General features: G+C 67.6%; 207 protein-coding genes, 7 tRNA genes, 4 pseudogenes and 1 riboswitch (2 of these 219 running past the window's edge). Of the genes and pseudogenes, 106 read left to right on the top strand and 112 right to left on the bottom strand.

The features are described 5' to 3' along the window. The 5 genes in view from GEM_RS13495 to fahA are tightly spaced (at most 29 nt apart) and all read left to right on the top strand, a layout consistent with a single transcriptional unit that may run on beyond the window. Positions 1-1,466 carry the 3' portion of an FAD-dependent oxidoreductase gene (locus GEM_RS13495; protein ID WP_014897948.1) on the top strand. Its footprint begins 211 nt before the window's first position, so only the last 1,466 of its 1,677 coding nucleotides appear in the window; the start codon falls outside the window, past its left edge; the stop codon is at positions 1,464-1,466. Positions 1,467-1,495: 29 nt separating this feature from the next. After that, entirely contained in the window at positions 1,496-1,726 is a 231-nt protein-coding gene (locus GEM_RS13490; protein WP_014897947.1) for a DUF2783 domain-containing protein, read from the top strand. After that, positions 1,723-3,087: an MFS transporter gene (locus GEM_RS13485; RefSeq protein WP_014897946.1), complete on the top strand. Its 1,365-nt coding sequence runs from the start codon at positions 1,723-1,725 to the stop codon at positions 3,085-3,087. Before GEM_RS13490 ends, GEM_RS13485 begins: the two co-directional genes overlap by 4 nt. 20 nt (positions 3,088-3,107) lie before the next feature. Continuing rightward, a complete protein-coding gene (gene hmgA / locus GEM_RS13480; RefSeq protein WP_014897945.1) occupies positions 3,108-4,442 on the top strand; it encodes a homogentisate 1,2-dioxygenase in 1,335 nt (444 codons plus the stop codon). Beyond that, positions 4,439-5,743, top strand: a complete 1,305-nt coding sequence (fahA, locus tag GEM_RS13475; protein WP_014897944.1) for a fumarylacetoacetase — start codon at positions 4,439-4,441, stop codon at positions 5,741-5,743. Before hmgA ends, fahA begins: the two co-directional genes overlap by 4 nt. Positions 5,744-5,885: 142 nt before the next feature. Here fahA and GEM_RS13470 read toward each other — a convergent pair whose 3' ends face one another. The 6 genes from GEM_RS13470 to GEM_RS29960 form a co-directional block, all read right to left on the bottom strand. Next, positions 5,886-7,046, bottom strand: coding sequence for an MFS transporter (locus GEM_RS13470; RefSeq protein ID WP_014897943.1), 1,161 nt, complete (start codon positions 7,044-7,046; stop codon positions 5,886-5,888). Between the two features lie 108 nt (positions 7,047-7,154). Then, positions 7,155-8,324 carry an MFS transporter gene (locus tag GEM_RS13465; protein ID WP_041490544.1) on the bottom strand — a complete coding sequence of 390 codons (1,170 nt, stop codon included), beginning with the start codon at positions 8,322-8,324 and terminating at the stop codon, positions 7,155-7,157. Positions 8,325-8,569: 245 nt separating this feature from the next. Next, positions 8,570-9,334, bottom strand: coding sequence for a 5,6-dimethylbenzimidazole synthase (bluB, locus tag GEM_RS13460; protein WP_014897941.1), 765 nt, complete (start codon positions 9,332-9,334; stop codon positions 8,570-8,572). Between the two features lie 118 nt (positions 9,335-9,452). Next, positions 9,453-10,451 carry a 2-hydroxyacid dehydrogenase gene (locus GEM_RS13455; RefSeq protein ID WP_014897940.1) on the bottom strand — a complete coding sequence of 333 codons (999 nt, stop codon included), beginning with the start codon at positions 10,449-10,451 and terminating at the stop codon, positions 9,453-9,455. A gap of 30 nt (positions 10,452-10,481) precedes the next feature. Next, positions 10,482-11,465, bottom strand: coding sequence for a LysR family transcriptional regulator (locus tag GEM_RS13450; RefSeq protein ID WP_014897939.1), 984 nt, complete (start codon positions 11,463-11,465; stop codon positions 10,482-10,484). Between the two features lie 418 nt (positions 11,466-11,883). Next, entirely contained in the window at positions 11,884-12,237 is a 354-nt protein-coding gene (locus tag GEM_RS29960; RefSeq protein ID WP_148283828.1) for a hypothetical protein, read from the bottom strand. On the opposite strand from GEM_RS29960, the gene GEM_RS13445 reads away from it, so the two are divergent. Then, positions 12,230-13,441 (top strand): pyridoxal-phosphate-dependent aminotransferase family protein, encoded by a 1,212-nt coding sequence (locus tag GEM_RS13445; protein ID WP_014897938.1) that lies wholly within the window; start codon positions 12,230-12,232, stop codon positions 13,439-13,441. The two genes, GEM_RS29960 and GEM_RS13445, sit on opposite strands and share 8 nt — an antisense overlap. Positions 13,442-13,502: 61 nt before the next feature. Here the strand turns inward: GEM_RS13445 and GEM_RS13440 are convergent, their stop codons facing one another. Next, complete coding sequence (locus tag GEM_RS13440) at positions 13,503-14,438, bottom strand: helix-turn-helix domain-containing protein (RefSeq protein ID WP_014897937.1); 936 nt, start codon at positions 14,436-14,438, stop codon at positions 13,503-13,505. Positions 14,439-14,572: 134 nt separating this feature from the next. Here GEM_RS13440 and GEM_RS13435 point away from each other — a divergent pair, with 134 nt between their 5' ends. Further along, positions 14,573-15,463, top strand: a complete 891-nt coding sequence (locus GEM_RS13435; RefSeq protein ID WP_014897936.1) for a DMT family transporter — start codon at positions 14,573-14,575, stop codon at positions 15,461-15,463. Positions 15,464-15,588: 125 nt separating this feature from the next. On the opposite strand, the gene GEM_RS13430 is transcribed toward GEM_RS13435, so the two are convergent. Then, on the bottom strand, positions 15,589-16,803 hold the full coding sequence (locus tag GEM_RS13430; RefSeq protein ID WP_014897935.1) for an MFS transporter: 1,215 nt from the start codon (positions 16,801-16,803) through the stop codon (positions 15,589-15,591). A 348-nt stretch (positions 16,804-17,151) separates the two neighbouring features. Here GEM_RS13430 and xdhA point away from each other — a divergent pair, with 348 nt between their 5' ends. The 4 genes from xdhA to GEM_RS13410 all read left to right on the top strand — a co-directional run bounded on the left by xdhA (position 17,152) and on the right by GEM_RS13410 (position 22,247). Further along, positions 17,152-18,711 (top strand): xanthine dehydrogenase small subunit, encoded by a 1,560-nt coding sequence (xdhA, locus tag GEM_RS13425; protein WP_014897934.1) that lies wholly within the window; start codon positions 17,152-17,154, stop codon positions 18,709-18,711. An 18-nt stretch (positions 18,712-18,729) separates the two neighbouring features. Further along, a complete protein-coding gene (gene xdhB, locus GEM_RS13420) occupies positions 18,730-21,093 on the top strand; it encodes a xanthine dehydrogenase molybdopterin binding subunit (RefSeq protein ID WP_014897933.1) in 2,364 nt (787 codons plus the stop codon). A 1-nt stretch (position 21,094) separates the two neighbouring features. Then, positions 21,095-21,757: a xanthine dehydrogenase accessory protein XdhC gene (xdhC, locus tag GEM_RS13415; protein ID WP_014897932.1), complete on the top strand. Its 663-nt coding sequence runs from the start codon at positions 21,095-21,097 to the stop codon at positions 21,755-21,757. An 88-nt stretch (positions 21,758-21,845) separates the two neighbouring features. Beyond that, positions 21,846-22,247: a nuclear transport factor 2 family protein gene (locus GEM_RS13410; protein WP_014897931.1), complete on the top strand. Its 402-nt coding sequence runs from the start codon at positions 21,846-21,848 to the stop codon at positions 22,245-22,247. Between the two features lie 92 nt (positions 22,248-22,339). On the opposite strand, the gene GEM_RS13405 is transcribed toward GEM_RS13410, so the two are convergent. The 3 genes from GEM_RS13405 to GEM_RS13395 form a co-directional block, all read right to left on the bottom strand. Next, complete coding sequence (locus tag GEM_RS13405) at positions 22,340-23,287, bottom strand: LysR family transcriptional regulator (RefSeq protein ID WP_014897930.1); 948 nt, start codon at positions 23,285-23,287, stop codon at positions 22,340-22,342. A gap of 68 nt (positions 23,288-23,355) precedes the next feature. Beyond that, positions 23,356-23,994 (bottom strand): 2-hydroxychromene-2-carboxylate isomerase, encoded by a 639-nt coding sequence (locus GEM_RS13400; RefSeq protein WP_014897929.1) that lies wholly within the window; start codon positions 23,992-23,994, stop codon positions 23,356-23,358. 93 nt (positions 23,995-24,087) lie between these two features. Continuing rightward, positions 24,088-25,542 (bottom strand): TAXI family TRAP transporter solute-binding subunit, encoded by a 1,455-nt coding sequence (locus GEM_RS13395; protein ID WP_014897928.1) that lies wholly within the window; start codon positions 25,540-25,542, stop codon positions 24,088-24,090. Between the two features lie 445 nt (positions 25,543-25,987). Between GEM_RS13395 and GEM_RS13390 the strand changes: the two genes are divergently transcribed. The 3 genes from GEM_RS13390 to GEM_RS13380 all read left to right on the top strand — a co-directional run bounded on the left by GEM_RS13390 (position 25,988) and on the right by GEM_RS13380 (position 31,126). After that, positions 25,988-26,353: a BON domain-containing protein gene (locus GEM_RS13390; RefSeq protein WP_014897927.1), complete on the top strand. Its 366-nt coding sequence runs from the start codon at positions 25,988-25,990 to the stop codon at positions 26,351-26,353. A 244-nt stretch (positions 26,354-26,597) separates the two neighbouring features. Beyond that, positions 26,598-28,688, top strand: coding sequence for a D-(-)-3-hydroxybutyrate oligomer hydrolase (locus tag GEM_RS13385; protein WP_014897926.1), 2,091 nt, complete (start codon positions 26,598-26,600; stop codon positions 28,686-28,688). Positions 28,689-29,299: 611 nt separating this feature from the next. Further along, complete coding sequence (locus GEM_RS13380; RefSeq protein WP_014897925.1) at positions 29,300-31,126, top strand: S10 family peptidase; 1,827 nt, start codon at positions 29,300-29,302, stop codon at positions 31,124-31,126. Between the two features lie 171 nt (positions 31,127-31,297). Here GEM_RS13380 and GEM_RS13375 read toward each other — a convergent pair whose 3' ends face one another. The 5 genes from GEM_RS13375 to GEM_RS13355 form a co-directional block, all read right to left on the bottom strand. Then, positions 31,298-32,086: a sulfite exporter TauE/SafE family protein gene (locus GEM_RS13375; protein ID WP_014897924.1), complete on the bottom strand. Its 789-nt coding sequence runs from the start codon at positions 32,084-32,086 to the stop codon at positions 31,298-31,300. 279 nt (positions 32,087-32,365) lie between these two features. Further along, a complete protein-coding gene (locus GEM_RS13370; protein ID WP_014897923.1) occupies positions 32,366-33,805 on the bottom strand; it encodes a DHA2 family efflux MFS transporter permease subunit in 1,440 nt (479 codons plus the stop codon). A 134-nt stretch (positions 33,806-33,939) separates the two neighbouring features. After that, the gene (locus GEM_RS13365) at positions 33,940-34,674 is read right to left on the bottom strand and encodes a DsbA family oxidoreductase (protein ID WP_014897922.1); all 735 of its coding nucleotides are present in this window, start codon (positions 34,672-34,674) and stop codon (positions 33,940-33,942) included. A gap of 181 nt (positions 34,675-34,855) precedes the next feature. Further along, a complete protein-coding gene (locus GEM_RS13360; protein ID WP_014897921.1) occupies positions 34,856-35,647 on the bottom strand; it encodes a helix-turn-helix transcriptional regulator in 792 nt (263 codons plus the stop codon). Continuing rightward, positions 35,644-36,606, bottom strand: a complete 963-nt coding sequence (locus GEM_RS13355) for an ornithine cyclodeaminase family protein (protein WP_014897920.1) — start codon at positions 36,604-36,606, stop codon at positions 35,644-35,646. The genes GEM_RS13360 and GEM_RS13355 overlap by 4 nt, the downstream gene beginning before the upstream one ends. 379 nt (positions 36,607-36,985) lie before the next feature. Here GEM_RS13355 and GEM_RS13350 point away from each other — a divergent pair, with 379 nt between their 5' ends. From GEM_RS13350 to GEM_RS13310, 9 genes are all read left to right on the top strand, one after another. After that, a complete protein-coding gene (locus GEM_RS13350) occupies positions 36,986-37,765 on the top strand; it encodes an ABC transporter substrate-binding protein (RefSeq protein WP_014897919.1) in 780 nt (259 codons plus the stop codon). A gap of 67 nt (positions 37,766-37,832) precedes the next feature. Beyond that, a complete protein-coding gene (locus GEM_RS13345) occupies positions 37,833-39,077 on the top strand; it encodes an NAD(P)/FAD-dependent oxidoreductase (RefSeq protein WP_014897918.1) in 1,245 nt (414 codons plus the stop codon). 472 nt (positions 39,078-39,549) lie between these two features. Continuing rightward, entirely contained in the window at positions 39,550-41,805 is a 2,256-nt protein-coding gene (locus tag GEM_RS13340) for a beta strand repeat-containing protein (RefSeq protein ID WP_014897917.1), read from the top strand. Between the two features lie 293 nt (positions 41,806-42,098). Beyond that, positions 42,099-42,458: a hypothetical protein gene (locus tag GEM_RS13335; RefSeq protein ID WP_014897916.1), complete on the top strand. Its 360-nt coding sequence runs from the start codon at positions 42,099-42,101 to the stop codon at positions 42,456-42,458. A 35-nt stretch (positions 42,459-42,493) separates the two neighbouring features. Beyond that, positions 42,494-43,009: a sigma-70 family RNA polymerase sigma factor gene (locus tag GEM_RS13330; protein WP_014897915.1), complete on the top strand. Its 516-nt coding sequence runs from the start codon at positions 42,494-42,496 to the stop codon at positions 43,007-43,009. Next, positions 43,006-43,794 (top strand): anti-sigma factor family protein, encoded by a 789-nt coding sequence (locus tag GEM_RS13325; RefSeq protein ID WP_014897914.1) that lies wholly within the window; start codon positions 43,006-43,008, stop codon positions 43,792-43,794. The genes GEM_RS13330 and GEM_RS13325 overlap by 4 nt, the downstream gene beginning before the upstream one ends. A gap of 28 nt (positions 43,795-43,822) precedes the next feature. Then, positions 43,823-44,245 carry a quinol oxidase gene (locus GEM_RS13320; RefSeq protein ID WP_014897913.1) on the top strand — a complete coding sequence of 141 codons (423 nt, stop codon included), beginning with the start codon at positions 43,823-43,825 and terminating at the stop codon, positions 44,243-44,245. Beyond that, complete coding sequence (locus tag GEM_RS13315) at positions 44,242-44,874, top strand: LolA family protein (protein ID WP_014897912.1); 633 nt, start codon at positions 44,242-44,244, stop codon at positions 44,872-44,874. The genes GEM_RS13320 and GEM_RS13315 overlap by 4 nt, the downstream gene beginning before the upstream one ends. 23 nt (positions 44,875-44,897) lie before the next feature. Then, on the top strand, positions 44,898-45,413 hold the full coding sequence (locus GEM_RS13310; RefSeq protein WP_014897911.1) for an SRPBCC family protein: 516 nt from the start codon (positions 44,898-44,900) through the stop codon (positions 45,411-45,413). 14 nt (positions 45,414-45,427) lie between these two features. Here GEM_RS13310 and GEM_RS13305 read toward each other — a convergent pair whose 3' ends face one another. From GEM_RS13305 to GEM_RS13280, 6 genes are all read right to left on the bottom strand, one after another. After that, on the bottom strand, positions 45,428-46,477 hold the full coding sequence (locus GEM_RS13305) for an ABC transporter ATP-binding protein (protein ID WP_014897910.1): 1,050 nt from the start codon (positions 46,475-46,477) through the stop codon (positions 45,428-45,430). Positions 46,478-46,508: 31 nt separating this feature from the next. Beyond that, entirely contained in the window at positions 46,509-48,107 is a 1,599-nt protein-coding gene (locus tag GEM_RS13300; protein WP_014897909.1) for an ABC transporter permease, read from the bottom strand. A gap of 2 nt (positions 48,108-48,109) precedes the next feature. Then, positions 48,110-49,144 carry an iron ABC transporter substrate-binding protein gene (locus tag GEM_RS13295; protein ID WP_041490543.1) on the bottom strand — a complete coding sequence of 345 codons (1,035 nt, stop codon included), beginning with the start codon at positions 49,142-49,144 and terminating at the stop codon, positions 48,110-48,112. A gap of 62 nt (positions 49,145-49,206) precedes the next feature. Continuing rightward, positions 49,207-50,493 carry an iron uptake transporter deferrochelatase/peroxidase subunit gene (gene efeB, locus GEM_RS13290; protein WP_014897907.1) on the bottom strand — a complete coding sequence of 429 codons (1,287 nt, stop codon included), beginning with the start codon at positions 50,491-50,493 and terminating at the stop codon, positions 49,207-49,209. A gap of 11 nt (positions 50,494-50,504) precedes the next feature. Next, a complete protein-coding gene (locus GEM_RS13285; protein WP_014897906.1) occupies positions 50,505-51,638 on the bottom strand; it encodes a hypothetical protein in 1,134 nt (377 codons plus the stop codon). A gap of 77 nt (positions 51,639-51,715) precedes the next feature. Further along, positions 51,716-53,182, bottom strand: coding sequence for a carbohydrate porin (locus GEM_RS13280; RefSeq protein WP_014897905.1), 1,467 nt, complete (start codon positions 53,180-53,182; stop codon positions 51,716-51,718). A 679-nt stretch (positions 53,183-53,861) separates the two neighbouring features. Here GEM_RS13280 and groES point away from each other — a divergent pair. Further along, complete coding sequence (gene groES, locus GEM_RS13275; protein ID WP_014897904.1) at positions 53,862-54,155, top strand: co-chaperone GroES; 294 nt, start codon at positions 53,862-53,864, stop codon at positions 54,153-54,155. 46 nt (positions 54,156-54,201) lie between these two features. Beyond that, positions 54,202-55,842 carry a chaperonin GroEL gene (gene groL / locus GEM_RS13270; RefSeq protein WP_014897903.1) on the top strand — a complete coding sequence of 547 codons (1,641 nt, stop codon included), beginning with the start codon at positions 54,202-54,204 and terminating at the stop codon, positions 55,840-55,842. A 191-nt stretch (positions 55,843-56,033) separates the two neighbouring features. On the opposite strand, the gene GEM_RS13265 is transcribed toward groL, so the two are convergent. Further along, entirely contained in the window at positions 56,034-56,900 is an 867-nt protein-coding gene (locus GEM_RS13265) for a hydroxymethylpyrimidine/phosphomethylpyrimidine kinase (protein WP_014897902.1), read from the bottom strand. Between the two features lie 253 nt (positions 56,901-57,153). Between GEM_RS13265 and GEM_RS13260 the strand changes: the two genes are divergently transcribed. The 8 genes from GEM_RS13260 (at position 57,154) to GEM_RS13225 (ending at position 63,751) form a co-directional block, all read left to right on the top strand. Next, complete coding sequence (locus GEM_RS13260; RefSeq protein ID WP_004186709.1) at positions 57,154-57,324, top strand: rubredoxin; 171 nt, start codon at positions 57,154-57,156, stop codon at positions 57,322-57,324. A gap of 104 nt (positions 57,325-57,428) precedes the next feature. Beyond that, the gene (locus GEM_RS13255) at positions 57,429-58,730 is read left to right on the top strand and encodes a hypothetical protein (RefSeq protein WP_014897901.1); all 1,302 of its coding nucleotides are present in this window, start codon (positions 57,429-57,431) and stop codon (positions 58,728-58,730) included. 182 nt (positions 58,731-58,912) lie between these two features. Next, complete coding sequence (locus GEM_RS13250; RefSeq protein ID WP_014897900.1) at positions 58,913-59,491, top strand: YqgE/AlgH family protein; 579 nt, start codon at positions 58,913-58,915, stop codon at positions 59,489-59,491. Continuing rightward, positions 59,488-59,937, top strand: a complete 450-nt coding sequence (gene ruvX, locus GEM_RS13245; protein ID WP_014897899.1) for a Holliday junction resolvase RuvX — start codon at positions 59,488-59,490, stop codon at positions 59,935-59,937. Before GEM_RS13250 ends, ruvX begins: the two co-directional genes overlap by 4 nt. Beyond that, positions 59,924-60,439 (top strand): bifunctional pyr operon transcriptional regulator/uracil phosphoribosyltransferase PyrR, encoded by a 516-nt coding sequence (gene pyrR / locus GEM_RS13240; RefSeq protein WP_014897898.1) that lies wholly within the window; start codon positions 59,924-59,926, stop codon positions 60,437-60,439. Before ruvX ends, pyrR begins: the two co-directional genes overlap by 14 nt. Positions 60,440-60,513: 74 nt before the next feature. Beyond that, positions 60,514-61,545 (top strand): aspartate carbamoyltransferase catalytic subunit, encoded by a 1,032-nt coding sequence (locus tag GEM_RS13235; protein ID WP_014897897.1) that lies wholly within the window; start codon positions 60,514-60,516, stop codon positions 61,543-61,545. A gap of 51 nt (positions 61,546-61,596) precedes the next feature. Further along, entirely contained in the window at positions 61,597-62,874 is a 1,278-nt protein-coding gene (locus tag GEM_RS13230; protein ID WP_014897896.1) for a dihydroorotase, read from the top strand. Positions 62,875-62,893: 19 nt separating this feature from the next. Next, positions 62,894-63,751 carry a lysophospholipid acyltransferase family protein gene (locus GEM_RS13225; protein WP_014897895.1) on the top strand — a complete coding sequence of 286 codons (858 nt, stop codon included), beginning with the start codon at positions 62,894-62,896 and terminating at the stop codon, positions 63,749-63,751. Positions 63,752-63,784: 33 nt separating this feature from the next. Here GEM_RS13225 and GEM_RS13220 read toward each other — a convergent pair whose 3' ends face one another. After that, entirely contained in the window at positions 63,785-64,624 is an 840-nt protein-coding gene (locus GEM_RS13220) for a symmetrical bis(5'-nucleosyl)-tetraphosphatase (protein WP_014897894.1), read from the bottom strand. 344 nt (positions 64,625-64,968) lie between these two features. On the opposite strand from GEM_RS13220, the gene rfbB reads away from it, so the two are divergent. The 20 genes from rfbB (at position 64,969) to GEM_RS13125 (ending at position 91,163) form a co-directional block, all read left to right on the top strand. Continuing rightward, positions 64,969-66,030: a dTDP-glucose 4,6-dehydratase gene (gene rfbB / locus GEM_RS13215; protein WP_014897893.1), complete on the top strand. Its 1,062-nt coding sequence runs from the start codon at positions 64,969-64,971 to the stop codon at positions 66,028-66,030. Between the two features lie 11 nt (positions 66,031-66,041). After that, positions 66,042-66,935, top strand: coding sequence for a glucose-1-phosphate thymidylyltransferase RfbA (gene rfbA / locus GEM_RS13210; protein ID WP_014897892.1), 894 nt, complete (start codon positions 66,042-66,044; stop codon positions 66,933-66,935). Next, positions 66,920-67,471: a dTDP-4-dehydrorhamnose 3,5-epimerase gene (gene rfbC / locus GEM_RS13205; RefSeq protein WP_014897891.1), complete on the top strand. Its 552-nt coding sequence runs from the start codon at positions 66,920-66,922 to the stop codon at positions 67,469-67,471. Before rfbA ends, rfbC begins: the two co-directional genes overlap by 16 nt. Continuing rightward, a complete protein-coding gene (rfbD, locus tag GEM_RS13200; protein WP_014897890.1) occupies positions 67,464-68,366 on the top strand; it encodes a dTDP-4-dehydrorhamnose reductase in 903 nt (300 codons plus the stop codon). Before rfbC ends, rfbD begins: the two co-directional genes overlap by 8 nt. 139 nt (positions 68,367-68,505) lie before the next feature. Beyond that, positions 68,506-69,951, top strand: coding sequence for a mannose-1-phosphate guanylyltransferase/mannose-6-phosphate isomerase (locus GEM_RS13195; RefSeq protein ID WP_041490689.1), 1,446 nt, complete (start codon positions 68,506-68,508; stop codon positions 69,949-69,951). Beyond that, a complete protein-coding gene (locus GEM_RS13190; protein ID WP_014897888.1) occupies positions 69,951-70,745 on the top strand; it encodes an ABC transporter permease in 795 nt (264 codons plus the stop codon). Before GEM_RS13195 ends, GEM_RS13190 begins: the two co-directional genes overlap by 1 nt. Continuing rightward, positions 70,745-71,965: an ABC transporter ATP-binding protein gene (locus GEM_RS13185; RefSeq protein ID WP_014897887.1), complete on the top strand. Its 1,221-nt coding sequence runs from the start codon at positions 70,745-70,747 to the stop codon at positions 71,963-71,965. The genes GEM_RS13190 and GEM_RS13185 overlap by 1 nt, the downstream gene beginning before the upstream one ends. Beyond that, on the top strand, positions 71,962-73,356 hold the full coding sequence (locus GEM_RS13180) for a class I SAM-dependent methyltransferase (RefSeq protein WP_014897886.1): 1,395 nt from the start codon (positions 71,962-71,964) through the stop codon (positions 73,354-73,356). Before GEM_RS13185 ends, GEM_RS13180 begins: the two co-directional genes overlap by 4 nt. 90 nt (positions 73,357-73,446) lie before the next feature. Then, positions 73,447-74,883 (top strand): D-glycero-beta-D-manno-heptose-7-phosphate kinase, encoded by a 1,437-nt coding sequence (rfaE1, locus tag GEM_RS13175; protein WP_051137980.1) that lies wholly within the window; start codon positions 73,447-73,449, stop codon positions 74,881-74,883. Positions 74,884-75,045: 162 nt separating this feature from the next. Then, positions 75,046-78,702, top strand: a complete 3,657-nt coding sequence (locus tag GEM_RS13170) for a glycosyltransferase (RefSeq protein ID WP_014897884.1) — start codon at positions 75,046-75,048, stop codon at positions 78,700-78,702. A gap of 60 nt (positions 78,703-78,762) precedes the next feature. Further along, complete coding sequence (gene gmd, locus GEM_RS13165; RefSeq protein WP_039323899.1) at positions 78,763-79,797, top strand: GDP-mannose 4,6-dehydratase; 1,035 nt, start codon at positions 78,763-78,765, stop codon at positions 79,795-79,797. After that, complete coding sequence (locus tag GEM_RS13160; RefSeq protein WP_014897882.1) at positions 79,775-80,692, top strand: NAD-dependent epimerase/dehydratase family protein; 918 nt, start codon at positions 79,775-79,777, stop codon at positions 80,690-80,692. The genes gmd and GEM_RS13160 overlap by 23 nt, the downstream gene beginning before the upstream one ends. Then, positions 80,689-81,837 carry a glycosyltransferase family 4 protein gene (locus GEM_RS13155; protein ID WP_014897881.1) on the top strand — a complete coding sequence of 383 codons (1,149 nt, stop codon included), beginning with the start codon at positions 80,689-80,691 and terminating at the stop codon, positions 81,835-81,837. Before GEM_RS13160 ends, GEM_RS13155 begins: the two co-directional genes overlap by 4 nt. Positions 81,838-81,892: 55 nt before the next feature. Next, on the top strand, positions 81,893-82,942 hold the full coding sequence (locus tag GEM_RS13150) for a glycosyltransferase family 4 protein (protein ID WP_272148355.1): 1,050 nt from the start codon (positions 81,893-81,895) through the stop codon (positions 82,940-82,942). Further along, complete coding sequence (locus tag GEM_RS13145; protein ID WP_014897879.1) at positions 82,939-84,135, top strand: glycosyltransferase; 1,197 nt, start codon at positions 82,939-82,941, stop codon at positions 84,133-84,135. Before GEM_RS13150 ends, GEM_RS13145 begins: the two co-directional genes overlap by 4 nt. A gap of 51 nt (positions 84,136-84,186) precedes the next feature. Next, positions 84,187-84,405, top strand: a complete 219-nt coding sequence (locus tag GEM_RS31260) for a hypothetical protein (RefSeq protein WP_014897878.1) — start codon at positions 84,187-84,189, stop codon at positions 84,403-84,405. A 213-nt stretch (positions 84,406-84,618) separates the two neighbouring features. Then, positions 84,619-85,584 carry a UDP-glucose 4-epimerase family protein gene (locus GEM_RS13140; RefSeq protein ID WP_014897877.1) on the top strand — a complete coding sequence of 322 codons (966 nt, stop codon included), beginning with the start codon at positions 84,619-84,621 and terminating at the stop codon, positions 85,582-85,584. Between the two features lie 5 nt (positions 85,585-85,589). Continuing rightward, positions 85,590-86,606 (top strand): MraY family glycosyltransferase, encoded by a 1,017-nt coding sequence (locus tag GEM_RS13135; RefSeq protein WP_039323886.1) that lies wholly within the window; start codon positions 85,590-85,592, stop codon positions 86,604-86,606. Between the two features lie 12 nt (positions 86,607-86,618). Continuing rightward, the gene (locus GEM_RS13130; RefSeq protein ID WP_014897875.1) at positions 86,619-88,502 is read left to right on the top strand and encodes a polysaccharide biosynthesis protein; all 1,884 of its coding nucleotides are present in this window, start codon (positions 86,619-86,621) and stop codon (positions 88,500-88,502) included. 318 nt (positions 88,503-88,820) lie between these two features. After that, the gene (locus tag GEM_RS13125) at positions 88,821-91,163 is read left to right on the top strand and encodes a protease pro-enzyme activation domain-containing protein (protein ID WP_272148354.1); all 2,343 of its coding nucleotides are present in this window, start codon (positions 88,821-88,823) and stop codon (positions 91,161-91,163) included. A 117-nt stretch (positions 91,164-91,280) separates the two neighbouring features. On the opposite strand, the gene GEM_RS13120 is transcribed toward GEM_RS13125, so the two are convergent. The 5 genes from GEM_RS13120 to GEM_RS13100 are packed head-to-tail and all read right to left on the bottom strand — an operon-like array spanning position 91,281 to position 96,708. Beyond that, positions 91,281-92,387: an MraY family glycosyltransferase gene (locus GEM_RS13120; protein WP_014897873.1), complete on the bottom strand. Its 1,107-nt coding sequence runs from the start codon at positions 92,385-92,387 to the stop codon at positions 91,281-91,283. Between the two features lie 27 nt (positions 92,388-92,414). Further along, positions 92,415-93,437 (bottom strand): UDP-glucose 4-epimerase GalE, encoded by a 1,023-nt coding sequence (gene galE, locus GEM_RS13115; RefSeq protein ID WP_014897872.1) that lies wholly within the window; start codon positions 93,435-93,437, stop codon positions 92,415-92,417. Positions 93,438-93,451: 14 nt separating this feature from the next. After that, positions 93,452-94,588, bottom strand: coding sequence for a glycosyltransferase family 4 protein (locus tag GEM_RS13110; protein ID WP_014897871.1), 1,137 nt, complete (start codon positions 94,586-94,588; stop codon positions 93,452-93,454). A 42-nt stretch (positions 94,589-94,630) separates the two neighbouring features. Beyond that, positions 94,631-95,455, bottom strand: a complete 825-nt coding sequence (locus GEM_RS13105; RefSeq protein WP_014897870.1) for a glycosyltransferase — start codon at positions 95,453-95,455, stop codon at positions 94,631-94,633. Continuing rightward, on the bottom strand, positions 95,452-96,708 hold the full coding sequence (locus GEM_RS13100) for a lipopolysaccharide biosynthesis protein (RefSeq protein ID WP_014897869.1): 1,257 nt from the start codon (positions 96,706-96,708) through the stop codon (positions 95,452-95,454). The genes GEM_RS13105 and GEM_RS13100 overlap by 4 nt, the downstream gene beginning before the upstream one ends. Positions 96,709-96,943: 235 nt before the next feature. Between GEM_RS13100 and GEM_RS13095 the strand changes: the two genes are divergently transcribed. From GEM_RS13095 to waaA, 4 genes are all read left to right on the top strand, one after another. Then, positions 96,944-98,338 (top strand): phosphomannomutase/phosphoglucomutase, encoded by a 1,395-nt coding sequence (locus GEM_RS13095; protein ID WP_014897868.1) that lies wholly within the window; start codon positions 96,944-96,946, stop codon positions 98,336-98,338. A 175-nt stretch (positions 98,339-98,513) separates the two neighbouring features. Further along, positions 98,514-99,509 (top strand): lipopolysaccharide heptosyltransferase I, encoded by a 996-nt coding sequence (waaC, locus tag GEM_RS13090; protein WP_014897867.1) that lies wholly within the window; start codon positions 98,514-98,516, stop codon positions 99,507-99,509. 52 nt (positions 99,510-99,561) lie between these two features. Continuing rightward, positions 99,562-100,446 (top strand): Kdo hydroxylase family protein, encoded by an 885-nt coding sequence (locus GEM_RS13085; protein WP_014897866.1) that lies wholly within the window; start codon positions 99,562-99,564, stop codon positions 100,444-100,446. 34 nt (positions 100,447-100,480) lie between these two features. Beyond that, entirely contained in the window at positions 100,481-101,830 is a 1,350-nt protein-coding gene (waaA, locus tag GEM_RS13080) for a lipid IV(A) 3-deoxy-D-manno-octulosonic acid transferase (protein ID WP_014897865.1), read from the top strand. Positions 101,831-101,886: 56 nt separating this feature from the next. On the opposite strand, the gene ureG is transcribed toward waaA, so the two are convergent. The 12 genes from ureG to urtA all read right to left on the bottom strand — a co-directional run bounded on the left by ureG (position 101,887) and on the right by urtA (position 113,305). After that, positions 101,887-102,534, bottom strand: coding sequence for an urease accessory protein UreG (ureG, locus tag GEM_RS13075; protein WP_014897864.1), 648 nt, complete (start codon positions 102,532-102,534; stop codon positions 101,887-101,889). A 14-nt stretch (positions 102,535-102,548) separates the two neighbouring features. Beyond that, positions 102,549-103,229 carry an urease accessory protein UreF gene (locus GEM_RS13070; protein WP_014897863.1) on the bottom strand — a complete coding sequence of 227 codons (681 nt, stop codon included), beginning with the start codon at positions 103,227-103,229 and terminating at the stop codon, positions 102,549-102,551. Further along, positions 103,216-103,824, bottom strand: coding sequence for an urease accessory protein UreE (gene ureE, locus GEM_RS13065; RefSeq protein WP_014897862.1), 609 nt, complete (start codon positions 103,822-103,824; stop codon positions 103,216-103,218). The genes GEM_RS13070 and ureE overlap by 14 nt, the downstream gene beginning before the upstream one ends. 17 nt (positions 103,825-103,841) lie before the next feature. Beyond that, positions 103,842-105,548 (bottom strand): urease subunit alpha, encoded by a 1,707-nt coding sequence (gene ureC / locus GEM_RS13060; protein WP_014897861.1) that lies wholly within the window; start codon positions 105,546-105,548, stop codon positions 103,842-103,844. A 28-nt stretch (positions 105,549-105,576) separates the two neighbouring features. Further along, entirely contained in the window at positions 105,577-105,882 is a 306-nt protein-coding gene (locus GEM_RS13055) for an urease subunit beta (protein WP_014897860.1), read from the bottom strand. Between the two features lie 13 nt (positions 105,883-105,895). Next, the gene (gene ureA, locus GEM_RS13050) at positions 105,896-106,198 is read right to left on the bottom strand and encodes an urease subunit gamma (protein ID WP_010091605.1); all 303 of its coding nucleotides are present in this window, start codon (positions 106,196-106,198) and stop codon (positions 105,896-105,898) included. Between the two features lie 238 nt (positions 106,199-106,436). Beyond that, on the bottom strand, positions 106,437-107,312 hold the full coding sequence (locus tag GEM_RS13045; RefSeq protein ID WP_014897859.1) for an urease accessory protein UreD: 876 nt from the start codon (positions 107,310-107,312) through the stop codon (positions 106,437-106,439). Positions 107,313-107,498: 186 nt separating this feature from the next. Then, complete coding sequence (urtE, locus tag GEM_RS13040) at positions 107,499-108,191, bottom strand: urea ABC transporter ATP-binding subunit UrtE (protein WP_014897858.1); 693 nt, start codon at positions 108,189-108,191, stop codon at positions 107,499-107,501. 4 nt (positions 108,192-108,195) lie between these two features. After that, complete coding sequence (urtD, locus tag GEM_RS13035; protein WP_014897857.1) at positions 108,196-109,053, bottom strand: urea ABC transporter ATP-binding protein UrtD; 858 nt, start codon at positions 109,051-109,053, stop codon at positions 108,196-108,198. After that, positions 109,050-110,237, bottom strand: a complete 1,188-nt coding sequence (gene urtC / locus GEM_RS13030; RefSeq protein ID WP_014897856.1) for an urea ABC transporter permease subunit UrtC — start codon at positions 110,235-110,237, stop codon at positions 109,050-109,052. Before urtC ends, urtD begins: the two co-directional genes overlap by 4 nt. 1 nt (position 110,238) lies before the next feature. Next, a complete protein-coding gene (gene urtB / locus GEM_RS13025; protein ID WP_014897855.1) occupies positions 110,239-111,858 on the bottom strand; it encodes an urea ABC transporter permease subunit UrtB in 1,620 nt (539 codons plus the stop codon). 139 nt (positions 111,859-111,997) lie between these two features. Next, positions 111,998-113,305 (bottom strand): urea ABC transporter substrate-binding protein, encoded by a 1,308-nt coding sequence (gene urtA, locus GEM_RS13020; protein WP_014897854.1) that lies wholly within the window; start codon positions 113,303-113,305, stop codon positions 111,998-112,000. Positions 113,306-113,639: 334 nt separating this feature from the next. Between urtA and GEM_RS13015 the strand changes: the two are divergent. Continuing rightward, positions 113,640-114,113 (top strand): annotated as a pseudogene (locus GEM_RS13015) (aminotransferase class III-fold pyridoxal phosphate-dependent enzyme); the annotation flags it as partial. A 119-nt stretch (positions 114,114-114,232) separates the two neighbouring features. Here the strand turns inward: GEM_RS13015 and GEM_RS13010 are convergent. The 4 genes from GEM_RS13010 to hemN all read right to left on the bottom strand — a co-directional run bounded on the left by GEM_RS13010 (position 114,233) and on the right by hemN (position 117,050). Further along, positions 114,233-114,556 (bottom strand): rhodanese-like domain-containing protein, encoded by a 324-nt coding sequence (locus GEM_RS13010; RefSeq protein WP_006758748.1) that lies wholly within the window; start codon positions 114,554-114,556, stop codon positions 114,233-114,235. A gap of 11 nt (positions 114,557-114,567) precedes the next feature. Then, on the bottom strand, positions 114,568-115,224 hold the full coding sequence (locus tag GEM_RS13005; RefSeq protein ID WP_014897853.1) for a protein-L-isoaspartate O-methyltransferase family protein: 657 nt from the start codon (positions 115,222-115,224) through the stop codon (positions 114,568-114,570). A gap of 104 nt (positions 115,225-115,328) precedes the next feature. Then, a complete protein-coding gene (locus GEM_RS13000) occupies positions 115,329-115,586 on the bottom strand; it encodes a hypothetical protein (protein WP_014897852.1) in 258 nt (85 codons plus the stop codon). Between the two features lie 72 nt (positions 115,587-115,658). Further along, entirely contained in the window at positions 115,659-117,050 is a 1,392-nt protein-coding gene (gene hemN / locus GEM_RS12995; RefSeq protein ID WP_014897851.1) for an oxygen-independent coproporphyrinogen III oxidase, read from the bottom strand. A gap of 172 nt (positions 117,051-117,222) precedes the next feature. Here hemN and GEM_RS12990 point away from each other — a divergent pair, with 172 nt between their 5' ends. The 3 genes from GEM_RS12990 to GEM_RS12980 all read left to right on the top strand — a co-directional run bounded on the left by GEM_RS12990 (position 117,223) and on the right by GEM_RS12980 (position 119,177). Further along, a complete protein-coding gene (locus tag GEM_RS12990; RefSeq protein ID WP_041490542.1) occupies positions 117,223-117,540 on the top strand; it encodes a YkgJ family cysteine cluster protein in 318 nt (105 codons plus the stop codon). Between the two features lie 146 nt (positions 117,541-117,686). Then, positions 117,687-118,268: a DUF1439 domain-containing protein gene (locus GEM_RS12985; protein WP_014897849.1), complete on the top strand. Its 582-nt coding sequence runs from the start codon at positions 117,687-117,689 to the stop codon at positions 118,266-118,268. A 78-nt stretch (positions 118,269-118,346) separates the two neighbouring features. Further along, positions 118,347-119,177 (top strand): undecaprenyl-diphosphate phosphatase, encoded by an 831-nt coding sequence (locus tag GEM_RS12980; protein ID WP_014897848.1) that lies wholly within the window; start codon positions 118,347-118,349, stop codon positions 119,175-119,177. Positions 119,178-119,290: 113 nt separating this feature from the next. Here the strand turns inward: GEM_RS12980 and trmB are convergent, their stop codons facing one another. The 3 genes from trmB to GEM_RS12960 form a co-directional block, all read right to left on the bottom strand. Further along, positions 119,291-120,058 carry a tRNA (guanosine(46)-N7)-methyltransferase TrmB gene (gene trmB, locus GEM_RS12975; protein ID WP_014897847.1) on the bottom strand — a complete coding sequence of 256 codons (768 nt, stop codon included), beginning with the start codon at positions 120,056-120,058 and terminating at the stop codon, positions 119,291-119,293. Positions 120,059-120,380: 322 nt separating this feature from the next. Then, positions 120,381-120,908, bottom strand: coding sequence for a 2-oxo-4-hydroxy-4-carboxy-5-ureidoimidazoline decarboxylase (gene uraD, locus GEM_RS12965; protein ID WP_014897846.1), 528 nt, complete (start codon positions 120,906-120,908; stop codon positions 120,381-120,383). Positions 120,909-121,065: 157 nt separating this feature from the next. Further along, on the bottom strand, positions 121,066-122,004 hold the full coding sequence (locus tag GEM_RS12960; RefSeq protein ID WP_014897845.1) for a LysR substrate-binding domain-containing protein: 939 nt from the start codon (positions 122,002-122,004) through the stop codon (positions 121,066-121,068). A gap of 383 nt (positions 122,005-122,387) precedes the next feature. On the opposite strand from GEM_RS12960, the gene GEM_RS12955 reads away from it, so the two are divergent. Genes GEM_RS12955 through GEM_RS12940 form a run of 4 tightly spaced genes read left to right on the top strand, consistent with a single transcriptional unit; the run spans position 122,388 to position 125,130 of the window. Beyond that, on the top strand, positions 122,388-123,728 hold the full coding sequence (locus tag GEM_RS12955) for an MFS transporter (RefSeq protein ID WP_014897844.1): 1,341 nt from the start codon (positions 122,388-122,390) through the stop codon (positions 123,726-123,728). A gap of 2 nt (positions 123,729-123,730) precedes the next feature. Next, positions 123,731-124,252 (top strand): hydroxyisourate hydrolase, encoded by a 522-nt coding sequence (gene uraH / locus GEM_RS12950; RefSeq protein ID WP_014897843.1) that lies wholly within the window; start codon positions 123,731-123,733, stop codon positions 124,250-124,252. Positions 124,253-124,300: 48 nt separating this feature from the next. Further along, positions 124,301-124,636, top strand: a complete 336-nt coding sequence (gene uraH / locus GEM_RS12945) for a hydroxyisourate hydrolase (protein ID WP_014897842.1) — start codon at positions 124,301-124,303, stop codon at positions 124,634-124,636. Between the two features lie 26 nt (positions 124,637-124,662). Next, on the top strand, positions 124,663-125,130 hold the full coding sequence (locus tag GEM_RS12940; RefSeq protein WP_014897841.1) for a nucleoside deaminase: 468 nt from the start codon (positions 124,663-124,665) through the stop codon (positions 125,128-125,130). Between the two features lie 298 nt (positions 125,131-125,428). Here the strand turns inward: GEM_RS12940 and GEM_RS12935 are convergent. After that, positions 125,429-125,503: transfer RNA gene (locus GEM_RS12935), tRNA-Gly, on the bottom strand. Between the two features lie 332 nt (positions 125,504-125,835). Here GEM_RS12935 and GEM_RS12930 point away from each other — a divergent pair. Next, positions 125,836-126,180 (top strand): cupin domain-containing protein, encoded by a 345-nt coding sequence (locus tag GEM_RS12930; RefSeq protein ID WP_014897840.1) that lies wholly within the window; start codon positions 125,836-125,838, stop codon positions 126,178-126,180. Between the two features lie 174 nt (positions 126,181-126,354). Here GEM_RS12930 and GEM_RS12925 read toward each other — a convergent pair whose 3' ends face one another. From GEM_RS12925 to GEM_RS12915, 4 genes are all read right to left on the bottom strand, one after another. Then, positions 126,355-127,470: a GlxA family transcriptional regulator gene (locus GEM_RS12925; RefSeq protein WP_148283825.1), complete on the bottom strand. Its 1,116-nt coding sequence runs from the start codon at positions 127,468-127,470 to the stop codon at positions 126,355-126,357. 237 nt (positions 127,471-127,707) lie between these two features. Beyond that, a complete protein-coding gene (gene gabP / locus GEM_RS12920; RefSeq protein WP_014897838.1) occupies positions 127,708-129,102 on the bottom strand; it encodes a GABA permease in 1,395 nt (464 codons plus the stop codon). Between the two features lie 738 nt (positions 129,103-129,840). Next, positions 129,841-129,972: a hypothetical protein gene (locus GEM_RS32230; RefSeq protein ID WP_272148353.1), complete on the bottom strand. Its 132-nt coding sequence runs from the start codon at positions 129,970-129,972 to the stop codon at positions 129,841-129,843. Between the two features lie 101 nt (positions 129,973-130,073). Then, a complete protein-coding gene (locus tag GEM_RS12915; RefSeq protein ID WP_014897836.1) occupies positions 130,074-131,003 on the bottom strand; it encodes a LysR substrate-binding domain-containing protein in 930 nt (309 codons plus the stop codon). Positions 131,004-131,173: 170 nt separating this feature from the next. Here GEM_RS12915 and GEM_RS12910 point away from each other — a divergent pair, with 170 nt between their 5' ends. The 3 genes from GEM_RS12910 to scpB all read left to right on the top strand — a co-directional run bounded on the left by GEM_RS12910 (position 131,174) and on the right by scpB (position 134,587). Next, positions 131,174-132,496 carry an MFS transporter gene (locus tag GEM_RS12910; RefSeq protein ID WP_014897835.1) on the top strand — a complete coding sequence of 441 codons (1,323 nt, stop codon included), beginning with the start codon at positions 131,174-131,176 and terminating at the stop codon, positions 132,494-132,496. 61 nt (positions 132,497-132,557) lie between these two features. After that, the gene (locus GEM_RS12905) at positions 132,558-133,781 is read left to right on the top strand and encodes a CaiB/BaiF CoA transferase family protein (protein ID WP_014897834.1); all 1,224 of its coding nucleotides are present in this window, start codon (positions 132,558-132,560) and stop codon (positions 133,779-133,781) included. Beyond that, positions 133,778-134,587, top strand: coding sequence for a methylmalonyl-CoA decarboxylase (gene scpB, locus GEM_RS12900; RefSeq protein ID WP_014897833.1), 810 nt, complete (start codon positions 133,778-133,780; stop codon positions 134,585-134,587). The genes GEM_RS12905 and scpB overlap by 4 nt, the downstream gene beginning before the upstream one ends. A gap of 116 nt (positions 134,588-134,703) precedes the next feature. On the opposite strand, the gene GEM_RS12895 is transcribed toward scpB, so the two are convergent. The 3 genes from GEM_RS12895 to GEM_RS12885 form a co-directional block, all read right to left on the bottom strand. Then, positions 134,704-135,240, bottom strand: coding sequence for a chromate transporter (locus tag GEM_RS12895; protein ID WP_014897832.1), 537 nt, complete (start codon positions 135,238-135,240; stop codon positions 134,704-134,706). Beyond that, positions 135,237-135,830, bottom strand: coding sequence for a chromate transporter (locus GEM_RS12890; RefSeq protein WP_014897831.1), 594 nt, complete (start codon positions 135,828-135,830; stop codon positions 135,237-135,239). Before GEM_RS12890 ends, GEM_RS12895 begins: the two co-directional genes overlap by 4 nt. 128 nt (positions 135,831-135,958) lie before the next feature. After that, a complete protein-coding gene (locus GEM_RS12885; protein ID WP_014897830.1) occupies positions 135,959-136,714 on the bottom strand; it encodes a DeoR/GlpR family DNA-binding transcription regulator in 756 nt (251 codons plus the stop codon). 81 nt (positions 136,715-136,795) lie between these two features. Between GEM_RS12885 and GEM_RS12880 the strand changes: the two genes are divergently transcribed. Further along, complete coding sequence (locus tag GEM_RS12880) at positions 136,796-137,401, top strand: NUDIX domain-containing protein (protein WP_014897829.1); 606 nt, start codon at positions 136,796-136,798, stop codon at positions 137,399-137,401. A gap of 79 nt (positions 137,402-137,480) precedes the next feature. Beyond that, positions 137,481-138,182: pseudogene (locus GEM_RS12875) on the top strand (SIR2 family NAD-dependent protein deacylase); the annotation flags it as partial. Here the strand turns inward: GEM_RS12875 and GEM_RS29940 are convergent. The 3 genes and pseudogenes from GEM_RS29940 to GEM_RS12870 form a co-directional block, all read right to left on the bottom strand. Then, positions 138,168-138,521 (bottom strand): annotated as a pseudogene (locus GEM_RS29940) (phosphatase); the annotation flags it as partial. The pseudogenes GEM_RS12875 and GEM_RS29940 sit on opposite strands and share 15 nt — an antisense overlap. After that, positions 138,515-138,724, bottom strand: a pseudogene (locus tag GEM_RS29935) (Lrp/AsnC family transcriptional regulator); the annotation flags it as partial. The pseudogenes GEM_RS29940 and GEM_RS29935, both read right to left, overlap by 7 nt. 51 nt (positions 138,725-138,775) lie before the next feature. Continuing rightward, positions 138,776-139,987 carry a S53 family peptidase gene (locus tag GEM_RS12870; RefSeq protein ID WP_014897827.1) on the bottom strand — a complete coding sequence of 404 codons (1,212 nt, stop codon included), beginning with the start codon at positions 139,985-139,987 and terminating at the stop codon, positions 138,776-138,778. Positions 139,988-140,402: 415 nt separating this feature from the next. Between GEM_RS12870 and crcB the strand changes: the two genes are divergently transcribed. Beyond that, positions 140,403-140,789, top strand: coding sequence for a fluoride efflux transporter CrcB (crcB, locus tag GEM_RS12865; protein ID WP_014897826.1), 387 nt, complete (start codon positions 140,403-140,405; stop codon positions 140,787-140,789). A 23-nt stretch (positions 140,790-140,812) separates the two neighbouring features. After that, complete coding sequence (locus GEM_RS12860) at positions 140,813-141,163, top strand: DUF190 domain-containing protein (protein ID WP_014897825.1); 351 nt, start codon at positions 140,813-140,815, stop codon at positions 141,161-141,163. Positions 141,164-141,172: 9 nt separating this feature from the next. Here the strand turns inward: GEM_RS12860 and GEM_RS12855 are convergent, their stop codons facing one another. Both GEM_RS12855 and GEM_RS12850 read right to left on the bottom strand, forming a co-directional pair. Further along, positions 141,173-141,736 (bottom strand): YggT family protein, encoded by a 564-nt coding sequence (locus GEM_RS12855; RefSeq protein ID WP_014897824.1) that lies wholly within the window; start codon positions 141,734-141,736, stop codon positions 141,173-141,175. 76 nt (positions 141,737-141,812) lie between these two features. Further along, positions 141,813-142,742 (bottom strand): Rossmann-like and DUF2520 domain-containing protein, encoded by a 930-nt coding sequence (locus tag GEM_RS12850; RefSeq protein WP_014897823.1) that lies wholly within the window; start codon positions 142,740-142,742, stop codon positions 141,813-141,815. Between the two features lie 515 nt (positions 142,743-143,257). Between GEM_RS12850 and GEM_RS12845 the strand changes: the two genes are divergently transcribed. Beyond that, the gene (locus GEM_RS12845) at positions 143,258-143,560 is read left to right on the top strand and encodes a hypothetical protein (RefSeq protein WP_014897822.1); all 303 of its coding nucleotides are present in this window, start codon (positions 143,258-143,260) and stop codon (positions 143,558-143,560) included. Positions 143,561-143,674: 114 nt separating this feature from the next. Here GEM_RS12845 and GEM_RS12840 read toward each other — a convergent pair whose 3' ends face one another. Both GEM_RS12840 and GEM_RS12835 read right to left on the bottom strand, forming a co-directional pair. Continuing rightward, positions 143,675-144,346, bottom strand: a complete 672-nt coding sequence (locus tag GEM_RS12840; protein ID WP_014897821.1) for a LysE family translocator — start codon at positions 144,344-144,346, stop codon at positions 143,675-143,677. Between the two features lie 63 nt (positions 144,347-144,409). Next, on the bottom strand, positions 144,410-145,966 hold the full coding sequence (locus tag GEM_RS12835) for a UbiD family decarboxylase (protein WP_014897820.1): 1,557 nt from the start codon (positions 145,964-145,966) through the stop codon (positions 144,410-144,412). Between the two features lie 595 nt (positions 145,967-146,561). On the opposite strand from GEM_RS12835, the gene GEM_RS12830 reads away from it, so the two are divergent. After that, positions 146,562-147,674 carry a lytic transglycosylase domain-containing protein gene (locus GEM_RS12830; RefSeq protein WP_014897819.1) on the top strand — a complete coding sequence of 371 codons (1,113 nt, stop codon included), beginning with the start codon at positions 146,562-146,564 and terminating at the stop codon, positions 147,672-147,674. A 114-nt stretch (positions 147,675-147,788) separates the two neighbouring features. Here the strand turns inward: GEM_RS12830 and GEM_RS12825 are convergent, their stop codons facing one another. The 9 genes from GEM_RS12825 to GEM_RS12785 form a co-directional block, all read right to left on the bottom strand. Continuing rightward, complete coding sequence (locus GEM_RS12825; protein WP_014897818.1) at positions 147,789-148,985, bottom strand: pyridoxal phosphate-dependent aminotransferase; 1,197 nt, start codon at positions 148,983-148,985, stop codon at positions 147,789-147,791. A 65-nt stretch (positions 148,986-149,050) separates the two neighbouring features. Beyond that, positions 149,051-149,488 (bottom strand): transcription antitermination factor NusB, encoded by a 438-nt coding sequence (nusB, locus tag GEM_RS12820; protein WP_014897817.1) that lies wholly within the window; start codon positions 149,486-149,488, stop codon positions 149,051-149,053. Beyond that, positions 149,485-150,000: a 6,7-dimethyl-8-ribityllumazine synthase gene (gene ribH, locus GEM_RS12815; protein WP_014897816.1), complete on the bottom strand. Its 516-nt coding sequence runs from the start codon at positions 149,998-150,000 to the stop codon at positions 149,485-149,487. Before ribH ends, nusB begins: the two co-directional genes overlap by 4 nt. Before the next feature lie 53 nt (positions 150,001-150,053). Continuing rightward, on the bottom strand, positions 150,054-151,196 hold the full coding sequence (gene ribBA, locus GEM_RS12810) for a bifunctional 3,4-dihydroxy-2-butanone-4-phosphate synthase/GTP cyclohydrolase II (protein ID WP_014897815.1): 1,143 nt from the start codon (positions 151,194-151,196) through the stop codon (positions 150,054-150,056). A gap of 143 nt (positions 151,197-151,339) precedes the next feature. Further along, a complete protein-coding gene (locus GEM_RS12805) occupies positions 151,340-151,858 on the bottom strand; it encodes a DUF1993 domain-containing protein (RefSeq protein ID WP_014897814.1) in 519 nt (172 codons plus the stop codon). 394 nt (positions 151,859-152,252) lie between these two features. After that, positions 152,253-152,882, bottom strand: coding sequence for a riboflavin synthase (locus tag GEM_RS12800; RefSeq protein ID WP_014897813.1), 630 nt, complete (start codon positions 152,880-152,882; stop codon positions 152,253-152,255). Between the two features lie 14 nt (positions 152,883-152,896). Continuing rightward, the gene (gene ribD, locus GEM_RS12795) at positions 152,897-154,018 is read right to left on the bottom strand and encodes a bifunctional diaminohydroxyphosphoribosylaminopyrimidine deaminase/5-amino-6-(5-phosphoribosylamino)uracil reductase RibD (RefSeq protein ID WP_014897812.1); all 1,122 of its coding nucleotides are present in this window, start codon (positions 154,016-154,018) and stop codon (positions 152,897-152,899) included. Positions 154,019-154,033: 15 nt separating this feature from the next. Continuing rightward, positions 154,034-155,317 carry a glutamate-1-semialdehyde 2,1-aminomutase gene (gene hemL, locus GEM_RS12790; RefSeq protein ID WP_014897811.1) on the bottom strand — a complete coding sequence of 428 codons (1,284 nt, stop codon included), beginning with the start codon at positions 155,315-155,317 and terminating at the stop codon, positions 154,034-154,036. Positions 155,318-155,496: 179 nt separating this feature from the next. Continuing rightward, positions 155,497-155,949 (bottom strand): hypothetical protein, encoded by a 453-nt coding sequence (locus tag GEM_RS12785; RefSeq protein ID WP_014897810.1) that lies wholly within the window; start codon positions 155,947-155,949, stop codon positions 155,497-155,499. A 246-nt stretch (positions 155,950-156,195) separates the two neighbouring features. On the opposite strand from GEM_RS12785, the gene GEM_RS12780 reads away from it, so the two are divergent. Continuing rightward, complete coding sequence (locus GEM_RS12780) at positions 156,196-157,413, top strand: Bcr/CflA family multidrug efflux MFS transporter (protein ID WP_014897809.1); 1,218 nt, start codon at positions 156,196-156,198, stop codon at positions 157,411-157,413. Positions 157,414-157,525: 112 nt separating this feature from the next. On the opposite strand, the gene GEM_RS12775 is transcribed toward GEM_RS12780, so the two are convergent. From GEM_RS12775 to zwf, 3 genes are all read right to left on the bottom strand, one after another. After that, positions 157,526-159,454, bottom strand: coding sequence for a bifunctional transcriptional regulator/glucokinase (locus tag GEM_RS12775; RefSeq protein WP_014897808.1), 1,929 nt, complete (start codon positions 159,452-159,454; stop codon positions 157,526-157,528). Beyond that, complete coding sequence (gene pgl / locus GEM_RS12770) at positions 159,432-160,112, bottom strand: 6-phosphogluconolactonase (RefSeq protein ID WP_014897807.1); 681 nt, start codon at positions 160,110-160,112, stop codon at positions 159,432-159,434. The genes GEM_RS12775 and pgl overlap by 23 nt, the downstream gene beginning before the upstream one ends. Positions 160,113-160,198: 86 nt before the next feature. Then, positions 160,199-161,668, bottom strand: coding sequence for a glucose-6-phosphate dehydrogenase (gene zwf / locus GEM_RS12765; RefSeq protein WP_014897806.1), 1,470 nt, complete (start codon positions 161,666-161,668; stop codon positions 160,199-160,201). Between the two features lie 429 nt (positions 161,669-162,097). Between zwf and GEM_RS12760 the strand changes: the two genes are divergently transcribed. From GEM_RS12760 to GEM_RS12745, 4 genes are all read left to right on the top strand, one after another. After that, entirely contained in the window at positions 162,098-163,345 is a 1,248-nt protein-coding gene (locus tag GEM_RS12760; protein WP_014897805.1) for an ABC transporter substrate-binding protein, read from the top strand. Positions 163,346-163,483: 138 nt separating this feature from the next. Beyond that, positions 163,484-164,422: a carbohydrate ABC transporter permease gene (locus GEM_RS12755; RefSeq protein ID WP_041490540.1), complete on the top strand. Its 939-nt coding sequence runs from the start codon at positions 163,484-163,486 to the stop codon at positions 164,420-164,422. After that, the gene (locus tag GEM_RS12750) at positions 164,412-165,269 is read left to right on the top strand and encodes a carbohydrate ABC transporter permease (protein ID WP_006750821.1); all 858 of its coding nucleotides are present in this window, start codon (positions 164,412-164,414) and stop codon (positions 165,267-165,269) included. The genes GEM_RS12755 and GEM_RS12750 overlap by 11 nt, the downstream gene beginning before the upstream one ends. A 110-nt stretch (positions 165,270-165,379) precedes the next feature. Beyond that, complete coding sequence (locus tag GEM_RS12745) at positions 165,380-166,498, top strand: ABC transporter ATP-binding protein (RefSeq protein WP_014897803.1); 1,119 nt, start codon at positions 165,380-165,382, stop codon at positions 166,496-166,498. Between the two features lie 97 nt (positions 166,499-166,595). On the opposite strand, the gene GEM_RS12740 is transcribed toward GEM_RS12745, so the two are convergent. The 3 genes from GEM_RS12740 to trxB form a co-directional block, all read right to left on the bottom strand. Next, on the bottom strand, positions 166,596-167,246 hold the full coding sequence (locus tag GEM_RS12740; RefSeq protein WP_014897802.1) for a trimeric intracellular cation channel family protein: 651 nt from the start codon (positions 167,244-167,246) through the stop codon (positions 166,596-166,598). Continuing rightward, positions 167,206-167,985, bottom strand: coding sequence for a Smr/MutS family protein (locus tag GEM_RS12735; RefSeq protein ID WP_014897801.1), 780 nt, complete (start codon positions 167,983-167,985; stop codon positions 167,206-167,208). The genes GEM_RS12740 and GEM_RS12735 overlap by 41 nt, the downstream gene beginning before the upstream one ends. Before the next feature lie 135 nt (positions 167,986-168,120). After that, a complete protein-coding gene (gene trxB / locus GEM_RS12730) occupies positions 168,121-169,083 on the bottom strand; it encodes a thioredoxin-disulfide reductase (RefSeq protein ID WP_014897800.1) in 963 nt (320 codons plus the stop codon). 407 nt (positions 169,084-169,490) lie between these two features. Between trxB and GEM_RS12725 the strand changes: the two genes are divergently transcribed. The 3 genes from GEM_RS12725 (at position 169,491) to GEM_RS12715 (ending at position 174,008) form a co-directional block, all read left to right on the top strand. Next, positions 169,491-171,800, top strand: a complete 2,310-nt coding sequence (locus GEM_RS12725; RefSeq protein WP_014897799.1) for a DNA translocase FtsK — start codon at positions 169,491-169,493, stop codon at positions 171,798-171,800. A gap of 46 nt (positions 171,801-171,846) precedes the next feature. Then, entirely contained in the window at positions 171,847-172,536 is a 690-nt protein-coding gene (gene lolA / locus GEM_RS12720) for an outer membrane lipoprotein chaperone LolA (protein ID WP_014897798.1), read from the top strand. Positions 172,537-172,697: 161 nt separating this feature from the next. After that, positions 172,698-174,008, top strand: a complete 1,311-nt coding sequence (locus GEM_RS12715; RefSeq protein WP_014897797.1) for a replication-associated recombination protein A — start codon at positions 172,698-172,700, stop codon at positions 174,006-174,008. A 42-nt stretch (positions 174,009-174,050) separates the two neighbouring features. Here the strand turns inward: GEM_RS12715 and GEM_RS12710 are convergent, their stop codons facing one another. Beyond that, complete coding sequence (locus tag GEM_RS12710) at positions 174,051-174,323, bottom strand: DUF2164 domain-containing protein (RefSeq protein WP_014897796.1); 273 nt, start codon at positions 174,321-174,323, stop codon at positions 174,051-174,053. Between the two features lie 250 nt (positions 174,324-174,573). Between GEM_RS12710 and serS the strand changes: the two genes are divergently transcribed. From serS to GEM_RS12690, 4 genes are all read left to right on the top strand, one after another. Further along, positions 174,574-175,875, top strand: coding sequence for a serine--tRNA ligase (gene serS / locus GEM_RS12705; RefSeq protein WP_014897795.1), 1,302 nt, complete (start codon positions 174,574-174,576; stop codon positions 175,873-175,875). 129 nt (positions 175,876-176,004) lie between these two features. After that, positions 176,005-176,095, top strand: a tRNA-Ser gene (locus tag GEM_RS12700). 14 nt (positions 176,096-176,109) lie between these two features. After that, positions 176,110-177,195 carry a phosphatase PAP2 family protein gene (locus tag GEM_RS12695; RefSeq protein ID WP_272148352.1) on the top strand — a complete coding sequence of 362 codons (1,086 nt, stop codon included), beginning with the start codon at positions 176,110-176,112 and terminating at the stop codon, positions 177,193-177,195. A 200-nt stretch (positions 177,196-177,395) separates the two neighbouring features. Then, the gene (locus GEM_RS12690) at positions 177,396-178,931 is read left to right on the top strand and encodes a methyl-accepting chemotaxis protein (RefSeq protein ID WP_014897793.1); all 1,536 of its coding nucleotides are present in this window, start codon (positions 177,396-177,398) and stop codon (positions 178,929-178,931) included. Positions 178,932-178,961: 30 nt separating this feature from the next. On the opposite strand, the gene GEM_RS12685 is transcribed toward GEM_RS12690, so the two are convergent. Further along, positions 178,962-180,122, bottom strand: a complete 1,161-nt coding sequence (locus GEM_RS12685; protein ID WP_014897792.1) for an alkane 1-monooxygenase — start codon at positions 180,120-180,122, stop codon at positions 178,962-178,964. A gap of 541 nt (positions 180,123-180,663) precedes the next feature. Between GEM_RS12685 and GEM_RS12680 the strand changes: the two genes are divergently transcribed. From GEM_RS12680 to GEM_RS12660, 5 genes are all read left to right on the top strand, one after another. Further along, the gene (locus GEM_RS12680) at positions 180,664-181,317 is read left to right on the top strand and encodes a GNAT family N-acetyltransferase (protein ID WP_272148351.1); all 654 of its coding nucleotides are present in this window, start codon (positions 180,664-180,666) and stop codon (positions 181,315-181,317) included. Positions 181,318-181,494: 177 nt separating this feature from the next. Continuing rightward, positions 181,495-182,256, top strand: coding sequence for a septum site-determining protein MinC (gene minC, locus GEM_RS12675; RefSeq protein WP_014897790.1), 762 nt, complete (start codon positions 181,495-181,497; stop codon positions 182,254-182,256). Positions 182,257-182,315: 59 nt separating this feature from the next. Next, positions 182,316-183,131, top strand: a complete 816-nt coding sequence (minD, locus tag GEM_RS12670) for a septum site-determining protein MinD (protein WP_014897789.1) — start codon at positions 182,316-182,318, stop codon at positions 183,129-183,131. Between the two features lie 12 nt (positions 183,132-183,143). Beyond that, positions 183,144-183,398 carry a cell division topological specificity factor MinE gene (gene minE, locus GEM_RS12665; protein ID WP_006486661.1) on the top strand — a complete coding sequence of 85 codons (255 nt, stop codon included), beginning with the start codon at positions 183,144-183,146 and terminating at the stop codon, positions 183,396-183,398. Between the two features lie 160 nt (positions 183,399-183,558). After that, positions 183,559-183,960 (top strand): YXWGXW repeat-containing protein, encoded by a 402-nt coding sequence (locus GEM_RS12660; protein ID WP_014897788.1) that lies wholly within the window; start codon positions 183,559-183,561, stop codon positions 183,958-183,960. Between the two features lie 116 nt (positions 183,961-184,076). Here GEM_RS12660 and GEM_RS12650 read toward each other — a convergent pair whose 3' ends face one another. Continuing rightward, positions 184,077-185,642: a chloride channel protein gene (locus GEM_RS12650; protein WP_014897787.1), complete on the bottom strand. Its 1,566-nt coding sequence runs from the start codon at positions 185,640-185,642 to the stop codon at positions 184,077-184,079. A gap of 175 nt (positions 185,643-185,817) precedes the next feature. On the opposite strand from GEM_RS12650, the gene waaC (GEM_RS12645) reads away from it, so the two are divergent. Further along, positions 185,818-186,816 (top strand): lipopolysaccharide heptosyltransferase I, encoded by a 999-nt coding sequence (gene waaC, locus GEM_RS12645; RefSeq protein WP_014897786.1) that lies wholly within the window; start codon positions 185,818-185,820, stop codon positions 186,814-186,816. 17 nt (positions 186,817-186,833) lie between these two features. On the opposite strand, the gene GEM_RS12640 is transcribed toward waaC (GEM_RS12645), so the two are convergent. The 4 genes from GEM_RS12640 to GEM_RS12625 all read right to left on the bottom strand — a co-directional run bounded on the left by GEM_RS12640 (position 186,834) and on the right by GEM_RS12625 (position 189,798). Continuing rightward, complete coding sequence (locus tag GEM_RS12640) at positions 186,834-187,013, bottom strand: hypothetical protein (protein WP_014897785.1); 180 nt, start codon at positions 187,011-187,013, stop codon at positions 186,834-186,836. 103 nt (positions 187,014-187,116) lie between these two features. Then, on the bottom strand, positions 187,117-188,427 hold the full coding sequence (locus GEM_RS12635; RefSeq protein ID WP_014897784.1) for an MFS transporter: 1,311 nt from the start codon (positions 188,425-188,427) through the stop codon (positions 187,117-187,119). A gap of 296 nt (positions 188,428-188,723) precedes the next feature. Continuing rightward, a complete protein-coding gene (locus GEM_RS12630) occupies positions 188,724-189,215 on the bottom strand; it encodes an energy transducer TonB family protein (protein WP_014897783.1) in 492 nt (163 codons plus the stop codon). 289 nt (positions 189,216-189,504) lie between these two features. After that, the gene (locus GEM_RS12625; RefSeq protein WP_014897782.1) at positions 189,505-189,798 is read right to left on the bottom strand and encodes a hypothetical protein; all 294 of its coding nucleotides are present in this window, start codon (positions 189,796-189,798) and stop codon (positions 189,505-189,507) included. Between the two features lie 91 nt (positions 189,799-189,889). Here GEM_RS12625 and GEM_RS12620 point away from each other — a divergent pair, with 91 nt between their 5' ends. After that, entirely contained in the window at positions 189,890-190,408 is a 519-nt protein-coding gene (locus GEM_RS12620) for a hypothetical protein (RefSeq protein WP_148283824.1), read from the top strand. 18 nt (positions 190,409-190,426) lie between these two features. On the opposite strand, the gene GEM_RS12615 is transcribed toward GEM_RS12620, so the two are convergent. The 5 genes from GEM_RS12615 to rph all read right to left on the bottom strand — a co-directional run bounded on the left by GEM_RS12615 (position 190,427) and on the right by rph (position 193,712). Continuing rightward, positions 190,427-190,822 (bottom strand): hypothetical protein, encoded by a 396-nt coding sequence (locus tag GEM_RS12615; protein WP_014897780.1) that lies wholly within the window; start codon positions 190,820-190,822, stop codon positions 190,427-190,429. Between the two features lie 148 nt (positions 190,823-190,970). After that, positions 190,971-191,058 (bottom strand) — tRNA-Ser (locus GEM_RS12610). A 42-nt stretch (positions 191,059-191,100) separates the two neighbouring features. Beyond that, positions 191,101-192,315: a radical SAM family heme chaperone HemW gene (gene hemW / locus GEM_RS12605; protein ID WP_014897779.1), complete on the bottom strand. Its 1,215-nt coding sequence runs from the start codon at positions 192,313-192,315 to the stop codon at positions 191,101-191,103. A 34-nt stretch (positions 192,316-192,349) separates the two neighbouring features. Further along, entirely contained in the window at positions 192,350-192,979 is a 630-nt protein-coding gene (rdgB, locus tag GEM_RS12600; RefSeq protein WP_014897778.1) for an RdgB/HAM1 family non-canonical purine NTP pyrophosphatase, read from the bottom strand. After that, on the bottom strand, positions 192,972-193,712 hold the full coding sequence (gene rph, locus GEM_RS12595) for a ribonuclease PH (RefSeq protein WP_014897777.1): 741 nt from the start codon (positions 193,710-193,712) through the stop codon (positions 192,972-192,974). The genes rdgB and rph overlap by 8 nt, the downstream gene beginning before the upstream one ends. Positions 193,713-193,886: 174 nt before the next feature. Here rph and GEM_RS12590 point away from each other — a divergent pair, with 174 nt between their 5' ends. The 4 genes from GEM_RS12590 (at position 193,887) to GEM_RS12575 (ending at position 198,192) form a co-directional block, all read left to right on the top strand. After that, the gene (locus GEM_RS12590; RefSeq protein WP_014897776.1) at positions 193,887-194,810 is read left to right on the top strand and encodes a YicC/YloC family endoribonuclease; all 924 of its coding nucleotides are present in this window, start codon (positions 193,887-193,889) and stop codon (positions 194,808-194,810) included. Positions 194,811-194,816: 6 nt separating this feature from the next. Continuing rightward, entirely contained in the window at positions 194,817-195,500 is a 684-nt protein-coding gene (gene gmk / locus GEM_RS12585; protein ID WP_014897775.1) for a guanylate kinase, read from the top strand. Between the two features lie 58 nt (positions 195,501-195,558). Next, positions 195,559-195,762 carry a DNA-directed RNA polymerase subunit omega gene (gene rpoZ, locus GEM_RS12580; RefSeq protein WP_006025620.1) on the top strand — a complete coding sequence of 68 codons (204 nt, stop codon included), beginning with the start codon at positions 195,559-195,561 and terminating at the stop codon, positions 195,760-195,762. 63 nt (positions 195,763-195,825) lie between these two features. Beyond that, entirely contained in the window at positions 195,826-198,192 is a 2,367-nt protein-coding gene (locus GEM_RS12575; RefSeq protein ID WP_014897774.1) for a RelA/SpoT family protein, read from the top strand. A 188-nt stretch (positions 198,193-198,380) separates the two neighbouring features. Here the strand turns inward: GEM_RS12575 and GEM_RS12570 are convergent. The 3 genes from GEM_RS12570 to GEM_RS12560 form a co-directional block, all read right to left on the bottom strand. Continuing rightward, positions 198,381-198,457 (bottom strand) — tRNA-Arg (locus GEM_RS12570). 61 nt (positions 198,458-198,518) lie between these two features. Further along, a tRNA-Arg gene (locus tag GEM_RS12565) sits at positions 198,519-198,595 on the bottom strand. 62 nt (positions 198,596-198,657) lie between these two features. Further along, positions 198,658-198,734, bottom strand: a tRNA-Arg gene (locus tag GEM_RS12560). A 131-nt stretch (positions 198,735-198,865) separates the two neighbouring features. Between GEM_RS12560 and greB the strand changes: the two genes are divergently transcribed. Continuing rightward, the gene (gene greB / locus GEM_RS12555; RefSeq protein WP_014897773.1) at positions 198,866-199,426 is read left to right on the top strand and encodes a transcription elongation factor GreB; all 561 of its coding nucleotides are present in this window, start codon (positions 198,866-198,868) and stop codon (positions 199,424-199,426) included. Here the strand turns inward: greB and GEM_RS12550 are convergent. Next, positions 199,402-199,812 carry a porin gene (locus GEM_RS12550; protein WP_272148350.1) on the bottom strand — a complete coding sequence of 137 codons (411 nt, stop codon included), beginning with the start codon at positions 199,810-199,812 and terminating at the stop codon, positions 199,402-199,404. The genes greB and GEM_RS12550 overlap by 25 nt on opposite strands. Before the next feature lie 431 nt (positions 199,813-200,243). Then, positions 200,244-200,516 (bottom strand): hypothetical protein, encoded by a 273-nt coding sequence (locus GEM_RS12545; RefSeq protein WP_014897771.1) that lies wholly within the window; start codon positions 200,514-200,516, stop codon positions 200,244-200,246. A 392-nt stretch (positions 200,517-200,908) separates the two neighbouring features. Here GEM_RS12545 and GEM_RS12540 point away from each other — a divergent pair, with 392 nt between their 5' ends. After that, positions 200,909-201,112, top strand: a complete 204-nt coding sequence (locus GEM_RS12540) for a cold-shock protein (protein WP_014897770.1) — start codon at positions 200,909-200,911, stop codon at positions 201,110-201,112. 160 nt (positions 201,113-201,272) lie between these two features. Next, entirely contained in the window at positions 201,273-202,400 is a 1,128-nt protein-coding gene (locus GEM_RS12535) for an exonuclease domain-containing protein (protein WP_014897769.1), read from the top strand. A gap of 36 nt (positions 202,401-202,436) precedes the next feature. On the opposite strand, the gene GEM_RS12530 is transcribed toward GEM_RS12535, so the two are convergent. After that, the gene (locus GEM_RS12530; protein ID WP_014897768.1) at positions 202,437-203,030 is read right to left on the bottom strand and encodes a chorismate mutase; all 594 of its coding nucleotides are present in this window, start codon (positions 203,028-203,030) and stop codon (positions 202,437-202,439) included. A 220-nt stretch (positions 203,031-203,250) separates the two neighbouring features. Then, positions 203,251-203,397, bottom strand: a complete 147-nt coding sequence (locus tag GEM_RS31835) for a hypothetical protein (RefSeq protein WP_009690993.1) — start codon at positions 203,395-203,397, stop codon at positions 203,251-203,253. 197 nt (positions 203,398-203,594) lie between these two features. Here GEM_RS31835 and GEM_RS12520 point away from each other — a divergent pair, with 197 nt between their 5' ends. The 4 genes from GEM_RS12520 to GEM_RS12505 all read left to right on the top strand — a co-directional run bounded on the left by GEM_RS12520 (position 203,595) and on the right by GEM_RS12505 (position 208,192). Continuing rightward, positions 203,595-203,984, top strand: coding sequence for a DUF2946 domain-containing protein (locus GEM_RS12520; protein ID WP_014897767.1), 390 nt, complete (start codon positions 203,595-203,597; stop codon positions 203,982-203,984). A 127-nt stretch (positions 203,985-204,111) separates the two neighbouring features. Continuing rightward, positions 204,112-206,466 (top strand): TonB-dependent receptor, encoded by a 2,355-nt coding sequence (locus GEM_RS12515; protein ID WP_014897766.1) that lies wholly within the window; start codon positions 204,112-204,114, stop codon positions 206,464-206,466. Then, the gene (locus tag GEM_RS12510) at positions 206,454-207,713 is read left to right on the top strand and encodes a sialidase family protein (protein ID WP_014897765.1); all 1,260 of its coding nucleotides are present in this window, start codon (positions 206,454-206,456) and stop codon (positions 207,711-207,713) included. Before GEM_RS12515 ends, GEM_RS12510 begins: the two co-directional genes overlap by 13 nt. After that, positions 207,710-208,192: a thiol-disulfide isomerase gene (locus GEM_RS12505; protein WP_014897764.1), complete on the top strand. Its 483-nt coding sequence runs from the start codon at positions 207,710-207,712 to the stop codon at positions 208,190-208,192. Before GEM_RS12510 ends, GEM_RS12505 begins: the two co-directional genes overlap by 4 nt. A gap of 76 nt (positions 208,193-208,268) precedes the next feature. On the opposite strand, the gene GEM_RS12500 is transcribed toward GEM_RS12505, so the two are convergent. The 7 genes from GEM_RS12500 to pepN all read right to left on the bottom strand — a co-directional run bounded on the left by GEM_RS12500 (position 208,269) and on the right by pepN (position 216,187). Beyond that, on the bottom strand, positions 208,269-208,523 hold the full coding sequence (locus GEM_RS12500; RefSeq protein ID WP_014897763.1) for a GlsB/YeaQ/YmgE family stress response membrane protein: 255 nt from the start codon (positions 208,521-208,523) through the stop codon (positions 208,269-208,271). Positions 208,524-208,784: 261 nt separating this feature from the next. Further along, the gene (locus GEM_RS12495; RefSeq protein ID WP_014897762.1) at positions 208,785-208,997 is read right to left on the bottom strand and encodes a hypothetical protein; all 213 of its coding nucleotides are present in this window, start codon (positions 208,995-208,997) and stop codon (positions 208,785-208,787) included. Continuing rightward, positions 208,994-210,739 carry an FAD-dependent oxidoreductase gene (locus GEM_RS12490; RefSeq protein WP_014897761.1) on the bottom strand — a complete coding sequence of 582 codons (1,746 nt, stop codon included), beginning with the start codon at positions 210,737-210,739 and terminating at the stop codon, positions 208,994-208,996. Before GEM_RS12490 ends, GEM_RS12495 begins: the two co-directional genes overlap by 4 nt. A 176-nt stretch (positions 210,740-210,915) precedes the next feature. Next, the gene (locus GEM_RS12485; protein ID WP_014897760.1) at positions 210,916-211,725 is read right to left on the bottom strand and encodes a helix-turn-helix transcriptional regulator; all 810 of its coding nucleotides are present in this window, start codon (positions 211,723-211,725) and stop codon (positions 210,916-210,918) included. Positions 211,726-211,913: 188 nt separating this feature from the next. Further along, positions 211,914-211,989, bottom strand: a tRNA-Thr gene (locus GEM_RS12480). A 208-nt stretch (positions 211,990-212,197) separates the two neighbouring features. Beyond that, a complete protein-coding gene (locus GEM_RS12475; RefSeq protein ID WP_014897759.1) occupies positions 212,198-213,211 on the bottom strand; it encodes a class 1 fructose-bisphosphatase in 1,014 nt (337 codons plus the stop codon). Between the two features lie 282 nt (positions 213,212-213,493). Continuing rightward, complete coding sequence (gene pepN, locus GEM_RS12470; RefSeq protein ID WP_014897758.1) at positions 213,494-216,187, bottom strand: aminopeptidase N; 2,694 nt, start codon at positions 216,185-216,187, stop codon at positions 213,494-213,496. Positions 216,188-216,373: 186 nt separating this feature from the next. On the opposite strand from pepN, the gene GEM_RS12465 reads away from it, so the two are divergent. After that, positions 216,374-217,075 (top strand): DUF4136 domain-containing protein, encoded by a 702-nt coding sequence (locus GEM_RS12465; RefSeq protein ID WP_014897757.1) that lies wholly within the window; start codon positions 216,374-216,376, stop codon positions 217,073-217,075. A 52-nt stretch (positions 217,076-217,127) separates the two neighbouring features. Here the strand turns inward: GEM_RS12465 and GEM_RS12460 are convergent, their stop codons facing one another. The 8 genes from GEM_RS12460 to GEM_RS12425 all read right to left on the bottom strand — a co-directional run. Further along, positions 217,128-217,700 carry a TMEM165/GDT1 family protein gene (locus GEM_RS12460; RefSeq protein ID WP_014897756.1) on the bottom strand — a complete coding sequence of 191 codons (573 nt, stop codon included), beginning with the start codon at positions 217,698-217,700 and terminating at the stop codon, positions 217,128-217,130. A gap of 78 nt (positions 217,701-217,778) precedes the next feature. Next, positions 217,779-217,916, bottom strand: a riboswitch (yybP-ykoY riboswitch). Positions 217,917-218,002: 86 nt separating this feature from the next. After that, complete coding sequence (gene guaD / locus GEM_RS12455; protein WP_014897755.1) at positions 218,003-219,325, bottom strand: guanine deaminase; 1,323 nt, start codon at positions 219,323-219,325, stop codon at positions 218,003-218,005. Further along, complete coding sequence (locus GEM_RS12450) at positions 219,322-219,720, bottom strand: hypothetical protein (RefSeq protein ID WP_041490539.1); 399 nt, start codon at positions 219,718-219,720, stop codon at positions 219,322-219,324. Before GEM_RS12450 ends, guaD begins: the two co-directional genes overlap by 4 nt. A 27-nt stretch (positions 219,721-219,747) precedes the next feature. Beyond that, complete coding sequence (locus tag GEM_RS12445; RefSeq protein WP_014897754.1) at positions 219,748-220,773, bottom strand: adenosine deaminase; 1,026 nt, start codon at positions 220,771-220,773, stop codon at positions 219,748-219,750. Positions 220,774-220,791: 18 nt separating this feature from the next. Next, a complete protein-coding gene (gene xdhC, locus GEM_RS12440) occupies positions 220,792-221,796 on the bottom strand; it encodes a xanthine dehydrogenase accessory protein XdhC (protein ID WP_014897753.1) in 1,005 nt (334 codons plus the stop codon). A 605-nt stretch (positions 221,797-222,401) separates the two neighbouring features. Then, on the bottom strand, positions 222,402-222,914 hold the full coding sequence (locus GEM_RS12435) for a disulfide bond formation protein B (RefSeq protein WP_014897752.1): 513 nt from the start codon (positions 222,912-222,914) through the stop codon (positions 222,402-222,404). 142 nt (positions 222,915-223,056) lie between these two features. After that, the gene (locus tag GEM_RS12430; RefSeq protein WP_014897751.1) at positions 223,057-224,433 is read right to left on the bottom strand and encodes an amidase; all 1,377 of its coding nucleotides are present in this window, start codon (positions 224,431-224,433) and stop codon (positions 223,057-223,059) included. Positions 224,434-224,440: 7 nt separating this feature from the next. Further along, a protein-coding gene (locus tag GEM_RS12425) for a GntR family transcriptional regulator (protein ID WP_014897750.1) crosses the window boundary here: on the bottom strand, positions 224,441-224,482 show its end. 639 nt of this gene lie beyond the right edge of the window; only the last 42 of its 681 coding nucleotides appear in the window; the start codon falls outside the window, past its right edge — the gene reads right to left on this strand; the stop codon is at positions 224,441-224,443.

Genomic DNA, 224,482 nt, shown 5'->3' with positions numbered 1-224,482 from the left:
TCTGCTTCGCGAAGCGCACACTCGAGATCTTCGATCGGCTCGGCTGCGGCGAGCGCTTCGTCGACAAGGGCGTGAGCTGGCATGTCGGCAAGGTGTTCCTGCAGGACGAACAACTGTATGCATTCGACCTGCTGCCGGAGGAAGGCCACGCGCGCCCCGCGTTCATCAACCTGCAGCAGTACTACGTCGAAGGCTATCTGGCCGAGCGCGCGCTCGAGTTGCCGAACCTCGACATCCGCTGGAAGCACCAGGTGACGGGCGTCGCGCAGTCGGCGGACCATGCGGCGCTGACCGTCGAGACACCGGAAGGCATCGAGACGCTGCGCGCGCGCTACGTGATCGCGGCCGACGGCTCGCGCAGCCCGATGCGCGCGGCGATGGGGCTCGAGAGCCGCGGCCGCACGTTCAAGGATCGCTTCCTGATCGCCGACGTGAAGATGAAGGCGGAATTCCCGACCGAGCGCTGGTTCTGGTTCGATCCGCCGTTCCACCGCAACCAGTCGGTGCTGCTGCATCGCCAGCCCGACAACGTGTGGCGCATCGACTTCCAGCTCGGCTGGGATGCCGATCCGGTCGCCGAGAAGCAGCCGGAGCGCGTGATCCCGCGTGTGCGTGCGCTGCTCGGGGCGGACGTCGAGTTCGAGCTGGAATGGGTGAGCGTTTATACGTTCCGCTGCCAACGGATGGATACGTTCCGTCACGGCCGCGTGCTGTTCGCGGGCGATTCCGCGCACGGCGTGTCGCCGTTCGGCGCGCGCGGCGCGAACAGCGGCGTGCAGGACGCGGACAACCTCGCATGGAAGCTGAAGCTCGTGCTCGACGGCCGCTCGGACGACCGCCTGCTCGACACCTATGCGAGCGAGCGTGAGTTCGCGGCGGACGAGAACATCCGCCACTCGACGCGCTCGACCGACTTCATCACGCCGAAGAGTGCGGTGTCGCGCGTGTTCCGCGACGCGACGCTGAAGCTCGCGCGCGACTGCGAGTTCGCGCGCAAGCTCGTGAACAGCGGCCGCTTGTCGGTGCCGGCCGTGCTGACCGATTCGCCGCTGAACACGCCGGACCGCACCGGCGACACGTTCGCGTGCGCGATGCGCCCGGGCGCGGCAGCGGCCGATGCGCCGGTGCGCGCGCAGGGCGCAGCGGGCTGGCTGCTGAAGCATCTGGGCGACGGCTTCGCGGGTGTGCTGTTCGGGCTGCCGGGCGACGCCGCCGCGCTCGCGCAGGCGCTCGACGGTCTCGCGCTGCCGGTGCGGCCGGTGCTGATCGTGCCGGCCGGGCACGCGACACCGGTGGCCGGCGTCGACGTCGTGGAGGACGTCGACGGTTTCGCCGCGCAGCGCTACGACGCGAAGCCCGGCACGTTCTATCTGCTGCGCCCCGATCAGCACGTCTGCGCACGGCTGCGTGCGCTCGATCGCCAGGCGATCGCCGACGCACTGGCGCGCGCGACCTGCGCATGCTGAACACCATAACGACACCGGAGACACCCGTCATGCCCCGACTCGACACCCGCCCGCGCCTGGCCGACCCGGACGCGTTCTACGAAGCGCTGATCGACATGCATCGCGACCTGTCCGACGCCGACAGCCAGCTCGTCAACGCGAAGCTGATCCTGCTGCTCGCGAATCAGATCGGCGACGCCGACGTGCTGCGCGAGGCAATGGCGCTCGCGCGCCAGGGCGTGACGCCGCCCGTGCATCCGGCCGCCGAGGTGGCGCAATGAGCGCGGCGCCGGCCGACGCGCGCGTGCTCGAAGTCGAGCATGTGATCGACGAGACCCATCGTCCGGGGTTTCACTGGATGCTGCTCGTGTTGTGCGGCCTGTGCCTCGTGATCGACGGTTTCGATGCGCAGGCGATGGGTTACGTCGCGCCGAGCGTGATCGCCGAATGGGGTGTGCCGAAGCAGGCGCTCGGGCCGGTGTTCAGCGCGAGCCTGTTCGGGATGCTGCTCGGCGCGCTCGGGCTGTCGGTGCTGGCCGACCGGATCGGGCGGCGCCCGGTGCTGATCGGCTCGACGCTGTTCTTCGCGGTGACGATGCTCGCGACGCCGTTCGCGGGCTCGATCCCCGTGCTGATGGCGCTGCGCTTCGTCACGGGTCTCGGCCTCGGCTGCATCATGCCGAACGCGATGGCGCTGGTCGGCGAGTTCAGCCCGGCCGCGCATCGCGTGAAGCGGATGATGATCGTGTCGTGCGGCTTCACGCTCGGCGCCGCGCTCGGCGGCTTCATCAGCGCCGCGCTGATTCCGGCGCTTGGCTGGCGCTCGGTGTTCTTCGTCGGCGGCGCGGTGCCGCTCGTGCTGACGCTCGCGATGCTCGCGCGGCTGCCCGAGTCGCTGCAGTTCCTGGTGCTGAAAGGGCGCGACGCACAGGCGCGCGGCTGGCTTGCCCGCTTCGCGCCGCAGGCCGGCATCGATGCGAACACGCGACTCGTCGTGCGCGAGCGCGCGGCGAGCGGCGCGCCGGTCGCCGAGCTGTTCCGCCATGGCCGCCTGCCGGTCACGCTGCTGCTGTGGGCCATCAGCTTCATGAACCTGATCGACCTGTACTTCCTGTCGAACTGGCTGCCGACCGTGATGCGCGACGCGGGCTATTCGCCGGGCACCGCGGTGATCGTCGGCACGGTGCTGCAGACGGGCGGCGTGATCGGCACGCTGTCGCTCGGCTGGTTCATCGAACGTTACGGCTTCGTGCGCGTGCTGTTCGCATGCTTCGCGTGTGCGGCCGTCGCGGTAGGCCTGATCGGCTCGGTTGCGCATGCGCTGCCGTGGCTGCTGCTCGTCGTGTTCGCGGGGGGCTTCTGCGTGGTCGGCGGGCAGCCGGCCGTGAATGCGCTCGCGGGCCAGTATTACCCGACGTCGCTGCGCTCGACCGGCATCGGCTGGAGCCTCGGCATCGGCCGGATCGGCTCGGTGCTCGGGCCGCTCGTCGGCGGACAACTGATTGCGCTCAACTGGACCAACGGCGCGCTGTTCCATGCGGCCGCGGTGCCCGTGCTGTGCTCGGCGCTGTTCGTGCTGGGACTGGCTGGCGTAACGCGGCGCAGCGGTGCGCAGGCGCCGAACGCTGCCATGAATTCATGAATGGATGGAGAAAGGAAACGATGACGCTTGACCTGTCGAAACCGGCGTCCGCCGGCTACCTGAGCGGTTTCGGAAACGAATTCGCGACCGAGGCGCTGCCCGGCGCGCTGCCGCACGGCCGCAACTCGCCGCAGCGCGCGCCGTACGGGCTGTATGCGGAGCAGCTGTCGGGCACCGCGTTTACCGCGCCGCGCGGCCACAACCGCCGCTCGTGGCTGTACCGGATTCGGCCGGCGGCCGTGCACCGGCCGTTCGAGCCGTTCACGGGCCCGCAGCGGCTCGTGTCGGAATTCGGCGATTCGGCCGACGTGCCGCCGACGCCGCCGAACCAGCTGCGCTGGGATCCGCTGCCGATGCCGGTCGAGCCGACCGATTTCGTCGAAGGGATGGTGACGATGGCCGGCAACGGCTCGGCCGCCGCGATGAACGGCTGCGCGATCCATCTGTATGCGGCGAACCGCTCGATGCAGGACCGCTTCTTCTACAGCGCCGACGGCGAACTGCTGATCGTGCCGCAGCAGGGCCGGCTCTTCATCGCGACCGAATTCGGCCGGCTCGACGTCGAGCCGTTCGAGATCGCGGTGATCCCGCGCGGCGTGCGTTTTTCCGTCGCGCTGCCGGACGGCGACGCGCGCGGCTATCTCTGCGAGAACTTCGGCGCGCAGCTGCGCCTGCCGGACCTCGGCCCGATCGGTTCGAACGGGCTCGCGAATCCGCGCGACTTCCTGACGCCGCAGGCCGCTTACGAGGATCGCGAAGGTGCGTTCGAGCTGGTCGCGAAGCTCAACGGCCGCCTGTGGCGCGCCGACATCGGCCATTCGCCGTTCGACGTCGTCGCGTGGCACGGCAACTACGCGCCGTACAAATACGACCTGCGCCTGTTCAACACGATCGGCTCGATCAGCTTCGACCATCCCGATCCGTCGATCTTCCTCGTGCTGCAGTCGCAGAGCGATACGCCGGGCGTCGACGCGATCGACTTCGTGATCTTCCCGCCGCGCTGGCTCGCGGCCGAGGATACGTTCCGCCCGCCCTGGTTCCACCGCAACGTCGCGAGCGAGTTCATGGGGCTCGTGCACGGCGCGTATGACGCGAAGGCCGAAGGCTTCGTGCCGGGCGGCGCGAGCCTGCACAACTGCATGTCGGGCCACGGGCCCGACGCGGACACGTTCGAGAAGGCGTCGGCGGGCGACACGACGAAGCCGCACAAGGTCGACGCGACGATGGCGTTCATGTTCGAAACCCGCACGCTGATCCGGCCGACGCGCTACGCGCTCGACACCGCGCAGCTGCAGGCCGACTACTTCGAATGCTGGCAAGGCATCAAGAAACACTTCAATCCGGAGCAAAAATGAGCGACACCCAAGACTGGCGCGCGACGCTCGACCCGGCTCGCAAGAGCTGGGTCGAGACGGCGAACGATCCCGCCTGCGATTTCCCGATCCAGAACCTGCCGTTCGGGATCTTCAGCGATGCGAAGCAGGCGGCGCGCCGTGCGGGCGTCGCGCTTGGCGACCAGATCGTCGACCTCGCGGCGCTCGCGCGTGCGGGCCTCGTGACGCTGCCGGCCGGCGCCGACGTGTTCGCCGCGCCGACGCTCAACGCGTTCATCGCGCTCGGCCGCGATGCATGGCGCAGCGTGCGCGTGCAGCTGTCGGCGCTGTTCTCGCAAGACCACGCGCGGTTGCGCGACGATGCTTCGCTGCGCTCGCAAGTGCTGGTCGCGCAGCGCGACGTGACGCTGCACCTGCCGGTCGAGATTCCCGGCTACACTGATTTCTACTCGTCGAAGGAACATGCGACCAACGTCGGTTCGATGTTCCGTGATCCGAAGAATGCGCTGCTGCCGAACTGGTCGGAAATGCCGATCGGCTACAACGGCCGCGCGTCGTCGGTGGTCGTGAGCGGCACGCCGGTGCGGCGCCCGAACGGGCAGCTGAAGCTGCCCGACCAGGAGCGCCCGGTGTTCGGCGCGTGCCGCAAGCTCGACATCGAACTGGAGACGGGCTTCATCGTCGGCCACGGCAATGCACTCGGCGAGCCGATCGCGTGCGAGGATGCCGAAGCGCATATCTTCGGGATGGTGCTGCTGAACGACTGGAGCGCGCGCGACATCCAGCAGTGGGAATACGTGCCGCTCGGCCCGTTCAACGCGAAGACCTTCGCGACGACGATCTCGCCGTGGATCGTCACGCTCGACGCGCTCGAACCGTTCCGCACCGCGCAGCCCGAGCAGTCGCCGCAGCCGCTCGCGTATCTGCAGCATGCTGGCAAGCACGCGTTCGACATCGCGCTCGAAGTGACGCTGCGTGCCGAAGGCGCCGCCGAGGCGACGTCGATCTGCCGCACCAACTTCAAGCACATGTACTGGACGATGGCGCAGCAGCTCGCGCATCACACGGTCGCGGGCTGCAATACGCGGGTTGGCGACCTGATGGGCTCGGGCACGATCAGCGGGCCGACCAAGGATTCGTTCGGCAGCCTGCTCGAACTGACGTGGAACGGCAAGGAACCGCTGGCGCTGAACGGTGGCGGCAGCCGCGCGTTTATCGAGGACGGCGACGAACTCACGCTCGCGGGATGGTGCCAGGGCGACGGCTATCGCGTTGGCTTCGGCGCGTGCGTGGGCAAGATCCTGCCGGCGCGCGGCGCCTGACGGTCTACGGCGCGATACGTCGCGCGTGATCCGCAAGGACAGGGCGGCCCGTATTGCACGGGCCGTTTTCGTTTGGTCGGCGGGTGGCGGCGCGCATGCGCCGATGCGTACCGCTGGGTGAGGCTGCGCGTCAGTGTCAGTGTCAGACCGCCCGCTGCAACGTCGCGCGTCGTTCCCACAGCGCGGCCGCGACGAACGCGGCGACGCAGACGACCAGCACGCCGATCAGCGCGTTGCTGCCCAGTTGCTCCATCAACGCGCCCGCAACCAGCGGGCCGCCGAAGCTCGCGGCGCTCCACGATGCCGACACGAGCGAGCTCGCGGTGACGAGCGCCGCGCCGCGGAAGCGTTCGCCGCACGCGACGAGCGACAGCGTGTAGATGCTGCCGGCCGCCGCGCCGAGCACGAACAGCAGCGGCCAGCACAGCCACGGGTTCGCGATCACGAACGGCAGCAGCGGCAGGCCGGCGAGCACGATCCAGCCGGCGCCGAGGTGCACGCGTTCGCGGCCGAGCTTGTCTGCGAGCCAGCCGATCGGGAATTGCATCGCGGTGTCGCCGAACAGCATGATCGACGCGAGCAGCACGGCGGTCGCGCTGGCGACGCCGTGATCCATCGCGTAGAGCGGCAGCAGCGACAGCGCGAGCGTATCGAACAGCGCGAAGAAGCCGGTGCCGATGATCAGCGCGGGCATGCGCGGCAGCAAGGCGAGCCAGCTGTCGTGTGCCTCGTGATGCGCGTCGTCGCCGGCGAGCGGGGCGCGCCGGATCGTCGCGAGCGTCGGCAGCGCGAGCAGGAACAGCGCGCCGCACAGCGCGAAGCGGATGCTCGTCGCGCCCGCGATCTGGCTGACGAGCACGGGGCCGGCCATCTGGAACAGCGTGAAATTGGTCGCGTAGATCGCGACCACGCGGCCGCGCGTCGAATCGTCGGCGAGCTGGTTGACCCACGCCTCGCCGATCGTGAACAGCAGCATCAGCGCGGCGCCGCACAGCACGCGCAGCACGCCCCACACGAGCAGGTTCGACGTGAACTGCATCAGCGCGGTGGCCGCGGCGAGCAGCACGACCGACACGACGATCGCGCGGCGCGCGCCGATGCGCCGCGCGAGCGCGGTGACGAACGGGACGATCGCGAGGCCGCCGAGGGCCTGCGCGGCCGTCAGCATGCCGACGACGTTGGTGCCGTGCCCGGCCTCGGTCAGCGCGAGCGCGGTGAGCGGCATGGTGGCGCCGGTGCCGAGACCGACCACCGCGACGCTCAGGATCAGCGCGAGGAAATCACGATTGAGAATGGCTTTCATCGGCCGCGATGCTACACCGCGGGCCTTGAAAGGTCCATGAAGGCCATCAGGATCGAATGGAGTTGCGCACGCAACGAATGCTGCGGCGCGCGGCCGGGCTGCCGCGCGTCATACGTATCCGGTCGGCCCGCTCACCGGTCGGCGTTCGAGCGACGCCGACCACAGCGTGAGCGCGAGCGCCGCGACGGCCATCGCGGCACCGACCCACGGCAGGTTCACGAGCGACATGCCGGAGCCGATCGCCATCCCGCCGAGCCACGCACCGGTCGCGTTGCCGAGGTTGAACGCGCCCTGGTTCAGCGTCGACGCGAGGTTCGGCGCATCGCTCGCGCGATCGACGATCAGGATCTGCAGCGGCGGTACGATCGCGAACGCGAGGATGCCCCACACGAAAATCGTCGCGAGCATGGCGAACGGCAGGTGCATCGTGCCGGCGAGCAGCGCGAGCACGACGCCGATCAGCGCGAGCGTCGCGATCAGCGACGGCATCCGGCGCCAGTCGGCGAGCTTGCCGCCGAGCGTGCCGCCGACGGTCAGGCCGAGGCCGAACAGCAGCAGCACGTAGGTGACCTGGCGCGGCGAGAAGCCCGTCACGTCCTCGAGGATCGGCGTGATGTAGGTGAACACGCTGAACAGGCTCGCGGACGCGAGCACGCTGATGCCGAGCACCATCAGCACCTGCGGATGCTTCAGCACGCTGAATTCGCGCGTGATGCTGGTGTCGGGCATCGCGAGGTTCTTCGGCAGGCACACCGCGAGCGCGGCGGCCGCGGCGATGCCGATGCCGGTGACGGCCCAGAACGTCGCGCGCCAGCCGTAGGCCTGGCCGAGCGCGGTGCCGAGCGGTACGCCGAGCACGTTCGCGAGCGTGAGGCCGGTGAACATCAGCGCGATCGCCTGCGCGCGGCGGTTCGGCGCGACGAGGTTGCTCGCGACCACCGAGCCGATCCCGAAGAACGCGCCGTGGCAGAACGCGGTGACGACCCGCGCGGCCATCAGCACCATGTAGCCGGGCGCGATCGCGCAGAACAGGTTGCCTGCGATGAACAGCCCGATCAGGCCCATCAGCGCACGCTTGCGCGGCATCTTCGCGGTGACGATCGCGAGGATCGGCGCACCGATCGTCACGCCGAGCGCATAGCCCGACACGAGCATCCCGGCGGCCGGGATCGACACGCCGAGATCGCGGGCGACGTTGGGCAGCAGGCCCATGATCACGAACTCGGTGGTACCGATTCCAAATGCGGCGACGGCAAGGGCGAAAAGAGGTAAGGGCATCGCGGTGGGCCAGGGGAAAAGGCCGCTGCCCAAGGCCGGCGCAGGATGCGCGGGACGGGCGGGCGGAGAGGCGTCAGCCGCGATTCTACTTCAGTGAAAACCCCTATGCTCGGGGCCAAAACGACTGTTGCCGGCGTGCGACGGGGCGGCGGGCGGGGGGGGCCACAGTGTGGGATTCAGGGCTGTCGGGCCGCGGTTCGGTCGAGTATGTCGGGTCGGAACGATACCGCGCGCCGTTCGCCCGGCTAGCGTTCGGGAGCGGCCGCGGTCGGTGCCGGGTCGGCAATGTCGTCGGCCGCAGCGGCCTCGGGCGACGGCGACGATCCGGCAGCGGCGGCGGTCGCGGCCGCCGCGCAATCGGAGGAAGCCGCCGCCGGCGCGTCCCAGCCGTTTTCGAACAGACACGCTTCGATCGGCATCCGCGCGGCCCAGCGTTCCGCTTCGAGCATCGGCTTCGCGTAGAACGCGTCGACATGCCCGACGCACAGCACCGCGATCGGCTTGGCGCCGGCCGGCATGCCGAGCAGCGTGCGCAACGCGTCGACGTCGAACAGCGACACCCAGCCCATCCCAAGCCCTTCGGCGCGCGCGGCGAGCCACATGTTCTGGATCGCGCAGGCGGCGGACGCGAGGTCCATTTCCGGCAGCGTGCGGCGGCCGAATACGTGGCGCTCGCGGTCGTCGGTCAGCGCGACGACCAGCAACTCGCCGCATTCGCGCACGCCTTCGACCTTCAGCCGCATGAATTCGTCCTGCCGTTCGCCGAGCGCGTCGGCGGTCGCGCGCCGCTCGGCTTCCACCAGCGCGTGGATCGCGGTGCGCAGCGCGGGATCGGTGATGCGGATGAAGCGCCACGGCTGCATGAAGCCGACGCTCGGCGCGTGGTGCGCGGCGCGCAGCAGCCGCGCGAGCGTGGCCGGATCGACGGGCGCCGGCGTGAAGTGGCGCATGTCGCGCCGTTCGAAGATGGCGCGGTAGACCGCGGCAATGGCGGAGTCGTCGAAACGCATGAGCGGCAGAAGCGAGGGGAGGTCGGCGCAACGATAGCAGACGATGCGCGCGCGGCGTTACATCAGTCGAAACAAAATGACGGATCGTTGACGGATCGCGTGCGCCGGACGCCGCGGGTCAGCGACCCGACGTGACGACGTTGGTCGGCGTTCCCGCGTGCCATGCCTCGATGTTCAGCAGCGTCGTGTGCGCGATCTCGGCGAGCGCCTCGCGCGTAAAGAACGCCTGGTGCGACGTGACGATCACGTTCGGGAACGTCAGCAGGCGCGCGAGCACGTCGTCCTGCAGTGGCAGGTCGGAGTGATCCTCGAAGAACAGCCCGCTTTCCTCCTCGTACACGTCGAGCCCGAGATGGCCGAGCTGGCCGCTCTTGAGCGCGTCGACCAGCGCCTGCGCGTCGACGAGGCCGCCGCGGCCGGTGTTGATCAGCATCGCGCCGTGCTTCATCTGCGCGAGCGACTGCGCGTTGATCAGATGGTGCGTCGACGGCAGCAGCGGGCAGTGCAGGCTGACGATGTCGGCGTGGTGCAGCAGCTCGTCGAGCTCGACGTAGCGCGCGCCGTATGCGATCAGCTCGTCGTCGTACGGCGGCTTCGAGTGCGCGAGCACGTGCATGCCGAAACCCATCATGATCTTCGCGAACACGCGGCCGATCAGGCCGGTGCCGATCACGCCGACGGTCTTGCCGTGCAGGTCGAAGCCGAGCAGGCCGTTCAGCGAGAAGTCGCCTTCGCGGGTGCGCGCGACGGCGCGCGGCAGCCGGCGGTTGAGCGCGAGGATCAGCGCGACCGCGTGCTCGGCGACCGCATGTGGCGAATAGGCGGGCACGCGCACGACCGCGATGCCGAGCCGCTCGGCGGCGGCCAGGTCGACGTGGTTGAAGCCGGCCGAGCGCAGCGCGATCAGGCGCGTGCCGCCGTCGGCGAGCCGTTCGAGCACGGCCGCGTCGACGGTGTCGTTGACGAACGGGCAGACGACCTCATAGCCGTGCGCGAGGATCGCGGTTTCCGCGTCGAGGTGCGACGGCTGGAAGTGCAGCCGATAGCCGAAGTGCCGGTTGGCGGCAGTAAATGATTCGTCGTCGTATTGCCGGCTGCTGAACAGGATCACGCGCACGCTGCACCTCCGATGGCTGTCGCGGGCAGTTTACTGCAGGCCCGTGACGATATCGGCGCGATCGGGCGCGCGTGGCGTGCGCAGGAAGCCGTAGCCGCTCCGTTCGCGGGCCGCCTGCGCGCCGAAATGCTCGAGCGCGTGCTCGACGAAGCTGCGCGTGCGGGCCGGCACGTACTGGCGATTCGGGTAGACGAGCGACAGCTGCGCGTCCGGATCGTCGATCCGGTAGCCGGGCAACAGCCGCACCAGCGTGCCGTTCGCGAGCGCGTCGGCGACGCACGGTTCGGGCAGCACCGCGATGCCCGACCCGGCGATGGCCGCTGCCTGCACGAGCGCGAGCTGGTTGACCGTGCAGGTCGGGCGTACCGTGACCGAATGCGTGACGCTGTCGTGGCCGATCAGCTGCCACGCGGGCGGATGCTGGTGCGGCGCGAGCGCGACCCAGTCGTGGCCCGGCAGGTCGTCAGGCGCGCGCGGCTCGCCGCGCCGTTCGAGATAGGCGGGCGCCGCACAGGCGACGAACGGGTTCGGCTCGAGCGCATGGCCGATCAGCGTCGGGTTGCCGTCGAGCCGGTTGCCGGTGACGATGCCGACGTCGTAGCCCGAATCGAGCACGTCGAGCGGCCCGTCGGCGACGGTGAGCTGCACGCGCAGTTCCGGGTAGCGGTGCCGGAAGCTGCTGACGAGCGGCGTCAGCGCCAGCGGCGACAGCAGGCCCGACGCGACGACGCGCAGCGTGCCGGCCGGCTCGCGCACCGCATGCGCGACGGACGCCTCGAGATGATCGAATTCCTCGAGCAGTGCGCGGCAGCCGTCGAGGTAGCGCAGGCCGGCCTCGGTCAGCGACAGGTTGCGCGTGGTGCGGTGGATCAACCGCGTGTTCAGGTGAGACTCGAGCATCGCGATCGAGCGCGTGACGAGCGCGTTGGACACGCCTAGATGGTGGGCCGCGCGCCGGAAGCTCTGCTGCTCGGCGACGCAGACGAACACACGCATGGTCTGAATCTGGTTCATGGCTCGCGAATTTCTGGCCCGGTTGATTGATTTTGGATGTGATTTTTCGTCGCCCGGCCGGGAAAACCGTCGCGCGACACCCGGTTCTCGTGCGTACCGAAAAAGCGGTTTTCGATTCTGCAGACGATTGTTCATTACGGAAGCGATATCCGTCAACCTGAGAAAAGGGGCGGGTTGCGGAAAATCGAAATCGCGGGTATCGGTTAAACGAAGCGGTGTCGCGAGAGTACGCTGGGCATCGCCAGCGGGGTATTGAAAAGTGAATGCCGCCGGGTTGAATAATTCGTATGAAAATCAATATGTTGCGTGTTGCATCTCGCGGCTGGGTGCGCTAATGGGTGAAATCGCTCACCAATAGATGCTGCGATAATGGATGTTTTTTCGCGCATCCTGTTTTCGTGGACCGATTCCAGGTGCGCTATTTTTGTCGTGATGATGGGTATTCCGGTCGATGCATGCGCCGTGCTGAACGCAGGCATCTCGAATTTGTCGCGATATTGTCCGGGAAAATCGCGTGCATCGAACCGCATGTGGAACCGTTTCGCATGCGGCCGGCAATTTCGGCAATGCCGCTCCAATCGAAATTTCGGCCATCCGACGCGGGCGCGGCCGGCTGGCCCGGTCCGTCGACCGGGCCAGCGTCACGCTGTCCGGCCGCGCGTGCCTCTTGCGCGCGGCCGCGGAACGCGGAATGATCGATCAGTTCGCCATGCCGCGCGGCATGGCGACGTCCGTGCGTTTTCTTCCTTCCACTAATGTCTGCCATGTCCATCGATTACTCGCCGATTCCCTGTCCCGTCGTCGTGCCGCTCGACGCGATCCTGCCCGAAGAACCGCTGCTGATGATGGGGGCCGGCCCGGTCCCGATTCCGGCCGCCGTCGCGAAGGCGAACACGATCGTGATCAACCACCTCGGCGCGACGATGGCGAAGATCATCGAGCAGGTGAAGGAGATGGCGCGCTATGTGTTCCAGACCCGCACGAAATGGGTGCTCGGCGTCGCCGGCCCCGGCTCCGCCGCGATGGAAATGGCGATCTCGAACCTCGCGTGGCGCGGCACGCGCGTGCTGTCGATCCGCAACGGCTTCTTCAGCGCACGGATGGCCGAGATGGCCACGCGCGTCGGCGCCGACGTCGCGACGCTCGAAGTGGCCGACCGCTCGGTCGCGAGCCTCGACGAGATCGCGGACGCGATCGCGCGCGAGCGGCCCGAGATCGTCACGATCGTGCAGGGCGAGACGTCGAACACCGTGTGGAACCGCGACCTGCGCGACATCGCGGCGCTTGCGAAGGCGGCCGGCGCGCTGGTCGTCGTCGACGCGGTGTGCACGCTGTCGACGATGCCGCTCGAGATGGATGCGTGGGGCATCGATGCGGTGATCACGGGCGGCCAGAAGGGGCTGTCGTCGATTCCCGGCGTGTCGCTGATCGCGTTCTCCGATGCCGCATGGGAGCGGATGAAGCGTCGTCCGGAACCGAACGCGCACTGGTGCCTCGACATGGCGCTCGCGGAGAATTTCTGGCACAACGCGGGCTATCACTACACGGCGCCGGTGTCGGGCGTGCTCGCGCTGCACGAGGCGCTGCGGCTCGTCTGCGCGGAGACGCTCGAAAGCCGCTTCGCGCGCCACCTGCGCTGCTCGCTCGCGCTGCAGGCGGGCGTCGAGGCGATGGGGCTCACGCTCTATGCGCCCAAGGACTGCCGGCTCAATTCGGTGGTCGGGATCGAGACGCCTGAAGGGCTGACGCCCGGGATGGTGTGCGGCCATATCTCGAAGCAGTACCAGGTCGAGATCTCGGGCTCGTTCGGGCTGCCGATCGTACGGATCGGGCAGATGGGCGAACAGTGTCGCGAACATAACCTGTTCCGCACGCTGCATGCGTTCGGCCGCACGATGGTCGACCTGAAGGTGCCGGTCGACCTGCCGGCCGGCGTGGCCGCGCTCGAGCAGGAACTGTCGCAGCGGGGCGCGTAAGCGGGGACGGGCGAGGGCCGGGTGCGCCGCGCGCAGCCGGCTGGTCGACAGCGCGCGCGGCTCAGCCGCCTTGCATCGCGCGCCGGTACGCGTTCGGCGTCGTGCCGTGCGCGTCGCGAAAGCGGTGGCTGAAATGGCCGGCGTTCGCGTAGCCGCATGCGGCCGCGACCTGCGCGAGCGGCAACGACGTCGTGCGCAGCAGCAGGCGCGCCCGCGCGAGCCGCTGCTCGGCCACCCACGCGTGCGGCGCGCGGCCGAACGACAGCCGGAACATCCGCGAGAAGTGGTATTCGGACAGCGCGGCGACGTCCGCCAGTTCGCCGAGCGTCAGCGGCTGCGACAGGTAGCTGTCGATATAGTCGCGCACGCGGCGGCGCACGGCCGGCGCGAGCCCGCCGCGGAACGGCGCGTCGGTGCGCGTCGTGCTCTGGTCGCGCAGCAGCAGGCTCAGCACGTCGTGCGCGGCCTCGTTCACGCGCAGCCGCCCGTCGGCATCGTCCCAGCGCTCCAGCGCGAGCGAACGAAACTGCGCCGCGACGCGCGCATCCTCGAAATAGGTACGATCGGCGAGCTTCAGCTCGCGCGGCTCGCGGTCGAGTTCGCGGATCGCGCGCTGCGTGAAGTGCTCGGGCAGGAAGTACAGGTGGATGAAATGCATCTCGCCGCGCACCCACCAGCGCGATTCATGGTCGCCCGGCAGCGCGCACAGCAGGCTCGGCCCGCCGTAGCGCGGCACGCGTTCGCGCTCCGTGCGGTAGCCGCCGTCGAGGTAGCACGACAGCGTGTGGTGGCCGGGCTGCTCGTAGATCGTCTCGCTTTCGTCGGTGATGCGCGTCCATTCGGCGATCGCGAGATGGTCGCCGAGCCACGTGAAGCGCTCGAGCGTCGCATTCGCCTCGGCGAGCGTGCGGCACACCGACTGCAGGCCGAACGGCATCGCACCGCCGGCCAGGGCGGCGGCGTGGTCGACGGGCGGGGCGTGCAGGGACGAATTCATGGTGGGCCGAGTATAAGCGCGCGCGACGCACGCCGTGCGGCGGCCCGAAAAAGACCGCAATTCCGGACAATCCGCGCGGGCGGTCCGGCGGCATAGTCGGAGCCCGTTTCATTCGATTCCGCCTGATTGCCGCCATGAACCTGTCGCTTTATTTCGTCACCGTGCTGATCTGGGGCACCACCTGGATCGCGATCAAATGGCAGCTCGGCGCCGTGCCGCCGCCCGTCTCGATCGCATGGCGCTTCTGGCTCGCGGCCGCCGTGCTGTTCGCGCTGCTGCGCGTGATGCGCCGGCCGGTCCGCCCGCCGCGCGAAGCGTGGCGCTACCTCGTCGCGCAGGGCTTCGCGCTGTTCTGCCTGAATTTCCTGTGCTTCTACTACGCGGAGCAGGTCGTGCCGAGCGGCCTGGTCGCGGTGATTTTCTCGACCGCGCCGCTGCTGAATTCGATCAACGGCCGGCTGTTCATGGGCCGCCCGCTGCGGCCGTCCGCGGTTGCCGGCGCGCTGCTCGGGCTGACCGGCATCGCGTGCCTGTTCTGGCAGCAGATGGCCGGCCACCTCGACGATCACGCGACCTGGACGGGCCTCGCGATCGCGTTCGCGGGCACGATGTGCTTCTCGGCCGGCAATTTGCTGTCGAGCCGGATGCAGTCGATGGGGCTGCACCCGCTCGCGACCAACGGCTGGGCGATGCTGATCGGCGCGGTGATCTTGACCGTCGGCAGCGCGGTGGCCGGGCTGCCGTTCATGATCGATCCGAGCCCGCGCTATCTCGGCGCGCTGGTCTACCTTGCGGTGCCGGGCTCGGTGATCGGATTCACCGCCTACCTGACCCTCGTCGGCCGGATCGGGCCGGAGCGCGCCGCGTATTGCACGGTGCTGTTCCCGATCGTCGCGCTGGCCGTGTCGACGGTGTTCGAGGGCTACGAGTGGTCGCCGCTCGCGGTGATCGGGCTGCTGCTCGTGGTGGCCGGCAATCTCGTCGCGTTCGACCTGACGCGTCGGCTGTTTCTCAGGCCGGCCTGACCGGCGCGGCCTTCGCGGCGCGCGCCGCACATAAAAAAACGCCCGCGCGATGCGGGCGTTTTCTTTTTTGGGGGGGCCGGCGGCGCGATTGCCTCGACCGGCCGCCATGCCACGCGCAGCGCGCCTCAGGCCGCCGCACCGCGCTCCGCGACCCGCGCCTGGCGCTGGTACAGCACCATCGACAGCGCGACACCCGCCGCCGCGGCCACCGCCGCGAACAGGAACACCTGCGGATAGCCGAACGCGCCGGCCACATAGCCGGCGAGCGGGCCGGTGATGCCGAGCGACAGGTCGAGGAACACCGAATATGCGGACAACGCCGCGCCGCGGCTCGCCGGCGGCACGAGCGCGACGGCTTCGACGCCGAGCGCGGGGAAGATCAGCGCGAAGCCGAAGCCGGTGAGCGCGGCGCCGACGAGCGCGACGTGCGGCACGGGCGCGAGCCACAGCAGCACGAGGCCCGAGCATTCGAACGCGAACGACACGATCGCGACGCGGAAGCCGCCGTAGGTCTTGATGGTGTTCGCGAACAGCAGCCGCGCGCCGATGAACAGCGTGCCGAACACGGTCAGCGACAGGGCGGCGTTCGGCCAGTGGCGCGCCGCGTAGTACAGCGTGACGAAGGTTGCGATCGAGCCGAAGCCGGCCGAGCCGAGCGCGAGGCCGAGGCCGTGCGGCAGCACGCGCGTGAACACGCTCGCATACGACATCCGCTCGCCGTGCACGAGCGGCACGGATTCGATCAGGCGGGCGAGGTAGAAGCCGGTCGCTGCGAGCGCGATCACGATCACGCCGATCAGCGCCGGATTCAGCGTATGCGCGATCGCGACGCCGACCGGCGCGCCGAGCGCGAGCGCGCCGTAGGTCGCGATGCCGTTCCACGAGATCACCTTCGCGTTGTGCGTGACGCCGACCTTGCCGATACCCCACAGGATCGCGCCGGTGCCGCACAGGCTTTCGCCGACGCCGAGCACGAGCCGGCTCGCGACCAGCAGCACGAGGCTCGCGACTGGCCAGTGGGCCAGCAGCAGCGCGACCAGCAGCAACACGCCCGACACGCCGCAGCCGATCAGCCCGCGCAGCACCGTCTGCTTCGGCCCGAGCGTATCGGCGAAGCGCCCGGCGAGCGGGCGCGACGCGAGCGTCGCGAAATACTGGACGCTGATCGCACCGCCCGCGACGATCGCGGAAAAGCCGAGGTCGTCGTGGACGAAGCCCGGCAGCACGGCGAGCGGCAGGCCGATGGTCAGGTAGCAGATGAACGTGAAGCAGACGACGGACACGATTTGCAGCGTGACGGCGAACCCGCTGCGCGGCGGTGTGGCGGAATCTGAGGACATGGGGTCTGAACGAATGAGCGAAACGGGACGGAAGACGGCGAAAAACGGAATCGGGATTTTCCCATGGAACCGGTTTTCACGCAGGGACCATTTAGTTAATCGCGACCCGTTTTATCGATGACGAATCGGTGACGGAGCGCCGCGGGCTGGCCCGGAACACAAGCGGGGCAACGCGCGAGAAGGCTGCCGGGCGGCCCCGGCGCTCATATCGCGGCAGTTATATGGGCCCCATGCGTGATGGGCTATGGGTTGCGGAATTTGATGGTGATAGCGTGCAAACTGTCAGAGAAACGTCGGTCGAGCGCCACGCGCAGGCCGCCTTGCCCCCACTTGAAGAATGATAGAGACATGAGTGAGCCGATCCGCTTCTACCATCGTCACGCGGTCCGCGAAGTCAGCGGCGCGGACGTCACCCGCACCGTGCTGCAGTACCTGCGCGAGGATGCGCACTGCACCGGCACCAAGGAAGGCTGCGCGGAAGGCGACTGCGGCGCGTGCACGGTCGTCGTCGGCGAGCTGACCGACGCGGGCACGGTCGCGTTCAAGGCCGTCAACGCCTGCATCCAGTTCCTGCCGACGCTCGACGGCCGTGCGCTGCTGACGGTGGAAGACCTGCGCCAGCCGGACGGTTCGCTGCATCCGGTGCAGCAGGCGATGGTCGACTGCCACGGCTCGCAATGCGGGTTCTGCACGCCCGGCTTCGTGATGTCGATGTGGGCGCTGTACGAGAAGCACGGGCATGAAGGCTGCGCCAGCGCGTGCGCGAAGGCGAAGGACGTGCCGACCCGCACCGAGATCGCCGACGCGCTGACCGGCAACCTGTGCCGCTGCACCGGCTATCGCCCGATCGTCGATGCGGCCGTGCAGATGTTCGACGCGGCCGGCGAAGGTGCACCGGCGCCGTCGGCACCGGTCGATACGGCTGCGCTGGCGCGCACGCTCGCGTCGCTCAAGCGCGACGGCACGTTCGACTACACGACGAGCAACGGCGCGCGCTTTGCGGCGCCGCGCACGCTCGACGCGCTGGCCGCACTGAAGACCGAGCGTCCCGACGCGCGGATTCTCGCCGGCAGCACCGACATCGGCCTGTGGGTCACCAAGCAGATGCGCCGGCTCGACGACCTGATCTACGTCGGCCAGATCGCCGAACTGCAGCAGGTCGTGCACGGCGACGACTGGATCGAGATCGGCGCGGGCGTGACGGTCGAGAACGGGTATGCGGCACTCGCCGGCACCTATCCGGAACTGACCGAAATGTGGAAGCGTTTCGCGTCGCTGCCGATCCGCAACGCGGGGACGCTCGGCGGCAACGTCGCGAACGGCTCGCCGATCGGCGACTCGATGCCGGGCCTGATCGCGCTCGGCGCGCGGGTCGTGCTGCGCGGCGGCGACACGGTGCGCGAGCTGCCGCTCGAGGCGCTCTACACCGGCTATCAGCAAAAGGACATGGCGCCGCACGAATTCGTCGTCGGCGTGAAGGTGCCGACCCGCACCGGCGCTCGCGCGAAGCTGCAGTTCCGCACCTACAAGCTGTCGAAGCGGTTCGACTCCGACATCTCGGCCGTGTGCGCGGCGTTCGCGTTCATCGCGGACGGCGAGCTGATCCGCGAGCCGCGCATCGCGTTCGGCGGGATGGCCGCGACGCCGAAGCGTGCGACGCATACGGAACGCCTGCTCGACGGCGCGCAGTGGCACGAAGCCACCGCGCAGGCGGCGATGCAGGCGCTCGAGCGCGACTACCAGCCGCTGTCCGACATGCGCGCGACGAGCACGTACCGCCTCGATACCGCGAAGAACCTGATGTACCGATTCTGGCTGGAGACGCGCCCGCACGACCCGCTGCCGCCGCAAGCCCTGAACGTGCGGGAAGTGGCCGCCGAAGTTGCCGATGACTCGGCGCGCGTCTGAAGACGGAGAACACCGAACATGAACCAGCAAGCAGAACCGTTCCTGAGCACCCTCGACCCGCAGGCCGACGCCGCGCAGGTGCATGTCTCGCGCGCGCACGAATCCGCCCACCTGCACGTGAGCGGACGCGCGACCTACACCGACGACATCCCGCTCGTCGCGGGCACGCTGCACGCGGCGCTCGGCTTGTCGGCGAAGCCGCACGCGAAGATCGTGTCGATGAACTTCGACGCGGTGCGCGCGACGCCCGGCGTGGTCGCCGTGTTCACGGCCGACGATATCCCCGGCGTCAACGATTGCGGCCCGATCATCCACGACGACCCGGTGCTCGCCAAAGGCATCGTGCAGTTCGTCGGCCAGCCGATGTTCATGGTCGTCGCGACGTCGCACGAAACCGCGCGGCTCGCCGCGCGCCGTGCGAAGGTCGACTACGAAGAGCTGCCCGCGATCCTGACCGCGCAGGACGCGCGCAAGGCCGAAACCTACGTGATCCCGCCGCTGAAGCTCGCGCGCGGCGACGCGGCCGCGCGGCTGGCCGCCGCGCCGCATCGCGAGTCGGGCGAGATGCTGCTCGGCGGCCAGGAGCAGTTCTACCTGGAAGGGCAGATCGCGTACGCGGTGCCGAAGGACGACGACGGGATGCACGTGTACTGCTCGACGCAGCACCCGAGCGAGATGCAGCACCTGGTCGCGCACGTGCTCGGCGTCGCGTCGCACAACGTGCTGGTCGAATGCCGCCGGATGGGCGGCGGGTTCGGCGGCAAGGAATCGCAGTCGGGCCTGTTCGCGTGCTGCGCGGCGCTTGCCGCGTGGAAACTGCTGTGCCCGGTGAAGCTGCGTCCGGACCGCGACGACGACATGATGATCACCGGCAAGCGGCACGACTTCCATTACCGCTTCGACGTCGGCTACGACGACGACGGCCGCCTCGATGGCGTCGCGCTCGACATGACGTCGCGCTGCGGCTTCTCGGCCGACCTGTCGGGCCCGGTGATGACGCGTGCGGTGTGCCACTTCGACAACGCGTACTGGCTCGGCGACGTCGACATCGCCGGCTACTGCGGCAAGACCAACACGCAGTCGAACACCGCATTCCGCGGCTTCGGCGGACCGCAGGGCGCGTTCGCGATCGAGTACATCCTCGACGATGTCGCGCGCTCGCTCGGCCGCGATCCGCTCGACGTGCGCTACGCGAACCTGTACGGCAAGACCGAACGCAACGTGACGCCTTACGGGCAGACGGTCGAGGACAACGTGCTGCAGGAACTGCTCGGCGAACTCGAGACGACGAGCGACTATCGCGCGCGGCGCGCGGGCGTGCGCGACTTCAACGCACGCAACACGGTGCTGAAGAAGGGCATCGCGCTCACGCCGGTGAAGTTCGGGATCGCGTTCAACGTCACGCACTTCAACCAGGCCGGCGCGCTGGTGCACATCTACACCGACGGCTCGGTGCTCGTGAACCACGGCGGCACGGAGATGGGGCAGGGGCTCAACACGAAGGTCGCGCAGGTCGTCGCGCACGAGCTCGGCATTCGCTTCGGCCGGATCCGCGTGACGGCGACCGACACGAGCAAGGTCGCGAACACGTCCGCGACGGCCGCGTCGACGGGCTCGGACCTGAACGGCAAGGCCGCGCAGGACGCGGCGCGCCAGCTGCGCGAGCGGCTCGCGGCGTTCGCGGCGAAGCAGTACGGCGACGGCAAGGTCGATGCGGCCGACGTGAAGTTCGGCAACGACTTCGTGTGGATCGGCGGCGCGAGCGTGCCGTTCGGCGAGGTGATCGCGAAGGCGTATCTCGCACGCGTGCAGCTTTGGTCCGACGGCTTCTACGCGACGCCGAAGCTGTACTGGGATCAGTCGAAGCTGCAGGGCCGGCCGTTCTACTACTACTCGTACGGCGCGGCCGTGTCGGAAGTCGTGATCGATACGCTGACGGGCGAGATGCGCACGCTGCGCGTCGACGCGCTGCATGACGTGGGCGCATCGCTGAACCCGGCGCTCGACATCGGCCAGGTCGAAGGCGCATTCATCCAGGGGATGGGCTGGCTCACGACCGAGGAGCTGTGGTGGAACGCGGGCGGCAAGCTGATGACGCATGCGCCGTCCACGTACAAGATCCCGACCGTCAACGACACGCCGCCCGAGTTCAACGTGCGGCTGTTCCAGAACCGCAACGTCGAGGACAGCATCCACCGTTCGAAGGCCGTCGGCGAGCCGCCGCTGCTGCTGCCGTTCTCGGTGTTCTTCGCGGTGCGCGACGCGATTGCGGCGGTCGGCGACTACCGGGTGAACCCGCCGCTCGACGCGCCGGCCACCGGCGAGTCGATCCTGCGCGCGGTGCATGCGGTTCGTGCGGCGAGCGCCGCCCGGGCAGGCTGACATGAACGGGCCCGCTCGCTCGCTGCGCGCCGCGGCGCATGCCCCCGCCGCCGGGTGCGACGGCGCGTGCGGAACTGCGCCGTTGCAGCCGTTCGCACCAGGCACCGGCCAGCGCAATCGCGCGAGCGCCGCGCCGCCGCCGATGCACATCGTGCTGTTCGGCGCGGGGCACGTCGGTCATGCGCTCGTCACGCTGCTCGGCGCATTGCCGTGCGTCGTGCAGTGGGTCGACACGCGCGACGAGCTGTTCCCGGACGAATGTCCGCCGAACGTGCAGCCGGAGCCGACCGACACGCCGGAGGCCGTCGTCGACGCGGCGCCGCCCGGCGCGTACTTCCTCGTGATGACGCACAACCACGCGCTCGACTTCGCGCTCGCCGCGCAGATCATGCGGCGGCGCGACTTCGCGTATTTCGGGATGATCGGCTCGCGCACCAAGCGCGTGAAGTTCGAGCGCCGGCTCGCCGCGCGCGGCGTCGATCCGGCCAGGCTCGTGGAGATGGTGTGCCCGATCGGCGTCACGGGCATCGTCGACAAGGCGCCCGGCGCGATCGCGGTGGCCGTCTGCGCGGAACTGCTGCAGGCGCGCTCGGGCATGCCGGTGGCCGATGCGAAAGCGGCTGCGGCAGGGCGCGTGCGCGACGACGTGAGCTGCGCGCGATAGCGATGCGCCCGACGCGCGTCCGCGCGTTTTTGCATACACTGCACGGATTGCGCGGCATGGGGCCGCGCATTTTTTTCGTGCAGGCACCATGTCCGATCATCAGGCCTATCTCGACGTGCTCGATACGAGCCTCGTCGTCATCGAACGCTGGCTATCCGGCGTCGACACTTCACCCGCGGCGCTCGACGCGCTGATCGCGCCGTTCTCCGACGATTTCACGATGATCATGACCGACGGTCGCGCGTTCGATCGCGACGGCACGCGTGCGCTGTTCGCGAAGCTCGGCGGCGTGAAGCCGGGGCTGCGCATCACGTTGTCGGAAATCCGCGTGCTTACGGCCGATGCGTCGCATGCCGTGGTCACCTATTTCGAGGCGCAGCAGGCGGCCTCGGGCGAACTTCCCGGGCGTCGCGCGACGGCCGTGTTCGAGCGCGACGCGGCAGGCGTCGTGCGCTGGACCCATCTGCAGGAAACCTTCTGCGCGGCCTGAGCGGCCTGAGCGGCCTGAGCGGCCTGAGCGGCCTGAGCGGCTTGAGCGGCTTGAGCGGCCCGAACGGCCGCGCTCCGTTGTCGCGCGCGACGTCAGCGCTTGCGCCCGCGCGCGGCCGTCAGCTCGTCGGACACGCTCTGCATCAGCGCGCACAGCCACGCGATGTCGGTCGGGCGGTCGGGTTGCGGGTGCGTGAGCAGGTAGCTCTTGATCCGCGGGAACGGCACCGGCGGCGTGACGACGACGAGCGGCAGCAGTTGCGCATAGTGCGTCGCGAAGCGGCGCGTCGTCGTGAAGATCAGGTCCGACTGCAGCAGCACCTGCGGCACGATGCCGAAGTACGGCAGCGTCGTCACGATCCGCCGCGTGAGGCGTGCGCGTGCGAGGCCGATTTCGATCGCGTTGCGCTTGTCGCCGGTGTACGGCGTCGGCGCGACGTGCGCGGCCGATGCGTACGCTTCGCGCGTGAGCGGCGCGTGCGCGAGCGGATGCGCGTCGCGCATCAGGCACACGATCGTGTCGGAGAACAGGTCCTGGCGCGCGAAGTGCGGGTCAGGTTTCGGCCAGTTGCCGATCACGAGATCGAGCGCGCCCGACTCGAGCGCCTCCGCGTGGTCGAGCGCGGGATTCAGCGAGTCGATTTCCAGGTGCGCATGCGGCGCCGCGTCGCGAAAGCGCTCGATCAGCGTCGGCATGAAGAAATCGTTCAGGTAGTCGGGTGCGGCGACGCGGAACGTGCGCCGCGCGGACGACGGATCGAAGTCGCCGTGCGGCGTCGCGATGAAGTCGACCTCGCGCAGCGCGAGCGATGCCGCACCGAGCAGCGATGCGCCATATTCGGTCGGCACCATCCCGGACTTGCCGCGCACGAGGATCGGGTCGTTCAGCGTCTCGCGCAGCTTGCGCAGCGCGGTGCTGATCGCGGGCTGGGTCTGGTTCAGCCGCAGCGCGGCCTGCGTGACGCTGCGCTCGAGCAGCAGCGTGCGCAATACGCGCACGAGCCAGATATCGAGCGAGGCGGTACGGTCGTCGTCTTCCATCGGGACAGGGTGATTCGGGGAAGCGTAACCTTACCGCAGCCGCGCGTCGGCGTGCGTGATACCGGCCATCACACGCGCCCCTTCGGCAGCGTGCTGACTCGCTTGACCTCGCGCGACTCGAGCCAGTTCGGCGTGCGCGCGCAGTACAGCACCATCGGCAGCGCGTCCTCGCCCCAGAACAGCTGCTGGTTCATCCAGAAGGTCGGCACCCCGAACACGCCGAGCGCGATCGCGTCGTCGGTGTTGCGGCGCAGCTGTGCGCTCGTTTCCTCGAATTCGATCAGCTCGTCGCCGTGCCCGACACCGACGCGTTCGCACAGCGCGGCGAACCCGTCAGGCGTCGACGGATCGTTGCCGTCGTGCCAGATGAAGCGGAACATCTCCAGCACGGTCGCGGTGTCGGCGCGCAGCGCGATCGCGAGGCGCAGCACCTTGTCGGAATCGAACGGGTGCGCGGGCGGCATCTTGAAGCGGATGCCGAGCTGTTCGGCGCGAAACAGCGCGTGCCGGTACGTGAACACGCGCTTGGACGGCACATCGGCGCTCGGGCGCTGGCCCCAGTGGCGCTGCAGGTCGAGCAGCGATACGGCGACGGGTTCGAACGGCACGTCCGGCCACTTGCCGAGCTGTTCGAGCAACAGGTAGGAGAACGGCGACACGAAGTCGTAGAACCAGGCGGGTTGGGCAGTGTCGAGGCCGGTTGTCATGGCGATCTCCAGAGGGTGGGGCGTGCGCGCCTGGCGGCGGCCTTCATGTTACGCGGTGGCGCGCGGATGCAGCAATGATCGCGGATCGTCCGCTCACGCGGAACCGGGAGTCGCCCGGGGGGGATCGCCGGCCGGCGCTGACGCGTGGCCGCCGCGTGCCGCGGCGTGGCCGCCGGCGCCCGGCGTACCCGGTGCGGCATCGTGGTCGTGCGCGGTCAGCCGTTCGCGGACGAAACCGATGTGCTCGCGCAGCACGTAGAACTGCCCCGCGTACGCGAGCGGCATCTTCATCCGGTTCACGGCTTCCTCGATATCGTCGAGCTCGTCGAGCAGCTGGACGCGCTCCTCGGCCGTGTGTTCGCCGAGTGCGCGGCGCTCCAGCGCGATCAGCGCGCCATACCAGCGGTAGATGCGCGAGCGCACGCGCCAGCCGTACAGCGACGGCACGAGCCGCAGCCCGGGAATCAGCACGACGATCAGCGGCACCGCCACGACGAGCAGCCGGTCGACCAGGCTCGCGACCCAGAACGGCAGCCGCCGGTACAGGAAGGTCTTGCCCGACTTGTAATAGCGCGCCGCGTCGTCGGACAGCGGGAAGCCGCGCGTGACGGGCGACGGGAATTCGCCCGCGTGCTGCAGGATCGTCGCGTGGCCATGCACTTCGCGCGCGGCCTCGATCAGCAGGTCGGACAGCGCCGGGTGCAGCGAGTCGCGCGCGACGAGCTCGATCGTCGGCGCGACCGTGTGGATGTCGGCGGGCGGCAGGTTGAGGCCGAGATCGTAGACGCCCATCGGCAGCGTGATCGCGGTCAGGTACGGAAAGCGCCGCGCATACGCTTCGGCCTGCGTGAACGAGTACACGTGCACGCCGGGCGCGCGGAACAGCTTCGCCATCACCGGGATCTGCGTCGAGTCGCCGGACAGGAACGCGGCGTCAATCTTGCCGTCGAGCAGCGCGGTCGCGGCATCCTCGCCGGCGGTCGGCAGCAGCTCGGTCGAGCCGCCCGGCACGATGCCGTTCATCTTCAGCAGCGCGAGGCTCAGTTCGCGCGCGCCGCTGCCTTCCGCGCCGAGCGCGAGCCGCTTGCCCTTGAAGTCGGACAGGCGCGCGACGACCGGGCCGCGATACATGATCGCGAGCGGCACGTAGCCGATGCTGCCGAGCGACAGCAGGTGTTCGTCGCGCTCCTTCGGGCCGATGCCGCTCTGCACGAAGCCGACGTCGACCGGCGCGCTCGGGTTCGACAGCCGCGCGAGGTTCTGCGCGGACCCTTCGGACGACTGGACGTCGAGGGTGACGCCGTTCTTCGCGAGGATCGCCTTGTATTTCTGCGCGGCGTTCCAGTAGGTGCTGCCGGGCGGCCCGGACGAAATCACGAGCGTGGACGGCGGCGCCGGCTGGATCAGCTTGACCGCGAGCCAGACCGCCGCGGCCGCGAGCAGCACGGTGGGGCCGATCGACAGCGCGAGGTCGCGCCACGACACCGCGACGAAGCGGGTGAGGATGCGGCGGGGCGGGCGAGGCGGGCGAGGGCTGGCTGGCTTCATGGAATGGGCGGATGACACGGACGTGACGCATCGATGACGGCCGTCACGGACGATGCACGATCTTGCGGCGATGGTACCCGGTTTCGCCATGCGCGCGCGAGTCGGCCGGGTTGCCCGGCTGGCTGGCCGGGCGGCCTCGACGACGGGCGGCGGACGGCCGTGCGTCAAAAGCTTTGCGCTTCGGCGGGCGCTGGATTACATTGTGCGACGCAGCCGCGCCCGATTCGCGCGCGACCCGGCACGTAATGAGACCGGGCGCGTCCGGCCGGCGGCTGTCCGGCCCGGCCGGCCCGCATTTGCGCGCGCCGGTCGCCGGTCCGTGTCGCCTCTCTCGCATCGCCGTGGAAATCATCGGCCGTCCCGCCCGTTCGCGCGCGCGGGCCGGCCGCCTTTGGGGTATCCGGCCGTACTGTGCACGGCCGTTCCGGAGTCACAAGGAGATAACATGAAGTCGATCGTGTTGAGAGCGTTGGGTGTTGCCGCCGTGGCGGCCTGTCTGTCCGGCAGCGTGTACGCGCAGTCGAGCGATGCCGCGGCACCCGACGCGCCGGCCGCAGCGACGAGCTCGCCGAAGGCCGCGGCCAAGACCGCGAAGAAGGCGAACCGCAAGCTCGGCTACGCGGTGCGCAAGGCCATTTCGAAGGAAAGCGGCGAGAACGTGTCGAAGATCGTCGTGCGTTCGAAGGGCGGCGCGATCACGCTGGAGGGCACGATGCCCGACCAGGCACAGATCGACAAGGCCGAAGCTGCGGCCAAGGGCGTGTCGGGCGTGACGTCGGTCACGAACAAGCTGACGGTCCAGCGACAATGACGCCGGGCGGCGGCGCGTCAGCGCCGCTTGCGCCCGTGTTCAGGCGGGCCCCGGCGTGCCGGGGCCCGTTTGCGCTGCAGCGCGCTCCCGGACCTGTCGCTTTGCGTCAGGCCGCCTGACGGGGGCATCCCCCGAGGGGACTTCCTTCGGGGCCGAAAACCCGGGGCAGCCCGGCGTGTTCCCGAGAGGCCGCGAGCCGCGCACGACGCGGCGGCGGACCGATAACGATATTGAGAGGGCGGCAATGACGACGCACGCGTGGGGCAGTCGGATTCTTCTCGGTGCGGCGCTGGCCGCGGTCACGATGCTCGGCGCCTGCAACGGCGACGCTTCAGGTGAGCGCAACCGGCTGCCCGGCTTCGTGTCCGGCAGCGTGCGCACGACCGCCTTCGACGGCACGAGCGATGACCTGCTGACGGCCGGCCTCGGCAAGACGGGCCTGGCCGCCGCCACCGCGCCGGCATTCGCGAATCCGTCCCGGCCGACCGGCGCCGAGCTGCGCCGGGTCGCGATCTGGTCGAACTACCGCGCGCTCGTCGACATGAGCGCCAACGGCGGCTACGGTCGCCTCTGGGGGCCGAACGTCGACCTCGACGGCAACGACACGCTCGGCGAAGGCAAGATCCCCGGCACCGAATATCTCGCGTATTCCGACGACGGCAGCGGCCGCAAGAACGTGACGCTGCTCGTGCAGGTGCCCGCGAGCTTCGATCCCGCGCAGCCGTGCATCGTCACCGCGACGTCATCGGGCTCGCGCGGCGTGTACGGCGCGATTTCGGCGGCCGGCGAGTGGGGCCTCAAGCGCGGCTGCGCGGTCGCGTACAACGACAAGGGCGGCGGCAACGGCGCGCACGAGCTCGGCTCCGATACCATCACGCTGATCGACGGCACGCTCGCCAACGCGGTGCTGGCCGGCAATGCCAGCCTGTTTACCGCCAACGTGACCAGCGGCGACCTGAGCGCGTTCAACAGCCGCTTCCCGAACCGCTACGCGTTCAAGCACGCGCATTCGCAGCAGAATCCCGAGCAGGACTGGGGACACGCGACGCTGCAGTCGGTCGAATTCGCATACTGGGCGCTCAACGAACAGTTCGCACCGCTGCTCGACAGCTCGCATCACGGCGTGCGCTACCACCCGGGCGACATCACGACGATCGCCGCGTCCGTCAGCAACGGCGGCGGCGCGGCGCTCGCGGCGGCCGAGCAGGACACCCGCCGCTGGATCACGGCGGTCGTGGTCGGCGAGCCGCAGGTCAACGTGCGGCTGGCGCCGAACGCGGTGGTGCGCGAGGGCGGCCAGCCGGTGCCGTCGTTCGGCCGGCCGCTGGCCGACTACGCGACGCTCGCGAACCTGCTGCAGCCGTGCGCGGCCGCGTCGGCATCGCTCGCGGGCGAGCCGTACCTGAGCGCGCTGCCGCTTGCCACCACGCAGTCGATCCGCACGCAGCGCTGCGCGACGCTCGCCGCGGCAGGGCTCGTGTCGGGCGCCGACACGCAGAGCCAGGCCGCCGACGCGCTCGCTCAGCTGCATGCGGCCGGCTATCTCGCCGATTCCGACCTGCTGCAGGCGTCGATGTGGGATTCGCAGGCGATTCCGGCGATCGCGGTCACCTACGCGAACGCGTACACGCGCTCGCGCGTGACCGACAACCTGTGCAACTTCAGCTTCGCGACCACCCAGGCGGCAACCGGTGCGGTCGCGCCGCCCGCCACGTCGCCGATGCCGGCGGTGTTCGGACTCGGCAACGGCGTGCCGCCCACGGCCGGCATCAACCTCGTGTTCAACACCGGCGCGGGTATCGACCACCGGCTCGCGACGCCCGACGCGAGCTTCGCGGGCGCGCTGTGCCTGCGTCAGCTGTGGACCAACGGGATGCTCGACATGCCCGCGAACGTCGATGCGGTGCGCGTGAACGCGAACCTGCAGGGCAAGCCGGCGATCATCGTGCAGGGCCGCAGCGACGCGCTCGTGCCCGTAAACCACGCGTCGCGCGCGTACGTCGCGCAGAACAGCATCAGCGAAGGCGGCCGCAGCCAGCTCGTGTTCTACGAGGTGGCGAACGGGCAGCACTTCGACGCGTTCCTGCCGGTCGCGGGCTTCGACACGCGCTTCGTGCCGGTCCATTACTACAACCTGCAGGCGCTGAACCTGATGTGGCGGCACCTGAAGAGCGGCGCGCCGCTGCCACCGTCGCAGGTGATCCGCACGCTGCCGCGCGGCGGCACGCCGGGCGCTGCGCCCGCGCTGACGAGCGCGAACCTGCCGCCGATCGCCGCATCGCCCGGCGCGAACGCGATCACCGCTGGCGCCGGCGCGATCGACGTGCCGCTCTGACGGCGCCCGCCGCGCCGCGATTCCGAAGCCGGACTGTCGTCCGGCTTTTTTCTTTTCGGCGTCTGGAATCGGTCCCGCACTGGTCTTTATCGGAATGACGAGCGCTGTAACAAATTATTACTTTACGGCGGAAAACCCGGAATTTATTATGCGCCGGTATTTTCACTTAATTTAATAAATTACATATACGAGAGAATTTCTTTCCGTTTCATCATTCAATCCTTTCGATTTTATTAAATCGGCTCGAGCGCCGGTTGGTCGCCTTTTTGCGATTAATCAGCAGCTCGCCGGACGGGATTGTTCGTCCATTCGAAGCCAGGCGGCGTTGTCCTGCGGGCTTTGCGGGGCATGCTTTGCCGTCGATTTTGTGCGGGTGCGAATGCGTGGGGTGAATTCGCATTGTCGTTAATCATTGAATTGTCGTTCGCAATGGAATTGATTCCATTGTGCGGACGCGAAATATGGGTGGGGTAAATCGTGCCGATCGGTATTCGCCGATCCGGTAAAAAACTCGGGGTGCATCGCAAAACGAATGCACTCCCGGTGCGGAGCGCCGGCGCAAATGACCCTTTGTGGCCGGCGGTATTTATCGTTCTGTTCGAGAGGCAATAATGACGACACTGAAGTCCTTGAAAGACGGTTTCGCGCTATTTGGAACGACACTGAGCGTGCCGCTCGCCGCGGCCGCGGCCGCGGCGCTGCTCGTCACGGGGTGCGGCGGCGATGACGGGGCGAGCCCGGCCGCCGCCGCGGCGGCCGCGGCGACGTCGAACGGCAGCACGTCGGCCGGCACCAACGCAACGGCCGCCGCCGACCAGCCGTACGTCGACAACGACGTGTACGGCACCGGGCCGAACGACGCGGTCACGGATTCGACCGAAGGGGCCGCGGTCGTGCACCGCCAGGTCACGATCGGCGGCAAGACCATCAGCTACACCGCTACCACCGGCCACCTGACCACGATCGATCCGACCACGTCGGCGCCGAACGCGAAGATGTTCTACGTCGCGTACACGCAGGACAACCCGGACCCGTCGAAGCCGCGCCCGGTCACGTTCTTCTACAACGGCGGCCCCGGCTCGTCGTCGGTCTACCTGCTGCTCGGCTCGTTCGGGCCGAAACGCCTGCAGTCGTCGTTCCCGAACTTCACGCCGCCCGCGCCGTACACGCTGCTCGACAACCCGGACAGCCTGCTCGACCGCACCGACCTGGTGTTCATCAACCCGGTCGGCACCGGCTACTCGGCGGCGATCGCGCCGGCGAAGAACAAGGACTTCTGGGGCACCGACCAGGACGCGCACTCGATCGACCGCTTCATCCAGCGCTACCTGACCAAGTACGCGCGCTGGAACTCGCCGAAGTTCCTGTTCGGCGAGTCGTACGGCACGGCGCGCAGCGCGGTCGTGTCGTGGGTGCTGCATGAGGACGGCATCGACCTGAACGGGATCACGCTGCAGTCGTCGATCCTCGACTATGCGAATGCGCTGTCCGCGCCGGGCACCTTCCCGACGCTCGCGGCCGACGCGTTCTACTGGAAGAAGACGACGCTCAACCCGACGCCGACCGATCTCGACGCGTACATGGTCCAGGCCCGCAACTATGCGGACAACACGCTCGCGCCGCTCGCGCAGAAGCCGAACCCGCAGGACGGCGGCTTCGTGAACGTGCGGCTGAACCTGAACCTGCAGACCGCGCAGCAGATGGGTTCGTACATCGGCACGGATCCGACCTCGCTGATCCAGACCTTCGGCAACCCGGCCGCGCTCGGCAACGTGCCGTCGTCGAACGACAACCCGCCGTACACGTTCTTCCTGACGCTCGTGCCGGGCACGCAGATCGGCCAGTACGACGGTCGCGCGAACTACACGGGCAAGGGCATCGCGCCGTACATCCTGCCGAACTCGGGCAGCAACGATCCGTCGATCACGAACGTCGGCGGCGCGTACACGGTGCTGTGGAACAGCTACATCAACACCGACCTCAAGTACACGTCGACGTCGTCGTTCGTGGACCTGAACGACCAGGTCTTCAACAACTGGGACTTCAGCCACACCGACCCGACCGGCGCGAACAAGGGCGGCGGCAATACGCTGTATACGGCCGGCGACCTGGCGGCGACGATGAGCGTGAACCCGGACCTGAAGGTGCTGTCGGCGAACGGCTACTTCGATGCGGTCACGCCGTTCCACCAGACCGAGCTGACGCTCGCGCAGATGCCGCTCGATCCGACGCTCAAGGCGCAGAACCTGACGATCAAGAACTACCCGTCGGGCCACATGATCTACCTGAACGACGCGTCACGGACCGCGCTGAAGGGTGACCTCGGCAACTTCTACGACGGCATCCTCGCGAACCGTACCGCGCTGCAGCGCGTGCTGAAATTGCAGGCGCGCACGCAGCAGCTCAAGCAGCAACAGCTGAAGCAGCAGGGGCAGTAAGCATCACGCCGCCGCCCGCGCGGTCCGGCCTTGCGCCGGGCAGTGCGGGCTCGCGGTGCCCCGGATGGACGACAGCCCGAGCGGCGCAGGCCGGTCGGGCTGTTTTTTCAGATGAGGGCGGTGCCGGCGCGTCGTGTGCGGGCGGCGGAAGCAGGCTGTCCCGCGGCGCGCTTACGCGAGCACCAGCCGCACGCCGACCGCGACGAGCGTCGCGGCGAGCAGGTTGCGCAGCAGCCGCTCGGGCGCGCGCGCCGACAGCAGGCTGCCGAGCACGATGCCGGGCAGCGAGCCGAGCAGCAGCGACAGCAGCATCGACCAGTCGACCGAGCCGAGCAGCCAGTGGCCCATGCCCGCGACGAGCGTGAGCGGCACCGCGTGCGCGATGTCGGAACCGACGATGCGGGGGGTCGCGAGCGCCGGGTAAAGCAGCAGCAGCACGGTGACGCCGATCGCGCCGGCGCCCACCGACGTCATCGACACGAGCACGCCGAGCACGGCGCCCGTCAGCACGGTCGACCAGAGCGTGCGCGCGGGGCTCGGCGCGAGCGGGTTGCGCGCGGCGAGCGCGGTCAGCTGCGGCCGGAAGATCAGCGCGAGCGACGTGAGCAGCAGCGCGACGCCGAGCACCAGCTGGATCATCCGCGCGGTGCTCGGTGAATTCATCCCGTGCGTGTGCAGCACCCACAGCGTGACGGCGGCGGCCGGGACGCTGCCGGCCGCGAGCCGGCCGGTGATGCGCCAGTCGATTGACCCCTTCAGCCCGTGGACGAGGGTACCGGTGGCCTTGGTCGCGGCCGCGTACAGCAGGTCGGTGCCGACCGCCGTCGCGGGGTGCACGCCGAACAGCAGCACGAGGATCGGCGTCATCAGCGAACCGCCGCCGACGCCCGTCAGGCCGACGAGGATGCCGACGAACAGGCCGGACAGGGAGTACAGCAGATCGATATGGGGAAGCGACATCGGAAGCAGGCGGTTATGCGGCGTTCGGCGGCGGCGCGCGGCTGCGGCGCGCGCGTCAAAGTCTGCCATTGTCGCAAAAGTGGCGCGTTGGTGTACGACTACGTTAAAAATCGGCCGGGAAGGCCCGCCGGGCGGACCATTCGCGGCGGGTGAAACGGTCGTTTGAACCGGCGCCGGGCCGGACGGGGGGCGGCCGAGATCCGGCGATCGGGGGCCGGACCGGATCGAAGCAGCCGCGGCGGGGGCGAGGCGCCCCGGCTCAGGCCGGCCGGCGGCCCGTCAGTGCATTGCCGGGCCGGCGCCCGCGACGGCGTCCTGGCGGCGGATGCGCAGCGCGAGACCGAGCAGCCCGGCTGCGGCGGCGAATGCCGCACCGGCCGCGAACGCGGCGTGGTAGCCGCCGTTCAGCGCATCGAGCGCGCTGGCGTGGGCCGCCGCGAGCGCGTCGGTGCGTGCGGCCGCGAGGCTTGCGAGCACCGCGAGGCCGAGTGCGCCGCCCATCATGAACGCGGTGTTGACGATCCCCGACGCGAGCCCCGAATCGGCCGGGTCGACGTCGCTCATCGCGGCGAGCAGCACCGGATTGAACGCGACGCCCGCGCCGATGCCGAGCAGCGTCATGCCGGGCAACACGTGCCAGATGAAGCCGCCGTCCGCCGGCGCGCGCGAGAACAGCGCGAGGCCGCACGCCGCGACCAGCAGGCCTGCCGCGATCGGGCCGCGAATCCCGAAGCGCATCACGATCCGCGCCGACAGCCCGAGCGAGAACGCGGCCATGATCAGGTTCGCCGGCAGGAACGCGAGGCCGACCTGCAGCGGCCCGTAGCCGAGCACGCGCTGCATGTAGAGCGCAGACAGGAAGAACCATGCGAACATTGCGGCCGCCCACAGCACGCCGATCACGTTCGCGAGCGCGACGTTGCGCGCGGCGAACAGCGTGAGCGGCATCAGCGGGTGCGCGACGCGTGCCTCGATCGCGATGAACAGCGCGAGCAGCGCGACGGCCATGCCGATCAGCACGACGGTCTGCGTCGACAGCCAGCCGGCCTCGTTGCCGCCGACGATCCCGTAGACCGCGAGCATCAGCGATGCGGTCACGGTGATCGCGCCCGCGACGTCGAGCCGCGCGGCGCCGGCCGGCGCGCGCATGCGCGGCAGCAGCGTGACGCACATCGCATAGACGGCGATGCCGATCGGCAGGTTGACGAGAAAGATCCAGTGCCACGACAGCGTGCTCGTCAGCAGCCCGCCGAGCAGCACGCCGATGCTGCCGCCGCCCGCGCAGACGAAGCCGTAGACGCCCATCGCGCGCGCCCGTTCGCCCGGTTCGGTGAAGAGGTTCATGATCAGCGACAGCGATACGGCCGACACGATCGCGCCGCCGAAGCCCTGCACCGCGCGCGCGGCGATCAGCATCGTCTGCGATTGCGCGAGGCCGCAGGCGAGCGACGCGAGCGTGAACACGACGAGGCCCGCGAGGAACATGCGCCGCTGGCCGTACAGGTCGCCGAGCCGGCCGCCGAGCAGCAGGCAGCCGCCGAACGTCAGCAGGTACGCGTTGACGACCCACACGAGGGCTGTTTCGGAGAAGTGGAGGTCGGTGCTGATCGACGGCAGCGCAACGTTCACGATCGTGCTGTCGAGCACGATCATCAGCACGCCGAGGCAGAGGACGATCAGCGCATACCAGCGCTTCTCGCCGTGGATCCCGTGGGTCATGGGCCTGCAGCCTTCCGATGGTTATTTGAAAGGTTGCATTGTAGACGTCATCCGCGCGCGCTTCCTGCCGGTTTGTGGCAGGAGCGTCGCGTAGTGGCGGCGCGCTTCGCGCGGTGGCGGGCGAGGGGCGGGCGTCAGCCGCGCGGCGGCAGTTCGCAGCCGTCGGGGCCGCATGCGGCCGCGTCGTCGCCGCCGAGTTCGACGATCGCGCCGTCGCGCCATGCCTGGTCGAGCGCCTGCGCGAACACGTCGGCCGGCTGGGCGCCCGACACCGCGTAGCGTCCGCCGAACACGAACAGCGGCACGCCGCGTCCGCCGATCTGCGCGGCGCGTGCGATGTCGGCCTCGACTTCGTCGCGATACGCGTCGCTGCGCAGCACGGCTTCGACGGCTGCGCGCTCGAGCCCCGCTTCGACCGCGAAGTCGGTCAACGACGCAGGATCGAACAGCGAGCCGTGTTCGCAGAAATAGGCGCGGTACAGCCGCTCGGTCAGCGCATCCGCGCGGCCGGACGCTTGCGCGAGCTTCACGAGCCGGTGACCGTCGAGCGTGTCGCCGACGTGCGTGCCCGGCAGGTCGTAGCGCAGCCCGACGCTCGCGGCCGCGTCGGTCACTTGGTGCAGCATCTGGTCGACCTGCGCGGGCGACATCCGGTACTTGTCCGCGAGCATCGCCTCGACCGGCTCGACCGGCTGGCCCGGCATCAACCGGTACGCGCGCAGCACGACGTCGACGTGCCCGGCGTGCGCGAACGCGGCGAGCGCCTCGTCGAAGCGGCGCTTGCCGATCCAGCACCACGGGCAGATCAGGTCGGACCAGATTTCGACGGTCAGGGTCGGGTGGGCAGTCGGGGCAGGGGAGGTCGGCATCGGAGGAGCGGGGCGGCAGAAAAATGTAACCAAGACTATATCATTTTCCGGCATCGACGCTTTGGCGTGCCGGCACGGCCCGACCGGAGGGGGCGGCGGGGCTTCCGGACACCGCCGGCAGCGCTGCGTCCGGCGTCCGGCGATGCCGACGCCGACGCCGACGCCGACGCAACGCGCCCGCTTACGCGTCGCCCTGCGTTTCCTTCAGATGCTTCAGGTGCTTGTAGACGGTCGCGCGCCCCATTCCGAGCACGTTCGCGACATAGTTCGCTGCGCTCTTGCCGCGGAACGCGCCTTCCGCGTAAAGCGCCTCGACGAGCTCGCGCCGGTGCTCGCGCGTGAGGCCGTTCAGGCCGACCTGCCGGTCGCGCAGCCAGCCGTGCAGGAACGTGTTGATGCGTTCCTGCCAGTCGTCGCGGAACAGCTCGTCGGGCTGCGCGACGATGCCCGCGCCCTTGATGAACACGTCGAGCGTCGCGCGCACGTCGTCGAACACGGCGATGTTGAAGTTGATGCACATCATCCCGGCCGGGCGGCCTTCGTCGTCGAACAGCACGTTGCTCACGCAGCGCATCCGCCGGCCGTCCCAGTTCAGCTTCTCGTACGGGCCGATCACGCGCTCGCGCGCCGAATGATCGATTTCCTCGAGTGCCGAGTCGTCGCCGACCTCGCGCTTCGACAGGTTGTTCGCGAGATACAGCACGGTCTGGTCGTGCAGGTCGTGGATCACGACTTCCGCGTACGGGAAGAACAGCGCCGCGATGCCGTCGGCGATCGGTGCATAGCGGGTGAGCAGCAGGTCTTTGACGGGGGATGGCTTCTTGCGCATCGGAATCGGGATCTCGGGTGAGCGGGGGCCGGGCGGTGCATCGGCCCGGCGCACCGGCGTACCGGTGACCGGCCGGTCCGTGCGCCCGCGCGCCGCCGCGGCGGTTGCGCCATTGTATCGGCCCCGCGTGCGCGTGAGGCTCATGCGCGTGTCAGGTGCGTATACAGCGCGTGCGCGATCGCGATGTCCTCGAGTCCGAGGCCGATCGAACGGAAGAATGCGTGACGCGTGCGCGACGGTGCCGCGCAGGTGCCGGCGATCAGCGCGGGCAGGTCGCCCACGATCCGCTCGGGGGTCCAGCCGTGCTCGGCCGCCGCGATCTGCATCTCGCCCGCGCTCGCGGGCGTCGTGTGCCGGTAGTCGCAGTACACGTCCATGTCGGGCAGCCACGCGGGCGGGATCTCGTGCGCGCGTGCGACGTTGGTGCTGATCGACGTGACGAGCGCGGCGCGCGTGAGCATCCCGTCGGCGAGCACCGGCGTGCCCGACGACGTGCACAGCATCACGACGTCCGCGTCGCGTACGCAGGCTTCGACGCTGGCGGCCGGGCGGGCACGCGGGTCGATCTGCGCGAGCGTCGCCTGCAGCGCCGGGTCGCCGGCGAGCGCGGGCGAATGGACGCTGATCGATGCCCAGTCGCGCAACGCCGCGGTGTGGCGCAGATGCGCGAGGCCGACCGCGCCGGTGCCGATGACGGCGAGGCGACGCGCGTCGTGCGGCGCGAGGCAGTCGACCGCGAGGGCCGTCGTGCCGGCCGTGCGCTCGACCGTCAACAGCCCCGCCTCGCACCACATCAGCGGCTGGCCGGTACGCATCGACATCAGCGCGGTCCACGCGGTGACGATCGGCCTTCCGCCCGTCACGACATACGGCGACAGCTTCGCGCCGAACACCTGCTCGTCGGCGAGCGCGCCGAGGTACGTGATGAAATCGCCGGCCTGTTCGGGGAACAGCGTGAGGGTTTGCGGCGGCTGCACCGCGCGGGCCGACGCGAGCGACGCGAACATGCGGCGCAGTGTGCCGAGCACGTCGAGCGACGGCAGCGCCGCGCGCACCGCGGCTTCGTCGACGGTCAGCGGCAGGGTCGGGGCGGGTTGCGTCATGGGACTTCTCCGGTCGGGGCCGGACAGGACAGTCTCGAAAGACAGCATCCGGCGGTGTTCGCGATGGATTAAAAGTCTAATATAGACAAAACAAGCCGGGTGAAATTTTCTTTTCGAGACGTGGCGGCGGCGGATGTCCTTGGAAAAACATCGATAAATCAACGGGATTTGATGCGGCTAGCGCGATCCCGGGGGCTGGCGCGGCATCGCGACTATCGTATCCCCTATAGTCTAGAGTAGACTAAGAGTCTATATTTGACGTGCAGACCGACGTGTCGCCGCACGGCGGCTGGCTGCATCGAATGCCGATCCGGCGCCCGGCGACGGCGCCGCGCGACCGGTCTTCATCGCCTCAATCCGGAATCGAAGGACATCCGTCATGAACTGGAAGCTTTCCCTCTGCGCCGTCGCGGCGCTCGCGTGCGCGGCCGTCACGGCCCACGCGGAACAGACCACGTTGCGCTTCGGGATCGAAGCCGCCTATCCGCCGTTCGAGAGCAAGACGCCGGCCGGCCAGCTGCAGGGGTTCGACGTCGACGTCGGCAACGCGGTCTGCGCGAAGCTGAACATGAAATGCGTGTGGGTCGAGAACGCGTTCGACGGGCTGATTCCGGCGCTGCAGGCGCGCAAGTTCGACGCGATCAATTCGGCGATGAACATCACCGCGAAGCGCAAGCAGAGCATCGACTTCACGCCGGCGATCTATGTGGTGCCGATCGTGATGGTCGCGCACCACGGCTCGCCGCTGCGGCCCGACGTCGCGAGCTTGCGCGGCAAGCACGTCGGCGTGCTGCAGGGCTCGTCGCAGGAGGATTTCCTGAAGGCGCACTGGGCCAACGCGGGCGTGGACGTCGTGTCCTATCAGGACCAGGACCAGATCTACGCCGATCTCGTCGCCGGGCGTCTCGACGCGGCCGTGCAGGAAGCGCAGACCGCGCAGGACGGTTTCCTCGACAAGCCGGCCGGCCGTGACTACCAGATCGTCGGCGATCCGCTGAAGGATCCCGCGACGCTTGGCGAAGGCACCGGCTTCGGGATGCGCAAGGGCGACAAGGCGCTGCAGGCGAAGGTCGTCGGCGCGCTCGACGCGCTGAAGAAGGACGGCACGCTGAGCGCGCTGTCGCAGAAGTACTTCAAGCGCGACATCGTCGCGAAGTAAGCCAGGCCGCGCGCCGGCCGCCGTGCCGGCACGCGTCGTACCGAATCTCGACGCAGTACGGGGAAGCATGGATTTCGACGTCATCGTTCTGGGGGCCGGCATCGTCGGCGTGTCGTCGGCGCTGCATCTGCAGGATCGCGGGCTGCGCGTCGCGCTCGTCGACCGGCGTGCGCCCGGCGAGGAAACGAGCCACGGCAATGCCGGGCTGATCGAGCGCTCGTCGGTCGTGCCGTACGCGTTTCCGCGCCGGCTCGGCACGCTGCTGCGCTACGCGCGCAACCGCTCGGTCGACCTCTACTGGGACTATCGCGCGCTGCCCGCGTATGCGGGCTGGCTCGCGCGCTTCTGGCGCGAATCGTCGCCGCACCGGCTCGCGGCCGCCGCGCGCGACATGCTGCCGCTGGTCGCGGCGAGCGTCGTCGAGCATGACGCGCTGCTCGCGCGCACCGACGCGCAGCCGCTCGTGCATGACGGCGGGTGGATCGAGGCCTTCCGTTCGCCCGCGCTGTTCGACGCGGAATCGCGTGCGCAGCAACGGGTGGCCGACGCGCACGGGCTGCGCATGAGCGTACTCGACGCACGGGCGTTGCGCGCGCGCGAGCCCGGCATCGGCGATGCATTCTGCGGCGCGTTCCACTGGCAGGATCCGAAAACCGTGTCGAGCCCAGGCGGTCTCACGAAGGCGTACGCGCAGCTGTTCGAGCGCGACGGCGGCACGTTCGCGCACGGCGACGCGACGACGCTTGCGCAGGTGCGCGACGGCTGGCAGGTCGAGACCGGACACGGGCCGATTTCGGCGCGGTCGGCCGTGGTCGCGCTCGGGCCGTGGTCCGATCATGTGTTCGCGCCGCTCGGCTACCGGATTCCGCTGCGCGCGAAGCGCGGCTATCACATGCATTACCGGCCGACGCGCACGCCGCTGAACGTGCCCGTGTGCGATACCGAGGAGGGCTTCGTGGTCGCGCCGATGGAGGGCGGCCGGCTGCGGCTCACGACCGGCGTCGAGATCGCGTTGCGCGGCGCGCCGCCGACCGGCGTGCAACTCGCGCGTGCCGAGCCGCTGGCGCGCGACGCGTTCGGCATCGGCGAGCGGCTCGACCCGGCGCCGTGGCTCGGGATGCGGCCGTGCACGCCGGACATGCGGCCGGTGATCGGGCCCGCGCCGCGCCATCGTCACTTGTGGTTTGCGTTCGGCCATTGCCACCACGGGCTCACGCTCGGACCTGCGACCGGGCGGTTGCTCGCCGAGATGATGACCGGCGCGCCGACCTACATCGATCCTCATCCGTACCGGCCCGCGCGTTTCGGTTGAGCGGGCGATGGCGGCCGCGCGTGCGGCCGTCACAGTTTTTCATTCGGCTGTACGCATTCGCGAAAACTGCGCAACCAGAAATGATCTGCGTAATTGACCGGAAAGACATCGCTAAATAAGAAAATCAGGAAAAAGCGATTTATCAATGCATTTTCATATAAATGAAATGCGCAGCAGGTGAACCGTCCCGGCAATCCGGTGGACCCTCGCAACGCGTCGTTCCGATGTGACCCTGGATGTCGCGGAACACGTTACTTCAGGCCTCGCAAACGTTACGTTACATCCGCGCCCGCCACGCCTGTTTCGTCAGATGTTTGCGGCGGCGCGATCCGCTTATTTCCTCGTAAATCCATATAAAAACGGTATTGGCTTGCAATGGGCCAACGAATGAATCCGTTTTATCGAGGTGGCACGCTTCGTGCAATCCGTCCCCATGCTTTATCAACGTAGTGCCAACCGAGATGGGGTAAGGATGGGACAAAATCTTGAATTGACGGGTGTGGCGCTGTCGGTCGCGATGATGTTCGGGGTACTGGCTTCGGGTACGGCGATGGCGGGGACGCTCGATGGGCTGCCGATTCCGCAAGTGATCATCAGTCCACCGACGAATGGCGTATCTGTCGGGCTGACGGCGACGGGCACGTCGCCGCTGGGCTCGGTTACGGTGACGACGGGCGGGCCGGGTGCGATCCAGACGTCGCTGGGCAATCCCGGGCAGGCACTGTCGGACGCGTTCGGCGGCGGTGGCGGCACGGTGACGCCGCTCGCGCCGGTGCAGGGCGTGGTGAACCAGGTCACGGGTGCGCTCAATGGCGGCAACCCGGCTGGCGGGCTGAATACGGCGACGGGGACGTTGAGCAATGCGGTTGGCACGGTGACGGGCGGACTGGGGAATGCCGGCGGCGGCGCAAATCCGCTGGCGCCGCTTCAAGGTGTGGTGAATCAAGTGACGGGTACGCTCGGTGGCGGTAACCCGGCAGGTGCGTTGACCGGTGCGCTCGGTACGGTCGCGGGCGCACTGGGTAACGTTGGCGGCACCAACCCGGCAGGCGCACTGACCGGCGCCCTCGGCACGGTTGCGGGCGCATTGGGCAATGTCGGCGGCACCAACCCGGCAGGCGCGCTGACCGGTGCTCTCGGCACGGTGACGGGGGCATTGGGCAATGTCGGCGGCACCAACCCGGCAGGTGCGCTGACCGGCGCGCTCGGCACGGTGACGGGGGCATTGGGCAATGTCGGCGGCACCAACCCGGCAGGTGCACTGACCGGCGCCCTCGGCACGGTGACGGGCGCATTGGGCAATGTCGGCGGCAACAACCCCGCAGGCGCACTGACCGGTGCGCTCGGTACGTTCACGGGGGCACTGGGTAACGTCGGCGGTACCAACCCGGCAGGCGCACTGACCGGCGCCCTCGGTACGGTCACGGGCGCACTGGGTAACGTCGGCGGCACCAACCCGGCAGGCGCACTGACCGGCGCCCTCGGCACGGTCACGGGCGCACTGGGCAATGTCGGCGGTACCAACCCGCTGGCGCCGATCCAGAACGTCGTCGACCAGGTCACGGGCACGCTCGGCCGCGGCAACCCGGCCGGTGCGCTGAGCAACGGGGTCAATACGATCACGGGCGCGCTCGGCAACCTCGGTGGCGCGTCGAGCCCGCTCGCGCCGGTACAGGGTGCCGTCACGCAACTCGCCGGAACGCTCGGCAACGGCGACCCGGCCAGTGCACTGACGAACGCGGTGAACTCGGTGACGGGGGCGTTCGGCAATCTCGGCGGCACCAATCCGCTCGCACCGGTGCAGGGTGTCGTGAACCAGGTCGTCGGCACGCTGTCGGGCGCCGGCAGCCCGATCGCGCCGATCACGAATCTCGTCAGCGGCCTGCAGAACGCGCTGCCGACGGGCGGTAACGCGGCCGGCGCGCTGAGCGGTGCGCTCGGTTCGGTGACGGGCGCACTCGGCAACCTCGGTGGCACGAACCCGCTGGCGCCGGTGCAAGGCGTCGTGAACCAGGTCGTCAGTACGCTCGGCAGCAGCAACGCGGCCGGCGCACTGAGCAGCGCGGTGAATTCGGTGACGGGCGCACTCGGCAACCTCGGCGGCACGAACCCGCTGGCGCCGGTGCAAGGCGTCGTGAACCAGGTCGTCGGAACCCTCGGCAGCAGCAACCCGGCCGGTGCACTGAGCAATGCGGTGAACTCGGTGACGGGCGCACTCGGCAACCTCGGCGGATCGAATCCGCTCGCGCCGGTACAGGGTGTCGTGAACCAGGTCGTCGGCGCGCTGTCGGGCGCAGGCGGCAGCAACCCGATCGCGCCGATCACGAACCTCGTCAGCGGCCTGACCGGCGGCAGCAACCCGGCCGGCGCACTGACCGGTGCGCTCGGTTCGGCGACGGGTGCCCTCGCGAACGGTCCGGCAGCCCTCGGGCAGGCGGCTGGCGCGTTGTCGGGTGCGGCCGGTTCGACGGCTGCGGCGGGCGGCAGCCTGCTCGGCACGGGCGCAAGCGCGGCGGGCAGCACGGCGGGGGCAGCCGGTTCGCTGCTGTCGACGGGCAGCAATGCGACGGCGACGGTCGTCAACGCGGTCGGCACGTCGGTCGGCACGGCGCTCGGTTCCGCACCGGGCCTGTCGGTCACGCCGCACTCGGGCAACGGTTCGGCAAACAACCCGCTCGCACCGGTGTCGACGCTGCTGCAGGCGGTGACGGGCGCACTGCCGAAGTAACCGGCCGGAACGGGCGGCGGCCAGATATCGGCTGCTGCGCGCAACGGGTCGCGCAACGCGGCATGACAGCGATGTCATGCCGCGTTTTCCTTGGGTCTCCGATTTTTTCGTCGGATGAATGGCCGGCGCGCGGCCGCCGCCGGCTATCGCGGGTCGGCATGGAATAAGCGGTCCCGCCCGTCCGTTTACATACCGAGTCACGGCGCGAACGCGCGGCGGGATAATGATCACGATGAAGTCGATCGTCCCGTCCGGCAGCGCCGTGCCGTGAGGCCATGCCAAGGAGAACGGGAATGAAGACGATACTGTTCGCCGTCGCGCTGACGGCCGCAATCGTCCGGCCCGCGGCCGCGGAACCGCCGCAGGTCGGAGACGGGAAACTGGTCGATGAAGATCACATGACGTTGTACGTGTTCGATCACGACGCGCCGGGCAAGAGCACGTGCAGCGGCTCGTGCGCGGCCAACTGGCCGCCGGCGCTCGCCGACGGGTACGACAAGGCGTCGGGCGCACTGAGCCTCGTCGCACGCGACGACGGCAAGAAGCAATGGGCGTACCACGGCCGCCCGCTGTATCGCTGGAAGATGGACCGCAAGGCCGGCGACACGGGCGGCGACGGGATCGGCGGGATGTGGCACGTCGCGCGTCCCTGATTGACTGACGGCGCGGCGACGCGCGAGGCATCGGGATGAGCTACGAATCCGACCTGCTGGTGTGGCTGCCGCATCTCACGCGGTATGCGCGCGCGCTGACGGGCGACCGGGCCTGGGCCGATGATCTCGTGCAGGACACGCTCGAGCGTGCGCTGAACCGGCCGCCGCGCGACGGCGGCAACCTGCGCGCGTGGCTGCTGACGCTGCTGCGCCACCGCTTCATCGACCAGTTGCGCGCGCGGCACGAGATCGCGGTCGACGATGCAACGGCGCCGTGGCAGACGATGGCCGCGCCGGCCGACGAGATCGGCGGCCTGATCCTGCGCGACGTGCAGCGCGCGCTGTATCGGCTGCCCGTCGAGCAGCGCGAGGTGCTGCTGCTGGTCGCGCTCGAGGAGTTGAGCTACCGCGACGCCGCACAGGTGCTCGGCGTGCCGGTGGGTACGGTGATGTCGCGGCTGTCGCGCGCGCGCGAGCAGATGCGTGCGCTGCTGTCGGGCGAGCCGCCGGCGCGCGGCACGGCCGCGTTACGGGTGATCGGGAAGACATGATGGACGATCCGCACAAACCATCGAACGATCGGGACGACGATGCCGATGCGTCCGCCCGGCTGCTGTCGGCGCTGCTCGACGGCGAGTTGTCGGGGCAGGAGCGCCTCGAGGTGCTCGAACGGCTGCAGTCCGATCCGCGGGAAGCCGACCGGTTCGCGCATTACCGCGCGCAGCGCGATGCACTGCATGCGCTGTTCCCGCTGCCGGGCGCCGCACCCGCGCTGTTCGTGCAGCGCCGCGCGCCGCGCTGGCGCGGCTTCGCGTACGCATGCGCGGGGCTGGCAGCAGGGCTGGTGATCGGCGTCGCGCTGCATGCGGGCTGGACGACATTCGGCGTCGAGCCGGCATTCGCCGCGCGCGCGGACGTCGCGTACGCCGTGTACGCGGCCGATCGGGAGCACCCGGTCGAGGTCGACGCCCGCGATCCGGCGCGCCTTGCCGCGTGGCTGTCCGTGCGGCTCGGGCGGCCCGTGCGCGCGCCGTCGCTCGACGAATATGGCTATGCATTGATGGGCGGCCGGCTGCTGCCGGGCGACGCGGGGCCGGCGGTGCAACTGATGTACCAGCGCGCGGACGGCAAGCGCGTGACGCTGTACATGACGGCCTACGATGCGCGGCGCTTCGCGCCCCAGGCGATGTCGGCCGACGGCCGCTACACGTATTTCTGGTCGGACCGCGGCATGGGTTATGCGCTGTCCGGGCGCGCCGACGAACGACGCCTGCGCGAGCTCGCGATCGACGCATGCGGCGCGCTCGGCGGGCCGACCGACGCGTGGAAGGGCTGACGCGCGCGACCTCGGCAGGGAGCCAATGATGAACGCGAGGGCAGCGAAGGCGGCGATGGTAGCGGTGGTGCTCGTGGCGGGCGCCGGGTTCGCGCGGGCGGACGGCGATGCGCCGCTGCGCGTGCCGGTCGACGCCGACGGCGTGCAGCGGGTGGCGATCGTCGGCGGCAGCTATTTCTTTCGCCCGAAGCATGTGATCGTCAGAGCGCACGTGCCGGTCGAACTGACCGTCTCGGCCGAACCGGGCCTCGTGCCGCACAGTTTCGAAATCGATGCGCCGCAGGCCGGCATCACGGTCCATACCGACCTGAGCACGACGCCGCGTATCCTGCGCTTCACACCGACGGAGCCCGGCCGCTTCGCCTACTATTGCACGCATCGGCTGTTGTTGTTCCGCAGCCATCGCGAGCGCGGGATGGAAGGCGTGCTCGACGTCGAGGCGGCGCCATGATTGCCGCATTGCTGGCCGCGAGCCTGATAGGAGCGAGCATGACAGCCGACCCCGTGACCGTCGCGCAGGCGCATTTCGACCACGTCCACTCGTACCGCGCGACGATCCGCTCGTCGGCCAGAAGCGGCGAGCACACCGAAATCCGCTATGCGTACCTGAAACCCGGTTTCGTCCGGATGGATTTCGTGTCACCCCATCACGGCGCGGTGCTCGCCTACGATCCCGACGCCGGCAAGGTCCGGCTGCGCCCGTTCGGCGAGCATGCGCCGCCCGCGCTGACGCTGTCGCCGTCCAATCCGCTCGTGCGCGACCGCAGCGGCCACCGGGTCGACCGGTCGGACGTCGGCGAACTGCTGCGCAACGTCCACGCGTTGCAGCAGGGCGGCGCGACGGTGACCGAAGGCGAGGAAACCGTCGGCGGCCGGAGCGCGCTACGCGTGTCGGTGACCGGCGCGCCCGCGCACGTGGTCGGCGGCGTGCATCGCTACCGGCTGTGGCTGGACGCCGAGGACGGCTTTCCGCTGAAGGTCGTCAGCTTCGCGGACGGCGACGGCGAGCCGCTCGAAACCGTGACGCTCGACGACGTCGAGATCGACGTCGCGTTTCCCGCACGCTTTTTCGCCCCCTGATCCCGATTCAGGCCGGAGGCTGCATGGCGGAATACCGGTTTTCGACGGTCTGGCACGTGGACGCGCCGCTCGCGGTGGTCTGGGACGCGATCTATCAGGTCGACCGCTGGCCCGACTGGTGGAAGGGCGCCGTGCGGACCGTCGAGATCGAGCGTGGCGACGCGCACGGCGTCGGCGCGCTGCAGCGATATACCTGGAAAGGGGCGTTGCCGTACCGGCTGACCTTCGACATGCGCGTGCTGCGCGTCGAGTGGCCCCATGTGCTCGAAGGGCGCGCGAGCGGCGCGATCGAAGGCGATGGACGCTGGTCGTTCGCCGGCACCGATGCGCGCACCGTCGTCCGGTACGACTGGCACATCCGCACGCGCGAGCGCTGGATGAACTGGCTGGAGCCGTTCGCGCGCCCGCTGTTCAGGTGGAATCACGACGTCGTGATGCGCGCGGGCGCGCAAGGCCTCGCGCGCCGGCTGGGCGCCGAAGTCGAAGCGGACGGTCGAACCTTCCGGCCGGTCGACGGCGCGGACTGCGCCGACGCCTGAACCCGGCGCGCCCGTCAGCGCGGGTACGCCATCACTGCACCGTCGACGACGAGCGCCACGCGCTCGCCGACGGCCGGACACCGGTGCCCTGGCACGCGTGCGCGCACGCGTGCGTCGGCATCGGCGTCGAGGCGCACCAGCACGTCGGCGTCCTGCCCGGCAAACTGCGTGGCTTCGACCCGCGCGGCATGAGCGCGTGCCGCATCGGCATGCGCGGCCGGCACGATGCCGATCTGCTCGGGGCGCAGCATCGCGTCGGCCGGCCCGTCGGGCAGTGGCGCGACGAGCGGCAGCGCACCGAGCGCGCATGCGATGCGCCCCTCGCGCACGTGGCCCGCGAGCAACACGGCCTGCCCGACGAACGACGCGACGTCGCGTGTGACGGGCTGCCGGTACAGCGTCTGCGGCGCGGCCGTCTGCACGAGCCTCCCCTGCCACATCACCGCGACTTCATCGCCCAGCGTCATCGCCTCGGGCTGATCGTGCGTGACGAGCACCGACGTCGCGCCGGCCGCGGCGAGCGCATCGGCGACCGCGCTGCGCGTTTCGTGCCGCAGCGAGGTATCGAGCGCGGAGAACGGCTCGTCGAGGATCACGAGCGACGGTTCGGGCGCGAGCGCGCGCGCCAGCGCGACCCGCTGCTGCTGCCCGCCGGACAGCAGCTGCGGCACGCGGCTCGCATACGACGCGGGCAACCCGACCATCTCGAGCAGTTCGTCGACGCGATGATGGCGCCGGCGCGCCGCGCGCGGCAGCCCGAACGCGATGTTGTCGGCGACCGACAGATGCGGGAACAGCGCGCCTTCCTGTGGCACGTAGCCGATCCGGCGCTGCTCGGGCGGCAGGTGCAGGCCGGGCGCGGCCACGCGCCGGCCGTCGATCTCGACGGTGCCGCGTTCGGCGTGCTCGAAGCCGCACAGCACGCGCAGCAGCGTCGTCTTGCCGCTGCCGGACGGGCCGAGCAGCGCGAGCCGCGAGCCGCGTCGCACCGTGAGATCGATGTCGTGCAGGACGGTGTGGGATCCGAATGATTTCGACAGGCCGTGGATGCGTAGTTCGCTCATGGGCGGTTCCGGGGAAAGGAGGGCGGCACGCTCAGTGACGCACCGACGCGCGGCCGAGCAGCAGGAACAGCAGTCCCGATGCGCCCAGCGACAGCGCGACGAGGAGCGCCGCATACGGCGCGGCGGCCGCGAACGCGAGCGTCGCCGTATCGCTCCATACCTGCGTCGCGAGCGTGCGGGTGCCGATCGGCGACAGCAGCAGCGTCGCGTTCAACTCCGTCACGACCGAGATGAATACCATCGTCGCGGCCGCGCCGAGACCGGGCGCAGCAAGCGGCAGCACCACGCGCGCCAGCGTCGCGCGCCAGCCGAGGCCGAGCGATCGCGCGGTTTCCTCGAGGCGGACCTGCACGTGCGACAGCGCCGCGCGCACGCTCACGGTCGCGAGCGGCAGGAACAGGATCGCGTACGCGGCGACCAGCGCCGGCGCACTCTGGTACAGCGGCTGCAGCAGCCGCACCGTGATCGACACGATCGCGAGCGCGACGACGATGCCCGGCACGCCCTGCACGGTCATCGCCGTGCGTTCGAGCAGCATCGCGACGCGGCCGGGATGGCGTACCAGCAGGAATGCGAGCGGCAGCGCGAGCAGCGTCGTGACGGCCGCTGCCGCGAGGCCGTAGCCGGCCGAGGCGAGCGTGGTCTGCAGCAGGAGCTCGGGCGACACGTCGGCCGGCGTGACGGCCGCCGCGCCCTGTTGCGTGAGCCAGTAGCCGATCATCGCGAGCGGCACGCCGAGCGTTGCGGCCGACAGCGCGGCGAATGCCGCGACGGCGGGGCCGCGCAGGCGCCCGAGCGGATAGCGCATCGCGCCGCGGCGCGCGGCGCGGTGCGTATGGCCGTAGCGTGCATGGCCGCGCGCGCGGGCCTCGATCGCGAGACACAGCAGGCACAGCGCGATCAGCACGCAGCCGAGCAGCGATGCGCCGCCGCCGTCGAACGCGGTGCGGTATTCCGCGTAGATCTCGGTCGTGAACGTGCGAAAGCGCAGCAGCTGGAACGCGCCGAACTCGGACAGCACGCCGAGCGCGACGAGCAGCATGCCGCCGCACAGCGCGGGGCGCAGCTGCGGCAGCACGACGCGCAAGAAGGTATGCCACGGCGAGCAGCCGAGCGTGCGCGCGCTTTCCTCGAGCGCGGGATCGAGTTCGCGCAACGCGGCCGCCACCGGTAGGTAGACGAGCGGAAAGTACGCGGACGTCAGCACGATCAGCGCGCCGGTGAAATCCTGAAGGTCGAGGCTCAGCGACACCCACGCGTAGCTCGTGATGAACGGCGGCACCGCGAGCGGTGCGGCGGCGAGCGCGCTCCACAGCGGCCGCGCCGGCAGGTCGGTGCGTTCGATGAACCACGCGAGCGCCGTGCCGAGCAGCGCGCACGCGACGGTGGCGGCCAGCGTGATCGACAGCGTATTCACGAGCAGTTCGCCGACGAGCGGCCGCCACAGCAGCTCGAGCGCGTCGTCGACGCCGAAGGTCGCGGCGCGGTACAGCGTGAAGCCGAGCGGTAGCAGGATCGCGAGCGGCCCGCACGCGGCCGCCGCGACGAGCGCACGCGACGGGCGCCGCCGCGTCGCGGTGCGCTCACCGTCGTGCGTGGCGTGGGCCGTGCGGGACACGGCGTCGCTCATGGTCAGAGCAGGCCGGCCTGGCGCAGCAGCTTGCCGGCCTGGCTGTCGTCGCCGAGCTGATCGAAGGTCAGCGCCGGTGGGTGCAGTTCATTGAACGGCTTCAGGATCGGATCGGGCGCGACGCCGGGGCGCAGCGGATATTCGAAGCTGACATGGCCACCGGCCATCAGCTTCTGCGCGCGCTCGCTGACCAGATACTCGACGAACTTCTGCGCTTCCGGCTGACGCTTCGAGGCCTTCAGCACCGCGACGCCCGACACGTTCACGGCCGCACCCACGTCCCCGTTGCCGAAGTGGTGGATCGCGCTGCGGGTCGACTTGTCGCCGAGTTCGGCGTGCAGACGGTCCCAGTAGTAGTTGTTGATGATGCCGGTCACGACCCCGCCGCGGTTGACGGCCGCCGTCACGCCTTCGTCGTCGTCGAAGATCTGCGCGTTGGTCTTCAGGCCCTTCAGCCATTGCAGCGTCGCGGCCTCGCCGTGCAGCGCGAGCACGGCGCTGACGACCGGCAGGAAGTCGGCGTCGCTCGGCGCGATGCCGACCTTGCCCTTCCACTCGGGCTTCGCAAGGTCGAGCAGCGACGCGGGCAACTGCTGCGGCTGGGTTTTCGCGGTGTTGTAGACGAGCACGTTCTCGCGCGCGAGCACGCCGACCCAGTTGCCGTCGGCCGGATTGAAGCGCGCGGGCACGGCCTGCAGCGCGGCGCCGCCGGTCTTCGCGAGCAGGCCCTTGTGATCGAGCAGCACGAGTTCGGGCGAGTTCTCGGTGAAGTACACGTCGGCCGGCGTGCGGTCGCCTTCCGCGAGCAGCTGCGCGGCAAGCGCCGGGCCTTCGCCGGAGCGCACCTTCACGGTGATGCCGCTCTGTGCTTCGAAGTCCTTGACGAGCTGGTTGACGACCTGCTCGTGCTGCGCGTTGTACAGCGTCAGCGTGGCCGCGCGCGCGGGCATCGCATGCAGTGCGCAGCTCAGCATCAGCGCGGCGGCGGCTGCCGAGATCAGGTGCCGCAGCGGGCGGCTAACGGGTGAAGTGTTCATGTCGTGGTCGTAGGTTGCATCCGGACGGACCGGGAAGGAGTGCGTCGTACGTCGTCGCACCGTCATGCTTCGAACAGTGCGGCGCCGATGTATGAACCCGGTTGCGCGCCCGGCGGGCACGCGAAGATCGCGCTGCCGACGTGCGTGGTGAACTGGTTCATGATGTCCAGCTTCGCGAGCTTCTCGTTGATCGGGATGAAGCCGCGGCGCGGGTCGCGCTGGTGCGCGACGAACATCAGCCCCGCGTCGTACTCGGTCTGCTGGCGCCACGGCGGCCAGCGCTCGATGTAGAAGTTCGCGCTGTCGTTGTACGAATACGCGCGGCGCAGGATCTGCGCGCCGTTGTTGAGCTGCGGCGATGCGAGGCGCGCGTGAGCGTTGTCGGGGATCACCGGGTTGCCGTCCTTGTCGGCCGCATCGAGATCGAGCGCCTCGAACTCGTGCTTCTGGCCGAGCGGCGCGCCGCTGTATTTGTGGCGGCCGACCACCTGCTCCTGGAAGCCGAGCTCCGTGTTATCCCAGTGCTCGAGCGTGATGCGGATCCGGCGCACGACCGTGTAGGTGCCGCCGTTCATCCACGCGGGGCCTTCGCTGCCGGCCCACACGAATTCATTCATCGCGGCCGGATCGGACATCGGCGGATTCATCGTGCCGTCCTTGAAGCCCATCAGGTTGCGCGGCGTCTCGCCGGGCTTGCCCGACGTGAAGCCGGCCTGGCCCCAGCGCATCTGCGTCGCCTTCGCGCCAAGGCGCACGAGCTGGCGCACGGCGTGGAACGCGACCTGTGCATCGTCTGCGCACGCCTGGATGAACAGGTCGCCGCCGGTTTTCTCGGGCAGCAACTGATCGCCGTTGAAACGCGGCAGGTCGACGAGCGCGGCGGGGCGATGTTTCGCGAGGCCGTAGCGATCCTTGCCCGCGAGCGCGAACAGGCCTGGCCCGAAGCCGAACGTGATGGTCAGGCGTGCGGGGCCGAGGCCGAGCGCGTCGCCCCCGTCGGCCGGCGCGACGTCGTCGCTGCCCGTCACGGCGAGCGGTTGCGCGGTGTCGCCGCGCGTCATCCGCGCGGCAGCGTCGGTCCAGGTCTTCAGCAGCGCAATGACGTCCGCGCGCTGGGCCGTCGTCAGGTCGAGCGCCGCGAAATACGCGTGGCGCTGCTGCGGCGTCGCGATGCCGCTCTGGTGCTGGCCGTAGAACGGCTCGACGCCGTCGTGCGCGGCGGCGGGCGCATCCGCGGCCTTCGCGGCCGGGATCGATGCCGCTGCGAGGCCGGCGGCCACTGCGGCGCCACCCGCCTTCAGGAAACCGCGCCGCGCGGGGCGTGGTGGCTGGTTGGAATCGTCTGCCATGGTGGGCTCCATTACTTCGCGAGCAACAGCGTGTTGACGTCGTCCGCGACGTAGTAGAAGCCGTCGCCTTCAGGCGTCATTGCGATGCCGAACAGGTTGCCGTTGCCGGGGGGCGTCTGCGCCTTGTCGGTATTGATCCAGCGTGCGTAGATCTGCTTGCCGGCGACCGGGTCGATCTCGACGACCTGGCCGTTCTGCGCGTTGGTCGCGAGCAGGTGGCCGTTCGGTGCGGTCGCGAGCGCGAGCGGACGGCGCAGGAAGCCGTCGGCGGTGATCTGGCGGCCGACGCCCGCGCTGGTCTCGCGCGTGAGCGGGTCGTCGATCTCGACGATCCGGTTGCCGATCGCGTCCGACACGTACAGCTTCTTCTGGTCGCCGGACAACGCGAGGCCGGTCGGGCCGACCAGGAACACACCCTTGTCGGCCTGCGCGCCGAGGCCGCTCGCGACGATCGTTTCCTGCTTGATGACGGGCGGCTTGCCTGCCGGCACGTCGAGATCGAGGCGCAGCACGGTCGCCTGCTTGTAGACGGGCGGATTGCCGTCCGCGCCGCCGACGCCGAAGCCGGCCATGCTGACGAACAGCGTCGCGCTGTCGCCGCGGTCGACCACGGCCATGTTGCCCCACGGGTCGTTGATGTTCGGGGTCGACCACGTCGAGGCGATCTTGCCCTGCGGATCGAGCACGATCAGGCAGCCGGCGCCCTTGGTGTTCGTCGTGCCGTCGTTGCTCGGCGTGCTGCCGACGATCACCCAGCCGGATTTCAGCATCGTCATTGCCGTCGACAGGCCGACGCCGCCCGGGCATGCCTTCAGGTCGCGCGGGATCGATGCGAACAGACTCAGCTGCTTCGTCGACGGGCGGTAGTTGACGATCGTGCTGCCGGTGCCCTGCAGGTTCGCCGAGTTGTTGAAGTTGTCGACGAGCACGTCGCCCGCCTGGATCGTGCCGGCCGACACCGGCGCGACCGCGATCGCGTACGGGTTCTGGTCGCCGTTGTCCGGCACCGTGTTGACGAGCGTGGTGTGGCGATGCAGGGTCTCGAGGAAACCTTGCGGCTCGGCGAGTGCGCCGGCGGCGGCCGTCAGCGCGGCGGCGGCCAGTGCGCCCGTCGCGAGGCGGCGAAGCGGGGCGGATTGGATCATGTGAGTCTCCTGGGGAGCACGCCGCCCGGGCGGCGCGCGAAAATGGGCGACAGGTGCGGGTGGCGTGGGCGCGTCGCTCAGAACGTGATCGTCGTACGCGCGCCGAGCACGAACGTGTTGCGCAGCGGCCGGGTCGCGTCGTTCGGGTTCTGGCCGGCGCCGGCATTGAACGTGTACTGCGCGTCGGCCTGGACGATCCACCACGGGTTGACCTGGTACTGGTAGGTCGCTTCGAGCGTCGTCTCGCGGGTGCGCACGCCGTACGGGCTGGCCGCGGCCTGCTGCGCGGCCTGGTCGAGGTCGGTCACGTGGCTGCCGACCTGGATGTACGTGACGGCGAGGCCGACGCTGTCGTTGTCGCGGCCGGCGAACGGCGCCTTCAGCACGACGCCCGCGTTGGCTGCGAAGCTCACGAGGTTGCGATCGCCCGGCGCGCCCATCACGCGCGCGAACACGCCGAGGCTTCTCGGGCCGCTCGGGTCGGGGCGCCAGATCATCTGGTCGGCCACCGCGTAGAAGCTGTAGTTGCCGTGATGCTGCTGCGCGTTGCCGTTCGAGGCGGAATCCGCGAGCGACAGCCCGTCGGTGCCGACGTTCTGGTCCGCGAAGCGGCCGTTGTGATACCAGACGCCGATCTTGTAGGTGCCCGGCAGCCCGGCCGAGCGGCCGGTGTCCATCTCGCCGTCGGACGGCTGGTTCAGCGCGTACTGCAACTCGCCGATGTAGAGCGTGCCGTTGTGCAGGTTGAAGTTCGTGCCGCTGAGGTTGTTCGGGTTGTTGCCGAGCGGATCGCCGTCGAACACGCCCGCGAGCGCGGTGAGCTTCGGCGTGATCTGGCCGCGCACGCGCACGCCGAGGCCGGCGAGCGGATACGCGGGGCCGCCGCTCGGCAGGTCGTACGACGGCAGCGCGGGCCAGCCGAACATCGTGTTGACGAAGCTGTTCGCGTACGTGCTGACCATGAACTCCTGGTCCAGGCTCTGCTGGCCGATCTTCACGTCGACGCGCTTGTCGAGGAACGACTGCTGGTACCACAGCTCCCACAGGCGCGTCGTGTCCTGCGCCTCGATGCCGCTCGCGGTGTTGAGCGTGCCGAGGTTCGCCGCGCTCAGGTTGCGGCCGTGGATCTGCAGCGCGCTAACGTTGAACGTGCCGCCGGGCAGGCCGATCGCCTTCTGCGTGTCGACCGTCAGCGTGGCCGTCGTCAGCCCGTCGTAGGTGCCGCCGCGGTTCAGGCCGCCGCGCAGGTTCGCGAGGTATTCGCTGGTTTCGGTGATCTGCAGCGTCGCGCCGTACTTGCCGAGCCACGGGCGGATGCCGCCCATGTCGCCGAGCAGGTTCTGGCGGGTCCAGATGCCGGTCAGCATGTTGGTCGGCTTCGCCTGGATCGCGAGGTCGGCCTCGGGCGCTTCGGGTTGCGCGTCGACCGGCGTGTCCGCGTAAGCGGCAGCGCTGGCGAGCGCCGCGCCGGCGACGAGGGCCGCGCACGCGGCGGGGCGCATCCGGGCGCGGACGCTGTCTCCCTGGAACGACGCAAACTTCATATCAAATCCCTGGTTCTATTTAGTGTGGAGTCCTGCATGTCGGTCGCTGTCCGGACGCTCGGCACCGTTTGGCCAGGGCACGAAGATGAACGCAACGCGGCGCATCGTAGGAGTGTCAAATGCGAAAGTCAATGTAAACGAGAATGATTCGCATCTAAATTACTGAATGTAATGGGGTGGCTTACGGATGGGCGTCGAGCACGTTTGATGTTGAGATAAACTGTAAGATATACGTAATAAAATTGAATGAATCGATCCGGATCGATGGTGCGGCGAGGAGCCCGGCGCGAGGGGAGTCCGACGTGCGCGAAGAGGGTGTTGCGATGGACGGCCCTGGCGCTCGCGCAGGTTTTTTCTTGCGACGTCGCCGGCCGCCGGAACTCCGTGCTTACCCGGTGTCAAAACGGGGCTGAATGATTTTCAGGGCACCGCGCGCGCGCCGATCGTGCCGGTACGGATTGCTCAGGATTTTGTTTTTAAAGGGGTTTTCTCTGGTTTCGTGTGGTTTGCCCGGCGCTTTGCCGCCGCGAAAATTCGTCCGGTTCCCCTTCTTGAATTTGTCAAAACCCGTCCATATAATTAGCACTCGCTGCACGAGAGTGCTAACAATTCTCTGCCGGGCGATCCGCCGGGCAGATTCCCTAAGCGTTCTTCAATCTCAGTCAAGAGAGGAGTGAATATGAACCTTCGTCCTTTGCACGATCGCGTGATCGTCAAGCGCCTGGATCAGGAAACCAAGACCGCCTCGGGCATCGTGATCCCCGAAGCTGCTGCTGAGAAGCCGGATCAAGGCGAGATCCTCGCGGTCGGCCCGGGCAAGCGCGACGACAAGGGCGCGGCGATCGCGCTCGACGTGAAGGTCGGCGATCGCGTCCTGTTCGGCAAGTACGCTGGTCAGACCGTCAAGGTCGACGGCCAGGAACTGCTGGTCATGCGCGAAGAAGACATCATGGCCGTGGTCAACGCGCAGTAAGCGTCCGCCGACGGTACATATTCCCAAGAATTCAAGGAGTTAGAAGATGGCAGCTAAAGACGTCGTATTCGGCGATTCCGCCCGTTCGAAGATGGTCGAAGGCGTGAACATTCTCGCCAACGCAGTCAAGGTCACGCTGGGTCCGAAGGGCCGCAACGTCGTGCTCGAGCGCAGCTTCGGCGGCCCGACGGTCACCAAGGACGGTGTGTCGGTCGCGAAGGAAATCGAGCTGAAGGACAAGCTCCAGAACATGGGCGCGCAAATGGTCAAGGAAGTGGCTTCCAAGACCAGCGACAACGCAGGCGACGGCACGACGACGGCAACCGTCCTCGCGCAATCGATCGTTCGCGAAGGCATGAAGTACGTCGCATCGGGCATGAACCCGATGGACCTGAAGCGCGGCATCGACAAGGCAGTCGCAGCGGCTGTCGAAGAGCTGAAGAAGATCAGCAAGCCGTGCACGACGAACAAGGAAATCGCACAGGTCGGCTCGATCTCGGCGAACAGCGACACGTCGATCGGCGATCGCATCGCTGAAGCGATGGACAAGGTCGGCAAGGAAGGCGTGATCACCGTCGAAGACGGCAAGTCGCTCGCCGACGAACTCGACGTCGTCGAAGGCATGCAGTTCGACCGCGGCTACCTGTCGCCGTACTTCATCAACAACCCGGACAAGCAAGTCGCCGTCCTCGACAACCCGTTCGTGCTGCTGCACGACAAGAAGGTGTCGAACATCCGTGATCTGCTGCCGGTGCTCGAGCAAGTCGCGAAGGCTGGCCGTCCGCTGCTGATCATCGCTGAAGACGTCGAAGGCGAAGCGCTCGCAACGCTGGTCGTCAACAACATCCGCGGCATCCTGAAGACCGTTGCGGTCAAGGCGCCGGGCTTCGGCGATCGCCGCAAGGCCATGCTGGAAGACATCGCGATCCTGACCGGCGGTCAAGTCGTCGCGGAAGAAACCGGCCTGACGCTCGAGAAGGCAACGCTGGCAGAACTGGGCCAGGCGAAGCGCATCGAAGTGGGCAAGGAAAACACGACGATCATCGACGGCGCAGGCGAAGCCGTGAACATCGAAGCGCGCGTCAAGCAAGTTCGCACGCAAATCGAAGAAGCGACGTCGGACTACGACCGTGAAAAGCTGCAAGAGCGCGTGGCCAAGCTGGCCGGCGGCGTGGCAGTGATCAAGGTCGGTGCTGCGACCGAAGTCGAAATGAAGGAAAAGAAGGCACGTGTCGAAGACGCACTGCACGCAACGCGCGCAGCTGTGGAAGAAGGCATCGTGGCAGGCGGCGGCGTTGCGCTGATCCGCGCTCGCACCGCGATCGCAGCCCTGACCGGCGCGAACGCCGACCAGAACGCCGGCATCAAGATCGTGCTGCGCGCAATGGAAGAGCCGCTGCGCCAGATCGTCACGAACGGCGGCGAAGAAGCCAGCGTCGTGGTGGCGGCAGTTGCTGCAGGCACGGGCAACTACGGCTACAACGCAGCAACGGGCGAGTACGTCGACATGGTTGAAGCCGGCGTCGTCGACCCGACCAAGGTCACGCGCACCGCACTGCAGAACGCAGCTTCGGTTGCAGGCCTGCTGCTGACGACGGACGCAGCTGTCGCAGAACTGCCGAAGGAAGACGCACCGATGGCCGGCGGCATGCCGGGCGGTATGGGCGGCATGGGCATGGACATGTAATCGACTTCGGTCGATTGTGTCCGGAACGCGCAGCGATGCGCGTTCCAGCCAAAAGAAAAGACCCGCAGCGATGCGGGTCTTTTTTTATTTGCGCGCGCGGAATTCGCGACGCGCACGAAAAGGGGCGGCCGTGCCGCCCCGAAGCGATGATCAGGCGCGCGCGACGGCGGCGCAGGGCCGCCATGCGTGCGTCAATGCCGGTGCGAAGTCCTCGGCACCGGATCGGCCTTCACGGCCGGCGGCGTATCCGCATCGTCATTGCTGCGGGCCCAGAAGAACCGGTCGGGCAGGTACGCGCCCATGCCGGGCCGGAACGCGTCGCGTACCGCCTGATACAGGTACTCCTGCGCTTCGCGAACCGCTTCGGGCGGCTCCTGGCCATTGGCGAGCAGCGCGGCGATCGCCGCGCCGAGCGTGTCGGTGATGCCCATCAGCCGGTGCGGCGAGCGATCCCACATGTCTTCGCGAAGCTGGCCTTCCTCGCCGTACAGCGTGTTGACGAGCCGGTGCGAGCCCGTCTCCGACGACAGGATGTATTCGCAGCCCTGCGACAGCAGGTGCGACACGGCCGCGTCGAGATTCGGCGCCTCGGCATCGCCGTCCGGTTGCGCGAGCGCGATCAGCGTCGCGTAGTCGGCGACCAGCAGCGTCGTTTGCGGCGCGAGCAGGTCGGCGATCGATTCGCGCAGGTCGTCGGCGGCAAGGACGTGCTCGTCGTCGAGCGTGAAGTCCGGCGCGAGCACGAGCGGCACGCCGTCGTAGTCGGCGACCACTTCGGCGATCGCGCTCACGACTTCCGCGCGCGTCGCCGCGCCGATCTTGAACGCGGCAACCGGCATGTCCTCGAGCAGCATGCGCGCCTGGGCGGCGACGACATCGGGATCGAGGCCGGTCACTTCGTCGCAGGCGGCCGAGTCGCGCACGGTATAGCCCGTCAGGACGGATACGCCGTGACAGCCCATGCTCGCCAGGGTCATCAGATCGGCTTGGAGGCCGGAGCCGCCGGTGGGATCGGACAGGCCGAAGGTGAGGACGATCGGAGGGGCGTTGCTGGACATGTAAAAATGGGGCAAGAAAAAACGGGGAAGCGACGGAGATGCGGACGGCGGGGCGAGTGGGCCTTTTTTTGCCCTGTGTTGCCCGGCAGGCCGCACTTTGCAGCCATTATGCGGCGGAATCCGGCCCGCACGACGGATTTTTTAGCGCAGCGCAACGTAGTCGCCGTACTCCATTGCGATTGCTAGGCAGTCCGGCCCCGACACGGTACCATCATGGCTCCCGAATTTACCGACTTTCCCGACGCGGCTTAAGATGGAATACAAGAGCTGGATGTGCCTGATTTGTGGCTGGATTTATGACGAAGAAGCTGGGCTGCCCGAAGAGGGCATCGCCCCGGGCACGCGCTGGGAAGACGTCCCGATCAACTGGACGTGCCCCGAATGCGGCGCCCGCAAGGAAGACTTCGAGATGGTCCAGATCTGACCGGACCCCCGGCCCACGGACACACCGCTCCGGCCTCGCGGTTGCCCGGCGCTTGCGCGCCGCGGCCGGCGCGAGCGACTCGACGATGACAGGTGCGCGTGTCCATGACGTCCGATCCGGCGAACGTTCCCCACCCTGACGCACTGCCCAACCCGCGTGGCGGGGCCGTGCGCTCGGCCGACGCGTGGCTCGCGGCGGCCGCCGACGCCTTCGAGCGTCGCGATGACGCGGCAACGCCGCTGTCGGCCGCGGCTGCCGTGCTGGCCGAAGCCGGCTGGCTGCCGGCCGCGCGTTTCGCCGGGCAGTTGACCGCCGCGGCGCCGCTCGTCGTCGCCGAACCGGCCGGTGCCGCCTGGCGCGTCGCGCTGGACGATTTCCGGACGGCGGTCGGACGCCACAACCTGCGCGAGCTGGCCTGCTCGCCTGTTCTGTTCGGACATTTCCGTGCGCTGCGCACACAAGGCGCGGCGGACTTGCGCGCGAACGTGCCGCTCGACGTGCTGGCACTCGTCGGGCGCGCGGTGCCCGCAGCGACGCTGCGTGCGTTGCCCGACGCGTTCGCGACCCGGGCGCGGGCCCGCTACGAGCGGGCCCTGCTCGGCGTGCTGCGCGCGCCGCACGGCACGCCGGACGCGGCACTCGACGAACTCGATGCGACCCTGGCCGCGCTGGCCGACGGCGCCCCGTACGACTACTGGCGGCTCGCCGCCGCCTGCCTGCGCGCGCTGCGTGCCAGCGCCGCACCTGAACTGAAACGTTTCCTCGCCCGGACCAACCTGCTGCTCGGCGAGCACGCGCAGGGCCGCCGCAGCGCGCCGCCCGAGTTCGTGCGCGAGACGCTTGCGCTGTTGTGGCGCGATTTCGCGCTGTTCGGCGCGGCCGCCGAGGATGTCGCGTTCGTCGACGTGCTGCACGACTACGGGCTGACCGTGGACTGGCACGTCGCCGGCACGCCCGCCTCGGAAGCGTTGTGGGAGGCCGACGCCGCGCGGGCCGAGCAAGACGCGGTCGCGACGGCGCCCACCCGCACGCTCGGTGTCGTGACCGTCAACGCGCATGCCTATGAGGATTTCCTGCAGACCGCCGACGCGTCGATGGCCGATCTCGCGGCCGATCCGGTCGCGGCCGATGCGGGGGCTGCCTGGCGCGCCTCCGCCGCCGGTTATCGGGTCGGTACCGCCGCGTGCGCGCTCGGGCTCGGCCACACAGCGCTGCTGGCCGATACGCTCGGGCTGGCGTGGCGCCGCGCCGCGCACGGCGTGCGGCTCGCCGGCGGCGGCCTCGACGTGCAGCGCCGCGCGTCCGACATGCTGCGCGCCGCGCTGCTGAAGATCGCGGCGGGGGTGGCGCCGCCGGACCTGACCGCGGCGTCCGAAGCGCTCGGCACGGCGCTCGGCCGGACCTGACGCGCAACGGGGCGCATACGCGGCGGCGGCCCTTGTGGCGCGGGCCGGCAACACGCTGCCGACAGGGCCCGCGCGCGTGTTAGAGTGCCGTGTGATCCGCGTGCGTCGTTGCCAGCGTCGCGCGGCGTTGCTTGTTGATCGCGGCCCGGTCAGGTCGCGGCGTCTTTGCTAAAATTCAAACCATGTCAAAGCCTTCCGATCGCATCAATCTCACCAACCAGTTCCTGATCGCCATGCCGAACATGGCGGATCCGACGTTTTCGGGAACGGTGGTCTACCTTTGCGATCACAGCGAGCGCGGTGCGCTCGGCCTCGTCATCAATCGTCCCACCGATATCGACCTCGAATCGCTGTTCAGCCGTATCGACCTGAAGCTCGACATCGAGCCGCTGCTGCACATTCCGGTGTACTTCGGCGGCCCGGTCCAGACCGAGCGCGGCTTCGTGCTGCACGAGCCGGTCGAGGGCGCGAACTACAACTCGTCGATGTCGGTCGAGGGCGGGCTCGAGATGACGACGTCGAAGGACGTGCTCGAGGCGGTCGCGACGGGCACCGGCCCGAAGCGCTTCCTGCTGACGCTCGGCCATGCAGGCTGGGGCGCAGGGCAACTCGAGGAAGAAATTGCCCGCAACGGCTGGCTGACCGTGGCCGCCGATCCGCGCATCGTGTTCGACACGCCGGCCGAGGAACGCTTCGAGGCCGCGCTCGGCCTGCTCGGCGTCAGCTCGTCGATGTTGTCCGGCGAAGCAGGGCACGCATGAGTGGCGCGAGCGCGCGCGATGCGACGCTCCTGGCGTTCGACTACGGCGAGAAGCGGATCGGCGTCGCGATCGGCAATGCGCTGACGCGTTCGGCCCGCGCCCTCGTCGTGATTCCCAACCTGAACCGCGAGCATCGCTTCAAGGCGGTCGGCGAACTGCTGGCCGAATGGCGGCCGGACGCGCTCGTCGTCGGCCTGCCGATGCATCCGGACGGCACGCCGCACGAGATGACGCAGCAGGCGAAGCGCTTCGGCAACCAGCTGAACGGCCGCTTCGGGCTGCCCGTCACGTGGGTCGACGAGCGCTATTCGTCGGTCGAGGCCGAGGCCGGGCTGCGCGAGCGCAACGTGCGCGGCCGCGCACGCGCCGAGATGCTCGATGCCGAGGCCGCACGCGTGATCCTTCAACAGTATCTCGATCAATTGTCCGACCATGAGCTCCATTGACGCCGACGCGCTCTACCGCGTCCTGCTCGACCAGATCCGCGACGCGTACGGCACGGCCTTCGCCGAGCCGGGCGGCCCGCGGCTCGCCGGCATCCACAGCGGCGGCGCATGGCTCGCCGAGCGCCTCGCGCGCGATCTCGGCGCGCCCGGGTTCGGCGTCGTGAACGTCGCGCTGCATCGCGACGACTACGCGAAGAAGGGGCTGCACAGCCAGGCCAGCCCGACGTCGCTGCCGTTCGAGGTCGACGGCGCGCGCATCGTGCTCGTCGACGACGTGCTGTACACCGGCCGCACCGTACGCGCCGCGCTCAACGAACTGTTCGACTACGGCCGTCCGGCCGCGGTCGAACTCGCGGTGCTCGCCGATCGCGGCGGCCGCGAGCTGCCGGTCGCCGCGCGCTTCGCGGGCGGCACGCTCGACGTGCCGGCCGATGCGACGCTCGTGCTGGCACGCGACGACGCCGCGCAGTTCACGCTGCGCATCGAGGCGCACGGCGCCTGAGCGAACCGCGCAACCGTATCCCGGGCCGCCGGTTCGCGCCGCGGCCCGTTTGCATAGTTGGAATCACGCACACCATGACCACCGACACCACTGGCCGCACCGGCAATCCTGCTGCGGCCGCGAGCCCCGAGCGGTTCCGCTACGGTTTCCTGAAGGGCAACCCGCAGCTCACGAAAAACGGCGAGCTGAAACACCTGCTGTCGATCGAGGGCCTGCCGCGCTCGATCGTCAACCACATCCTCGATACGGCCGAGCAGTTCGTCAGCGTGACGGACCGCGAGGTGAAGAAGGTGCCGCTGCTGCGCGGCAAGTCGGTGTTCAACCTGTTCTTCGAGAACTCGACGCGCACGCGCACGACCTTCGAGATCGCCGCGACGCGCCTGTCGGCCGACGTGCTGAACCTGAACATCAATGCGTCGTCGACGAGCAAGGGCGAGTCGCTGCTCGACACGATCAACAACCTGTCGGCGATGCATGCCGACCTGTTCGTCGTGCGCCATGCGTCGAGCGGCGCGCCGTACCTGATCGCCGAGCACTGCGCGCCGCACGTGCACGTGATCAACGCCGGCGACGGCCGTCATGCGCACCCGACGCAGGGCCTGCTCGACATGTACACGATCCGTCACTACAAGCGCGACTTCACGAAGCTGCGCGTGGCGATCGTCGGCGACATCCTGCATTCGCGCGTCGCGCGCTCCGACATCCACGCGCTCACCACGCTCGGCGTGCCGGAAGTGCGCGCGATCGGCCCGCGCACGCTGCTGCCGGGCGGTCTCGAGCAGATGGGCGTGAAGGTGTACCACAACCTCGACGAAGGGCTGAAGGGCGTCGACGTGATCATCATGCTGCGCCTGCAGAACGAGCGGATGAGCGGCGCGCTGCTGCCGTCCGCGCAGGAGTACTTCAAGACCTGGGGCCTGACGCCGGAGCGCCTCGCGCTTGCCGCGCCCGACGCGATCGTGATGCACCCCGGCCCGATGAACCGCGGCGTCGAGATCGACTCGCAGGTCGCCGACGGGCCGCAGTCCGTGATCCTCAACCAGGTCACGTTCGGCATCGCCGTGCGGATGGCGGTGATGGGCATCGTCGCCGGCAACAGCGACTGAGCCCGCTTTCGCGCATCCCTTTCACGCAATCAACGCATTCACAGACAGCGCATGAAGATTCATATCCAAGGCGGCACGCTGATCGACCCGGTCGCCGGCACCGAACGGCAGGCCGACGTATTCGTCGCGGACGGCAAGATCGCCGCGCTCGGCACGGCGCCGGCCGGTTTCAACGCGGAGAAGACCATCGACGCGTCGGGCCTGATCGTCGCGCCCGGCCTCGTCGACCTGTGCGCGCGGCTGCGCGAGCCCGGCTACGAGCACAAGGCGACGCTCGCGTCCGAGATGGCCGCGGCCGTCGCGGGCGGCGTCACGACCCTCGTGTGCCCGCCGGACACCGACCCCGTGCTCGACGAGCCGGGCCTCGTCGAGATGCTCAAGTATCGCGCACGCAACCTGCACCAGGCGAACGTTCATCCGCTCGGCGCGCTCACCGTCGGCCTCAAGGGCGAAGTGATCACCGAGATGGTCGCGCTGACCGAATCGGGCTGCGTCGGCTTCACGCATGCCAACGTGCCGGTGCGTGACACGCAGGTGCTGCTGCGCGCGCTGCAGTACGCGAGCACCTACGGCTTTACCACGTGGCTGCGTCCGCTCGACGCGTTCATCGGCCGCGGCGGCGTCGCCGCGAGCGGTGCGCTCGCGTCGCGGCTCGGGCTGTCCGGCGTGCCGGTCGCGGCCGAGACGATCGCGCTGCACACCATCTTTGAACTGATGCGCGTGACGGGCGCGCGCGTGCACCTCGCCCGCCTGTCGTCGGCGGCCGGCCTCGCGCTCGTGCGCGCGGCGAAGGCCGAGGGGCTGCCCGTGACGTGCGACGTCGGCGTGAACCACCTGCACCTGATCGACATCGACATCGGCTACTTCGATTCGCAATTCCGGCTCGACCCGCCGCTGCGCAGCGAGCGCGACCGCGAAGCGATCCGCGCGGCGCTCGCCGACGGCACGATCGACGCGATCTGCTCCGATCACACGCCGGTCGACGACGACGAGAAGCTGCTGCCGTTCGGCGAAGCGACGCCCGGCGCGACGGGGCTCGAACTGCTGCTGTCGCTCACGGTGAAGTGGGCCGATGAAACGAACACGCCGCTCGCGCTGGCGCTGCGCCGCATCACGGCCGCGCCGGCCGACGTGCTGCAGCTGCCGGCCGGCCGTCTGGCCGAAGGCGGCGCGGCCGACCTGTGCGTGTTCGACCCGCGCGCGCACTGGCGCGTCGAGCCGCGTGCGCTGAAGAGCCAGGGCCACAACTCGCCGTTCCTCGGCTACGAACTGCCGGCCTGCGTGCGCGCGACGCTCGTGGCGGGGCAGGTCGCGTTCGAGCGCCACTGAACCAAGCCGGATCTTCGCCATGACCGCTCTTCGCAAGCTGCGTCTCGTCTTTCACCTGCTGCGCGGCATGGCGATCGTCGCGCTGCGCTTTTCGCATGTCACGCCCGCGCGCCGCGCCGAGATGACGCGCCGCTGGTCGCTCAAGATGCTGCGGATCTGCGGGATGCGCATCGTCGTCCATAACGACGGCGCGCGGCTCGACGCGAGCGCGCTCGTGGTCGGCAATCACGTCTCCTGGCTCGACATCTATGCGATCAACGCGTGGCGGCCGACGCCGTTCGTGTCGAAGGCCGAGGTGCGGCAGTGGCCGGTCGTCGGCTGGCTCGCCGAGCAGCTCGATACCGTGTTCCTGCAGCGCGAGAAGCGTACCGAGGCGATGCGGATCATGCACGAGATGGCCGAGCGCCTGCGCAACGGCGGGCTGATGTGCGTGTTTCCGGAGGGCACGACGTCCGACGGGCAGGCGCTGCTGCCGTTCCATGCGAACCTGTTCCAGGCCGCGGTGTCGGCCGGCTGCGCGGTGCAGCCGATCTGCCTGATGTACGAGGACGCGCAGGGGCGGCAGTCGGTCGCGCCGGCCTATACGGGCGAGCTGTCGCTCGGCAAGTCGCTCGACATGGTGTTGCGCGGCGGTCCGCTCGTCGCGCACCTGTATGTGGGCGCGCCGATCGCGCCGGGCGGCGACCGCCGCGCAACCTCCGCGGCGGCGCGCGATGCAATCGCGGCCGCGCTGGCGGCACTGCAGGAGAAGGTCGGCAAGCCGTCGCCCGAGTCGCTGGCGGAGCTCGAGAAGCATGCGTATCCGGCGACCGAACTCGGCGCCGGTGCGGCGGGCGACGCGGCGGCGGAGGAGCCGGTGCCGGGGCGCGAAGGCTGATGCTTCATGCTGCCCGCGCGCATGGCGCGCGGGTCACTCGCCGCCCGGCGTGCGGCACGCTTCACACTGCACCTGCGCGACCGCGCGCTGCGCCGGGTCGGCCGTCAGTCGCACGGCCGACAACTGGTTTCCCCAAACGCATCCCGAATCGAGCGCGACCACGTTGTCGCGCAGCATCAGGCCGAGCGCGGCCCAGTGGCCGAACACGAGCGTCACGTCCTCGGTCCGGCGGCCCGGCACGTCGAACCACGGCAGGTAGCCGGGCGGCGCGCTGTCGGGGCCGCCGTTGGCCCTGAACTCCATCGCACCGTCGGGCGTGCAGAAGCGCAGGCGTGTGAACGCGTTGAACGCGACGCGCATCCGGTCGCGTTTTTTCAGGTTAGGACTCCATTGGTTCGGTTCGTTGCCGTACAGCTTTTGCAAGGTCTCGCGCCAGTCCGGCGCACGCAGCGCGCGCTGCAGTTCGTCCGCAAGTTCCAGTGCGAGCGTGGTGTCCCATTGCGGCAGCACGCCTGCATGGACGAGCAGCATGCCCTGTTCGAAGTGCGCGAACGGGCGGTGCCGCACCCAGTCGAGCAGCGCTTCGGCGTCGGGTGCGTCGAGGATTTCGCCGATCGTGTCGCCCGGGCGCTCGGTACGGATGCCGGCGGAGACCGCGAGCAGGTGCAGGTCGTGGTTGCCGAGGACGGCGGTCACGCGCGGGCCGAGCTCGACCAGCGCACGCAGCGCCGCGAGGGAAGCCGGGCCGCGGTTGACGATGTCGCCGGCGATCCATAGCGGGGTGTCGGCAGAAGCTGAAAGCTTTTCGAGCAGAGACTGGAAAGCGGAATGACAGCCTTGGATGTCGCCGATGGCGATGGGGGTGGGCGGCATGAGTGGCGGTTGTGAAAAGTGTTGACGCTGAATGGGAAACGGCGTAACTGCGGCGCTGCGTTGCGGCACAATATTGTGCCAGTTTAACGTATTGATTTAAAACATAATTTCATGCGTGTTGCCGAGCGTGGAGCACTGTTTCAAGTTGTTAGCAGCATGGCTTTTGCATAGGCTTGCTTCCTATAATTGCCGCTTCCTCGACAAAATTAGCATTTCATGACTTTGACGGTCACGGTGAGAAGTTAGAATTCCCGCCTTGAGCGACGCGTGCGTTGATGCCGTCGCGGTTCGAAATGATGGCGGCTCGTGCTTGAGGCCTGCCGCGTATGACTAGAGGGAGCCTCATGATCCTGGTGACGGGCGGTGCGGGTTTTATCGGCGCCAATTTTGTACTGGACTGGCTGCGTCAATCCGACGAGGCCGTGCTCAACGTCGACAAGCTGACCTACGCCGGCAACCGTCGCACGCTGCAGTCGCTGGACGAGAGCCCGAAGCATGTGTTCGTACGCGCAGACATTTGCGATCGCGCCGCACTCGACGCACTGTTCGCGCAACACAAGCCGCGCGCAGTCCTGCATTTCGCCGCCGAAAGCCACGTCGATCGCTCGATTCACGGGCCGGCGGATTTCGTTCAGACCAACGTGGTGGGCACCTTCACGCTGCTCGAAGCCGCGCGGACATACTGGAACGGCCTGAACGAAGCCGACCAGGCGGCTTTTCGCTTTCTGCACGTATCGACGGATGAAGTGTTCGGCTCGTTGTCGGCCACCGATCCGCAGTTCTCGGAAACCACGCCGTATGCGCCGAACAGCCCGTATTCGGCGACGAAGGCCGGCTCCGATCATCTCGTGCGCGCCTATCATCATACGTACGGCCTGCCCACGCTCACCACGAACTGCTCGAACAACTACGGCCCGTACCAGTTTCCCGAGAAGCTCATTCCGCTGATGATTGCCAATGCGCTCGCCGGCAAGCCGCTGCCCGTCTACGGTGACGGGCAGAACGTGCGCGACTGGCTGTACGTCGGCGATCACTGCAGCGCGATTCGTGAAGTGCTCGCGCGCGGCGTGCCCGGCGAGACGTACAACATCGGCGGGTGGAACGAGAAGAAGAACCTCGAGGTCGTGCATACGTTGTGCGATCTGCTCGACCACGCGCGGCCGAAGTCCGCAGGGTCCTACCGCGATCAGATTACCTATGTGACGGATCGTCCCGGCCACGATCGCCGCTATGCGATCGACGCGCGCAAGCTCGAGCGCGAGCTCGGCTGGAAGCCAGCCGAGACGTTCGAGACCGGTCTTGCAAGGACGGTCGCCTGGTATCTCGACAACCAGGTGTGGGTCGACGAGGTCGCATCGGGCGAATACCTCAAGTGGGTTGAAACCAACTACGCGGAACGCGTTTGAGGAGCCGATCGATGGCACGCAAGGGCATCATTCTCGCCGGCGGTTCCGGCACGCGTCTGTATCCGATCACGCATGTCGTGTCGAAGCAGCTGCTGCCGGTGTACGACAAGCCGATGATTTACTACCCGTTGTCGACGCTGATGATCGCGGGAATCCGCGACGTCCTGATCATCTCGACCCCGCAGGATACGCCGCGCTTCGAAGCCATGCTCGGCGACGGCAGTCAGTGGGGGATGAATATCCAGTATGCGGTGCAGCCGTCACCGGATGGCCTCGCGCAGGCGTTCGTGATCGGCCGGGATTTCGTCGGCAACGATCCGTCGGCGCTGATCCTCGGCGACAACATCTTCTACGGGCACGACCTTGCGAAGCAGCTCGAGCGCGCGTATGCCACCGAGGCCGGGGCGACGGTGTTTGCCTACCACGTGCAGGATCCCGAGCGTTATGGTGTCGTCGAATTCGACGCGTCGTTCCGTGCCGTGTCGATCGAGGAGAAGCCCGCGAAGCCGCGTTCGAACTATGCGGTCACGGGGCTGTATTTCTACGACAACCAGGTGTGCGACATCGCGGCCGACATCAAGCCGTCGGCGCGCGGCGAACTGGAAATTACCGACATCAATTCGCGATATCTCACGGACGGTGCGCTGAACGTCGAGATCATGGGGCGCGGCTATGCGTGGCTCGATACGGGTACCCACGATTCGCTGATCGAAGCGGCGAGCTTTATCGCGACGCTGCAGAAGCGGCAGGGGCTCGTCGTCGCATGCCCCGAGGAGATTGCGTACCGCAGGCACTGGATCGACGCGGAACAGGTGCTGAAGCTGGCGCAGCCGCTGTCGAAGAACGCATACGGGCAGTACCTCAGGAACCTTCTCACGAACCAGGTCGCATGGCTATCCAAGTAACGGCAACGGCGCTGCCCGAAGTCAAGCTCATCGAGCCGAAGGTGTTCGGCGACGCGCGCGGCTATTTCTACGAAAGCTTCAATGCCCGCGAGTTTGCGGAGCAGGTGGAGCCGGGCATCGCGTTCGTGCAGGACAATCACTCGCGTTCGTCGAAGGGCGTGCTGCGCGGGTTGCACTATCAAATCCGGCACGCTCAGGGCAAGCTCGTGCGCGTGGTGGAAGGCGAGGTGTTCGATGTCGCGGTCGACGTCCGCCAGCACTCGCCGAATTTCGGTAAATGGGTCGGCTTCGTGCTGTCGGCCGAAAACCATCGGCAGCTATGGATCCCGCCCGGCTTTGCGCATGGTTTCGTCGTCCTGTCCGAGGCCGCGCAGTTCCTGTACAAGACGACCGATTACTGGTTTCCCGAGCATGAGCGCTGCATCGTCTGGGACGATCCGGAAATCGGGATCGAGTGGCCGATCGATGTGGCACCGATATTGGCGCCGAAGGATGCGGCTGGCAAGCGCCTGACCGAGGCCGACGTCTATGCGTGAGGGCGGCGTGCATCCTGAACCGACGATCCTCGTGACGGGCGTGAACGGCCAGGTCGGATTCGAATTGCTGCGCGCGCTGCAGGGGCTCGGACGCGTGGTGCCGTGCGACAGGTCGATGCTGGATCTGACCGATCTTGATCGCGTACGTGCGTTGGTGCGGGACGTGAGGCCGTCGCTGATCGTGAACCCGGCCGCGTACACGGCGGTTGACAAGGCCGAGACCGACGTCGACGCCGCGCGGCGCATGAATGCAGACGTGCCGCGCATCTTCGCCGAGGAGATGGCGCGTACCGGCGGTGCGCTGATTCACTATTCGACCGATTACGTGTTCGACGGCACGAAGACGGGTGCGTATACGGAAACCGACGCGACGAATCCCGTGAACGCTTACGGCGCGACGAAGCTTGAAGGCGAGCAGGCGATCGCGGCGACAGGTTGCGCGCACCTGATTCTACGGACGAGCTGGGTGTACGGGCGGCGCGGCAAGAACTTCCTGCTGACGATGCTGAAACTCGGCAGCGAGCGGCCGGAGCTGCGGGTCGTCGCGGATCAGGTCGGCGCACCGACCTGGGCGCGGACGATCGCCGTCGTCACCTCGCACATCGTCGCGCAGCAAGCCGCCGCGGATGATGTCGCCGATTGGTGGGCGAAGCGTTCCGGCGTTTATCACCTCACATCGTCCGGCGCGACGTCGTGGCATGGCTTCGCGGAAGCGATCCTGGGCATCGCGATGGGCGAGCTTGCACCGAAGGTGCTGCCGATTCCGGCGAGCGAATATCCGGTTCCGGCGAAGCGCCCGGCGAATTCGCGGATGGCGCTCGACAAGCTGAGCCGGACGTTCGGCGTGACGATGCCGGCCTGGGACGATGCACTGCGGCTGTGCCTGGGTGAGTAAGGGGCGTCGGCTATAATTCTGTCCGAACTAAGTTGGCCTAAGCGGCTGATTTTTTTGCTGACGGACTGTTGAATCAAAAGGCGAAAGGCGGTGAAAGCCTTCCTTTCGCGGTTGGAAAATCAAATCTGGAGTGAAAGTGATATTGATCCCCGTCATCCTGTCTGGTGGCGCAGGCACGCGACTTTGGCCGGTCTCCCGCGAAGGGCATCCCAAGCCGTTCATGAAGCTTGCCGACGGCGAGAGCTTGCTCTTGAAAACCTATCGCCGCGCGGCAGCCGTGGTCGGCAGTGATGCGGGGGGGCAGCACCGGGAGATTTTGACGGTCACCAACCGCGACTACTACTTCATGAGCAAGGACGAGTTCGCGAGCGTGAAGCTCGGCGAATCGCTGTCCGGCGCATTCATGCTCGAACCCGCCGGTCGCAACACGGCACCTGCGGTCGCAATGGCGGCCCATCACGTCGCGGAAAAGTACGGGCGCGATGCGCTGATGCTGATTCTCGCGGCCGATCATCTGGTTCAGGATCAGCAGGGATTTGCCGCTGCCGTTGCGAGTGCCGTCGAACTGGCGCAACAGGACAAGCTGGTGACGTTCGGCATCGTGCCGACCCGCCCGGACACCGGCTTCGGTTACATCGAGGCAGGGGCGGCGATCGGCGCAGGCCGGGCGGCACTGCGCTTCGTCGAAAAGCCGGATGCCGACAAGGCGGCCGAATATCTTGCCGCGGGCAACTATCTCTGGAATTCCGGGATGTTCTGCTTCAAGGCGGGCGTCATTCTGGACGAAATGGCCCGCTATGCGCCGGACGTCGCGACGGCAGCCGACGCGTGCTGGTCGGCGCTGAAGGCGAACAACCCGTCGGCGCAGATGCTCGAGATTCCTTCGGAGTCTTTCGAAAAGATGCCCGACATCTCCATCGACTACGCAGTGATGGAGCGTTCGAAGAACGTGGCGGTCGTGCCGTCCAGTTTCGGGTGGAGCGATATCGGTTCCTGGGGCGCGATTCGTGATCTGGTTTCCCCGGACGCGGACAGCAACCGCGCCATCGGCGAAGCCATCTTCATCGACAGCCGGAATACCTATGTGCAGAGCCAGGACCGCGTGGTCGCGGCCGTGGGTGTCGCTGATCTGATGATTATCGATACGCCGGATGCGCTCCTGGTCGCGCATCCCGATTGCGCGCAGGACGTGAAGCAGGTCGTGGCTCGCCTGAAGAAACAGAATCACGACGCATACAAGTTGCATCGCACCGTCAGTCGCCCCTGGGGGACGTACACGGTGCTCGAAGAGGGGCCGCGCTTCAAGATCAAGCGCATCGAGGTCAAGCCGGGTGCCAGCCTGAGTCTGCAGATGCACCATCACCGCAGCGAGCACTGGATCGTCGTGTCCGGCATGGCCAAGGTCGTGAACGGAGATCAGGAGATCTTCGTGCGTACCAATGAGTCCACCTACATTCCCGCCGGTCACAAGCACCGGCTCGAGAACCCGGGCGTGCTGGATCTCGTGATGATCGAGGTGCAAAGCGGCGAGTATCTCGGGGAAGACGACATCGTTCGCTTCCAGGACGTTTACGGGCGGGCGTGATGCTAGGGATGTTGAGAGTCCTTTGGGCCTATCGCGGTTTCATCCTGGGTAGCGTCAAGCGGGAATTCCAGTCCAAGTACCGCAATTCCCTGCTCGGCGCGGCGTGGACCGTGCTCAATCCGCTCGCGATGATCGTCGTCTACACGGTGATCTTTTCGCGCGTCATGCATGCTCGCCTGCCCGGCGTGGACAGCACCTTTGCGTACAGCATTCACTTGTGTGCCGGCGTGTTGCCGTGGGGCATGTTTGTCGAAATCGTCAGCAACGGCCAGAACACCTTCGTCAACAACGCGAACCTGCTCAAGAAGCTGAGCTTTCCGCGGTTGTGTCTGCCGATCATCGTGGTGATCAATGCGCTGGTCAATTTCGCGATCGTGTTCGGGCTGTTCACCGTGTTCCTGGTGATGACGGGCAATTTCCCCGGTTTGACCTATTTCGCCATCGTTCCCGTGTTGACCCTGATGACGTTGTTTGCCATCGGTCTGGGCATCACGCTCGGGGTGTTGAACGTGTTCTTCCGCGACGTGGGGCAGTTCTTCGGGATCGTGCTGAATTTCTGGTTCTGGCTGACGCCGGTCGTCTATGCAGCCAACATCTTGTCGATGTCTGCACAACAGGCATTGCGCTTCAACCCGATGGCACCGGTGATCGAAGCGTTCCAGGTCACGATGGTGCAACACGTCTGGCCGAACTGGTCGGCGCTGGTGTATCCGCTCGTATTGAGCATCGTGCTGTGTCTCGCCGGCTTCAGTTTGTTCCGCAAGCATGCGGGTGAAATGGTGGATGAACTCTGATGGGTACCATTACCGTTACCAATCTTGGTAAGGCATACAAACAGTATCCAACGCGGTGGTCGCGTCTTCTCGAGTGGCTGGACCCGCGCGGCAAGCCGCATCACACGCTGCACTGGGTGCAGCGTGACGTCAGTTTCTCGGTTCGCTCCGGCGAGGCGCTGGGTATTGTCGGCATCAACGGTGCCGGCAAAAGCACGCTGTTGAAAATGATCGTCGGCACCACGCAGCCGACCGTCGGCAGCGTGACGCGGACCGGCCAGATCGCCGCATTGCTCGAGCTGGGAATGGGGTTCCATCCGGACTTCACCGGGCGCCAGAACGTGATGATGGCGGGGCAGCTGCTCGGTTACAGCGTCGAAGAGATTGTCGCGTTGATGCCGGCAATCGAGGCGTTCGCTGAAATCGGAGAATACATCGACCAGCCGGTGCGCGTGTACTCGAGCGGGATGCAGGTGCGTCTCGCGTTCAGTGTCGCGACGGCTCGTCGTCCGGACATCCTGATCGTCGACGAGGCGCTGTCGGTCGGCGACGCCTATTTCCAGCACAAGAGTTTCGATCGCATCCGGGAGTTTCGCAAGCAGGGCACGACGTTGTTGATCGTCGCGCACGACAAGGCTGCGATTCAGGCCATCTGCGATCGCGCGATCCTGCTGAATGCCGGCAGGCTGGAGATGGAAGGACCGCCCGAGGCGGTCATGGATTACTACAACGCGATGCTGGCGGACCATCAGGACCAGGAGGTTCGTCAGGAGGTGCTCGAGAGCGGCAAGGTCCAGACCATTTCCGGTACGGGTGAAGTCACGATCGACAAGGTCGCGCTGCTGAATCGAGACGGCAGGCCAATCGACGTCGCTCAAGTCGGGCAGCCGGTGACGCTGCGGATCTCTGCCGACTGTCGTGCGTCCGTGCAGGACCTGGTCATGGGTTTCATGATCAAGGACCGACTGGGGCAGACGGTCTTCGGTACCAACACGCACAATCTCAAGTCCGACATCGGCGATGTGGCTGCCGGGGCGAATGCGACGGTCGATTTCGAATTCCTGGCGAATATCGGCCCGGGCAGTTATTCGGTTGCCGTGGCGTTGCATACCGGCAGTACGCACATGCAGAACAATTTCGAGTGGAGGGATCACGCCCTGACATTCAATATGGTGAACGGCAACGTGAGCGAATTCGTCGGAATTACGTGGATGCCGACACAGGCGAAGGTGGTGTCGTGAGCGAGAATTTCTACCGGGCGTTCGAAGAACGCTATTACGCGCCCCGGGACCTCATCAAAAGCATCCGCAGGCAGTATTTGCCGTTCGTCGAGCCGCTGGCATCGATCTATCCGGGCGGCGGCACGTTCGACATTGGCTGTGGTCGGGGCGAGTGGCTGGAACTGATGTCGGAGCAAGGGTTGACGCCTTTCGGCGTGGACCTGGACGCCGGCATGCTGCAAGCCTGCGAGGAGCGTGGCCTGCCCGCGACGCAGGGCGACGCGGTGGCCTATCTGCAGACGCTGGAATCGGACAGCCAGGTCGTCGTGTCGGCTTTCCATGTCGTCGAACACATCAGCTTCGAGCAGTTGCAGAGTGTCGTTGCGGAGGCATTGCGGGTATTGCGGCCTGGCGGCTTGCTGATCCTCGAGACGCCGAATCCGGAAAATATCGCGGTCGCGACCAACAACTTCTATCTGGATCCCACGCATCAGAAGCCGATTCCGTCGCTGCTGCTGTCGTTCGTGGTCGAGCACGGCGGATTCGAGACGGTGAAGACGCTCCGGCTGCAGGAATCGCCGGCGTTGCGTCATCCCGATCAGTCGGTGTCGCTGCTGGACGTGATACGTGGCGCGAGCCCCGACTATGCGGTCATCGCGCAGAAGGCTGCCGCTCCGGAAATCAAGGCGAAGTTCGCTCAGGTGTTCGCAGCCGAGTATGGTTTGTCGCTGGAGCAACTGGCAGGCCGTTACGAGGCACGAACCGAATCCGCGCGGCTCCGGATGGAAAAAGCCGAGGCGGGAGTCGAGCGGATCGACGAACGGGTTCGTGTGATCAGCGAGCAACTGCAACTGGCCCAGGAGCGGCTTCAGTCCGTCGAGGCAGATGTGAATGCCGGGCAACGGCAGGTGACCGAAGACCGGCTCAAGCTCGCAGAGGGGCGCTGCCGGCATGCGGACGAGTTGCGCCAGCATGCGGAGAATCAGCTTGGCGCCATGGAGGCGCGGGCTCAGCACGCGGAAGCGCAGGCCCGGCAGGCGAATGACCTGTTGCATGCCGTGCTGCACAGCACGTCCTGGCGGGTGTCGAAGCCGGTGCGTATGGTGGGCGCTCCGCTGCGCAGATTGACCTCTGCAATCCGCGACCGCAGATTGCTGTCCGGGATCAAGTCGCGCATCAAGGGCGTGCTCAAGGTCGGGGCGGCTGAAGTCGCGAAGCGGCCGGCATTGAAGCGTGCGGCTCTCAGGTTGGTGAGGATGAGTCCGGCACTGGACCGTCGCTTGCGCGCCGTCGTGACACAGTCGCCGAGCGCTGCAGTCGGCTCTCCTCTGTCGCAACGCGATTTGCCGGAGTCGGTCCGTGAAGTGCTCGACGAGCTCCGGGCTGCGGCGCGTGCGTCCGAGTCCCGGTGACGCTGCGCGTAACCGAATAGATGGAACTGCCGGCACGCGAATCGCGTGCCGGCAACAATGCCAAGTGCTGCTTTGGAAATAACGTCCCCCATGCATAAACCCCAGCCCGCTAACGCGATCAGACCTCGAATCCTGGTGGTTGGCGACATCATGCTTGATCGCTACGTCATTGGTGGCGTCTCTCGCATTTCTCCTGAGGCGCCGGTTCCCGTTCTGGCGGTTGGTCGCGAAGAGAATCGGCCCGGTGGTGCTGCGAACGTGGCAGCCAACGTCAGTGCCATGGGCGGCGACGCAACACTGCTGGCGGTGGTCGGTCACGACAGCGCGTCGATCGAGCTTCAGAAGTGCTTGCAGGAGTACGGTGTACGGACCCTGTTCGTGTCCGACCCCGAGGGCGGCACGACGCAGAAGACGCGCTTGATGGCGGGTGTGCAGCAGATCGCCCGCGTCGATCGCGACGTGCGGCCGACGGCGCGCACCCAGGCGCTGCTGCTCGAAGAATTCAGGCGCGTCGCATCCGAGCATGACCTGATCGTGCTTTCCGACTACGCGAAGGGTACGCTGGACCACCTGCCGGAATTCCTGGCGGTCGCCGCTGCCTTGAATGTTCCGACACTGGTCGATCCGAAACGGACCGACCCCGCGTTCTATCGCGGCGCCACGTTGCTCAAGCCGAACAATTCCGAATTCATCGGGCTGTTCGGCAACTACACGTCCGACGATGAACTGCTGGAGCGGGCACAGCAGGTGTTGGCTGAACTGAACTTGCGGCATCTCGTCGTGACCCGTGGCTCGAAGGGCATGGTCTACGTAAGCAAGGACGGCCAGCCGGGCAGCATTCCCACGCACGCGCGGGATGTCTTCGATGTGTCGGGCGCCGGCGATACCGTACTCTCGGCACTCGCACTGGCGCTGGCCCGCGGTACGTCAGTATCCGAGGCGGTGCATATCGCCAATGTGGCTGCAGGCATCGCTGTCTCTCATTCCGGCACCTATGTGGTCAGCGCGGATGAAGTTCGCGATCAACTGTATCCGTCACGCCAGCATGCCCCCAAGCTGGTGGATGAGGAAACCCTCGGGAAGCTATTGCTGACGCATCGGCAGCGCGGGGAATCCATCGTATTCACCAACGGCTGCTTCGACACGCTGAATCCTGGCCATATCCGCTTCCTCAACGAGGCGCGTGCGCAGGGCGACATTCTGGTGGTGGGGCTCAATTCCGATGCGTCGGTGCACGCGCTCAACGGTTCCGGGCACCCAGGCAATCCCTTTGCCTATCGCGCCGAAGTGCTGGCTGGCCTGGCGGCAGTGGATTACGTGGTGGCGTTCGATGCGCCGACACCGTTGCAATTGATCGAGTCCGTCGAGCCCGACGTCCTGGTGCAGGGCAGCGACGAAGAAGTGCAGGACATCGTCGGCCATGACGCGGTAAGTGCGCGGGGAGGCCGCGTGGTCGCGCTCGCACTCGGCGATGGCGACTCGACCACCCGTGTCGTTCAGCAGATCAGCGCGGTGCGTGATCAATGACCGTGTTTGCCGTAGAACAGGCGCGTGGCCTGCGCGCGTTGTGCGATGCCCGGCCGCGATGGGCTGTTTCCATCAGCACGCCCCGACGTGTTGTTGCGCCGGATCGTTCCGGGGTCGCGACGGCCTGGTCGGCGTCGGTCGCTCAAGTAAAGTAGGACAACCATGCGAATCGTTATTGACATGCAGGGAGCGCAAACCGAGAGCCGCTTCCGGGGCATCGGGCGTTATTCCCTTTCATTGGCGCAGGCCATTGCCCGCAATGCGGGAAACCATGAAATCTACCTGGCGCTCAGTGGACTTTTCCCTGAGACCATCGGACCGATCCGTCAGGCATTTCGAGGGCTGGTGCCGCAGGAGCGGATTCGGGTCTGGCAGGCGCCGGGGCCGATGCGCTGGATCGACGCGCAAAATGCGTCGCGTCGCGCCATTGCCGAACGCGTGCGCGAGGCGTTTCTGGAAACGCTCGATCCCGATCTCGTGCTGGTCACCAGTCTGTTCGAGGGATTGGGCGACGATGCCGTCATCAGCATCGGGGCATTGGGTGAACCGCTGCCGACCGCGGTCATACTGTACGACCTGATTCCGCTGATCAACCCGGACGAGCAATACCGGACGAACCCCGTTTATCGTGGCTATTATGCCGACCGCATCGAAAACCTTAAGCGGGCACGCCATCTTCTCGCGATCTCGGATAGTGCCCGGCAGGAGGCATTGGGTGCATTGCCCTTCGCGCCCGAGAAGGTGACCAATGTGTCGGGCGCGTGCGATGAAATGTTTACCCGCGTCGTGCCCGATGCAGACTCGCTGGCGACCCTGAAGCGGCGCCTGGGGGTGACGAGGCCATTCATCATGTACACGGGGGGAGCCGATGCGCGCAAGAACCTCCCGCGGCTGATCGAGGCGTTTGCCCAGCTGCCTGACACGTCGCGCCAACACCACCAGCTGCTGTTTGTCGGTCGCATGCCGCAGTCGGAAGTGAGCGCGCTTCGTGCACATGCGCAACGCGCCGGCCTGCGCGCCGACGAGCTGTTGTTCAGCGATTACATCTCCGATGACGAGCTGCTGGCTTTGTTCAGTACCTGCAGCCTGTTTGTCTTCCCGTCCCTGCACGAAGGCTTCGGTTTGCCGCCGCTGGAAGCGATGGCATGCGGCGCCGTGGTGATCGCTGCCGACGCCGCCAGCCTTCCGGAGGTCATGGGCAGCCCCGAGTCGTTGTTCGATCCGCAGTCGGTCCCGTCCATCAGCGCCAAGATGCATCAGGCGCTGACCGACGAGGGCCTGCGTGCGCGGTTGCTGGAGAACGCCAGGACCCAGGCTCAGGCATTCTCGTGGGATCGCAGCGCCAAGCTCGTGCTGGAGGCCATCGCGCCCTTCGAGCGACCGCGTGAGTCGCGCGCGGTGCGCGCCGTGACCTTCGAGCGCACCACGCTGTTCGAGCCGAAAATCAAACGGATCCTGCTGCTGAAGCTGGATCACATGGGCGATCTGCTGCTGGCGGTGCCGGCCATTTCCCGTCTGCGCGCCCGATACCCGAAGGCCAGTATCGATGTCGTGGTGGGTAGCTGGAACCAGGCGTTGGCTCAAACCCTGCCATTCTTTGATCGGGTGTTGACGCTCGACTACTTCAAGCGCAAATCGTCGCTGCAGGCAGAGCTGTCCGATGGTTCGTTGGCCGAATTCGTGAAGGAGCTGGGTTTCTACGACCTGGCGATCGATTTGAGGCGACAGCCTGATACGCGGTTCGTCCTCGCACAAGTCGAGGCGGGGCTCAAGGTCGGCTATGGCTGCCTCAATCCCGCCATCGATGCGAAGCTCGACATCGCACTGCCCACGTACCAGGACCTGCCGTTCGTGGAAACGCCGCTGAATCGCATGTCGATCAGCGAGCAGATGCTCGCGCTGGTCGACGCACTGCCGGCTCATCCGTCCGACTATGTGGTGTTGCCGCCGATCGCGACCCCGCTGCAGCAGCATACGCGTGCGGTTGCGCTGTTTCCCTACGCGGGTGGCGATGCCAAGGAATGGCCGGTTGCGCGATTCCACGAGTTGGCACGCCGGCTGGCCGCGGATTCCGCGGTGGAGCTCGTCAGCGTGTTCTTTGCCAGCGAAAAGGAAGCCCAGCGTTTCAGCTTCGACGGCATTGAAAAAGTGGTGATTCAAGCGGGGCTCAGCATCCCCGAACTGATGCGGCATCTCGCCGGCCACCAGCTATGCGTCGCCAACAATTCCGGCGGCGCGCACATGGCGGCCTATCTGGGCGTGACGGCGCTCGGGGTCTACGGCGGGCTGGAAACCGCGCACGAATGGGCACCGGTGTTCGGCAACAGCTATGTCTTGCATAATGAGGCAGCGTGCTCGCCCTGCCACATTCCTGCGCGACGCGATTGCCCGCACAACTTTTTCTGTCTCGATGACATCACGGTGGACGAGGTGTTTGCCCGCTGCCGGGAACTGCTTGCTCAGAACGGTGGGGCGCTGCCGACGGCACCGTCACGTCCGAGCATCAAGTCGACGCGCAAGAAGCTGTTCCAGGCCCTCGCGCCGTTGGTACGTCAATGCAACGAAGACGAACTGAGTCGAGTGGCGCAGGGCATTGCGCTCAGCTTGCCCACGCGCACGCGCCGTGCGCTCTTTGTCGACGTATCGGAGCTGGTCAGCCATGACGCCCGGACCGGCATTCAACGGGTCGTGCGGAGTATCCTGAGCGAACTGCTCAAGGATCCACCGAAGGATTTCGAGGTGTGGCCGGTCTACGCAACGCACGACCGAACGGGTTACTTCTACGCGAAACGTCTGCGGTCGCGATTCATGGGGCAGGGCGACCCTGGGTCGGTGCAGGAAGATCCCATTGATTTCCAGGCAGGCGATGTCTTTTTGGGGCTGGATCTGAACCCGTACGGCATCGGCGTCCAGGAAGCGTTTCTCGATGAAATGTCGCGTCAGGGCGTTCGCATCCAGTTTGTGGTGTACGACCTCCTGTGCGTGCAGATGCCCAGCTACTTTGCGCCGGGGAGCGAGGAGCTGTTCACGAAATGGCTGAACACGATCTCCCGTTATGACGGCGTCGTGTGCGGCTCCCGGACGGTGTCGGAGGAATTCACGCAGTGGTTGCACCAGCATCATCCCCAGCGCCAGGACGCGCTCGAGGTGGGCTGGTTCCATTACGGCGCGGATGTACAGAATTCGCGACCGAGCACCGGCATGCCGAGCGACGCGCCCCGTATACTCAAGGCGCTGCGCGCGGCCCCCAGCTTCTTGATGGTGGGGACGGTCGAGCCGCGCAAGGGACACGCCCAGGCGCTGGCGGCTTTCGAGCAGCTCTGGCAGCAAGGTACGGCGGTCAATCTGGTGATCGTCGGCAAATCCGGGTGGCTGGTCGAGAAGCTGGTCGCCCGTCTGCGGGCGCATCCCGAGCTTGGAAAACGACTATTCTGGCTGGAGAGCATCAGCGATGAATACCTGGATCAGGTCTATGGCGCTTGTAGCTGTCTGCTGGCGGCTTCGGAAGGCGAAGGCTTCGGGTTGCCGCTGATCGAGGCGGGTCGCAAGCATCTGCCGATACTGGCGCGGGATTTGCCGGTGTTCCGTGAGGTGGCGCTGGACCATGCGCATTATTTCCACGGCACCAGCGGCGAAGCGTTGGCGCAGGCCGTGACACACTGGCTCACGCTGTATCGGCAAGGCGCACACCCGAAGTCAGAGGGAATGCCCACGCTGACCTGGGAAGCCTCTGTCCAGCAATTGCTGGGCAGCGTACTGCCGACGCACCAGGTCATCCAGGCCGTCACCCGCATGGAAGTCCCTGCGGAGACCGAGTGACATTGCCGTCAATCATCCGATCAAGATTTTGCAAGAGAACTTAAGATGAATTCTCAAACTATGAAAGTTTCCATCATTACCGGTATCACCGGCCAAGACGGCGCCTATCTCGCCCAGCTCCTGCTCGAGAAGGGCTATCAGGTGTATGGCACCTATCGCCGCACCAGCTCGGTGAACTTCTGGCGTATCGAAGAGCTCGGCATCGCCAAGCACCCGAACCTGCACCTGATCGAATACGATCTGACGGACCTGTCGTCGAGCATCCGCCTGCTGCAGACGACCGGCGCCACGGAGGTCTACAACCTCGCCGCGCAGAGCTTCGTCGGCGTGTCGTTCGACCAGCCGGTCACCACGGCGGAAATTACCGGCATCGGTCCGCTGAACCTGCTCGAGGCGATCCGCATCGTCAATCCGAAGATCCGCTTCTACCAGGCGAGCACGTCCGAAATGTTCGGCAAGGTGCAGGCCATCCCCCAGATCGAGTCGACGCCGTTCTATCCGCGCAGCCCGTATGGCGTGGCCAAGCTGTATGCGCACTGGATGACGGTGAACTACCGCGAAAGCTACGATATCTTCGGCTGCAGCGGGATCCTGTTCAATCACGAATCGCCGCTGCGCGGCCGCGAGTTCGTCACGCGCAAGATCACGGACTCCGTCGCGAAGATCAAGCTTGGTCAGCTCGACGTGCTCGAACTGGGCAACATGGACGCGAAGCGCGACTGGGGTTTCGCGAAGGAATATGTGGAAGGCATGTGGCGCATGCTGCAGGTCGACGAGCCGGACACCTACGTGCTGGCCACGAATCGCACCGAAACCGTCCGCGATTTCGTCCGCATGGCGTTCAAGGCGACCGGTGTCGACCTCGAGTTCAAGGGCAGCGACGTGAATGAAATTGGCGTCGATGTCGCGACCGGCAAGACGGTGGTGCGCGTCAATCCGAAGTTCCATCGCCCGGCCGAAGTCGACCTGCTGATCGGCAACCCGGAGAAGGCGAAGCAGCAACTGGGCTGGGAGCCGACGACGACGCTCGAGCAGCTGTGCGCCATGATGGTTGAAGCGGATTTGCGTCGCAATGAACTCGGCTTCTCGTTCTGACGCGCCGCGCGCCCTGGTGACAGGGCTCGGCGGCTTTACCGGCGACTTCCTGGCGCAGTCGTTGCGCGCGGCCGGCTATCGCGTGTTCGGCACGACGCACGGTGCCGAAACGACGGGGCCCGATATGTATCGGGTGGACCTGTGCGACCGCGCGGCGCTCGCACAGGTCGTCGCCGACGTGCAGCCGGACGTGGTCGCGCATCTCGCCGCGATCGCGTTCGTCGCGCACGGTGACGCCGAGGCGATCTACCGCACCAACGTGGTCGGCACGCGCAACCTGCTCGACGCGCTCGCGTCGCTGGAGCGTCGTCCGCGGGCGGTGCTGCTGGCGAGCAGTGCCAACATCTACGGCAACGCGGCGGTGGAAGTCATCGACGAATCGGTTGAGCCCAACCCGGCGAACGATTACGCGGTGAGCAAGCTGGCCATGGAGTACATGGCGCGCCTCTGGCGCGACAAGTTGCCCATCGTCGTCGCGCGTCCGTTCAACTACACGGGTGTCGGGCAGTCGCCGCAGTTCCTGCTACCGAAGATCGTCAGCCATTTCCAGCGCGGCGAGCGCGTGATCGAACTCGGCAATATCGACGTCGAGCGCGATTTCTCCGACGTGCGCCGCGTGGTGGATGCCTATCGGCGCTTGCTGGAGCTCGCACCGGCCGGCGGGGTGTTCAACGTGTGCTCCGGCCGCGCGGTGTCGCTGAAGGCGGTGATCGCGATGATGGAGCAGATTGCCGGCTACGCGATCGAAGTGCGCGTCAATCCGGCTTTCGTGCGCGCGAATGAAGTGCACCGGTTGCAGGGCGACTGTACGCGGCTGCAGGCCGCCATTGGCCCGCTCGAGGACATTCCGCTGGAAAGTACGCTGCGCTGGATGTTTGGCGGAGGGCGTGGGTGAAGGTCGGTTTCGGCACGACGGCTCTCGCGCGGAGCCGAGCGCATGGCGGCGTCGACGGTATCGGTTCGTATACGCGCGAATTGGGGCAGGCGCTGATCGCGCGGGGGGGGATCGACCTGGTCCCCGCCGGCTTTGGCGCGACCGTCGGCGACGACGTATTTCCGGGCGCCCGCCCGGCGATCAACCTCGGCCGGCATGAGGTCGCGACGGTGCTGGGCGCCGTGACGCCGTGGTCCGCCATCGACGAGAAGGCGCTGCGCGCGGAACGCCTGGATGTGTTTCATGCGACGGATCACCTGATTCCGAAGCTGTCGTCGACACCGGTCATCGCGACGCTGATGGACGCGATTCCATTGTCGCATCCGGAGTGGACGACGATCCGGCTGGCGGCGCTGCGGCGTTGGCTGCTGCGTCGCTCAGGCACCTGGGCCGACCATGTGATCACGATCTCCGATTACTCGAAACAGGAAATCGTCGAGCACTTCGGTATTGCACCGGAGCGGATCTCGGTGGTTCCGCTGGGTGTCCATCCCCGGTTCTTCGAGCGGGTCGAGCCCGCCGAGCGCGAGGCGGTACTGAAGCGCCTCGGCTTGCCGGCGCAATTCTTCCTGTGCGTCGGGACCCTGCAGCCGCGGAAGAACCTCGAGCGCGTGCTCGACGCCCATGCGAGCTTGCCGGCCAATCTGCGCCGCGAGATCCCGCTGGTGATCGTCGGCCGGGCAGGGTGGGGCTGCGAGCAACTCGTTGCACGCTTGCGCGCGGACGAGAGCGGCAGCGTTCGCTGGCTCGAGTATCTGCCCGACCTTGAGGTGCGCGCGCTGCTGCAGTCGGCAAGTGCGCTCGTGTTCGCGTCGCTGTGCGAGGGTTTCGGGTTGCCCGTCGTGGAAGCTTTTGCGTCGGGCCTGCCGGTCGTGGCCTCCAGCACGACGTCGGTTCCCGAAGTCGCGGGCGACGCGGCGATCCTGGTCGATCCCGCTCGCAGCGGCGACATCGCCGACGGCATGAGAATGATCGTCGAGCAGCCGGGCAAAGCCGACGTGCTTCGCGCGGCCGGACTGGCACGGGCGCGCGCGCTGAATTGGCCAGCTTGCGCGGAGAAGACGCTGGCCGTCTACGCAGCCGTCCTGCGCGGAACACGTCGTTAATGAATCAATTCGCTTCGAGGAGCACCGCGTGAAGTTGGGGGTGGACATCACCTGGATGGTGGGCAACTACCGCGGCATGGGGCGCTTCGCCCGACAACTGGTGGCGCCGGTCGGCGAGTCCGTGCTGGGTTTCGCGCCAAGCGGGGTGAGCGCCGACGATTGGCCGTGCGTCAGCAAAGGGCGCGGTTTCTTCCCGTGGTGGGAGCAGGTCGAGTTGCCGCGGTTGTGCCGCGAGCAGAAGCCCGACTATCTGCTGTGCCCGTACAACACCGGGCCGCTGCGCTCCACGGGCAACACGCGGCTGATCGCGGTCATTTACGATCTGATCTACCTGCAGCCGTGGAGCGTGCTGCCGCCGGCGAGGTCGCTGTATCAGACCGCCGGGCGCGTGTACCGTCGGCATGTGGTGCCGCGGCTGGCGCGCCGGGCCGACGTCGTGCTGACCATCTCGCGGTTTACGCAGCGGGAACTGGTCGACACGTTCGGGCTCAACGAGGCCGACGTGCACGTCATCCCGTGCATGATTTCGGACGACTGGTTCGACGCGCCGGTGAGCCCGGCGGCGCGCCGGCCGTACCTGTTCACGGTCGCGGGCGAGGTGCCGAGCAAGAACGTCGATCGCCTCCTGCAGGCGTTCGCGATCGCGCGGCCGGCGCTCGGCGCTGACGCTACGCTGAGGATCGCGGGGATCAAGTCCGACCATCACGCGCATTTTCTCGGGCGGGCGGCAGCGCTCGGGCTCGCGGGGGCGGTCGAGTTGCTCGGCTACATTTCGCGGGACGAACTGCGCGAGCAGTACCGGCACGCGCGCGCGTTCATCTTTGCTTCGCTGTTCGAAGGGTTCGGCATTCCGCTGCTGGAGGCGATGGCGTCGGGTACGCCCGTTGCGTGCAGCAACACGACGTCGATGCCCGAGGTGGTCGGCGACTGCGGCCTGCAATTCGATCCTTTCTCGGTGGACGAGATGGCGGAGCAGATTCGCCGGGTATGGAACGACGGCGCACGATTCGACGTTGCCATCGGCGACGGTGTGGCCCGCGCTCGGTCCTTCTCGGAGTCGGCCGTGCGTCCGTTGATTCAGGATTTCTGGGCGCATCTACCATGAATCAGGACAAGAACAAGAAGAAGCTGCTGGTGCTGACGCCACGGTTTCCGTATCCGGTGATCGGCGGCGACAAGCTGCGGATCTACCATCTGTGCCGTGTGCTGTCCCGTCATTACTCGCTGACGCTGCTCAGCATGTGCGAGACCGAAGAGGAGATGCACGCGTCGCTGCCGGACGATGGCGTATTCGACCGGGTCGAACGCGTGTTTCTGTCCCGCCGGCGCTCGTACGTGAATACGCTGCTCGCCTTGCCGACCCGCACGCCGCTGCAGGTGGCGTATTACCGCAGTCGCGCGTTTGCGGCGGCGGTGGCGCGCTTGCTGCCGTCGCACGACGGCGCATTCGTGCATCTCGTGCGCTGCGCAGAGTATGTGCGCAAGTCGGACAAGCCGCGCATCCTGGAGATGACCGATGCGATCTCGCTCAACTACAGCCGGGTGAAGCAGCTGAAGAACGCCCGCGGACTGAAGTCGCGCGTGTTCGGCATCGAGGCGAAGCGCCTGCTCGATTACGAGCGCACGATCGTCAACGATTTCGACCTGTCGGTGCTGGTCTCCCGGACCGACCGCGACTACCTGTTTCCGGATGCGTCCGCGGCGAAGGTGATGGTGTGCTCGAACGGCGTGGATCTGTCAGGCCTGCCGTACACGTCGCGCAGCATGGCGAGCCGGGTCCTGATCTTCATCGGCGACATGCGCACGGTCCAGAACCAGGACATGTGTCACTTTTTCGCGGAGGCCGTACTGCCGTTGCTGCGCAAGCGTGCCGACTATCGCTTCCGGATCGTCGGGTCCATCGCGCCCGCGCTGGCGGAACGATTTCGCGCGTATGACGGCGTCGACGTGACCGGCCGGGTCGAGTCGGTCGCGCAAGCCGCATCCGATGGCGCAATCGGCGTGTGCCCGATGCGCATCGGCGCAGGCGTCCAGAACAAGATCCTCGAGTACATGGCGCTGGGGCTGCCGGTGGTCACGACGTCGCTGGGCCACGAGGGCCTCGGCGCGGAAAGCGGCCGCGATCTGCTGATTGCGGATACGCCGGAACAATTCGTCGATCGTATCGAGCAGCTCGTCGCCGACGAGGCCGGGGCGGTCGAGATGACGGCGCACGCGCGCGCCTTCGTCGAGCACGAGCACGGGTGGGAGCGGATGCTCGCGCCGCTCGTCGACAAGGTGGGGGCGTTGCTGGCCTGAGCGGCGGCACGTCCGGCGCGCGTGGCGCCAGAGGCCACGGACGTGGGGCGCATGGCTTGGTTGCTGCCGATCGGCAAGGTTACAATGGCCGCGCATCGATGCGGCACCCTCGGCACGCGTGTGCCGATGGCGGTCGGCCGGGATCGGGCAACGGTGAAGCCACCGTCCGGCAAGCAGGACAAGCCGCGCCACGCGACGTTTTCATCTGATTCGGAACCCGAACATCACTTTGCCTTTCCATCCGGTTGCATCCGGCAGCACATGCGTTGATGCACCGCCCGATGCCTGTCGCGCGGCGCCGATCGATGACGGCGCCGTCGCTCGACGTGCTTCCCGTCTTCGAGATCCCGACGTGCTTGTCTCTGCCTCCCTTTCAGTTCCCCCGTGCCGGGCCTCTGCGCTTCGACACGCGCTGCTTGCCCGCGCCGTGGGCGGGTTCGCGCCGCTGCACCAAGCCGTCAGCCGACCACGCAGGAGGGCGCGATGACCCATCTCGTCGTCACCGGCGCCAACGGCTTCGTCGGCCGAGCGGTCTGCCGTCGCGCATTGCAGGCCGGGCACACCGTCACCGCGCTGGTACGGCGACCGGGCGGCTGCATCGACGGCGTGCGCGAATGGGTGCACGGCACCGCCGATTTCGATGGCCTGGACGAAGCGTGGCCGGCCGACCTGGCCGCCGATTGCGTGATCCATCTCGCCGCCCGCGTGCACGTGATGCGCGACGAGTCGCCCGATCCCGACGCTGCGTTCGACGCCACCAACGTCGTCGGCACCCTGCGTCTCGCCAAGGCCGCGCGCCATCACGGCGTGCGCCGCATCGTGTTCGCGAGCAGCATCAAGGCGGTAGGCGAGGGCGACGACGGTGTGCCGCTGTCGGAAGCCTTCGTACCCGATCCGCAGGATGCATACGGCCGCTCGAAGCTGCGCGCGGAGCGGCAACTCGCGCAGTTCGGTGCGTCGGCAGGGCTCGACGTCGTCGTCGTTCGTCCGCCGCTCGTTTATGGTCCGGCCGTCCGCGCCAACTTCTTGCGGATGATGGATGCGGTCGCCCGCGGGGTGCCGTTGCCGCTCGGCGCCGTTGCGGCGCGCCGCAGCATCGTCTACGTCGAAAACCTCGCGGATGCGCTGCTGCGCTGCGCACTCGACCCGCGCGCGGCCGGTGAGTGCTTTCATGTCGCCGACGACGACGCGCCGTCGGTCGCGGGCCTGCTGCGTCTCGTTGGCGACGCGCTCGGCAAGCCGGCGCGGCTGATCGCGGTGCCGCCGGCGCTGCTGCGTGTGCTCGGGAAGCTGACCGGCCGCCGTGCGGCCATCGACCGCCTGACCGGCAGCCTGCAGCTCGATACCGGCCGGATCGGGCGCGTGCTCGGCTGGCATCCGCCCTATACGACCCGCCAGGGCCTCGAAGCGACTGCCGCATGGTATCGTTCGCGCGATACACAACAATAATCGACATGCACCTCCCGATCTCCACATGGCATGCCGCGGCCATGGTGGCGCTGGTCGCCGCCATCGCATCGACGGCGATCCTGCGCATGCTGCTCGCGACCGGTCTCGCATGGCGTCTCGCCACCGATATTCCGAACGATCGTTCGCTCCATACGCTGCCGACGCCGCGCGTCGGCGGCTGGGGGATCGTGCCGGTCTGCGTGGTCGCGCTGCTGGCGCTTGCGCCGGCGTTGTGGCTGATGGCCGTCGCCGCGGCGGGGCTGGCCGCGATGTCGCAGATCGACGACCGGCGCGGGCTGCCGGCCCGCGTGCGGTTCTCGGCACACCTCGCGGCAGTGGTTGCATTGATCGTCGTCTTTCCGGCCGATGCGCCGTGGTGGCTGCTCGTCGGCGTCGGCTTCGTGATGGTCTGGCTGACGAACCTGTACAACTTCATGGACGGCGCCGATGGCCTCGCGGGCGGCATGGCGCTGTTTGGCTTCGGGGCATACGCGATCGCGGCGCTGACCGGGGCGCATCCGTCCCCGGATCTCGTCGTGGCAGGCGCGGCCGTGGCCGGTGCGGCGTTCGGCTTCCTGTTGCTCAACTTTCATCCGGCTCGCCTGTTTCTCGGCGACGCAGGCTCGATTCCGCTGGGATTCCTGGCCGGCGCGGTCGGCTACTGGGGATGGCGTGCCGACGCCTGGCCGATCTGGTTTCCGGCGCTCGTGTTCGCTCCCTTTATCGCTGACGCATCTGTAACACTTCTGAGACGTTTGTTACGCGGTAAAAAGTTCTGGCAAGCGCACCGGGAGCATTATTATCAAAGGATGGTCCGCTCGGGGGTAGGTCACCGTCGGACTGCTCTTTATTGGTACCTCATCATGCTCGCAGGCATAATCGTCGCCGTGTGGGCAAAGGGCCGCCCCGAACAGCAGCAGTGGCTGTTGTTTTTCGCATGGTATGGCGTCCTCGCATGTATCGGGTTGGTGATCGACGTGCGTTGGCGCCGGTTTCAGTCGGCCGCCGAAAACAACTCTTGAGGTTTCCTGCCGATGTTGCGATCCAAAGCATCGTGGCTGTCACTGAGTGCTTTCCTGTTCGACCTGACGGCGGTTGTCGCCTCGTGGTTGTTCGCTTATCTCGTTCGTTTCAACGGCAGCGTTCCGTCTGATTTCCTGGGCGGCGCGGTGACCGCGCTCGTCTGGACGCTGCCGGTCTACGCGCTGATGTTCCATGTGTTCGGCTTGTACCGCGGCCTGTGGGTGTTCGCGAGCCTGCCCGACCTGATGCGCATCTCGAAGGCGGTCGGCGGCGGCGGCGTGATCGTGATGATCGGGGCCGTGATGTTCCAGCCGTCGCCGATCATTCCGCGCTCGGTGCTGCTGGTATCGCCGCTGATGCTGTTCCTGCTGATGGGCGGCGCCCGTGCGCTTTACCGTGCCACGAAGGAGTTCTACCTGTACGGCGGTCTCGTCGGCCAGGGCAAGCCGGTGCTGGTCCTCGGCGCCGGCACGGCCGGCGCGAGCCTCGCGCGCGAACTGTCCCGTTCGGGCGAGTGGCGCCTCGTCGGCCTGCTGGACGACGACGTCACCAAGCAGGGCCGCGAGATCTACGGCTACAAGGTGCTCGGCTCGTTCAACGACCTGAAGCACTGGACCGACGCGATGAAGGTCGAATACGCGATCATCGCGATTCCGTCGGCGACCGTCGAGACGCAGCGCCGCGTCGCGACGCTGTGCGTGCGCGCCGGTATCAAGGCGATGGTGCTGCCGTCGCTGACCGCGCTGATGCCGGGGCAGGGGTTCCTGTCGCAGGTGCGCAATATCGACCTCGAGGACTTGCTGGGGCGCGATGCCGTGACGATCGACACGCCGCACGTCGAGGCGCTGCTGCGCGGCCGCGTCGTGATGGTGACGGGCGCGGGCGGTTCGATCGGCTCCGAACTGTGCCGGCAAATCCTCCGTTTCGCGCCGGCGCAGCTCGTCGCGTTCGATCTGTCCGAATACGCGATGTACCGGCTCGCCGAGGAGTTGAGGGAGCGTTTCCCCGATCAACCCGTCCTCCCGATCATCGGCGACGCGAAGGATTCGCTGCTGCTCGACCAGGTGATGTCGCGCTATGCGCCGCACATCGTGTTCCATGCGGCCGCATACAAGCACGTGCCGTTGATGGAAGAGCACAACGCGTGGCAGGCGCTGCGCAACAACGTGCTCGGCACCTATCGGGTCGCGCGCGCGGCGATTCGCCACGGCGTCCGTCATTTCGTGCTGATCTCGACCGACAAGGCCGTCAACCCGACCAACGTGATGGGCGCGAGCAAGCGTCTCGCCGAGATGGCGTGCCAGGCGTTGCAGCAGACGAGCGGCGGCACGCAGTTCGAGACGGTGCGGTTCGGCAACGTCCTCGGCAGCGCGGGCAGCGTGATCCCGAAGTTCCAGCAGCAGATCGCGAAGGGCGGCCCGGTGACGGTCACGCATCCCGAGATCACGCGGTTCTTCATGACGATTCCGGAAGCCTCGCAACTCGTGCTGCAGGCGTCGAGCATGGGGCACGGTGGCGAGATCTTCATTCTCGACATGGGCGAGCCGGTCAAGATCGTCGATCTCGCGCGAGACCTGATCCGTCTGTACGGCTTTTCGGAAGGGCAGATCCGGATCGAGTTCACGGGGCTGCGGCCTGGCGAGAAACTCTACGAGGAACTGCTCGCGGACGACGAGACGACGACGCGCACGCCGCACCCCAAACTGCGGATCGCGCGTGCGCGGGAAGTGCCGGATCACTTGCTCGACGAATTGCTGCCGTGGCTGATGCAGAACCGTGTGCTGAGCGACGACGAAGTCCGGCGCGATCTGCGACGCTGGGTGCCGGAATACCAGTCGACGGTTGCGCCCGTGCTGCAGAGTGTGCCGGACGTGCGGGCGGCATCGAACGAGTGAGTGTCACTGTCGCGATGCGTGTGCCGGTCGTGCCCCCAAAAAAGCGCCCATGAGGCGCTTTTTTCGTTTCGGGCACCGGATCGCACCGGTATCGGCTTCGGCATTCACGCGGCGCGATCGTGCCGAGCGACACGTCGATCGTTCGGTGCTCGTCCACGCGCATCGACCGGCCCCATTCATTTGACTACCGGCCGATTCCTTCCTATGTTTTCCTCAAGATTGCCGTGCGATTGCCGTAAAGAACAAAGGTGAAAAGCCAGATACGAGAGATCTACGGTCCATACCAATCCAATGAAAGCGCAGCGTATTGCAAGGGGAATGAGCGCGGCACTCATGGTGTTCGCGCTCGCCGGGTGCGGCGGCGACGAGAGTCCGACGGCCGCCACTGCCACTGTGCAGACCGGCAAACTGTCCGCACTGCGTGCCACGGGCAACGTGGTGAGTGCGGCGCCGATGAGCGCGACGGCGCCGGTCCATGTTGCGCTGGTACTCAAGCTGAATGACGAAGCCGCGCTGAATCGCTTCGTGCAGGACGCGCGAACGCCGGGCAGCGCCAGCTTCGGGGCCGTGCTGACTGCCGCGCAGATCGCGGCGCGCTACGCGCCTACTGCCGGCCAGGTCGCCACCGTGCAGGCCTATCTGCAAAGCAAGGGCTTCACGAACATCAACGTCGCCGGCAACAACATGATCGTCGAAGCCGATGCACCGGCCGGCGTGATTTCCGGTGTGTTCCAGACGACGCTGGTGCCGGTCGCGATGGCGGATGGCAGCCGCGCGCATATCAACACTGCCCCCGAGACGATGCCGGATGCGATCGGCGGCGTCGTTCAATCGGTTCTGGGGCTCGATACCGCGACCCGCCTGCATCCGCATTTCGTCCGCGCCACCCTGTCGGCAGCTGCGCCACGCGCGAATGCGTCGCCGACCACGGCGGCAGTGACGGTCGCGCACAATCCGACGGACTTCCCCGGCATCTACTCGATGGGGAACATGCCGACTGCCGCCAACATCACCGTCGGCATCATTGCAGAAGGCGATCTGACGCAGCCCGTCATCGACCTGGCCACCTTCGAACGCAACAACCAGTTGCCCGCCGTACCCGTTTCGGTGATCAACGCCGGGTTGCGGAGTGCCGACACGAGCGCGAACATCGAATGGTCGCTCGATAGCCAGACCGTCGTCGGGATGTCCGGCGGCGTCAAGCAACTCAATTTCTATGTCGCGCCGTCCTTCGCGTGGAGCGATATCGCGCTCGCGATCAATCGGGCCGTGACGGATAACACCGCCCGCGTCGTGAACATGTCGATCGGCGGTTGCGAGAACTGGGCCCCGACGGCTGCCATGGACACGCTGTTCGAGCTCGCCGTGGCGCAGGGGCAGACGTTCGCGGTCAGTTCCGGGGATTCAGGCAGCGTGGCGTACGGCTGCTCCGGCACGTCGGTGCAATACCCGGCCACATCCCCGTATGTCGTGGCAGTGGGCGGCACCTCGCTCTATACGAACGGGAACGGCAGCTACGGCGGCGAGATGGCGTGGGACTCCAGCGGCGGCGGCATCAGTGGCATCGAGCCGATTCCATCGTGGCAGTCGAGCGTTCCGGCGCTCAAGGGCCGCGCCTTCCGGGGCATGCCGGACCTCGCGTTCGACGCCGATCCGAACAGCGGCGAACGGGTCGTCGTAGGCGGGCAACTCGAGATCGTAGGCGGGACCAGCCTGTCCGCGCCGCTGTTTGCCGCGACCTGGGCGCGCATGCTGTCCGGTGCCTGCGCGACCAACCTCGGGTTCGCGGCGCCCACGCTGTATAGCGCCGAAACCACGACCCCATCGATCTTTCGCGATATCACCAACGGGTCGAACGGCGCATACAGCGCGGGTTCGGGATGGGACTTCGTGACGGGCTGGGGCACGCCGGTCATCAGCACGCTGCATTCGTCGATATGCGCGCCGACGTCTCCGATCTACGGCGGCGCCGTCAACCAAGGGACGACCCTCAGGCCGACACAAATCGTGTACTCGGCGTCCCAAAGCCATCGACTGGTCATGCAGGATGACGGCAACCTCGTGCTGTACAACACGACCAATGGCGCCGCGGTATGGAATTCGGCGACCAACGGAAACGCGGGCGCCTATGCCGTGTTCCAGACCGATGGCAACTTCGTGATCTACAGTACGAGCGGCAATGCGCTGTGGTTCTCGTCGACCAACGGCACATCATATGGCCAGAGTCTTGTCATACAGGACGACGGCAACATGGTGATCTACCGGTTGTCGGTGCCCGTATTTGCCACGGGGACTTCCGCGTCGGGCCTGGCGAATTCCTCGAGCGGCCCGGCCGTCTGGCAGGGGGGCGTCACGCTGAGCAGCGGCCAGAGCTTTACTTCAGGCAACGGCGCAAACGTGCTCGTCATGCAGGGTGACGGGAATCTGGTGCTGCTTCGCCAGGGCGTCGCGCAGTGGAGTTCGGGTACGGCGAATCATCCGGGTGCCTATGCGACGATGCAAACGGATGGCAATCTGGTCGTCTACAGCTCGGCGGGGGCACCGCTCTGGTATTCCGGCACGAGCGGAAATCCGGGGGCGGTCACTGACATTCAGGACGACGGTAACGTCGTGATCTACACGCAAGCGCCAGGCTGGAGCACGAATACCTCGGGAAGCTAGTCGTCCGTTCGTCGAGCCGCCGCGGCGCCGTCATGATCCTGTCGGCAACGGCGGTTCGTCCGTCGCAGGAGCATGCGCGGTGGCGCGAACCGGCAACCCGCCGGCCGCCCGCCGCGCTCAATGCCCGCGCTTTTCCTTCCTCACGACCATCCACCTCGGCACCCTGAACCGCACGATGCTGAGGTACAGCCACACGTAAGTCAGCGCGAACAGCACCACGAACACGAACAGGTGCACGGTGTGCCGCCAGAACAGCGTCGCCGGAATCACCGCGACGAGGCACAGCAGCCACAGATACGGCGACGTCAACGAGTTCCGCCGCGTCAGATCATGCGCGTGCTTCGTGCCGACGGCCCAGCGCATCAGCCGCTTGTACACCAGCATGTGAAGGTGCACGCCGTCCGGAATCCCCGGCGACATCCCGCGGATGAATTTCTTCCGGTAGATCGAGAAGCAGGTCTCGAAGATCGGGTACATGAACAGCAGCACCGGGTACCACGCGGACACTTCGCGATTGCGCATCACGAGCATGATCGCGAGTTCGGCGAGCATGAAGCCGATGAAATACGCGCCGCCGTCGCCGAGAAAGATCAGCCCCGCGGGGAAATTCCACAGGAAGAAGCCCAGCACGGCGCCCATCATGATGATCGACGCGGACATCACGACCGGGTCGTTGACATGGAATGCGACATACGCGAGCGACGCGAACATCATGAAGCTGACCATCGACGCGAGCCCGTTGAAGCCGTCGATGATGTTGATGGCGTTCGCCAGCGCCGCGACCGCGAGCACCGTGATGAACGCCGAGATGGCCACGTAGCCGAGCAGGAAATCGAGCGGCGGCACGCTGATGCGCTTGACCGCGATGCCCAGCAGCCAGAACGCGAGCGCGGCCGCGCCCATCGTGCACAGCAGCCGCGCGCGCGGCGACACGCGCTTGGTGAGGTCCTCGACGAGGCCGGACAGGAACGCCGGCAGCCCGCACGCGACGATGCCGAGAATGCTGCCGGCGATCGTCGGATAGCGCCGGGACAGGATCAGCGAGGCAATCACGACCCCGGCGAGGATCCCGATGCCCCCGACGCGCGGCACCGGCCGCACGTGGAATTTCTGCACGCCGGCCAGGTCGCTGTCGATCGAGAATTTCTCGTGCAGATGCGCATAGCGCACGATGAACAACGTGACGAGCAGGGAGACGATGAAGCCGGACGCGAAGCTGAGCATGGGATCGCTCGAAAAATGGACAGCGGATTATACAAAACCGCGCGGGTTCCCCTCCTGCCATTTCCAGTGGTCGGCACACATCTCGTCGATCCCGAGCGTCGCGCGCCAGCCGATCAGGTCGGCCGCGGCCTGCGGGTTCGCGTAGCACTCGGCGATGTCGCCCGGGCGGCGCGCGACGAGTTCGTACGGCACGGGCCGGCTCGACGCCTTCTCGAACGCGCGCACGACTTCCAGCACGCTGTAGCCCTGGCCCGTGCCGAGGTTCACGACGAAGCTCGCGTCGCGCGTGACGAGCGCGTCGAGCGCGGCGATGTGTCCCTTCGCGAGATCGACGACGTGGATGTAGTCGCGCACGCCGGTGCCGTCCGGCGTCGGGTAGTCGGAGCCGAACACGCGCAGCTTCTCGAGCTTGCCGACCGCGACCTGCGCGACGTACGGCATCAGGTTGTTCGGGATCCCGGCCGGATCCTCGCCGATCAGCCCGCTCGCATGCGCGCCGACCGGGTTGAAGTAGCGCAGCGTCGCGATGCGCCACGACGGGTCCGATACCTCGAGATCGCGCAGGATCTGCTCGGCGATCAGCTTCGACTGGCCGTACGGGTTGGTCGCGGACAGCGGGAACGATTCGTCGATCGGCGAGCGCTCCGGCACGCCGTACACGGTCGCCGACGAGCTGAACACGAACTGCCTGACGTTGCGCTCGCGCATCACCTTGAGCACGGCGAGCAGCCCGCCGATGTTGTTCCGGTAGTACTCGAGCGGCTTCGCCACCGATTCGCCCACCGCCTTGAGCGCCGCGAAATGGATCGTGCCGGTGATCGGATGCGCGTCGAACACCTTCGCGAGCGCGGCTTCGTCGCACACGTCGACCTGGTGGAACGCGGGCGTCCTGCCCGTGATCTGCTCGATGCGCCGCACGGACTCGGCCTTGCTGTTGACGAGGTTGTCGACGATGACGACATCGTAGCCGTTGTCGAGCAACTCGACGGCCGTGTGCGAGCCGATGTAGCCCGCACCGCCGGTGACGAGGATGGTGCCTTTAGCGGTCATTCTGATGCGCTCCTTCAGAGTGTGATGCCGGTCAATGTATGAATGGTCTGCCGGTAGCGTTCGACGACCTGCTGCTCGTCGAATTCCGCGGTCACCTTGCGGCGGCCGCGCGTGCCCATCGCGTCGCGTCCGGCGGTCCCGAGTTCGATCATGCGGATCAGCTGTTCCGCGAGGCTCGCGCTGTCGCGCACGCGGCACAGGAAACCCGTTTCGCCGTCGGCGACGACGTCGCGGCAGCCCGGTACGTCGGTCGCGACGATCGGGCGGCCCATCGCCGACGCTTCCATCAGCGTGCGCGGCACACCTTCGCGATAGGACGGCAGCACGACGCAGTCGGCCGCCGCGATGTGCGGGCGCACGTCGTGCGCCTCGCCGAGATACTCGACGACGCCTTCGCCGACCCATGCGTCGACGTCCGCGCGACCGATCGCGCTCGGGTTGTCGACGCCGAGCGGCCCGAGCAGCTGGAAGCGCGCCTGCGGGTAGCGGGCCCGCACGACGCGCGCGGCCTCGACGTACTCGCGCACCCCCTTGTCCCACAGCAGCCGGCCGATCAGGATGAACACCGGGCCGTCGCCGGCGGGCAGCGGCACCGGCGCGAACTGGTCGAGATCGACGCCTTCGCCGTGCAGCAGCCGTGCGCGATCGGGGTGCGCGAGCAGCTGCTCGTCGGTGAAGGTCGCGAGATCGTCGCGGTTCAGGAACCAGACTTCACGCGGGAAGCGGAACGCGAACCGGTACAGGCGCTTCGCGACGCTGGCCGCGCGGCTTTTCTGGATGAACACGTAGCCGAGCCCGGTCGTGACCGCGATCGACGGCACGCGCGCGAGCCACGCCGCGATCGAGCCGTAGATGTTCGGCTTGATCGTGTAATGGAACACGAGATCGGGCAGCAACGCGCGGTAATGGCGCACCAGCGCGGCCAGCGTGCCGAGATCCTCGCGCGGGCTCGTGCCTTTCGACGCGACGGCCAGCGCAACGTAGCGGCAGCCCATCTGCTCGAGCAGCGGCACCGTGCGGTCGTGCGGCGCGATCACGATGACCTCGGCGCCGCGCGCGACGAGCGCACGGATCAGCCCGTGGCGGTACGTGTAGATCGCCCAGGCCGTGTTGCAGACGAGCGCGATGCGCAGCGGGGAGGTGGCGGACATGAAATAAAAGAAAAATAAAGCGTCGAAAATGCCGGTTACCCGTCAGGCGGACGGCCGCGCGGCGAACAGCATCTGCTTGATCCGCTGCAGCGTGCGGTACGGCGTCACGAAATGCAGCAGGTTCTTGGCGAGGCCGGCCCAGTCGTACGGGTTCAGCGCGTTGAAGTGACGCAGCAGCAGCGACAGGGTCGACATCAGCTGGCGGCGGCGCTTGGTCGCGCTGATCCCGCCCTCGTTGAGCTCGTAGTAGAGGCCGAGCTCGGGCAGGTTCGCGCAATCGTAGCGCTGCATTAACCGTAAAAAAAGATCGAGATCCTCGGCCGCGCGGTATTTCGCGCGGTAGTTGCCCACTTCGCGCACCGCGTCGATGCGCAGCATGACCGACGGATGCACGAGCGGCGAGCGCAGGAAGCGCGTGCGGCGCAGCGTGCCCGGATCGGCGGGCGGCGTCAGCATGAAGCGCGGCTCGCCGGCGCGCGAGACGACCTGGGTCCACATGCCGACGCAGGCCACGCGCGGGTGGGTGCCGAGATACGCACGCTGCTTTGCGAGGCGCTGCGGCGCGGCGAGGTCGCCGGCGTCGATGCGGGCCGCATAGCGGACGCCGCGCGCCGCGAGCGCGTCGATGCCGGCTTCGAGCGCGCGCTCGATGCCGACGTTCTGCGGCATGCGCAGGACCTCGACCGTGAGGCCGGGCAGGTCGGGCGCGACGATCGGCGGCGTGCTGCCATCGTCGACGATCAGCACGTGGACCGGGGCGTCCTCGCGAAACGATGCGAGGGTCCGCACGACATCGTCGTGCCCGTTGTAGGCCGGCATCAGCACGGCCACGTCGTCGAGCGGGGGCGGGCAATCGGGAGACGTCATGGGCGCAGCTTGAAACGAATGTAATAAAAATTAACGGCGGCGGCGGCGACATAGCCGGCCGCCAGCCCGACCAGCGCGCCGTACAGGCCGAGCCGGGGAATCGCGAACACGTTGACGAGCGCTGCGATCGCGAGCGCGAGCACCCATTTCGCCAGCAACACGAATTTTGCTTGATATTTGAGAACGATAAGATTGCCTATCGCCTCGATGCCGGCCGGCACGGACAGCCAGACGGCCCAGCGGAAGATGTCGACCGACGCCTCGTAGCCGCGGCCGAACACCTTGCCGACGATGAGCGGTGCGGCCGCGTCCAGCACCAGCGCGCCGGCCGTCATCAGGGCGGCGGTCATCGCGATCAGCCGGACGATGTTACGGCGCAGCCGCACGACGTCCTGCACGCGGTAGATGAAAGCGGGCGCGATGGTCTGCGCGAGCATCAGCGCGAGCGTGATCCAGTTCTCGTTGAGTTGCTGGGCCGCCGAGTAGCGGCCGAGGTCGGCGAACGACACGTGACGCTCGAGCATCAGGCGGTCGAGCTTCAGGAACAGGTACATGCAGATCAGGCCGAGCCAGAACACGGTGCCGGCGGTCGCAAAGTGCCTGAACAGCGGCTTGTCGAACGTCCAGCCGAGCGTGCCGCCGTTACGATGGCGGTAGTAGAGCAGGAGCGCGAAGCCGATCGCGGCGGCCTCCAGCGCCCACAGCCACGCGAAGCGGGCGGGGCCGGCGGCCGCGCGGACCAGCAGCCAGACGAGCAGCGCCTTCGCCAGCGCCGTGATCATGCTGGTCACGAGCTGCGGCTTGCTGTAGGTCATGCTCTGCAGCCACGCGTTGATCACGCCGACGAACGGCTCGCGGAACACCATCGTGACCGCGAGGCCCGCGAGCATCGCGCCGACGAGCGGATCGAACGCGCCGGCGCCGATCGCGATCCAGGTCGCGACAAGCGCCGCGGCGGACACGCCGATGCGCAGCGCGAAGGCGCTGCCGAGTACCGCGCCGAGTTGCGCGGGCGGGCGCTGGACGATGGTCGGAACCAGGATTTCGGCGCCGCACACCCAGGTGAGCGGCGCCAGTACGAGGAGAAGCGTATTCGCATACTGCCACTTGCCGAACGCGTCCGGCCCGAAATAACGGGCCAGAAGACCGCTGATCGCGATCGCGACGCCGATCTGCGTCAGCCGTTCGAGCCCCAGCCAGACCAGGTTCGCGACGGCCTTCGCGACGTCCGGGTTGCCGAATCGCTTCAGCATGCGAAGCAGCCGCACGCATGCGAAGCGGCCGGCAGGGCGCCCGGGGGCGGCGGGTTGGCGGAACGGCTAGGCATTAAAATGGGCGACATGCGCGTCATCAAAACCGGCGATTATAAGTTGGAACGGCACCGCGCCAGCCGTCCCGTTCCTCGTTCGCAGGCCCCGCATGTATGATGCCGGGCACACGCGAGAGGCGGCCAGATTATTTTCCATGCACGCAACCGAGAGAGAATCGATGATCTCCCAATCCATCTTCAAGGCATATGACATTCGCGGCGTGGTCGGCAAGACGCTCGACGCCGACACGGCGCGCGGGATCGGCCGGGCATTCGGCAGCGAAGTGCGCGCACAGGGCGGTGACGCCGTCGTCGTCGCGCGTGACGGCCGTCTGTCGGGGCCCGAGCTCGTCGGCGCACTCGCCGATGGCCTGCGTGCGGCGGGCGTCGACGTCGTCGACGTCGGCATGGTGCCCACGCCGGTCGGCTATTTCGCGGCGAGCGTGCCGCTCCCGCTGAAGGGCGGCGAGCGTCGCGTCGATTCGTGCATCGTCGTCACGGGCAGCCACAACCCGCCCGACTACAACGGCTTCAAGATGGTGCTGCGCGGCGCCGCGATCTACGGCGAGCAGATCCAGGCGCTGTACCGCCGTATCGTCGACGAGCGCTTCGAGACGGGCAGCGGCACGTATGAAACGTTCGACGTCGCCGATCAGTACATCGAGCGCATCGTCGGCGACGTGAAGCTCGCGCGCCCGCTGAAGCTCGTCGTCGATGCCGGCAACGGCGTCGCAGGCCCGCTCGCGACGCGCCTGTTCAAGGCGCTCGGCTGCGAACTCGTCGAGCGCTTCACCGACATCGACGGCACGTTCCCGAACCACCATCCCGATCCCGCGCACCCGGAAAACCTGCAGGACGTGATCCAGGCGTTGAAGGACACCGACGCCGAGCTCGGCTTCGCGTTCGACGGCGACGGCGACCGCCTGGGCGTCGTCACGAAGGACGGCCAGATCATCTACCCGGACCGCCAGCTGATGCTGTTCGCGGAGGAAGTGCTGTCGCGCAACCCGGGCGCGCAGATCATCTACGACGTGAAGTGCACGCGTCATCTCGCGCAGTGGGTGAAGGCGAAGGGCGGCGAGCCGCTGATGTGGAAGACGGGCCATTCGCTCGTGAAGGCGAAGCTGCGCGAGACGGGCGCACCGCTCGCGGGCGAGATGAGCGGCCACGTGTTCTTCAAGGATCGCTGGTACGGCTTCGACGACGGCCTCTACACGGGTGCACGCCTGCTGGAGATCCTCGCGAAGACGGCCGACCCGAGCGCGCTGCTGAACGGGCTGCCGGACGCGATGAGCACGCCCGAACTGCAGCTCTGGCTCGACGAGGGCGAGAACTTCCGCCTGATCGAGAAGCTGCAGCAGGAAGCGAAATTCGACGGTGCGGACGAGGTCGTGACGATCGACGGCCTGCGCGTCGAGTATCCGGACGGCTTCGGCCTCGCGCGTTCGTCGAACACGACGCCGGTGGTCGTGATGCGGTTCGAAGCGGAGACGCAGGAGGGGCTCAAGCGCATCCAGGACGACTTCCGCCGCGTGCTGACGGCCGCGAAGCCGGACGTCAAGCTGCCGTTCTGAACCCCGGCGGCCTGCGGGCCGCCGCCGGTGCGACGCTCGGTTGATCCGTCGCGTCATCCCCGAAAAGCGGCGCACGCCACCGGCGTGCGGCCGCTTTTTGTCTGTGTGATGCCCCGGGCGCGATAAAATCGCGTCTTTATGCCTGTCGCCGGCCGTCCGCCGGCGTTTTTTCAGCGTGCAAAAGATCCTGATCGTGCGCGTGTCGTCGCTGGGCGACGTCGTGCACAACATGCCGGTGATCGCCGATATCCGGCGCCGCCACCCCGATGCGCAGATCGACTGGCTCGTCGAGGAAAGCTTCGTCGACCTCGTGCGGCTCGTCGACGGCGTGCGCAACGTGCTGCCGTTCTCGCTGCGACGCTGGCGCAAGAAGCCGTTCTCGGGCGCGACGTGGCGCGAGATCGGCGCGTTCCGCAAGCGCCTCGCGGCCGAGCGCTACGATCTCGTGATCGACTGCCAGGGCCTCATCAAGACCGCCTGGGTCGCGAGCTGGGCGCGCGGCCCGCTCACCGGCCTCGGCAACCGCACCGACGGCGCGGGCTACGAATGGCCGGTGCGCTTCTTCTACCGCACGCGCGTGCCGATCGAGCCGCGCACGCACGTCGTCGAGCGTTCGCGCCAGCTCGTCGCGGCCGCGCTGGGCGATCCGGCGCCGACGCCGGCCGATCCGGTCGACTTCGGCCTCGATACGCGCGCGGCGGCACTCGCGGTGGCCGCGCTCGGCCTGAACCTGCCGGTGCCGTACGTGGTGTTCGTGCATGCGACGTCGCGCGCCGACAAGCAGTGGCCGGACGCCGCGTGGATCGAGCTCGGCCAGGCGCTCGTGCGGCGCGGTGCGTCGCTCGTGCTGCCGTGGGGCAACGATGCGGAGCGCGCGACCAGCGAGCGGCTCGCGAAGGAGTTCGGCGCGGCGGCGATCGTGCCGCCGAAGCTGTCGCTGCCGGCTGTGGTTGGCCTGATCGACGGCGCGGCCGCGACGGTCGGGGTTGATACAGGTCTGGTTCACATCGCGGCCGCGCTGAAGCGTCCGACGGTCGAACTGTACAATTTCGCGACGTCCTGGCGTACCGGCGGCTACTGGTCGCCCAACGTCGTCAATCTCGGCACGGCGGGGCAGCCGCCGACGATCGGGCAGGTGAAGGCGGCGCTCGCGGGCTTCGGCCTGCTGTAACGCCGGCCATGCCCGTCATGCCCGCCCTGCCTGTCACGCACGCGAATCGATCATGAGCGAATCCCAGATCATCGAAGTCCCGTCCGCCGACTGGAGCGGACACAACCTGTCGGCGCCGCGCGAGCAACTGCTGGCCGCGGTCGAGGAGGGCAAGGTGCTGTATTTCCCGCACCTGCGCTTCGCGATCGAAGGCGGCGAGGAAGCGCTGCTCGATCCGGCGCTCGCCGATCCGAAACGCAAGAACATCAGCCTCGCGCCTAACGGCGGCGCGCTTGCCGGCGTGCTCGGCGACAGCGTCACGCAGTCGGCCGTGCGCGCGCTGGTCGCGCGCTTCCAGCAGCAGGCCGGCACGCTCGTCGACGGCCTCTTCCCCGAATACCGCGGCAAGCTGCGCGTCGCGCCGACGAGCCTGCGGCTGATGCAGGTCGAGACGCGCCAGACGTCGTGGCGCAAGGACGACAGCCGGCTGCACGTCGACGCGTTCCCGTCGCGGCCGAACTACGGCGAGCGGATCCTGCGCGTGTTCACGAACGTGAACCCGGCCGGCCAGCCGCGCGTATGGCGTGTCGGCGAGCCGTTCGAGGACGTCGCGAAGCGCTTCCTGCCGAAGATCCGGCCGCAGTTGCCGGGCTCGGCGTGGCTGCTGAACCTGCTGCACGTGACGAAGTCGCCGCGCAGCGCGTACGACCACCTGATGCTGAACCTGCACGACGGGATGAAGGCCGATCTCGACTACCAGAAGACCTGCCCGCAACAGACGATGCCGTTTCCGCCGGGCAGCGTGTGGATATGTTTCTCTGACCAGACTTCGCACGCTGTGATGTCCGGCCAGTTCATGCTCGAGCAGACCTTCTTCCTGCCGGTCGATGCGATGGTGCGCCGCGAATGCGCGCCGCTCGGGATTCTCGAGCGCCTGCAGGGCAGGGCACTGGTTTGAGCGCGCACCGCATCCGCTGTAACGGAGCCGGCTCATGCTGAGGGCGATCTATCGCGCGCTGTGGTGGCTCGTCGCGCCCGTCGCCGTCATCCGGCTCCTCGTGCGTTCGCGCAAGGAGCGCGGCTATCGCGAGCATATCGGCGAACGCTTCGGCTACGTCGCCGGGCGCTCGCGCGACGACCGCGCGCCGCTGATCTGGGTGCACGCGGTGTCGGTCGGCGAGACGCGCGCCGCCCAGCCGCTGATCGACGCGCTGATGCGCGCGCGCCCCGACGCGCGCATCCTGCTCACGCACATGACGCCGAGCGGGCGCGCGACCGGCGAGCAGATCTTCGGCGATCGCGTGCTGCGCTGCTACCTGCCGTACGACATGCCGGGCGCGGTGCGGCGCTTCCTGCACGCATGGCGGCCGACGCTCGGCCTCGTGATGGAAACCGAGGTGTGGCCGACGCTGATCGACGAATGCCGCCGCGCGGACGTGCCGCTGGTGCTGACCAATGCGCGGATGTCCGCGCGCTCGCATCGACGTGCGGCGAAGTTCGGCGCGGCGGCTCGCGACGTGTTCGGCGGTTTCTCGCGCGTGCTCGCGCAGAGCCCGGCCGATGCGGAGCGGCTGACGTCGCTCGGCGCGCGCAACGTGACGGTGCTCGGCAACCTGAAATTCGACATGACGACGCCGCCGGAACTGGCGGCGCGCGGCCACGCCTGGCGCGACGCGATCGGCACGCGGCCGGTGTGGGTCGCCGCCAGCACGCGCGAGAACGAGGAGGCGCTGGTGCTGCAGGCGTTCGCCGCGCTGCGCACGCCCGGCGCGCTGCTGATCCTCGTGCCGCGACATCCGCAGCGTTTCGCCGAAGTCGAGGCGCTCGTCGGCCGCAACGGATTCAAGTGCGTGCGGCGCTCGGTGTGGGGCGCGGATGCCGCGGCGCTTGCGGCCGGCCGGCCCGCGGCGGCAGAACCGCTGGCTCGCGACGTGACGGTGCTGCTAGGCGATTCGATGGGTGAGCTCGGCGCGTACTACGCGGCCAGCGACGTCGCGTTCATCGGCGGCAGCCTGCTGCCGCTCGGCGGGCAGAACCTGATCGAGGCGTGCGCGGTCGGTGTGCCGGTGCTGATCGGCCCGCACGTGTTCAACTTCACGCAGGCGACCGTCGATGCGGTCGCGGCCGGCGCGGCGATGCAAGTCGCGGATCCGCTCGATCTCGCGCACGTGCTCGACGCGCTGTTCGCCGACAACGCGCGCCGCATCGCGATGGGCGCGGCCGGCGCGGCATTCGCGTCGCGCCATCGCGGCGCGACCGCGCGTTCGGTCGACGTGCTCGCGGCGCTGCTGCCGCCGGTCGAGCGCGGCGAACGCGCGATGCAGGACCCATCCGACGACTGAGCGGGCGGCGCAATGCCGCCTCGGGCAGGCGTGGCGGCAGCGTGCCGCCGCGCCGCTCAGATCGTCAGCAAGCCCTTCTTTTCGATGAACGCGACGACGTCCGCGACGCCTTCGAGCGCCTTCAGGTTCGTCATCACGTAAGGCCGCTCGCCGCGCATCTTCCGCGTGTCGGCGGCCATCACGTCGAGGTTCGCGCCGACGAGCGGCGCGAGATCCGTCTTGTTGATCACGAGCAGGTCGGACTTCGTGATGCCGGGGCCGCCCTTGCGCGGAATCTTCTCGCCGCCGGCGACGTCGATCACGTAGATCGTCAGGTCCGACAGTTCGGGGCTGAACGTCGCCGCCAGATTGTCGCCGCCCGATTCGATGAACACGATGTCGGCGTCGGGAAAGCGCGACAGCATCCGGTCGACGGCCTCCAGATTGATCGACGCATCCTCGCGGATCGCGGTGTGCGGGCAGCCGCCCGTCTCGACGCCCATGATGCGTTCCTCGGGCAGTGCGCCCGCGACGGTCAGCAGGCGCTGGTCTTCCTTCGTATAGATGTCGTTGGTGATCGCGACGAGGTCGTAGTGCTCGCGCATCGCCTTGCACAGCATTTCGAGCAGCGTGGTCTTGCCGGAGCCGACCGGGCCGCCGATGCCGACGCGCAGCGGCGGCAGTTTCTTCGTGCGGCGGGCGGAGGAGGGAGCGGGTGCGTTCATGGTGTGGGTCGGGTTCAGGAGCGGAACAACCGCGAATACTGGGTTTCATGCCGCGCGGACAGGATGCCGAGCTGCGGCGCGAACGTGTTGATGGCGTCGGGCGGCGTCGCGAGCGCGCGGCGCACGGCCGCGTCGATCGCGCCGCGCAGCGCGACGATGATGCGCTGCCCGGCGAGCTGGCCGAGCGGCACGGCCTTCAGCGCGGCCGACGTCTGGTTCTCGACCCAGCCGAATGCGTACGCGGCGAGCGTCGCATCGGCGCTGGCGTCGTGCGCGGCCGCCGCGTACGCGAACGCGGTCGGCAGCGCGATCGGCGACAGCGACGCGAGCGTCGCGCGGCGCGCGGCATCGCCCCATTCGAGCGAGGTGCAGAGTTGTGCGAGCGACCAGCCCATCTGTTCGGTCTCGCGGCGCAGCTCCGCCGCTTCGCGGCTCGCGAGGAACCACGCGTTCTCGCGCGCCAGCGCGTCGGTGTCGTGTGCGTGCCAGCGCGCGATCTGGTGCGCGAGGAACGGCAGCTCGCCGTGCGCGAGCACGTCGGTCAGCCCGCTCGCGATCCAGTCGCGCGCGGTTTCGGCGTCGCGGATCAGGTTCGCGTCGAGCGCGGCTTCGAGTCCCTGCGAATAGCTGAACGCACCGATCGGCAGCGCGGGCGACGCGAGATGCAGCAGCGCGACGAGTTCAGTGGTGGTCATGGTCGTGATGGCCGTGCGTGCAGCCCGGACCATGTTGATGATCGTGATCGTGATCGTGATCTTGCGAGTGCGAGTGGCCGTGATGCTCGCCGAATACCTGCTGCGCGAGCGCATAGTCTTCGGCGAACGTCGCGTCATGCCCGTGCTTGTGGCCGCCGCCGTACGCACCGGCTTCCGGCTGGAACGGCGCGCTCGTCTCCTCGACCTGCGTGCCGAGCCGGCGCAGCATGTCCGCGAGCACCGGATCGGCTTCGAGCTTCAGGTAGCCGTCGCCGATCTCGACCGGCGTGTGACGGTTGCCGAGGTGATACGCGGCGCGCATCAGCGTGAGCGGGTCGGCCGCGCGTACGCGCAGCACGGTCTCGGCCGCCGCGGCGACGCGCACGAGCGCGCCGTCGTCGGCGACCAGCACGTCGCCGTCGTGCAGCACGGTGCCACGCGGCAGCAGGACCGCGACGTCCTCGCCGGTATCGAGCGTCGCCGCGAGGCGGCTCTTGCAGCGGGCGTCATAGGCGAGCGTGAGTGTCGGCGCGCGCGCGACGAGCGACGCGGCGAGTTTCACGTTCGGGGCAATGCGTTTGTCGATGGTGCGCATGGGACGAAAACCGGAAATCAGAACAGGAAATAGCGCTGCGCCATCGGCAGCACCGTGGCCGGCTCGCAGGTGAGCAGCTGGCCGTCGGCGATCACGTCGTAGGTTTCGGGATCGACGCTGATCGACGGGCGCCACGCGTTGTGGATCATGTCGGCCTTCGTCACGTTGCGGCAGTTGCGCACCGGCACGATCCGCTTCGCGAGGCCGTAGCGTTCCGCGATGCCCGCATCGGCGGCCATCTGCGACACGAAGGTCAGCGACGTGCGCGCGAGCGCGCCGCCGCGCGTGGCGAACATCTCGCGGTAGTGGACCGGCTGCGGCGTCGGGATCGATGCGTTCGGGTCGCCCATCTGCGCCATGGCGATCATCCCGCCCTTCAGGATCATCGACGGCTTGATCCCGAAGAACGCGGGCTCCCACAGCACGAGGTCGGCCCACTTGCCGGGTTCGATCGAACCGACTTCGTGCGCGATGCCGTGCGTGATCGCCGGGTTGATCGTGTACTTCGCGACGTAGCGCTTCGCGCGGAAGTTGTCGTTGCGCGCGCCGTCTTCGGGCAGCGCGCCGCGCTGCACCTTCATCTTGTGCGCGGTCTGCCAGGTGCGGATGATCACTTCGCCGACGCGGCCCATCGCCTGCGAATCGGACGACAGCATCGACAGCGCACCGAGATCGTGCAGGATGTCCTCGGCCGCGATCGTCTCGCGGCGGATCCGCGATTCGGCGAACGCGAGATCCTCGGCGATCGACGGATCGAGGTGGTGGCACACCATCAGCATGTCGAGATGCTCGTCTAGCGTGTTGATCGTGTACGGGCGCGTCGGGTTGGTCGACGACGGCAGCACGTTCGCTTCGCCGCACACCTTCAGGATGTCGGGCGCATGGCCGCCGCCCGCGCCTTCGGTGTGGTACGTGTGGATCGTGCGGCCCTTGAACGCGGCGACCGTCGATTCGACGAAGCCGCCTTCGTTCAGCGTGTCGGTGTGGATCGCGACCTGCGTGTCGGTGTCGTCGGCGACCGACAGGCAGTTGTCGATCGCGGCGGGCGTCGTGCCCCAGTCTTCATGCAGCTTCAGGCCGATCGCGCCGGCCGCGATCTGCTCGACGAGCGGCTGCGGCAGGCTCGCGTTGCCCTTGCCGAGGAAGCCGAGGTTGATCGGCCAGCCGTCGGCCGCCTGCAGCATCCGCTCCATGTGCCACGGGCCCGGCGTGCAGGTCGTCGCGTTGGTGCCGGTGGCCGGCCCCGTGCCGCCGCCGAGCATCGTCGTGACGCCGGACGCGAGCGCCTCGTCGATCTGCTGCGGGCTGATGAAGTGGATGTGCGTGTCGATGCCGCCCGCGGTGACGATCAGCCCTTCGCCGGCGATCACCTCGGTCGCGGCGCCGATCGCGATCGTGACGCCGGGCTGGATGTCGGGATTGCCGGCCTTGCCGATCGCGGCGATGCGGCCGTGCTTGATCGCGATGTCGGCCTTCACGATACCCCAGTGATCGAGGATCACCGCGTTCGTGATGATCGTGTCGGGCACGTCGGCGGCGACGCGCTGCGACTGGCCCATCCCGTCGCGGATCACTTTCCCGCCGCCGAATTTCACTTCCTCGCCATAGGTCGTGAAGTCGCGTTCGATCTCGATCAGCAGTTCGGTATCGGCGAGCCGCACGCGGTCGCCCGTCGTCGGCCCGAACATTTCCGCGTACGCGCGGCGGCTCAAGCGTAGTGTCATGTGCTGTTCCTGAAGAGCGGGGCGCGGCTTACAGCGGCCCCATCACCTTGCCCTGAAAACCGTAGACGGCGCGCTCGCCGGCCAGCGCGACGAGCTCGACGGTGCGGGTCTGGCCCGGTTCGAAGCGCACGGCCGTGCCCGCCGCGATGTTGAGCCGGAAGCCGCGCGCGGTCGCGCGGTCGAACGACAGCGCGTCGTTGACTTCGAAGAAGTGGTAATGCGAGCCGACCTGCACCGGGCGGTCGCCGGTGTTCGCGACGACGAGCGTCAGCGTCGCGCGGCCCGCGTTCAGTTCGTGCTCGCCGTCGTCGGTGAGGATTTCGCCGGGGATCATGCGCGTACCTCGGTCACGGAATCGGGTGGTGGACGGTGACGAGCTTGGTACCGTCGGGGAAGGTCGCCTCGACCTGGATGTCGGGGATCATCTCCGGCACGCCTTCCATCACGTCGTCGCGCGTGAGCAGCGTCGTGCCGTAGTGCATCACCTCGGCGACAGTGCGGCCGTCGCGTGCGGCTTCCATCAGCGCGGCGGTGATGAACGCGACCGCTTCCGGATAGTTGAGCTTCAGGCCGCGCGCGCGACGGCGCTCGGCCAGCAGCGCCGCCGTGAAGATCAGCAGCTTGTCCTTTTCTCGGGGAGTCAGTTTCATGAAGGCAATCGTTCAGGAAAACGTAATTGTTATCGATGCGCAGGGTTGCGGCGGAGGCGCGCTTCATCGTAGCACCGCGCCGATTTCGGTGCGTCGTGTATTCGCTATGTAAGCAGCAAGGGGCGTGCCATGCCGGCGGAGCGCGGGGCGATGCACGGTCGTGGTGCGCGCTGCGTGAATCGCATGCAGCGCGGGCGGCGGCGCTGCGCCGAAATGGTGCGTGCCGTGCTGCGTGTGCTCAGGTTTGCCAGAGGCGCAGCGGCCGCGCGTCAACGCCGTGCACGATCGGCCGCAACTGCAGCCAGCAGTCGGTGAAGTGACGCTGCAGCGCTTCCATCGAGGTGGACAGCGCGCGCACCAGCAGGACGCCGGGTGTCACGCAGGTCGCGCCCGCGCGCAGCGTGTCGTCGAACGGCATCCGCGCGGCGAGCGCTTCGGCGAGCGCGGCGTCGCATGCGGCGCCGGCCGCCCACAGCGTGCCGTAGACGGGAAAGCCGGCGAGGCCCTGCAACGCGCCGCGCAGCGGATCGTGCGCGTCGAGCAGCGCGCGCTCGGTCCACAGCGGCCGGCCGCCGGTATCGACGAGTGCCGAGCGCGACGCGATGCGGCCCGCCGACCACGTTTCGCCGGCCGCCTGCCGGCCGAGCTGCGTCGCGTCCCAGCCGATCGCGCTCGCGCCCGCGCCGAGCGTCACCGTGAAGTCGAGCGCGGCGTGGGCCGCGTCGAAGAACAGGTTGTTCTGCGGCAGCCAGTCGAGCTTCGCGTGCTCGCCGACCACAATGCCGATGCGCTGCGTCGCGTCGAGGCCGTTCGATTTGTACCACTTGGTCGCGCCGGGCGTCGTCAGCACCGCGTGCGTGCCGTCGCCGAGCGCGATGTCGATGTCGAGCCGGTCGCCGCCCGCGACGCCGCCCGGTGGGTGGACGATCACCGCGTGGCAGATCGCGTCGCCTTCGGGGTACAGCGGCCGCTGCACGCGCAGCGGGCCGTCGTGCAGCCGGTGGACGAGCGTCGTGCGTGCGCCGTGCCGTTCGAAGCCGAGTTCGAGGCGGCCGCGCCACGACTTGGCGACGGCGGGACGGGACAGCGGGGCGTGGGAATCGGGGGCGGACATCGGCGGGAAGCGGGAGACGGGCGCAGTGAACGAGGATGCTAACGCAACAAAACAATATACGCCTGGGCGCGCGCGCCGCGGAACGTGGCGATGGCGATCGCCGGCTGCGCGAAGACGTCGACGATCGCCTGCCCCATGTCGATCGCCGACGCCTCGCATCGGCGCCATCCCGCACCGCCTTGCTCGCTACACCGCGATCAGCTCGCGCACGCCGTTCGTCTCCATGTCCCGTGCATCGCCGCCCGCAATGACCTCGCCACGGCTCATCACCCAGTAATGGTCCGCGATCGAGCGCGCGAAATCGTAATACTGCTCGACGAGCAGCACGGTCATCTTCGACTCGTCGACGAGCTGGCGCAGCGTGCGGCCGATGTCCTGGATGATCGACGGCTGGATGCCCTCGGTCGGCTCGTCGAGGATCAGCAACTGCGGCTCGCTCATCAGCGCACGGCCGATCGCGAGCTGCTGTTGCTGGCCGCCCGACAGGTCGCCGCCGCGCCGTGCGCGCATGTCCTTCAGGACCGGGAACAGGTCGTAGATGCGGTCTGGCACCGTTGACGGCGCCTTGCGGCTGGCCGCGCCGACCAGCAGGTTCTCCTCGACGGTCAAGCGCGGAAAGATGTCGCGGCCCTGCGGCACGTAGGCGAGCCCGGCCGCGACGCGCGCGTACGGCGGCAGCGTGCCGAGCGGCGTGCCGCGCCACGACACGCTGCCGCTCTTCGCCGCGACGACGCCCATCAGGCAGCGCAGCAGCGTGCTCTTGCCGACGCCGTTGCGGCCGAGCAGCACGGTGAGCTTGCCGTCGTCGGCGGCGAGGTTCACGTTGCGCAGGATATGGCTGCCGCCGTAGTACTGGTTCAGTGCATCGATCTTCAGCATTGCATTACCGTCCGAGGTAGGACTCGATCACCGCGTCATCGCGCTTGACCTGGTCGAGCGTGCCATGCGCGAGCACCGCGCCTTCGGCCATTACCGTCACGCGGCCCGTGTCGCCCGCGAGCGCCGCGACGAACGCCATGTCGTGCTCGACGACCATCAGCGAGCAGGTGCCGCGCAGCGTGTTGAGCAGCGCGGCCAGTTCCATCGTCTCGTGATCGGTCATCCCTGCCGCCGGCTCGTCGAGCAGCAACAGGGCAGGGCGCTGCATCAGCAGCATGCCGATCTCGAGCCGCTGCTTCTGTCCGTGCGACAGCTCGCCGGCCGCGCGATACGCGTCGCTTTCGAGGCCGATCAGCGCGAGCGTCTCCTCGATCTTCGCCTGCGCGGTGCGGTCGAGCCGCGCGCGCAGCGACGCGAGCCAGCCCTTGTCGGTCTGCATCGCCAGTTCGAGGTTTTCCCACACCGGATGCTGTTCGAACACGGTCGGCTTCTGGAACTTGCGACCGATGCCCGCGCGCGCGATTTCCGGTTCGTTCATCCGCGCGAGGTCGATGGTCTGGCCGAGAAACACCTTGCCCGCATCCGGGCGCGTCTTGCCGGTGATCACGTCCATCATCGTCGTCTTGCCCGCACCGTTCGGACCGATCACGCAGCGCAGCTCGCCGGCGTCGATTGCGAGCGACAGCTTGTTCAGCGCGCGAAAGCCGTCGAAGCTGACCTCGATGTCCTCGAGGTAGAGGATCGTGCCGTGCGACGTGTCGATCCCGGGCGGCACCACGCGGCCCATCGATGCGCTGCCGCTGACGGCCAGCACATCGTCTTCGGTCGGTGGCATGAACTGGTAGAGGGCCGTGCCGTTCATCTCCGTTTCCCCTTTGCGAGCAGCGTGTCGACGAGGCCCATGATGCCGCGCGGCAGCAGCAGCGGCACGAGCACGAAGATCAGGCCGAGAAAGAACAGCCAGTATTCGGCGAAGTACGCGGTGAAGAAACTCTTCGCGCCGTTCACCGCGAACGCGCCGACGATCGGCCCGATCAGCGTGCCGCGCCCGCCCACCGCGACCCAGATCGCCATTTCGATCGAGTTGCCGGGCGACATCTCGCCGGGATTGATGATGCCGACCTGCGGCACGTACAGCGCGCCTGCGATCCCGCACAGCACGGCCGACAGCGTCCACACGAACAGCTTGTACGCGAGCGGGCTGTAGCCGAGGAACATCAGCCGCGTCTCGCCGTCGCGCACCGCGGTGACCACGCGCCCGAGCTTGCTGGTGACGATCGCGCGCGCGGCGACGAACGCGAGCACGAGCGTCGCGAAGGTCAGCAGCAACAGCACCGTGCGCGTGCCGGGCGACGTGATCGGAAACCCCGCGATGCGCTTGAAGTCGGTGAAGCCGTTGTTGCCGCCGAAGCCCGTCTCGTTGCGAAAGAACAGCAGCATCGCGGCGAACGTCAGCGCCTGCGTGATGATCGACAGGTATACGCCCTTCACGCGCGAGCGGAACGTGAAGAAGCCGAACACCCACGCGAGCACGGCCGGCACCAGCACGACCAGCGCGAGCGCCCACCCGAGATGCTGGGTGCCGCTCCAGTACCACGGCAGCTGATGCCAGTCGAGGAACACCATGAAGTCGGGCAGGTCGCTGCCGTACTTGCCGTCGCGGCCGATCTCGCGCATCAGGTACATGCCGATCGCATAGCCGCCGAGCGCGAAGAACAGCCCGTGGCCGAGGCTGAGGATCCCGCAGTAGCCCCAGACGAGATCGAGCGCGAGCGCGGCGATCGCGTAGCACATCAGCTTGCCGGCAAGCGTCATCGCATACGCGGAAAGGTGGAACGCGCTCGATTCGGGCGCGACCAGCGCGGCCAGCGGCACGCCGACGCCGATCGCGATGCATAGCGCGACGAGCGCGAGCCACGCGCGGCGCGACAGCAGCGCGGGGCGCGGCGGCAGGCCGAGCGCGAATCTTTCCTCCGCGCGCGCGGCGGCAGCGGGTTTCGGCGCGTCGGCGACCGGGTTCGACAACGAATCGGTGAATGAAGTCATGTCACGCCTCCGCGCTGCGTCCCTTCGGGGCGAACATGCCCTGCGGACGTTTCTGGATGAACAGCACGATCATCACGAGCACCGCGATCTTCGCGAGCACGGCGCCCCAGAACGGCTCGATCGCCTTGCTGACGAGGCCGAGCCCGAAGCCGCCGAGCACGGTGCCGGCGATCTGTCCGACGCCGCCGAGCACGACCGCCATGAACGAATCAATGATGTAGTTCTGCCCGAGGTCCGGGCCCACATTGCCGATCTGCGACAGCGCGCAGCCGCCGAGGCCCGCGATGCCTGCGCCGAACGCGAACGCATACGCGTCGACGCGCGCGGTCTTCACGCCGACGCATGCGGCCATCCGGCGGTTCTGCGTGACCGCGCGCACGAACAGGCCGAGCCGCGTCTTCGTCAGCACCGCCCACGCCACGAACACGACCGCGAGCGCGAACGCGAGGATCGCGAGCCGGTTGTACGGCAGGATCAGGTTCTGCATCACGGTCACGCCGCCGCTCATCCACGACGGGTTCACGACCTGCACGTTCTGCGCGCCGAACAGCATGCGCGTCGCCTGGATCAGGATCAGGCTCACGCCGAAGGTCGCGAGCAGCGTTTCGAGCGGGCGGCCGTACAGGTGCCGCAGCACGAGCCGTTCGAGCACGATGCCGACCAGCGCGGCCGCCGCGAACGACGCGGGTACCGCGACGAGCGGATACCAGTCGAACGCGGCCGGCGCATAGCGCTGGATCAGCGTCTGCACGACATAGGTTGCGTACGCACCGATCATCAGGAATTCGCCGTGCGCCATGTTGATCACGCCGATCAGCCCGTACGTGATCGCGAGGCCGAGCGCCGCGAGCAGCAGCACGCTGCCGAGCGACAGGCCTGCGAACACGGTGCCGGCGATCTCGCCGCGGCGCTGCAACGCGTGCAACGCCTCGAGACCTTGCTGCGCGGCTTCGCGCACGCGCGCGTCGGGCTCCGCGTCGCTGCCGTCCGGGTTCTTCGCGACGAGCGGGCGCAACTGTTCGATCATGTCGAGATCGCGGCGCGCGGCGACGACCTGTACGGCGTCGAGACGCATCGCCGGATCGGCATCGTGCAACGCGGCGATCGCCCACAGCGCATCGAGGCGGCGCTTCAATGCCGGATCGGTCTCCTTCGCCCGCGCGCGGTCGATCATCGGCTGGAGCGTCGGGTCGGGCGACTTCAGCAGGGTATCGATCGCGTCGCGTCGCGTAGTGACATCGGGCGACGCGAGGGCGAGCCCCGACAGCGCGCCGGCGATTTTCGTGCGCAGCAGGTTGTTCAGCATCACCGGCTGCGCGTCGCCGGCCGGCGTCGCGGCCTGCGTGAGCGCGTCGTGCGCGGTGTCACCGGTCTGGATCAGCAGGCGAGCGTCGCCGGTCGCGAGCGCGTCGCCGGTCGACAATGCATTGAGCACGGCGACGGCGCGCGGATCGGGATCGGTGGCGAGCCGTTCGATCGCGGCCGTTTTCGCGTCGAAGTCGTCGCCGGCGAGCGCGGCGGTATCGGCGGCCGTCAGTGCAAACGCGGCGCGCGGCAGCGCACCGGCAAGCGCGGCACAGGCGACGACCGCGACGGCGGCGCGGCGAAAGCGTGTAGGCATCGGGACATCCTGTCGGGCGTGGGAAAGCACATTCGTGCAACGGTGTGCGGGCGCATGCGGTGCGTCAGCAATCGCGGCGGCGCACCGGCATCGGTGTGCGAGCGGAGCGCCACGCCGTGCGGGGGCGCTCCGCATCGCATCAGGCGAGCGCTGCGCGCTGCCGGCGCAGGAACGCCGGAATCGAGCTGACGATGTCCGGCTTGCCCTGGTTGCCTGCGATGAACGGGCTCCACGGCTGCGCGCGCACGGCCGTCTTCGTCTTCCACACGACGTTGAACTGGCCGTCGCCGCGAATCTCGCCGATCATCACCGGCTTGTGCAGGTGATGATTGCCGTCCATCGCGAGCGTGAAGCCCGACGGCGCGGCGACGGTCTGGCCGATCATCGCGACGCGCACCTTGTCGACGTCGGTGCTCTTCGCTTTCTCGACGGCCTGCTTCCACATGTGGATGCCCACGTAGGTCGCCTCCATCGGGTCGTTGGTCACGCGCTTCGCGCCGCCCGGCAGGTTGTTCGCCTTCACCCACGCGGCGAACTGGTCCTTGAACTTCGTGTTGGTCGGGTTCTTCACCGACATGAAGTAGTTCCACGCGGCGAGGTGGCCGACGAGCGGCTTCGTGTCGATCCCGCGCAGCTCTTCCTCGCCGACCGAGAATGCGACCACCGGCACGTCGGTCGCCTTGATCCCCTGGTTGCCGAGTTCCTTGTAGAACGGCACGTTCGAGTCGCCGTTGATCGTCGAGATCACGGTCGTCTTGCCGCCTTGCGAGAAGTTCTTGATGTTCGCGACGATGGTCTGGTAGTCGCTATGGCCGAACGGTGTGTAGACCTCCTGAATGTCGGCATCCTTCACGCCCTTCGATTTCAGGAACGCGCGCAGGATCTTGTTGGTCGTGCGCGGATACACGTAGTCGGTGCCGAGCAGGAAGAAGCGCTTCGCGCTGCCGCCTTCCGCGCCCATCAGGTACTCGACGGCCGGAATCGCCTGCTGGTTCGGCGCGGCGCCCGTGTAGAACACGTTGCGCGACATTTCCTCGCCTTCGTACTGCACCGGGTAGTAGAGCAGGCCGTTCAGCTCCTCGAACACCGGCAGCACCGACTTGCGCGACACCGAGGTCCAGCAGCCGAACACGCAGGCGACCTTGTCCTGCGTGAGCAGCTGGCGCGCCTTCTCCGCGAACAGCGGCCAGTTCGATGCCGGGTCGACGACCACCGGCTCGAGCTTGCGGCCCATCACGCCGCCGTTCTTGTTGATGTCGGCGATCGTCATCAGCGCCGTGTCCTTCAGCGACGTTTCGGAGATCGCCATCGTGCCCGACAGTGAATGCAGGATGCCGACCTTGATCGGGCCCGTGCCCGCATCGGCTGCGTGCGCGAACGGACTCTTGCCCGCCAGCGCGAGCGCACCGGCCATCGAACCGAACTTCAGCAGACTGCGACGTTTCATCGGTTTCCCCTTGACGTGTTGGTTGAGCGTGCGCCGTGGTGGCGTCGGCATCGGGTTTACGCAAGGCATGTGCCAGTCGCGCGGATGCACGCCTGGCGTGCCTGTGCGGGATGGGGCGGGGCGTCGGCGCGGTGCGGATGATGCGTCGTGCAGCACGCGCGATCCGTTGCGGTGCGCTCGCGCGGGCGCAAATGGTGCACGGTTGTCTTCCCCGTTGCGGTGCCTGCACTCGATGTTCGATCCGCCGCGCCCCATGTCTTCGCACCACGCCGGCGCAGCGCGTTGCCGCGCCGGACCTCGACGAGGAGCCGCCATGAGTCAGCCGGACACGAACACGCCCGACCTGCCGACGATGGCGAAAGGCACGAACCACGCGGCGGTGCCGATGGGCGCGGTCGCGGCGAGCGACGCGATCCACGACGCGATCGTCGGCGGCGCGCCGCCGGCATCGAGCTGTTCCACGGCGATACGTATTCGGGACACCCGCTCGCGATGGCAGCCGCGTGCGCGACGATGAATCTCTACGCGCGCGGCCGGCTGTTCGAGCGAGAGATCCACGCGCTGAAGGACGCGCGGCACGTGATCGACGGGCGCAATCTCGGCCTCGTCGGCGCCGTCGAGCTGAAGCCGCGCGACGGCAAGCCGGGCGCGCGTGCGTATGACGTGTTCGTCAGGTGCTACCAGTAAGGGGGCGATGATCCGCTAGACGGGCGACATCCTCGCGTTCTCGCCGCCGCTCATCATCGACGACGCGCAGGTCGCCGAGCTGTTCGCGATCGTCGCCGATGCGCTGGCGGAAACGGGGTAGGGCGGGACGCGGAGGCGGAAATGCAAACGGGCGCGCCATGCGCGCCCGTTCGGCGGATCAGTGCGGCCGGCGGCAACCTGCCGGCCGGCGCGGCGGCAGGTGCTGCGCCGCCGGGAAGGTCAGTAACGCGGCACGGACGGATCGACGTCGCGCGACCACGCGTCGATGCCGCCCTGCAGGTTGTACAGCTTCGTGAAGCCGCGCGATTCGAGGAACATCGCGACCTGCGCGCTGCGCATCCCGTGATGGCACACGCAGACGATTTCCGCTTCGTCGTCGAGCTCCTCGCTGCGCGCGGGGATCTGCTGCATCGGGATCGACACGCTGCCGGCGATCTGTGCGGTGGAGATTTCCCACGGCTCGCGCACGTCGAGCACGACCGGCGCGGGGCGCGCCGGATCACGAAGCCATTCCGCGAGCATCGCGGGCGTCAGGATCTGCATGGGGCCGCCGTTCAGAACTTGAAGCGCGACGGTTCGATCGCGTTGACGAGGTGGTCGACGTAGGTTTCGAACACGTCGGCGACACGGTACTGCTTGTCGTCGATGCGCGTGATGATCTGCGCCTTCATCACCGGACGGCCGCCGACGAATGCCGACAGGCGGCCGCCGATCTTCAGCTGTTCGAGCATCTGCTGCGGCACGACCGGCAGGCCGCCCGCGACGCAGATCACGTCGTACGGCGCTTTGCCCGGCCAGCCGAGCGAGCCGTCGCCGAGCGCGACTTCCGCGTTCGTCACGCCGTCGTTGCGCAGGTTGTCTGCCGCGAACTTCGCGATGGCCGGATCGATCTCGACGGCCGTCACGGACTGCGCGCGATGCGCGAACAGCGCGGCCAGGTAGCCGGAGCCCGCGCCGATCACGAGCACGTTCTCGTGCTTCTTGACCGCCAGTTCCTGCAGCACGCGCGCTTCGACGCGCGGGAACAGCATCTTGCTGCGGCTGCCGGGCAGCGGCAGTTCGAGGTCCGCGAACGCGAGATCGCGATGTTCGGGCGAAACGTAATTTTCACGCTTGACGATCGACAGCAGGCCCAGGACGTCCAGATCCAGCACGTCCCACGGCCGGATCTGTTGTTCGATCATGTTGAAACGCGCGTTTTCGATATTCATGGTGTGGTCACGCAGCCTGGTCGGCCATCAGCGGGGATAGAGAAACTTCGTGATTGTACCAAACGGGGCGGCGGCGAAGCCTTCAGACGGCCTGCAACAGACCTTTACCCCTTGCTCTTCTTGATCTGCGCCTCGAACGCGAGGTCGAGCTTGCTCGCCTTGCGCGGCTTTTTGGGGCCGAATTCGTCGACGAACTTGACGAATTCGTCGAGCGGCAGCGGCTCGCAGCGCTTCTCGGCGGTGCCGCCCGAGCGGTCGACCAGATAGAACAGGCCGCCCGCCATCGCGACGGCCGCGAACTGCGGGTTGCCGGAGCGGGTCTTCAGGCGTTCGACCGCGTTGGTTGCTTTGGTGGTGCGCATCGTGCGGGTGCTTGCAGGGGCGTTAAGCCCCTTACTTTATCAAACCGGCCGCCCGCATGCGGCCGCGCGGCGTCAGACGGTGCGCGAGTAGCGTTGCTGCGGCGTCTGGCCGAGGTAGGCGTCGAACGCCATCGCGATGTTGCGCACGACCATCCGGCCGGCCGGGTGGATCGTCAGGCGGTCGCCGGCGACGGTCAGCAGCCCGTCTTGCTCGAACCCGCGCAGCGCGTCGAGCTCGCGCGCGAAGTGATCGGCGAAGCGGATCCCGTGCGCGGCCTCGATATGCGAGAACGGCAGTTCGAGGTTGCACATCAGTTGCGTGATCACGTCGCGGCGCAGCCGGTCGTCGGGCGTGAGCCGCACGCCGCGCGCGATCGGCAGCCGGCCAGCGTCGAGCGCGGTGCCATAGGCCGGCAAGTCCTTCGCGTTTTGCGCATAGACGTCGCCGACCTTGCCGATCGACGACACGCCGAAGCCGACCAGGTCGGTATCCGCGCGCGTGCTGTAGCCCTGGAAATTGCGCTGCAGCGTGCCGTTGCGCTGCGCGCGCACGAGTTCGTCGGACGGCCGCGCGAAGTGATCCATCCCGATGTACACGTAGCCGGCCGACGTCAGCATGTCGATCGCGAGGCCGAGCAGCGCGATGCGCGTTGCGGGCGGCGGCAGCGTCGCATCGTCGATCTGCCGCTGCATCTTGAACAGGTGCGGCATGTGCGCGTAGCCGAACACCGACAGCCGGTCGGGCGCGAGCTCGATGATCGTCTCGAGCGTGCGCGCGAACACGGCGATGGTCTGGTGCGGCAGCCCGTAGATCAGGTCGACGCTGACCGAATGGAAGCCCGTCGTGCGCGCGGCGGAGAGCAGGTCGGCCGTCATCGCGAGCGGCTGGATCCGGTTGATCGCCTGCTGCACGACCGGATCGAAATCCTGCACGCCGAGGCTCAGCCGGTTGAAGCCGATGTTGCGCAGGTGGACGAGCGTCGCCGGTGTGACCGTGCGCGGGTCGATCTCGATCGAGGATTCGGCATCGGCGTCCGGCGCGAGCGCGAAATGCTCGCGGGTGGCCGCCATCAGCTCGGCCGTTTCGCCGTCGGACAGGAAGGTCGGCGTGCCGCCGCCCCAATGGAGCTGCGTGACCGGGCGCGCGGGATCGAACAGCGTGGCCTGCAGCGCCAGCTCGCGCTTCAACTGCTCGAGATACGGGCGCGCGCGGCGGTGGTTGTTGGTCGCGATCTTGTTGCAGCCGCAATAGAAGCAGGCCGTGTTGCAGAACGGGATGTGGAAGTACAGCGACAGCTCGCTCGACGACGCGCCGGGATCGCTCGCCGCACGCACGTAGTCGGCCGGATCGAAATCGTCGCGGAACTGCAGCGCGGTGGGGTAGGACGTATAGCGCGGCCCGTTCGCGCCGTACTTCGCGAGCAAATCGGGACGGAACAGGGTGTCGGCAGAACCGGAATTCATGATGGTCTCGCGCTTTTTAGATGCTTTCGAGTATATAAACGTGCGTTTCGGCTGCATTGTGTAATAACGTCGCAGCCGGTGGTGGCACAATGCGCAGTGAGCTGCCGGACGCCGCGTCCGGTTGCCGCACCGTTTTTTGTTGTCCGTTCGAGAGAGTCGAGTGTCCGTCGAAATGCCTGTCCGCCCGGCACCCGCCGAAGTCCCGCCGCCGCATGCGTGTCGTGAGGGCTGCGGTGCGTGCTGCATCGCGCCGTCGATTTCCAGTCCGATTCCGGGGATGCCCGACGGCAAGCCGGCCGGTGTGCGCTGCATTCAGCTCGGCGACGACCTGCGCTGCCGGATCTTCGGCCGCCCCGAGCGCCCCGCGTGCTGTTCGGGGCTGCAGCCGTCCGCGGAGATGTGCGGGGCGTCGCGCGACGACGCACTGGCGTGGCTGACGCGCCTCGAGGTCGCGACGCAGCCGTCGCCCCGCGCCGGCTCGGCGCGGTAACGCGCTGCCGCGCACCGGCCGGCGCACGCGCTGCGACGCATGGAACCGGCGGCGTGCGCCGCGGCACTAACCTCCGTCCATTGGCCGACCTGGGCCGGAGCCGATCGCCAGGCTGCCGTTCCGCCCGATACAGGAGATTGTTCAGCATGACCGCATCTTGCACGCCCGGCCGGCGCCGTTTCCTCGCCGCCTGCGCCGGCGCCATCGGCGTGTCGGTATCGCTCGCCGCCTGCGCGTCGACGTTTCCGTTCATCCCCGATCACTACACGTTCTCGCGCGGCGACGTCCAGAAAGCCGTCGCGCGCAAGTTCCCGTACCAGAAGACGGTCGCGCAGGTCGTCGACGTATCGCTCGCGAATCCGGCGGTCAACCTGCTGCCTGACCAGAACCGCGTCGCCGTGCAGCTCGACGCGCATTTCGCGAGCCCGTTCCTGCGCGAGCCCGTGAGCGGCAAGTTCACCGTGTCGGGCCAGCTCGCGTACGACGCGCCGAGCCGCTCGGTCGTGCTGAAGGCGCCGGCCGTCGACAGCCTCGTGCTCGACGGCGACGCGCAGCTGTATGCGCAACAGGTCGGCGCGGCCGCCGGCCTGCTCGCGACGCAGGTGCTGACCAACTATCCGATCTATACGTTCAAGCCCGAACAACTGCAATTTGCCGGGGTGAACTACGAACCCGGTACAATTACGATTCTTACAAACGGCATACGCGTGGCGATCGTCGAAAAGTGACGGTGCACCGCGCGCGGCCGGGCGGGCCGCGGCGGCAACGTGGCCCTTTCATTCGACTACTTCGGAGTTGGGCCACGGATGGACTGGATCCTGATCTGCAAGGCATTGATCCTCGGCGTCGTCGAGGGGCTGACGGAATTTCTCCCGGTGTCGAGCACCGGTCACCTGATCGTTGCGGGCAGCTTCCTGAATTTCAACGATGCGCACGCAAAGACCTTCGATGTCGTGATTCAGTTCGGCGCGATCCTCGCGGTCTGCTGGGAATACCGGCAACGGATCGTGTCCATCGTGTCCGGGCTGCCCAGCCGGCCCGACGCGCGGCGCTTCACGCTGAACGTCGTGATCGCGACGATTCCCGCGATCGCGCTCGGCCTGCTGCTGGAGAAGAAGATCAAGGCCGTGTTGTTCGCGCCGGTGCCGGTCGCGTTCGCGCTCGTCGTCGGCGGCGCGATCATCCTGTGGGCCGAGGCGCGGCAGCGCGAGCGCAGCGAGCCGCCGCGCGTCCAGTCGGTCGATGAGCTTACCCCGCTCGATGCGCTGAAGGTCGGCATCGCGCAATGTTTCGCGCTGGTGCCCGGCATGTCGCGCTCGGGCTCGACGATCATCGGCGGGATGCTGTTCGGCCTCGACCGGCGCGTCGCGACCGAATTCTCGTTCTTCCTCGCGATTCCGATCATCTTCGGCGCGACGCTCTATGAAACCGTCAAGGATTGGCAGGCGTTCACGGTCGATTCGCTCGGCCTGTTTGCGCTCGGGCTCGTCGCCGCGTTCATCAGTGCGTTCGTATGCGTGCGCTGGCTGCTGCGCTTCGTCGCGACGCACGACTTCACCGTGTTCGCGTGGTACCGGATCGTGTTCGGCTTGTTCGTGCTGCTCGTGGGTTACAGCGGGTGGCTGAACTGGGCGTGATGCCGGCGCGGGGGCAGGGGCGCTTCCCATGACAAACGGCCCGATCGGCACATGCCGGTCGGGCCGTTTTCCGTTGCGCGGCGGCGCGTGCAGTGCGCCGCCGTGCAGCGTGCTTAGCCGGCGCGCTTGCGGAACACCAGGTCCCATACGCCGTGGCCGAGCCGCAGCCCGCGTCGTTCGAACTTCGTGACCGGGCGGTAGTCGGGACGCGGCGCGTAGTCGGCGGCCGTGTTTTCGAGCGTCGGTTCGGCGCCGAGCACTTCCAGCATCTGTTCCGCGTAGTTCTGCCAGTCGGTCGCGCAATGCAGGTACGCGCCGGGCTTCAGGCGCGACGCGAGGTGCGCGACGAGCGGCGGCTGGATCAGCCGGCGCTTGTGGTGGCGCGCCTTGTGCCACGGATCCGGGAAGAAGATGTGCACGCCGTCGAGGCTTTCCGGCGCGAGCATGTGCTCGAGCACCTCGACCGCATCGTGCTGGATGATGCGGATGTTCGGCAGGTCCTGCTCGCCGATCAGCTTCAGCAGCGCGCCGACCCCCGGCTCGTGCACTTCGACGCCGAGGAAGTCGTCGCCCGGGCGGTGGGCGGCGATTTCCGCGGTCGATGCGCCCATCCCGAAGCCGATCTCCAGGATGCGCGGCGCGCTGCGGCCGAACACGGCGTCCCAGTCGGGCAGTTCCGCTGCGTACGGGACGACGAAGCGCGGGCCGAGATCGTCGAGCGCGCGGCGCTGGCCGGTCGACACGCGGCCGGCGCGCGTCACGAAGCTGCGGATGCGGCGGCGGTGCAGCGGGTTGACTTCGTCGGCGCCGTCGGCGGCTTCGTCGGGAAGGGCGGCATCGTCCGGCGGCAGGCCGGCTTCGTTCGGATCGTCGTGCATCATCGGTGACAGAGAAAGGCTCGGTTCGGGCGCGGGCATCGGGCGCGCGGGACGCGCCGGCGCGGTACAAAAAAGCCGCCTTCGACGAGGCGGCTGGCGCGCGGTTGCGGAACGTGGACGGGCGCGGCGAGAGCCGTCAAGCCGTTGATCCTGAAGGATTTCCCGTTCGGCAAACCGGAAAGAGCCGGATTATGGACTGGTTTGACCCGACTGGCAAGGTCGAGGCCGGCGCCGCGGCGTGCCGGTTTGGGAGGGACATATGACGCCGGGGCCGGCGCGAACCCCGCCGCGGCCCCGGGTTGCGGCACTGCGGCGGCCGCGCGCTTCAGCCGACCCGCAGGTCGAGCCGGCGACGCGTGATCGCCTTGATCTGGTTCAGCGCGTAGTCGAGCTCGAACGCGGTGTCGCGCGACACGCGGCTTTCCAGTTCGAAGAAGATCCCGGCCTTCGTGTAGTGGCGTACGCAGATGATGAACGGGAAGCCGTGCTGCTCGCGATACTGCCGGTTCATCTGCTGCAGGCGGGTTTCCTCGGCGTCGGTCAGCGCGTCGAGGCCGGCGCTCGTCTGCTCGCTGACCGACGCATCGGTCAGCCCGCCGCCGCGCACCGCCTGCGCGGACAGTTCCGGGTGGCGATCGAAGAATGCCTTTCTCGCGTCGAGGCCGCGCCCGCGGATGCTCGCCATCATCGCGTCGTGCAGCGCATCGACGGAAGCGAACGGGCGCGCGTTCCACGCGTCCTCGGCGACGTCCGGCGAATGTTCGAAGATGTCGCCGAGGGCTTGGACGAACTGGTCCTTCGCCATCGTGTTGATGGCGGCGAGATTGGGGGTGTCGAGTGGGGTCGAGGGCATCGTCAGTCGGAACCTTGGAGCGGGAATGGAGGTTCCGAGTATAGGAATCGGGCCGGCGCAACCAGAAGGGGGCAAGTCCTATTGGCCGTATACCAGTCGATGCATTCGCCGCGCATTCCGGCCGTGGCGGGTCCGCGCGGCCTGTATGTCATGCACGTCATGCGGTATCGGCAATCGACTTCAGCCGCTCGCCGCTGTCCGACAGCAACCCTCGCAGCCACGCATGCGCCTTCGAGCGATGCTTGTTCGGATGCCAGAGCACGTAGAAGCGCATCAGCGGAAAGTTGAACGGCGCCGGGCGGATCAGCAGCGGCAGGCGGCGCGCATAGTAGGCCGCGAAATGCCGCGCGGTCGTCAGGATCAGGTCGGACTCGCTCACCAGATACGGCGCGAGACTGAAATACGGGCAGGACATCTGCCTGCCGCGGCTCAGGCGCAACGTCGCGAGCGAACTCTCCACCACGCCGCGCTGCGAGCTCGAATAGGGCAGCGGCACCAGGTGCGACGCGTCGATATAGCTTTCCGCGGTGAGCCGGCCGGGCTTCGCGAGCGGATTGTCCTTCGACATCAGGCACACGACTTCGTCTTCGAGCAGCACGTTCATGTGCAGGTGTTCGGGCGGCGTCGGCCAGTTGCCGAGCACCACGTCGACGTGTCCTTCCGCCAGCGCCTTCTCGTAGTCGTACTCGGCGCCCATCGGCAGCGTCACGAGCTTCGAATTCGGCGCGTGCTGGCGGAAGCGCCGGGCCAGGTCCGCGAAGAACGGCGGTGCGAGGTAGTCGGGCATCGCGATCGTGAACGTGCGTTCGGAGCGCTGCGGGTCGAACGCGTCGTCGGCGCTGAACATCTTCTCGAGTGCATTGAGTGCGACCCGCGCGTCCTGCGTGAGCTGCAGCGCGCGCTCGGTGGGCACCATCTCGTTCTTCTCGCGCGTGAGCAGCGGATCGTCGAACAGCTTTCTCAGGCGCTTCAGCGCGCTGCTGAGTGCCGGTTGCGACTGGTTCAGGCGGATCGCCGTGCGCGACACGCTGCGTTCCTCGACCAGCGTGCACAGGACGCGAAGCAGGTAGGTGTCCAGTGGATCGTCGTTGCGCATGGGGAAGTTCGGGTTCGTTGACCGGCTCCACTTTGCCGCCGAGTGTCGGACGGCGTCAACGGCCCGCCGCGCGGCGTATCGTGCCGGCGCGCGCGGCCGCCGGGCCGTGCCGTGCGCTGCCGAAGCTGCCGGGACGCCCGCCGGATGCGACGGGACGGGCCCCGCGAAGCGGTACGGAACCGGCCTGCACCGGCGTTTGCTATGGGGTCTATAACAACCCGCGCCTGTCTGCCGGCAGGCCCCTGCTATATGGTCGGGCTTCACAACAAGATCACGACCTTGCGAGTCGCCGGTGCGGCAGCGGAGCGCCGCACGCCGCGGGGGCGGGACGAAGGGTTTGGGGTCGCCGGCCCACGCAGGCCGAACTATTTCAGGAGACACCGGTGTCCGTCACAGAACAGCATTCGTCAGTCTATTCGTCGGTCGAGCCGACGCTTGAAGAGCGCGTCTATCGCAAGGTGTCGTGGCGCCTTCTGCCGTTCCTGTCCGCATTGTGGGTGCTCGCGTGGCTGGACCGCGTGAACATCGGCTTTGCGAAGCTGCAGATGCTCGATACGCTCAAGTTCAGCGAGGCCGTCTACGGCCTCGGCGCCGGGATCTTCTTCCTCGGCTACTTCTTCTTCGAAGTGCCGTCGAACGCGCTGCTGCAGAAGATCGGTGCGAAGAAGACCATCATGCGCATCACGATCGGCTGGGGGATCATCTGCATCCTGCAGTCGTTCATCAAGACGCCGACGCAGTTCTACATCCTGCGCTTCCTGCTCGGCGCGTTCGAGGCCGGCTTCTATCCCGGCATCATCCTTTACCTGACCTACTGGTATCCGAGCTCGCGGCGTGCCAAGGCGTTCGGCACGTTCATGTCGGCGTCCGCGATCGCGGGCGTGCTCGGCGGCCCGCTGGCCGGCAGCATCATGACGTCGCTCGACGGCTCGCACGGCTTCCACGGCTGGCAATGGCTGTTCGTGATCGAGGGCATCCCGTCGGTGCTGGCCGGCATCGTCGCGTACTTCTACATGACCGACCGGCCCGAGCAGGCGAAGTGGCTGTCGGTGGCCGAGCAGCAGGTCGTGCGCAACGTGCTGGACGCGGACAAGCGCGACCTCGGCGAGCGCGGGCACGACTGGCGCACGCTGTTCCGCAATCCGAAGGTGTGGCTGCTGATCGGCATCTTCTTCTGCCTGCTGTGCGCGAACTCCGCGCTGACGTTCTGGATTCCGACCATCATCCGCGATTCGGGCTTCGGCACGACGGTGGTGATCGGCTGGATTGCCGCGCTGGCCTACGTGTTCGGTGCTGCCGGGATGATCCTGAACGGCGCGCGTTCCGATCGCAACCAGGAGGTGCGCTGGCACTTCGCGGTGCCGGCCGGTTGCGGTGCGCTCGCGATGGCGGTGCTGGCCGTGCTGCTCGGGATGCCCGGCGTGGCGCCGGCATTCACGATCGCCGCGATGATCATCGCGCTGGCCGGGACGATGAGCGCGATCCCCGTGTTCTGGCAATTGCCGAACCTGTACCTGGCCGGCAGCGCCGCCGCGATCGGCGTCGCGTTGATCAATTCGGTGTCGAACCTGGCCGGCTTCGGCGCGCCGTACGTGCTCGGCCTGGTCAAGAGCGCGACCGGCAGTCTCGCACCGGGCCTGTACCTCGTTGCCGCGATCGAGCTGCTGTCCGCCGTGCTCGTCGTCACCGGCATCGTCCATGCACGTCGATCGAAGGAGTCCTGAACATGAGCGACATCATCAAAACGGATCGCCGGCAGTTCGTGATCGCGTCGATGGCGGCGGCCGGCGGCATGCTGCTGGCCGGCCGCGCGAACGCGGCGGCGGCATCGGCGGTGCAGGGCGACGCGCTGCGCCCCGCACAGGCGGCGGATCCGATCTCGCTGCACGGCGCGAGCCCGCGCCTGACGATTCATCTGCTCGACACCTATCACGGTGCGCCCGCGACCGGCCTGAAGGTCGACTTCTCGCGGCTCGAGAACGGCCGGGCCGTGCCGATCCGCAGCGTCGTGATCAACCGGAACGGGCGCAGCGACGAACCGTTGCTGATCGGCGATGCGTATCAGGTGGGCGACTACGAGCTGCTGCTGCATGTCGACGACTACTTCCGGATGAAGGATGCGCAGGTGGCTGCGCCGTCGTTCCTGTCGCAGGTTCCCGTGCGCTTTCGCGTGAACAGCGCCGTCGAGCGGCTGCACCTGCCGGTGCAGTTCGGACCGTGGAACTACACGTACTACCGCGGCAGCTGAGCGGCGAGGTCTCTCCCCGCATCCCTCGACACGAATTGGAGCAAGCGAATGGCTGGCATCAGCACCCATGTCCTCGACCTGACGACCGGCAAGCCGATCAGCGGCGTGCCGATCGAACTCTATGACCTGAGCGTCACGCCGCCCAGGCTGCTGAACCGGACGGTCAGCAATGCCGACGGGCGCACCGACGCGCCGATGCTGCCCGGCGCGGCGGCGAAGGCCGGGCAGTTCGAGCTGCGCTTTGCGATCGGCACGCATTTCAAGGACGCGACCGCGCTGTCCGATGTCGTGCCGGTGCGGTTCACCGTTTTCGATCCGGCACAGCACTATCACGTGCCGCTGATCTGCTCGCCGTGGTGCTTCTCGACGTACCGCGGCAGTTGACCCCACCTGAATGGAGAAGCAGTCCCATGTCTCATCAAGAAACCTACCTCGTCGACTCGATCCGTCTCGCCATGGAGAACGTTCGCGAGCGCAAGACCTGGCCGTTCGGCGCCGTGCTGGTCCGGGACGGCAAGGTGCTGGCCCGCTCGGTCAATGAAGTGGAAGCGACTTGCGACCCGAGCGCGCATGCCGAGATGCAGGCTGTGCGCGCCGCGAGCAAGGCGCAGGGCAGCACGGACCTGAGCGGCTCGGTCATGTATGCGAGCGGGTATCCATGCTCGATGTGCCTGTCGGCGATGTATCTGGCGGGGGTCAGCGAGGTGTATTACGCGTACTCGAACGAGGACGGCGAGCCGTACGACCTGTCGGCCGCGCGCGGCTATGTGGAGATCGCGCGTCCGCTCGAGGAGCGTGAGATGAAGCTGGTTTATCACCGCGCGCGCGATGAAGGGCAGGATCTGTACGAGGCCTGGCAAGCGGTGCAGGGTAGCTGAGCCGCGGTTCGCCCGACGCAGGTTGACCGGTGCTGGCGCTAACGGCGCACTCCCCGGCACCGGTTTTTGGACACGTCGTTCCGCGTGACGGAAGGGGTGTCCTTTTTTCATTGGGCGGGCGCGGCGGTGCGTGAATCGAGAGCGTCCGGGCGTGACGAAGCAGATGCGACGACGCACGTGCGGCTTGCGAGACAACAGGGGAGGGATGCTTGAGCGACCGGCACAGACCCTTGCAGCAGTCTTGCGGATTGGCTCTCGAGGCCGGCGCTTGACCCGACGGATCAGCGCGGAGGAAACGTGGAGCGGGCGATGGGAATCGAACCCACGTCATCAGCTTGGGAAGCTGAGGTAATGGCCATTATACGACGCCCGCAGAACGCGTGATTCTACAGGGTTTGGCGGGGATGTTGCAAGTGAAGAGTTTTGGCCGCTGGCAAACGACTGATTGCGGACTGCGCGTTCCCCGACGGTGGCCCGTCTCGATGCGCCAGTTTCGCGAGCAGGTCGACTGCGACACGACGCGGCACGGTAGCGCCAGGGGGGCAAAGCGCATCCGACCCAGGCGGAACGGAACGCGCCGGCGGCGCGCTTGCCCGCAAGCCCGTGTCGAAATTAGACGAGTCGGTGTCGGACGCATACAAGCCCCGATAACGCTTTCGATCTAACGTGACAGACCTCTTACCCGATCGTTAGTTTGGAGCCGACATGTCCGATTTCATCACCGTTCTGCGCAAAACCTGCCCGACCCCGGTCCTCGACGCGACCAAGTGGAAGCGCATCGGCGGCGATCCGCACACCGTGAACCTCAACGCCTACCTGTCCAAGGACGGCAGCAAGATCATGGGTACCTGGATCTGCACGCCGGGCAAGTTCGAGGTGAACTACGAGAAATGGGAGTACTGCCACTTCCTCGACGGCTACTGCATCATCACGCCGGAAGGCGAGGAAGCGGTGCACCTGAAGGCCGGCGACGTGTTCGTGATCGAACCCGGCATGAAAGGAACGTGGGAAGTAGTGGAGACGGTGCGCAAGTACTTCGTCTTTGCCTGAGCATTCGACCCACGCAGACCGTCGGCATCCGGAAACCTTGCCGGTCCGCGGTCTTCGTCATCGCGGCCCTTGCACGTTGGAAGGGCCCGACACACATTCATGACAAGACGACGCCCGCAAAGCGCGTCATTCCACCGGGTTTTCAGCCGGGATCGCAAGCGGGCGACGTCCGCCTCAATAGAACTCGTGCCGATTCGGGAACAGTTCGCCCAGTGTGGTCGCACGCTGCGCCGGTTCCGCCATTTCGGCGATTGCGCCGATTGCGCCGATTGCGCCGGGCGCCTGCCGCTCGCGATAAGCGCTCGGCGACATCCCGTAGGCCCGCCGAAACTCGCGCCCGAGGTGCGACGCATCGGCAAATCCACAGGCCGCCGCGATCTCGGAAATGTTCTTGTCCAGATGCATCAGCATCCATGCGGCCGTGCGAATCCGGATCGCCCGGTAGCACGCTGCCGGCCCGCCGCCGGTTGCTTCCCTGAACAGCCGTTCGAGCTGCCGGGTCGAAAGGTCGAGTCTGCGCGCCAGTTCGTCGATCGTGATCGAGTGGCTGATATGTTGTTCCATCAGCAGGATCGCGCGCTTCACCTTCGGATGCGCGTTGGGCGCGACACCGGGCGGATGCGGTTGCGGGGCGCTCACCGTCTCGCGCTCGTCGACCAGCAGGATCCGAAGCGCCTTGTAGACGATCGACGGCTCGATGTGCCGCACCAGAATCGCGGCCGCGACATCGATCGACGCGCGTCCCCCGGAGCAGGTCACGCGCCGGCCGTCCAGCACATACAGGCGATCGGAAACCACCAGCTTCGCATCGACGGACGGAAACCGCTCGATGAAGTCCCAGTAGTGAAACCAGCTGATGCAGATCCGATGGCCGGCCATCACGCCCGCGCGCGCCAGCGCAAACGCGCCGGTGCAGATGCCGACCAGCATCGCGCCTGCCGACGCGGCCGCGCGAATGAATTCGAGGGTGGCCGGGTCCATTTCCGATCGAGCATGCAGGAGCCCGCCCACGACGACTACGTAGTCGAATTCCTGATGCGAATTCAACGCTTGCCACGCCGGGATCTGGATGCCGCAGCTCGCGCGAACCGGGGTCGTCACGTCGCCGAGGATCGTCCACGACAATCTGACCGGCTGGCTGTTGTCTCCCTCGTCGGCCGCGAGTCTCAGCACGTCGATCATGCCCGAGAACGCTGTCAGCGTGAAATTCGGCAACAGGATGAAACCGAACCGGATACGCGCCGGTTTATCGGGTTCCGGAAGCGTGGCGACAGGAGCGGCATGACGCATGATGATGTGCTGGTCGGGCAACTGCTGGTGCAGATGCGAAACAAGGACGCCGGGGCGATTCTCGTCGAATCGCCCCGGCGGGCCAACGTGGTCGCGGACGTCAACTGCAGTGCCGGCCCACATCGTAACGACCCGGCCCGGACGTCACCGTCCGGGCCGGGTCGAATGGATCACCGTCGCGCGGTCCGACTTGCAGGCAGCGGCAACCCGCGCCTGCCGCCGCGCGTCGTTTCGTCTTCAGGCCGATGACACGCCGCGGCGGCCGAGGGTCGACTGCGCGTCACGGCTGCGCTGGTTCAGCCGCGCGGCGATCAGCACGAACCCGGCGAGCACGCCGGTTGCCGCGACTTCCATCCGGTGGCCGTCGAGGAACAGCATCGTGACGAGCGTCCCGCAGATGAACAGGATGACCGCCCACGTGAGCCACGGGAACAGCCACATCCGCAGCGACAGCGCCGAACCGTTCACGTCGAGCATGCGGCGCATCCGCAGCTGCGACACCGCGATCACCAGATACACGAGCAGCGCGATCGCGCCGGAGGTCGCGATCAGCACGTTGAACACCTGCTCGGGCACCACGTAGTTCGCGATCACGGTCAGGAAGCCGAACGCGGTCGAGGCGAGCACGGCGGCACGCGGCGTGCCGGTCGAATCGGTGCGCTGCAGGAACGCCGGTGCGTCCTCGCGCTTCGCGAGCGAGAACAGCATCCGCGACGCGGTGTACAGCGCCGAGTTCAGGCAGCTTGCGACCGATACCAGCACGATCACGTCGATGATCGCCTTCGCATGCGGCACGCCGAGCAGTTCCATCACGCGCTGGTAGGAGCCGTGCGCCGGCAGCAGCGGATCGTTCCACGGCACGATCGCGGTGACGAACAGGATCGAGCCGAGATAGAACAGCGAGATGCGCCAGATCACCGAATTCGTCGCGCGCACGATCTGGCGCTCCGGGTTTTCGGATTCGGCTGCGGCGATCGTCACGATCTCGGTGCCGACGAACGAGAACATCGTCATCAGCATGCCGGCGAATACCGCGCCGATCCCGTGCGGCATGAACCCGCCGTGATTGACGAGGTTCCCGAAGCCCGACGCGTGGCCGCCCGGCAGCAGCCCGAACACGGCCGCGCCGCTGATCGCGATGAACAGCGCGATCGCGACGACCTTGATCAGCGCGAACCAGAATTCGAATTCGCCGTAGTTCTTGACGGAGAAGAGGTTGGTGACCGTCAGCAGCAGCGTGACGCCCAGCGCGAAGACCCACGTCGCGATGCCCGGGAACCACGCGTTGAGGATGGTGGCCGCGGCCGTCGCCTCGATCGGGATCACCAGCACCCAGAACCACCAGTACAGCCAGCCGATGGTGAAACCGGCCCAGTGGCCGATCGCGCGATCGGCGTAGGTGGAGAACGAACCGCTGTCCGGATGCGCGACGGCCATTTCCCCGAGCATGCGCATCACCAGTACGACGAGCGCGCCCGTCAGCGCATAGGCGATCAGCGCCGCCGGTCCCGCCGCCGCGATCGCGTGGCCGGAGCCGACGAACAAGCCCGCGCCGATCACGCCCGCGATCGACAGCATCGTGACGTGGCGTTGCTTCAGGCCTGTCGCTAGGCCCGTGTGACTACCATTCATGTCATCCTCCAATCCATGTTTCTAATGTCCGGCCTGCTGTTCGTTGCACTGTGCGTTGCAGGACGGCGAGAGACGGCTTTGCCTGCGTGGCGACATGTATCTTCTCGGCACAAAACCATGCGATCTAGAAAATATCCGACCGCTACCCATAACAAATGCGACGTGCAGTTGATCGGCGGCGACATTTTCCGGGCGACGCGGGTTTCATGATTGGCAACGCGAATTCCGCCGCGGGATCGGATATGGGCAAGCCCGGATGGCCGCCGCCATTCAAATCTGCTCTGGAGGGGGCGCATGGACGTCATTCGGAATGCGGCAGTCGTTGCGTGAGGATGTCCTGCGAACGGATCGCGCGTTCGCGATCCGACGCGCCGAAGGAGCGGCTCGCCCCTGAATGTTCCGAGTCTTTGCGATCGCGGCAATCAGTTCAGGGAGGTGGGTTCGTCGCCGATCATCTTGCGATCCGAATTCGTCCGTGCCAGTGGCGCACGAGGGCAGGCAACGACGTACTCGGCGAGTAGCGTGCACGATGAAGATTTGATACGTACTACGATGCAGTGCAGCGCTCGCAGCATGACGCCGAGTGGCGCCGCCGGACTCAGCGCGCGTTGATCGCGAAGCCGAGCATCATCACCGCGACGAACACGTCGAGCACGCGCCATGCGAGCATGCGAGAAAGCCACGCGCGGCAGGCCCGCGCGCCGTAGGCGAGCATCAGAAACCACGCGAGCGAGGCGGTCAGACGGCGATGGCGAACAGATGGTGGCTCGAGATCGAGCGCTTGATGACGAACGCGTCCTTGGGGCCGACCGACGTGAACAGGCCGGCGCCCAGCAGCGGGCCTTCGAGGAAAGCAGAGGTGTCGAGCACGAGCGGGCCGACAACCTCTTAAGCTGAACCGGTGAGGGTTACGATGCGAGCAACGTCAAGGGGCGGCGGGGGGCGTTGTCAATGGTCGGCGCAGCATGCCGTCACACCCGGCCGGGATGCCCGTCGGCCCACTCGGGCCGGCGCCCGAGCGTGTCGAACAGTGCGACGATCTCCGCCTTCACCTTCTGCACCGCATTGCTGACGAGCGCCGTGTCGTGCCAGCACAGCGACAGGTCGCGCTCGAACAGCCGGTGCGCGACCGTCGACAGCTTGAGCTTGCGCTCGGCGATCTCGACGTGCGCAGCCGTCCACGGCAGGATCGTCACGCCGAGCTGTGCCATCACGGCCGCGAACAGCAGCCCGGTCGAGCTCGCTTCGAAACTGATGTCATAGGACAGCCCGGCCTCGCGCATCGCCCAGTCGACGCGGTTGCGAATCGTGTTCGGCGCGCTCGGCAGCACGAGCGGCATCCGCGCGAGCGCGTCGAGCGGGACCGGATCGTCCGGTACCGGAAAGTCGGGCCACGTGATCAGGTACAGCGTTTCCGTCAGCAGCCGGTGAATCGCGATGCCGCGCGTGTCGACCGCGTCGACGACGATCGCGAGATCGAGCCGCGCGCGTTCGAGCAGCGTGTCGAGATCGGCGCTCGGCGCCTCGATCAATTCGAGCATGATGCCCGGATAACGATCGCGCACCGCGCGCGCGAGCGGGATCGCCAGCACGCGCGCGGTGCTGGACGGCATCCCGACCGTCACGCGGCCCTGCGGCGTATCGGCATCGCGGCGCAGCAGCTCGCGCGTGCCGTCGGCCTGGCGCAGCAGTTCGAGCGCGTGCCGATACAGCGTGCGGCCCGCGGCGGTCGGCGCGACACCGCGCACGCTGCGCTCCAGCAACTGCATCCCGAGATGCTGCTCGAGATTGCGCATCTGCTGGCTCACCGCCGGCTGCGCAACGTGCAGTGCCTCGCTCGCATGCGTGACGTTGCCGCATTCGACGACCTTCACGAAATAGCGCAATTGCCTCAGGTCCATCGCCGCTGCCTCCCGATTCAAGCCATAAGCCAATCCGATCGAGCAAGATGAATATCATATTTTTCGGCGATCGTTGACCTTTCTATACTCGTCTCACAACAGAGTCCGCCGACCGGTCATCCCGGACCGGACGCGGCACAGAAGCCGGCCTGGCCGGCAAGGAGACGAAGATGTTCAAGGCGATCGACGCGCCGGCGGCCGGCGCGAAGCCGCGGCGCACGCCGCTCACGCGCGAGCAGGTCAAGGGCTTCTGGGCCGTGTACGCGGGCTGGGTGCTCGACGGCGTGGACTCGGTGATCTATGCGCTCGTGCTGATTCCCGCACTGACCGAACTGCTGCCGGCGTCCGGCATCGCGGCGACGCCCGCGAATCTCGGGATGTACGGCTCGATCCTGTTCGCGCTGTTCCTGATCGGCTGGGGGCTGTCGTTCATCTGGGGGCCGCTCGCCGACCGCTTCGGGCGCGTGCGCACGCTCGCCGCGAGTATCCTGATCTATTCGGTATTCACGGGCGCGGCCGCGTTCGTGCACGACGTGTGGGCGCTGGCCGCGTGCCGGCTGATCGCCGGGATCGGCGTCGGCGGCGAATGGGCGCTCGCGGGCACCTACGTCGCGGAGAGCTGGCCGGAAGACCGCCGCAAGATGGGCGCCGGCTACCTGCAGACGGGCTACTACTTCGGCTTCTTCATCGCGGCCTGCCTCAACTACACGATCGGCGCGACCTACGGCTGGCGCGCGATGTTCCTGTGCGGGCTCGCGCCCGCGCTGCTCGCGGTGTTCACCGTGATGCGCGTGAAGGAGCCGGGGCAGTGGCGCCGGCATGACGCGCGCGACGGCAACGTGGCGGAGGCGCGCCGCGCGCATCCGTTGCGCGAGATCTTCGCGCCGGCGTTCCGGCGCCGCACGCTGACGAGCGCCAGCCTGGTCGGCGTCGCGATCGTCGGGCTGTGGGCCGGGTCGGTCTACGAGGCGAGCGCGGTCAGCACGCTCGCGGCGCGCGCCGGCATCGACCACATCGGTGCGATGCGGCTCGCGTCGGTCGGCGCGGCGATCCTGTCGTGCGCGACGATCGTCGGCTGCCTCGTCGCGCCGTGGCTCGCGGAACGGGTCGGCCGGCGCACCGCGCTCGGCGTGTATTTCGCGGGCATGGCCGCGGCCATCGTGTTCGCGTTCGGCTGGGCGTTCTACCAGCCGAACGGGCTCGGCGCGTTCATGATCTCGCTCGCGTTCCTCGGCTTCTTCGGCGGCAACTTCGCGATCTTCTCGCTGTGGCTGCCCGAGCAATATCCGACCCGCGTGCGTGCCACCGCGTTCGCGTTCAACGCGTCGGTCGGCCGCTTCATCGGCGCGGGCGTGAACTTCGTGCTCGGCGCCGCGATTCACGGCTACGGCTCGCTCGGCGTGCCGGTCGCGTGGACCGCCGCCGTGTTCGGGCTCGGCATCCTGATCCTGCCGTTCGCGGTCGAAACCCGTCATCAGACACTGCCGGAATGAACGGCGCACCGGCCGAGTCCAGCAATCAGCAACATCCCGTCATCAATATCAGGAGTCCGGAATGCAGGCATTACAAGGAATCAGGGTCGTCGATCTGAGTCGCGCGCTGTCGGGGCCGTTCTGCTCGATGGTGCTCGCCGATCTCGGCGCCGACGTCATCAAGGTCGAGTCGGGCCCGAACGGCGACATGAGCCGCGCTTGGGGGCCGTTCGATCGCGGCGTGAGCACGTACTACCTGTCCTGCAATCGCAACAAGCGCGGCATCTGCGTGGATTTGCGGCAGCCGGCCGGGATCGATGTCGTGCGCCGGCTGATCGCGCAGGCCGACGTCGTGATCGAGAACTTCAAGGCCGGCACGATGGACGCGATGGGGCTCGGCTACGACACGCTGAGCGCGCAGGATCCGCGGCTCGTGATGGGCAGCGTCACCGCGTTCGGCCCGCGCGGCCCGCTGCGCGACTGGCCGGGCTTCGACCAGATCGCGCAGGGTTACGCGGGGCTGATGAGCCTCACCGGTTTTCCGGATGGCGAGCCGACCCGCACCGGTACCGCGATCGGCGATCTCAGTTCGGGGATGTGGGTCGCGACGGGCGTCGTCGCCGCGCTGTACGAGCGCGAGCGCACGGGGCGCGGCCAGCATGTCGGCACGTCGCTGCTCGAAAGCCTGGTCGCGCTGCTGAGCGTGCACGGGCAGCGTTACCTGAGCCTCGGCGACGTGCCGCGCCGCACCGGCAACGCGCACGCGGTGATCGCACCGTACGGCGTGTTCGAGACGGCCGACGGGCCGCTGAACCTCGCACCGATCACGACCGACATGTGGCTGCGCTTGTGCCAGTTGCTCGACCTGCCCGAGTTGCCGAACGATCCGCGCTTCGCGACCAACGATGCGCGGGTCGCGAACCGCGACGCGTTGAAGGCGCTGCTCGAAAGCCGCTTGCGCACGCGCAGCAAGCGCGAATGGACGCAGCGCTTCGTCGAGGCCGGGCTGCCGGCCGGACCGATCCATACGCTCGACGAAGTGTTCGCCGATCCGCAACTCGCGCACTGCGGGCTCGTCGAACCGGTCGCGCATCCGACGCTCGGGACGCTGCGCCAGGTGGTCACGCCGCTCGGCGGGATGTGCGACGACGGGCCGGCGCCGCGCACGCGCCATGCGCCGCCGCTGCTCGGCGAGCATACGGTCGACGTGCTGCGCGACGCGGGCTACGACGCCGCCGCGATCGATGCGTTGCTGGCCGCGCGCGCAATCTTCCAGGCAGAAGCCGTAGCGGAGGCCGTGCAATGAGCGACCTGACCAAACCGGCGGCGCCGTCCGGCGTGACGGTCGACATGACCGGTGAACGCATCGCGCGCGTCCGGTTCGCCAATCCCGCGCGACGTCATGCGCTCGATGCGCCGCTGCTCGATCAGCTCGTGACGTTCCTCGACGCGCTGGCCGCGCACCGTCCGCCGCCCGTCGTGATCCTGTCGAATGACGGCAGCGGCGACGTGTGGAGCGCGGGCCACGACCTGCGCGAACTCGCCGACGACCGCGATCCGCTGGCGTACGGCAAGCCGCTCGAGCGCGCGCTGCGGCGCGTGCGGACCTACCCGGGCGCGGTCATCGCGGCGGTCGCGGGTTCCGCGTGGGGCGGGGCGGTCGATCTCGTGATGAGTTGCGACATCGTCGTCGCGGAACGTGGCGCGCGTTTCGCGATGACGCCCGCGAACATCGGCCTGCCGTATTCGACGAGCGGCCTGCTGCGCTTTTACGACAACCTGCCGATCCACGTGCTGAAGGAGATGTTCTTCTGCGCGCAGCCACTCGATGCGGAGCGCGCCGCGCATCACGGGCTCGTGAACCGGCTCGCGGAAGCCGGCGGCGTCGACGAGGCCGCGCTCGACGTCGCGCGCACGATTGCCGCGAAGGCGCCGCTCGCGGTGCACGCGGTGAAGGAGCAGTTGCGCGTGCTGCAGGACGCGCGACCGGTGCCGGCCGACGCGTTCGAGCGGATCGCGGAGCTGCGCCGGCAGGCGTGCGAAGGCGCGGATTTCGACGAAGGTCTGCGTGCGTTTGCGGAGCGGCGTGCGCCGGTGTTTCGCGGTGCCTAGGTCGCGTTGCGATACGACCTGTGCGTGCGATCGGCGGCGACGAGGCGCGTCGTCGGCGTCAAACGGCGGCATCGGCGTTCGTGTCGTCGCGACGCGCGCCGAGCCGGCATGTGCCGTCAGCCGATCGCGTGCACGCCGACCAGCAGCAACGCGCCCACGGCGATCAGCACCAGCGCGTGAATGCGCGTGGCCATCACACATAGGGTCGATGCGACCGCGATCGCCCGTGCGGGCCAGCCGCCGTCGAGCGCCTGCAGCAGCACCCACACCGACGCGAGGATCATCCCGGCCGCGACCGGGCGCAGGCCGGCTTCGAGCGCGACCTGCCAGCGCGCGCCCTGATGCCGTCGCCACAGATGCGCGACGCCGTAGATCAGGAACGCGGTCGGCCCGAACAGCGCGAGCGTCGCGATCACCGCGCCCCAGAAGCCCGCCACCTGCCAGCCGATCAGCGTCGCGAGCAGCGAGCCGGGGCCCGGCGCCATTCGCGCGATCGCGAAGTCGTTGACGAACTGCGTGGCCGTCATCCAGTGATGCACGTCGACGACCTGCCGCTGGATGTCGGCGATGATCGCCTGTCCGCCGCCGATCGTCGCGATCGACAGCGGCGCGAATACGCCGAACAGCGCGGCGTAGCGTGACGACGCGGTCATCGGTCGTCGCTCCCGGCGGTGGCGGTGGCCGCGCGGCGGTATTCGAGCGCGACGCTCAGCGTGCCGCCGATCAGCACGGTCCATACGAGCGGCCAGTGCAGCACCGCCACCGACACGAACGTGAGCGTCATCACCGCGAACGGCAGCGCGCGGCGCGGTAGCCGGCGCACCGCGGTGATCGCCATCGCGATCGACAGCCCGATCGCCGCGGCGGCCGCGCCCGCAAGCGCGACATGCGTGAGCGTAAAGCGCGTCAGGGTCGAGAACGCGACGCCGAACAGCACGATCAGCACGGCCGGCGGTGCGATGATGCCGGTGAAGCCGGCTACCGCGCCGCGCCATCCGGCCAGCCGGTAGCCGATCCAGATCGCGAGGTTCTTCACGTTGACGCCCGGCAGCGCCTGCGACAGTGCGAGGCCGTTGAGGAACGCCTCTTCGTCGAGCCAGCGCCGCTCGTGCACGAAGTCGCGCATCATGCGCCCGCTCAGCCCGCCGCCGAAGCTGGTCAGGCCGATCTGCGCGAACGCGACGAACAGCGCGAGCACGCCGGGCGGTGGCGCAGGCGGGGGCGGTGCGGAGGACGGGAGCATCGGCTGGGCTGGGTGCGGCGGTGGGCAGTCGCCCATGGTAACAAGCGACACCTGTCGGCACGCTGACACCGGATCGGCGACGCCGACAGCACGTCACCGCGGGCGCTGCCGCCGCAGCTGTCGCGCTGCTAGGCCCGCACGACTGTCACGCCCGCGGCCTCGATCGGCTCGATCAGTGCCGCTTCGGTTTCCCGTTCGACCACGATGGCCTGCGCGAGCGCGAGCTCGCCGATCACGAACTGCGACGCCGCCCGCAATTTGGATTGCGACGCCAGCACGACCGTCTCGCCGGCGCGTTCGGCCAGCGCGCGCTTGATCGCCGCTTCCTCGAAGTCGCCGGTGCTCAGCCCCGCGACCGGATGCACGCCGGTGACACCCATGAAGTACAGGTCCGCGTGGATGCGCGAGATGCCTTCCATCGCCGCAGCGCCCACCGCGACGATCGAGTGCTTGTACAACCGCCCGCCGATCAGGATCACGTCGATCGACGGATGCGCGGCCAGCGCGACGGCGACGCTCGGGCTGTGCGTGACGATCGTCGCGCGCAGGTCGGGCGGCAGCTGGCTGACGAGCAGCGCCGAGGTCGTGCCGCCGTCGACGATCGCGACCTGCCCGGGCGCGATCATCTGCGCGGCCCGGCGTGCGATACGCCGCTTTTCCGCGGTTTCGAGCGCCTCGCGCTGCGCGAACGGCGCGACGGCCGGCGACGCCGGCAGCGCGCCGCCGTGTACGCGCTGCAGCAGGCCTTCGGCCGCCAGCTCGCGCAGGTCGCGGCGGATCGTGTCTTCGGACACGTCGAAGCGTGCGCTCAGTTCGACGGCCAGCACCTGGCCATCGCGCGCGAGCGCATCGAGGATCGCTTTCTTGCGTTGGGTGGTCAGCATCGTGTTTGCACGAAACTTCTTGAAATTGCACGAATCTGCACGTTACCATGGGCGCCGTCTGTTGTCGAACCGGAGGCTGCCATGGCTGCAACGCGGGACCGAGTCCGCATCGTCGATACGACGGTGCTGTCCGATGACTGGTATGTGCTGAAGAAGGTGACGTTCGATTTCCTGCGCCGCGACGGCACGTGGCAGCGCCTGAGCCGCGAGACCTACGATCGCGGCAACGGTGCAACCATCCTGCTGCGCAATGCCGCGACCGGCGACGTGCTGCTCACGCGCCAGTTCCGGATGCCGGCGTTCGTCAACGGGCACGACGGGATGCTGCTCGAAGCCGCCGCCGGGCTGCTCGATGATGCGACGCCCGACGCGCGCATTCGCGCGGAGGCCGAGGAGGAAACCGGCTATCGCGTGCGCGGCGTGCGCAAGGTGTTCGAGGCGTTCATGAGCCCGGGCTCGGTGACGGAGAAGCTGCATTTCTTCGTCGGCGAATACGATGCGTCGCTGCGCACCGGCGACGGCGGCGGGGTCGCGGAGGAGGGCGAGGATCTCGAGGTCGTCGAGATGCCGCTGCGCGCGGCGCTGGATGCCGTCGAGCGCGGCGAGATCGTCGACGCGAAGACGATCATGCTGCTGCAGTACGTCGCGCTGCGGGAAGCCGCGCTCGCGCGCGCCTCCAGGGCGTGATGCCGCGGCGCGGCGCGCGAACGGGCGTATGATCGCGCGACGCCCCTCGCGCACCGTTCGACGCTACCGCTCCGCCATCATGCCGCTTTCTGCTTCGCCCGACTCCACCGACTCCGGCGCCGCCGCGCCGCTGCCTGCCCACCTGGTCGCGTCCGCCGTCGACGCCCTCGCGCGCGCCGACGCGCTGCTCGTGACGGCCGGCGCGGGCATCGGCGTCGATTCGGGGCTGCCCGATTTCCGCGGCACGGACGGCTTCTGGCGCGCGTACCCGGCGCTGCGTCACGAGCGTGTCGAGTTCCACGAGATTGCGTCGCCGCAGGCGTTCCGCGCGCATCCGCAACTCGCGTGGGGATTTTATGGACATCGTCTCGCGCTCTACCGGCAGACCTTGCCGTACGCGGGCTTCGCGATCCTGCGGCGCTGGATGGAGGCGATGCCGAACGGCGGTTTCGTGCTGACGAGCAATGTCGACGGCCAGTTCCAGAAGGCCGGTTTCGATCCGGCGCGGATCGCCGAGATCCACGGCTCGATTCATTCGATGCAGTGCCTGCGGCCCTGTTCGGACGACATGTGGGACGCTGCGCCGTTCACGCCCGAGGTCGACGCGGCCGCGTGCCGGCTGGTCGGCGAGCCGCCGCGCTGCCCGCGTTGCGGCGGCCTCGCGCGGCCGAACATCCTGATGTTCGGCGACGACGGCTGGCTCGGCGAACGCTACGACGCGCAGGAGCGCGCACTGCAGGACTGGATCGCGCGGGCCGGCTGGGTCGCGGTCGTCGAGATCGATGAACTCGCCGAAGAACGCGTCGAATTCGACCGGCGTGTAGCGGTAGCGCCCCGGATGCGCGACCACGGCCTCGCCTCCCGCGCCACGAATCCATGCGACCGCATCAGACAGCGCCGCCCAGCGGTGCGGGACGAACCCGGGCTTGCCATCGCCGAGCAGGCGATCGAACACGTCGGAAGTCGAGGCAGCATGGCCGTTCTCGACCAGGAAGCGCGCGAAATGGGTGCGCGAGATCAGGTCGGGATTCGATACGTATTTCAGCGCGCCGTCGTACGCGCCGGGGATGCCGAGCGTCTCGAGCTGCGCGGCGATCGCCTGCGCACGGGCGGCACGTCCGGCCGCATCGACACATGCACGAGCGCCTCGAACGCGACACCGACCTTCTTCGGCTCGATCGTGCAGCGGTACCCCGAAATCGCGCCACGCTCCTCGAGCAGCTTCACGCGCCGCAGGCATGCCGACGGCGACAGTGCGACCGCGTTCGCGAGGTCCTGATTGCTGATGCGTCCGTCCTGTTCGAGGTGCCGGAGGATCCGCATGGCGCGGCGGCTGAGCGCCGCGCGGCGGGCCGCCCGACGGCGGCCGCGCGCTTACGGCCGGGCGACGAGCGCCGGGACGAGCGACGACGCGGCCGGCGACCCGAGGCCCGTCACGTAGTCGTAGCCGCCCGCCGCGCTGCAGACACTGCCGCAGTTGCCGTTGGACCCGGTCGTCACGTCGTGATAGTCGCTGCCGTAGGCGGCTTTCCCGACCGTGTAGAGCGCGTCGTAGGTGCCGCTCAACCGGCTCTTGCCGGCGGCCGTGCGCAGCGAATTCGCGATTGCGACGAGCGCCGACCATTGCGGCGCACCCGCGCTCGTGCCGCCGACCTGGAACCAGCCCGCCTGCCCTTGATAGGTGACCGAGTCGTACACCGCGAAACCGCTCGACGGATTTGCGTCGTAGCTGACGTCGGGCACGCCGCGCTTGCCGGCCACCGGAATCGGCCAGCCGCTCTGGCCGGCCGGCTCGGCCTCGCCGGTGCTCACGCCGCCGCCACTGCCGCTCCATGCCGCTTCGCCGACGTAGTTGCCGGACGCGTCGGTGGATAACGTCGTGCCGCCCACCGCCACCACGTACGGCGAAGCCGCCGGGTACTCGGTGCCGGTGCCGCTGTCGCCGGACGACGCGACGAAGGTGACGCCCGACACGTTGAAGTGGCTGTCATAGCTGGTCTCGCTGCTGAATTCGTTGCCGCCGAAACTCATCGACACGACCGATGCGCCGCGCTTGACCGCGACGTCGACCGCGGCCAGCAGGTCGCTGAAGCTGGCGGACGCGGCCTCGACGAGCACGATCCGCGCTTTTGGCGCGATCGCATGTACCCATTCGACGTCGAGCGACATCTCGAGCGACCAGCCGGAATCGGCCCTGGGCCGCACGCTGCGCGCGTACACCTTGGTGAAACAGCCGTTCGATGTGGTGCAGGCCGGCAGCGAGAACGCATTGCTGAACACGCCGAGATCAGCCTCGATCCGCGGGTCGTCGTACGCGTCGACGATCGCGACGACCATCCCGTCGCCCTGGTTGGCGAGCGTGTCGAATCCGTACGCATGCCGTGCGAGAGCGGGCGTGAGGCCGGCTACCGTGGCCGTGCTCGCGCGTGGCTTCGTATGAAACGGCGGGCGCGCGAACCCTTTCGGCGCGCGGTTGCCTTCGACGTAGGACGGTGCTCCGTTGTCGTCGGCGAGCGCGACGGTCGATGCGAGCAGCGACGCGCACAGCGCCGCAATCAACATGGAAGACGGGCGGATATTGTTCATTTTTTCGAATCTCCATGTCGATGGAGTAAGGGGGCGAAACAATTCTACGAAATCGGCAATGCCGATTGCATCAAATATCGGCTGAATGCGGGAATGTCTGATAAGGGAAAGTACGTGTAACGCCCGTGAGACATGGCGTCTACGGGATTGACGGGCGAGCCGGATAAATCGGTTCAAGGGATTTTCAAAGCTGACAAATAATCTGTTTTTATAGATTGATTTGTAATGTCCAGTGTAATGCGATGGCAAATATCGATTGCGCTGCGCGCGCGGGATTAATCGAATGCATGCTGCCGGCACGACGCGATCCGGCGCACGCCGGCCCGGTTTCCCGGCATTGCCGGCGCGGCGCAATTCCGCATACAGTTCGGCGTAGGCCGCACCTGCCCTGCGGCGCCGTCAGCGAGGAGTTCCCTTGTTCTATTCGATGGTCGCGATCTTCGTCGGCGCCGGGCTCGGCGCATTGCTGCGCTGGTTCCTGAGCCTTGCGCTCAACGAGTTCTTTCCCGCCGTGCCGCTCGGCACGCTCGCCGCGAACCTGATCGGCGGCTACGTGATCGGTATCGCTGCCGTCGTGTTCACGACCCGCGTCGGGCTGCCGCCCGAGTGGCGGCTGTTCGTGATCACGGGCTTCCTCGGCGGCCTCACGACCTTCTCGACCTATTCGGCCGAAGTGATGGCGCACGCGATGCAGGGCGAATTCGGATGGGCGTTCGCGGTGGCTGCCCTACACTTGACTGGATCGTTCACGCTGACGGCGCTCGGCATGTGGACCGCGCGCGCGTGGTTCGTGGCCGCCTGAGCGCGCCGGCACCGGAGGAGGCGATGGACAGGGTCTTCTTGCGCTTCTACGTGCACGAACAGCACCGGCTGCACTGGAAGCCGCTATGGGAGTGGTTGCTGGAGGAAGCGAACCGGATGGGCGTCGCGGGCGGTTCCGCGTTTCGCGCGATGGCGGGTTTCGGCCAGCATCGCGTGCTGCACGAGGATCGCTTTTTCGAGCTGCAGGGTTCGCTTGCGATCGAGGTCGAATTCATCGTCACCGAGGACGAGGCGCAGCGATTGCTCGAGCGGCTGTCGCACGAGAAAGTTCGGGTGTGCTACGCAATGATGCCCGCGCGCTTCGGCGTGATCGACACGCTCGGGGCGCCGCCGGCGCGCGGGCCGGCAGCGTAGCGCGATGCGTCAGATGCCGAACATCGTCAGCGACACGGCGGCGCGCGTGACGATCATCAGCAGTACCTGCACGATCACGAACAGCAGGATCGGCGACAGGTCGATGCCGCCCAGGTTCGGGATGATGCGGCGCAGCGGGTTCAGGAACGGCGCGGTGAGCTGGTAGAGGATCGGCATCGCCGCCGAGCGCGGATTGAGCCACGACAGCAGCGCCATCAGGATCGTCATCCAGATCACGAGGTTCAGCGCCCACTTCACCACGGTGAGCAGCGCGACCACGACGAGCGTCGCGATCACCGAGGCCGGATCGAAGCCGGCCATCACGACCATCAACACGACGTAGACCAGCGCGGTGAGCAGCGCGGCGACGACGCTCGCCCAGTCGATGCCGCGCACGCCCGCGATTACGCGGCGCAGCGGCAGCACGAGCCAGTTGGTCGCCTGCAGCACGGCCTGCGTGACGGGGTTGTACGGCGGCACGCGGACGGCCTGCATCCAGACGCGCAGGATCAGCGCGGCGCCGAACAGCGTGAAGATGGTATTGAGCAGAAAACGGGCGATCTCGCCGAACATCGTTGGCATCCTTTTTATACAGTCGAGTAGCGTGCGGCCGCCAACGCCGGATGGCGGCGCATCGGCCGACACCTTATCACGCCTCGTCGCGCGGCGGGGAGGGGCGCGCGGCGGTGCGCGCGAGCGATGTTTCGACGGCTTGCGCAAGTGCCGGCAGCGAAGCCGGCGGCGTGGCGCGCTGTGCCGCGAGCGCGACCGCGCGGCGCGTCATCAGCGCGTACAGCGTCGCGTGATCGCCGCCGCGCGCCTCGAGCAGCGCGAGCTGGCGCTCGACGATCCCGGTGTCGCCGCGCGACACGGGGCCCGACAGCGCGTTGGCGAGGCCCTTGTCGCGCGCGGTCTCGATCGTGCCGGCGAGCATCGGCAGCAGCGCGCGCAGCGCGGCGTCCTCGTCGAAGCCGAGGCCGCGCCACAGCTCGACCGCCTCCGACAGCCCGCACAGTGCGAAGCTCGCCGCGTAATGCGCGGCCGCGTGATAGAGCATTCGGCCGCCGGCCGGAATCGACAGCGGATGGCAGCCGAGTGCGGCAGCGAGTCGCATCAGCGTCGCGTGCAGCGCACCGTCGGCTTCGATCGTGACCGAGCAGCCGTCGATGCGGGCGAGATCGGCGTCCGTGCCGCCGAACAGGTAGAGCGGGTGGAACCCGCCGGTGGCCGCGCCGTCCCGTTTCGCCGGATCGAGCAGTTCGACCGCCGACGCGCCGCTGCAGTGGACGAGCGCCTGGCCTGCCGCGCGCGATGCGTCGAACCGCAGCGCCGCGGCGGTGGACGCGAGATGGTCGTCGGGTACCGTCAGGAAGATCAGGTCGGCCGCGTCGACGACCTGCTGCGGCGTTTCGACCGCGCGGCAACCGTCGATGCGTGCGGCGAGTGCCGTGGCTGATTCGTGCGTGCGGCTTGCGATCGCGACGACCGGAAAGCCGGCCTGCGCAAAACGCTGCGCAAGGCAGCGCGCGAGGCGTCCGGCGCCGATGAAGCCTATGCGGGGAGTGTCGGGGAGAGGCATGGCGGGTCACGAAGCGAAATCGGGGCAGCCGCCAGTATCGCAGGAATGGCGGGGTGGCCGCGGACGGGCAGTTTGGATGCCGATGCGGTGCCGGCCTGGAGACCTTCACCGCGAACCACCGGCCGATTCGCGCCGTGGTCGCGCCGTCGCATGAAGCTCGCCGAATCCGGCCCCGAATCACGCCGGACCCTTGTCCGTCTTGAATTGTCGGCGTCTTGTCTCAAATTTGTAATCGTTGATTACGGAAGCGTTCACGCTGCGCGCGCCGGAGCCGGTAAGACTGACCGGGCGGCGTGTCGCGATCCGGCTGGTCGGACGGAATCGCGCGACCCGCAAGGGGTTTCACGGGGCGGCCGAGCCGCACCGCGCGGCGGATGCAGCCCGGTCGAATTGCAATTTGCAACAAATGGGCGATACGCGTGGGTCGGGTTTTCGCTACATTGCATCCATGCGACGTGCATGCCCGCCGTTGCCGTCAGGAGCGCATAAATTACCGCTCCAGCAGGAGAATCGAAGTGAAAAAGCTCATTCCGTTCATCGCCGCCGCCGCGCTGGGCCTGGGTGCCGCGAGCGCCGCGCAGGCCCACGTGTCGATCGGGGTCGGCATCGGTATCCCGGTCGCACCCGCTTATCCCGTGTATGCAGCGCCGCCGCCCGTGTACTACGCGCCGCCCCCGCCCGTGTATTACGCGCCGGCGCCGGCCTACTATGCGCCGCCCCCGGTGGTCGTCGGCGGCTACGGCGGCTACGGCTACTACGGCCGTCCGTACTGGCGTCACGGTTACGGCGGCTGGGGTCACCACGGCTGGCGTCGTTGACGCATTCCGCGCGGCGGCCTGACCGCGCGCGGCAAAACGGCGCAACGTCCCTCGCGGGGCGTTGCGCCGTTTTTCATTGGGGCCGCAGTCCGGCGCATGGCCGGCGCGCGTCGGTCACACCGCGTGGGCAATCAGGTCGCGATAGCCGCCGACGATCACGCTGTACGAGAAATACGCGAACAGCAGCGCCGATGCGACGTGGCACGCACGCATCAGCCCCGCGCCCGCGCGCTTGCGGCCCTGGCTCGCGAGCGTGCACATGAACAGCGTCCACGCGAGGCCGCCGAGGAAGAAGCCGGACAGGAACACCGATGCCGTCACCGGCGTGGTCGCGCCGGCTTTCGCGATCAGCGCGCCGCCGACCGCCGCGAACCACAGGATCGCGCTCGGCGACGACATCGCGAGCAGCATCCCGCGCAGGAAGCTGCGCCGCGCGCTGGCGCGCGGCTGCGGCGTGTCGTCCGCGTCGCCGTCGTCGGCAGTGCCGGCCGGCGCGAGCGCTTCGCGCGCCATCTTCCACGTGAGGAACAGCAGCACCGCGCCGCCGCCGATCCAGACGATCCAGCGCACGGCCTCGAACTGCAGCAGCACGGCCATCCCCGCGAGCGCGAGCGCCGCGTAGACGAGATCGCCGACGCACGAGCCGACGCCGAGCCAGAAGCCCGGCCGGAAGCCGTGCGACAGCGTCAGCGACAGCATCGCGACGTTGACGAGGCCGATGTCGAGACACAGCGACAGCGACAGGAAGAATCCATCGGACAGCATCGAGGCGGGGGGAAAGCTCATCGTCGTTCGTAGGGTCGGGGTGCCTTCAATGCACGGGCCGGCGCGCGCCGGCCGCGCGCGGGCTTATAGACCGATCTCCTGCCAGAGCCGGTCGACGCGCGCCTTCACGGCCGCGTCCATCTCGATCGGGCGGCCCCATTCGCGGTTCGTCTCGCCGGGCCACTTGTTGGTCGCGTCGAGCCCCATCTTCGAGCCGAGGCCGGCGACGGGCGACGCGAAATCGAGATAGTCGATCGGCGTGCTGTCGACCATTACCGTGTCGCGCACGGGGTCGACGCGCGTCGTGATCGCCCAGATCACCTCGTTCCAGTCGCGGATGTTCACGTCCTCGTCGACGACCACGATGAACTTCGTATACATGAACTGCCGCAGGAAGCTCCATACGCCGAACATCACGCGCTTTGCGTGGCCCGTGTAGCTCTTCTTCATCTGGACGATGGCCATCCGGTAGCTGCAGCCTTCCGGCGGCAGGTAGAAGTCGGTGATCTCGGAGAACTGCTTCTGCAGCAGCGGCACGAACACCTCGTTGAGCGCGACGCCGAGCACCGCAGGCTCGTCGGGCGGCTTGCCCGTATAGGTCGAGTGATAGATCGCGTCGCGGCGCATCGTGATGCGCTCGACGGTGAACACCGGAAACCACTCCTGCTCGTTGTAATAGCCGGTGTGGTCGCCGTACGGGCCTTCGAGCGCGTGCTCGTACGCGGCGGCCGCGTTGCCGGCCGGACGCGGCGGTGCGCCGGCCGGGGCAGGGCCGGGCGTGCCGTCCTGCGGATAAATGAAGCCTTCGAGCACGATCTCCGCGCGGGCGGGCACCTGCAGCGTGTCGACCCCGGGCGTCAGGCACTTCGCGAGTTCGGTGCGACTGCCGCGCAGCAGGCCGGCGAACTGGTACTCGGACAGCGAGTCGGGCACCGGCGTCACTGCGCCGAGCGTCGTGGCCGGATCCGCGCCGAGCACGACTGCGACCGGATACGGCTTGCCGGGGTTCTTCAGCGCGAATTCGCGGAAGTCGAGCGCGCCGCCGCGATGCGCGAGCCAGCGCATGATCAGTTTGTTGCGGCCGATCAGCTGCTGGCGGTAGATGCCGAGGTTCTGGCGCGGCTTGTTCGGCCCGCGCGTGACCGTCAGGCCCCACGTGACCAGCGGCCCCGCATCGCCGGGCCAGCAGGTCTGGATCGGCAGCTTGTTCAGGTCGACGTCGGCGCCTTCCCAGACGATCTCCTGGCATGGCGGCGACGACACCGATTTCGGCGCCATGTCCCACACGGCCTTCGCGAGCGACAGCAGCTTGCCGGCGTCCTTCAGGCTCTTCGGCGGGTCCGGTTCCTTCAGCGCGGACAGCAGCCGCCCGAGGTCGCGCAGCGAGCCGAGCGCAGCGTCGTCGCCCGCATCGACGCCCATTCCGAGCGCGACGCGGCGCGGCGTGCCGAACAGGTTGCCGAGCACCGGGAACGCATTGCCGGGCGGTGCGTTGAACAGCAGCGCCGGGCCGCCGGCGCGCAGCACGCGGTCGCACAGCTCGGTCATTTCGAGCACGGGCGACACGGGTTGCGTGACGCGCCGCAGTTCGCCGAGCGCCTCGAGGCGCTGGATGAAATCGCGTAAGTCTTTGTATTTCATGAAGAAGGTCCGGGCCGCCCGCAGGGCGGGCAGCGATGGGCGGGCGCAGCGGCCGGCTGCGGCCCCGAATCGACCGACGATTTTACCCGGGCCGCCGCGCGCACGCCCGGCGGAGAAAAAAGTCGACCGCGCGCAAAGCCCCTACGGCAGGGGGCTCACGATCTGAAGGCCGATTCAAAATTACTTTTTGTTATGATTTTTATGTTTTATAGTGTTGACGATCTATAAAACCCTGCTAGAATCCGCTCACATTGGTTGCAGGGTAAAAGGCTTCGAGCCGCCAATCACCGATCTTTGACGCAGCGCGTCACCGTCCGCCGAAACCTGCACGGCGTATTCGACGGCCTTAGTCGTAGTCCCAGCCAGCGCCACCAGACGCTGGTTTTTTGCGTGGGTGCCACCGCGTATGCCCGCCTCGCCCAATGTGCGAAGGTGCCGGCCCTCTTACACCGTGGCCCCGAACGGTCTTATACCGTTTCTCCGATGCCTGCACGCCCCAACCAAGGCGCGCGGCGTCGTGATTCCGCGGCGCGTATTCTGTCTCGCCATCGAGCTGAGCGAGCCGCACGAATCATGTTCATGGGAGATGATCTGAATGAACGCTTGGTTATCGTGGCGTCCTAGTGAGCAGCATGCGCAAATCGTGCGCAACATGCTGCGTCGCGGGACGCGTGTCAGTCACCATTTATTCAGCGTTGTCGGCTGTCTTGCTGTCGCGGTTGCACTTGCCCTGTGGCTGCTGCCGACCGTGCGCGGGGACCTCGCCGCGAAGCTGATGCCGGTCGTGTCCGCGGCCGTGCAGGCGGGTCCGGCCCGTCTGCTGACCGGCCATCCGCTGCCGAATTTCGCGCCCGCCGGCGCGCAGCCGCAGCAGGAAGACGCGCCCGAACCGGATGCGCTTGCCGTCGGCCTCGACGTCGCACCGGAAGCCGCCGCGCAGAACGACGCGTCCGATTCGGCCCGCAACGGCCCGTCGCCCGTCGCGCTTGCGAAATTGATCCCGTCCCAGCGGGTGCCGGCCGATGCGCGCGACGATCGTGCACTCGCGTCGAACCGCCAGCAGGCACTCGTCGCCACCTACCTGTCGCGCCGTTACCGCGTGGCCCAGGAGCCGCTCGGCCAGCTCGTCAAGGCCGCGTTCCAGACCGGCCACGACGTCGGCCTCGATCCGCTGCTGCTGCTGTCCGTGATGGCGATCGAATCGGGCTTCAACCCGTACGCGGAAAGCGGCGTCGGCGCGCAAGGCCTGATGCAGGTCATGTCGAAGGTCCACTCCGACAAGTTCGAATATTTCGGCGGTACCGACACCGCGCTGCAACCGATCGCGAACCTGCAGGTCGGCGCGCTGGTGCTGAAGGACTGCATCGCCCGCGGCGGCTCACTGGCGAACGGCCTGCGCATGTACAACGGCTCGACGAACCCGGACGACACCGTGTACGGTTCGAAGGTCATGGCCGAGCGCGGCCGCCTGCGCGACGTCGCGCACGGCCGCAGCGTGCCGGTCAACGCGCCGCAGGCGCCGGCCCAGCCGTCGAAGCCGATCGTCACCGCGGCCGTGACGGCAGCGGCGGCGGGCGCGAAGCGCGTGCACGCGACGCTCGACTCCGCGCAGCCGATCGCCGCGAAGTCCGCCGCGCCGAAGCAGGACGACGCGAGCGTCGACACCGCGAAGCAGTCGCACGGCGATCATCCGGAACTCGGCGCATAACGCCACACGGTTCCGGCCGGACCCAAGCAAAAAGGCACCCGATTCGGGTGCCTTTTCTTTTTTGCGCAGGCCGAAGGACCCGGCGCGCCGGCCGGAAGGCCGGGTCGGACGTCGTCAGTGCTGGCCGAACAGCGTCGCGAGCCGCTCGACGGCCTCTTCGAGGCGCGAGTAGGCGGTCGCATAGGACAGCCGGATATAGTCGCGCGGCGCATGCACGCCGAAGTCCATGCCCGGCACCAGCACGACGCCCGCGTCGTGCAGCATCGCCTGCGTGAGCGTCGCGCTGTCGCCGGCCGCCGGATGGGCGACGCCGCCGCACTGCGCATATACGTAGAACGCACCGTCCGGCATCACGGGCACCTTGAAACCGAGCCGTTCGAGCGCCGGTGCGATGAAGTCGCGGCGACGCTTGAATTCGAGACGGCGTGCTTCGTAGATATCGAGCGCCGCCGGTTCGAAGCACGCGAGCGCCGCGTGCTGCGCGAGCGCCGACGGGCAGATGAAGAGGTTCTGCGACAGCTTTTCGAAGGTGCCGACGAGGGCGGGCGGTACGACCAGCCAGCCGAGTCGCCAGCCGGTCATGCTGAAGTACTTCGAGAAGCTGTTCACGGTGACGACATCGTCGCCGAACGACAGCGCCGATACGGGTGCCGCGTCGTAGCTGAGCCCCTGGTAGATCTCGTCGACGATCGTGAAGCCGCCGCGTGCGCGTACGGCTTCGACGATCCGCTTGAGCTCGTCCGGCTCGAGCGACGTGCCGGTCGGGTTCGACGGCGACGCGAGCAGCACGCCGCGCGTCCGGCTGCCCCAGCGCGTGCGGACGTCGTCCGCCGTGAGCTGGAAGCGGGCTTCCGGGCCGCTCGGCACGAGCACCGGGCGGCCTTCGGCCGCCGCGACGAAGTGCCGGTTGCACGGATACGATGGGTCGGGCATCAGCACTTCATCGTCGCGGCCGACGAGCGCGAGGCACGCGAGCAGCAGCGCGGCCGACGCGCCGGCCGTCACGACGATCCGCTCGGGGCTGATCGTGAGGCCGTAGGCGCGCGCATAGTGCGCGGCGATCGCTTCGCGCAGCGGCGCGATGCCGAGCGCGCTCGTGTACTGCGTGACCCCGCGGCGCAATGCGGCCGCGGCCGCCTCGATGACCGGCTCCGGCGCGGTGAAATCCGGCTCGCCGATGCCCATGTGGATAACATCGCGCCCGGAGGACTCGAGACGCTGTGCCTCCTTCATCAGTTCCATCACGTAGAAGGGCTGGATCGCGTCGACGCGTGCGGCGAGCGTGATGAGCGAATCGGCGGTGGTATTCATCGGTCGGGCGGGGCGGGGGAGGGAGAACGAAAAACGGGCGCTTGCGCGCCCGTCAACACACGGAATCAGCCGTTGCGGCGCGCCTGCGTTTCAGCGGGGCGCAGCTTCGCGGCGAGCTTGTCGAGCACGCCGTTGACGTACTTGTAGCCGTCGGAGCCGCCGAACGTCTTCGCGAGTTCGACTGCTTCGTTGATGATCACGCGGTACGGCGTTTCGACATGATGCGTGAGCTCGAACGTCGCGATCAGCAGCACGGCGCGTTCGACCGGCGACAGCTGGTCGACCGGACGGTCGAGCGACGGCGTGAGGGCTTCGACGAGCGTCGCATGCTCGCGAATCACGCCGTGCAGGATCGCGTCGAGCAGCTCCTTGTCGGCCTTGTCGTAACCGAGCGCGCCGCGCAGTTGCGCGTCGATCTCGCCGGAGGACGCGTTCGACAGCAGCCACTGATACAGGCCCTGCGTCGCCAGCTCGCGCGATTGTCGGCGGGCGCTCTTCTTCATGCGCGCTCCTCTTCGTCGTCTTCGTCCTCTTCTTCTTCGTCCTCGTCGCCGAGCTGGTCGAGTGCCATCGTCAGGTTGGCCATCTCGACCGCGACGCGTGCGGCATCACGACCCTTTTCGGTCATGCGCGCGACGGCCTGCTCGTCGTTTTCGGTCGTCAGGACCGCGTTCGCGATCGGCAGGTTGAAGTCGAGGCCGATGCGGGTGATGCCCGCGCCGCTTTCGTTCGACACGAGTTCGAAGTGGTACGTCTCGCCGCGGATCACCGCGCCGAGCGCGATCAGCGCGTCGAACTGGCCGCTTTCCGCGAGCTTTTGCAGCGCGAGCGGGATTTCCAGCGCGCCGGGCACCGACACGAGCAGCACGTCTTCACCGGAGACGCCGAGGCGTTCGAGTTCTTCGACGCAGGCATCGGCGAGGCCGTTGCAGACGGGTTCGTTGAAGCGGGATTGCACGATGCCGATACGCAGGCCGTCGCCTTCGAGATTCGGTTGGTATTGTCCGATTTCCATGATCTGGTCCGTGGTGTGGATGAACGGTTATAGGGCGAAAGCGCCGTGGCGGGTTACGCGTTGGACGCCGGGCAGGACTTGGCTTCGCCGCCGGGCATCGGAATGAAGCCCGTGACTTCGAGGCCGTAGCCGGACATGCTGCCCAGCTTGCGCGGATTCGACAGCACCTGCATCTTGCCGACGCCGACATCGCGCAGGATCTGCGCGCCGATGCCGAACGTCTTGAAATCGACCGGCCGGCGCTTCAGCGCAGCGGCCTTCTCTTCCTCGTCGAACGCCTTGAAGACGTCGATCAGATGTTCCTTCGTGTCGCCGCAGTTGAGCAGCACGATCACGCCGAGGTCGCGCTGCGCGATGTCGCGCATTGCCGCGTCGAGCGTCCATGAGTGCGTCGAGATGCTGGTCTCGAGCAGGTCGAGGACCGACAGCGGCTCGTGCACGCGCACGGGCGTGTCGACGTCGGGTGACGGCGTGCCGCGCACCAGCGCGATGTGCGGCGAGCCGCTCGGCTGGTCGCGGTACAGCACCGCGCGGAACGTGCCGTGCGCGGTCTGCATCGTGCGCTCGGCGATCCGCTCGATGATCGATTCGGTGCGGCTGCGGTACTGGATCAGGTCGGCGATCGTGCCGATCTTCAGGTCGTGTTCCTTCGCGAACTCGAGCAGGTCGGGCAGGCGCGCCATCGTGCCGTCGTCCTTGATGACCTCGCAGATCACCGCGGCCGGCGTGAGGCCGGCGAGCGCGGTGAAGTCGCAGCCGGCCTCGGTGTGGCCGGCGCGCACGAGCACGCCGCCCGGCTGCGCCATGATCGGGAACACGTGGCCCGGCTGCACGATGTGCTCGGGGCGTACGTCGTGCGCGACCGCCGTGGCGATCGTGTGCGCGCGGTCGGCGGCCGAGATGCCGGTCGTCACGCCTTCGGCCGCTTCGATGCTGACCGTGAACGCGGTGCCGTACTGGGTGCCGTTGCGGTAGGTCATCAGCGGCAGGTGCAGCTGCTTGCAGCGTTCCTGCGTCAACGTCAGACAAATCAGGCCGCGGCCGTATTTGGCCATGAAGTTGATCGCTTCCGGCGTGACGAATTCGGCGGCGATCACGAGGTCGCCTTCGTTTTCACGGTCTTCTTCGTCGACCAGGATCACCATCCGGCCGGCTTTCAACTCCGCGATGATGTCGAGCGTGGAGGCGAGCGTCATAAGGGGGGCGAGAAAGAGGAAAGTGCGTATTTTACGCCAGCCTGACCGCGTTTCGGCTGGCACCGGCTGCGCGCGGCCGGCGAGCGCTCCGGAAAGCGCTGCGACCGGCCCGTGAGGCGGGCCCGCTCGGGCCCGGGCGGGGGTCACGCGTGGTCGTTGCGGCCGCCGAGGTAGTCGAGCTTGCCGAGTTCGACGCCGCTGTGGCGCAGGATGTCGTACGCGGTCGTCACGTGGAAGAAGAAGTTGGGCAGCACGAAGTCCAGCAGGTACGACTGCCCGGTGAACTCGATCGGGCCGACGCGCATCTTGAGCACGATCTGGCGCGCTTCGCTGCCGTCGATCTGCGCGGCGTCGAAACCCTTCAGGTAGTCGATCGTCTTCTGGATGCGCGCGTGCAGTTCGTCGAAGCTCTGCTCGACGTCGGGATAGCTGGGGATGTCGACGCCGGCGAGCCGCGCGGCGCAGCCCTTGGCCGTGTCGGTCGCGATGTACACCTGGCGGACGAGCGGCAGCATGTCCGGATAGAGGCGTGCGCCGACGAACACCGACGGGTCGATCTGTTTCTCGGCCGCGTGCGCCTGTGCCTTGCCGAGGATGTGCTGGAGGTTGGTGAGGCCGCGGATCAGGACGGGCAGCGAAGCCTGGTACATCGAGATGGACATGGGGACGACTCCTTGTGGAAGAGGGGCAGCCGGTACGCGGCGCGCCGTGCGTCGCGGCGCCGAAACCGCTGCCGTTGCATCTTAGCGCGACGGCATCGCCCGTGCGCGTCGTTGGCCGTCCGGCCAGGTGTCGGGACGAGCCGCGGGGATCGCGCAAAGGGGATGGCGTCGTTTCAGGCGGCCGGTGAGGCGGCCGGTGAGGGCGCGATGGGCGTCGGGACGGCCGGGCACGCGGGGGAAAAGGCGCGTCGCCCGTCCGGCCGACGCGCATGATCGGCGTGGCGGCCGGTGCGCGGTGGATCGGGGCGGAAAGAGGCGGGACGGCCACGGCGCCCGTGCAACCTCTCGGGCCGAACCGCCAGCCGCCTTCCGTATGCAGGACGGAACCGGGCGATCAGTCCTGGTGCACGCCCTGCGATGCCGACATCATCCGCTCGACATACCGCGCAATCATGTCGATTTCGAGATTGACCTTGTCGCCGGCTTTCACGTGGCGCAGCGTCGTGACCTCGACCGTATGCGGGATCAGGTTGATCGAGAATTCGCAGCCGTCGGCGCGATCGTCGACCGTGTTGACGGTCAGGCTCACGCCGTTCACCGTGATCGAGCCCTTGTACGCGAGATAGCGGCCCAGCTCGCGCGGCGCGACGATCCGCAGCTCGTGCGATTCGCCGACCGGCGCGAAGCGCGTCACGGTGCCGAGGCCGTCGACGTGGCCCGACACGATGTGCCCGCCGAGGCGGTCGTGCGCGCGCAGCGCCTTCTCGAGGTTCACTTCGCCGGGCTGCGCGAGGCCGACCGTGCGGTTCAGGCTTTCGCGCGACACGTCGACGTCGAATCCGGCTTCGGTCTTTTCGATCACCGTCATGCACGCGCCCTGGATCGCGATGCTGTCGCCGAGCGCGACATCGGCGAGGTCGAGCCCGCCGGCCTGCACGGTCAGCCGCACGCCCGCGTCGGGCGTCGTGCCGAGCGGGTTGATCGATTCGATGCGGCCGACGGCCGCGACAATTCCGGTAAACATCGTGACGGCTCCGTTCAGTGGGAGGCGGGGGGCGGCGCGAGTCGCGCCAGGATCCGCAGATCGTCGCCGATCCGCTCGACGCTGTGGAACGCGAGCCGCGTGCGGGCCTCGAGGCTGGCCGGCGCGGCAAGGTCGAACATGCCGGCCGCATCGCTGCCGAGCAGGCTCGGCGCGAGATAGACGAGCAGCTCGTCGACGCACTGCTCGCGCAGCAGCGAGCCGTTCAGCTTGTGGCCGGCCTCGACGTGCAGCTCGTTGACGCCGCGCGCGCCGAGCGCCGCCAGCATCGCCGGCAGGTCGACCTTGCCGTGCGCATTCGCGAGCGGCACGATTTCCGCGCCGCGCGACTTCAGCACGTTCGCGCGCACTTCGCCGCCGGCGTCGAGCCGGCCGCAGAAGATCAGCAGCGGCGCGCCTTCGAGCAAGCGCGCGTCGAGCGGCAGGTCGAGGCGGCTGTCGATCAGCACGCGCTGCGGCTGGCGCGGCGTGTCGATGCCGCGCACGGTCAGGAGCGGGTTGTCCTCGCGTACGGTGCCGATGCCCGTGAGGATCGCGCATGCGCGCGCGCGCCATGCGTGGCCGTCGAGGCGCGCGGCCTCGCCGGTGATCCACTGGCTTTCGCCGGACGGCAGCGCGGTGCGCGCGTCGAGCGACGCGGCCGTCTTCATCCGCACCCACGGGCGGCCGCGCGTCATCCGTGACACGAAGCCGATGTTCAGTTCGCCCGCTTCGTTCGCAAGCAGCCCGCAGCGCACGTCGATGCCGGCGTCGCGCAGCATGCCGAGGCCGCGCCCCGACACCTGCGGGTTCGGGTCTTCCATCGCCGCGACGACCTTCGCGACGCGCGCCTCGATCAGCGCGTTCGCGCACGGCGGCGTGCGGCCGAAGTGGCTGCACGGCTCGAGCGTCACGTACACGGTGGAGCCGGCGACGTCATGGCCGCGCGCACGCGCGTCCTTCAACGCCTGCACTTCCGCGTGGTCCTGGCCGGCCGGCTGCGTGAAGCCTTCGCCGATCACGTTGCCGTCCTTGACGATCACGCAGCCGACGCGCGGGTTCGGCGCCGTCGTATACATGCCGCGCGCCGCGAGCGTGAGCGCCCGCTGCATGTGGGCGAAATCGGTATCCGAGAACATGCGCGCGGACCCGGGTCAGGCGGCGAGTGCCGCGAATGCGCGGCGCGCGGCCGCGAGCGTCGCGTCGATCACCGCGTCGTCGTGCGTGCTCGACACGAAGCCGGCCTCGTAGGCGGACGGCGCGAAGTACACGCCCTCGTCGAGCATCAGGTGGAAGAAGCGGTTGAAGCGCTCGGTGTCGCTCTTCGTGACTTCCGCGAAGCTGGTCGGCACGCGCTCGGCGAAGTACAGGCCGAACATCGCGCCGATCGAGTCGGCCGCGAACGGCACGCCGGCCGCGCGCGCTTCGGCCGCGAGGCCGTCGGCGAGGCGCTTCGTCTGCGCGGTGAGCGCGTCGTAGAAGCCCGGTGCCTGGATCAGTTGCAGCGTCTTCAGGCCCGCGGCGACCGCGATCGGGTTGCCCGACAGCGTGCCGGCCTGATACACGCCGCCGAGCGGCGCGAGGTGGGCCATGATGTCGCGGCGGCCGCCGAACGCGGCAGCCGGCATCCCGCCGCCGATCACCTTGCCGAGGCAGGTGAGGTCGGCCGTGATGCCGTAGTACGCCTGCGCGCCGCCCAGCGCGACGCGGAAACCGCACATCACTTCGTCGAAGATCAGCACGGCGCCGTGCTTCGTGCACAGCGCGCGCAGCGCGTTCAGGAATTCGGGCGTGCCGCGCACGAGGTTCATGTTGCCGGCGACAGGCTCGACGATCACCGCGGCGATCTCGTCGCCGAACGCGCCGAACGCTTCCTCGAGCGCGGCGACGTTGTTGTATTCGAGGACGGTCGTGTGCTTCGCGATGTCGGCGGGCACGCCGGCCGACGTCGGGTTGCCGAACGTCAGCAGGCCCGAGCCGGCCTTGACCAGCAGGCTGTCCGCGTGGCCGTGGTAGCAGCCCTCGAACTTGACGATGCGGCTGCGGCCCGTGAAGCCGCGCGCCAGGCGCAGCGCGCTCATCGTGGCCTCGGTCCCGCTCGACACCATCCGCACCTGCTCGATCGACGGCACGAGCTTGCAGATTTCCTCGGCGATCTCGATCTCGGCCTCGGTCGGCGCGCCGAACGAGAAGCCGTCGGCGAGCACGTTCTGCACGGCGGACAGCACTTCCGGATGGACGTGGCCGACGATCATCGGGCCCCACGAGCCGATGTAGTCGATGTACTGCTTGCCGTCGGCATCCCAGAAGTACGGGCCTTGTGCGCGCGCAACGAAACGCGGCGTGCCGCCGACCGAACGGAAGGCGCGCACCGGCGAGTTGACGCCGCCCGGAATGGTCTTCTGGGCGCGTTCGAAGAGGATCTGATTGTTGGACATGAGCGAAACCTGCGAGAGAAGGGCGCGGGGGCCGGTGCACGGGCCGCGGCGCCTGGGCGGAACGATCGTCTGATTGTACCGGAGACGCGCGTGGCGGGCCTGCCGGGCGGTCTGCGGCCTTTGCGCGCGTGGGGGATTGGGCCGGCGCGAACCGGGCGTGCGCGCTCGATCCGGCCCGTTTATCGCGGCGGCCTGCGCTTGCCGGTCAGCTCGGCCCAGCGCTTCTCCAGCGGGCCTTCGACCATCGGCTTGATCGACGTGCCGGAGCTCTGCGCTTCCCAGGTCTGCACCGAGTACGGATGCACGCGCAGCGCGTCGCGCGGGATCACGACGTCCTGGTGGGCGTCGACCAGCCAGTCGTACACGAAGTCGATGCACAGCCGGTAGCCGCGCCTGGTCGCCGGGTCGGGCACCTCGTACGGCGCGCGCGTGACGTAGCCCGAGCCGAACACGCCCTTCGGCTCCTTCGCGACGCGATGCAGGAACACGCGGTCACCCGGCAGGATGCCGCGCGCGAAGCCGCAGCCCCACACGTCATGCACGGCCTCGCCGGCCTTGACGCGCGCGGCGACGTCGGGCAGCTCGGGCCACGGCCATTTCTTGGGGCTCCAGATCAGCAGGAAAGCGGTCATCGGTTCGGTCGTGCGTGGAATTGGTCTGACAAGAGCAGCAGGCAGCCGCAAGCTTAATCGAATCCGCCCGGGACCTGGCGCGCCGCGGGCCGAGCGGACGCTGCCCGGCCGCGCGCCGCACCCGGCCGGGAAGCGTGAAAAAGTTGCGCGTACAATCATGTGCCTGGGCGCCGTTCGCGGCGCCGCCCCCCCGTTTTCACCGCCACGCGCGCCCCGCTGCGCGCGGGCCTCCATTTCCGGATACCCATGTCCCACGTCGTTCGGCGCCGGCCCGATGCCCGGCTGATCCTGTTGCTCGGTGCGCTCGCCGCCTGCGGCCCGATCGCCACCGACATGTACCTGCCGAGCCTGCCGTCGATCGCCCAAGGCTTCTCCGTGAGCCCCGGCGCCGCGCAGCGCACGCTGACGAGTTTCATGGCCGGCTTCTCGATCGGCATGCTGCTGTACGGCCCGCTGTCCGACACGTGGGGCCGCCGCCCGGTGCTGCTCGGCGGCATCGCGCTGTTTACGCTCGCGAGCATCGGCTGCTTCGTGTCGGGCTCGATCGACATGCTGATCCTCGTGCGCTTCCTGCAGGCGCTCGGCGCAGGCGCCGCGTCGGTGCTCGCCCGCGCGATCGCGCGCGACGCGCACGAGCCGACCGACGCGGCGAAGGTGCTGTCGATGGTCGCGATCGTCACCGCGGTCGGGCCGCTGCTCGCGCCGCTGATCGGCGGCCAGATCCTGCGCTTCGCCGGCTGGCGCGGCGTGTTCGTCGTGCTCGCCGCGTTCGGCGCGCTGTGCGCGGCGACCGCGTACCTGCGCGTGCCTGAAACCTGGCCGAAGGAGCGGCGCAAGAGCACGGCCGTGCTCGCGTCGTTCGCATCGTATGGGCGCATCCTGTCCGATCCGGTCGCATGGGGGCACATGCTGTGCGGCGGGATGGCGTTCGCGTCGATGTTCTCGTACATCACCGCGACGCCGTTCGTCTACATCGAGTATTTCCACGTGTCGCCGCAGCACTACGGGCTGCTGTTCGGGCTGAACGTCGTCGGGATCATGATCGGCAACTTCGCCAACACGCGGCTCGTCGGGCGCATCGGTTCGCTGCGCATCATCGCGGCCGCGTCGCTCGTGAGCGGCATCGCGTCGCTCGCGGTCGCGCTCGTCGCACTGACGGGGTGGGGCGGCTTGTGGTCGATCGTCGTGTGCCTGTTCTTCGTGGTCGGTGTGGTCGGCATCCTGTCGGCCAACTGCACGACGGACCTGATGCATCGCTACCCGCACAACGCGGGCGCGTCGGCGGCCGTGTTCGGCGCGATGCAGCTCGCGCTCGGCGCGCTCGCGAGCGTCGCGATCGGCGCACTCGCCGACGGCACGCCGTTCGCGATGGGCGTGACGATCGGCGTCTGCGGCGTGCTGGTTTTCGTCGGGCGTTATCTCGTGCTGCGCTGGCATGGTCGGCCGGTGAAAGCGGGCGCCTGAAGCGCGGCGGCCGCGGCCGCAGAATGAAAAAACGCCACCGCGCGATGCGCCGGTGGCGTTTTTTTTCGGGCGGGCGGCGAGCTGTCACCCGCAACCCGCGCCGTGTCGCGTCTCAGTCGCGCGCAACGTCCTTCGCCGCCGGCGACGCGCCGTGGCTCAGCCAGTCGAGCACGTCGGCCGTTTCGTCGTCGCTCGCGCGTGCCTTCGCCTGGGCGACGGCCTCGGGCACCTCGCCGTTCGTCGACGCGCGACGGATCGCGACGCCGACCGCGAGGATGTCGATCATCAGCAGATGCAGGATCCGCGAGATCATCGACAGCTGCGACTCGCGCATCTCGATGTGGTCGGTCTCGAGCGCGACGGTCGCGCGCTTCGCGAGCGGCGTGTTGCTCGACGTGATCGCGATCACCTTGGCACCGGCCTGCATCGCGACATCGAGCACGCGCAGCAGCTCGGGCGCGCGTCCCGACTTCGACACCGCGACGATCACGTCGCCCTTGCCGAGCAGCGCGGCCGACGCGGCCTGCATGTACAGGTCGCCGTACGCGATCGTCGGAATGCCGAAGCGGAAGAACTTGTAGTGCGCGTCCTGCGCGACGATGTTCGAGTTGCCGAGCCCGTAGAACTCGATCCGGCGCGCGCTATTCAGGATCTCGATCGCGTTCTCGACATGCTCGAAGTTCAGGTGTTCGCGCAACTGCAGGATCGCCGACACCGTGTTGTCGAGCACCTTCGCGCCGAAGTCGGTGGCCGTATCGCCGAGATGCACCTGGCTGTGGCTCATCGGGATCGTGCCGGTGAGGCCGGTCGCAAGCTTCAGCTTGAAATCCGACAGGCCCTGGCAGCCGAGCGAGCGGCAGAAGCGGATCACCGTCGGCTGGCTCACGTCCGCCTTGCGCGCGATGTCGACGATCGGGTCGTTGATGATCGAGCGCGGATGGTTCAGCGCGAGATCGGCCACGCGGCGCTCGGCCGGCGTCAGCGCGTCGCGCATCTGGCGGATCCGCTCGAACACGGCCGACGACGCACCGCCCGAGCGGTTCGACAACTGCTCCGCGAGGATCGCTGACACACCGAGGAACGCCGGATATTCGGCGGTGATCAGGTAGGTCGGGATGTTCTCGAGGTACTGCGTGAAGCGGCCCTTCGCCTCGAAGCGCGCGCGGAACGACGAGCGCGTGAACAGTTCGCCGAGCTTCAGCGCGACGCCGCCGCCGATGTAGACGCCGCCGAGCGCGCCGAGCGTCAGCGCGACGCTGCCCGCGAATGCGCCGAGAATCCCGCAGAAGCATTCGACCGTCTCGAGCGCGAGCGCGTCGCCCGCATGCGCGCGCTCGACGATCTCGATCGTGTCGACGGTCGCGGCGACGCGCTTCTTGTCGCGCGCGGCGAGCGCACGATAGATGATCTCCATGCCGGGGCCGGCGCACACGCGTTCGAACGACACGTGCGGAAACTTCTTGCGCGCGTACTGCAGCACCAGGTCCTCGCGCTCGTCCTGCGGTGCGAACGACGCGTGGCCGCCCTCGCTGCCGAGCGCGATCCAGCGGTCGTCCGCCGGAATCAGGCCCGACACGCCGAGCCCGGTGCCGGGCCCGAGCAGCCCGATCACGCTGTTCTGGCGGCGCGTGCCGCCGCCGATCTGCACGCGCTGCGCATCGGTCAGGCCAGGCAGGGCCATCGCGAGCGCGGTGAAATCGTTGACGACGAGCAGCGTGTCGAAGCCGAGCGCGCGGCGCGTCGCCTCGATCGAGAAGCTCCAGTCGTGATTGGTCATCGTTACCTGATCGCCGTCGACCGGGTTCGCGATCGCGATCGCCGCGTGGTTCACGCGGCTGATCTTCACGTCCTTCAGATACTTGCGGATCGCGTCGGTGAGCGTCGGATAATCGGCGCCGGGATAGACACGGATCTGCGTGATCTCGCCCGGGCCGGTTTCCAGCGCGAAACGCGCGTTGGTGCCGCCGACGTCCGCGAGCAGGCGCGGACCGTCGGCGTGCTGGCTTGCGACGACCGCCTTAGTTTGCGCACCAGTAGACATCGAGCTTGGTCCCCTTGTCGTTGGCCAGTTGGGAAATCGCGTTCTTCTGCAGGGTGGCGGCCGCGGCGTCGAGCACGTCGCGTTTGCGGCTGCCCGCGATCAACAGGAAGAGCCGGTCGACGCGCTTCAACGCATCGAGCGAAAAGCTCACGCGCGCATGCGGCGCGGCGCCGGGATGCACGGCAACGAAGCGCTCGGGCGTCGCGATCGCGTGGTCCCATTCGGGCGCGTCCGCGAAGATCGACGCGGTGTGGCCGTCCTCGCCCATGCCGAGCACGGCGACGGTCGGCACGCGGTAGTCGGCGTTCGCGTTCAGCGCGGCGACGTGTGCATCGAGCGCGGCGCGCGTGTCGACGAGCGGCAGGAAGCGGGCCGGGGCCGCCGCGTGCTGCAGCAGCGTGTCGCGCACGAGGTGCGCGTTGCTGGCCGCATCGTCCTCCGGCACCCAGCGGTCGTCGACCAGCGTGACGTCGACGCCGGCCCAGTCGAGCGCCGCGTGCGACAGCGTTTGCAGGAACGGGCGCGGGCTCGTGCCGCCGGACACCGCGAGCGTCGGGCGCGCGGGGCCGGCGAGCGCGGCGCGCAGCGCGTCGCCGACGGCGTGCGCGAGCGCGTCGCTTTGCGCTTCCTGGGTGTCGAAAGCGTGGATCTCGATCACATCTCCTCCGGACTGCTTTGTCTGTTCATTTCGTGCGAATCATGGGGCACGTTGCCGCACACTGGCGCGTCCGGCAACGGTTTGCATCAGTTTTCTTCTTCGAGCCAGCAGGTGCCGTGCTGCGCGAGCATCGCGCTCGCCGCAGCCGGCCCCCACGTGCCCGCCGCGTACGGCTTCGGCGGCTTCAGCGAGCGCGCCCACTCGTTCAGGATCGGCTCGACCCAGCGCCATGCGGCTTCCTGCTCGTCGCGGCGCACGAACAGTGCGAGGCGGCCGTTGATCACGTCGAGCAGCAGGCGCTGGTACGCCTCCATCTGCCCTTCCTTGAAGAACTGGTCGAACGCGAGGTCGAGGTGCACGCTTGCGAGGTTCATCCCTTCGCCGGGCTGCTTCGCGAGGCAGTACAGGCGGATCGTCTCGTTCGGCTGCAGCCGGATCACGAGGCGATTCGAGCCGGCGCGCAGCGCAGTGGGCCCGAGCGCCGAGTGCGGCACCGGCCGGAAGTTGACGACGATCTCCGCGACGCGGTCAGCCAGACGCTTGCCGGTGCGCAGGAAGAACGGCACGCCGGCCCAGCGCCAGTTCTCGATCTCGACCTTCAGCGCGACGAAGGTCTCGGTCGGGCTGTCCGACTTCACGCCCGGCTCGGTCGCGTAGGCCGGCACCTGCGCGCCCTTGATCACACCCGCATGATACTGGCCGCGCACCGCGACCTTGCCGATGTCGCGCGGATCGACGGGCTTGAGCGCGCGCAGCACGCGCAGCTTCTCGTCGCGCACCGAGTCGGAGTCCATCGAGTGCGGCGGCTCCATCGCAACGATCGACAGCAGCTGCAGCAGGTGGTTCTGCACCATGTCGCGCAGCGCGCCCGTATTGTCGTAGAAATCGCCGCGCGCCTCGACGCCGAGCTCCTCGGCGATCGTGATCTGGATGCTCTCGACCCATTCGCGGCGCCACAGCGGCTCGAACAGCGCATTGCCGAAGCGCAGCGCGAGCAGGTTCTGTACCGGCTCTTTCCCGAGGTAGTGGTCGATCCGGTAGATCTGGTCTTCCGCGAAGATCTCGCCGACTGCGTCGTTGATCGCGTTCGACGAGCGCAGGTCGTAGCCGAGCGGCTTCTCGAGCACGATGCGCGAGCCTTCGTTCAGGCCGACCGACGCGAGCGCCTTGCAGATCGGCACGAACAGCGACGGCCCCGTCGCCAGATAGAACACGCGGATGCCGGACAGCTGCGCGATCGCGTCGCGCAGCACGACGTAGTCTTCCGCGCGGCCGAGGTCGAGCTTTACGTATTCGATGCGCTCGAGGAAGGATTGCCACGCGCTTTCGTCGAACGCCTTGCCGGCCGCCTTGACCGCGTGCGGCTTCACGTGCGTGTCGACCCACTCGAGATAGCCGGCCCGATCCGATTCGTGCCGCGCGACGGCTACGATCCGGCCGCTTTCCGCGAGCATGTTGCCCCGATGCGCTTCGAACAGCGCGGGCAGGATCTTGCGCATCGACAGGTCGCCGGTGCCGCCGAAAAGTACGAAGGTAAAGCTGGAATCGGTATGCATGTGTCTCCGCCGGTTGGGGTGCTGGGAAGCGATCCGTAGTGCGATAAAAATATTTTTGACACTGAATTGTAGTTTAACTACAATCCGCCGCAAGGGGTAGCACCTGGGTGAAGAAAAAAAGAAGTGCGGTCGATGAACTGCGCGAGCTTCGCCTTCGGGAACGCCTTGTGCCGAATGTTATCGGACATTGACGGTGCGCATGGTCCGCGCGCCGTCGCCCCGGGCTCGCGCCGCATCAGCGCGGCGGGCCAGAAACACAAAGAGGAGACACGCCGTTGAATCTCGATTCACGCTTTCTGTAAGAGCCCGGCCGGTCATCGGCCCCGTACGCTGCATGCGTCCCGCGGCTCGATTTCCCCGTCGTTTATCAAGAAGCTGGTTCCCGGTCAGGGAACTTCACGAGTTGATTCAGTCTGGAGGAGACAAGTAATGAAAGTTCGCTCGATCATGGGCGCGCTCTGCGCCGCAGGTCTGATGGCTGGCGCCGTGGCGGCGCAGGCGGCCGAGAATGTAACGGTGCTGCACTGGTGGACCTCGGGCGGCGAGTCGAAGGCCGTCGGCGTGCTGAAGGACGACCTGCAGAAGCAGGGCTACGTGTGGAAGGATTTCGCGGTCGCGGGCGGCGCGGGCGCGGCGGCCATGACCGCGCTGAAGACCAAGGTGATCAGCGGCGACGCACCGTCGGCCGCGCAGATCAAGGGCCCGCTGATCCAGGACTGGGCCGACCAGGGCGTGCTCGTCAACGTCGATTCCGCCGCCGGCGACTGGAAGCAGAACCTGCCGCCGGAAATCGACAAGATCATCAAGTACAAGGGCCACACCGTCGCCGCGCCGTTCTCGGTGCACCGCGTGAACTGGCTCTATATCAACAAGGCCGCGCTCGACAAGGTCGGTGCGAAGGTGCCGGCCACCTGGCCCGAATTCTTCGCGGTGGCCGACAAGCTGAAGGCCGCGGGCATCCAGCCGGTCGCGATGGGCGGCCAGCCGTGGCAGGACCTGACGCTGTGGGAAGACGTCGTGCTGTCGCAGGGCCCGGCGTTCTACAAGAAGGCGCTCGTCGATCTCGACCAGGCCACGCTGACCTCGCCGCAGATGCTGTCGGTGTTCGACACGGTGCGCAAGATCCAGGGCTACTTCGACACCGGCCGCAATGGCCGCGACTGGAACCTCGCGACCGCGATGGTCATCAACGGCAAGGCCGGCATGCAGTTCATGGGCGACTGGGCGAAGGGCGAGTTCGAGAACGCCGGCAAGAAGTCGGGCAAGGACTACATCTGCGCACCGGTGCCGGGCACCGCGAACTCGTACACGTTCAACGTCGACTCGTTCGTGTTCTTCCAGCAGAAGGGCCAGAAGGACGCGACGCCGGGCCAGGTCGCACTCGCGAAGACGATCATGACGCCGGACTTCCAGGAGCAGTTCAGCCTGCAGAAGGGCTCGGTGCCCGTGCGCCTCGGCGTGAAGATGGACAAGTTCGACGACTGCGCGAAGAAGTCGTACGCCGACGAGCAGACCGCGATCAAGTCGGGCGGCTTCGTGCCGTCGCTCGCGCACGGGATGGCGCAGGGCGACGCGACAGCCGGCGCCATCACCGACGTCGTGACGAAGTTCATGAACTCGCAGCAGGATTCGAAGAGCGCGGTCGCCGCGCTCGCGAAGGCCGCGAAGGTGAAGTAAAGCGCGACAGGCGCCCGGCCGGAAGCGTACCTTTGGCCGGGCGTTCCAGCATGTGCAGCAAACGGGCTCGCCCGCGGGCTCGTGCCGTACCTGGCGCCGGCCCGGCCTGCGTCGCCCTCGTTCCAGGAGTCGAATCAAGTGGCTGCCCCTCTTAGCGGAAACGGATCCGGCGCTGCCGTCGCACGACGCACGTCGCCGATGTCGGCCTTCGCCGATCGCTGGATGCCGAAACTCGTGCTCGCGCCGAGCGTCGCGATCGCCGTGGTGTTCATCTACGGCTTCATCCTGATTACCGGCTATCTGTCGCTGACCAATTCGCGGCTGTTGCCGAACTACGAATTCGACGGCTTCGGCCGTTACACCGACCTGTTCCAGAACGACGTGTGGTGGACCTCCGCCGCGAACCTCGGCTGGTTCGGGATTCCGTTCATCGTGATCTGCGTCTCGCTCGGACTGTTCCTGGCGATCCTGCTCGACCAGCGGATCCGCACCGAAGGCGCGCTGCGCGCGATCTTCCTGTACCCGATGGCGCTGTCGTTCATCGTCACGGGCACCGCCTGGCAGTGGATCCTGAACCCGGGCCTCGGGCTCGAGAAGGTGATGCACGACTGGGGCTGGACGAGCTTCTCGTTCGGCTGGCTCGACGATCCGGACAAGGCGATCTTCTGTATCGTGATCGCCGCCGTATGGCAGTCGACCGGCTTCGTGATGGCGCTGTTCCTCGCGGGTCTGCGCGGTGTCGACAGCGAGATCTTCAAGGCCGCGCAGGTCGACGGCGCGACGCTGCCGACCATCTACCGCAAGATCGTGATCCCGAGCATGCGCCCCGTGTTCTTCTCGGTGCTGCTGATCCTCTGCCACATCACGATCAAGACCTTCGACCTCGTCGTCGCGCTGACGGCGGGCGGCCCCGGCACGTCGTCGTCGCTGCCGGCCATGTTCATGTACACGTTTTCGTTCAACCGCGGCCAGCTCGGGCTCGGCGCGGCGTCGTCGGTGATGATGCTCGCGACCGTGGTCGCGGTGCTGGTGCCGCTGATGTATATGGAATCGAGGAGCACCCGCAATGCAGCCTAAGATGACGATCAGCCGGGCAGTGATCTATGCGGCGTTGATCCTGTTCGCGCTGTATTTCCTGTTCCCGATCTACGTGATGCTGTCGACGTCGTTCAAGGACCTCGACCAGCTGCGCACCGGCAACCTGCTGACGCCGCCGACGCACTGGACCTTCGACCCGTGGGTGAAGGCATGGAGCGGCGCGTGCACCGGCGTGCGCTGCGACGGGATGAAGCCGTTCTTCCTGAACTCGCTGCAGATGGTGATCCCGGCCGTGCTGATCTCGTCGCTGATCGGCGCGTTCAACGGCTACGTGCTCACGCACTGGCGCTTTCGCGGCGCGGATGCGCTGTTCACGATGATGCTGGTCGGCTGCTTCATCCCGTTCCAGGTGATCCTGCTGCCGATGGCGCGCCTGCAGGGGATGCTCGGCCTCGCGAACACGATTCCGGGCCTGGTGTTCGTGCACGTCGTGTACGGGATCGCGTTCACGACGATGTTCTTCCGCAACTTCTACGTGAGCGTGCCGGCCGAACTCGTGAAGGCCGCGCGGATCGACGGCGCGGGTTTCTTCACGATCTTCACGAAGATCCTGCTGCCGGTGTCGCTGCCGATCTTCATGGTGTGCCTGATCTGGCAATTCACGCAGATCTGGAACGACTTCCTGTTCGGGATCGTGTTCTCCGGCGTCGATTCGATGCCGATCACGGTTGCGCTGAACAACCTCGTCAACACGTCGACGGGCGTGAAGGAATACAACGTCGACATGGCCGGCGCGATCATCGCCGCGCTGCCGACGCTGCTGGTCTACGTGGTCGCCGGCCGCTACTTCGTGCGCGGGCTCACGGCAGGCGCGGTGAAGGGGTAAGCGCGGCTTCATCCGATACGACGAACCGGCCGCGCACGTCGCGCGGCGCATCGAAACGAACCCGACGCGGCGCCGGAGCGCCGCGCGAGACGAGACAGAGGATTCACAGCATGGCAAGCCTTTCCATCCGTGACGTGTACAAGACCTACCCGAACGGGGTGCCGGTCCTGAAGGGTGTCGACATCGAGATCGAGGACGGTCAGTTCCTGATCCTGGTCGGCGGGTCGGGCTGCGGGAAGTCGACGCTGCTCAACATGATCGCCGGGCTCGAGACGGTCACGAGCGGCGAGATCCGCATCGACGGCAAGGTCGTCAACGACCTGTCGCCGAAGGATCGCGACATCGCGATGGTGTTCCAGTCGTACGCACTGTATCCGTCGATGACGGTGCGCGAGAACATCTCGTTCGGCCTGAACATCCGCAAGGTGCCGAAGAGCGAGCAGCTGCAGATCGTCGAGCGCGTATCGGCGATGCTGCAGATCCAGCATCTGCTCGACCGCAAGCCGGGCCAGCTGTCGGGCGGCCAGCGGCAGCGCGTCGCGATGGGCCGCGCGCTCGCGCGCGATCCGTCGCTGTTCCTGTTCGACGAGCCGCTGTCGAACCTCGACGCGAAGCTGCGCATCGAGATGCGCGCGGAAATCAAGCTGCTGCACCAGCGCCTCGGCACGACGATCGTCTACGTGACGCACGACCAGATCGAGGCGATGACGCTCGGCGACCGGATCGCGGTGATGAAGGACGGCGTGGTCCAGCAGTTCGGCGCGCCGCAGGAGATCTACGATTCGCCGTCGAACCTGTTCGTCGCGGGCTTCATCGGCGCGCCGCCGATGAACTTCATCAACGGCAAGCTGGTCGAGCAGGGCAGCGGGATCGCGCTCGAGATCGACACGGGCCTCGCGCGCGGCGCGCTGAACCTGCCGTTCGACGCGAAGCGGATGAACGGCCACGTCGGCCGCGAGGTGATCCTCGGCCTGCGTCCGGAGCGCATCACCGACGCGCGCAACGCGCACCACGGCGAGGCGTCGAAGCTGCAGCCGATCGACGTGCGCGTCGACGTAACCGAGCCGACCGGGCCGGACACGCACGTGTTCGCGCAGGTGAACGGCAAGCGGATCGTGAGCCGCGTGCATCCGGCCGCGAATCCGCAGCCGGGGCAGACGCAGTCGCTGCTGTTCGACGTGTCGAAGGCGGTGCTGTTCGATCCGGCGTCGGAAGAGCGGATCGCGTGAGGCAGCGCGTGCGCTGAATGAAACGGAAGGGGCCGTCTCGAATGAGCGGCCCCTCTGGTGTTGGCGTGGCGGCGATGCGCCGGGCGGCGCGGCAAGGTCAGTGCGGCAACCGCACGTCGAACTTGAACGTCGCGAGCCGCGCGACGAGGATGAAGCCGGTCGCGAGCAGCACGCTGTACACCGAGTCGAACTGCAGCCACACGAGCAACAGGTAGAACCAGCAGCCGACGAACGCGCAGGTCGCGTACGGCCGCGAATCGCGCAGGATCAGCGGAATGTCGTTGCACAGCACGTCGCGGACGATCCCGCCGACCACGCCCGTGATCACGCCCATCATCACCGCGATGAAGCGCGGCATCTCGGCGTCGAGCGCGATCGCCGTGCCCGAGATGCTGAAGATGCCGAGCCCGATCGCGTCGGCGATCAGCAACAGCCGTTCGGCCGACAGCCGCGACAGCATCCGCAGCACGAACGGTGCGAACAGCGCGAGCACGAAGATCGCGATCACGTAGTCGTCGTGCACGACCCAGTAGAACGGGCGGCGCTCGAGCAGGATGTCGCGCAGCGTGCCGCCGCCGAACGCGGTCGCGAGCGCGACGACGAACGTGCCGACCGAGTCGAGGCGGTTCTTGCGCGCTTCGATGAACCCCGAGATTGCGAAGGCCAGCGTGGCGATCGCCTCCAGTACCGCGATCGCGAGCGTCAGCCTAGGATGCGGCACGCGGCCCCCGATCGGCCGGCGCCGCATGCGGCTGCAGCAGCACGAGCACCGCGCCTGCACCGCCGTCGTTGTCGCGTGCCTCGCAGAACGCGATCACCTCTTCCTTCTGCACGAGCCACGCGCGCACCTTGCCTTTCAGCACGGGTTCCTTGCCGATCGAGCCGAGCCCCTTGCCGTGGATCACGCGCAGGCAGCGCAGCCCCTTCTTGCCGGCTTCGCGGATGAATTCGGCGAGCGCATCGCGCGCCTCGTCGCGCCGCATCCCGTGCAGGTCGATCTGCGCCTGCACGATCCACGCGCCGCTGCGCAGCTTGCGCACGACGTCGCGGCTGATGCCGGGGCGGTGGTAATACAGCGAATCGTCACTGTCGAGCAGCGTCTCGGGATCGAATTCGTCGGACAGCGTCGCGTTCAGCACGGCTTCCTCGTCGCGCTGCGTCTGCTTCGGCACGGGGTCGGGCGGCGTGCGGCCCGACGACGCGCGCGGCGGCGCGTTCAGCGGCCGGATCGTGCCGATTTCGTTGCGGAACAGGTTCGCGTCGGCTTCGGCCTTGCGTTCGGCCTTCGCGGTTTCGACGCGCGTGCGCTCGCGGCGCTCGGCTTCGCCTTGCAGCGACTTGCGCAACGCGCCGAGGCCCGCGAGGCCCTGGCCGCGCAACGCGGCCGGATCGGGGGCGGGCGGTGGCGTCTCGGGCGCCGGGGTCACGGGACGGGCTGCGATCTTCCGCTTCGCGGGATCGCTGGGATGGGGCTGGTTCTTCGCCATGATTCGGTAGCAGGGCAGGCGCGTTCGGGCGCGCGGGCAAAAAAAAACCGCTGCGCGGCGGCAGCGGCTTTCCGGTCGAGCCCGCTTCGCGGCAGCGGACGCCATTGTAGCGCCCGGCGCGGCAAGGCTCGCGGCTTACTTCTTGTCGTGCAGGCTTTCGAGGAAGCGCTGCGCGTCGAGCGCGGCCATGCAGCCCGTGCCGGCGCTCGTGATCGCCTGGCGATACACGTTGTCCTGCACGTCGCCGGCGGCGAACACGCCCGGCACGCTGGTCGACGTCGCATTGCCGTGCAGGCCGCTCTTCGTCAGGATGTAGCCGTCCTTCATCTCGAGCTGGCCCTGGAACAGGTCAGTGTTCGGCTTGTGGCCGATCGCGACGAACACGCCCTGCACAGTGAGGTCTTCCGTTGCACCGGTCTTCACGTTCTTGATGCGCAGGCCGGTAACGCCCGAATCCTCGCCCGTCACTTCGTCGAGCACGTGATCCCACTTGATGTCGACGACGCCTTCCTTTTCCTTCTCCAGCAGGCGGTCGATCAGGATCGGCTCGGCGCGGAACTTGTCGCGGCGGTGGATCACCGTGACCTTCTTCGCGATGCCCGTCAGGTAGAGGGCTTCCTCGACGGCCGTGTTGCCGCCGCCGATCACCGCGACTTCCTGGTTGCGATAGAAGAAGCCGTCGCAGGTCGCGCAGGCCGACACACCCTTGCCCATGAATGCTTCCTCGGAAGCCAGGCCGAGATATTGCGCGGACGCGCCGGTCGCGATGATCAGCGAGTCACACGTGTATTCGCCCGAGTCGCCGATCAGCCGGATCGGCTGCTCGTGCAGTTTCGCCGTGTGGATGTGGTCGAATACGATTTCGGTGTTGAAGCGCTCGGCGTGCTCGAGGAAGCGAGCCATCAGTTCCGGGCCTTGCACGCCCTTCGCGTCCGCCGGCCAGTTTTCGACGTCGGTCGTCGTCATCAGCTGGCCGCCCTGCGCGATGCCGGTGATCAGCACCGGGGACAGGTTGGCGCGTGCCGCGTAGACGGCAGCCGTGTAGCCGGCGGGGCCGGAACCGAGAATCAGGACTTTGGCGTGTTTGGGCGTGGACATGTGCGAATCCGTAAAAGGCGGCCGCGGCGGGCGGGGTAAGGCTCGCCGTACGATCCGGGTTGACCGGGATGCCGTCATAGATGGGTATCAGACGCGCATTATAAAGGCCTCGTTGCTGCGCTGCCGAACGAGAGTTTCAATCGCGGCGATAGCGTTCGCGTGGGGCGGCGCGCAGCGGCGCGGCGGGGAGGGCGCGCCGGGCGCGGCTGCGGTGGCGCGTGGCGGCGCGTTGCCGCAGGCGTGCGCAACGGTCCCGGCAGCGGGTTTGGCAGGCGCGCGCGCATACGGTTCGGCACCCCGGCCCTGTGATGTAACCGTCATTTACACTTGACGGCCCGGTGCAGCGTTTACAATAAGCGGGATCGAACGACAGGCGGGCGCGCGGCCCGTCCTCTTTATACGGATTCATGGCAAAAGCTCCTTATTCCGCCCAGGCACAGGCGTTGCCGCACCGGATGTCGAAGCTCCTCACGGAGATCCGCTGGATTCTCCAGGTCGCGCTCTGCGCTTTTCTGGTGATGGCCCTGTTGAGCTACAGCCGGCGCGATCCGAGCTGGACGCACGCCGCGCAGGTGGACCACATCTCGAACTGGGCCGGCCGCGTCGGCGCCTGGACGGCCGACATCATCCTGCTGCTGTTCGGCCTGTCGGCCTATTGGCTGGTCGTGCCGCTCGCACGGCGCATCGCGGTCAACTACCGGCGCATCACGCGTCACGAGGCGGTCGCCGACGAACCCGAGCGGCCGATCGGCTGGCTCACCGAGATCTTCGCGTTCGTGCTCGTCGTGCTCGCGTGCGACGGCATCGAGGCGCTGCGGATGTGGTCGCTGAAGGTGCAGTTGCCGCGCGCGCCGGGCGGCGTGATCGGCGAAGCCGTGGCGGGCGCGTTGTCGCACGCGTTCGGCTTCACCGGCGGCACGCTGCTGCTGCTGATCGCGCTCGCGATCGGCCTGTCGCTGTATTTTCGCTTCTCGTGGCTGTCGGTCGCCGAGCGTGTCGGCGGCGCGATCCTGTCCGCCGTCAACGTCGCGAAGCTGCGCCGCGAGGCCGAGCGCGACCGCAAGCTCGGCGAGGCCGCGGCCGTGCGCCGCGAGGGCAAGGTCGAAGAGGAGCGCGTGCGGATCGAGGATCACGAGCCCGTGACGATCGTGCCGCCGGTCGTCACGCCGGCGAAGTCCGAGCGCGTCGAGCGCGAGCGCCAGGTGCCGCTCTTCACCGACCTGCCGGGCGATTCGACGCTGCCGCCGGTGTCGCTGCTCGATCCGGCGCCGAAGACGCAGGAGGCGATTTCCGCCGATACGCTCGAATTCACGTCGCGCCTGATCGAGAAGAAGCTGAAGGACTTCGGCGTCGAGGCGAGCGTTGTCGCCGCGTATCCGGGCCCGGTCGTCACGCGCTACGAGATCGAGCCGGCCACCGGCGTGAAGGGCAGCCAGATCGTCAACCTCGCGAAGGATCTCGCACGTTCGCTGTCGCTCGTGTCGATCCGCGTGGTCGAGACGATCCCCGGCAAGAACTACATGGCGCTCGAGTTGCCGAACCAGCGCCGCCAGACCGTGCACCTGTCCGAGATCATCGGCTCGGAAGTCTATGCGGCCGCGTCGTCGGCGCTGACCTTGAGCCTCGGCAAGGACATCGGCGGCAAGCCGGTGTGCGCGGATCTCGCGAAGATGCCGCACCTGCTGGTGGCCGGCACGACCGGTTCGGGCAAGTCGGTCGGGATCAACGCGATGATCCTGTCGCTGTTGTACAAGGCGACCGCCGAGCAGGTGCGCCTGATCCTGATCGATCCGAAGATGCTCGAAATGAGCGTCTACGAAGGCATCCCGCACCTGCTGTGCCCGGTCGTCACCGACATGCGCCAGGCCGGCCATGCGCTGAACTGGACGGTCGCGGAGATGGAGCGTCGCTACAAGCTGATGAGCAAGCTCGGCGTGCGCAACCTCGCGGGCTACAACAACAAGATCGAGGAAGCGGCGAAGCGCGAGGAAAAGATTCCGAACCCGTTCAGCCTGACGCCGGACGATCCCGAACCGCTCGGCCGCCTGCCGAACATCGTCGTCGTGATCGACGAGCTGGCCGACCTGATGATGGTCGTCGGCAAGAAGGTCGAGGAACTGATCGCGCGGATCGCGCAGAAGGCGCGCGCGGCCGGCATCCACCTGATCCTCGCGACGCAGCGTCCGTCCGTCGACGTGATCACGGGCCTGATCAAGGCAAACGTGCCGACGCGGATCGCGTTCCAGGTCTCGTCGAAGATCGATTCCCGCACGATTCTCGACCAGATGGGCGCCGAATCGCTGCTCGGGATGGGCGACATGCTCTACCTGGCGCCGGGCACCGGGTTGCCGGTGCGCGTGCACGGCGCGTTCGTCGCCGACGACGAAGTGCATCGCGTCGTCGATAAGCTCAAGGAGCAGGGCGAGCCGAACTACGTCGAAGGGCTGCTCGAGGGCGGCACGGTCGACGGCGACGAGGGCTCGGCCGGCGCGGGAACCGGTGAAGGCGGCGGCGAGTCTGATCCGCTGTACGACCAGGCGGTCGAGATCGTCGTCAAGAACCGCCGCGCGTCGATCTCGCTCGTGCAGCGTCATCTGCGGATCGGCTATAACCGCGCGGCGCGGCTGCTCGAGCAGATGGAGCAGTCGGGGCTCGTGTCGGCGATGTCGTCGAGCGGCAACCGCGAAATTCTTGTGCCGGCGCGCGACGCGGAATGAGTCCGCGGCGCCCGCAGCGCCGGCCACCCAGGGAGAAAACCGCATCATGCAGCAACTTTCGTTCGTCCCTTCCCTTCGTTCGACGCGGCGCTGGCTCGGCGCGGCGCTCGCCGGCGCATCGCTGATGCTCGCGGCGACGCACGCGTGCGCGGGCGGCACCGAGCAACTGAAGGCCTTCGTGTCGCAAGTGCGTTCGGCGAAAGGCGATTTCACGCAGCAGATCGTCAAGGCGCCGGCCAAGGGCGCGAGCGCCGCGCAGGTCGTGCCGAAGTCGAACGACAATTCGAGCGGCACGTTCGTGTTCGCGCGTCCGGGCAAGTTCATCTGGACGTACCAGAAGCCGTACCAGCAAGTGCTGCAGGCTGACGGCGACAAGCTCTACGTGTACGACCGCGACCTGAACCAGGTCACCGAGCGCAAGCTGAACGGCGCGCTGGGCGCGAGCCCGGCCGCGATCCTGTTCGGCAGCAACGATCTCGACAAGAACTACACGCTGCGCGATGCCGGCGAGAAGGGCGGTATCGAGTGGCTCGAGATGCTGCCGAAGGCGCAGGACACGCAATTCCAGCGGATCGGCATCGGCTTCCGCAACGGCACGCTCGCCGCGATGGAACTGCACGACGTGTTCGGCAACGTCACGCTCCTCACGTTTACGAACATCCAGACGAACCCGCCGCTGAAGAGCGATACGTTCAAGTTCGTCGTGCCGAAGGGCGCCGACGTGATCACCGGCTGACCGGCGCCGAGCCGTTCTTTTCCCGCGGGCCTGCCGGCGACGGCAGGCCCGTGTCGCTTCCAGGCGTGTGCGACAGGCCCGGCGGCGTCATCGTGCGGCTGTCATAATGTCGGGTCCGGCGGCCGGTTCGGCCGCCATCGTTTGATGTGGAGCGAGGGTTCATGTCCGACCTGTTTCAAGTCGAGCCGCGCCGGCCGCTCGCCGAGGCGCTGCGGCCGAAGACGCTCGCCGAGGTGATCGGCCAGACGCATTTGCTGGGCGAAGGCAAGCCGCTGCGGCTCGCGTTCGAATCCGGCAAGCCGCATTCGATGATTCTCTGGGGGCCGCCCGGCGTCGGCAAGACGACGCTCGCGCGACTCACGGCGCTCGCGTTCGACTGTGAGTTCATCGCGTTGTCCGCGGTGCTCGGCGGCGTGAAGGACATCCGTGAGTCGATGGAGCAGGCGAAGGACACGCTGAACCGCACCGGCCGCCACACGATCCTGTTCGTCGACGAGATCCACCGCTTCAACAAGGGTCAGCAGGATGCGTTGCTGCCGTTCGTCGAGTCGGGGCTCGTGACCTTCATTGGCGCGACCACCGAGAACCCGAGCTTCGAAGTCAACTCGGCGCTGCTGTCGCGTGCGCAGGTGTACGTGCTGCAGTCGCTGAACGACGACGAGATGCGTCAACTGCTGAAGCGCGCGCAGGAAATCGCGCTCGACGGCCTCGCGTTCGACGACAAGGCGATCGATACGCTGATTGGTTACGCGGACGGTGATGCGCGGCGCTTCCTGAACCTGCTCGAGCAGGCGCAGACGGCCGCATCGTCGGCCAGGGTCACGACCATCGATGCCGATTTCGTCAGCAGCGCGATGACGTTGAACGCACGGCGCTTCGACAAGGGCGGCGACAACTTCTACGACCAGATCTCGGCGCTGCACAAGTCGGTGCGCGGTTCGAGCCCGGACGGCGCGCTGTACTGGTTCTGCCGGATGATCGACGGCGGCGCGGATCCCAAATATCTCGCGCGGCGGATCGTGCGGATGGCGTGGGAAGACATCGGCCTCGCCGATCCGCGCGCGCTGCAGGTCGCGAACGACGCGGCCGAGACCTACGAGCGGCTCGGTTCGCCCGAAGGCGAGCTGGCGCTCGGGCAGGCGGTGATCTATCTCGCATGCGCGGCGAAGAGCAACGCGGGTTACAACGCGTTCAACCAGGCGATGGCGTTCGTGAAGCAGGACAAGTCGCGCGAGGTGCCCGTGCATCTGCGCAATGCGCCGACCAAGCTGATGAAGGAGCTCGGCTACGGCCACGCATATCGCTACGCGCACGACGAGCCGAACGCCTATGCGGCCGGCGAGTCGTATCTGCCGGAAGGGATGCGCGAGCCGCGCTGGTACAAGCCGGTGCCGCGCGGGCTCGAATCGAAGATCGCCGACAAGCTCGCGTGGCTGCGCGAGCTCGACCGCGAGGCCGGCAAGAAGGACTGACCGGCCACGTGCGGTACGGGCGCGGGTGCCGCCCCGGGTGCGTCAGCGCTTGCGGCCCGGCGGCTTCTGCTGCTTCCAGTACTCGAACGGCTCCTCGTGGCATTCGATGTCGAGCTCGGCGATCCGGGCCTGCAGGCGCTCCTGCGCATCGGCGATCGCGAGGTTGTAGATCGCCGGCGCGATCTCCTCGACGAAGAAGTGCAGCAGCGCGCCGGCCTGGATATTGCCGATCGGCTCGTCCAGGTTTTCTGTGAAATAGCGTTGCAGCGACACGATTGCGCGGTCGCGGACATCCTTGTCCAGTTCGATGGCCATCGGGTTCCCTCGGGTGTGCGTGATGCGAAGGCGGGTGCATGGCCCGCCGCGTTGCGCCTGGCCGGCGCGGGTGCGGCGCGTTTCCGGCGGCTTCGCGCGGCGCGATTGGCAGGCCGCCGACGCGCAGGCTGGCAAGGCGATACTGCCACGCCCGTCGCGCGTTTGCGGCATTGTCCGTCCGGCCAGTGCCGTGGCGGCCCCGCGGTGCGTTAGAATTCCCGTCTTACACAACGATTCTCCAAGTCCTCCCATGCTCGACATCCAGTTGCTGCGCAAAGACCTCGACGGCGTCGCCAAGCGCCTCGCCGATCGCGGCTACACCCTCGACGTCGCCGCGTTCTCCGCACTCGAAGCGGAACGCCGCGCGATCCAGACCCGCACCGAAGAGCTCCAGGCGCGCCGCAACAGCCTGTCGAAGCAGATCGGCGCGATGAAGGGGAAGGGCGAGGACACGTCGGCCGTGATGGCCGAAGTCGGCGGGATCGGCGACGAGATGAAGGCGTCGGAGGCCAAGCTGGGCGAGATCCAGACGCGCCTGTCCGATCTGATGCTGGGCATGCCGAACGTCGCGCACGAAAGCGTGCCGGTCGGCAAGGACGAGGCCGACAACGTCGAAGTGCGCCGCTGGGGCACGCCGCGCGAGTTCGACTTCGAAGTGAAGGATCACGTCGACGTCGGCACGCCGCTCGGCCTCGATTTCGAAACCGGCGCGAAGCTCGCCGGCGCGCGCTTCACGATGCTGCGCGGCTCGATCGCACGCCTGCACCGCGCGCTCGCGCAGTTCATGATTGACACGCACACGCTGCAGCACGGCTACAGCGAGACGTACACGCCGTACATCGTGAACCCCGAGATCCTGTACGGCACGGGCCAGCTGCCGAAGTTCGCGGACGACATGTTCCGCGTCGAGAAGGGCGGCGGCGAGAACACCATTACGCAATACCTGATCTCCACGTCCGAGATTTCGCTGACGAACACCGTGCGCGAATCGATCGTCGAAGGCTCCGCGCTGCCGATCAAGCTGACCGCGCATTCGCCGTGCTTCCGCTCGGAAGCCGGTTCGTACGGTCGCGACACGCGCGGGATGATCCGCCAGCACCAGTTCGACAAGGTGGAGATGGTGCAGGTCGTCGCGCCGGACGCTTCGTATGCCGCGCTCGACGAGATGGTCGGCCATGCGGAAGCGATCCTGCAGAAGCTCGGCCTGCCGTACCGCGTGATCACGCTGTGCACGGGCGACATGGGTTTCTCCGCCGCGAAGACGTTCGACCTCGAAGTGTGGCTGCCCGCGCAGAACACCTATCGCGAGATCTCGAGCTGCTCGAACACCGAGGCGTTCCAGGCGCGCCGGATGCAGGCGCGTTTCCGCAACGCGCAGGGCAAGCCGGAACTCGTGCATACGTTGAACGGCTCCGGCCTCGCGGTCGGCCGCACGCTCGTCGCGGTGCTCGAGAACTATCAGAATGCCGACGGTTCGGTCACGGTGCCGGAAGCGCTGCGTCCGTACATGGGCGGCATGGAGCGAATCGACGCGCCTGCACAGGCGTCGTGAGATTGCTGCGCGATCGATTTTCGAAGGCCTCGCAAAAAATTGCAAAAAGGGCTTGTGAGATTCGAAGAGATCGTTCTATAATCTTTTCTTTCCCGGACACGACCAACCGGGAAATGAAGCAGCAAGGAAGGAGAGGTGGCAGAGTGGTCGAATGTACCTGACTCGAAATCAGGCGTACGGTTTCCCCGTACCGTGGGTTCGAATCCCACCCTCTCCGCCAAAATACGAAGCCCCGTGATCCGGAAGGATCACGGGGTTTTTCGTTTTGGTCGCGAGGCGGCCGTCGCAGTGACGATGGCGGTGTACGATGGCGCGCAGGGGGTGCGATGCGTGCGCCGATCCGTCGAATCACGACGAACCAACAAAGCGTTAATGAAAACGAGCGCGCGGATAGGGGGAGGGCTGGCGGGAGCTGCATTGCTGGCAGCACTCGCGGCCGCTGTGTGTGTCATGCACGCGGATTGGGTCGTGAAGTCCGACAGTGTCGTGTCGCTCGTGCGGCACGTCGCATGCGGATTCGCCGCCAGCGGGTTTCTTGCGGTGTTGTCGTGCGTGCGCCGCTATCGTGGTGTCACGCGAACGCTGCGCTGTCGTGAATTTGCGTTCGCGATGCTGAGCGTGACGCTGATTGCGACGCTCAGCGCGGCTGTCGCCGTCCTCGACTACTTTTGCGTGGCGCTCGCCCCGCCGTCGATCGAAAACCAGCTTGTCAGCTTCGATGCGATGCTGGGCTTCCATTGGCTCGACCTGTACCGGTGGGTGAGGGCACATGCCGGCCTGCAGCAAGTGCTCGACCTCGCGTATCGCAGCGGCATGCTGCAACTGGTTGCGGTGCCGTTCATCCTGGCGGCAGTCCGTCGCGTCGACGATCTTGCCGAGTTCATCGCCCAGTTCATGGTTGCGGCGATCGTCGTCGTGCTCGTCTCCACGCCGTTCCCGGCGGCAAGCGCATTCGTCCATTTCGGCATCACCGATCCGGGCACCGCATCGACGGTGACGCATTACGACCTGTTGCGCAACGGGCACTTCCGTCAACTGAACCTGTTCGAAGCGCAGGGGCTCGTGTCGTTGCCGTCGTTCCATGTGATGCTGGCCCTGCTGTTCGCGTATGCGGTGCGGCATGTCCGCTACGTGTTTCCAGTCGCGCTCGCACTGAACGCGCTGATGATCGCGTCGACCCCGACGCAGGGCGGGCACTATCTGGCCGACGTGATCGCCGGGATCGTGTGCAGCGTGGTGTCGATCGTCGCGGTGCGCCGCTGGATGGCCGGCCGGCGTGTGGCCGAGGCGTCCGGGCCGCGCGCGGCAAGTCCGACCTGACTGCGCAACGCTGCGGCAGGCACGCGCTTGCCGGCAGCCCCCGAGCCTGAGCGTCGCCGGATCACCCCGCCCACATCGCCGACCGGCCGGAATTCCCGCCACCGCTGTTTTGCTTCAAGCCTTCGCTTCGCGCGCCGTTAACAGAGGGCGGCGCCAGGCGCCTGTTGCGCCGTCGCCGTCCCCCGTCGATTCAAGGTCCCATGAAGCTGAGCTACAAGATTCCCCTCGCATTCGCCGCTGCGCTGCTGCTGATATTCTGCGGTGCGCTGTACGGCATCCGCATCCTCAATCGGTCGATCGATACATTTGCGAACGACGTGCAGACCCGTGTCGCCGACGAGCGGCTCGTGTCGGCGACGCTCGTGCAGTTCAAGCTGCAGGTCCAGGAATGGAAGGACACGCTGCTGCGCGGCAAGCAGCCCGACAAGCTCGACAAGTACTGGCAGGCATTCCAGGCGCGCGAGCGCACGGTCGACACGCTCGCCGCGCAGCTCGTCAACCAGCTGCCGCCCGGCGAGAGCCGTACGCTCGTCGAGCAGTTCATGCGCGCGCACGCGGCGATGGGCGACGGCTACCGGCGCGGTTTCGACGCGTTCAAGGCCGCGGGCTTCGAGCCGACGGCCGGCGATGCGGCCGTGGCGGGCGTCGACCGGGCGCCAGCCGCGCTGCTCGAGCACGCCGCGAAGGCGATCGCCGACGAGAGCGCCGCCGTGTCGGCGCAAGCGAGCCGCGACGCGCGGCATGCGACCGCGGCGAGCGTCGTGCTGATGCTGATCGTGCTCGGCATTGCGATGATCGGTGCGATCCTGTTCAGCCGCGCGATCCTGCGGCCGCTCGACCGCGCGGTGGCCTGTGCGCAGGCGGTGGCCGGCGGCGACCTGACGCGCAACGTCGACGCGGCTGGCCGCGACGAGATCGCCGATCTGCTGCGCGCGTTGCAGACGATGCAGGCGAGCCTGTCGGGCGTCGTGCTCGAGGTCCGGACGCATGCCGAAGCCGTCGCGACCGCGAGCGCGGAGATCGCATCAGGCAATCACGATCTCTCGTCGCGTACCGAGGCACAGGCCGCGTCGCTCGAGGAGACTGCCGCCAGCATGACCGAATTGACCGGTGTCGTGCGCCAGTCGGCCGAACACGCGCGGCATGCGGCCCAGCTCGCGCACGATGCGTCGGGCATCGCGTCCGCGGGCGGTAGCGTGATGACGCAGGCCGTCGACACGATGACCGGGATTGCCGCGAGCGCGGCGAAGGTCGGCGAGATCATCGCGGTGATCGACGGCATCGCATTCCAGACCAACATCCTCGCGCTGAACGCGGCCGTCGAGGCGGCGCGGGCGGGCGAGCAGGGGCGCGGCTTCGCGGTCGTCGCGTCGGAAGTGCGCACGCTTGCGCAGCGCAGTGCGGCCGCCGCGAAGGAGATCAAGGGGCTCATCGAGCAATCGACGCGGCGCGTCGACGAGGGCGCCGTGCTGATCGGCCGCGCGGGCGAATCGATCCACGAGATCGTCGGCGCGGTGCAGCGGGTCACGACCATCGTCGGCGAGATCTCGTCCGCCTCGCAGGAGCAGAGCGGCGGCATCCAGCAGGTGAACGTCGCGGTCACGCAGATGGATGAAGCGACGCAGCGCAACGCGGCGCTGGTCGAACAGGCGTCGGCCGCGACGCAGGCGCTGGCCGAGCAGGCGAGCGCGCTGCGGCACGCGGTGGCCGTGTTCAGGCTGCCGCAAGCGGCGTAACGATCTTGCAAGCGACCGGGCTGTCTTGCCTCACGCCGCCGCGGGATACTGCGCGAGCACCCGCTCGCGGATCGACGGCTTGATGTTCGACTGCGCCATGTTGCCGCCGTAGTGTGCGACGACGCGCGGATTCATCATGCGATACCAGAGCGGCGGCACGTACGCGAACAGGATCATCGTCGCGTAGCCGGCCGGCAGTTGCGGCGAGTCGTCGAAGTGGCGCAGCGCCTGGTACGAGCGCGTCGGGTTCGCGTGATGATCGGCGTGCCGCTGCAACTGATACAGGAACAGGTTCGTGACGACGTGATTGCTGTTCCACGAATGCTGCGGCGTGCAGCGTTCGTAGCGGCCGCTCGGCAGCTTGCGGCGGCCCAGCCCGTAGTGTTCGACGTAGTTCACGACCTCCAGCAGCGACGCGCCGTACACGGCCTGGATCACGAGGAACGGGATCGCGACCTTGCCGGCCATCGCGATCGCGATGCCCCACACGACGACAGTCATCACCCACGCGTGCAGCACCTCGTTGCGCCAGGTCCACGGCGAATGCCCGAGCCGCTCGAGGCGTGCCTGTTCGAGCCGCCACGCCGAGCGGATGCTGCCGATCACCGTACGCGGCAGGAACGCCCAGAACGATTCGCCGTAACGCGCGCTCGCCGGATCCTCGGCGGTTGCGACGCGCACATGATGGCCGCGGTTGTGTTCGACGAAGAAGTGCCCGTACGCGACCGGCGCGAGCGTGATCTTCGCGAGCCAGCGCTCGAAGCGGTTGGTCTTGTGGCCGAGTTCGTGCGCGGTGTTGATCGAGATGCCCGTCGCGGCGCCGAGCGACATCGCGAAGCCGACGTAGTCGTACCACGCGAGCGCATGCGTGCCGACGATCCACACGCACGTGAAGAACGCGACGTATTCGACCAGCGTCGCGAGATAGACGATGAAGCGGTAATAGCGCTCCCGTTCGAGATGGGGGACGACCGACTCGGGCGGGTTGTCGCGATCGTCGCCGATCAGCGTGTCGAGGATCGGGATCACGCCGAACGCGAACAGCGGCCCGAACCACCAGAACACGTGCAGGCCCGTCGACAGCGCCAGCTGGGCCGCGAGGATCGGCAGCGTGATCGTTACCGCGCCGAGCAGCCACAGATAACGTTTGCCATCCGACCATCCCGAGGCCGATCCGTCGGTCATTGCCATCGTCTCCCTCCTTCTGGCCGATTCCGGCGCTGTCGGGCGCAGGGCGGCCGCATGTTATGGAAAATAGCCGTTCGAAGCGTCGCTGCTCCGCGATGCCGAGCGCGGCACCGGATCCTTGGTCCGGCTTTGCCAGTTATACGACCGTCGCGCATGCTTGCCAAACGCCGGCGCTAGGCGTGCAACTCCAAACGGCCGGCCGCGCGCGACGCAGGTCGGGCAGGGCCGTCACGGGGTGATTGAAACAGGCCGGCACGAGCCGAATCGACTCCCACGACCGACGTTCTAGTCAGACGAATACGCGACGCGAATCGCGCGTGGATTCGACCTCGGGGATCGCAACAAATGTTGCGGTGCAATAATTCCGGCGTGAAGGAGTACGGCGGAGGCTCGTTTTCAGATACATATATTACGGATCATTACGGCCTGGGCAGCGAAATACCGGACGCTTGCCACATGGATTCGCGACATGACAAGGCGAGCGGGGCAACGCGTCCGGTATCGCAGTTCGGATTGCGATGCGTCGCCTCGCATCGACGCGTCGATGCTGCACCTGCACACTCGCGCGTGCGCGGCACCTGCCGCCTTTCGATCCGCGCCGGCATTTGAAAATAACGATTTGACTCATGCCCCGCTTTCGGTTGAAGCTAGTAACTTGCTGTCCGAAGGGGGCTGTGCCTGCATGAGTTCGACCTTGACCGTTCGTCGTATCGCTGCCGACCAGGGCGGTGTGTATCGCGAACTCCGCGCCGCATCGTTGCGTGAGCCCTATGCGCCCGGCGAAGCGCCGGAGGCCGAATTGCTGAACGTCGATTCCGACGCGGCGACGGCAATTGCCGCGCTGCGCGCCGCATCCGACGAGTCGACGACTTTCCTGCTGTACACCGAAGGCCATCCGGCCGGCATGATCGGCGCGTATTTCGACAATACGCCCGAGCGGCGCGCGTTCGTCAGCGAGCTGTGGGTCGCGCACGCGGTTCGCCATCTGCGCGGCGGCGTGCTGCTGCTCGAAACGGCTACCGCGTGGCTCACCGAACGCGGTGCGCAGGACGTCTATGCATGGATCGCCGATGCGAACCGCAACGCGATCCGTTTCTACGAACGCGCGGGTTTCGGCAACACGGGCGAGCACGCGCCGATCGCGCGGATGCCCGGCGCGATGAAGTCGTTGTTCGTGTCGCATTTCAATGCGCCCTGACGCATGAACGCGCGGGCCGCACGGCGCGATGAAGGCCCGGCCGCGCGCCGGTCGCCTGTCCGACGGCCCGCCTGCCGGTGGCGCGCGCGCCGCGCCCGCCGCAATCCGGCTCCCCAAAAATAATGGCCGCACGCGTGGACGCCTGTAAAATACGCAAAAATTTTTTGCAGAGTGTCCATGTCGCTTAAAAAATCGCCATTCTTCGAGCTGCGCAGCGGATCGGTCGATACGTTGCTGTTCACCGTGAAGACGACCGATCTCGATGCGTTGCGTACCGAACTGGTCAAGCGCTTCGAAGCGACTCCCGAGTTTTTCGCCGATGATGTCGTCGCGATCGACGTCCGCCGCCTCGCGGACGGCGAACGCGTCGCGCTCGCCGACATCCGCCAGATGCTGAACGACGTGCGGATGCGCCCGGTGGGCGTCGTCGCGCTGGCCACGCAGCGCTGGGCGGGGGAAGCCGGCCTGCCGTTGCTCGAGGCGCGCGATCGCCGCATGTCGGCCGGGAAGCCGGCCGACGAAGCGGAACCGGCGCCCGCGCCCGTCGTCGAGGCGGCAGCGGAACCGGCGCCCGAGCCGGCGCCGATGCCGATTCAGGCGGGCGGGCAGACGCTGGTGATCGACCGGCCGCTGCGTTCGGGGCAGCAGATTTACGCGAAAGGAGACCTCGTGGTGCTTGCGCCGGTCAGTCACGGCGCCGAGATCATCGCGGAAGGCAACATCCACATCTACGCGCCGTTGCGCGGCCGCGCACTCGCGGGCGTGCACGGCAATCACGACGCGCGCATTTTCTGCACGTGTCTCGAGCCGGAACTGATTTCGATTGCGGGTATCTATCGAACGACCGAGAACCCGTTGCCCGCCGAGGTGCTGGGCAAAGCGGTGCAGATCCGGCTCGAAGAGGAAAAACTGATGATCGAACCGCTGCGCCTGACGTAATCCACGCGGCACGCTCCGGGTCGATCGGCTCTCATTGACGAACACAGGGTATTGGGTAAATGGCAAAAATCATCGTGGTGACTTCGGGCAAGGGCGGCGTGGGCAAGACGACGACGAGCGCGAGCTTCGCGTCGGGTCTCGCGCTGCGCGGGCACAAGACGGCCGTGATCGACTTCGACGTCGGCCTGCGTAACCTCGATCTCATCATGGGCTGCGAGCGTCGGGTCGTGTATGACCTCGTGAACGTGATCCAGGGCGAAGCGAACCTGAACCAGGCGCTGATCAAGGACAAGAAGTGCGAGAACCTGTTCATCCTGCCGGCGTCGCAGACGCGCGACAAGGATGCGCTCACGCGTGACGGCGTCGAGAAGGTGCTGAACGACCTGGCCGCGATGGACTTTGAATACATCGTCTGCGATTCGCCGGCCGGTATCGAGGCAGGCGCGCTGCACGCGATGTACTTCGCGGACGAGGCGCTGATCGTCACGAACCCGGAAGTCTCGTCGGTGCGCGACTCGGACCGCATTCTCGGCATCCTGTCGTCGAAGACGAAGCGCGCGACCGAAGGCAAGGATCCGATCAAGGAACACCTGCTGATCACGCGTTACAGCCCGAAGCGCGTGAGCGAAGGCGAGATGCTGTCGCTCGAGGACATCAGCGAGATCCTGCGCATCAAGCTGATCGGCGTAGTGCCCGAATCGGAAGCCGTGCTGCATGCATCGAACCAGGGCCTGCCGGCCGTGCACCTCGACGGTACCGACGTCGCCGAAGCGTACAAGGACATCGTTGCGCGCTTCGTCGGCGACGACAAGCCGCTGCGTTTCACCGAATACCAGAAGCCGGGCCTGCTGCAGCGCCTCTTCGGCAGCAAGTAACGGAGGTCGCTCATGTCCATCCTTTCGTTTCTCCTCGGCGAGAAGAAGAAGTCCGCATCGGTCGCGAAGGAGCGCCTGCAGCTCATCATCGCGCACGAGCGGGTCGGTGGCCGGCCGCCGGCCGATTACCTGCCGGCGCTGCAGAAGGAGCTGGTCGCGGTCATCTCGAAGTACGTCCATATTTCGAACGATGACATCCGCGTGAGCCTCGAGCGCCAGGACGATCTCGAAGTCCTCGAAGTGAAGATCGAGATCCCGCAAGCCTGACCTTTGCCGGTGTCCCTCCGCACGGCGGCGCATGCCGCCGTGCGCGTCTTACGCCCTGTTGCACTTTCGGGCTCGCCGTAACACGGTGTCTGTCGGCCGTTCGCCGTCTTCCCGCATTGAACGAATACGCTCGCGTCAATTGTTCAATCAGGAGGTTGTGATGGCTGTCTCTACTGTTCAACGTCGTATCGTTTCGCTCGCGCTGTTCGCCGCGGGCCTGTCTGCCGTCGCCGCGCCGCTTGCCGCGCGTGCGGACGAAATCCTCGTCGGCGCGCCGGTGATGGTGCCGTCGGGCCGGATGGTCGTCGCCGAACCGGTCGCCGTGCGCACCGAGGAAATCGTCGTCGTCGCGCCGAGCGCGCCGCCGCCCGTGCGCTACGAGGTCGTACCCGATGCGCGGGTCGGCTACGCGTGGGAGCGCGGCCACTGGCGCTGGGATCATGGCCGCTACGTATGGATCGGCGGCCACTGGGAAACCGAGCGTATCGGCATGCACTGGGTGCCGGGCCACTGGGATCAGCGCGGCCCGAACTGGTTCTGGACCCGCGGGCACTGGGCCTGACGGAGGCGTGCGATGAAAAGAACCGCAATCGCCATCGCGCTCGTCGCCATCACGCTGGCCGGCTGTATCGTCGTGCCGGCCCGCCCCGTCTACTACCGGCCGGCACCGGTGGTGATCTACTGAACGCCGCGCGGGCCGCTCTGCGCCGAGCCGTGCGCGCCGGATGCAGGCGGCCCGTCGTCTTGCTGCGGCGCCGGCGGCGCATGCGCGGCGCCGTGGTCGGCCGGCGCGTGCCGCTCGCCGTCGCCTTCGTCGCGCAGCGTGTCGAGCGGATCGGCGGGCGCGGCGGCCGCGTCCTGCGGCTCGATGACGCCGGCGCCAGCCGCCGGTGCCGTACCGGGTTCCACGGCGGTTTTTGCCGCAGTTTCTGCAGCGCCAGCGGGCGGCGCGAGATAGCGCTGCGCGAGCGTCTCGTAGAGCGGCGGCGCGAAGAAGCGCGCCATGCGGCTCGACACCAGCGCGGTGGCCATCAGCGAAATCACGAGCGCATGGCCGTTGATCATCTCCATCACGATCACGAACGACGTGATCGGCGACTGCGTGACCGCTGCCAGGTAGCCGACCATCGCGAGCGCGATCAGCATCGGCAGGCTCATGTCGCCGAACGCGAGGTGCAGCAGGTTGCCGAATCCGGCGCCGATCGACAGCGAAGGCGCGAAGATCCCGCCCGGGATGCCCGGCAGGTACGACGCGACCATCGACACCATCTTCAGGAACGGATAGAGCACTGAAAGCTGTTCATGGCCGTCCAGCAGGCCGCGCGCCTCGGCGTAGCCGCTGCCGAACGTCGTGCCGCCCGACACCAGGCCGACGACGGCGATTGCGAAGCCGCACAACGCGGCGAACGCGATCGGCCGCTCGCGATACAGGCCAAGCAGGCGCGCGGGCAGCCAGCGCCCGGTATTGAGCAGCAACCAGCTGAAGAGGCCGCCCGCGATGCCCGTCACGATCGCGGTGACGAGCACGGCGACGGCGAGCATCTTCGGGAAATGCTGGCCGGCATCGATCGTGCCGAAGTACGTGTAGTTGCCGTTCAGGCCGAGCGCGACGACGCCGGCGAGAATGATCGCGGTGATCACCACGCCGCTGGCACGGGCGGAGAAGCTACGAGTCAGCTCCTCGATCGCGAACACGATCCCGGCGAGTGGCGTATTGAACGCGGCCGACAGGCCGGCCGCCGCGCCGGCGAGCACGAGCTGGCGCTCGATCTGCGCGTTCGAGCGCGGGTAGAAGCGCCGCAGGTTGAACATCAGCGCCGCGCCGACCTGCACCGTCGGCCCTTCGCGGCCGATCGTGAAGCCGCCGAGGATGCCCATGAACGAGATCAGCACCTTGCCGGCCAGGATGCGCAACGTCAGCAACCGCGCGCCGAACGCGCCCGGGCTCGCATGCAGCGTCGCGATGACCTGCGGGATCCCGCTACCCTCGGCGCCGCGGAAGAAGCGGCGCGTGAGCCAGGCCGACGCCGCGGCGATCGACGGCGTCAGCAGCAGTGGCAGCCACGCGGCGTGCGCGCGCATCGTGCGGAAGGTGTCGTAGCCCCAGTCGATCAGCCGCGCATACAGCACGGCCGCGAGGCCGACGGCAATTGCGCCGAGCCAGAATACGCCATACTGGCGCCAGATCCGCAGCGAGCGACGGGTGAGTGCAGGAAACAGGGCGGGAAGCGGGGAGCGTTGCATCGGCGGCGGGCCGGGAGGACAAAGAACGCATTATAAGAAGAACCCGGATGCGGCTGGGTTCGACAAACCTTCACAAAGGAGACGCATTTTGTTGCAAAGGTAATCATGATGTAATGTTTGTGCGCTGCAAGCGTCGCTAGCATGACGAAATGGCCTGCCCTTCCCCACAGGAAACGTGAAACGCATCCTTATCGTAAAAGTGACGTCGCTCGGCGACGTCGTCCAGACACTGCCGGTCGTCGCGGACCTCCATCGTGCCTTTCCGGGCGTCACGGTCGATTGGGCCGTGGACGAGTCGTGCGCCGAGGTCGTGCGCTGGCACCCGGGCGTGAGCGAGGTGCTGTGCGCGCCGCTGCGGCGGTTCAAGAAACTCAGGAACCGCGGCGACCTGAAGGCGATCTCCGCATCGATCGGCGCGCTGCGTGCGCACCGCTACGACGCGGTCATCGATCTGCACGGCGTGTACAAGAGCGCGATCATCTCGGCGCTCGCGCGCGCCGCGCGCCGCGTCGGCTACCAGACGCAGGATCTCGGCGAGACGGGCGCACGATTCGCGTACTCGCACCGCTTCGGCCCGCGGCCGGACTGCGACGCATGGCACGGCATGCGCGTGAGCGCGGGCGAGGCGCTGGGCTATGCCCCCGAAGGCATTGCCGCCTACGGGATCGTCCCGCCGCAGGATGCGAGCCTGCCGGCCGCGGTTACCGACGGCGCGCCGTTCATGCTGCTGTTTCACGCGACCTCCAATCCGGACAAGAAATGGCCGGCCGATCACTGGGCCGCGCTGGCCACGCGGATGATGGCGCGTGGCGTGCGGGTGCTGGTGCCGTGGGGATCGGCCGCCGAGCATGACGATGCGCAGGACATCGCCGCGCGCGCGCCTGGCGCGGTCGTGCTGCCCGCGATGTCGGTGCGCGAACTGGGTGCGGCGATCGGCCGGGCCGCGCTGGTGGTGGGGGTCGATACCGGGTTCGTGCACATGGCGCACGCGCTGCAGCGGCCGACCGTGATGATTTTCGTCGCGACATCGCGCCACCATTGCGGCGTCGGCGGTGCACCGAATGCGTTGTCGATCGGCGAGCCGGGCGAGCCGCCGTCCGTCGCGCAGGCACTCGATGCGATCGATGCGGTCGGTCCGGCCTATCGCGCGCAGCGCGTGCCGCTGACGGCCTGACGAAGGGGGGCGCGGGCTCAGGCGAGCAGCGCCTCGACCGTGACCACCGCGGCGATGGCCGCCAGGTTGGCCAGCAGCGCCTCGAACACGAGGCCGCGCCAGGTTTTTGGCCGGAAACGTGCGGCCAGCAGCAGGGCGCCGCCCAGCGCGAGCGCCAGGATCAGGATGAGGTCGGCATTGTCGAGGCGGAGGTTCATCGCGGCGGCTCCTTCAGCGAACGGATCCCGGGGCGCGCGGCGGCGCTCCCAGGATCGAGTATAGGTAGCGCCGCCCGCCGCACAACCCGGGCCGCCCCGAGGCTCAGACGAGCGATGAATGGCGGGTTTCGCGCATCAGCAGCACGCCGATCAGGCTGATCGCCGCCGCGGCCGACACATAGCCGCCGACCCACGACAGGCCACCGCGCGCCGCGAGCAACTGCGCGATGTACGGCGCGATCGACGCGCCGAGGATCCCGCCGAGGTTGTATGCGACGCCCGCGCCCGTATAGCGGACGTTGGTCGGGAACAGCTCCGGCAGCAGCGCACCCATCGGCGCGAACGTCACCCCCATCAGGAACAGCTCGAGCGTCAGGAACAGCGCGACGAGCGGCATCGAACCGCTGCCGAGCAACGGCTCCATCGCGAAACCGGACAGCAGCGCGGCGATCGAGCCCACCATCAGCACCGGCTTGCGGCCGAAGCGGTCGGATGCCCATGCCGACAGCGGCGTCGCCAGTCCCATGAACACGACCGCGAAGCACAGCAGGCCGAGGAAGCTCTGGCGCGGAATGTGCAGCGCCGACACGCCGTACGACAGCGAGAACACCGTCGAGATGTAGAACAGCGTATAGCAGACCACCATCGCGAGCGCGCCGAGCAGCGTCGGCTGCCAGTGTTGCGAGACGAGCGTCGCGACCGGCACGCGCACGCGCTCGTTGCGGTCGAGCGCGGCCTGGAACGCGGGCGTCTCGGTGATCTTCAGCCGCACGTACAGCCCGAGCGCGACGAGCACCGCGCTCACGAGGAACGGGATGCGCCAGCCCCAGCTGCGGAATTGTTCGTCGGACAGCGACAGTGCGAGCGTGAAGAACAGACCGTTCGACATCAGGAAGCCGACCGACGGCCCGAGCTGGGGAAACATCCCGAACCAGCCGCGCTTGCCTTGCGGTGCGTGCTCGGTCGCGAGCAGCGCCGCGCCACCCCATTCGCCGCCGAGGCCGATCCCCTGGCCGAAACGCAGCACGCACAGCAGCACCGGCGCGAGCGCGCCGATCGTGTCGTAGCCGGGCACGAAGCCGATCGCCGTGGTGGACACGCCCATCACCAGCAGCGACGCGACGAGCGTCGACTTGCGGCCGATGCGGTCGCCGAAGTGACCGAACAGGAACGAACCGATCGGCCGAGCGATGAACGCGATGCCGAACGTGACGAATGCGGACAGCGCCTGCGCGGTCGCGGAGCCGTGCGGGAAGAACACCGGGCCGATGACGAGTGCCGCGGCGGTTGCGTAGACATAGAAATCGTAGAACTCGATCGCGGTGCCGATGAAGCTCGCGAACACGATGCGCCGGTGGCTGACGGCGCCGGCCGAACCGGTTGCGTGTGCAACGGCCGGGGGAGATGCGGACATGGATGTCTCCGTTTTGTCGTTGGGGCGGTCGGCTGAGCGTGCGGTCGGGCAGGCGGGACGCCTGCCGGGAGCAGCCGAGCGGATGATGCGGTGGCGGTGTGGACGCGCGCCGTGGCGCGGACGTCACCCGCCGGTCGACGATGGAGACGGATAGGTCGCCGCCGCCCGGTGCCGGCGTGGTCGGCTCGCATGCCGGGTGGGGCGCGCGAACGCGCGCGCGGGAGGATGGCCGCGCGATTGCGGAAAATTATAGCCAGCGCCGCTGCATAGCGGCAATCGCGGGCGGGGGCGCGGCTTCAGTCGATCGACTGCGCCTGCGCGGATGCGGTGCTTTGCAACTGGAAGTGGCCGTCGTCGTTGAACAGCCAGCCTTCCATCAATTCGAGCCGGCCATTGCCGTCGAGCAGTTTCGACGGCGGCGGCGGCAGCGGTGCCGAGCGTCGCAGCGATGCGAGCGCGAGCGCTTCCGCCTCGCTGTCGCCGTTGCTGCGATAGACGGACGCGTTGACGAGCCGGCCGCTGCCGTCGACGGTGAAGGCTACGACGACAAGCGAACGGAGCATCGCCTGCGGCGTTCCGCGCGACAGGCCGGACGGATTGTGGTCGGCGACGCACCGCGCAACCTCCGCGCGGTACTGGTCGAGATTCGCGCTGCGTATGACCGACGGGATCGTCAGCACGTGGCGCAGCGACGGCAGCGGCGTGATCGTGCAGCCGGCAAGCAACGCGACGGCGACCAGCGCGGCAAGACGCAGCCGGTCGACGCCCGGGCGGGGAAGAGGGGGCATGGGAGGAGAACCGGAGGTGACTATAAAAAAAATGATAGGCGTCCGGGCGTGACGTGTTATCGGGGGAAACGCATAACGCGCGGGGCGCGGGGTCGCGATCGCTGATGATCGGCACGACCGGCTGGAGCCGCGATGTGACGTGACATATGACGGTGCGGGCGCGACGCACGCGCACGCGATTCGCGCGCATGCGCGCAGGGCGGGGCGGCAAGCGGTCCGGCGCGCGTTGCAAAGTCGGCATGAGGGTGTGCGATGCCCGCGCTACGGCAGCCGCGCGGCCGGTCCCCGGTCAGTAGCCGTGCGTGACGAGCGACAGAACCGACAGGTCGGGATGTGTGCCGTCGATGATGCTCTTGCCGATGTGCACGGCTTCATGAACCGCCTCGTCGACGCTCGCGAAGCTTTCCTCGCCGTCCGCGTGGAATGGCACCGCATGACCGGGCAACGCAGGATTCGCGCCCGGATGGCATACGTAGCCGGTGTAGGTGTAGCGGGTGTCGCTGCCGAGGGCGAGGCTTGGCACGACATGGATCTCGAAGCCTTCGTAATCGACGTGATCCGTCGCTGTCGACAGTTCGGTCATGGCGGTCTCCGTGTGCCGCACGCAGGGGTGGCGCGTGCAGCATCGAGTACGCGGCGGCGGTCGTGTCGCCGTGTTGAACGAATTCTAGGTGATGGCGAAGCCGGCCGGGAGGCTTCCGGCGCGGCGCCTCGCGGCACGCGTCCCGGGCGCGCGTACCATGTCGATCCTGGGCTGCCGATCCGGCGCCGATTCCATCATCGAGCGAGCGAGGGAAATGGGGATCATCGTGTTTTTCGTGTACGGCGCGTTTGTGTACGGCGCCGGCTCGCTGCTTTACATGCTGATCCGGTTCGCATCGGGCGAACGGACGCCGGAGCGAACCTGGTCGATCCTGACACGGCCGCAGCTGGTGACGAACGCGCTTGCGTTTCCGCTGGGCGCCGCGGTACCGCCGCTGTTCGCCGCGACGGTGCGCGGGATGGATGAACACTGGGGCGCGTGCAACGGCGTGGCGGCGCTGTACGGGCTGGCAGGCGTGGTGTCGCTCGTCCTGCTGCTCAACCGGCCCAGGGACGCGGATCCGCCGTCGCGCGACGCTGGGCCGCCGCCGGTGCCGGCCGGCCAGGTGCCGCGCAAGGCGCGGCGCGAACGCACGATCCGTCTCGACTGACGGGCGCGTGCGTCTGCGTCATTGCTTGCAGCGTGCGTTCTTGCGCTGCACGACGACGATCACCGGGTACTTCTGGCCGTGGTCGAGTTCCACGCGAGCCACGACGGTGAGCGTCGCCGGATCGGAGTCGTCGTACACGCTCACTTGTTCGTTGCGCAGGTAGGTCACGCCGGTACAGTTCGACGTGCGTCCGTCGTCCGACACCTTGCACTGAAGATCGTTGTCTTTCAGGTAGTTGTAGGGGGACGGGCTCGCGAGGTATTCGCTCAGGCCGCGCGGCGAGCCGGCGACGCCGGTGACGTATGCGATCGCGCACGACGCCTGCGCGTCGCTGCCGGACGCGGTGTCGGCCACCGCGTGCATGCTGACGGCAGCGAGCATGGCGACCAGCGACGAGACGATGAAGGGCTTCATGACGTGGTTTCCCGTTTCGCGAATCGGAGCGCCGGATTGTAACGGCATCCGGCGGGACGCGTCGGAACGTGGGGAGGGCGGGCGGAGCAATCGCGCATCAAACAAAAACCCCGTCATTCGGTGAATGGACGGGGTTTGGCGAACTTCCTGGCGGAAGCGGTGAGATTCGAACTCACGGACAGTTTCCCGTCGCCGGTTTTCAAGACCGGTGCCTTAAACCGCTCGGCCACGCTTCCACACGAGGCGGCATTGTAACCGAAATGCCGCCTCGATCCGCTTCAATCGTCGCGCAGGAACAATTCCTGCAGGTCGTTGAGGAAACGCTGGCCGAGTGGCGTCGGCGCGATCTGCGCGAAATCGCGTGCGATCAGCCCGCGCCGCTCCGCTTCCTGCAGCGCCGGCTCGATCGTGCTCATCGGCAGGCCGGTGCGTTCGGCGAAACTGTGCACGGGGAACCCCTCGACGAGCCGCAGCGTGTTCAGCATGAACTCGAACGGCAGGTCGCGCGCGCCGACTTCACGCTCTTCCTGCACGGCCGTGCCGGCCTTCGCCTGCTCCATGAAGGTCGCCGGGTGCTTGTAGCGTGCCTGCCGCAGGATCCGGTTCGGGAACGACAGCTTCGTGTGCGCGCCCGCGCCGATCCCGAGATAGTCGCCGAAGCGCCAGTAGTTCAGGTTGTGCTTGCACTGATGATTCGGCTTCGCATACGCGGACACTTCGTAGCGCCCGTAGCCGGCCTCGGCCGTGCGCGCGTGGATCCATTCCTGCATGTCGGCCGACGCGTCGTCGTCGGGGACGACGGGCGGGAACTTCGCGAACAGCGTGTTCGGCTCGAGCGTCAGGTGATACAGCGACAGATGCGGCGGCGCGAACGACAGCGCGGTCTCGATGTCGGTCCGGCATTCGTCGAGCGTCTGGTTCGGCAGTGCGAACATCAGGTCGAGATTGAAGTTGTCAAAGTTCTTCGCGGCGATCTCGACGGCCGCGCGCGCCTGCGCGGTGTCGTGAATGCGGCCGAGCGCCTTCAGATGGCCTTCGTTGAAGCTCTGGATGCCGACCGACAGGCGGTTCACGCCGCTCGCGCGGAACTGCGCGAACTTCGCGGCTTCGAACGTGCCCGGGTTCGCCTCGAGCGTGATCTCGGCATCGGCATCGAGCGGCAGCAGCGCGCGCACGTCGGACAGCAGCCGGTCGAGGCCGGCCGCCGACAGCAGGCTCGGCGTGCCGCCGCCGATGAACACCGTATGCACCTGCCGCCCCCACACGAGCGGCAGCGCCTGCTCGAGATCGGCGCGCAGCGCGTCGAGGTACTCGGTTTCCGGGAACCGCTCGCCTTTCCATTCGTGCGAGTTGAAATCGCAGTACGGGCACTTGCGCACGCACCACGGGAAATGCACGTACAGCGCGAGCGGCGGCAGCGACGTGAGCCGCACCTGCCCGGGCGACGTGAACGTCGCGACGACGCGCGCGCCGGTTTCCGCCGCCTGGCTCATGCGGCCTCCGGCTGCGAATGCGTGAAAAAGACGATCATGCTGGTTCCTCTGCGAGCCGTGCGAGCAGCGCCTTCAGCGCCAGCGCGCGATGGCTGTGCGTGTTCTTCACGGCCGGCTCGAGTTCGGCGGCCGTCGCGCCGAGCGCCGGCAGGAAGAAATACGGGTCGTAGCCGAATCCGTGCTCGCCGCGCGGGGTATCGACGATCTCGCCCGCCCAGCGCCCTTCGGCGAACAGCGGCTCGGGATCGTCCGCGTGGCGCACGAGCGCCAGCACGCAGCAATAGTATGCGCGCCGGTCGTCGACGCCGCGCAGCTGCTCGACGAGGTACGCATTGTTCGCCGCATCGCCCTTGTCGCCGCCGGCGCGCTGCGCGTAGCGCGCCGAATAGACGCCCGGTGCGCCGCGCAGCGTGCGCACGCACAGGCCCGAATCGTCGGCGATTGCCGGCAGGCCGGTGAGGCGCGACGCGTGCCGCGCTTTCGTCAGTGCATTCTCGATGAACGTGCCGAACGGCTCTTCCGCCTCGGGCACGGCCAGGTCGCCCTGCGGGACGATCTCGATGCCGACCGTCGAGAACAGCGCGGTGAATTCGCGCAGTTTGCCGGCGTTGTTCGACGCGAGCACGATGCGCGACAGCGGCGCGAGGGTGCGATCGTCAGACATGGCCGGCGCCCAGCACGTCCTTCTGCAACTGCACGAGCTGGCCGATCCCGCTTTGCGCGAGGTCGAGCAGCGCGTTCATCTCGGCGCGCGAGAACGGCACGCCTTCGGCGGTGCCCTGGACTTCGACGAAGCCGCCGGCGCCCGTCATCACGACGTTCATGTCGGTGTCGCACTGTGAATCTTCCGCGTAGTCGAGGTCGAGCACGGGTGCGCCTTCGTACACGCCGACCGAGATCGCGGCGACGTGGTCGGTGATCGGCGAACGCGCGAGCTTGCCGGCCGCGATCAGCTTCGACACGGCGTCGTGCGCGGCGACGAACGCGCCGGTGATGCTCGCCGTGCGCGTGCCGCCGTCGGCCTGGATCACGTCGCAGTCGATGTGGATCGTGCGCGGGCCGAGCGCGTCGAGATCGAACACCGCGCGCAGCGCGCGGCCGATCAGGCGCTGAATTTCCTGCGTACGACCCGTCTGCTTGCCGCGTGCGGCTTCACGGTCGCTGCGCGTGTGCGTCGCACGCGGCAGCATCCCGTATTCGGCCGTCAGCCAGCCCTGGCCGCGATCGCGCAGGAACTCGGGCACGCGTTCGGCGACGCTCGCGGTGCAGATCACCTTGGTGTCGCCGAATTCGACCAGCACGGAGCCTTCGGCGTGTTTCGTGTAGTGGCGCGTGAGGGCGACCTTGCGCAGTTCGTCGGCGCGACGGCCGCTCGGGCGGGACAGGGAATACGTCATGGGGGAATCGTGGACCGAAGAGGAAACCCCGATTTTAGCGCCGAACGGCAGCCTTGCCCGGCGGGGGGCGGCGCAAAAATGGGATAATGCGCGCTTCCCGCCCCGCGCCTTGCGATGCGCCGGGCGCCTCGACATATTCCCGCCCGCAAGGGCATCCAGACGGCGAGACGAACCATGATCTACAGCATGACGGGCTACGCGAGTGCGACGCGCGAACTCGCGACGGCCACCGGCAACGGCGGCACCAGCGTGTCGGTCGAACTGCGCACCGTGAACTCGCGCTTCCTCGACCTGAATTTCCGCATGCCGGACGACGTGCGCGCGTGCGAACCCGCGTTGCGCGAAATGCTGATGAACAAGCTGTCGCGCGGCAAGGTCGACGTGCGCATCAACCTGCAGCGCGGCGAGCAGAGCATCGGCGCGGGCGCGCTGAACCAGTCGGCGCTCGGCCAGCTCGCCGAGCTCGAACGCTCGGTGCTCGACTCGTTCCCGGGTGTCGGCCGCCTGCGTGCGGGCGAGATCCTGCGCTGGCCCGGCGTGCTCGCCGAGAGCGGCGTGTCGGCGGAAGCGATCCGCGACGCGGTGCTCGCATGCGGCAAGGAAGCGATCGGCGAGCTCGTCGTCGTGCGTTCGCGCGAAGGCGCGCAGCTTGCGACGATGCTGCTGTCGAACGTCACCGAGATGGAAGCGATCGTCGCGCGCATCACGCCGCTCGTGCCGGAGCTGATCGCGAAGCATCAGCAGAAGATCGTCGAGCGGCTGCAGGAAGCGCTCGGCATCGCGGCGCCCGAAGGCAGCGCGCCGATCGTCACGCGCGAGGAAGCCGCGGAACGCATTCGTCAGGAAGTGACGATGTACGGCATCCGGATCGACATCGCGGAAGAGCTGTCGCGACTCACCGCGCACCTGAACGAAACGCGTCACGTGATCGAGAAGGGCGGCCGCGTCGGCAAGCGTCTCGACTTCATGATGCAGGAACTGAATCGCGAAGCGAACACGCTCGGCTCGAAGGCGGCGGCGAAGGAACTGGCCGACGCATCGATGGCGCTCAAGCTGTTGATCGAGCAGATGCGCGAGCAAGTGCAAAACCTGGAGTAAAGCAACATGACCGAATCCCCTCGCGACGGCCACGCGTCGCATTCGCTGCACGGCGGCGTCTATCCCGGCAACCTGTTCATGGTCATCGCGCCGTCGGGCGCCGGCAAGTCGACGCTCGTGAATGCGCTGCTGTCGAAGGACAGCGACATCTGTCTGTCGATTTCGTACACGACGCGCAAGCCGCGCCCGGGCGAGCAGGACGGCCAGCATTACCACTTCACGACCGTCGAGGATTTCCGTACGCGCCACGCCGCGCACGAATTCCTCGAGAGCGCGGAAGTGCACGGCAACTACTACGGCACGTCGCGCGTCTGGATCGAAGAGCAGATGATGAGCGGCCACGACGTGCTGCTCGAGATCGACTGGCAGGGCGCGCAGCAGGTGAAGAAGCAGTTCCGCAACGCGGTCGGCATCTTCATTCTGCCGCCGTCGCTCGACGCACTCGAGGAACGTCTGAAGAAGCGCGGCCAGGACGAGCCGAACGTGATCACGCGACGCCTGCTCGCCGCGGGCAGCGAGATGGCGCACGCGTCCGAAGCGGAATACGTCGTGATCAACGAGAATTTCGATCGTGCGCTGGCCGAGCTCGAATGCATCGTCGCGGCCACGCGCCTGCGCTTTGCTTCGCAGTACGCGCGACACGCGGAGCTGTTCATCGAGCTCGGGATCCATCTGCCCCACGCGGAATGACGCGGGGGTAGAGGGACATAAGGTAGAATAAGGACTATATTCAGAAGGAATTTCCAACATGGCTCGCATTACCGTCGAAGACTGCCTGAAGCAAATCCCCAACCGCTTCGAACTGGCGCTCGCCGCCACCTACCGCGCGCGGCAGCTCGCGCAAGGCCATACGCCGAAGATCGAGAGCCGCGACAAGCCGACCGTCGTCGCGCTGCGCGAAATCGCCGCCGGCCAGGTCGGCGTCGAGATGCTGAAGAAGGTGCCGGTGTAACGCGCATCCGGCCCGTTCCAGCCATGTAGTCCACGCGCGCAACGACTCGACCTGGAGGCGAATATGAGCACCACCCCATCGTCCGCCTCCGCGGATTCGACCACCGAAGCCACGGCCCAGTCGCCTGCGCGCCAGTACATCGACGCGGTCCTCGAACAGTCCTTCCGGCACCTGTTCGGGCCGACCGCCACACCGGAGCAGCCGCGCAAGCACGGCGTCGTTTCGATCGCGAAACTGACGGCCACGCTTGCCGAGTATCTCGCTCCGGAGGAAATCAAAGAGGTCAAGGCGGCGTTCCACTTCGGCGACGAAGCCCACCTCGGTCAATATCGCCAGAGCGGCGAGCCCTACATCACCCATCCCGTCGCCGTCGCGGAAATCTGCGCCGGCTGGAAGCTCGACGCGCAGGCCGTGATGGCCGCGCTGCTGCACGACGTGATGGAAGACCAGGGCGTGACCAAGAGCGAGCTGGCCGAGCGGTTCGGCCCGAAGGTCGCCGAACTGGTCGACGGCCTGTCGAAACTCGACAAGATGGAGTTCCGCAGCCGCGAGGAAGCGCAGGCGGAAAACTTCCGCAAGATGCTGCTCGCGATGGCGCGCGACGTGCGCGTCATTCTCGTCAAGCTCGCCGACCGTCTGCACAACATGCGCACGCTCGGCGCGGTGCCGATGGAAAAGCGCCGCCGCGTCGCACGCGAGACGCTCGACATCTATGCGCCGATCGCGCACCGCCTCGGGTTGAACAACACGTATCGCGAGCTGCAGGACATGAGCTTCGCGAACTTCAACCCGCATCGCTACGCGACGCTCGAGAAGGCCGTGAAGGCCGCGCGCGGCAACCGCCGCGAAGTGATCAGCAAGATCCTCGAGTCCGCGCAGCGCGCGATGACCGACGCGAAGATCGACGCCGAGATCACCGGCCGCGAAAAGACGATCTACAGCATCTATCGCAAGATGCGCGACAAGCAGCTGTCGTTCTCGCAGGTGCTCGACGTGTACGGCTTTCGCGTCGTCGTCGAGAGCCCGCTCGACTGCTACACGTGCATCGGCGCGCTGCACTCGCTGTACAAGCCCGTGCCCGGCAAGTTCAAGGACTACATCGCGATTCCGAAGATCAACGGCTACCAGTCGCTGCACACGACGCTCGTCGGCCCGTTCGGCGCGCCGATCGAGTTCCAGGTGCGCACGCGCAAGATGCACGAGATCGCCGAGGCCGGCGTGGCCGCGCACTGGCTGTACAAGAACGGCGGCGCGGACCTGAACGACGTGCAGAAGCGCGCGCACCAGTGGCTGAAGTCGCTGCTCGACATCCAGAGCGAAGCCGGCGATTCGAGCGAATTCCTCGAGCACGTGAAGATCGACCTGTTCCCGGACGCGGTCTACGTGTTCACGCCGAAGTCGAAGATCATGGCGCTGCCGCGCGGCGCGACGGCGCTCGATTTCGCGTATTCGATCCACAGCGATCTCGGCAACCAGTGCGTGGCCGTGAAGATCAACAACGAGTTGCTGCCGCTGCGTACCGAGCTGAAGAGCGGCGACATCGTCGAGGTGATCACCGCGCCGTATTCGAAGCCGAACCCCGCGTGGCTCGGTTTCGTGCGCACCGGCAAGGCGCGTTCGGCGATTCGTCACTACCTGAAGACGATGCGCCTGAACGAGTCCGTGCAGCTCGGCGAGCGGCTTGTCGACCAAAGCCTGAAGGGCTATGGCCTCGCGCTGGCCGATGTTGCGCCGGAAGTGTGGGAGAAGCTCGTGCAGTGGACGGGCAACAAGAGCCGCCAGGAAATCTTCGCGGACATCGGCCTCGGCCGCCGCGTCGCCGCGGTGATGGCCAAGCGCATCGAGGTGTTGATGAGCGGCCGCGATGCGGACGACGACCTGCCGAAGTCCGAGCGGCATCCCGCGCACAATGCGCCGCCGGTCGTGATTACCGGCACCGAGGGGATGTCCGTGCAACTGTCGGCATGCTGCCGGCCGATTCCGGGCGACGCGATCATGGGCTATATCGGCATCGGCCTCGGGATGGCGATTCATACGACCGATTGCCGTGTCGCGCAGCGCATCCATCGCCGCGATCCGGGCCGCTGGATCGACGTCGAATGGGCGCCGCAGCCGGGCCGCCTGTTCGATGTCGCGGTGAAGGCACTCGTGAAGAACACGAAGGGCATCTTCGCGCGCGTCGCGGCAGACATCACGTCGGCCGACGCGAACATCGTTCACATTGCGATGGACGAGGATCTGACGCACGAATCGACGGTGCTGCGCTTCGTGATCCAGGTCAGCGATCGCGTGCATCTCGCGAACGTGATGCGGCGCGTGCGGACCAATCCGGACGTGATGCGGATCATGCGCGAACGCTCCACCGACGACGGTGCGCATGCGCGTCACGACGGCGGCATGCGCATCGAGCGCGAGCGGCAGGATTACTGACGCGTCGCGTTGCCTTGCAGCGGGATACGACGGCGGCCATGGGCCGCCGTTTTCGTTGGTGACGTAGGCGACGGGCTCGTGCCGGGGCGGCCCGTCTCGCGTCGAGCGGGAGACGTGGTCAGGTGGTCAGCGAGAAGAGGGGAGTGGAAAAGAAAAAAGGGCCTTCCCGGAGGAAGGCCCTTCTGAGGTGGCGCGGCTGGCAGGATTCGAACCCACGACCCCTTGGTTCGTAGCCAAGTACTCTATCCAACTGAGCTACAGCCGCACGCAAAGCGGTACTACTTCAACTGTCGGAACCTTCTACGGTGGGAAGGTCCCCAAAAAGGTGGCGCGGCTGGCAGGATTCGAACCCACGACCCCTTGGTTCGTAGCCAAGTACTCTATCCAACTGAGCTACAGCCGCACGCAAAAACAACACTACTTTGAACTGAAAGGGCCTTCGGTTCCGAAGGCCCTCGAAAAAGGTGGCGCGGCTGGCAGGATTCGAACCCACGACCCCTTGGTTCGTAGCCAAGTACTCTATCCAACTGAGCTACAGCCGCACGCAGAAGAGGGATTATAGCAGGGTTGTTTGAAAAGGGAAGCCTTATTCGCAAAATATGCGACGCGGCCTTACCGGGCCGCCCTTCGTGTACTCTTGAAGCATCAGTCATCCCTGTATTGAATCTGCATCATGAACAAGGCGTTTGTCAAAGAGTCGGACGGCGACGACGATCTCGACCAGGCTCAACCCGCGATTCCCGCGGGCGCGAAGAACTACATCACGCCGGCCGGCCACAAGCGGCTCAGGGACGAGCTCCTGAGCCTGATCGACGTCGAGCGTCCCGAGGTCGTGCGGCTCGTGTCGTGGGCCGCGTCGAACGGCGACCGGTCGGAGAATGGCGACTACATCTACGGCAAGCGGCGGTTGCGCGAGATCGATCGTCGCATCCGCTTCCTGACGAAGCGGCTCGATCTCGCCGAAGTTGTCGACGCGAGCCGGCAGGAGAACGTCGACCAGGTGTTCTTCGGCGCGACCGTCGATTACGCGACGCCGGACGGCGAGGATCACACGATCACGATCGTCGGGATCGACGAGGTCGATCTCGACCACGGCTGCGTCAGCTGGATCTCGCCGGTCGCGCGGGCGCTCATCAAGGCGAAGATCGGCGACACCGTCACGCTGATGACGCCGGCCGGCCCGCAGCCGATCGACGTGCTTGACGTCCGTTATCCGGCGTCGCGCAACGCGTGAGCCTGTAGCCTCGCATCGACGCAACGCGTCGCCGTCACGAACAAGCGCCCCGGGTGGGGCGCTTCGTCATGATGCTTGAGCGAGCCGTTGTTGATCCCGAAGCCGCTTTCCGGCGTGAAGATCGCTTTCAGGCCGCCGCCGAGATCGTCGGTACCGGCGAATGCCCCAGCGGCTGCCGTTGATCGGGCCGCTCGTCTCCTGTCATGCGCATGCCGGCCCTGATTGTTCGGGTACGTGATGCCGGCATCGATCAGGCCGTACAGCGTGACGCTGCATTGCGCATGGGCGGCAGTCGCAAACACGTCGGCCCACGCGGTGACGATCAGGGTCCTTTTCATGATCTGTCTGCAGGCCGGGATGATGGCGATCGGGCCTGCTGCGGGCACGGGCCGCGGCGCGGGGCAGGGGCGCCTTCATCGGATATCCCTTCGCGGTGTATGGATTGGACCGGACGGAGAAGGAAGCTGCTTTGGCCGATCCTGAATCCGGGCTCACGCGACAGCGAGCGAATGCGCCGAGAGCCGTTGCCATCAAGGCCTTGTGGCAGCGCAGCAAGCGGAACGGGCAAACACGAATCCGTAATGGGCGTTGCGCGATCGCGACAGGCGATCAGGGGCGGGGGAGAGCGGTACTAGCGCGATTATTGACACATCGGCAATAGAGGTTTGTGTGGAGCATGGATAATGAAAGGATGTTCTCTCGCTATACTCCAATCTCTGCTTTCCGAAGCAGACTTTTTCGTTGACGGAAAAGATCTCCAAACCTTTGTCGGCGCGACTTCCCAGTCGCGCTTTTTTTTTGTCCCGTCACCGGATCCCTATTGCGTGTACGAGCGCCGCTTACGCTTGCGCTTGCGTGTCGGCTCCGTGTCGTCGGCTTCGGTCGGTGGCGGTGTGTACGTCCAGTCTTCCATCACGTAGTGACGCGCGTCCAGCGGCGACGCCAGCAGGTTCTGCCAATGGTCGCCATGCCAGGTCGGGTCGAATTCGGTGTCGCATGGCGTTTCACCGGCGGGCTCGGCCAGCGCGCGGGACTTGCGGCGTACGCGCGTGAGCCGGCTCGCGAAGCGCTTGATTCCGTCCAGCCACATGACGCTCTCCTTCCATCGCGTTACACCAGCATCGCAACGTCCCCCGTTTTCCGCAACCCGGAAAAAACCCGAGGAATTTACCGGCTGGATTTGTCCCCGGTAGGTTTTTCGCGGTCGGGATTATCAGTGATCTGCTCCCGGTAATATTGACAGGTTTTTGATGTGAATCAATTAATGAAAACCGATGGTGTACCGATTCCATTGGTATTGACGTTTTTTTGATAAACAGGGCGCCAAAAATTCTCTTGACGCACCCGGATTGTCCAATTTATAAAGTCAGCACTCCGTCCCCGGGCGGAGCGCTGGGGGGAGTGTCGGCGCGATGTTGCGGGATTTCGGGAAGCGGCTATAAACGGTAGCTTTTTTGATCTAAACGAGTGGGGAACGAAGGTATGGATACCGGTATCGTAAAATGGTTTAACGATGCTAAGGGTTTCGGTTTTATTACGTCCGATAATGGCGGCGAAGATTTGTTTGCGCATTTTTCCGAAATCCGGATGGACGGCTTCAAAACGCTGAAGGAAAACCAGCGCGTTTCCTTCGACGTGAAAGTCGGGCCGAAAGGCAAGCAGGCAGCGAATATCCAGGCGGCCTGACGCGCCACGCATTGCCGATCACGTCCGGCCCCCGCTTCGCGGGGGCTTTTTGCTTTTTTGGGAACGAAAATAGGCGTCCGGCGCATCGAGACCGGTCCGGGCTGGCCGCGAACACGCATGCCGGTGCATACTCACGGAAGCATCGTTTCCCTGTCCTTTCATGTCCGATTCCCGTCCGTCCGATCCTGCAAGCGAACAGCCGCTCGTTTTCGTCGACCTTGAAACCACCGGCGGCTCGTCCGCCGAACACCGCATCACCGAAATCGGCGTGGTCGAAATCGGCCCGCTCGGCGTATCGACCTGGACGACGCTCGTCAATCCGGGACAGTCGATTCCGCCGTTCATCGAGCAGCTGACGGGCATTTCGGATGCGATGGTGCGCGACGCGCCGTCGTTTGCGTCGCTCGCGCCCGCGCTGTTCGAGCGCCTCGACGGCAAGCTGTTCGTCGCGCACAACGCGAGCTTCGACCGGGGCTTCCTGCGTGCCGAATTCGAGCGCGCCGGCATTGCGTTCAATCCCGATGTGCTTTGCACGGTGCGGCTGTCGCGCGCGCTGTTTCCGCGCGAGTCGCGGCACGGCCTCGATGCGCTGATCGAGCGGCACGGCCTCGTCCCTGCCGCCCGGCACCGGGCGCTCGCGGATGCCGATCTCCTCTGGCAGTTCTGGCGGCAGCTGCACGAGATCGTGCCGCTCGAGCGTCTGCGCGACCAGATCGCGCGCACGACGCGCCATTTCCGTCTCTCGGGCGACCTGACCGAGGCGTGGCTCGATACCGCGCCCGCCGGATGCGGTGTGTACGCGCTGTTCGGGGAGGGCGACGAAGCGCTTTACGTCGGCCGCAGCGTGCGCGTGCGGCAGCGCTTGCGTTCGCTGCTGACCGGCGAGCGGCGCTCGTCGAAGGAAATGCGCATTGCGCAGCAGGTGCGGCGTGTCGAATGGCGCGAGACCGGCAACGAGCTGGGCGCGATGCTCGCCGAAGCGCAGTGGATCGCCCGCCTGCGTCCGTCATTCAACCGGCGGCCCGCAGCCGATTCCGCCCGTGCGGGCAATGCGCCCTGGCCGTTCGACGGCGCGGTCGCGTTCGAAGCGAGCGGCGAGCGTCGCCTGTTTCATGTGATCGACGGCTGGTGCTACCTCGGTGCAGCCGAGTCCCTCGACGCGGCCGTGCGGCTCGCGGCCGACGGCACGGACGGCGCGTTCGAGCCCCATACCCATCGCCTGCTGCAGACCCAGCTCGCACGCGGTCTGCAGTTGATTCCGCTCGCGGCGCTCACGCCTGCCGACTGAGCGCCGAGCGACGCGGCGCGCAATAGCCGTGTGTCGTCAGCCGATCGCGCTTGCGCCGCCGGCGGAGCAGACGTGCGACAGCGCGGTGCCGAGCGCCTGCGTCTGGGTGGGATCGTAACGGGTGAGCGTCTTCCAGTTCGCGATGCTGCGTGCGAGCCGCGCCTGGCAATCGGGCGCGTCGCGTAACGGCGCGACTTGCGCGAGGCCGGCCAGCATCTTCTGCGTGATCCGGTCGAGCGCCGGCCGCGTGCTGGTCGCGAGGTCGGGCGGCGCGCCTTCGGGCGGCCGCGTCGCGCGCCAGGTCGCAAAAAGCGCGTTCTGCACTTCCTTGCTCGCGGCGATCTGGTCCTCGAAGAACGTCCGCGCGAACGCGGGATCCACGCCGGCCTGTCCCGCGCGCTGTTCTACCGACGCGAGCAGCTGCGCTTCGCGCGGCCGGTCCTCGATCGCCTGGTGGTTGGCCCATTTCCATCGCGCGACGGGTTCGGCAAGCGCGAGCCGCTGCGACGCGAGCGCGACGAGATTGGTGAGCGCGGTGTCGTCGCCGTCTGCGCGGGCGATGTGCGGCGAAGAAATCAGGGCGGCGCAGAGCGCGGCGACAGCGACGCTGGCACGAATGGCTTGCTTCATCGGAACGATCGGGAGAGCCGGGCGGGCCGGAGGTGGAAAACCAGAAGGATAGACGAAGACAGTCGCGCGGCGGAACGACGCGACAGAAGAATCAGCGGACGAGCTGATCCGGCACCGTCAGGCCATTGCAGCCCGGGTGCGAAGCGATCTGCGCCGAAAACGCAGCGATGAACCGCACGGTAACGATCGACACGTGGCGGTTACAGAACGGAACGTAGGTTCACTTCGGCGAGTACAGCTTGTGCTGCTCGTCGAAGAATGCCCGGACGTGCTCGGGCAATTCGGCGAGGAATTCCACGCCGACGGGTTCCGGATCCGGGCTCATCACTTGCTCGGGCGGGGGCATGCGGGTTGGTCTTTCGTCCATGGTCGTTTCTCCAACAAGTTCAATAATTATCAACCTCGCGCTTGGATTTATGCCAGTGGCGAATCGTTAGATTTTGTCTCTGTTGTATTAACGGCACATGCGCTGCTGCGCGCGCCGCAATGCCGACTATTGCTCCGGCACGATCGGCAACAATCGGGCCCCTTGTTATACTTGCGCGCACTTTTTCCTGGACCGCGATGAAACGAACGACGCGATGGATTGGCCTCGTATGGCTGGCGCTGGTACTGAACGTACTGTCGCCCGTCGTCGGCTACGCGCGTCTCGCGTCGAGCGGTTCCGGCGAGCTCACGCTCGAGTTGTGCAGTGCGGCAGGCGCCCGCCAGGTCGTGCTCGCGCAGTCCGGCGACGACCATCGCACGTCGTCGTTCGACCATGCCGGCGTGCCGCACTGCGTGTACTGTCCCGGCTTCGCCGCGAACGTCGCGCTCGGCACGAGCCTGCCCGCGTTGCCGGGTTTCGTGCGTGCCTTCGCGTACCGGGCAGTTGCCCCGGCCGTTCCCGATTTCCCCCGCAAGGGCATCCGCCTCGCGCAGCCGCGCGGTCCGCCTGAAAACGTCCCGATCTGATTGATATCGTCCGCGCGCCCCGGTGGCGCGCGTACCGCCCGCGGCCCGGTCCGCGCGCCGCGCCGTCCGTGCGCGGCGCGTCGGCTCGCGTCCGGCGGTGTCCGGTCACGTTTTCAGGAATGCATCCATGTCGAATACCTTCGCCGCGCGGCCGTCGCGCGGTCGGCTCGCGCTCGCCTGCGCAGCCGCTTTTGCCTGGCCGGCTGCGCAGGCGGCCGCGCTTGACGGCGCGCCCGCCGATCCGGTGCCGGGCAACGCCGGGCACCCGGCCGGCAGCACAGCATCAGTCGCCACGGTCGTGCCCGCGCCGACCGGCAACACGCTGACCGCCGTCAGCGTCACCGCGCAGCGGCAGCCCGTCGATCCGGATACGCCGGCTGTCGTCGAGTCGATCACGCGCGAGCAGATCGACACGCACACCAACGTCACCACCGAGGACGCGCTGAAGTACGCGCCGAACCTGATGGTCCGCAAGCGCTACATCGGTGACCGCAACAGCGTGTTCGCCGGCCGCGACTTCAACGAACTGCAGAGCGCGCGCGGGGTCGTTTACGCCGACGGCGTGCTGCTGTCGAACCTGCTCGGCTCGAGCTATGCGTACCCGCCGCGCTGGTCGCTGATTGCACCCGACGATATCGCGCGCGTCGACGTGCTGTATGGCCCCTTTTCCGCGCTGTATCCCGGCAACTCGATTGGCTCGACCGTGCTGTTGACCACGCGACGCCCCGAAAAACTCGAGGCGTCGCTGTCGACGCAGTTCTTCACGCAGCGCTATCACGACGGCTACGGGTTTGCGGACAGCTTCGGCGGCAATCACCAGACCGCGCGGATCGCGAACCGCGTCGGCAAATTCTGGTTCGCGCTGTCGCTCGACCGGCTGGAGAACGACGGTCAGCCGATGCAGTATGCGAGCCCCAATTCCACCTACAACCCGAAGCTCGGCGCCGCGGTGCCCGTGACGGGCGCGGCTACCGACATCGGGCCCAACGGCAAGCCGCGCACGATCGTCGGCGCGCAGAACATCGAACGGACCGAGCAGATCAACGAGACGGTCCGGATGGGCTACGCGTTCACGGACCACGTCGACGCGACGCTGACGCTCGGGCATTGGGAGAACCACTTCCGGCAGCACGGCGAAACCTTCCTGCGCGACGCGGCCGGCAATCCGGTCTACGGCGGCAACGTGTCGATCGGCGGCCAGAACGTGACCGTCGCGCCGAGTGCGTTCGCGCCGCAGCGCGGCGACCAGGAGAACTGGCTGTACGCGCTCGGCCTGAACGGCCGGCTCGATTCGGGCTGGCGGCTGTCGGGCGTGGTGTCCGCGTACGACGTGTCGCGCGACGTGCTGCGCGCCGCGTCGACCGCGCGGGGCGGTGCGGGCACGCTGTTCCAGGGCGACGGCACGGGCTGGCGCACGCTCGACCTGAAGGCCGAGGCACCGGAAGTGAAGGGCCACACGTTCACGTTCGGCTATCACTACGACAACTATTTCCTGCGCAACGTCACGTACAACACGGCCGACTGGCTGGCCGGACCGAGCACCTCGCTCTCGAACGTCTACCGGGGCGATACGCGCACGCAGGCGCTGTTCGCGCAGGACGCGTGGCGTTTCGCGCCCGGGTGGCTCGCGACGCTCGGCCTGCGCTACGAGCGCTGGGATGCGTACGGCGGCGCGCTCGGCAACGCGAGCGGCACGCACGGCTATGCTGATCGCGGCGCGAACGCGCTGTCGCCGAAAGTCGCGCTGCAATGGGACGCGACGGATGTCTGGCGCTTCCGGCTGTCGTTCGCGACCGGCACGCGCTTCCCGACGGTCGGCGAGTTGTTCCAGGGCACGATCGCGAACAACGCGATCGTCAACAACAACCCGAACCTGCGCCCTGAAAAGGCGATCGACTGGGACTTCACGGCCGAACGCGACGTGGGCGTCGGCGTCGTGCGTGCGAGCGTGTTCCAGAGCGACCTGCGCGATTCGATCTACAGCCAGACGACGTTATCGGGGGCGTCGACCGTCACCAATATCTCGAACGTCGATCGGGTGCGCGTGCGCGGCGTCGAACTCGCATTCAGCGGCCAGAACGTCGGGCTGCGCGGGCTCGATATCGACGCGAACGTATCGGCGAGCAATGCGCAGATCCTGGCCGACGCCGCGAATCCCGCATACGTCGGCTCGCGCTTTCCGCGCATCCCGCGCATGCGCGCGAACCTGCTCGCGTCGTACCGCTTCGACGAGCACTGGCTCGCGAGCGTCGGCGTCCGCTACTCGGGCCGCCAGTTCAACACGCTCGACAACAGCGACGTGAATCCGGACGTGTACGGCGGCACGAGCACCTTCACGGTCGTCGACCTGAAGGCACGCTACCGCTACGACCGTCACTGGAGCGCGTCGGTCGGCATCGACAACCTGACGGACCGCCGCTACTACGTGTTCCACCCGTATCCGGGACGCACTTTCTTTGGAGAACTGAAATGGTCGCTGTGAAATCGTTCGCGGCAGGCTGTGCGCTGTGGCTCGCGGCGCTGTCGCCCGCCGGCGCGCACGACGCGCCGAAGGCCGTCGATCCGCATGCGGCGCACATGAGCATGCAGGCCGCGCCGGCGCAACAGAAGCAACCGCTCGCGACCGGCGCCACGTTCGATGCACGGCACCGGCTGTGGGTCGCATGGGTCGAAGGCGCGCATGCCGTCGTCGCGCATTCCGACGATGCGGGCCGCACGCTGTCCGCGCCCGTGACCGTCAACGCGATGCCCGAGCCGATCTACACGAGCGCGGAGAATCGGCCGAAACTCGCGACGAGTCCGGACGGCCGCGCGGTGTACGTGTCGTGGTCGATGCCGCTCGATGCACCGTACACCGGCATGGTGCGCTTCTCGCGTTCGCTCGACGGCGGCGCGACCTGGAGCGTGCCGGTCACCGTGCATCGCGACCGGCAGGCGATCACGCACCGCTTCGACATGATGGCCGTCGATCCCGCCGGCAACATCGCGATCGCATGGATCGACAAACGCGATCTCGTGGCGGCGAAGGCTGCGGGGCAGGCGTACGAAGGCGCGGCCGTCTACTACGCGGTGTCGCGCGACGGTGGCGCATCGTTCGAACCCGAACGCAAGGTGACGGACCATACGTGCGAATGCTGTCGCATCGCGATGGCGATCGATCCGGCCGGACACATCGAAGCCGTGTGGCGCAACGTGTTCCCGGGGCAGATCCGCGATCATGCGCTGGCAGTGCTGCCGGTGGCGGCGTCGGCTCCCGTCGCGCCGGTGCGTGCGACGTTCTCGAACTGGCACGTCGAGGCATGCCCCGAGCACGGGCCGGCACTCGCGATCACGCCGGACGGCACGCGCCATCTCGCCTGGTTCGGTGTCGTCGACGGCCGTGCCGACGTGTTCTATTCGCGCATCGGCGCCGACGGCCAGCCGCGCGCTACGCCGTGGGCGTTCGGCGCGAATCCGGCGGTGCCGGCCGAGCAGGCCTCGCATGCCGCGCTCGTCGCGCGCGGCGATGTCGTCTGGCTCGCATGGAAGGCGTTCGACGGCGACACGATGCAGCTCAAGCTGCGCCGCTCGGACGATCGCGGCGAGCACTGGTCGGCGCCGCGCGTGATCGCGACGACGGCGGGCGCGAGCGACAACCCGCAACTGCTCGACGATGCGGGCCGCATCTACCTGTCATGGCGAACGCGTAACGACGGCTACCGGCTGATCCCCGTGGAGGGCGCGCAATGAAACGGCTGATGGTGTTGATCGGCGCGATGCTCACCAGCCTGCCCGCGTGGGCTGGCGAACTGCAGCCGCTGCGCGCGGCGGAGGTCGCGAAGTTGTACGCGACGGCGCACGAACGGCCGCTCGCGGTCGAGATCTGGTCGCTCGACTGCGGTTACTGTCGCGAGAACGCCGCGCATCTCGTTGTGTGGCAGCGCCGGCATCCGGACGTGCAACTCGCGATGGTCGCGCTGGATGCTTACGATGACAACGGCGCGGCGATCGCGCAGGCGCTCGCGCACATGAACCTGCCGCCGCAGGTTGCGCAGTACGCGAACGCGGAGCCGATGCCCGAGCGTCTGCGGGCGGCGCTCGACGCAGGATGGCGGGGGGAAATGCCGCGTACCGTGTGGATCGGACGCGATGGCACACGCGAGGCGCGCAGCGGTTTGCTGACGACCGACCTGCTCGACGGCTGGCTGCAGCGCGGAAAGCGACGCTGAAACGGACAGCGGCGCGCGGGAGATGCCGCGCGCCGCTTCGATGCGAAAACGCGCCCGAAGGCGCGCGAGAAGATCGTCAGGCCGCTCGCCTGAATAGCCGGATCACGAACAGCAGGATCACGGCGCCGATGACCGCGACGATCACCGAGCCGATGAAGCCGCTGCCGAGGTGGATGCCGAGCACGCCGGCAAGCCAGCCGCCGATGACCGCACCGACGATGCCGACGATGATGTCGACGATCAGGCCGAACCCGCCGCCCTTGACGAGCAGGCCCGCCAGCCAGCCGGCGATCGCGCCGATGATGAGCCACATAATCAAGCCATGAGTCATGGTGATCCTCTCCTTGTATTGAGTCGAAATGACCGGACGCCGGCTGCTTCGCCGCAAGCTGCATGAGGGCGGCGGTGCGACCCGCCGCGCCGCCCACGCAATGTAACGCGATAGACGGGTCGGAATCGTTAAGTAATGTTATGCACCCTTAACGGGTTTTTCCAGGGGATTCGTCTGCCTACGGCGCGGCGCGCGCATAGGATGAGTGGCGAAATGATTCTGTAAGAAAGCGTCGGCGGCAGCTCGGCAACGCGTCTCGCGTCATCGTTCGTGCATCGGTGCAGGGGCGCCCGTATCGGGCAGGCAGTCGCCGGCGTCGGCAATCAGTCGGGTCACGGTCGCGGCGTCGCCGATCGTCTCGATCGCCAGCAGCGCGAAGCGGGCGAGAAAGAGCGATGCGTCGGTTTCACCGATGCGGGTCATCGTGCGGCACAGGTCGGTGTAGAGGATGTCGCGTTCGGTGTCGGTCATCATGCGTTCTCCTGAAGATCGGCTGACGTGCGCGGGTGGAGCGCACGTTCGAGTGCGGCGCTCAGGTCGGCGGCGCACGCAACGTGCCAGCGGCCGAGCACGTGCCCGTCCGGACGCACGAGATAGACGGTGCCGTCGTGCGCACCGTACAGGTCGAACAGCCGGCCGTCGGCATCGTAGCCGCTGCATCCCGGCTGTTGCGGCGTCGCGTGCCGCGCGAGCGTGACCAGCGCGAACGGCATTCCGGCGTCGCGCAGGTGTCGCTCGAGCTCGGCGAACGACGGGTCGGGCGCGCCGTCGCTCGTGAAGCGGAACGCGGTGAAGCGCGGGCCGACGAGATCGGTCAGGTGGCCGCGACGCGTGCCGTCGTCGTTGCCCGTGTCGTGCGACGCCTGCAGCATCAGCGGACCTTCCGCGAGTACCGTGCCCGGCGCCGGCCCTGCCGAAAATGCATCGCGCTCGTGCGCATTGAGCGGCGACACGGCATATGCGATGGCCGACGTCTGGCGCGGATTGATCAGCGAACGCAACGCCGGGTGCCGGACCGCGAGCGTCAGCACGGCCTTGCGCATCAGTTCGAATGCGAACGACGGCGGCGCCATGAACTCGGTGCTCTTGGTGCCGTAGCGCAGGTTCTCGTGCGTTGCGAACACGCGCTCGTCCGAATAGCTGTCGAGCAGCGCATCCGACGCGAGGCCGCGGATCACGTACGCCAGTTTCCACGCGACGTTGTCGGCGTCGTCGATACCCGAATTCGCGCCGCGCACGCCGAAGATCGGCACCAGATGCGCGGCGTCGCCGCAGAACAGCACGCGGCCGTGCCGGTAGCGTTCGAGCGTCAGCGCGTTCGCCTTGTAGATCGTGATCCAGATCGGCGACCAGTCGCCGCGCTCGCCCATCATGTCGAGCAGGTTCTGCACGCGCGGGATCACGTTCTCGGGCTTCACGGCCGCTTCGGGATCCTCGTCGTCGCGCAGCTGATAGTCGATCCGCCATACGTTGTCGGGCTGCTTGTGAACGAGCACCGTCGAGCCGGGGTTCGACGCCGGGTCGAAGTACGCGAGCCGCTCGGTCGGCCGGTCGCTGTCGAGCGCGATGTCGACGATCACGTAGCGGCCTTCGTAGCTTGTGCCATGAAGCGACAGGCCGAGCGCATCGCGCATCGTGCTGCGCCCGCCGTCGCTCGCGACGACCCAGTCGGCGTCGAGTGCGTAGCCGCCGAGCGGCGTATCGACGTCGATGCGTACGCCGTCGGTGTGCCGCGTGACGCCCGCGACCTTCGTTTGCCACCGTATCTCGATGAGTTCGGGGCGGCGCAGCGCGGCATCGAGCAGGAACTGCTCGATGTGGTACTGCGCGATGTTCACCATCGGCGGCAGCTTCTGGTTCTCGTCCTGAGGCATCGTGAAATGCAGCACTTCGTCGTGACGATAGAAGCTGCGCCCGCCGCTCCACGGCAGTCCGACGCGCAGGAAATCGTCGAGCGCGCCGAGCCGCTCGATGATCTCGAGGCTGCGTCGCGAGATGCAGATCGCGCGGCTGCCGTGGCAAACCGAATCGTCGGCTTCGAGCAGCACGCTGCGGATGCCGTGGTTGGCGAGGCCGAGCGCAACAGCGAGGCCGACCGGCCCGCCGCCGACGATCGCGACGCGGTGCCGCTGCGTATCGACACCGTCGCTGCAGGTCGGCAGGTGCGCAGGATGGCGCGCGGCGACGAACGGATATGGCTTGAATTCGATGCCCATCGTTGGCTTCCAGGTTGCGGTGGTCATACGCGCACGCATCGATGATGCGATGTGTGCGGCAGGTCGGATGCAGTATGGAAGCCGTGTCGAATACCGCTGTCCCCATTCCGGGTACAGCGAACGGCGGTCGGCGGCCCGGGATTTACCCGGACGCGTTCAGGATCGGCCGGCGCAGTTCAGGGTTGCAGGCACAGCGCAAACAGCTGGCGCTGGCTCGAGATGCCGAGACGCCGGTACGCGCGCTTCTGGTAGGTGACGACGCTCGATGCCTTCACGCCGATCGTCTCGCCAATCTCGTGCGCGGTCTGGCCTTCGAGCACGCCGCGCAGCACGTCGAGTTCGCGCTTGGACAGTGTCGGGCACGCGCCGCGCAGTCGCGCGAGCATCAGTTGCGGGATCCCGATCTGTGTCGAGCCGGCGAGCGCGTAGTGATGCTGCGCGGCCTGCGCGATGAGCGGCGCGAGCGTTTCGATGGCCGCGATCTCGCGTGGCTGGAACGCGCCGCTGCGATGCGCGCGATACAGGTTGATCGACAGCCAGGTCGAGTCGTTCGGCTGCATCAGCAACGCGAGGCGATCGGATACGTCGGGGCCGCGGTAGCAGGCCGCGCGATACGCGTCGTGGCCGATTTCGTCGCCGGCCTGCTGATGCAGCAGCACATCGCGGCGGTGCGTGCCGCGACCTGCAGCCGAGACGATCTTCTGGTTGCCGTCGAGCGCATAGAAATGCCGCGCATAGGTATCGGCGACGTCGCGCAGGTAGCGGCCGCCGCGATGATCGGCGACCGACAGGGTGCGCGGCCGGTTGCCGAACTCGTACGCGAAGATCGTGCACTGCGTGACGGACAGAGCGTCGTCGAACAGCTTGAGGATTTCCGCGGCGAACGCGTTCGGTTCGCTGCCGCCGATCGCGGCGACGAGACTGGTCGCGTGCGACACGTCCAGTTGTCCGCTGAGATTCGGTCGCTCGAGACGCCAGGTGCGCATGATGCTGAAGGAGGGCCGGGTGGTCCGGCGATTGTAATCGGCGGCGCGTGGCGCGGGAGTCGGGGGATGCCCGCAAGCGGAAGCGGTGCGGAGACGGGAAGCGGACGGGCGCACGATGACGTGTGTCGGTAGCGTGGCCGGAAAAGAGAAAAGGCCTGATAAGCGATGCTTATCAGGCCTTTATATCTTGGTGCCGGAGATAGGAGTCGAACCTACGACCTTCGCATTACGAATGCGCTGCTCTACCAACTGAGCTACACCGGCAGCAGAGAAATGAAATTATATGGTGAAATCCGAGATCTTGGCAATAGGTTTTGCGAATTTTTTTCAGCTTGCTGCTGCTGCTTCGCGAAACCATCGATCCGGCGGACTTCCCGCTTTCACTTCACTGCGATGCAGCCCGTCAGGGCCACATCGCGAAGGCGCGATTGTACTGACGTCTCGCACCTTCGTCTAGTGCTGCAGTGCAAATTTATTTGCCTTCGTTGTGATAGCCGGTCACGCGCTCGACTTCGTTCTTCGAACCGAGGAACACCGGCACGCGCTGGTGCAGGCCGGTCGGCTGCACTTCCATGATGCGCTGCGTGCCCGTCGTCGCGGCGCCGCCCGCCTGTTCGACGATGAACGACATCGGGTTCGCTTCATACATCAGGCGCAGCTTGCCCGGACGATCGGGCGTGCGCTTGTCGGCCGGGTACATGAAGATGCCGCCGCGGTTCAGGATCCGGTGCACGTCGGCCACCATCGACGCGATCCAGCGCATGTTGAAGTTGTCGCCGCGCGGGCCTTCCTTGCCAGCGTTCAGCTCGTCGACGTAGCGCTGGACCGGCTCGTACCAGTGGCGTGCGTTCGATGCGTTGATCGCGTATTCGCGCGTATCGGCCGGGATTTGCATGTTGCTCTGCGTGAGCACCCACGAACCGACTTCGCGGTCGAGCGTGAAGCAGTTCACGCCGTTGCCGGTCGTCAGCACGAACACGGTTTGCGGGCCGTACACCGCGTAGCCGGCCGCGACCTGCTCGGTGCCCGGCTGCAGGAACGATTCCTCGGTGGCCAGCTTGCCGTCCGGGCAGCGCAGCACCGAGAAGATCGTGCCGATCGACACGTTCACGTCGATGTTCGACGATCCGTCGAGCGGATCGAACACGAGCAGGTACTCGCCGCGCGGGTAGTTCGCGGGAATCGGGAAGAACGTTTCCATTTCTTCCGATGCCATCGCGGCGAGGTTGCCGCCCCATTCGTTCGCGTCGAGCAGGATCTCGTTCGACAGGATGTCGAGCTTCTTCTGCACTTCGCCCTGGACGTTCTCGCTGCCGGCGGTCCCGAGTGCGTCGCCGAGCGCGCCCTTCGACACGTTGTAGCTGATCGCCTTGCACGCGCGGGCGACGACTTCGATCAGCAGGCGGAGGTCGGCGGGGAGGTTGTTGGTCTCACGCTGCTGCTCGATCAGGAACTTGGACAGCGTGGTGCGGCGGGCAATGGACATGACAGACTCCGAAAGGCCAAAGAATCCTTGAATTGCCGCAATTTTACCCGGCGCGCCTCCCGACCCGCCGGCTTTTTTCGTCCGGTTACACGGCCGGGTGGCCGCGTCGACCGGGTTCCGGCGTGCGCCGCGCTCCGGGTACGTGCCGTGGCGGCGGGACATCCGGGCGGTTGAACTGCGGCCGGGCCCTGACCCCGACGGTGCCTTGTGCAATAAAAAAGCCGGCGCCGCAACGGTGCGGCGCCGGCTTCGTCGCGCGGGAGCGCGATGCGATCGCGTGCGTTACGCGAGCGCTTTCTCGACGATCTCGCGCACGTCGCGCGATTTCGCGCCGGCGGCGACTTGCTCGAGCGCTTCGCGCATCCGGTCACGCAGCGCCGGCGTGAAGCGGCGCCACAGTTCGAGCGAGCGGGCGAGGCGCGCGGCGACCTGCGGGTTGATCGCGTCGAGCGCGAGCACCTGTTCGGCCCAGAACGCGTAGCCCGAGCCGTCTGCCGCGTGGAATTGCGCGGGGTTCGCCGCACAGAAGCTGAAGATCAGCGAGCGTGCGCGGTTCGGGTTCTTCAGGTTGAACGCGGGATGCGCCATCAGCTTGCGGACCTTGGCGAGCGTCGGCTGGGCCGCCGTGCCGCGCTGCGCGGCCTGCATCGCGAACCACTTGTCGATCACGAGCGCTTCGTTCTCGAAGCGACGGTAGAAATCGTCGAGCGCACGCCCGGCCGCGTCGTTCGCGCCCGAGGCCGCGGCGGACAGCAGCGCGCCGAGCGCGGCTGCGCGATCGGTCATGTTGTTCGCCGCGTCGTACTGCGCGGTCGCGATGCGCACGGCGTCGGCCGGATCCTCGAGTTCGGCGAGATACGCGAGCGCGAGGTGCTTCAGCGCGCGGCGGCCGGACGCTTCGGGCGTCGGCTCGTACGCACCCGGCGTCTGGTGCTGCTCGTACGCGGCGAGCCAGTCGGCGCGCAGCGCGGTCGCGAGCTGGCGGCGCACGAACTGGCGCGCGCGATGCACGGCGGCCGGGTTGGCTTCGGCCATCTGGTCGGCCAGATAGGTTTCCGACGGCAGCGTCAGCGCGAGCTCGCGGAACGCCGGCGACAGGCTCTCGTCGGTCAGCACGCGGCGGAACGCGGCGACGAAGTTCTCGCCGAGCGTCAGCGATTCGTTCGCGGCGGCACGCGCGGCGAGCGTCAGCAGCGCGCGCGTGGCGAGGCGCTGGCCGGCTTCCCAGCGGTTGAACGGATCGCTGTCGTGCGCGAGCAGGAACGCGAGGTTGTCGTCGCTGTAGTCGTATTCGACGATCACCGGTGCGGAGAAATTGCGCAGCAGCGACGGCAGCGGCTGTTCCGGCACGTCGACGAACGTGAAGGTCTGCTCGGCCGCGGTGAAGTCGAGCACGCGCGTCGTGCCCGAGGCGGCGGCTTCGCCGTCGAGACGCAACGGCAGGTCGCGGCCGTCGCGGCCGATCAGGCCGATCGCGAACGGAATCAGCAGCGGCCCCTGCTGTGTCTCGCGCGCGGCCGGCGATGCGTCACCGTACCCCTGCGCGAGCGTGACCGTATAGCGGCGCGCGGCCGCGTCGTACGCGGTGCGCACCGACACGCGCGGCGTGCCGGCCTGGCTGTACCAGCGCTCGAATTGCGCGAGATCGCGCTCGTTCGCGTCGGCCATCGCATGACGGAAGTCGTCGCAGGTGACCGCGTGGCCGTCGTGGCGCTTGAAGTACAGGTCCATCCCCTTGCGGAACCCGTCACGGCCGAACAGCGTCTGGTACATCCGCACGACTTCCGAGCCCTTCTCGTAGACGGTCATTGTGTAGAAGTTGTTGATCTCGACATAGCTTTCCGGACGCACCGGATGCGCCATCGGGCCCGCATCCTCGGCGAACTGCAGCTGGCGCAGCACGCGCACGTCCTCGATGCGCTTGACCGCGCGGGCTGCCGATTCGACGTCGTCGCCCGCGGCCATGTCGGCCGAGAATTCCTGGTCGCGGAACACCGTCAGGCCTTCCTTCAGGCTCAGCTGGAACCAGTCGCGGCAGGTTACGCGGTTGCCGGTCCAGTTGTGGAAGTATTCGTGGCCGACCACCGATTCGATGTTCGCGAAGTCGGTGTCGGTCGCGGTCTCGGGGTTCGCCAGCACGTACTTCGTGTTGAAGATGTTGAGCCCCTTGTTCTCCATCGCACCCATGTTGAAGTCGCCGACCGCGACGATCATGAAGCGGTCGAGATCGAGCTCGAGCCCGAAGCGCTTCTCGTCCCAGCGGATCGAATGGATCAGCGAATCCATCGCGTGACGGGTCTTGTCGAGATCGGCCGGTTCGACCCAGACCTGCAGCAGCTTTTCCTTGCCCGAGCCGGACGTGATCTTTTCCTCGATCGCGACGAGCTTGCCCGCGACGAGCGCGAACAGGTAGCTCGGCTTGCGGAACGGGTCTTCCCATTTCGCGAAGTGGCGGCCGTCGGGCAGCTCGCCCGAGTCGACCAGGTTGCCGTTCGACAGCAGCACCGGATACGCGGCCTGGTCGGCGCGCAGCGTGACGGTGTACGACGCCATCACGTCGGGGCGGTCGAGGAAGTAGGTGATGCGGCGAAAGCCTTCGGCCTCGCACTGCGTGAAGAAGTTGCCGCTCGAGACGTACAGCCCGGACAGCGTCGTGTTCTGGTCCGGCGCGCACGCGCTGTCGAGCGTGAGCTCGAACGCATCGGGCACGTTTTCGACGGTCAGCCCGTGTTCGTGCGCGCGCACCGCACCGTACGGTGCGCCGTCGAGCTGCGCGCCGAGGAATTCGAGCGCTTCGCCCATCAGCTCCAGATGCGGGGCGGGCGCAGCGTCCGGATTACGGCGCACGCGCATCGTATTCCTGACGATCGTGCGGGCCGGCGCGAGATCGAATTCGAGTGCGACGGAATCGATGAGGAAGGCCGGCGGCGTGTAGTCGGCGCGGCGGATCACGGTGGAGGAAGCGTTGTCGGACATGGTCGTCGAGATCGATGGAGTGGGGATCGGGCCCGCAGCACGGGCTGGGCGAACCGGCCCATTGTACAAAGGCTTGCGACTGCGTGCCGTGCGAACTTTTTACCGGTTCCGGCAGTCCGCGTATTATCGGCATCCCGTGCGGTTCGCGCGGTGCGACGAACGGGTGACGGATCGACGAGGATCGACATGAAACGCGAATGGATACAACGCGGTGCGGGCTGGGTGGCGGTGCTGTGCGTGGCGCTGCTGACGGGCTGCACCAGCTACGTGACGACACAGGTTACGGCCTTCTCCGACTGGAGCGGCAGCGACGCGACACGCACTTACGCTTTCACGCGCGCCGATGCGCAGAAGCACAGCATCGAGCAGTCGACCTACGAGCCGATCGTCGCGAACGAGCTGTCCGCGTATGCGTTCCGGCAGGTACCGCCCGCGCAGGCGCGCTATCTGGTCGGGCTGACCTACGGGGTCGGCAGCGATCTCGTGACGGTGCCGCAGCCGGTCTACTACGACCCGTGGTTCATGGGGCCGGGGCCGTACTGGCGGGGCGGGCCGTGGGGCCCGTGGGGGCCATGGGGCGGCATGCCCGCGGGCTATGTCGCGCAAACGTACCAGGTGTTCGACTACACGCTCGGCATCCGGATCACCGAGCGCGCGACCGGCAAGGAGGTCTACAACGTGACCGCGCGTACCACCGGCGACAACGGTGCGCTGCTGTATGCGATGCCGTTCCTCGCGCGCAGCGCGCTCGCCGATTTCCCGTTGTCGAACGGCGTGATCCGCACCGTGCGGCTGCCGGTCGACAAGCGCGGCGGGCCGGCCGCGCCGGCTGCCAACGAGCGTGCGGTGCCGGCGGCGCCGGCCTCCGGCGCGGCGGTCGCGAAGTAACGCGACATCCACATCGGCGCGGCCGCCCGGCCGCGCCGCCTGCAGCCGCGCGTCACACGCCGACGCCCAGCAACGCCAGCGCGCCGAGCACGACGAACAGTACGGCCGCGATGCCGTGCACGAGCTTCGTCGGCAGGCGGTGCGCGAAACGGTCGCCCAGCAGGATCGCGGGCACGTTCGCGAGCATCATCCCGAAAGTCGTGCCGGCCACGACGCCGATGTAGTCCTGGAAGCGCGCGGCAAGCGCGACGGTCGCGATCTGCGTCTTGTCGCCCATTTCCGCGAGGAAGAACGCGACGAGCGTCGCGCCGAATACGCCGAGCCGCGAGCGGTTCGCATTGGCTTCGTCGGCGTCGAGCTTGTCCGGCACGAGGATCCACAGGCCCATCGCGATGAACGAGAACGCGAGCGCCCAGCGCATGATCGACGGCGTCACGAGCACGCCGAGCCATTCGCCGAGCGCGCCGGCGCAGCCGTGGTTGACGAGCGTCGCGACGAGCACGCCGAGGATGATCGGCACCGGTTTGCGATAGCGCGCGGCCAGCACGAGGGAAAGCAGTTGGGTCTTGTCGCCGATTTCAGCGAGGGCGACGGCGCCGGTGGAGATCAGGAAGGCTTGGGTCACGGATGGGATTCCACGGGCCGGTGTTGTGCGTGCGAGCGACGATCCACCGCGCGCCGGGCCCTGATGCGGCGCGCAGTGAACCATCGGTCTCGCCAGGCCTCGGTGGCTGCGTCCGCCATGGCCGTACGGCCAAGTCTGTTGACGGACGCCTCCGTCACGATGCGCGCCGGGGGCGCGGGACATCGAGCGGAGCGGCTACTCCCCAATGAGCGGCGAATTCTAGCACGGCGCGCGCAGCACCCGCTGCGAATTCGGCCGTGCCGCGGCGAACGCCGCAGCAGGACGGGGCAAGGGCGCGGCAGTTACGCGGCCGCGGCGGCGCGGCGTGCCGCACCGCGCTCGTGCACCAGCCGGCCGGCCGCGTACGTGCGGTACACGGCACGGTCGTCGCCGAGCAGCGCGAACGCGAACAGCAGTTCCTCGAGCGAATCCGCGCGCTTCGTGCGGCGCGCGAGCAGCGGCGTGGCCTGCGGGTCGAGCACGACGAAGTCGGCTTCGGTGCGCGGCGCGAGCGTGCCGACCGTGTCGGCGAGGTCGAGCGCCTGCGCGGCGCCGGCCGTCGCGAGCCAGAACATCCGCGTTGCGGTCAGGTGGTGGCCCGACAGCCGCGCGACCTTGTGCGCCTCGTTCATCGTCTGCAGCATCGAGAACGACGTGCCGCCGCCGACGTCGGTGGCGAGCGTGACGGGCACATCGTATTCGCCGGCCTTGTCGAAGTCGAACAGCCCGCTGCCGAGGAAGAAGTTCGACGTCGGGCAGTGCGCGACGACGGTACGGGTTTCGGCCATTCGGCGGCGGTCCTCGTCGTCGAGGTGGATGCAGTGGCCGTACACCGCGCGCGGACGCAGCAGCCCGTAGCGATCGTAGATGTCGAGATAGCTGCGGTGGCCGGGAAACAGCTCGGCGACCCATTTCACTTCATCGACGTTTTCCGCGACGTGGCTCTGCACGAACACGTCCGGATGGCGGCGCGCGAGTTCGCCGCACGCCTCGAGCTGCGCCTCGGTGGAGGTCGGCGCGAAACGCGGCGTGAGCGCGTACATCTGGCGGCCGTTGCCGTGCCAGCGATCGATCAGCTCCGCGCTGTCGTCATAACCTGATTGCGCCGTGTCGCGCAGGAACTCGGGGCAGTTGCGATCCATCAGCACCTTGCCCGCGATCATCCGCAGGTCACGCGCGTCGCTCGCCGCGAACAGCGCGTCGGCCGACTGCTTGTGCACGGTGCAGTAGACGAGCGCGCTCGTCGTGCCGCAAGCGAGCAGTTCGTCGACGAAGAAGTCGGCGACTTCGCGCGCATGTTCCGGGTCGCCGAACTGGCGCTCGGTCGGAAACGTGTACTTGTCGAGCCACGGTAGCAGGCCGGGTGCCGGCGACGCGATCATGTCCGTCTGCGGATAGTGGATGTGCGTGTCGATGAAGCCGGGCACGATCAGCTTGTCGCGCAGGTCGTGGACGACCGCGTCGCGTGCGAGCGTCGCGGCGAGCCGTGCATGCGGGCCGGCCGCGACGACCTTGCCGTCATCGACGACCAGGAGGCCGTCGGTCTCGTAGTTCGCGGCCTGGCTCGACTGCGCCGGGTCGCCGTTGAAGGTCAGCAGCTGGGAACGAAAAGCGGTTTGCGTCATGACGAATGGTCCTGCATCAAGGTAAGGCGAACAGAAGAAAACGGTCGGCGTCGCGCGGGCGACGGCATGGATGGCGCTGCCCGTGCATGCGCGATGCAGTGCGGCGCGAAGGCGCCGTCGCGGGCTGCGATTGCGCACGCGAGCGTGGCGGCCGCGGCCGCCATCGCATGGTTGCCGACTGACGGTGCCGCGATTGCGACTACGATTGCGATCGCGATCGCAATCGCGACCGGCGCGGCGGCGAACCGCACGACGAGCCGCAACGACGGGCTTCGGCGAGCGACGACGCACCACGCCGTCGCCAAGCGGGCGTGCACTCGCGGTGTGCGCATGCGGCCGGCGCGGCGCGGGGCCGAGCCGGTCGTCGCGAAGCGGATGTCGTTGCGGTGTTTCATCTGTCTAGCGAACCTCGATGCCGGCTGTCACGCGGCCTGCCAGTACGTATCGAGACGCGCGATCAGCGCATCGCGTTGCGCCGCGTTGACGAACGACGCCTCGAAGCCGTTGCGGATTACCGTGTGGACTTCGGCGTCCGTCAGTTGCAGCCCGTCGACCGTCGCGAAGTAGTTGTCGTTGACGTAGCCGCCGAAATAGGCCGGATCGTCGGAATTGATCGTCACCGCGACGCCGCGGTCGAGCAGCGCCTTCAGCGTGTGCTTCGCCATGTCGTCGAACACGCACAGCTTCAGGTTCGACAGTGGGCACACGGTGAGTGCCGTGCGCGTGCGCGCGAGACGCTCGACGAGCGCCGCGTCCTCGATGCTGCGCACGCCGTGGTCGATCCGGTCGACCTTCAGCACGTCGAGCGCTTCGTAGATGTAGGCGGGCGGGCCTTCCTCGCCCGCATGCGCGACGAGCTTCAGCCCGAGCGCGCGCGCCTTCTCGAACACGCGCGCGAACTTCGTCGGCGGATGGCCGAGTTCGGACGAGTCGAGGCCGACGCCGATCAGCCGATGGCGATAGCGCTCGAACAGCGGCAATGCGGATTCGAACGTCGCGAGCGCGTCCTCTTCGGACAGGTGGCGCAGGAAACACAGGATCAGCTTGCTCGACAGCCCGCGCTGCTCGGCATCGGCGAGCGCGCGGTCGATTCCGGCCACCACCGTTTCGATCGGCACGCCACGTTCGGTGTGCGTCTGCGGGTCGAAGAACAGTTCGGTGTGGACGACGTTGTCGGCCAGCGCGCGCTCGCAGTACGCGGCCGTCATGTCGTAGAAATCCTGCTCGGTCAGCAGCACGCTCGCGCCGGCGTAATAGATGTCGAGGAACGACTGCAGATCGGTGAACGCGTACGCGGCGCGCAGCGCGTCGATCGAGTCGTACGCGAGCTTTACGCCGTTGCGCTGCGCGAGCGCGAAAATCAGTTCGGGCTCGAGCGAGCCTTCGATATGGATGTGCAGTTCCGCTTTCGGTGCGCGGGCAATCTTGTCCTTGAAGGTCGGGGTCATGGCGTTGTTCTTGGTCGGTCAGAATGAGTGGGAAGCCTGCGCGGGCGCGTTCGCCTCGACGGCCTGCAGCAACTGCGCGGCCACCGAGATCGCGATCACTTCGGGGGCCTTGTCGATGATGCCTTCGACGCCGATCGGGCAGCGCATCCGCGCGACCTGGGCCGGGTCGATGCCGATCGCGGCCAGCCGGTGGTCGAACTGCACGCGCTTGGTGTGCGAGCCGGTCATCCCGAAGTACGCATAGTCGCCGCGCCGCAGGATGCGCTCGGCCAGCACGAAATCGAGTGCGTGGTCGTGCGTCACCACGACGAAGTACGCTTGCGGCGGCGCCGCGTCGACGGCATCGGCCGGGGCGGCGAGTGTGTCGATCGCGAGATTGCCGATGCCGGCGAGCGCGTCGGCCGGCGGGAACACCGCGTCGGGCCCGTCGAGCCAGCGCACGTGGCACGGCAGCGTCGCCAGCACCTTCACGAGCGCGGTGCCGATGGGGCCGGCGCCGAACAACATGACGGGGAACGCATACGGCGCGATCGTTTCGGTCATCAGCGATACGCCGCCGGTTTCCCACAGCAGGCAATCGGCCCGCGCGGCGGGCGATTCGGGCTCGCTCAGCAGCGGCGCGCCCGGCGCGGGGCCGAATGATACGCTACGCACGGTCGCGGCGCCGGCCGCGACGCGCTTCGCGAGCGACATGATCCAGCCGAGATCGCCGACGTCGAGCCGCTCGAACGCGAGCACCACCGCGCCGCCGCAGCACTGGCCGAGGCTCGGGCCCAGCGCGAGCCGTTCGAGCCTGCGCGCGTGGGGCACGTGCGCGCCGTCCTTCAGCAGATGCCGCGCGATCTCGATCGCCTTCCATTCCAGATGACCGCCGCCGATCGTATGGCGGGCCATGTCGCGCGTGACGAGCATCTTGGTGCCGGCCTCGCGCGGCGCGGAGCCGTCGGTATGCGCGACCGTCACGAGCACGGCCGCTTCGCCGTGCGCGAGCAGTTGCTGCAGATCGCCGAGCCAGGCTTCCATCAGCGCGCTCCGTTCGGGACGACGCGGCACGACGCGCGGCGCGGGCTGGCGGGCGCGGCGGCAACGAGGACGGACGGGAGCGGCGCGGGCTGGCCGCACGACTGATGCGGTGCGGCGGCAGGGCGCCGAAGGCGCGCGCGCACGACGCCGCGGAACATGCGGACGCCATGAGGGTGACGGATGCGGATGGTTTGCGTTGTCATATGAATCCAGTCGACATTGCGGATCAGGCGCGCGTTACGCAGGAGGTGAGACCGCCTGGCCTCGCGCACGTAGATCGCCATCCAGCCGCGAAGATAGCACCGCAAGGCGACGGGAACATCGCCGGGCGGTGATCCGGGCTATCAGACAGCGATCATGTCGATCATAGGCCCGCCGCGCGGGATCGGGGTGCCGATGCGCGGGCATCGGGCCGAAACGCACGCGCGGCGGGGCGTAAGCGCCGCTGTCGCGCGATGCGTGTTCGCCCGGAAATCCGGGCGGCGGTGGGGGTAGGTGTTTACGCGCGGCCGGCAGGGTGCGGCCGCAGCGGACGTCGCCGGCCTGGCCGGGCGAACCAGGGCCGGCGACGCGGCGCCGACCGGTCGGCCGGGCCGCGCGGCCGGTCAGGCTGCAAGCTTGCGGCGATGGCGCCAGAGGCTCGAGACGACGGCAATCAGGATCACGGCGAAGCCGATCAGCGCCCAGCCGGGCAGCAGGATGCCGAAGATCGGCGGGTAGACCGTCTCGCACAGGCCGGCGACCTTGAACATGCCGGGGAACCATTGGGCGGGCGGCAGGCTGTCGACGATCGGCTGCAGCGTGTCGAAGCCGCAGCTGAAGCCCGGATTCATCTGGATCGACAGGTGCCGCGCGGCCGTGCCGACGCCGCCGGCCGCGGCGATCGCGATCAGCAGCTCGAGCACCCAGATGCCGCGCCAGTTGCGCATCCCGGCCGCCAGGAACGCGAAGATCCCGATCGCCGCGAAGAAGTAGCGCTGGATGATGCACAGCGGGCACGGATCCTCGTTCTTCACGTACTGCAGGTACAGCGCGCCGGCCAGCAGGGCGATGCACGCCCAGCCGAGCAGCATCAGCAGGCGGCGTTCACGGCGGAGTGCGAGCGAGGTGTCATTCATGTCGGCGGGGTTCCTGTCGTTGGTCGGTCCGATAAACAATCGTGCGATTTTAGCGCGAACGATCTGGCACGAAACTGACAGCGCGCGCGTGCGGCACCCCGCCACACCCGGTGTGCCGCACGCCATCATTCCGTCCGGGCCGTCACCGGATGGTGTTCAGCACGGCCTCGACCGACTGGCCGATCGCGAGCAGCGCGTCATCGCGATGCGGCGCGGCCGCGAGCATCAGGCCGACCGGCGCCGCGTCGCGCGGATGGCACGGCAACGACAGCGCGCACGCGTCCAGGAAGTTGAACGCGCTCGGGTTGCGCAGGATCAGCGCATTGGCGCGCGTGAACGCGGCGTCGTCCGCTTCGAGTTCAGCGATGCGGGGCGGCACGACCGGCACCGTCGGCGCGACGAGCGCGTCGAAGCGCGACCAGACCGTGTGCGCCGCTTCGTCCAGCATGGCCGCGCGTGCGGCGAGCAGGTCGAGATAGTCGGCCGCGCTCGCCGGTTCGCCCTTCAGGATGCGCGAGAGCACGCGCGGGTCGTATTGATCGCGGTGCTGCGCGAGCAGCGGGCGATGCCACGCGTACGCCTCGATCGGCGAGAAGCCGAAACGGTTGATGTCCGGCAACCGGTCGAGCGCGGAAAAACGCACTTCCGTGACGATCGCGCCGGCGGCCTCGAGATGCTTGAGCGACGCGTCGAGCGCGGCGGCGACGTCGGCGTCGACGCCGTCCGTGACATAGTTGGTCAGCACGCCGAGCCGCACGCCTTCGAGCGGCCGCACGGCCGGCACATGCGGCTCGAGGCCGGCGAGCATCCGGTCGACGAGCGCGCAGCATGCCACCGTCAGGCCGATCGGGCCGAACGAGTCGAGCGTGGTCGACAGCGGCACACCGCCTTGCGTCGGGATCCGGCTCGCGGTCGGCTTGAAGCCCGTGAGCCCGCACAGGGCGGCGGGAATGCGGATCGAGCCGCCGGTGTCGGTGCCGAGCGCGACGGCCGCCATCCCGTCGGCGACGGACGCGGCCGCGCCGGACGACGAGCCGCCGGCGATTCGTGCATCGCCCGGCACGTCGCGACGGTACGGCGAGCGCGGCGTGCCGAAGTGCGGGTTCAGCCCGAGCCCCGAGAACGCGAACTCGCTCATGTTGGTGCGGCCGACCAGCACCGCGCCCGCGCGCTTGAGCCGCGCGACGGCGACCGCATCGGCCTTCGCGGGCGGCGCGCCGTCGAGCACGCGCGAACCGGCGCGCGTCACCTGGCCCGCGACGTCGAACAGATCCTTCACCGACACGGGGATGCCCGCGAGCGGCGACAGCACGGTGCCCGCGGCGCGCAGCCGATCGTGCGCGTCGGCGGCCGTGCGCGCATTGTCGGCGTCGACTTCGGTGAAGACGGCCGCGCCCTGGCCCGACGGATCGGCGATCCGTTCGAGCGCGACGTCGACGAGCGCGCGGCTCGTGGTCCGGCCGGCGGCGAGGTCGGCGGCGAGTTGGGCGAGCGGGGGAAAGGGCGTGAAAGTGGTCATGGGCGGCTCAGGGGCGAAGACGTTGGACAAGAGTGGCGCGAAACGAATC

It is taken from the genome of Burkholderia cepacia GG4 (assembly GCF_000292915.1).
In the GTDB taxonomy this organism is placed as follows: domain Bacteria; phylum Pseudomonadota; class Gammaproteobacteria; order Burkholderiales; family Burkholderiaceae; genus Burkholderia; species Burkholderia cepacia_D.
This window is presented reverse-complemented; position numbering and strand designations above follow the sequence as displayed.

Bases quoted from the DNA above. Each gene is read 5' to 3' on its own strand.
- GEM_RS12430 (WP_014897751.1), bottom strand. From the start codon at position 224,433: ATGACCACTTTCACGCCCTTTCCCCCGCTCGCCCAACTCGCCGCCGAC.
- GEM_RS12725 (WP_014897799.1), top strand. From the start codon at position 169,491: ATGGCAAAAGCTCCTTATTCCGCCCAGGCACAGGCGTTGCCGCACCGG.
- GEM_RS12800 (WP_014897813.1), bottom strand. From the start codon at position 152,882: ATGTTTACCGGAATTGTCGCGGCCGTCGGCCGCATCGAATCGATCAAC.
- GEM_RS12515 (WP_014897766.1), top strand. From the start codon at position 204,112: ATGTCGAATACCTTCGCCGCGCGGCCGTCGCGCGGTCGGCTCGCGCTC.
- ureA (WP_010091605.1), bottom strand. From the start codon at position 106,198: ATGAAACTGACTCCCCGAGAAAAGGACAAGCTGCTGATCTTCACGGCG.
- GEM_RS13305 (WP_014897910.1), bottom strand. From the start codon at position 46,477: ATGAGCGAACTACGCATCCACGGCCTGTCGAAATCATTCGGATCCCAC.
- GEM_RS13410 (WP_014897931.1), top strand. From the start codon at position 21,846: ATGTCCGATCATCAGGCCTATCTCGACGTGCTCGATACGAGCCTCGTC.
- groES (WP_014897904.1), top strand. From the start codon at position 53,862: ATGAACCTTCGTCCTTTGCACGATCGCGTGATCGTCAAGCGCCTGGAT.
- GEM_RS13295 (WP_041490543.1), bottom strand. From the start codon at position 49,144: ATGAACACTTCACCCGTTAGCCGCCCGCTGCGGCACCTGATCTCGGCA.
- GEM_RS12835 (WP_014897820.1), bottom strand. From the start codon at position 145,966: ATGAAATACAAAGACTTACGCGATTTCATCCAGCGCCTCGAGGCGCTC.
- GEM_RS13490 (WP_014897947.1), top strand. From the start codon at position 1,496: ATGCCCCGACTCGACACCCGCCCGCGCCTGGCCGACCCGGACGCGTTC.
- GEM_RS12710 (WP_014897796.1), bottom strand. From the start codon at position 174,323: ATGGCCATCGAACTGGACAAGGATGTCCGCGACCGCGCAATCGTGTCG.
- GEM_RS12915 (WP_014897836.1), bottom strand. From the start codon at position 131,003: ATGGACCTGAGGCAATTGCGCTATTTCGTGAAGGTCGTCGAATGCGGC.
- GEM_RS12925 (WP_148283825.1), bottom strand. From the start codon at position 127,470: ATGCGTCATGCCGCTCCTGTCGCCACGCTTCCGGAACCCGATAAACCG.
- GEM_RS12910 (WP_014897835.1), top strand. From the start codon at position 131,174: ATGTTCAAGGCGATCGACGCGCCGGCGGCCGGCGCGAAGCCGCGGCGC.
- uraH (WP_014897843.1), top strand. From the start codon at position 123,731: ATGAGCGACATCATCAAAACGGATCGCCGGCAGTTCGTGATCGCGTCG.
- GEM_RS13255 (WP_014897901.1), top strand. From the start codon at position 57,429: ATGACGTCCGATCCGGCGAACGTTCCCCACCCTGACGCACTGCCCAAC.
- GEM_RS12985 (WP_014897849.1), top strand. From the start codon at position 117,687: ATGACCGCATCTTGCACGCCCGGCCGGCGCCGTTTCCTCGCCGCCTGC.
- GEM_RS12575 (WP_014897774.1), top strand. From the start codon at position 195,826: ATGAGCACCACCCCATCGTCCGCCTCCGCGGATTCGACCACCGAAGCC.
- GEM_RS12630 (WP_014897783.1), bottom strand. From the start codon at position 189,215: ATGCCCCCTCTTCCCCGCCCGGGCGTCGACCGGCTGCGTCTTGCCGCG.
- GEM_RS12980 (WP_014897848.1), top strand. From the start codon at position 118,347: ATGGACTGGATCCTGATCTGCAAGGCATTGATCCTCGGCGTCGTCGAG.
- GEM_RS12465 (WP_014897757.1), top strand. From the start codon at position 216,374: ATGAAACGCGAATGGATACAACGCGGTGCGGGCTGGGTGGCGGTGCTG.
- GEM_RS13310 (WP_014897911.1), top strand. From the start codon at position 44,898: ATGGCGGAATACCGGTTTTCGACGGTCTGGCACGTGGACGCGCCGCTC.
- GEM_RS13010 (WP_006758748.1), bottom strand. From the start codon at position 114,556: ATGCAGATCCTGACGCCCGCGATGCTCGCGGAATGGCTTCGTGATCCG.
- rfbB (WP_014897893.1), top strand. From the start codon at position 64,969: ATGATCCTGGTGACGGGCGGTGCGGGTTTTATCGGCGCCAATTTTGTA.
- GEM_RS12860 (WP_014897825.1), top strand. From the start codon at position 140,813: ATGGACAGGGTCTTCTTGCGCTTCTACGTGCACGAACAGCACCGGCTG.
- ribBA (WP_014897815.1), bottom strand. From the start codon at position 151,196: ATGACGCTCGCCTCCACGCTCGACATCATCGCGGAGTTGAAAGCCGGC.
- GEM_RS13235 (WP_014897897.1), top strand. From the start codon at position 60,514: ATGACCACCGACACCACTGGCCGCACCGGCAATCCTGCTGCGGCCGCG.
- GEM_RS13220 (WP_014897894.1), bottom strand. From the start codon at position 64,624: ATGCCGCCCACCCCCATCGCCATCGGCGACATCCAAGGCTGTCATTCC.
- GEM_RS12660 (WP_014897788.1), top strand. From the start codon at position 183,559: ATGGCTGTCTCTACTGTTCAACGTCGTATCGTTTCGCTCGCGCTGTTC.
- GEM_RS13160 (WP_014897882.1), top strand. From the start codon at position 79,775: ATGAACTCGGCTTCTCGTTCTGACGCGCCGCGCGCCCTGGTGACAGGG.
- xdhA (WP_014897934.1), top strand. From the start codon at position 17,152: ATGAGTGAGCCGATCCGCTTCTACCATCGTCACGCGGTCCGCGAAGTC.
- GEM_RS12905 (WP_014897834.1), top strand. From the start codon at position 132,558: ATGCAGGCATTACAAGGAATCAGGGTCGTCGATCTGAGTCGCGCGCTG.
- rfaE1 (WP_051137980.1), top strand. From the start codon at position 73,447: ATGCATAAACCCCAGCCCGCTAACGCGATCAGACCTCGAATCCTGGTG.
- GEM_RS12930 (WP_014897840.1), top strand. From the start codon at position 125,836: ATGTCCGATTTCATCACCGTTCTGCGCAAAACCTGCCCGACCCCGGTC.
- GEM_RS13470 (WP_014897943.1), bottom strand. From the start codon at position 7,046: ATGAAAGCCATTCTCAATCGTGATTTCCTCGCGCTGATCCTGAGCGTC.
- urtC (WP_014897856.1), bottom strand. From the start codon at position 110,237: ATGACTTCATTCACCGATTCGTTGTCGAACCCGGTCGCCGACGCGCCG.
- gabP (WP_014897838.1), bottom strand. From the start codon at position 129,102: ATGAATGGTAGTCACACGGGCCTAGCGACAGGCCTGAAGCAACGCCAC.
- pepN (WP_014897758.1), bottom strand. From the start codon at position 216,187: ATGTCCGACAACGCTTCCTCCACCGTGATCCGCCGCGCCGACTACACG.
- GEM_RS12650 (WP_014897787.1), bottom strand. From the start codon at position 185,642: ATGCAACGCTCCCCGCTTCCCGCCCTGTTTCCTGCACTCACCCGTCGC.
- GEM_RS13055 (WP_014897860.1), bottom strand. From the start codon at position 105,882: ATGATCCCCGGCGAAATCCTCACCGACGACGGCGAGCACGAACTGAAC.
- hemW (WP_014897779.1), bottom strand. From the start codon at position 192,315: ATGAGCCAGGCGGCGGAAACCGGCGCGCGCGTCGTCGCGACGTTCACG.
- urtD (WP_014897857.1), bottom strand. From the start codon at position 109,053: ATGAACGGCACGGCCCTCTACCAGTTCATGCCACCGACCGAAGACGAT.
- rfbA (WP_014897892.1), top strand. From the start codon at position 66,042: ATGGCACGCAAGGGCATCATTCTCGCCGGCGGTTCCGGCACGCGTCTG.
- urtB (WP_014897855.1), bottom strand. From the start codon at position 111,858: ATGCCTACACGCTTTCGCCGCGCCGCCGTCGCGGTCGTCGCCTGTGCC.
- GEM_RS13285 (WP_014897906.1), bottom strand. From the start codon at position 51,638: ATGATCCAATCCGCCCCGCTTCGCCGCCTCGCGACGGGCGCACTGGCC.
- GEM_RS13405 (WP_014897930.1), bottom strand. From the start codon at position 23,287: ATGGAAGACGACGACCGTACCGCCTCGCTCGATATCTGGCTCGTGCGC.
- GEM_RS13385 (WP_014897926.1), top strand. From the start codon at position 26,598: ATGACGACGCACGCGTGGGGCAGTCGGATTCTTCTCGGTGCGGCGCTG.
- GEM_RS12640 (WP_014897785.1), bottom strand. From the start codon at position 187,013: ATGAACCTCCGCCTCGACAATGCCGACCTCATCCTGATCCTGGCGCTC.
- waaA (WP_014897865.1), top strand. From the start codon at position 100,481: ATGCTGAGGGCGATCTATCGCGCGCTGTGGTGGCTCGTCGCGCCCGTC.
- GEM_RS13225 (WP_014897895.1), top strand. From the start codon at position 62,894: ATGACCGCTCTTCGCAAGCTGCGTCTCGTCTTTCACCTGCTGCGCGGC.
- trxB (WP_014897800.1), bottom strand. From the start codon at position 169,083: ATGTCCACGCCCAAACACGCCAAAGTCCTGATTCTCGGTTCCGGCCCC.
- GEM_RS13140 (WP_014897877.1), top strand. From the start codon at position 84,619: ATGACCCATCTCGTCGTCACCGGCGCCAACGGCTTCGTCGGCCGAGCG.
- minC (WP_014897790.1), top strand. From the start codon at position 181,495: ATGTCGCTTAAAAAATCGCCATTCTTCGAGCTGCGCAGCGGATCGGTC.
- GEM_RS13120 (WP_014897873.1), bottom strand. From the start codon at position 92,387: ATGCTCAGCTTCGCGTCCGGCTTCATCGTCTCCCTGCTCGTCACGTTG.
- GEM_RS12880 (WP_014897829.1), top strand. From the start codon at position 136,796: ATGGCTGCAACGCGGGACCGAGTCCGCATCGTCGATACGACGGTGCTG.
- fahA (WP_014897944.1), top strand. From the start codon at position 4,439: ATGAGCGACACCCAAGACTGGCGCGCGACGCTCGACCCGGCTCGCAAG.
- GEM_RS13365 (WP_014897922.1), bottom strand. From the start codon at position 34,674: ATGCCGACCTCCCCTGCCCCGACTGCCCACCCGACCCTGACCGTCGAA.
- GEM_RS13335 (WP_014897916.1), top strand. From the start codon at position 42,099: ATGAAGACGATACTGTTCGCCGTCGCGCTGACGGCCGCAATCGTCCGG.
- GEM_RS29960 (WP_148283828.1), bottom strand. From the start codon at position 12,237: ATGGACATGGCAGACATTAGTGGAAGGAAGAAAACGCACGGACGTCGC.
- GEM_RS12780 (WP_014897809.1), top strand. From the start codon at position 156,196: ATGTCCCACGTCGTTCGGCGCCGGCCCGATGCCCGGCTGATCCTGTTG.
- GEM_RS13230 (WP_014897896.1), top strand. From the start codon at position 61,597: ATGAAGATTCATATCCAAGGCGGCACGCTGATCGACCCGGTCGCCGGC.
- guaD (WP_014897755.1), bottom strand. From the start codon at position 219,325: ATGACGCAAACCGCTTTTCGTTCCCAGCTGCTGACCTTCAACGGCGAC.
- trmB (WP_014897847.1), bottom strand. From the start codon at position 120,058: ATGATGCACGACGATCCGAACGAAGCCGGCCTGCCGCCGGACGATGCC.
- GEM_RS12785 (WP_014897810.1), bottom strand. From the start codon at position 155,949: ATGACCGCTTTCCTGCTGATCTGGAGCCCCAAGAAATGGCCGTGGCCC.
- GEM_RS12625 (WP_014897782.1), bottom strand. From the start codon at position 189,798: ATGACCGAACTGTCGACAGCGACGGATCACGTCGATTACGAAGGCTTC.
- GEM_RS12635 (WP_014897784.1), bottom strand. From the start codon at position 188,427: ATGTCCGCATCTCCCCCGGCCGTTGCACACGCAACCGGTTCGGCCGGC.
- GEM_RS12485 (WP_014897760.1), bottom strand. From the start codon at position 211,725: ATGCGCACCTGGCGTCTCGAGCGACCGAATCTCAGCGGACAACTGGAC.
- minE (WP_006486661.1), top strand. From the start codon at position 183,144: ATGTCCATCCTTTCGTTTCTCCTCGGCGAGAAGAAGAAGTCCGCATCG.
- GEM_RS13045 (WP_014897859.1), bottom strand. From the start codon at position 107,312: ATGTCCGCCCCCGATTCCCACGCCCCGCTGTCCCGTCCCGCCGTCGCC.
- GEM_RS13400 (WP_014897929.1), bottom strand. From the start codon at position 23,994: ATGACAACCGGCCTCGACACTGCCCAACCCGCCTGGTTCTACGACTTC.
- GEM_RS12520 (WP_014897767.1), top strand. From the start codon at position 203,595: ATGAAACGAACGACGCGATGGATTGGCCTCGTATGGCTGGCGCTGGTA.
- GEM_RS12450 (WP_041490539.1), bottom strand. From the start codon at position 219,720: ATGAAACACCGCAACGACATCCGCTTCGCGACGACCGGCTCGGCCCCG.
- GEM_RS13260 (WP_004186709.1), top strand. From the start codon at position 57,154: ATGGAATACAAGAGCTGGATGTGCCTGATTTGTGGCTGGATTTATGAC.
- GEM_RS13440 (WP_014897937.1), bottom strand. From the start codon at position 14,438: ATGAATTCGTCCCTGCACGCCCCGCCCGTCGACCACGCCGCCGCCCTG.
- GEM_RS13485 (WP_014897946.1), top strand. From the start codon at position 1,723: ATGAGCGCGGCGCCGGCCGACGCGCGCGTGCTCGAAGTCGAGCATGTG.
- GEM_RS12535 (WP_014897769.1), top strand. From the start codon at position 201,273: ATGTCCGATTCCCGTCCGTCCGATCCTGCAAGCGAACAGCCGCTCGTT.
- gmd (WP_039323899.1), top strand. From the start codon at position 78,763: ATGAAAGTTTCCATCATTACCGGTATCACCGGCCAAGACGGCGCCTAT.
- rph (WP_014897777.1), bottom strand. From the start codon at position 193,712: ATGACGTATTCCCTGTCCCGCCCGAGCGGCCGTCGCGCCGACGAACTG.
- GEM_RS12735 (WP_014897801.1), bottom strand. From the start codon at position 167,985: ATGGCGAAGAACCAGCCCCATCCCAGCGATCCCGCGAAGCGGAAGATC.
- GEM_RS13430 (WP_014897935.1), bottom strand. From the start codon at position 16,803: ATGTCCTCAGATTCCGCCACACCGCCGCGCAGCGGGTTCGCCGTCACG.
- GEM_RS13360 (WP_014897921.1), bottom strand. From the start codon at position 35,647: ATGAGCCTCACGCGCACGCGGGGCCGATACAATGGCGCAACCGCCGCG.
- GEM_RS12680 (WP_272148351.1), top strand. From the start codon at position 180,664: ATGCTGCACCTGCACACTCGCGCGTGCGCGGCACCTGCCGCCTTTCGA.
- GEM_RS13450 (WP_014897939.1), bottom strand. From the start codon at position 11,465: ATGAACCAGATTCAGACCATGCGTGTGTTCGTCTGCGTCGCCGAGCAG.
- GEM_RS13085 (WP_014897866.1), top strand. From the start codon at position 99,562: ATGAGCGAATCCCAGATCATCGAAGTCCCGTCCGCCGACTGGAGCGGA.
- GEM_RS13280 (WP_014897905.1), bottom strand. From the start codon at position 53,182: ATGAAGTTTGCGTCGTTCCAGGGAGACAGCGTCCGCGCCCGGATGCGC.
- GEM_RS13315 (WP_014897912.1), top strand. From the start codon at position 44,242: ATGATTGCCGCATTGCTGGCCGCGAGCCTGATAGGAGCGAGCATGACA.
- urtA (WP_014897854.1), bottom strand. From the start codon at position 113,305: ATGAAACGTCGCAGTCTGCTGAAGTTCGGTTCGATGGCCGGTGCGCTC.
- GEM_RS12890 (WP_014897831.1), bottom strand. From the start codon at position 135,830: ATGCTCCCGTCCTCCGCACCGCCCCCGCCTGCGCCACCGCCCGGCGTG.
- hmgA (WP_014897945.1), top strand. From the start codon at position 3,108: ATGACGCTTGACCTGTCGAAACCGGCGTCCGCCGGCTACCTGAGCGGT.
- GEM_RS12740 (WP_014897802.1), bottom strand. From the start codon at position 167,246: ATGCGGCGCCGGCCGATCGGGGGCCGCGTGCCGCATCCTAGGCTGACG.
- GEM_RS12505 (WP_014897764.1), top strand. From the start codon at position 207,710: ATGAAACGGCTGATGGTGTTGATCGGCGCGATGCTCACCAGCCTGCCC.
- lolA (WP_014897798.1), top strand. From the start codon at position 171,847: ATGCAGCAACTTTCGTTCGTCCCTTCCCTTCGTTCGACGCGGCGCTGG.
- GEM_RS13445 (WP_014897938.1), top strand. From the start codon at position 12,230: ATGTCCATCGATTACTCGCCGATTCCCTGTCCCGTCGTCGTGCCGCTC.
- ureC (WP_014897861.1), bottom strand. From the start codon at position 105,548: ATGACACTACGCTTGAGCCGCCGCGCGTACGCGGAAATGTTCGGGCCG.
- GEM_RS12870 (WP_014897827.1), bottom strand. From the start codon at position 139,987: ATGAACAATATCCGCCCGTCTTCCATGTTGATTGCGGCGCTGTGCGCG.
- GEM_RS13190 (WP_014897888.1), top strand. From the start codon at position 69,951: ATGCTAGGGATGTTGAGAGTCCTTTGGGCCTATCGCGGTTTCATCCTG.
- GEM_RS13330 (WP_014897915.1), top strand. From the start codon at position 42,494: ATGAGCTACGAATCCGACCTGCTGGTGTGGCTGCCGCATCTCACGCGG.
- GEM_RS13435 (WP_014897936.1), top strand. From the start codon at position 14,573: ATGAACCTGTCGCTTTATTTCGTCACCGTGCTGATCTGGGGCACCACC.
- GEM_RS13105 (WP_014897870.1), bottom strand. From the start codon at position 95,455: ATGACGTCTCCCGATTGCCCGCCCCCGCTCGACGACGTGGCCGTGCTG.
- GEM_RS12715 (WP_014897797.1), top strand. From the start codon at position 172,698: ATGTCCGACCTGTTTCAAGTCGAGCCGCGCCGGCCGCTCGCCGAGGCG.
- GEM_RS13005 (WP_014897853.1), bottom strand. From the start codon at position 115,224: ATGAATATCGAAAACGCGCGTTTCAACATGATCGAACAACAGATCCGG.
- rdgB (WP_014897778.1), bottom strand. From the start codon at position 192,979: ATGTCTGACGATCGCACCCTCGCGCCGCTGTCGCGCATCGTGCTCGCG.
- GEM_RS12620 (WP_148283824.1), top strand. From the start codon at position 189,890: ATGGCGAAGCCGGCCGGGAGGCTTCCGGCGCGGCGCCTCGCGGCACGC.
- greB (WP_014897773.1), top strand. From the start codon at position 198,866: ATGAACAAGGCGTTTGTCAAAGAGTCGGACGGCGACGACGATCTCGAC.
- bluB (WP_014897941.1), bottom strand. From the start codon at position 9,334: ATGCGTTTCGACGACTCCGCCATTGCCGCGGTCTACCGCGCCATCTTC.
- GEM_RS12540 (WP_014897770.1), top strand. From the start codon at position 200,909: ATGGATACCGGTATCGTAAAATGGTTTAACGATGCTAAGGGTTTCGGT.
- ureE (WP_014897862.1), bottom strand. From the start codon at position 103,824: ATGCGCACCATCGACAAACGCATTGCCCCGAACGTGAAACTCGCCGCG.
- GEM_RS12530 (WP_014897768.1), bottom strand. From the start codon at position 203,030: ATGAAGCAAGCCATTCGTGCCAGCGTCGCTGTCGCCGCGCTCTGCGCC.
- GEM_RS13325 (WP_014897914.1), top strand. From the start codon at position 43,006: ATGATGGACGATCCGCACAAACCATCGAACGATCGGGACGACGATGCC.
- GEM_RS12855 (WP_014897824.1), bottom strand. From the start codon at position 141,736: ATGTTCGGCGAGATCGCCCGTTTTCTGCTCAATACCATCTTCACGCTG.
- GEM_RS13370 (WP_014897923.1), bottom strand. From the start codon at position 33,805: ATGACCCACGGGATCCACGGCGAGAAGCGCTGGTATGCGCTGATCGTC.
- GEM_RS13000 (WP_014897852.1), bottom strand. From the start codon at position 115,586: ATGCGCACCACCAAAGCAACCAACGCGGTCGAACGCCTGAAGACCCGC.
- GEM_RS12750 (WP_006750821.1), top strand. From the start codon at position 164,412: ATGCAGCCTAAGATGACGATCAGCCGGGCAGTGATCTATGCGGCGTTG.
- GEM_RS12490 (WP_014897761.1), bottom strand. From the start codon at position 210,739: ATGGGCATCGAATTCAAGCCATATCCGTTCGTCGCCGCGCGCCATCCT.
- ribH (WP_014897816.1), bottom strand. From the start codon at position 150,000: ATGGAAATCGGACAATACCAACCGAATCTCGAAGGCGACGGCCTGCGT.
- GEM_RS12830 (WP_014897819.1), top strand. From the start codon at position 146,562: ATGAACGCTTGGTTATCGTGGCGTCCTAGTGAGCAGCATGCGCAAATC.
- nusB (WP_014897817.1), bottom strand. From the start codon at position 149,488: ATGAAGAAGAGCGCCCGCCGACAATCGCGCGAGCTGGCGACGCAGGGC.
- GEM_RS13375 (WP_014897924.1), bottom strand. From the start codon at position 32,086: ATGTCGCTTCCCCATATCGATCTGCTGTACTCCCTGTCCGGCCTGTTC.
- xdhC (WP_014897932.1), top strand. From the start codon at position 21,095: ATGAACGGGCCCGCTCGCTCGCTGCGCGCCGCGGCGCATGCCCCCGCC.
- GEM_RS13320 (WP_014897913.1), top strand. From the start codon at position 43,823: ATGAACGCGAGGGCAGCGAAGGCGGCGATGGTAGCGGTGGTGCTCGTG.
- GEM_RS13345 (WP_014897918.1), top strand. From the start codon at position 37,833: ATGGATTTCGACGTCATCGTTCTGGGGGCCGGCATCGTCGGCGTGTCG.
- GEM_RS31835 (WP_009690993.1), bottom strand. From the start codon at position 203,397: ATGGACGAAAGACCAACCCGCATGCCCCCGCCCGAGCAAGTGATGAGC.
- GEM_RS12850 (WP_014897823.1), bottom strand. From the start codon at position 142,742: ATGCCTCTCCCCGACACTCCCCGCATAGGCTTCATCGGCGCCGGACGC.
- GEM_RS12940 (WP_014897841.1), top strand. From the start codon at position 124,663: ATGTCTCATCAAGAAACCTACCTCGTCGACTCGATCCGTCTCGCCATG.
- GEM_RS13135 (WP_039323886.1), top strand. From the start codon at position 85,590: ATGCACCTCCCGATCTCCACATGGCATGCCGCGGCCATGGTGGCGCTG.
- GEM_RS13110 (WP_014897871.1), bottom strand. From the start codon at position 94,588: ATGTCCGCCACCTCCCCGCTGCGCATCGCGCTCGTCTGCAACACGGCC.
- serS (WP_014897795.1), top strand. From the start codon at position 174,574: ATGCTCGACATCCAGTTGCTGCGCAAAGACCTCGACGGCGTCGCCAAG.
- GEM_RS12895 (WP_014897832.1), bottom strand. From the start codon at position 135,240: ATGACCGCGTCGTCACGCTACGCCGCGCTGTTCGGCGTATTCGCGCCG.
- ureG (WP_014897864.1), bottom strand. From the start codon at position 102,534: ATGAACGCACCCGCTCCCTCCTCCGCCCGCCGCACGAAGAAACTGCCG.
- rfbC (WP_014897891.1), top strand. From the start codon at position 66,920: ATGGCTATCCAAGTAACGGCAACGGCGCTGCCCGAAGTCAAGCTCATC.
- GEM_RS13395 (WP_014897928.1), bottom strand. From the start codon at position 25,542: ATGAAGCCAGCCAGCCCTCGCCCGCCTCGCCCGCCCCGCCGCATCCTC.
- urtE (WP_014897858.1), bottom strand. From the start codon at position 108,191: ATGCTGAAGATCGATGCACTGAACCAGTACTACGGCGGCAGCCATATC.
- uraD (WP_014897846.1), bottom strand. From the start codon at position 120,908: ATGCCCTCGACCCCACTCGACACCCCCAATCTCGCCGCCATCAACACG.
- GEM_RS13070 (WP_014897863.1), bottom strand. From the start codon at position 103,229: ATGACCACCACTGAACTCGTCGCGCTGCTGCATCTCGCGTCGCCCGCG.
- xdhB (WP_014897933.1), top strand. From the start codon at position 18,730: ATGAACCAGCAAGCAGAACCGTTCCTGAGCACCCTCGACCCGCAGGCC.
- GEM_RS12445 (WP_014897754.1), bottom strand. From the start codon at position 220,773: ATGACCCCGACCTTCAAGGACAAGATTGCCCGCGCACCGAAAGCGGAA.
- hemN (WP_014897851.1), bottom strand. From the start codon at position 117,050: ATGAATTCCGGTTCTGCCGACACCCTGTTCCGTCCCGATTTGCTCGCG.
- GEM_RS13380 (WP_014897925.1), top strand. From the start codon at position 29,300: ATGACGACACTGAAGTCCTTGAAAGACGGTTTCGCGCTATTTGGAACG.
- scpB (WP_014897833.1), top strand. From the start codon at position 133,778: ATGAGCGACCTGACCAAACCGGCGGCGCCGTCCGGCGTGACGGTCGAC.
- GEM_RS12990 (WP_041490542.1), top strand. From the start codon at position 117,223: ATGCCTGTCCGCCCGGCACCCGCCGAAGTCCCGCCGCCGCATGCGTGT.
- gmk (WP_014897775.1), top strand. From the start codon at position 194,817: ATGACCGAATCCCCTCGCGACGGCCACGCGTCGCATTCGCTGCACGGC.
- GEM_RS12435 (WP_014897752.1), bottom strand. From the start codon at position 222,914: ATGAATGACACCTCGCTCGCACTCCGCCGTGAACGCCGCCTGCTGATG.
- GEM_RS12615 (WP_014897780.1), bottom strand. From the start codon at position 190,822: ATGAAGCCCTTCATCGTCTCGTCGCTGGTCGCCATGCTCGCTGCCGTC.
- groL (WP_014897903.1), top strand. From the start codon at position 54,202: ATGGCAGCTAAAGACGTCGTATTCGGCGATTCCGCCCGTTCGAAGATG.
- GEM_RS13170 (WP_014897884.1), top strand. From the start codon at position 75,046: ATGCGAATCGTTATTGACATGCAGGGAGCGCAAACCGAGAGCCGCTTC.
- GEM_RS12590 (WP_014897776.1), top strand. From the start codon at position 193,887: ATGATCTACAGCATGACGGGCTACGCGAGTGCGACGCGCGAACTCGCG.
- GEM_RS12840 (WP_014897821.1), bottom strand. From the start codon at position 144,346: ATGAGCTTTCCCCCCGCCTCGATGCTGTCCGATGGATTCTTCCTGTCG.
- GEM_RS12885 (WP_014897830.1), bottom strand. From the start codon at position 136,714: ATGCTGACCACCCAACGCAAGAAAGCGATCCTCGATGCGCTCGCGCGC.
- GEM_RS12690 (WP_014897793.1), top strand. From the start codon at position 177,396: ATGAAGCTGAGCTACAAGATTCCCCTCGCATTCGCCGCTGCGCTGCTG.
- GEM_RS12825 (WP_014897818.1), bottom strand. From the start codon at position 148,985: ATGAATACCACCGCCGATTCGCTCATCACGCTCGCCGCACGCGTCGAC.
- GEM_RS12760 (WP_014897805.1), top strand. From the start codon at position 162,098: ATGAAAGTTCGCTCGATCATGGGCGCGCTCTGCGCCGCAGGTCTGATG.
- GEM_RS13250 (WP_014897900.1), top strand. From the start codon at position 58,913: ATGTCAAAGCCTTCCGATCGCATCAATCTCACCAACCAGTTCCTGATC.
- GEM_RS13100 (WP_014897869.1), bottom strand. From the start codon at position 96,708: ATGCTGAAGCGATTCGGCAACCCGGACGTCGCGAAGGCCGTCGCGAAC.
- xdhC (WP_014897753.1), bottom strand. From the start codon at position 221,796: ATGGAAGCCTGGCTCGGCGATCTGCAGCAACTGCTCGCGCACGGCGAA.
- efeB (WP_014897907.1), bottom strand. From the start codon at position 50,493: ATGGCAGACGATTCCAACCAGCCACCACGCCCCGCGCGGCGCGGTTTC.
- uraH (WP_014897842.1), top strand. From the start codon at position 124,301: ATGGCTGGCATCAGCACCCATGTCCTCGACCTGACGACCGGCAAGCCG.
- GEM_RS13465 (WP_041490544.1), bottom strand. From the start codon at position 8,324: ATGCCCTTACCTCTTTTCGCCCTTGCCGTCGCCGCATTTGGAATCGGT.
- pyrR (WP_014897898.1), top strand. From the start codon at position 59,924: ATGAGCTCCATTGACGCCGACGCGCTCTACCGCGTCCTGCTCGACCAG.
- GEM_RS13300 (WP_014897909.1), bottom strand. From the start codon at position 48,107: ATGAGCGACGCCGTGTCCCGCACGGCCCACGCCACGCACGACGGTGAG.
- GEM_RS13355 (WP_014897920.1), bottom strand. From the start codon at position 36,606: ATGACGCAACCCGCCCCGACCCTGCCGCTGACCGTCGACGAAGCCGCG.
- GEM_RS13130 (WP_014897875.1), top strand. From the start codon at position 86,619: ATGTTGCGATCCAAAGCATCGTGGCTGTCACTGAGTGCTTTCCTGTTC.
- zwf (WP_014897806.1), bottom strand. From the start codon at position 161,668: ATGCATACCGATTCCAGCTTTACCTTCGTACTTTTCGGCGGCACCGGC.
- GEM_RS13185 (WP_014897887.1), top strand. From the start codon at position 70,745: ATGGGTACCATTACCGTTACCAATCTTGGTAAGGCATACAAACAGTAT.
- GEM_RS12745 (WP_014897803.1), top strand. From the start codon at position 165,380: ATGGCAAGCCTTTCCATCCGTGACGTGTACAAGACCTACCCGAACGGG.
- GEM_RS12805 (WP_014897814.1), bottom strand. From the start codon at position 151,858: ATGTCCATCTCGATGTACCAGGCTTCGCTGCCCGTCCTGATCCGCGGC.
- minD (WP_014897789.1), top strand. From the start codon at position 182,316: ATGGCAAAAATCATCGTGGTGACTTCGGGCAAGGGCGGCGTGGGCAAG.
- GEM_RS12545 (WP_014897771.1), bottom strand. From the start codon at position 200,516: ATGTGGCTGGACGGAATCAAGCGCTTCGCGAGCCGGCTCACGCGCGTA.
- GEM_RS12775 (WP_014897808.1), bottom strand. From the start codon at position 159,454: ATGTCTACTGGTGCGCAAACTAAGGCGGTCGTCGCAAGCCAGCACGCC.
- ribD (WP_014897812.1), bottom strand. From the start codon at position 154,018: ATGTTCTCGGATACCGATTTCGCCCACATGCAGCGGGCGCTCACGCTC.
- GEM_RS13265 (WP_014897902.1), bottom strand. From the start codon at position 56,900: ATGTCCAGCAACGCCCCTCCGATCGTCCTCACCTTCGGCCTGTCCGAT.
- GEM_RS13095 (WP_014897868.1), top strand. From the start codon at position 96,944: ATGATCTCCCAATCCATCTTCAAGGCATATGACATTCGCGGCGTGGTC.
- rfbD (WP_014897890.1), top strand. From the start codon at position 67,464: ATGCGTGAGGGCGGCGTGCATCCTGAACCGACGATCCTCGTGACGGGC.
- GEM_RS31260 (WP_014897878.1), top strand. From the start codon at position 84,187: ATGGCTTGGTTGCTGCCGATCGGCAAGGTTACAATGGCCGCGCATCGA.
- GEM_RS13125 (WP_272148354.1), top strand. From the start codon at position 88,821: ATGAGCGCGGCACTCATGGTGTTCGCGCTCGCCGGGTGCGGCGGCGAC.
- GEM_RS12685 (WP_014897792.1), bottom strand. From the start codon at position 180,122: ATGGCAATGACCGACGGATCGGCCTCGGGATGGTCGGATGGCAAACGT.
- rpoZ (WP_006025620.1), top strand. From the start codon at position 195,559: ATGGCTCGCATTACCGTCGAAGACTGCCTGAAGCAAATCCCCAACCGC.
- ruvX (WP_014897899.1), top strand. From the start codon at position 59,488: ATGAGTGGCGCGAGCGCGCGCGATGCGACGCTCCTGGCGTTCGACTAC.
- hemL (WP_014897811.1), bottom strand. From the start codon at position 155,317: ATGTCCAACAATCAGATCCTCTTCGAACGCGCCCAGAAGACCATTCCG.
- GEM_RS12495 (WP_014897762.1), bottom strand. From the start codon at position 208,997: ATGATGACCGACACCGAACGCGACATCCTCTACACCGACCTGTGCCGC.
- GEM_RS13150 (WP_272148355.1), top strand. From the start codon at position 81,893: ATGGTGGGCAACTACCGCGGCATGGGGCGCTTCGCCCGACAACTGGTG.
- GEM_RS12475 (WP_014897759.1), bottom strand. From the start codon at position 213,211: ATGTCCATTGCCCGCCGCACCACGCTGTCCAAGTTCCTGATCGAGCAG.
- galE (WP_014897872.1), bottom strand. From the start codon at position 93,437: ATGACCGCTAAAGGCACCATCCTCGTCACCGGCGGTGCGGGCTACATC.
- GEM_RS13340 (WP_014897917.1), top strand. From the start codon at position 39,550: ATGGGACAAAATCTTGAATTGACGGGTGTGGCGCTGTCGGTCGCGATG.
- GEM_RS12510 (WP_014897765.1), top strand. From the start codon at position 206,454: ATGGTCGCTGTGAAATCGTTCGCGGCAGGCTGTGCGCTGTGGCTCGCG.
- GEM_RS13145 (WP_014897879.1), top strand. From the start codon at position 82,939: ATGAATCAGGACAAGAACAAGAAGAAGCTGCTGGTGCTGACGCCACGG.
- GEM_RS13390 (WP_014897927.1), top strand. From the start codon at position 25,988: ATGAAGTCGATCGTGTTGAGAGCGTTGGGTGTTGCCGCCGTGGCGGCC.
- GEM_RS12500 (WP_014897763.1), bottom strand. From the start codon at position 208,523: ATGACTCATGGCTTGATTATGTGGCTCATCATCGGCGCGATCGCCGGC.
- GEM_RS12960 (WP_014897845.1), bottom strand. From the start codon at position 122,004: ATGCGCAACGACGATCCACTGGACACCTACCTGCTTCGCGTCCTGTGC.
- GEM_RS13350 (WP_014897919.1), top strand. From the start codon at position 36,986: ATGAACTGGAAGCTTTCCCTCTGCGCCGTCGCGGCGCTCGCGTGCGCG.